At 71.3% G+C, this 216,168-nt stretch carries 190 protein-coding genes, 1 tRNA gene, 1 rRNA gene and 2 pseudogenes (1 of these 194 only partly in view); 110 read left to right on the top strand and 84 right to left on the bottom strand.

Annotated elements, in window-relative coordinates; translation table 11 throughout:
• Positions 1-210: 210 nt before the first annotated feature.
• From rrf to ACIREE_RS10975, 3 genes are all read left to right on the top strand, one after another.
• A 5S ribosomal RNA gene (gene rrf, locus ACIREE_RS10985) occupies positions 211-327 on the top strand.
• Positions 328-575: 248 nt separating this feature from the next.
• Positions 576-1,937 (top strand): hypothetical protein, encoded by a 1,362-nt coding sequence (locus tag ACIREE_RS10980; protein WP_404149432.1) that lies wholly within the window; start codon positions 576-578, stop codon positions 1,935-1,937.
• On the top strand, positions 1,829-2,632 hold the full coding sequence (locus ACIREE_RS10975) for a hypothetical protein (protein ID WP_404149430.1): 804 nt from the start codon (positions 1,829-1,831) through the stop codon (positions 2,630-2,632). Before ACIREE_RS10980 ends, ACIREE_RS10975 begins: the two co-directional genes overlap by 109 nt.
• A gap of 52 nt (positions 2,633-2,684) precedes the next feature.
• Here ACIREE_RS10975 and ACIREE_RS10970 read toward each other — a convergent pair whose 3' ends face one another.
• Positions 2,685-3,959, bottom strand: coding sequence for a DUF1015 family protein (locus ACIREE_RS10970; protein ID WP_404149359.1), 1,275 nt, complete (start codon positions 3,957-3,959; stop codon positions 2,685-2,687).
• Positions 3,960-4,030: 71 nt separating this feature from the next.
• Between ACIREE_RS10970 and ACIREE_RS10965 the strand changes: the two genes are divergently transcribed.
• Positions 4,031-5,083: an HAD hydrolase-like protein gene (locus ACIREE_RS10965; RefSeq protein WP_404149357.1), complete on the top strand. Its 1,053-nt coding sequence runs from the start codon at positions 4,031-4,033 to the stop codon at positions 5,081-5,083.
• Between the two features lie 84 nt (positions 5,084-5,167).
• Here ACIREE_RS10965 and ACIREE_RS10960 read toward each other — a convergent pair whose 3' ends face one another.
• Positions 5,168-6,067 (bottom strand): siderophore-interacting protein, encoded by a 900-nt coding sequence (locus ACIREE_RS10960; RefSeq protein WP_404149354.1) that lies wholly within the window; start codon positions 6,065-6,067, stop codon positions 5,168-5,170.
• Between the two features lie 201 nt (positions 6,068-6,268).
• Here ACIREE_RS10960 and ACIREE_RS10955 point away from each other — a divergent pair, with 201 nt between their 5' ends.
• Genes ACIREE_RS10955 through ACIREE_RS10945 form a run of 3 tightly spaced genes read left to right on the top strand, consistent with a single transcriptional unit; the run spans position 6,269 to position 9,242 of the window.
• Positions 6,269-7,315, top strand: coding sequence for a FecCD family ABC transporter permease (locus ACIREE_RS10955; RefSeq protein ID WP_404149351.1), 1,047 nt, complete (start codon positions 6,269-6,271; stop codon positions 7,313-7,315).
• Positions 7,312-8,340: a FecCD family ABC transporter permease gene (locus tag ACIREE_RS10950; protein WP_404149349.1), complete on the top strand. Its 1,029-nt coding sequence runs from the start codon at positions 7,312-7,314 to the stop codon at positions 8,338-8,340. The genes ACIREE_RS10955 and ACIREE_RS10950 overlap by 4 nt, the downstream gene beginning before the upstream one ends.
• The gene (locus ACIREE_RS10945) at positions 8,337-9,242 is read left to right on the top strand and encodes an ABC transporter ATP-binding protein (RefSeq protein WP_404149347.1); all 906 of its coding nucleotides are present in this window, start codon (positions 8,337-8,339) and stop codon (positions 9,240-9,242) included. Before ACIREE_RS10950 ends, ACIREE_RS10945 begins: the two co-directional genes overlap by 4 nt.
• Here the strand turns inward: ACIREE_RS10945 and ACIREE_RS10940 are convergent.
• The gene (locus ACIREE_RS10940; protein ID WP_404149344.1) at positions 9,226-9,573 is read right to left on the bottom strand and encodes an SCP2 sterol-binding domain-containing protein; all 348 of its coding nucleotides are present in this window, start codon (positions 9,571-9,573) and stop codon (positions 9,226-9,228) included. The genes ACIREE_RS10945 and ACIREE_RS10940 overlap by 17 nt on opposite strands.
• A 42-nt stretch (positions 9,574-9,615) precedes the next feature.
• Here ACIREE_RS10940 and ACIREE_RS10935 point away from each other — a divergent pair, with 42 nt between their 5' ends.
• From ACIREE_RS10935 to ACIREE_RS10910, 6 genes are all read left to right on the top strand, one after another.
• Entirely contained in the window at positions 9,616-9,924 is a 309-nt protein-coding gene (locus ACIREE_RS10935) for a hypothetical protein (RefSeq protein ID WP_404149341.1), read from the top strand.
• 7 nt (positions 9,925-9,931) lie between these two features.
• The gene (locus ACIREE_RS10930; protein WP_404149338.1) at positions 9,932-10,747 is read left to right on the top strand and encodes a TlyA family RNA methyltransferase; all 816 of its coding nucleotides are present in this window, start codon (positions 9,932-9,934) and stop codon (positions 10,745-10,747) included.
• Positions 10,744-11,649: an NAD kinase gene (locus ACIREE_RS10925; RefSeq protein WP_404149335.1), complete on the top strand. Its 906-nt coding sequence runs from the start codon at positions 10,744-10,746 to the stop codon at positions 11,647-11,649. Before ACIREE_RS10930 ends, ACIREE_RS10925 begins: the two co-directional genes overlap by 4 nt.
• 347 nt (positions 11,650-11,996) lie before the next feature.
• The gene (gene recN / locus ACIREE_RS10920) at positions 11,997-13,721 is read left to right on the top strand and encodes a DNA repair protein RecN (RefSeq protein ID WP_404149427.1); all 1,725 of its coding nucleotides are present in this window, start codon (positions 11,997-11,999) and stop codon (positions 13,719-13,721) included.
• A gap of 243 nt (positions 13,722-13,964) precedes the next feature.
• Positions 13,965-14,738: a hypothetical protein gene (locus tag ACIREE_RS10915; RefSeq protein ID WP_404149333.1), complete on the top strand. Its 774-nt coding sequence runs from the start codon at positions 13,965-13,967 to the stop codon at positions 14,736-14,738.
• A 151-nt stretch (positions 14,739-14,889) separates the two neighbouring features.
• A complete protein-coding gene (locus tag ACIREE_RS10910) occupies positions 14,890-16,032 on the top strand; it encodes a glycosyltransferase family 4 protein (protein ID WP_404149330.1) in 1,143 nt (380 codons plus the stop codon).
• 27 nt (positions 16,033-16,059) lie between these two features.
• Here ACIREE_RS10910 and ACIREE_RS10905 read toward each other — a convergent pair whose 3' ends face one another.
• Both ACIREE_RS10905 and ACIREE_RS10900 read right to left on the bottom strand, forming a co-directional pair.
• Positions 16,060-17,730, bottom strand: coding sequence for a PucR family transcriptional regulator (locus ACIREE_RS10905; protein ID WP_404149327.1), 1,671 nt, complete (start codon positions 17,728-17,730; stop codon positions 16,060-16,062).
• Positions 17,731-17,774: 44 nt separating this feature from the next.
• Positions 17,775-19,577 (bottom strand): glycoside hydrolase family 15 protein, encoded by a 1,803-nt coding sequence (locus tag ACIREE_RS10900; protein WP_404149424.1) that lies wholly within the window; start codon positions 19,575-19,577, stop codon positions 17,775-17,777.
• 587 nt (positions 19,578-20,164) lie between these two features.
• Between ACIREE_RS10900 and ACIREE_RS10895 the strand changes: the two genes are divergently transcribed.
• From ACIREE_RS10895 to ACIREE_RS10845, 11 genes and pseudogenes are all read left to right on the top strand, one after another.
• On the top strand, positions 20,165-21,865 hold the full coding sequence (locus ACIREE_RS10895) for a CTP synthase (RefSeq protein WP_404149323.1): 1,701 nt from the start codon (positions 20,165-20,167) through the stop codon (positions 21,863-21,865).
• Positions 21,866-21,959: 94 nt separating this feature from the next.
• Positions 21,960-22,595, top strand: a complete 636-nt coding sequence (locus ACIREE_RS10890; RefSeq protein ID WP_404149321.1) for an NUDIX domain-containing protein — start codon at positions 21,960-21,962, stop codon at positions 22,593-22,595.
• 372 nt (positions 22,596-22,967) lie between these two features.
• Positions 22,968-25,086: pseudogene (locus tag ACIREE_RS10885) on the top strand (tetratricopeptide repeat protein).
• A gap of 145 nt (positions 25,087-25,231) precedes the next feature.
• Entirely contained in the window at positions 25,232-26,347 is a 1,116-nt protein-coding gene (ald, locus tag ACIREE_RS10880) for an alanine dehydrogenase (protein WP_404149319.1), read from the top strand.
• Positions 26,348-26,678: 331 nt separating this feature from the next.
• Positions 26,679-27,860 (top strand): ParA family protein, encoded by a 1,182-nt coding sequence (locus ACIREE_RS10875; RefSeq protein ID WP_404149316.1) that lies wholly within the window; start codon positions 26,679-26,681, stop codon positions 27,858-27,860.
• Positions 27,845-28,435 carry a hypothetical protein gene (locus tag ACIREE_RS10870; RefSeq protein ID WP_404149313.1) on the top strand — a complete coding sequence of 197 codons (591 nt, stop codon included), beginning with the start codon at positions 27,845-27,847 and terminating at the stop codon, positions 28,433-28,435. The genes ACIREE_RS10875 and ACIREE_RS10870 overlap by 16 nt, the downstream gene beginning before the upstream one ends.
• Before the next feature lie 27 nt (positions 28,436-28,462).
• Positions 28,463-29,449, top strand: a complete 987-nt coding sequence (locus ACIREE_RS10865; RefSeq protein WP_404149311.1) for a segregation and condensation protein A — start codon at positions 28,463-28,465, stop codon at positions 29,447-29,449.
• Positions 29,450-29,460: 11 nt separating this feature from the next.
• Positions 29,461-30,096, top strand: a complete 636-nt coding sequence (scpB, locus tag ACIREE_RS10860) for an SMC-Scp complex subunit ScpB (RefSeq protein ID WP_404149308.1) — start codon at positions 29,461-29,463, stop codon at positions 30,094-30,096.
• Positions 30,097-30,107: 11 nt separating this feature from the next.
• Entirely contained in the window at positions 30,108-31,355 is a 1,248-nt protein-coding gene (locus ACIREE_RS10855; protein ID WP_404149305.1) for a pseudouridine synthase, read from the top strand.
• Positions 31,356-31,430: 75 nt separating this feature from the next.
• Entirely contained in the window at positions 31,431-32,180 is a 750-nt protein-coding gene (locus ACIREE_RS10850; RefSeq protein ID WP_404149302.1) for an NUDIX hydrolase, read from the top strand.
• A complete protein-coding gene (locus tag ACIREE_RS10845) occupies positions 32,177-33,193 on the top strand; it encodes an ADP-ribosylglycohydrolase family protein (RefSeq protein ID WP_404149300.1) in 1,017 nt (338 codons plus the stop codon). Before ACIREE_RS10850 ends, ACIREE_RS10845 begins: the two co-directional genes overlap by 4 nt.
• 41 nt (positions 33,194-33,234) lie before the next feature.
• On the opposite strand, the gene ACIREE_RS10840 is transcribed toward ACIREE_RS10845, so the two are convergent.
• The 4 genes from ACIREE_RS10840 to ACIREE_RS10825 all read right to left on the bottom strand — a co-directional run bounded on the left by ACIREE_RS10840 (position 33,235) and on the right by ACIREE_RS10825 (position 35,729).
• Positions 33,235-33,939: a DNA polymerase beta superfamily protein gene (locus ACIREE_RS10840; RefSeq protein WP_404149297.1), complete on the bottom strand. Its 705-nt coding sequence runs from the start codon at positions 33,937-33,939 to the stop codon at positions 33,235-33,237.
• Between the two features lie 22 nt (positions 33,940-33,961).
• Complete coding sequence (locus tag ACIREE_RS10835; RefSeq protein ID WP_404149294.1) at positions 33,962-34,411, bottom strand: Rieske (2Fe-2S) protein; 450 nt, start codon at positions 34,409-34,411, stop codon at positions 33,962-33,964.
• Positions 34,408-34,992, bottom strand: coding sequence for a DUF6529 family protein (locus ACIREE_RS10830; protein WP_404149291.1), 585 nt, complete (start codon positions 34,990-34,992; stop codon positions 34,408-34,410). The genes ACIREE_RS10835 and ACIREE_RS10830 overlap by 4 nt, the downstream gene beginning before the upstream one ends.
• A gap of 83 nt (positions 34,993-35,075) precedes the next feature.
• Complete coding sequence (locus ACIREE_RS10825; RefSeq protein WP_404149288.1) at positions 35,076-35,729, bottom strand: hypothetical protein; 654 nt, start codon at positions 35,727-35,729, stop codon at positions 35,076-35,078.
• A gap of 194 nt (positions 35,730-35,923) precedes the next feature.
• Between ACIREE_RS10825 and aroH the strand changes: the two genes are divergently transcribed.
• The 5 genes from aroH (at position 35,924) to der (ending at position 40,348) form a co-directional block, all read left to right on the top strand.
• Entirely contained in the window at positions 35,924-36,286 is a 363-nt protein-coding gene (aroH, locus tag ACIREE_RS10820) for a chorismate mutase (RefSeq protein WP_404149286.1), read from the top strand.
• Positions 36,283-37,368 carry a prephenate dehydrogenase gene (locus ACIREE_RS10815; RefSeq protein ID WP_404149284.1) on the top strand — a complete coding sequence of 362 codons (1,086 nt, stop codon included), beginning with the start codon at positions 36,283-36,285 and terminating at the stop codon, positions 37,366-37,368. The genes aroH and ACIREE_RS10815 overlap by 4 nt, the downstream gene beginning before the upstream one ends.
• 88 nt (positions 37,369-37,456) lie before the next feature.
• Positions 37,457-38,152: a (d)CMP kinase gene (gene cmk, locus ACIREE_RS10810; protein ID WP_404149283.1), complete on the top strand. Its 696-nt coding sequence runs from the start codon at positions 37,457-37,459 to the stop codon at positions 38,150-38,152.
• Positions 38,110-38,799 (top strand): lysophospholipid acyltransferase family protein, encoded by a 690-nt coding sequence (locus tag ACIREE_RS10805; protein WP_404149280.1) that lies wholly within the window; start codon positions 38,110-38,112, stop codon positions 38,797-38,799. The genes cmk and ACIREE_RS10805 overlap by 43 nt, the downstream gene beginning before the upstream one ends.
• 76 nt (positions 38,800-38,875) lie before the next feature.
• Positions 38,876-40,348: a ribosome biogenesis GTPase Der gene (der, locus tag ACIREE_RS10800; RefSeq protein ID WP_404149279.1), complete on the top strand. Its 1,473-nt coding sequence runs from the start codon at positions 38,876-38,878 to the stop codon at positions 40,346-40,348.
• A gap of 22 nt (positions 40,349-40,370) precedes the next feature.
• Here der and ACIREE_RS10795 read toward each other — a convergent pair whose 3' ends face one another.
• The gene (locus ACIREE_RS10795; protein WP_404149276.1) at positions 40,371-40,652 is read right to left on the bottom strand and encodes a hypothetical protein; all 282 of its coding nucleotides are present in this window, start codon (positions 40,650-40,652) and stop codon (positions 40,371-40,373) included.
• A gap of 301 nt (positions 40,653-40,953) precedes the next feature.
• Positions 40,954-41,751 (bottom strand): hypothetical protein, encoded by a 798-nt coding sequence (locus tag ACIREE_RS10790; RefSeq protein ID WP_404149274.1) that lies wholly within the window; start codon positions 41,749-41,751, stop codon positions 40,954-40,956.
• A 366-nt stretch (positions 41,752-42,117) separates the two neighbouring features.
• Here ACIREE_RS10790 and ACIREE_RS10785 point away from each other — a divergent pair, with 366 nt between their 5' ends.
• The 4 genes from ACIREE_RS10785 (at position 42,118) to ACIREE_RS10770 (ending at position 45,862) form a co-directional block, all read left to right on the top strand.
• Positions 42,118-42,783: a transglycosylase family protein gene (locus ACIREE_RS10785; protein WP_404149272.1), complete on the top strand. Its 666-nt coding sequence runs from the start codon at positions 42,118-42,120 to the stop codon at positions 42,781-42,783.
• A 115-nt stretch (positions 42,784-42,898) separates the two neighbouring features.
• A complete protein-coding gene (locus ACIREE_RS10780) occupies positions 42,899-43,477 on the top strand; it encodes a transglycosylase family protein (RefSeq protein WP_404149269.1) in 579 nt (192 codons plus the stop codon).
• A 304-nt stretch (positions 43,478-43,781) separates the two neighbouring features.
• The gene (locus tag ACIREE_RS10775; protein WP_404149267.1) at positions 43,782-45,029 is read left to right on the top strand and encodes a glycosyltransferase family 4 protein; all 1,248 of its coding nucleotides are present in this window, start codon (positions 43,782-43,784) and stop codon (positions 45,027-45,029) included.
• On the top strand, positions 45,026-45,862 hold the full coding sequence (locus ACIREE_RS10770) for a hypothetical protein (protein WP_404149265.1): 837 nt from the start codon (positions 45,026-45,028) through the stop codon (positions 45,860-45,862). Before ACIREE_RS10775 ends, ACIREE_RS10770 begins: the two co-directional genes overlap by 4 nt.
• A gap of 18 nt (positions 45,863-45,880) precedes the next feature.
• On the opposite strand, the gene ctaD is transcribed toward ACIREE_RS10770, so the two are convergent.
• Positions 45,881-47,587 carry a cytochrome c oxidase subunit I gene (ctaD, locus tag ACIREE_RS10765; RefSeq protein ID WP_404149262.1) on the bottom strand — a complete coding sequence of 569 codons (1,707 nt, stop codon included), beginning with the start codon at positions 47,585-47,587 and terminating at the stop codon, positions 45,881-45,883.
• Positions 47,588-48,013: 426 nt separating this feature from the next.
• On the opposite strand from ctaD, the gene ACIREE_RS10760 reads away from it, so the two are divergent.
• Positions 48,014-48,229 carry an I78 family peptidase inhibitor gene (locus tag ACIREE_RS10760; RefSeq protein WP_404149260.1) on the top strand — a complete coding sequence of 72 codons (216 nt, stop codon included), beginning with the start codon at positions 48,014-48,016 and terminating at the stop codon, positions 48,227-48,229.
• 111 nt (positions 48,230-48,340) lie between these two features.
• On the opposite strand, the gene ACIREE_RS10755 is transcribed toward ACIREE_RS10760, so the two are convergent.
• Complete coding sequence (locus ACIREE_RS10755; protein WP_404149257.1) at positions 48,341-49,366, bottom strand: phosphatase PAP2 family protein; 1,026 nt, start codon at positions 49,364-49,366, stop codon at positions 48,341-48,343.
• 289 nt (positions 49,367-49,655) lie between these two features.
• Positions 49,656-50,861: a hypothetical protein gene (locus ACIREE_RS10750; protein WP_404149254.1), complete on the bottom strand. Its 1,206-nt coding sequence runs from the start codon at positions 50,859-50,861 to the stop codon at positions 49,656-49,658.
• Between the two features lie 175 nt (positions 50,862-51,036).
• Between ACIREE_RS10750 and ACIREE_RS10745 the strand changes: the two genes are divergently transcribed.
• Positions 51,037-52,656 carry an MFS transporter gene (locus ACIREE_RS10745; protein WP_404149252.1) on the top strand — a complete coding sequence of 540 codons (1,620 nt, stop codon included), beginning with the start codon at positions 51,037-51,039 and terminating at the stop codon, positions 52,654-52,656.
• Between the two features lie 113 nt (positions 52,657-52,769).
• Here the strand turns inward: ACIREE_RS10745 and ACIREE_RS10740 are convergent, their stop codons facing one another.
• Positions 52,770-53,216, bottom strand: coding sequence for a cell division protein SepF (locus ACIREE_RS10740; protein ID WP_404149250.1), 447 nt, complete (start codon positions 53,214-53,216; stop codon positions 52,770-52,772).
• Positions 53,217-53,560: 344 nt separating this feature from the next.
• Here ACIREE_RS10740 and ACIREE_RS10735 point away from each other — a divergent pair, with 344 nt between their 5' ends.
• On the top strand, positions 53,561-54,886 hold the full coding sequence (locus tag ACIREE_RS10735; RefSeq protein ID WP_404149247.1) for a DUF5685 family protein: 1,326 nt from the start codon (positions 53,561-53,563) through the stop codon (positions 54,884-54,886).
• Positions 54,887-54,933: 47 nt separating this feature from the next.
• Here the strand turns inward: ACIREE_RS10735 and ACIREE_RS10730 are convergent, their stop codons facing one another.
• Complete coding sequence (locus ACIREE_RS10730) at positions 54,934-55,881, bottom strand: ABC transporter substrate-binding protein (protein WP_404149244.1); 948 nt, start codon at positions 55,879-55,881, stop codon at positions 54,934-54,936.
• A gap of 505 nt (positions 55,882-56,386) precedes the next feature.
• Between ACIREE_RS10730 and ACIREE_RS10725 the strand changes: the two genes are divergently transcribed.
• The 11 genes from ACIREE_RS10725 to ACIREE_RS10675 all read left to right on the top strand — a co-directional run bounded on the left by ACIREE_RS10725 (position 56,387) and on the right by ACIREE_RS10675 (position 68,534).
• The gene (locus ACIREE_RS10725) at positions 56,387-57,235 is read left to right on the top strand and encodes an amino acid ABC transporter permease (protein WP_404149241.1); all 849 of its coding nucleotides are present in this window, start codon (positions 56,387-56,389) and stop codon (positions 57,233-57,235) included.
• Positions 57,232-59,022 carry an FAD/NAD(P)-binding protein gene (locus ACIREE_RS10720; protein WP_404149239.1) on the top strand — a complete coding sequence of 597 codons (1,791 nt, stop codon included), beginning with the start codon at positions 57,232-57,234 and terminating at the stop codon, positions 59,020-59,022. Before ACIREE_RS10725 ends, ACIREE_RS10720 begins: the two co-directional genes overlap by 4 nt.
• Before the next feature lie 51 nt (positions 59,023-59,073).
• Positions 59,074-59,970, top strand: a complete 897-nt coding sequence (locus ACIREE_RS10715) for an amino acid ABC transporter permease (protein WP_404149236.1) — start codon at positions 59,074-59,076, stop codon at positions 59,968-59,970.
• A complete protein-coding gene (locus ACIREE_RS10710; RefSeq protein ID WP_404149234.1) occupies positions 59,967-60,734 on the top strand; it encodes an amino acid ABC transporter ATP-binding protein in 768 nt (255 codons plus the stop codon). The genes ACIREE_RS10715 and ACIREE_RS10710 overlap by 4 nt, the downstream gene beginning before the upstream one ends.
• Positions 60,735-60,812: 78 nt before the next feature.
• On the top strand, positions 60,813-61,784 hold the full coding sequence (locus tag ACIREE_RS10705) for an ABC transporter substrate-binding protein (RefSeq protein ID WP_404149231.1): 972 nt from the start codon (positions 60,813-60,815) through the stop codon (positions 61,782-61,784).
• Positions 61,785-61,844: 60 nt separating this feature from the next.
• Complete coding sequence (locus tag ACIREE_RS10700) at positions 61,845-62,924, top strand: LLM class flavin-dependent oxidoreductase (protein ID WP_404149229.1); 1,080 nt, start codon at positions 61,845-61,847, stop codon at positions 62,922-62,924.
• Complete coding sequence (locus tag ACIREE_RS10695) at positions 62,921-64,234, top strand: LLM class flavin-dependent oxidoreductase (RefSeq protein ID WP_404149227.1); 1,314 nt, start codon at positions 62,921-62,923, stop codon at positions 64,232-64,234. The genes ACIREE_RS10700 and ACIREE_RS10695 overlap by 4 nt, the downstream gene beginning before the upstream one ends.
• Entirely contained in the window at positions 64,231-65,007 is a 777-nt protein-coding gene (locus ACIREE_RS10690) for a DUF1684 domain-containing protein (RefSeq protein ID WP_404149224.1), read from the top strand. The genes ACIREE_RS10695 and ACIREE_RS10690 overlap by 4 nt, the downstream gene beginning before the upstream one ends.
• 255 nt (positions 65,008-65,262) lie before the next feature.
• Positions 65,263-66,168 (top strand): S1 family peptidase, encoded by a 906-nt coding sequence (locus ACIREE_RS10685; protein ID WP_404149221.1) that lies wholly within the window; start codon positions 65,263-65,265, stop codon positions 66,166-66,168.
• Positions 66,169-66,350: 182 nt separating this feature from the next.
• Positions 66,351-67,184: a slipin family protein gene (locus tag ACIREE_RS10680; RefSeq protein ID WP_404149218.1), complete on the top strand. Its 834-nt coding sequence runs from the start codon at positions 66,351-66,353 to the stop codon at positions 67,182-67,184.
• A 267-nt stretch (positions 67,185-67,451) separates the two neighbouring features.
• Positions 67,452-68,534: a S1 family peptidase gene (locus tag ACIREE_RS10675; protein ID WP_404149216.1), complete on the top strand. Its 1,083-nt coding sequence runs from the start codon at positions 67,452-67,454 to the stop codon at positions 68,532-68,534.
• 70 nt (positions 68,535-68,604) lie between these two features.
• Here ACIREE_RS10675 and ACIREE_RS10670 read toward each other — a convergent pair whose 3' ends face one another.
• On the bottom strand, positions 68,605-69,669 hold the full coding sequence (locus tag ACIREE_RS10670) for a DUF3533 domain-containing protein (RefSeq protein ID WP_404149213.1): 1,065 nt from the start codon (positions 69,667-69,669) through the stop codon (positions 68,605-68,607).
• A 152-nt stretch (positions 69,670-69,821) separates the two neighbouring features.
• On the opposite strand from ACIREE_RS10670, the gene ACIREE_RS10665 reads away from it, so the two are divergent.
• Together ACIREE_RS10665 and ACIREE_RS10660 are read left to right on the top strand one after the other, a co-directional pair.
• Positions 69,822-73,253, top strand: coding sequence for a DNA polymerase III subunit alpha (locus ACIREE_RS10665; protein ID WP_404149421.1), 3,432 nt, complete (start codon positions 69,822-69,824; stop codon positions 73,251-73,253).
• A 59-nt stretch (positions 73,254-73,312) separates the two neighbouring features.
• Entirely contained in the window at positions 73,313-74,269 is a 957-nt protein-coding gene (locus tag ACIREE_RS10660; protein ID WP_404149419.1) for a DNA polymerase thumb domain-containing protein, read from the top strand.
• 4 nt (positions 74,270-74,273) lie between these two features.
• Here the strand turns inward: ACIREE_RS10660 and ACIREE_RS10655 are convergent, their stop codons facing one another.
• Positions 74,274-74,651, bottom strand: a complete 378-nt coding sequence (locus ACIREE_RS10655) for a cupin domain-containing protein (protein WP_404149211.1) — start codon at positions 74,649-74,651, stop codon at positions 74,274-74,276.
• Positions 74,652-74,748: 97 nt separating this feature from the next.
• On the opposite strand from ACIREE_RS10655, the gene ACIREE_RS10650 reads away from it, so the two are divergent.
• Positions 74,749-75,195 (top strand): MarR family winged helix-turn-helix transcriptional regulator, encoded by a 447-nt coding sequence (locus ACIREE_RS10650; protein ID WP_404149209.1) that lies wholly within the window; start codon positions 74,749-74,751, stop codon positions 75,193-75,195.
• Positions 75,196-75,334: 139 nt separating this feature from the next.
• Positions 75,335-76,210 carry an esterase/lipase family protein gene (locus tag ACIREE_RS10645; protein WP_404149207.1) on the top strand — a complete coding sequence of 292 codons (876 nt, stop codon included), beginning with the start codon at positions 75,335-75,337 and terminating at the stop codon, positions 76,208-76,210.
• Positions 76,211-76,285: 75 nt separating this feature from the next.
• On the opposite strand, the gene ACIREE_RS10640 is transcribed toward ACIREE_RS10645, so the two are convergent.
• Positions 76,286-77,299 (bottom strand): lytic polysaccharide monooxygenase, encoded by a 1,014-nt coding sequence (locus tag ACIREE_RS10640; protein WP_404149204.1) that lies wholly within the window; start codon positions 77,297-77,299, stop codon positions 76,286-76,288.
• Between the two features lie 201 nt (positions 77,300-77,500).
• On the bottom strand, positions 77,501-78,190 hold the full coding sequence (locus ACIREE_RS10635) for a response regulator (protein ID WP_404149201.1): 690 nt from the start codon (positions 78,188-78,190) through the stop codon (positions 77,501-77,503).
• Positions 78,191-78,335: 145 nt separating this feature from the next.
• On the opposite strand from ACIREE_RS10635, the gene ACIREE_RS10630 reads away from it, so the two are divergent.
• Genes ACIREE_RS10630 through ACIREE_RS10615 form a run of 4 tightly spaced genes read left to right on the top strand, consistent with a single transcriptional unit; the run spans position 78,336 to position 81,883 of the window.
• Positions 78,336-79,319, top strand: a complete 984-nt coding sequence (locus ACIREE_RS10630) for a Bug family tripartite tricarboxylate transporter substrate binding protein (protein ID WP_404149199.1) — start codon at positions 78,336-78,338, stop codon at positions 79,317-79,319.
• Complete coding sequence (locus ACIREE_RS10625; protein ID WP_404149197.1) at positions 79,316-79,846, top strand: tripartite tricarboxylate transporter TctB family protein; 531 nt, start codon at positions 79,316-79,318, stop codon at positions 79,844-79,846. Before ACIREE_RS10630 ends, ACIREE_RS10625 begins: the two co-directional genes overlap by 4 nt.
• A gap of 4 nt (positions 79,847-79,850) precedes the next feature.
• On the top strand, positions 79,851-81,422 hold the full coding sequence (locus ACIREE_RS10620; RefSeq protein WP_404149195.1) for a tripartite tricarboxylate transporter permease: 1,572 nt from the start codon (positions 79,851-79,853) through the stop codon (positions 81,420-81,422).
• Entirely contained in the window at positions 81,419-81,883 is a 465-nt protein-coding gene (locus ACIREE_RS10615; protein WP_404149192.1) for a GNAT family N-acetyltransferase, read from the top strand. Before ACIREE_RS10620 ends, ACIREE_RS10615 begins: the two co-directional genes overlap by 4 nt.
• A gap of 9 nt (positions 81,884-81,892) precedes the next feature.
• Here ACIREE_RS10615 and ACIREE_RS10610 read toward each other — a convergent pair whose 3' ends face one another.
• Positions 81,893-82,030 (bottom strand): hypothetical protein, encoded by a 138-nt coding sequence (locus tag ACIREE_RS10610; RefSeq protein ID WP_404149189.1) that lies wholly within the window; start codon positions 82,028-82,030, stop codon positions 81,893-81,895.
• Positions 82,031-82,138: 108 nt separating this feature from the next.
• Between ACIREE_RS10610 and ACIREE_RS10605 the strand changes: the two genes are divergently transcribed.
• Entirely contained in the window at positions 82,139-82,741 is a 603-nt protein-coding gene (locus ACIREE_RS10605; protein ID WP_404149186.1) for a class I SAM-dependent methyltransferase, read from the top strand.
• Positions 82,742-82,756: 15 nt separating this feature from the next.
• Here ACIREE_RS10605 and ACIREE_RS10600 read toward each other — a convergent pair whose 3' ends face one another.
• On the bottom strand, positions 82,757-83,266 hold the full coding sequence (locus ACIREE_RS10600; RefSeq protein ID WP_404149184.1) for a DUF402 domain-containing protein: 510 nt from the start codon (positions 83,264-83,266) through the stop codon (positions 82,757-82,759).
• 104 nt (positions 83,267-83,370) lie between these two features.
• Here ACIREE_RS10600 and ACIREE_RS10595 point away from each other — a divergent pair, with 104 nt between their 5' ends.
• Positions 83,371-83,736, top strand: coding sequence for a GntR family transcriptional regulator (locus tag ACIREE_RS10595; RefSeq protein ID WP_324768525.1), 366 nt, complete (start codon positions 83,371-83,373; stop codon positions 83,734-83,736).
• 6 nt (positions 83,737-83,742) lie between these two features.
• On the opposite strand, the gene ACIREE_RS10590 is transcribed toward ACIREE_RS10595, so the two are convergent.
• Complete coding sequence (locus tag ACIREE_RS10590) at positions 83,743-84,837, bottom strand: DUF5925 domain-containing protein (protein WP_404149181.1); 1,095 nt, start codon at positions 84,835-84,837, stop codon at positions 83,743-83,745.
• 140 nt (positions 84,838-84,977) lie between these two features.
• On the opposite strand from ACIREE_RS10590, the gene ACIREE_RS10585 reads away from it, so the two are divergent.
• Entirely contained in the window at positions 84,978-86,399 is a 1,422-nt protein-coding gene (locus ACIREE_RS10585) for a xylan 1,4-beta-xylosidase (protein WP_404149179.1), read from the top strand.
• Between the two features lie 67 nt (positions 86,400-86,466).
• Here the strand turns inward: ACIREE_RS10585 and ACIREE_RS10580 are convergent, their stop codons facing one another.
• The 5 genes from ACIREE_RS10580 to ACIREE_RS10560 all read right to left on the bottom strand — a co-directional run bounded on the left by ACIREE_RS10580 (position 86,467) and on the right by ACIREE_RS10560 (position 94,049).
• Positions 86,467-90,492 carry a lipopolysaccharide biosynthesis protein gene (locus ACIREE_RS10580; protein WP_404149176.1) on the bottom strand — a complete coding sequence of 1,342 codons (4,026 nt, stop codon included), beginning with the start codon at positions 90,490-90,492 and terminating at the stop codon, positions 86,467-86,469.
• Positions 90,485-91,309, bottom strand: coding sequence for a polysaccharide deacetylase family protein (locus ACIREE_RS10575; protein WP_404149174.1), 825 nt, complete (start codon positions 91,307-91,309; stop codon positions 90,485-90,487). The genes ACIREE_RS10580 and ACIREE_RS10575 overlap by 8 nt, the downstream gene beginning before the upstream one ends.
• Entirely contained in the window at positions 91,306-92,370 is a 1,065-nt protein-coding gene (locus ACIREE_RS10570; protein WP_404149416.1) for a glycosyltransferase, read from the bottom strand. The genes ACIREE_RS10575 and ACIREE_RS10570 overlap by 4 nt, the downstream gene beginning before the upstream one ends.
• A 20-nt stretch (positions 92,371-92,390) precedes the next feature.
• Positions 92,391-93,218, bottom strand: a complete 828-nt coding sequence (locus ACIREE_RS10565; protein ID WP_404149172.1) for a glycosyltransferase family 2 protein — start codon at positions 93,216-93,218, stop codon at positions 92,391-92,393.
• 411 nt (positions 93,219-93,629) lie between these two features.
• Positions 93,630-94,049, bottom strand: coding sequence for a hypothetical protein (locus tag ACIREE_RS10560; protein WP_404149169.1), 420 nt, complete (start codon positions 94,047-94,049; stop codon positions 93,630-93,632).
• A 425-nt stretch (positions 94,050-94,474) separates the two neighbouring features.
• Between ACIREE_RS10560 and ACIREE_RS10555 the strand changes: the two genes are divergently transcribed.
• A complete protein-coding gene (locus tag ACIREE_RS10555; protein ID WP_404149167.1) occupies positions 94,475-95,284 on the top strand; it encodes an SGNH/GDSL hydrolase family protein in 810 nt (269 codons plus the stop codon).
• A 29-nt stretch (positions 95,285-95,313) separates the two neighbouring features.
• Here the strand turns inward: ACIREE_RS10555 and ACIREE_RS10550 are convergent, their stop codons facing one another.
• On the bottom strand, positions 95,314-96,915 hold the full coding sequence (locus ACIREE_RS10550; protein WP_404149413.1) for a serine/threonine-protein kinase: 1,602 nt from the start codon (positions 96,913-96,915) through the stop codon (positions 95,314-95,316).
• 449 nt (positions 96,916-97,364) lie between these two features.
• Between ACIREE_RS10550 and ACIREE_RS10545 the strand changes: the two are divergent.
• Positions 97,365-97,541: pseudogene (locus tag ACIREE_RS10545) on the top strand (anti-sigma factor); the annotation flags it as partial.
• 126 nt (positions 97,542-97,667) lie between these two features.
• Complete coding sequence (locus ACIREE_RS10540) at positions 97,668-97,937, top strand: hypothetical protein (RefSeq protein WP_404149164.1); 270 nt, start codon at positions 97,668-97,670, stop codon at positions 97,935-97,937.
• Between the two features lie 167 nt (positions 97,938-98,104).
• On the opposite strand, the gene ACIREE_RS10535 is transcribed toward ACIREE_RS10540, so the two are convergent.
• The gene (locus ACIREE_RS10535) at positions 98,105-98,890 is read right to left on the bottom strand and encodes an ABC transporter permease (RefSeq protein ID WP_404149162.1); all 786 of its coding nucleotides are present in this window, start codon (positions 98,888-98,890) and stop codon (positions 98,105-98,107) included.
• A complete protein-coding gene (locus ACIREE_RS10530) occupies positions 98,887-99,864 on the bottom strand; it encodes an ATP-binding cassette domain-containing protein (protein ID WP_404149159.1) in 978 nt (325 codons plus the stop codon). Before ACIREE_RS10530 ends, ACIREE_RS10535 begins: the two co-directional genes overlap by 4 nt.
• A 63-nt stretch (positions 99,865-99,927) precedes the next feature.
• Here ACIREE_RS10530 and ACIREE_RS10525 point away from each other — a divergent pair, with 63 nt between their 5' ends.
• Positions 99,928-100,641 carry a TetR/AcrR family transcriptional regulator gene (locus ACIREE_RS10525; protein ID WP_404149157.1) on the top strand — a complete coding sequence of 238 codons (714 nt, stop codon included), beginning with the start codon at positions 99,928-99,930 and terminating at the stop codon, positions 100,639-100,641.
• A 35-nt stretch (positions 100,642-100,676) separates the two neighbouring features.
• Here the strand turns inward: ACIREE_RS10525 and ACIREE_RS10520 are convergent, their stop codons facing one another.
• From ACIREE_RS10520 to hmgA, 3 genes are all read right to left on the bottom strand, one after another.
• The gene (locus ACIREE_RS10520; protein WP_404149154.1) at positions 100,677-101,891 is read right to left on the bottom strand and encodes a type ISP restriction/modification enzyme; all 1,215 of its coding nucleotides are present in this window, start codon (positions 101,889-101,891) and stop codon (positions 100,677-100,679) included.
• A gap of 22 nt (positions 101,892-101,913) precedes the next feature.
• Positions 101,914-102,663: a GntR family transcriptional regulator gene (locus tag ACIREE_RS10515; protein WP_404149152.1), complete on the bottom strand. Its 750-nt coding sequence runs from the start codon at positions 102,661-102,663 to the stop codon at positions 101,914-101,916.
• Positions 102,664-102,739: 76 nt separating this feature from the next.
• On the bottom strand, positions 102,740-104,071 hold the full coding sequence (hmgA, locus tag ACIREE_RS10510) for a homogentisate 1,2-dioxygenase (RefSeq protein ID WP_404149150.1): 1,332 nt from the start codon (positions 104,069-104,071) through the stop codon (positions 102,740-102,742).
• A 175-nt stretch (positions 104,072-104,246) separates the two neighbouring features.
• Here hmgA and ACIREE_RS10505 point away from each other — a divergent pair, with 175 nt between their 5' ends.
• From ACIREE_RS10505 to ACIREE_RS10475, 7 genes are all read left to right on the top strand, one after another.
• Positions 104,247-104,774 (top strand): hypothetical protein, encoded by a 528-nt coding sequence (locus ACIREE_RS10505; RefSeq protein WP_404149147.1) that lies wholly within the window; start codon positions 104,247-104,249, stop codon positions 104,772-104,774.
• A 51-nt stretch (positions 104,775-104,825) separates the two neighbouring features.
• Positions 104,826-105,434, top strand: a complete 609-nt coding sequence (locus ACIREE_RS10500; protein WP_404149145.1) for a TetR family transcriptional regulator — start codon at positions 104,826-104,828, stop codon at positions 105,432-105,434.
• Between the two features lie 167 nt (positions 105,435-105,601).
• Positions 105,602-107,071: a CitMHS family transporter gene (locus ACIREE_RS10495; RefSeq protein ID WP_404149143.1), complete on the top strand. Its 1,470-nt coding sequence runs from the start codon at positions 105,602-105,604 to the stop codon at positions 107,069-107,071.
• Between the two features lie 13 nt (positions 107,072-107,084).
• Positions 107,085-108,383: an MFS transporter gene (locus ACIREE_RS10490; protein ID WP_404149410.1), complete on the top strand. Its 1,299-nt coding sequence runs from the start codon at positions 107,085-107,087 to the stop codon at positions 108,381-108,383.
• Positions 108,380-109,768, top strand: coding sequence for an aldehyde dehydrogenase family protein (locus ACIREE_RS10485; protein ID WP_404149140.1), 1,389 nt, complete (start codon positions 108,380-108,382; stop codon positions 109,766-109,768). The genes ACIREE_RS10490 and ACIREE_RS10485 overlap by 4 nt, the downstream gene beginning before the upstream one ends.
• 16 nt (positions 109,769-109,784) lie before the next feature.
• A complete protein-coding gene (locus ACIREE_RS10480) occupies positions 109,785-110,867 on the top strand; it encodes a Zn-dependent alcohol dehydrogenase (RefSeq protein WP_404149137.1) in 1,083 nt (360 codons plus the stop codon).
• A 100-nt stretch (positions 110,868-110,967) separates the two neighbouring features.
• Positions 110,968-111,432, top strand: coding sequence for a VOC family protein (locus ACIREE_RS10475; protein ID WP_404149407.1), 465 nt, complete (start codon positions 110,968-110,970; stop codon positions 111,430-111,432).
• A 68-nt stretch (positions 111,433-111,500) separates the two neighbouring features.
• Here ACIREE_RS10475 and ACIREE_RS10470 read toward each other — a convergent pair whose 3' ends face one another.
• The 3 genes from ACIREE_RS10470 to ACIREE_RS10460 all read right to left on the bottom strand — a co-directional run bounded on the left by ACIREE_RS10470 (position 111,501) and on the right by ACIREE_RS10460 (position 114,218).
• A complete protein-coding gene (locus ACIREE_RS10470) occupies positions 111,501-112,418 on the bottom strand; it encodes an urea transporter (RefSeq protein WP_404149135.1) in 918 nt (305 codons plus the stop codon).
• Positions 112,419-112,803: 385 nt separating this feature from the next.
• The gene (locus ACIREE_RS10465) at positions 112,804-113,511 is read right to left on the bottom strand and encodes an ArsR/SmtB family transcription factor (protein ID WP_404149132.1); all 708 of its coding nucleotides are present in this window, start codon (positions 113,509-113,511) and stop codon (positions 112,804-112,806) included.
• Positions 113,512-113,567: 56 nt separating this feature from the next.
• Positions 113,568-114,218, bottom strand: a complete 651-nt coding sequence (locus ACIREE_RS10460; protein WP_404149129.1) for a TetR/AcrR family transcriptional regulator — start codon at positions 114,216-114,218, stop codon at positions 113,568-113,570.
• A 105-nt stretch (positions 114,219-114,323) separates the two neighbouring features.
• On the opposite strand from ACIREE_RS10460, the gene ACIREE_RS10455 reads away from it, so the two are divergent.
• The 3 genes from ACIREE_RS10455 (at position 114,324) to ACIREE_RS10445 (ending at position 116,567) form a co-directional block, all read left to right on the top strand.
• Positions 114,324-115,475, top strand: a complete 1,152-nt coding sequence (locus ACIREE_RS10455; protein WP_404149126.1) for an acyl-CoA dehydrogenase family protein — start codon at positions 114,324-114,326, stop codon at positions 115,473-115,475.
• A 65-nt stretch (positions 115,476-115,540) separates the two neighbouring features.
• Complete coding sequence (locus ACIREE_RS10450) at positions 115,541-115,831, top strand: YiaA/YiaB family inner membrane protein (RefSeq protein ID WP_404149123.1); 291 nt, start codon at positions 115,541-115,543, stop codon at positions 115,829-115,831.
• A gap of 85 nt (positions 115,832-115,916) precedes the next feature.
• Entirely contained in the window at positions 115,917-116,567 is a 651-nt protein-coding gene (locus tag ACIREE_RS10445; RefSeq protein WP_404149121.1) for a TetR/AcrR family transcriptional regulator, read from the top strand.
• Here the strand turns inward: ACIREE_RS10445 and ACIREE_RS10440 are convergent.
• Complete coding sequence (locus tag ACIREE_RS10440) at positions 116,558-117,019, bottom strand: MaoC family dehydratase (protein WP_404149119.1); 462 nt, start codon at positions 117,017-117,019, stop codon at positions 116,558-116,560. The genes ACIREE_RS10445 and ACIREE_RS10440 overlap by 10 nt on opposite strands.
• 93 nt (positions 117,020-117,112) lie before the next feature.
• Between ACIREE_RS10440 and soxR the strand changes: the two genes are divergently transcribed.
• Entirely contained in the window at positions 117,113-117,595 is a 483-nt protein-coding gene (soxR, locus tag ACIREE_RS10435) for a redox-sensitive transcriptional activator SoxR (protein ID WP_404149117.1), read from the top strand.
• Here soxR and ACIREE_RS10430 read toward each other — a convergent pair.
• Together ACIREE_RS10430 and ACIREE_RS10425 are read right to left on the bottom strand one after the other, a co-directional pair.
• Positions 117,537-118,880, bottom strand: a complete 1,344-nt coding sequence (locus ACIREE_RS10430) for a uracil-xanthine permease family protein (protein ID WP_404149114.1) — start codon at positions 118,878-118,880, stop codon at positions 117,537-117,539. The genes soxR and ACIREE_RS10430 overlap by 59 nt on opposite strands.
• Positions 118,877-119,995, bottom strand: a complete 1,119-nt coding sequence (locus tag ACIREE_RS10425) for an aryl-sulfate sulfotransferase (protein ID WP_404149111.1) — start codon at positions 119,993-119,995, stop codon at positions 118,877-118,879. Before ACIREE_RS10425 ends, ACIREE_RS10430 begins: the two co-directional genes overlap by 4 nt.
• 113 nt (positions 119,996-120,108) lie before the next feature.
• On the opposite strand from ACIREE_RS10425, the gene ACIREE_RS10420 reads away from it, so the two are divergent.
• Positions 120,109-120,621, top strand: a complete 513-nt coding sequence (locus tag ACIREE_RS10420) for a helix-turn-helix domain-containing protein (RefSeq protein ID WP_404149108.1) — start codon at positions 120,109-120,111, stop codon at positions 120,619-120,621.
• Positions 120,622-120,759: 138 nt separating this feature from the next.
• Here the strand turns inward: ACIREE_RS10420 and ACIREE_RS10415 are convergent, their stop codons facing one another.
• Positions 120,760-121,470, bottom strand: coding sequence for a 3-keto-5-aminohexanoate cleavage protein (locus ACIREE_RS10415; RefSeq protein WP_404149106.1), 711 nt, complete (start codon positions 121,468-121,470; stop codon positions 120,760-120,762).
• Between the two features lie 46 nt (positions 121,471-121,516).
• On the opposite strand from ACIREE_RS10415, the gene ACIREE_RS10410 reads away from it, so the two are divergent.
• The 3 genes from ACIREE_RS10410 to ACIREE_RS10400 all read left to right on the top strand — a co-directional run bounded on the left by ACIREE_RS10410 (position 121,517) and on the right by ACIREE_RS10400 (position 124,266).
• Entirely contained in the window at positions 121,517-122,029 is a 513-nt protein-coding gene (locus ACIREE_RS10410; protein ID WP_404149103.1) for a hypothetical protein, read from the top strand.
• A gap of 142 nt (positions 122,030-122,171) precedes the next feature.
• Positions 122,172-122,600, top strand: coding sequence for a DUF4180 domain-containing protein (locus ACIREE_RS10405; protein ID WP_404149100.1), 429 nt, complete (start codon positions 122,172-122,174; stop codon positions 122,598-122,600).
• A complete protein-coding gene (locus tag ACIREE_RS10400; RefSeq protein WP_404149098.1) occupies positions 122,578-124,266 on the top strand; it encodes an immunity 49 family protein in 1,689 nt (562 codons plus the stop codon). The genes ACIREE_RS10405 and ACIREE_RS10400 overlap by 23 nt, the downstream gene beginning before the upstream one ends.
• Positions 124,267-124,319: 53 nt before the next feature.
• On the opposite strand, the gene ACIREE_RS10395 is transcribed toward ACIREE_RS10400, so the two are convergent.
• Positions 124,320-124,922: a hypothetical protein gene (locus ACIREE_RS10395; protein ID WP_404149097.1), complete on the bottom strand. Its 603-nt coding sequence runs from the start codon at positions 124,920-124,922 to the stop codon at positions 124,320-124,322.
• Between the two features lie 267 nt (positions 124,923-125,189).
• Here ACIREE_RS10395 and ACIREE_RS10390 point away from each other — a divergent pair, with 267 nt between their 5' ends.
• Entirely contained in the window at positions 125,190-128,054 is a 2,865-nt protein-coding gene (locus tag ACIREE_RS10390; protein ID WP_404149095.1) for a penicillin acylase family protein, read from the top strand.
• Positions 128,055-128,151: 97 nt separating this feature from the next.
• Here ACIREE_RS10390 and ACIREE_RS10385 read toward each other — a convergent pair whose 3' ends face one another.
• From ACIREE_RS10385 to ACIREE_RS10375, 3 genes are all read right to left on the bottom strand, one after another.
• Entirely contained in the window at positions 128,152-129,420 is a 1,269-nt protein-coding gene (locus ACIREE_RS10385) for a serine-threonine protein kinase (RefSeq protein WP_404149092.1), read from the bottom strand.
• A 95-nt stretch (positions 129,421-129,515) separates the two neighbouring features.
• A complete protein-coding gene (locus tag ACIREE_RS10380) occupies positions 129,516-130,769 on the bottom strand; it encodes an MFS transporter (RefSeq protein WP_404149405.1) in 1,254 nt (417 codons plus the stop codon).
• Positions 130,770-130,954: 185 nt separating this feature from the next.
• On the bottom strand, positions 130,955-132,214 hold the full coding sequence (locus ACIREE_RS10375) for an exo-beta-N-acetylmuramidase NamZ domain-containing protein (RefSeq protein ID WP_404149090.1): 1,260 nt from the start codon (positions 132,212-132,214) through the stop codon (positions 130,955-130,957).
• Positions 132,215-132,407: 193 nt separating this feature from the next.
• Between ACIREE_RS10375 and ACIREE_RS10370 the strand changes: the two genes are divergently transcribed.
• From ACIREE_RS10370 to ACIREE_RS10360, 3 genes are all read left to right on the top strand, one after another.
• Entirely contained in the window at positions 132,408-133,172 is a 765-nt protein-coding gene (locus ACIREE_RS10370; protein WP_404149088.1) for an SDR family oxidoreductase, read from the top strand.
• A 71-nt stretch (positions 133,173-133,243) separates the two neighbouring features.
• Positions 133,244-134,893, top strand: a complete 1,650-nt coding sequence (locus ACIREE_RS10365; protein WP_404149403.1) for an AMP-binding protein — start codon at positions 133,244-133,246, stop codon at positions 134,891-134,893.
• 53 nt (positions 134,894-134,946) lie between these two features.
• Positions 134,947-135,543, top strand: coding sequence for a TetR/AcrR family transcriptional regulator (locus tag ACIREE_RS10360; RefSeq protein WP_404149401.1), 597 nt, complete (start codon positions 134,947-134,949; stop codon positions 135,541-135,543).
• Positions 135,544-135,575: 32 nt separating this feature from the next.
• On the opposite strand, the gene ACIREE_RS10355 is transcribed toward ACIREE_RS10360, so the two are convergent.
• The 7 genes from ACIREE_RS10355 to ACIREE_RS10325 all read right to left on the bottom strand — a co-directional run bounded on the left by ACIREE_RS10355 (position 135,576) and on the right by ACIREE_RS10325 (position 140,858).
• Complete coding sequence (locus tag ACIREE_RS10355; RefSeq protein WP_404149085.1) at positions 135,576-136,799, bottom strand: acyl-CoA dehydrogenase family protein; 1,224 nt, start codon at positions 136,797-136,799, stop codon at positions 135,576-135,578.
• Between the two features lie 8 nt (positions 136,800-136,807).
• Positions 136,808-137,845 (bottom strand): phosphotransferase family protein, encoded by a 1,038-nt coding sequence (locus ACIREE_RS10350; RefSeq protein ID WP_404149083.1) that lies wholly within the window; start codon positions 137,843-137,845, stop codon positions 136,808-136,810.
• Positions 137,846-138,087: 242 nt separating this feature from the next.
• Entirely contained in the window at positions 138,088-138,384 is a 297-nt protein-coding gene (locus ACIREE_RS10345) for a hypothetical protein (protein ID WP_404149081.1), read from the bottom strand.
• Between the two features lie 118 nt (positions 138,385-138,502).
• A complete protein-coding gene (locus ACIREE_RS10340; RefSeq protein ID WP_404149078.1) occupies positions 138,503-138,829 on the bottom strand; it encodes a DUF202 domain-containing protein in 327 nt (108 codons plus the stop codon).
• Entirely contained in the window at positions 138,826-139,218 is a 393-nt protein-coding gene (locus ACIREE_RS10335) for a YidH family protein (RefSeq protein WP_404149075.1), read from the bottom strand. Before ACIREE_RS10335 ends, ACIREE_RS10340 begins: the two co-directional genes overlap by 4 nt.
• A 21-nt stretch (positions 139,219-139,239) precedes the next feature.
• On the bottom strand, positions 139,240-139,746 hold the full coding sequence (locus tag ACIREE_RS10330) for an NUDIX hydrolase (protein ID WP_404149073.1): 507 nt from the start codon (positions 139,744-139,746) through the stop codon (positions 139,240-139,242).
• Positions 139,747-139,958: 212 nt separating this feature from the next.
• Positions 139,959-140,858 carry a DMT family transporter gene (locus ACIREE_RS10325; protein WP_404149070.1) on the bottom strand — a complete coding sequence of 300 codons (900 nt, stop codon included), beginning with the start codon at positions 140,856-140,858 and terminating at the stop codon, positions 139,959-139,961.
• Positions 140,859-141,207: 349 nt separating this feature from the next.
• Between ACIREE_RS10325 and ACIREE_RS10320 the strand changes: the two genes are divergently transcribed.
• From ACIREE_RS10320 to ACIREE_RS10305, 4 genes are all read left to right on the top strand, one after another.
• Complete coding sequence (locus ACIREE_RS10320) at positions 141,208-142,176, top strand: hypothetical protein (RefSeq protein WP_404149068.1); 969 nt, start codon at positions 141,208-141,210, stop codon at positions 142,174-142,176.
• 68 nt (positions 142,177-142,244) lie between these two features.
• A complete protein-coding gene (locus ACIREE_RS10315; RefSeq protein ID WP_404149065.1) occupies positions 142,245-143,786 on the top strand; it encodes an APC family permease in 1,542 nt (513 codons plus the stop codon).
• A gap of 192 nt (positions 143,787-143,978) precedes the next feature.
• The gene (locus ACIREE_RS10310; RefSeq protein ID WP_404149398.1) at positions 143,979-144,632 is read left to right on the top strand and encodes a molybdopterin-dependent oxidoreductase; all 654 of its coding nucleotides are present in this window, start codon (positions 143,979-143,981) and stop codon (positions 144,630-144,632) included.
• Positions 144,616-145,221, top strand: coding sequence for a cytochrome b/b6 domain-containing protein (locus ACIREE_RS10305; RefSeq protein WP_404149062.1), 606 nt, complete (start codon positions 144,616-144,618; stop codon positions 145,219-145,221). The genes ACIREE_RS10310 and ACIREE_RS10305 overlap by 17 nt, the downstream gene beginning before the upstream one ends.
• Before the next feature lie 21 nt (positions 145,222-145,242).
• Here the strand turns inward: ACIREE_RS10305 and ACIREE_RS10300 are convergent, their stop codons facing one another.
• From ACIREE_RS10300 to ACIREE_RS10280, 5 genes are all read right to left on the bottom strand, one after another.
• Positions 145,243-146,253: an aldo/keto reductase gene (locus tag ACIREE_RS10300; RefSeq protein WP_404149060.1), complete on the bottom strand. Its 1,011-nt coding sequence runs from the start codon at positions 146,251-146,253 to the stop codon at positions 145,243-145,245.
• 87 nt (positions 146,254-146,340) lie between these two features.
• A complete protein-coding gene (locus ACIREE_RS10295; protein WP_404149058.1) occupies positions 146,341-147,375 on the bottom strand; it encodes an L-idonate 5-dehydrogenase in 1,035 nt (344 codons plus the stop codon).
• 13 nt (positions 147,376-147,388) lie between these two features.
• A complete protein-coding gene (locus tag ACIREE_RS10290; RefSeq protein WP_404149056.1) occupies positions 147,389-148,147 on the bottom strand; it encodes an SDR family oxidoreductase in 759 nt (252 codons plus the stop codon).
• 31 nt (positions 148,148-148,178) lie between these two features.
• Complete coding sequence (locus ACIREE_RS10285) at positions 148,179-149,585, bottom strand: gluconate:H+ symporter (protein ID WP_404149054.1); 1,407 nt, start codon at positions 149,583-149,585, stop codon at positions 148,179-148,181.
• A gap of 57 nt (positions 149,586-149,642) precedes the next feature.
• Positions 149,643-150,155: a gluconokinase gene (locus tag ACIREE_RS10280; RefSeq protein ID WP_404149053.1), complete on the bottom strand. Its 513-nt coding sequence runs from the start codon at positions 150,153-150,155 to the stop codon at positions 149,643-149,645.
• Positions 150,156-150,299: 144 nt separating this feature from the next.
• On the opposite strand from ACIREE_RS10280, the gene ACIREE_RS10275 reads away from it, so the two are divergent.
• Positions 150,300-151,001, top strand: coding sequence for a FadR/GntR family transcriptional regulator (locus tag ACIREE_RS10275; protein ID WP_404149051.1), 702 nt, complete (start codon positions 150,300-150,302; stop codon positions 150,999-151,001).
• A 22-nt stretch (positions 151,002-151,023) separates the two neighbouring features.
• Here ACIREE_RS10275 and ACIREE_RS10270 read toward each other — a convergent pair whose 3' ends face one another.
• The 8 genes from ACIREE_RS10270 to ACIREE_RS10235 form a co-directional block, all read right to left on the bottom strand.
• Positions 151,024-151,416 carry a YchJ family protein gene (locus ACIREE_RS10270; RefSeq protein ID WP_404149049.1) on the bottom strand — a complete coding sequence of 131 codons (393 nt, stop codon included), beginning with the start codon at positions 151,414-151,416 and terminating at the stop codon, positions 151,024-151,026.
• Between the two features lie 24 nt (positions 151,417-151,440).
• Positions 151,441-153,708, bottom strand: a complete 2,268-nt coding sequence (locus ACIREE_RS10265) for a glycoside hydrolase family 3 N-terminal domain-containing protein (protein WP_404149046.1) — start codon at positions 153,706-153,708, stop codon at positions 151,441-151,443.
• The gene (locus tag ACIREE_RS10260) at positions 153,705-155,639 is read right to left on the bottom strand and encodes a cellulase family glycosylhydrolase (RefSeq protein WP_404149044.1); all 1,935 of its coding nucleotides are present in this window, start codon (positions 155,637-155,639) and stop codon (positions 153,705-153,707) included. Before ACIREE_RS10260 ends, ACIREE_RS10265 begins: the two co-directional genes overlap by 4 nt.
• A 42-nt stretch (positions 155,640-155,681) precedes the next feature.
• Complete coding sequence (locus ACIREE_RS10255) at positions 155,682-156,734, bottom strand: LacI family DNA-binding transcriptional regulator (protein ID WP_404149041.1); 1,053 nt, start codon at positions 156,732-156,734, stop codon at positions 155,682-155,684.
• Positions 156,731-157,576 carry a carbohydrate ABC transporter permease gene (locus ACIREE_RS10250; protein ID WP_404149038.1) on the bottom strand — a complete coding sequence of 282 codons (846 nt, stop codon included), beginning with the start codon at positions 157,574-157,576 and terminating at the stop codon, positions 156,731-156,733. The genes ACIREE_RS10255 and ACIREE_RS10250 overlap by 4 nt, the downstream gene beginning before the upstream one ends.
• Before the next feature lie 26 nt (positions 157,577-157,602).
• A complete protein-coding gene (locus ACIREE_RS10245) occupies positions 157,603-158,541 on the bottom strand; it encodes a carbohydrate ABC transporter permease (protein ID WP_404149035.1) in 939 nt (312 codons plus the stop codon).
• A 42-nt stretch (positions 158,542-158,583) separates the two neighbouring features.
• Positions 158,584-159,864 carry an ABC transporter substrate-binding protein gene (locus tag ACIREE_RS10240; RefSeq protein ID WP_404149032.1) on the bottom strand — a complete coding sequence of 427 codons (1,281 nt, stop codon included), beginning with the start codon at positions 159,862-159,864 and terminating at the stop codon, positions 158,584-158,586.
• 225 nt (positions 159,865-160,089) lie between these two features.
• Positions 160,090-161,016, bottom strand: a complete 927-nt coding sequence (locus ACIREE_RS10235; RefSeq protein WP_404149030.1) for an AraC family transcriptional regulator — start codon at positions 161,014-161,016, stop codon at positions 160,090-160,092.
• 184 nt (positions 161,017-161,200) lie between these two features.
• Here ACIREE_RS10235 and tkt point away from each other — a divergent pair, with 184 nt between their 5' ends.
• The 6 genes from tkt to gnd are packed head-to-tail and all read left to right on the top strand — an operon-like array spanning position 161,201 to position 169,601.
• A complete protein-coding gene (gene tkt, locus ACIREE_RS10230; RefSeq protein WP_404149028.1) occupies positions 161,201-163,309 on the top strand; it encodes a transketolase in 2,109 nt (702 codons plus the stop codon).
• 38 nt (positions 163,310-163,347) lie between these two features.
• Entirely contained in the window at positions 163,348-164,502 is a 1,155-nt protein-coding gene (gene tal, locus ACIREE_RS10225; protein WP_404149025.1) for a transaldolase, read from the top strand.
• The gene (gene zwf / locus ACIREE_RS10220) at positions 164,499-166,031 is read left to right on the top strand and encodes a glucose-6-phosphate dehydrogenase (protein WP_404149022.1); all 1,533 of its coding nucleotides are present in this window, start codon (positions 164,499-164,501) and stop codon (positions 166,029-166,031) included. The genes tal and zwf overlap by 4 nt, the downstream gene beginning before the upstream one ends.
• Positions 166,028-167,059, top strand: a complete 1,032-nt coding sequence (opcA, locus tag ACIREE_RS10215) for a glucose-6-phosphate dehydrogenase assembly protein OpcA (RefSeq protein WP_404149019.1) — start codon at positions 166,028-166,030, stop codon at positions 167,057-167,059. Before zwf ends, opcA begins: the two co-directional genes overlap by 4 nt.
• Positions 167,052-168,710 carry a glucose-6-phosphate isomerase gene (gene pgi, locus ACIREE_RS10210; protein WP_404149016.1) on the top strand — a complete coding sequence of 553 codons (1,659 nt, stop codon included), beginning with the start codon at positions 167,052-167,054 and terminating at the stop codon, positions 168,708-168,710. Before opcA ends, pgi begins: the two co-directional genes overlap by 8 nt.
• A 6-nt stretch (positions 168,711-168,716) precedes the next feature.
• Complete coding sequence (gene gnd / locus ACIREE_RS10205) at positions 168,717-169,601, top strand: phosphogluconate dehydrogenase (NAD(+)-dependent, decarboxylating) (protein WP_404149013.1); 885 nt, start codon at positions 168,717-168,719, stop codon at positions 169,599-169,601.
• A gap of 84 nt (positions 169,602-169,685) precedes the next feature.
• Here the strand turns inward: gnd and ACIREE_RS10200 are convergent, their stop codons facing one another.
• From ACIREE_RS10200 to ACIREE_RS10160, 9 genes are all read right to left on the bottom strand, one after another.
• A complete protein-coding gene (locus ACIREE_RS10200) occupies positions 169,686-171,278 on the bottom strand; it encodes an ABC transporter substrate-binding protein (protein WP_404149010.1) in 1,593 nt (530 codons plus the stop codon).
• 121 nt (positions 171,279-171,399) lie between these two features.
• A complete protein-coding gene (locus ACIREE_RS10195; RefSeq protein WP_404149008.1) occupies positions 171,400-173,079 on the bottom strand; it encodes a PucR family transcriptional regulator in 1,680 nt (559 codons plus the stop codon).
• Between the two features lie 118 nt (positions 173,080-173,197).
• Positions 173,198-174,304 carry an o-succinylbenzoate synthase gene (gene menC, locus ACIREE_RS10190; RefSeq protein ID WP_404149005.1) on the bottom strand — a complete coding sequence of 369 codons (1,107 nt, stop codon included), beginning with the start codon at positions 174,302-174,304 and terminating at the stop codon, positions 173,198-173,200.
• Positions 174,301-175,326, bottom strand: coding sequence for a GNAT family N-acetyltransferase (locus ACIREE_RS10185; RefSeq protein WP_404149002.1), 1,026 nt, complete (start codon positions 175,324-175,326; stop codon positions 174,301-174,303). The genes menC and ACIREE_RS10185 overlap by 4 nt, the downstream gene beginning before the upstream one ends.
• Position 175,327: 1 nt before the next feature.
• Entirely contained in the window at positions 175,328-178,690 is a 3,363-nt protein-coding gene (locus ACIREE_RS10180; RefSeq protein WP_404148999.1) for a serine hydrolase, read from the bottom strand.
• A gap of 57 nt (positions 178,691-178,747) precedes the next feature.
• On the bottom strand, positions 178,748-179,746 hold the full coding sequence (locus ACIREE_RS10175) for an ABC transporter ATP-binding protein (protein ID WP_404148996.1): 999 nt from the start codon (positions 179,744-179,746) through the stop codon (positions 178,748-178,750).
• The gene (locus tag ACIREE_RS10170) at positions 179,739-181,673 is read right to left on the bottom strand and encodes a dipeptide/oligopeptide/nickel ABC transporter permease/ATP-binding protein (protein WP_404148993.1); all 1,935 of its coding nucleotides are present in this window, start codon (positions 181,671-181,673) and stop codon (positions 179,739-179,741) included. The genes ACIREE_RS10175 and ACIREE_RS10170 overlap by 8 nt, the downstream gene beginning before the upstream one ends.
• Positions 181,674-181,677: 4 nt before the next feature.
• Positions 181,678-182,682 carry an ABC transporter permease gene (locus ACIREE_RS10165; RefSeq protein ID WP_404148990.1) on the bottom strand — a complete coding sequence of 335 codons (1,005 nt, stop codon included), beginning with the start codon at positions 182,680-182,682 and terminating at the stop codon, positions 181,678-181,680.
• Positions 182,683-182,837: 155 nt separating this feature from the next.
• Positions 182,838-184,727: a serine/threonine-protein kinase gene (locus tag ACIREE_RS10160; RefSeq protein ID WP_404148987.1), complete on the bottom strand. Its 1,890-nt coding sequence runs from the start codon at positions 184,725-184,727 to the stop codon at positions 182,838-182,840.
• Positions 184,728-185,001: 274 nt separating this feature from the next.
• On the opposite strand from ACIREE_RS10160, the gene ACIREE_RS10155 reads away from it, so the two are divergent.
• The 7 genes from ACIREE_RS10155 to ACIREE_RS10125 all read left to right on the top strand — a co-directional run bounded on the left by ACIREE_RS10155 (position 185,002) and on the right by ACIREE_RS10125 (position 192,850).
• Positions 185,002-185,859, top strand: coding sequence for an ROK family protein (locus ACIREE_RS10155; RefSeq protein ID WP_404148985.1), 858 nt, complete (start codon positions 185,002-185,004; stop codon positions 185,857-185,859).
• Between the two features lie 150 nt (positions 185,860-186,009).
• Positions 186,010-187,695 (top strand): ABC transporter substrate-binding protein, encoded by a 1,686-nt coding sequence (locus tag ACIREE_RS10150; RefSeq protein ID WP_404148982.1) that lies wholly within the window; start codon positions 186,010-186,012, stop codon positions 187,693-187,695.
• A gap of 15 nt (positions 187,696-187,710) precedes the next feature.
• Complete coding sequence (locus ACIREE_RS10145) at positions 187,711-188,694, top strand: ABC transporter permease (protein WP_404148980.1); 984 nt, start codon at positions 187,711-187,713, stop codon at positions 188,692-188,694.
• A gap of 143 nt (positions 188,695-188,837) precedes the next feature.
• Positions 188,838-189,671 carry an ABC transporter permease gene (locus ACIREE_RS10140; RefSeq protein ID WP_404148977.1) on the top strand — a complete coding sequence of 278 codons (834 nt, stop codon included), beginning with the start codon at positions 188,838-188,840 and terminating at the stop codon, positions 189,669-189,671.
• Entirely contained in the window at positions 189,664-190,644 is a 981-nt protein-coding gene (locus ACIREE_RS10135; protein ID WP_404148975.1) for an ABC transporter ATP-binding protein, read from the top strand. Before ACIREE_RS10140 ends, ACIREE_RS10135 begins: the two co-directional genes overlap by 8 nt.
• Positions 190,641-191,630, top strand: a complete 990-nt coding sequence (locus ACIREE_RS10130; protein WP_404148973.1) for an ABC transporter ATP-binding protein — start codon at positions 190,641-190,643, stop codon at positions 191,628-191,630. Before ACIREE_RS10135 ends, ACIREE_RS10130 begins: the two co-directional genes overlap by 4 nt.
• Entirely contained in the window at positions 191,627-192,850 is a 1,224-nt protein-coding gene (locus ACIREE_RS10125; protein ID WP_404148971.1) for an ROK family protein, read from the top strand. Before ACIREE_RS10130 ends, ACIREE_RS10125 begins: the two co-directional genes overlap by 4 nt.
• 17 nt (positions 192,851-192,867) lie before the next feature.
• Here the strand turns inward: ACIREE_RS10125 and ACIREE_RS10120 are convergent.
• Positions 192,868-192,952: transfer RNA gene (locus ACIREE_RS10120), tRNA-Leu, on the bottom strand.
• 193 nt (positions 192,953-193,145) lie between these two features.
• On the opposite strand from ACIREE_RS10120, the gene ACIREE_RS10115 reads away from it, so the two are divergent.
• From ACIREE_RS10115 to ACIREE_RS10105, 3 genes are all read left to right on the top strand, one after another.
• Complete coding sequence (locus ACIREE_RS10115) at positions 193,146-194,471, top strand: M20/M25/M40 family metallo-hydrolase (RefSeq protein ID WP_404148969.1); 1,326 nt, start codon at positions 193,146-193,148, stop codon at positions 194,469-194,471.
• Between the two features lie 162 nt (positions 194,472-194,633).
• Entirely contained in the window at positions 194,634-194,867 is a 234-nt protein-coding gene (gene chpH, locus ACIREE_RS10110; protein WP_404148966.1) for a chaplin ChpH, read from the top strand.
• Between the two features lie 150 nt (positions 194,868-195,017).
• Positions 195,018-195,857: a chaplin gene (locus ACIREE_RS10105; protein WP_404148964.1), complete on the top strand. Its 840-nt coding sequence runs from the start codon at positions 195,018-195,020 to the stop codon at positions 195,855-195,857.
• Positions 195,858-195,951: 94 nt separating this feature from the next.
• On the opposite strand, the gene ACIREE_RS10100 is transcribed toward ACIREE_RS10105, so the two are convergent.
• Positions 195,952-196,140: a DUF5703 family protein gene (locus tag ACIREE_RS10100; protein ID WP_111666225.1), complete on the bottom strand. Its 189-nt coding sequence runs from the start codon at positions 196,138-196,140 to the stop codon at positions 195,952-195,954.
• Between the two features lie 47 nt (positions 196,141-196,187).
• Here ACIREE_RS10100 and ACIREE_RS10095 point away from each other — a divergent pair, with 47 nt between their 5' ends.
• A complete protein-coding gene (locus tag ACIREE_RS10095; RefSeq protein WP_404148961.1) occupies positions 196,188-196,946 on the top strand; it encodes a hypothetical protein in 759 nt (252 codons plus the stop codon).
• A 58-nt stretch (positions 196,947-197,004) separates the two neighbouring features.
• Here ACIREE_RS10095 and ACIREE_RS10090 read toward each other — a convergent pair whose 3' ends face one another.
• A complete protein-coding gene (locus ACIREE_RS10090) occupies positions 197,005-199,251 on the bottom strand; it encodes a helix-hairpin-helix domain-containing protein (RefSeq protein ID WP_404148958.1) in 2,247 nt (748 codons plus the stop codon).
• Positions 199,248-200,231, bottom strand: coding sequence for an aldo/keto reductase (locus ACIREE_RS10085; RefSeq protein WP_404148956.1), 984 nt, complete (start codon positions 200,229-200,231; stop codon positions 199,248-199,250). The genes ACIREE_RS10090 and ACIREE_RS10085 overlap by 4 nt, the downstream gene beginning before the upstream one ends.
• Before the next feature lie 143 nt (positions 200,232-200,374).
• On the opposite strand from ACIREE_RS10085, the gene ACIREE_RS10080 reads away from it, so the two are divergent.
• Together ACIREE_RS10080 and ACIREE_RS10075 are read left to right on the top strand one after the other, a co-directional pair.
• Positions 200,375-201,430, top strand: a complete 1,056-nt coding sequence (locus tag ACIREE_RS10080) for an LLM class F420-dependent oxidoreductase (RefSeq protein ID WP_404148953.1) — start codon at positions 200,375-200,377, stop codon at positions 201,428-201,430.
• Positions 201,431-201,666: 236 nt separating this feature from the next.
• Positions 201,667-202,455: a ferritin-like domain-containing protein gene (locus ACIREE_RS10075; RefSeq protein WP_404148951.1), complete on the top strand. Its 789-nt coding sequence runs from the start codon at positions 201,667-201,669 to the stop codon at positions 202,453-202,455.
• A 6-nt stretch (positions 202,456-202,461) separates the two neighbouring features.
• Here the strand turns inward: ACIREE_RS10075 and corA are convergent, their stop codons facing one another.
• A complete protein-coding gene (gene corA / locus ACIREE_RS10070) occupies positions 202,462-203,463 on the bottom strand; it encodes a magnesium/cobalt transporter CorA (protein WP_404148948.1) in 1,002 nt (333 codons plus the stop codon).
• 62 nt (positions 203,464-203,525) lie between these two features.
• Here corA and ACIREE_RS10065 point away from each other — a divergent pair, with 62 nt between their 5' ends.
• The 5 genes from ACIREE_RS10065 (at position 203,526) to ACIREE_RS10045 (ending at position 210,403) form a co-directional block, all read left to right on the top strand.
• Positions 203,526-204,212, top strand: a complete 687-nt coding sequence (locus ACIREE_RS10065) for a histidine phosphatase family protein (protein WP_404148946.1) — start codon at positions 203,526-203,528, stop codon at positions 204,210-204,212.
• Between the two features lie 102 nt (positions 204,213-204,314).
• Positions 204,315-204,905 carry a DUF3090 domain-containing protein gene (locus tag ACIREE_RS10060; RefSeq protein ID WP_404148943.1) on the top strand — a complete coding sequence of 197 codons (591 nt, stop codon included), beginning with the start codon at positions 204,315-204,317 and terminating at the stop codon, positions 204,903-204,905.
• On the top strand, positions 204,869-205,777 hold the full coding sequence (locus ACIREE_RS10055; protein ID WP_404148941.1) for an SCO1664 family protein: 909 nt from the start codon (positions 204,869-204,871) through the stop codon (positions 205,775-205,777). Before ACIREE_RS10060 ends, ACIREE_RS10055 begins: the two co-directional genes overlap by 37 nt.
• A 168-nt stretch (positions 205,778-205,945) precedes the next feature.
• The gene (mshC, locus tag ACIREE_RS10050) at positions 205,946-207,175 is read left to right on the top strand and encodes a cysteine--1-D-myo-inosityl 2-amino-2-deoxy-alpha-D-glucopyranoside ligase (protein WP_404148939.1); all 1,230 of its coding nucleotides are present in this window, start codon (positions 205,946-205,948) and stop codon (positions 207,173-207,175) included.
• A 159-nt stretch (positions 207,176-207,334) separates the two neighbouring features.
• Positions 207,335-210,403, top strand: coding sequence for an NPCBM/NEW2 domain-containing protein (locus ACIREE_RS10045; RefSeq protein ID WP_404148936.1), 3,069 nt, complete (start codon positions 207,335-207,337; stop codon positions 210,401-210,403).
• Between the two features lie 128 nt (positions 210,404-210,531).
• On the opposite strand, the gene ACIREE_RS10040 is transcribed toward ACIREE_RS10045, so the two are convergent.
• The 5 genes from ACIREE_RS10040 to ACIREE_RS10020 all read right to left on the bottom strand — a co-directional run.
• A complete protein-coding gene (locus ACIREE_RS10040) occupies positions 210,532-211,227 on the bottom strand; it encodes a hypothetical protein (RefSeq protein WP_404148934.1) in 696 nt (231 codons plus the stop codon).
• 37 nt (positions 211,228-211,264) lie between these two features.
• Positions 211,265-213,016: a S8 family peptidase gene (locus tag ACIREE_RS10035; protein ID WP_404148932.1), complete on the bottom strand. Its 1,752-nt coding sequence runs from the start codon at positions 213,014-213,016 to the stop codon at positions 211,265-211,267.
• Positions 213,017-213,427: 411 nt separating this feature from the next.
• On the bottom strand, positions 213,428-214,393 hold the full coding sequence (locus ACIREE_RS10030) for a PAC2 family protein (protein ID WP_404148929.1): 966 nt from the start codon (positions 214,391-214,393) through the stop codon (positions 213,428-213,430).
• A 163-nt stretch (positions 214,394-214,556) separates the two neighbouring features.
• Positions 214,557-215,228: a FadR/GntR family transcriptional regulator gene (locus tag ACIREE_RS10025; protein WP_404148926.1), complete on the bottom strand. Its 672-nt coding sequence runs from the start codon at positions 215,226-215,228 to the stop codon at positions 214,557-214,559.
• A 113-nt stretch (positions 215,229-215,341) separates the two neighbouring features.
• Positions 215,342-216,168: the 3' portion of a Rieske 2Fe-2S domain-containing protein gene (locus tag ACIREE_RS10020; RefSeq protein WP_404148923.1), read on the bottom strand. Its footprint extends 175 nt past the window's final position; the window shows 827 of its 1,002 coding nt (coding positions 176-1,002); its start codon lies off the right edge, out of view; its stop codon occupies positions 215,342-215,344.

The following is a 216,168-nucleotide window of genomic DNA, read 5'->3' as shown; positions in this document are numbered from 1 at the left end:
GGTTGATAGGCCAGATCTGGAAGCACCGTAAGGTGTGGAGGTGACTGGTACTAATAGGCCGAGGGCTTGTCCTCAGTTGCTCGCGTCCACTGTGTAGTTCCCAGACAACGAACAGTTTGTGCTGGCTGAACAGTTTCACTTATCAATTGAAAAGTGTGCTAGTTCGCCGCCCTGTTCTTATGTCCCTCGATGGGGGATGTCTGAAAGGGTTTCGGTGGTCATAGCGTGAGGGAAACGCCCGGTTACATTTCGAACCCGGAAGCTAAGCCTCACAGCGCCGATGGTACTGCAGGGGGGACCCTGTGGGAGAGTAGGACGCCGCCGAACTAATTTTGAGAGGACCTTTGGTCCCGGCACACACGCTGGGACCAAGGGTCCTTTTTGTATTTCCAGAACTCTTCTCGAAGCGCGCCGGTACCCCTGCTGCGAGAGAATGACTGCGGTACCAAAGACAGGAGTCACGCCGATGTCCACCAACTCTCCCGACGAGCGACCGGAGCGCGAGCAGCGCCGCCGGGACAGTGGTGACCGGGACGGCTCCCGCGGTGGCGCTCCGCGCCGCGACCGGCCGCAGGGTGACCGTGATCGTGGGCCGCGCCGTGACAGTGGCGACCGACCTCCGTTCCGTCGGGACGACCGGCGTGACGACAACCGTGGTGGCGACAACCGTGGTGGCGGCGGTGGCTTCCGGCGCGATGACAATCGCGGTGGCGACAACCGTGGCGGTGGCGGCGGTGGCTTCCGGCGTGACGACAACCGTGGTGGCGACAACCGCGGTGGTGGTGGGTTCCGGCGCGATGACAATCGCGGTGGTGACAGCCGTGGTGGTGGTGGTGGTTTCCGTGGCCGCGATGACCGTCCCTCCTATGGTGGTGGCGACCGCGACCGCGACCGTGATCGTGGGCCGCGCCGTGACAGTGGCGACCGACCTCCGTTCCGTCGGGACGACCGGCGTGACGACAACCGCGGTGGCGACAACCGTGGTGGTGGCGGTGGGTTCCGGCGTGACGACAATCGCGGTGGCGACAACCGCGGTGGTGGTGGCTTCCGTGGCCGCGACGATCGTCCCTCCTACGGTGGCGGCGACCGCGATCGTGGGCCGCGCCGCGACAGTGACCGTCCCCCCTTCCGCCGCGACGACCGACGTGACGACAACCGTGGTGGCGACAGCCGTGGCGGTGGTGGGTTCCGGCGTGACGACAATCGTGGTGGTGACAGCCGTGGTGGTGGCGGTGGCTTCCGTGGCCGCGATGACCGTCCCTCCTATGGTGGTGGCGACCGTGATCGCGGGCCGCGCCGTGACAGTGGCGACCGACCTCCGTTCCGTCGGGACGACCGGCGTGACGACAACCGCGGTGGCGACAACCGTGGTGGTGGCGGTGGGTTCCGACGTGACGACAATCGCGGTGGCGACAACCGCGGTGGTGGTGGCTTCCGTGGCCGCGACGATCGTCCCTCCTACGGTGGCGGCGACCGTGATCGTGGGCCGCGCCGTGACAGTGGTGACCGTCCCCCCTTCCGCCGCGACGACCGACGCGATGACAACCGCGGTGGCGGCGGTGGCTTCCGTGGCCGCGACGATCGTCCCTCCTACGGTGGCGGCGACCGCGACCGCGATCGTGGGCCGCGCCGCGACAGCGACCGTCCCCCCTTCCGGCGCGACGATGACCGGCGCGACGACAACCGTGGCGGTGGCTTCCGGCGTGACGACAGTCGTGGCGGCGGGTTCCGCGGGCGCGACGACCGGCGTGATGACCGGCGGGACGACCGCCGTGGTGGCGGGCGCTACCGCGACGAGCGGGAGCGGGATCGTGAGCCGATCAAGCGGCTGCCGATCCCCGAGGACGTTTCCGGCTTCGAGCTCGACAAGGACGTACAGCAGGAGCTGCAGTCCCTGCCGAAGGGGCTTGCGGAGGACGTCGCCAAGAACCTGGTGATGGTCGCCCGGCTGATCGATGACGACCCCGAGGGCGCTTACGGGTACGCGAAGGTGGCTCTGCGGCTCGCGTCCCGTGTGGCTGCCGTGCGCGAGGCTGCCGGATTCGCCGCCTACGCGAGTCAGAACTACAGCGAGGCACTCGCCGAGTTCCGGGCCGCGCGCCGCATGACAGGGCACGTAGAACTGTGGCCCGTGATGGCCGACTGTGAGCGTGGGCTCGGGCGGCCCGAGAAGGCGCTCGACATGGCCGGGGCGCCCGAGGTGCAGAAGCTCGACAAGGCCGGGCAGGTCGAGATGCGGCTCGTCGCCGCCGGTGCGCGGCGTGACCTGGACCAGTTGGACGCTGCCATCGTGACGCTGCAGAGTCCCGAGCTGGCCTCGAACTCCGTGCAGCCGTGGACCGCGCGGCTGCGGTACGCGTACGCCGACGCGCTGCTGGCCGCCGGGCGGGAGGACGAGGCGCGCGAGTGGTTCGCCAAGGCCGTGGAGTCCGACAAGGACGGCAGCACGGACGCGTCGGACCGGCTGGCCGAGCTGGACGGTGTCGAGTTCGTCGATGCCTTCGACGGTGACGGCGACGACGCCGATGAGGTCGCGGCGCCGGCCGGCAGCGAAGGCGAGCGCGAAGCCGACGACGACCGTGAGGGTGACGGTGTCGATGAAGGCGACGACGAGGGCGCTGACGAGAAGTAGCCGGCGCGGCCGGTGAGGTGAGATGACGGGCGGGTCCTTCGGGACCCGCCCGTCAGTCGTTCGTGAGCGTGCGAAGGACCAGGCCCGTGGCCGGCTTCGGGCCGAACGACGTCGACTTGCGAGGCATCGTCACCCCCTGGCGGGCCAGCTCGCGGACGACTTCCTCGCGGACCGGGTGCATGAGGACCGCCGTGCCACCGTCGCGCCGGGCCTTCTCCACCGTCGCCTCCGTGTCATGGATGTAGCTGACACAGGCGGGGGAGTCCTCGGGGATACCCCAGACATGGCCGAGGAGCGTGGCGTGCAGGACCGTCGCGTCCAGAGTGCGCCAGGCCTCCGGCCGGCCCGTCGGGATCGTCCGGTCGAGGAGGGCCCGGTCCGGCTGGTCGAGCAGGTGGTACCTGTCGTCGGCGCCGGTGAGGAGAAACGCGTTGCCGTGGTGCGCGGCCTCGGCGAGCGACTCCAGCGCCTGAGCGAGAGGGCCCGCGACTTCCCGTACGCGGAAGAAGGGGGCAGCCGTCGCCAGTGCCTGGTCGATCGGGAGGCGGTTGAGGAGACGGTGGATGGCACGGACGCGCAGGGGGTAGCGCACCGTGTCGACGAGGAGGACCAGACCGTGGTCCCACGGGGTGGGCGACGGATGTTCGGCGCGCAGCCGCAGGTAGGTCGCCCAGCGATGGTGGCCGTCGGCGATCAGGGCCTGGTGGTGGGCCAGATCGTCGCGGACCGCGCGGACGTCCGACGGGTCCGTGAGCGACCACAGGCGGTGGTTGTAGCCGTCCTCGGTGGTCGTGGAGAGGAGCGGCGGATGCTGGACCGTGCGTTCGATGACGGCGGTGGCGCCCGTCCCGTCGCCGTTGCCCCGATAGGTCAGCAGGAGGGGTTCGAAGTTCGCTGCTGTGGTGCGCATCAGGCCCGCGCGGTCCTCGACCACGTGCGGCATGACGTCCTCGTGCGGGAGAACCACGCCTTCGGAGGCTTCCGACAGGCGCAGGGCGCCGATGATGCCGCGCTGTAGTAGATCGCCGCTGCGCTGTTCGTATACGTAGAGGGCCGGTTCGGTGTCGGGGGCGAGGACGCCCTCGGCGAGCCAGCGGTGCAGGGTGGCGGCCGCCTGGTCGTTGCGCGACTGCGGGGACGTGGCCTGCGGGAGGATCAGACGGACGATGTTGTGCGGGTCCGCGCTCTCCAGGTGCAGCAGGCCGTCCGGGCGGACGACGACGTCGTACGGAGGTGAGGTGACGGCCGCCAGGCTGCCGATGCGCGCGGGGACGTAGCGCACCCCTCGGAAGGGGCGCAGATCCAAGCCGTCACCTGCAGTGTTCATCCGTGCATCGTACGAGTGTCAGTGGCTTGAGGGATGATCGGGGGAGAGGGACCGATGAAGGGCGATAGGGAATGAGCCAGAGTGCGAGTGGTACGGGTGACGGTGGGCCGCGGGTGGGGCCGGGGAGCAGTACGCGGGCGTTGAGCGAGGCGTACGACACCGCGCTGCTCGATCTGGACGGGGTCGTGTACGCGGGCGGGCATGCCATCGCGCACGCCGTCGACTCATTGGCCGATGCGCGCGACGGGGGCATGGGGCTCGCGTATGTCACCAACAACGCGCTGCGCACGCCTGACGCCGTCGCGGAGCACCTGACCGAGCTCGGAATTCCGACCGAGGCGGACGACGTCATCACGTCGGCGCAGGCCGTCTCGCGGCTCATCAGTGAGCAAGTTCCCGAGGGCGCGCGGGTGTTGGTGATCGGTGGGGAAGGGCTGCGGGTCGCGTTGCGGGAGCGGGGGCTGGAGCCGGTCGAGTCCGCCGACGACGAGCCCGTCGCGGTCGTACAGGGGTACGGCGGGCCCGACATGGCCTGGAAGCGGTTCTCCGAGGCCTGTTATGCCATTGCGGGGGGCGTTCCCTGGTTCGCCTCCAACACCGATCTGACCATTCCGAGCGCGCGGGGCATCGCTCCGGGGAACGGGGCGGCTGTCGAGGTCGTCCGGATCGCGACAGGGGCGGAGCCGCAGATCGCGGGCAAACCGCTGCCGCCGATGCACCGGGAGACGATTTTGCGGACCGGGGCGAAGACGCCGCTGGTTGTGGGGGACCGCCTCGACACGGATATCGAGGGCGCGTTCAACGGGGAGGTGGATTCGCTCCTCGTGCTGACCGGTGTGACGGACGGGGCGCAACTGCTGGCTGCGCCGCCGCAGCACCGGCCCACCTATGTGGACCGCGACCTGCGCGGAATGCTGACCGGGCAGCCTGAGGTGACCGAGGCGCAGGGCGCGTTCGAGTGCGGCGGGTGGACCGCCACGGCCGGGGACGAGCGCTTGGAGCTGGAGGGGGACGGGGACGCGATCGACGCCCTGCGGGCGCTGTGCGCTGCCGCTTGGACGGCGGCGGGGGACGGGGTGTGCGAGCTGGACTCGGCGAAGGTGTTGGCGCGGCTGGATCTGTAGCGGGGTGGGCAGGGGGGCGGGTGCCCAGCGGCGTCGCGGCGGGGTGCCCGGTAGAGGCAAGCGGTCAGGCGCTGTGCGGGCTGTTCAGGCCGCTTCGCCGGATTGGGCCAGGGCGTCCTCCGAAGTTCCCTGGCGCCAGTAGCCCGAGAACTTGACGCGTTTGCGGTCGAAGCCGCGTTCCGTCACCAGATGGCGGCGGACCGACTTCACCGAGGACGACTCGCCCACCACGAAGGCGTAGGGCGTGCCCTCGGGGAGCGTCGCCGCGCGGATCGCCTCGGGGGTGGTGCCGGAGGCGGTGAGCCAGGTGATGTCCGCGTCCGCATGCGTGGGAAGCGCCTGGCGGTCCTCCGGCGTGGGCACCTCGATCCAGGCGCGGACGGGGACGGAGCGGGGCAGGTGGGCCAGGATGTTGGCGATGGCCGGCAGCGCCGAGGGGTCCGCCGTCAGCAGGATCCAGTCGGTGTCGGCGGGCGGGCGGAACTCGAAGGCCAGGTTCTCCTCGACAACCGGGGCGAAGACGCCCACCCGGTCGCCGGGGCGCGCCCGCAGGGCCCACCGGGAGGCCGGGCCCTCGTCGCCGTGCGCCGCGAAGTCGACGGTCAACTCGCCTGCGGGGGCGTCCAGTTCGCGGATCGTGTACGTGCGCATGATGCCGCGTGTCGCGGGGTCGAGCGCCTGCCATGCGGCGTACCACTCGTCGTCGGCGCTGTCCGGGAGATGCGGGGCCTGCTGTCCCGCCGACGGCAGGAACAGTTTGATGCGCTGGTCGCGGCCGGCCGATGCCATGCGGGGCATGCCGGGGCCGCCGAAGACCACGCGGACCATGGACGGAGTGAGGCGTTCGGCCCGTAGGACGTGGAGGGCGAAGAGGTCGAAGGGAGCCGGAGCCGGAGCGGGAGCCGGGTCCGCGGCGGTGGCTCCGGCAGTCGTTCCGGTGGCGGTCGTGGCGGTGGCCGTGGTCGGGGCAGCTGTTTCTGTCATGTCGCGAGCCTCTTGGGATGGGTAATGCAGTGTGTTTGGAGTGTTTGGTGTGCTTGGGGTGTTTGCCGTTGCGGCATGTGGTGAGCAGAGCCGTGAGCAGCACGCACCGGGGGCGGCCCGTGACAGGGCAGGAGGTATGAGGGATGCTTCTCTCGGCACAGCAGAATGTGGCCAATTTGGAGGGTAGGCTAACCTAACCTCGTGTTGGTCGACAGCCCCCCAGAATCGAGCGCGGACACCGCTCCCGCGCCCCCCGGCCGCCGTGCGGCGATACGCACGGCCGGGCTTCTCGTCTCGGTCGTCGTGCTGGTCGCCGTCCTGGTGGCGAGCATCGCCGTCGGTGCCAAACCGCTTGCTCTGGATCAGGTCTGGCACGGGCTGTTCCACGACACGGGTACGTACGCGGACATCGTCGTCGGCGAGCGCGTCTCGCGGACGCTGCTCGGTCTGCTGGCCGGGCTCGCGCTCGGCCTCGCCGGCGCCGTGCTGCAGGCCCTGACCCGTAACCCGCTGGCCGACCCCGGCATCCTCGGTATCAACATGGGTGCGTCGGCCGCCGTCGTGACCGCCATCACCTTCTTCGGGGTGACCTCGTTCAGCGGCTACGTGTGGTTCGCCTTCTTCGGCTCCGCCGCGGTCGGTGTGCTCGTGTACGTCCTCGGCGGTACGCGCGGCGCGACCCCTGTGCGGCTCGCTCTCGCCGGAACCGCGATCAGCGCGGCGCTGTCCGGCTACCTGTACGCGGTGATGATCACCGACGACGTCGCGCTCAACCGCATGCGGTTCTGGCAGGTCGGCTCGCTGGCCAGCGCCAAGATGGACACGATCCAGCAGGTGCTGCCGTTCATCGTCGTCGGCGCCGTGCTCGCGCTCGGCCTCGCCCGGCCGCTCAACGCGATGGCCATGGGCGACGACACCGCCCGCGCCCTCGGCGCCCACCTCGGCCGCACCCGCGCCCTGAGCATGGCCGCCGCGACCCTGCTGTGCGGCGCCGCCACCGCGGCCTGCGGGCCCATCGTCTTCGTCGGCCTGATGGTGCCGCACATCGTGCGCTCGTTCACCGGACCCGACATGCGCTGGATCCTGCCGTACGCGGCGGTCCTGTCGCCCGTCCTGCTGCTCGGCGCCGACGTCGTGGGACGGCTCGTGGCGCGCCCCGCCGAACTGCAGGTCGGCATCGTCACGGCCGTCATCGGCGCGCCGGTCTTCATCGTTCTCGTACGCCGTCGGAAGTTGGCCCAGCTGTGAAGGCGATACGCACCCCGGGCGGGCTCTCCGTACGGCTCCACGTCCGTTCGGCCGTCGTCGTCGCGGTCCTGCTCGTGGCCGCGCTCGCCGCGAGCGTCGTGCTGATCGGCACCGGAGACTTCCCGATCCCGGCCCTCGACGTCCTGCGCACCCTCGCGGGCCACGGCGACGTCGGGCAGGAGTTCATCATCAACGACCTGCGCCTTCCGCGGGTCCTCGTCGGCCTCCTGGTCGGCGGCGCGCTCGGCCTGTCCGGCGCGCTCTTCCAGTCCATCTCACGCAACCCGCTGGGCAGCCCCGACGTGCTCGGCCTCGGGCAGGGCTCGACGGCGGGCGCGCTCGTGATGATCGTGATCTTCGGCGGCAGCGCCACGCAGGTCGCCCTCGGCGCGCTCGTCGGCGGACTCGTCACCGGTTTCGCGATCTACGTCCTCGCGTGGAAGCGGGGCGTGCACGGCTACCGGCTCGTCCTCGTCGGCATCGGTATCTCCGCGTTCGTCACCGCCATCAACGGCTATCTGCTCACCAAGGCCGACTTCGTGGACGCGGCCCGCGCCACCGTGTGGATGACCGGGTCCCTCAACGGGCGCGGCTGGGAACAGGTGTGGCCGCTGCTGATCCTGTTCGCGATCCTCGTCCCGGTCGTGGCCGCGTTCGGGCGTCCGCTGCGCATGCTGGAGATGGGCGACGACGCGGCCGGCGCCCTCGGCATCCGCGTCGAGCGCACCCGGCTGCTGCTGCTCACCGCCTCCGTCTTCCTCACCGCGGCCGCGACCGCCGCGGCGGGACCCGTGGTCTTCGTGGCGCTGACCGCCCCGCAGATCGCCCGGCGGCTGACCAAGTCGCCCGGACCGAACCTGCTGGCCGCCACCTGGATGGGCGCAACGCTGCTGATCGTCGCCGACCTGGTCTCGCAGCGGATGTTCGGCGCGGACCAGCTGCCCGTCGGCGTGGTGACCGGCGTCGTCGGCGGTGTCTACCTCCTGTGGCTCCTCGTCACGGAGCGCAAGGCAGGACGGATATGAGCGCGCGCCCGCACACCCCCTCCGCGGACGAGGACCAGCCGCACCGGAACCAAAGGAGCACCGCAGTGAACAGGCTGATAGCCGACGACGTGACCCTCGGATACGACCAGCGTGTCATCGCCGAGAAGCTGTCCGTGGAGATCCCCGACAACTCCTTCACGGTGATCGTCGGCCCGAACGCCTGTGGCAAGTCCACGCTGCTGCGCGCCCTGTCGCGGATGCTCAAGCCGAGCGCGGGCCGGGTCCTGCTCGACGGCGCCGCCATCCAGTCGATGCCCGCCAAGAAGGTCGCCAAGACGCTCGGTCTGCTGCCGCAGTCGTCGGTCGCGCCCGACGGCATCACCGTCGGCGACCTCGTCGCCCGCGGCCGCTACCCGCACCAGGGGCTGCTTCGCCAGTGGTCGCCGCAGGACGAGACGGTCGTACGGGAGTCCATGGAGTCCACCGGCGTCGCCGAACTCGCCGACCGTTACGTCGACGAACTCTCCGGCGGCCAGCGCCAGCGCGTGTGGATCGCCATGGCGCTCGCCCAGCAGACGCCGCTGCTGCTGCTCGACGAGCCGACGACCTTCCTGGACATCCAGCACCAGATCGACGTGCTCGACCTCTGCGCGGAGCTGCACGAGGAGCAGGGGTGCACGCTCGTCGCCGTCCTGCACGACCTCAACCACGCCGCCCGGTACGCCACCCACCTCATCGCGCTGCGCGACGGCGAGATCATCGCCGAGGGCGCCCCGAGGGACATCGTCACCGCCGACCTCGTCGAGCGGCTCTTCGGGATGAAGTGCCAGGTCATCGACGATCCGGAGACGGGGACCCCGCTGGTCGTGCCGGCGGCGCGCAAGGCCCGCAGGCCGGCGGCCCACGCGGAGCTCCCGGCCGTGGCTAAAGCAGCGTCCTGAGGCGCAGCAGGTCGCGGAACGAGGCCTCCAGCCTGACCCGTCCCGCCGCCCAGGCCTTCGCGAAGTTCAGCCGGCCGTTCACCATCGCCACCAGGTCGTCGCCCGACATCGAGAGGCGGATCTGCGCCTTCTCGGCGGGCGGCCCCTGGCGGGTGTCGAGCACCACGATCCGGCCGTCCTCCAGACGGCCGGAAAACGTCACGTCCAGATCCGTGATCCGGCAGCTCAGCGAGCGGTCGAGCGCCGCGGCGGCCCGGACGTCGCCACCCGCGCCCGCCATGTTGTCCGAGAGTTTGTCGAGCGCCGCCCGGCACTCCTCCGTAGTGGCCATCGTGATCGACGGTACACCGGGCTTCCGGGGTAGCGTCTGAGCATGAGTGAGACCCCCGCCGAAGCGGAAGCCGAGGCCGATGCCGTGACCGAGGCTCCGGTTCCCGGCGAACCGTCGTACGAGCCCGCGGCCCCCGCTCCCCTCGGCATCGAGCGCACCCCCACGGGCAACGCCGACGTGGACGCGCAGCTCGAGCGGCTCGGCGATGTGGACCACCTCGCGGCGGACGGACACGTCGAGGTGTACGAGGATGTACATCAGGGGCTGCGGACGGCGCTGACCGCGCTGGACGCCGCGCCCCGGCCGTCTTCCCCGGACGAGCCGTCTTCCCCGTATGAGCACAGGAGCTGAACCGACCGTGGCAGGTGTGGCACGTATCCGCCTCGACGCCGAACTCGTCCGCCGTGAGCTGGCCCGCTCGCGCGAGCACGCCAGCCAGCTGATCGCCGCGGGCCGGGTCTCCGTCGGCAAGATCGTCGCGACCAAGCCGGCGACGCAGGTGGAGAAGGCCGCGGCGATCGTCGTCGCGGCGGACGACGGCGACCCCGAGTACGTCTCGCGCGGCGGGCACAAGCTCGCGGGCGCGCTGGCCGCGTTCGCTCCGCAGGGGCTCGTGGTGGCGGGGCGGCGGGCGCTGGACGCCGGCGCGTCGACCGGCGGCTTCACCGACGTCCTGCTGCGGGCCGGTGTCGCGCACGTCGTCGCCGTCGACGTGGGGTACGGGCAGCTCGCCTGGTCCCTGCAGAGCGATGAACGCGTCACCGTCAAGGACCGTACGAACGTACGTGAGTTGACGCTGGAGGCGATCGACGGTGTGCCGGTGGACGTAGTGGTCGGGGATCTGTCCTTCATCCCGCTGAAGCTTGTGCTGCCCGCCCTGGCGCGGTGTGCGGCGCCGGACGCGGACCTCGTGCTGATGGTCAAGCCGCAGTTCGAGGTCGGCAAGGAGCGGCTCGGCAGCGGGGGCGTCGTGCGCAGCCCCGAACTACGGGCCGAGGCCGTGCGGGGCGTGGCCGCGCACGCGTTCAAGCTGGGGCTCGGCGTGCGGGGCGTCACCGCGAGCCCGCTGCCCGGGCCCTCCGGGAACGTCGAGTACTTTCTGTGGCTGCGAGCCGGGGCGCCCGAACTGGACCCGGCCGACGTCGATCGTGCAGTGGCGGAGGGGCCGCGTTGACACAGAGCCGAGCTCGTACTGTTTTCCTGCTCGCGCACACCGGGCGGCCGGCGGCCATCCGCAGCGCCGAGCTCGTGGTGCAGGGGCTGCTGAAGAACGGCCTCGGGGTGCGGGTGCTGGCCTCGGAGGCGGCCGATCTGCCGCTGCCGCCCTCCGTGGACCTGGTGAAGGAGGCCACACCGGCCTGCCTCGACGGATGCGAGCTGCTCATCGTCCTCGGCGGTGACGGGACGCTGCTGCGCGGCGCCGAGTTCTCGCGGGCGTCGGGGGTGCCGATGCTCGGCGTGAACCTGGGGCGCGTCGGATTCCTCGCGGAGGCCGAGCGCGACGACCTGGACCAGGTCGTCGAGCGGGTCGTCAGCAAGGAGTACGAGGTCGAGGAGCGCATGACGATCGACGTCGTCGTGCACCGCAACGGTGATGTCGTGCACCGCGACTGGGCGCTCAACGAGGCCGCCGTGCAGAAGACCGAGCCCGAGCGGATGCTCGAGGTCGTCCTGGAGATCGACGGGCGGCCCGTCACCGGGTTCGGCTGCGACGGGATCGTGTGCGCGACGCCGACCGGGTCGACGGCATACGCGTTCTCGGCGGGCGGGCCCGTGGTGTGGCCCGAGGTCGAGGCGCTGCTGATGGTGCCGATCAGCGCGCACGCCCTGTTCGCCAAGCCGCTGGTGACCTCGCCGAATTCGGTGCTCGCCGTCGAGGTGCAGCCGCACACACCGCACGGGGTGTTGTGGTGCGACGGGCGGCGGACCGTGGAACTGCCTGCGGGGGCGCGGGTGGAGGTGCGGCGGGGTGCTGTTCCGGTGCGGCTCGCCCGGCTGCACCATGCCGTTTTCACTGACCGTCTGGTGGCCAAGTTCGCGCTGCCGGTGGCTGGCTGGCGCGGGGCACCGCACTAGGGCCAGGCTCTCTCAGCCCCGCAGGACCCGTACCGCCTGTCCTCGCCTCGCCCACCGCACCGGTGCGGTGGGCGACGTGCCCGCCACCACCAGCGCCTCCCAGAACGCCCTCACGCGGATGTGACGGCGCTGGGAGCCGACCGGGCCGACGGGCGCCGAGACCACCCGGGCCGCCACCGCCGGCCGGGGCGGGGTCGGCCCCACCCCGACAGCCCGCCCCCGGGGCACTCGCGCGGGTGACAGACCCCGCCGCGGAGCCCGCGCGACCTGCCGATTCGGTCCCGTGGGCCGGGGCCCGTCGCACAGGTGGCCCCCGACCTCGTAAGGTCGTGTCCGTGTTGGAGGAGATGCGGATACGGTCGCTCGGAGTCATCGACGACGCGGTGGTCGAGCTGTCACCCGGATTCACGGCGGTGACCGGCGAGACCGGCGCGGGCAAGACGATGGTCGTCACGAGCCTCGGGCTGCTGCTCGGTGGGCGGGCCGACCCCGCGCTCGTGCGGATCGGTGCGAAGAACGCGGTGGTGGAGGGGCGCATCGCCGTGCCCGCCGGTTCGAACGCGCTGGCGCGCGCCGAGGAGGCCGGCGCCGAACTGGACGACGGGGTGCTGCTCGTCAGCCGTACCGTTTCGGCCGAGGGGCGCTCGCGGGCCCATCTGGGCGGGAGATCCGTGCCGGTGGGAGTCCTCGCCGAACTCGCCGACGAACTCGTCGCCGTGCACGGCCAGACCGACCAGCAGGGACTGTTGAAGCTCGGCAGACAGCGACAGGCGCTCGACCGGTACGCCGGGGACGCCGTCGCGGTGCCGCTCGCCAAGTACGCGACCGTGTACAAGCGCCTGAGAAGCGTCGGCGCCGAGCTGGACGAGATCACCACGCGCGCCCGGGAGCGGGCCCAGGAGGCGGATCTGCTGCGGTTCGGGCTCGACGAGATCGCCGCTGTCGAGCCGCGCGCCGGTGAGGACGTCGAGCTGGCCGATGAGGCCTCGCGGCTCGGGCACGCGGAGGCCCTCGCCTCGGCCGCCGCCACCGCGCACGCCGCGCTCGCCGGGAACCCCGAGGACCCGGAGGGGGTCGACGCCACGACCCTGGTCGGCGGCGCGAACCGGGCCCTCGACGCCGTACGGGCCCACGACCCGGCCCTGGCCACGCTCGCCGAGCGGATCGGCGAAGTGCAGATCCTGCTCACCGATGTCGCCGCCGAACTCGCCGGATACGCCGACGACCTGGACGCCGACCCGCTGCGGCTCTCGGCCGTCGAGGAGCGCCGCGCCGCGCTCACCCAGCTGACGCGCAAGTACGGCGAGGACGTCACGGCGGTGCTCGGCTGGGCCGAGGCGAGCGCCGCGCGGCTGCTCGAACTCGACGGCGACGACGAGCGGATCGACGAGCTGGCCGCCGAACGCGACGCGCTGAGCGCTGAACTCGGCGTGCTGGCGCAGGAGTTGACGAACGCCCGCACCGAGGCCGCCTCGCGGTTCGCGGCCGCGGTCACCGACGAGCTGGCCTCGCTCGCCATGCCGCACGCCCGGGTCTCCTTCGACATCCGGCAGAACGAGACGGACGCGGGCGACGGCGTCGAGATCGACGGCCGGAGCGTGGTCTGCGGGCCCAGCGGTGTCGACGAGGTCGAGCTGCTGCTCGCGCCGCACCCCGGGGCGCCGCCCCGCCCCATCGCCAAGGGCGCGTCCGGCGGTGAGCTGTCCCGGGTGATGCTCGCGGTGGAGGTCGTCTTCGCGGGCACCGACCCCGTGCCCACGTACCTCTTCGACGAGGTCGACGCGGGCGTCGGCGGCAAGGCGGCCGTCGAGATCGGCCGGCGCCTCGCCAAGCTCGCCAAGTCCGCGCAGGTCGTGGTCGTCACGCACCTGCCGCAGGTCGCGGCCTTCGCCGACCGGCAGCTGCTGGTCGAGAAGACGAACGACGGGATCGTGACGCGCTCCGGAGTCACCGTGCTCGAAGGCGAGGACCGCGTACGGGAGTTGTCGCGGATGCTCGCGGGCCAGGAGGACTCGGAGACGGCGCGGGCCCACGCGGAAGAGCTCCTCGAGACGGCCCGGGCCGATGCGTAGGCCTAGGGCCCTTCTGGCGGATTTCCGCGGCGTCCCGACGCCCGGCACGCCCCCTCACCGCACGGCGTGAAGGGACAGGTGGCTCCGCCACATGACCCTTCACGCCGCACTCCCCCAGCCTCCGGCCGGGGGGACCCCCAGGGCACGCTTCCCCAAGCTCTCAACTCCGTTCGAGCAGGGGAGACCCCACTACGCCGCTCCTTCTCCCACGGAGATCCGTCAGAAGGGCCCTAGGGTGACCGCATGATCGACGTCACCCGCATCCTCCGTTCCGCCGTGATCGCTGCGGGCGTCACCCACGCCGCCCGCACGGTCCTGCGCCGTACGAAGCCGGGCGGCGCCGACCTGTGGGACCGGAAGAACCACGCGGGCCGCCCGGTCGATCTGTGCTCCGGGCCCGCCGTCACGGTGGGCGTCGCGGCGGGCGCGCTCGCCGCGGATCCGGGCACGCGGGCCGCCGCCCTCGTCGCCACGTTCGCGGCCGGAGCCTGTGGCGCGTACGACGACGTGGCCGCGGTGGACGACCCGCGGCGCGGCTTCCGGGCGCACCTCGGAGCACTGCGGTCCGGTGAACTCAGCAGCGGCGCGGTGAAGTTGTTCGGCATCTCGGCGGCCGGGCTCGTCGCGGGCGCGCTGCTGAAGGAGCGCCCTGTCGACAAGGTGCTCGCCGGTGTCGTCGTCGCGGGTACCGCGCATGTCATCAACCTCGTGGACGTACGCCCCGGGCGGGCGGCCCAGGCCGCGCTCGCCCTGGGCGCCGCCGGGCTGCTGCGCGGGTCGATCGCGGCCGCGCCGATGGCGGCGGCCGCGGCCGTGCTCCCCGACGACCTGGCCGAGCGCGGCATGCTCGGCGACTCCGGCGCGCATGCCCTGGGCGCGGCGCTCGGCGTGGCGATCGTCGCGGGCAACGGGAGGGCCGGACTCGCCGCGCACGCCGCCGCTCTCGTGGCGGCGGCCGCGTGCGGGGAGCGCGTGAGCGCATGGGCCCGCAAGGATCTGCGGCAGGATTCAAACTGACACGTGCGGAATCATCCCTGTGGGTGGTCCGGTGCGCCGTGTTGCCCATGGTCGCCCGGTGGGGGACCGTGGCCGGTGCCGGAACGTGCGTACGGACTGGCATCCTTGGCCCGGACCACCCGAACCGACAACCCCTCAGGAGCCCCGCCGCGTGAGCCACGTGAGCAGCCACTCAGCGCATGGACAGTCGCCGCTGCGCACCGTGCAGGTGCTGGGTGGCGGCAGTGCGGGCAGCAGCGCCCATGTCCGTTCGCTGGCCGCCGGATTGGTGGCCCGTGGCGTGCGGGTCACCGTGTGCGCGCCGTCCGAGGCCGAGCGTGCGTACGGATTCGGCGACATCGGTGCCCACCATCTCGCGGTGCCCCGCAGCAGCGACCCGGCGTCCGTCGCCGCGCTCCGCGTGGCCTGCGCCGACGCCGACCTGGTGCACGCGCACGGACTGCACGCCGCGCTGCGCGCCTCCCTCGCGCTCAGCGGCCGCAGCGTCCCGCTCGTCGTCACCTGGCACACCCGCGGCTACGCCGAAGGGGCCCGCGTGCACCTGCTGCGGATACTGGAGCGGCGCGTCGCCAGGGCCGCGTCCGTGGTCCTCGGCACCTCCTCCGACCTGGTCGACCGGGCCAGAGCGCGCGGCGCCCGCGACGCCCGGCTCGCCGCGGTCTCCTTCCCGCCGCGCAGCACCGCGCGCATCGACGCCGACGCCGACGCCGACGACGCCGAGCGCACCCGCCTCAAGGTCCGGGCCGAACTCGGCGCTGCGGACCGCCCGTTGCTGATGGCCGTGGGCAGCCTGCGGCGGCACCGGGGCTACGAGGTACTGCTCGACGCCGCCCACGCCTGGCTCGACCTCGACCCCGCGCCGCTGCTCGTCATCGCCGGTGAAGGGCCCGAACGGGCCGCGCTCCAGCGGCGTATCGAGAGCGAGGGGCTGCCCGTGCGGCTCGTGGGCCGACGCGACGACATCACCGAACTGCTGCCCGCCGCCGACCTCGCGCTGCTCCCCAGTAGCTGGGAGTCGCGGTCGCTGCTCGCGCAGGAGGCGCTGCACGCCCGGGTGCCGCTCGTGGCGACCGATGTCGGCGGCATTCCCGAACTCGTCGGGGAAGGCGCCGAGTTGGTGCCGTACGGGGACGCCCCGGCGTTGGCGCGGGCCGTCGAGCGGCTGCTGTCCGACCCCGGCCGCCGCGCGGAGCTCAAGGACCGGGGCAGCGCGCAGGCCGCGTCCTGGCCGACCGAGGACGCCACCATCGCGCAAGTTCTCAGCGTGTACGACGAGTTGACCGGAGCCTTCTGAGCCGAGCCGAGCCGCGCTGAGCTCGGCCTACGGCACGTGGCGGCGGGCCCGCAGCGCCAGGCTCAGCGCGAGCACCGTCTGCGGATCGTCCAGATCGGTGCCGAGCAACTCCCCTATACGGGCCAGGCGGTTGTAGAGGGTCTGCCGGTTCAGATGCAGTTCGCGCGCGGTCTCCGCCTTGCGGCCCGCGTGCGCCAGATAGGTCTGGAGCGTGGGCAGCAGGGGCGGCTTCGAGCGCCTGTCATGGTCCCGCAGCGGCCCGATCGCCCGCTCCACGAACGCCGACAGAGCCCCTTCGTCATGGCAGTGCAGCCGCCACAGCAGCAGATCGATGTCCAGGCGCCGCGCGTCGTACCAGGCCCTGTCGTCGAGGCCCTGCGCCGCCGTGGCCGTCTCCGCCGCGTGCCGCAGACCCGCCGCCGCCGCGGCCCAGCTGCCCGCCCCGCCGACCACCACGACCGGCGGCTGCGTGCCCGCCCGCTGCATCCCGGCCCGCTCCACCCCGGTCCGCAGCGCCGTCGCGACCCGGTCCGCGACCGCCGTGCGCTCCGACTCCGAGCGCAGGCCGAGCAGCAGCGGCACCCGCCCCTCGACGGGCCGTACGCCCAGCAGGACCGGCACGCCGACCGAGGCCAGCTCCTCCGACACGGCCCGCGCGAGCACCGCCCAGCCGCCGCCGGGGGAGAGGCCCACCGACCCGGCCGACGCCTCCGGCAGCCGCATCACCACCGGGAGCAGCGGGCCCTGCCCGATGGGCTTGAAGCCGAGGACCCTGGCCTGCGCCGGGGCGTCCTCCGGGGTGATCCGGCCCTCCGCGAGATCGGTGAGGAAGTCGCCGCGCCCACGCGCCGCCAACTCCTCCTCCTGCCGGGCCTGCATCAGCACCACGGCCAGTGATCCGGCGGCCCGCTCGGCCGCGATCCGGTGCACCGGCGCGAGCGGCGCCGACACCGGCAGCAGCACGAGCCGCGCCCGCACCGAACCGGCCCCGGGACCGCCTCCGGGCACGTCCACGAGCACGGCCCCGCCGGGCGGTTCGTCCTTGTGGGTGGCGCGCATGCCCTCCCACACCTGGAGCGGATCGGCGACATCGGCCGCCACGCCGGCCGCGTACAGGAGCTGCCCGTCGGCGGTCTCCAGGAAGACCGGGTTGCCGCTGAACTCGGCCAGAATGCGCAGCACTTGAGGGACGCCACCGCCGTCGAGGAGGGCGTCGGTGCACCGCCGGTGCACTTCCTCGGCCCGCTGGAGCAGCGCGTAGTGCCCGTTGACGATCTCGGTGTGGATCTCCTCGGTGACCGTCACGAACGGCACCTCGCGGTGCAGCTGCACCAGCGGCAGGCCTGCCGTCCGCGCCGTCTCCACGAGCGCCGCGGGCAGCCGCGCGAACCGCTGCCCCAGCTCGATGACCAGCGCCGCGATGCCCCGGTCGGCCAGCTTGCGTACGAAGACGCGCTGTTCGGCGGGGCGGGTCCCGATGCCGTACCCCGTGGTCAGCAGCAGTTCACCGCCCTTGAGCAGCGACGCGATGTTGGGCACCTCGCCCGCGTGCACCCAGCGCACCGTCCGCCCCAGCCGGTCCGCGCCCGCCACCACCTCCGGCAGCCCGCTGCGCAGCCCCGGCAGCTCCAGGGCGCGCTGCACGGTGATGCCGCCGGGTGCGCTGTGGGGGGCCGAAGGGGGGAGGGAGCTGTCCATGGAGCGGACGGTACCGGCGGGTGGGCCCCGCCGGTATTCCGGGGTCAGCCGCTGTACGCCCCTGAGGAGGTGAGCCGCAGGGCCGTGTCGATCAGCGGCACGTGGCTGAACGCCTGCGGGAAGTTGCCGACCTGACGCTGCAGGTGCGGGTCCCACTCCTCGGCGAGCAGCCCCAGGTCGTTGCGGAGGGCGAGCAGCTTCTCGAAGAGCTTGCGGGCCTCGTCGACCCGGCCGATCATCGCGAGGTCGTCCGCCATCCAGAACGAGCAGGCGAGGAACGCGCCCTCGTCGCCCGGCAGCCCGTCGACGCCCGAGTCCTCGCCGTCCGTCGGGTACCGCAGGATGAACCCGTCGGTCGTCGACAGCTCGCGCTGGATCGCCTCGATGGTTCCGATGACCCGCTTGTCGTCCGGCGGCAGGAAGCCCATCTGCGGGATCAGCAGCAGCGACGCGTCGAGCTCCTTGCTGCCGTAGGACTGCGTGAAGGTGTTGCGCTCCGGGTCGTAGCCCCGCTCGCACACGTCCCGGTGGATGTCGTCGCGCAGCTCGCGCCACTTCTCCAGCGGGCCGTCCGCGTCACCGGACTCGATGAGCTTGATGGTGCGGTCCACCGCCACCCACGCCATGACCTTCGAGTGCACGAAGTGCCGGCGCGGCCCGCGGACCTCCCAGATGCCCTCGTCCGGCTCGTCCCAGTGGTCCTCCAGGTACTGGATGAGCCGCAGTTGCAGCAGCGAGGCGTAGTCGTTGCGCGCGAGCCCCGTCATGTGCGCGAGGTGCAGCGCCTCGGTCACCTCGCCGTACACGTCGAGCTGGAGCTGGTGCGCCGCCCCGTTGCCGACCCGCACCGGCGTCGAGTTCTCGTAGCCGGGCAGCCAGTCGAGCTCCGCCTCGCCCAGCTCCCGCTCGCCCGCGATGCCGTACATGATCTGCAGGTTCTCCGGGTCGCCCGCCACGGCCCGCAGCAGCCACTCGCGCCAGGCGCGGGCCTCCTCGCGGTAGCCGGTGCGCAGCAGCGACGACAGCGTGATCGCCGCGTCCCGCAGCCACGTGTACCGGTAGTCCCAGTTGCGTACGCCGCCGATCTCCTCCGGCAGCGACGTGGTGGGCGCGGCGACGATGCCCCCGGTCGGCGCGTACGTCAGCGCCTTAAGGGTGATCAGCGAGCGCACCACGGCCTCGCGGTAGGGCCCGTGGTACGTACAGTGCTCGACCCACTCGCGCCAGAAGTCCTGCGTCGCCGTGAGGGCGCCCTGCGGGTCCGGCAGCGGCGGCTGGTCCTTGTGCGAGGGCTGCCACTGGATGGTGAACGCGACCTTCTCGCCGGGCGCCACCGTGAAGTCGGAGTACGTCGTCAGGTCCTTGCCGTACGTCTCGGCCTCGGAGTCCAGCCACACGGAGTCGGGACCGGCCACCGCGACCGTGCGCCCGTCCACCTTGTGCACCCACGGGGTGATACGCCCGTACGAGAACCGCATCCGCAGCGCCGAGCGCATCGGGACGCGCCCGCTGACGCCCTCCACGATCCGGGTCAGCTGGGGCGCGCCGTCACGCGGCGGCATGAAGTCGGTGACGCGGACCGTGCCGCGCGGGGTGTCCCACTCGGATTCGAGAATCAGCGAATCGCCGAGATAGGTGCGCCGCGCCGCGGTCGGCGGCTGCGCGTCGGCCGTATGCGCGGGGCCGAGGCGCCAGAAGCCGTGGTCCTCGGTGCCGAGCAGCCCGGCGAAAATGGCGTGCGAGTCGAAGCGGGGCAGGCACAGCCAGTCGACTGTGCCGTCCCGGCAGACCAGGGCAGCGGTCTGCATGTCTCCGATAAGTGCGTAATCCTCGATGCGCCCGGCCACGTGCATCTCCAGTCGAACGGCCACGTCCGCCCCTTGACTGCGACGGAGCGTCCAGGGGCGATCGCAAATGCGGTCTCAGCGGTCAACGGTCTTAGATCGGTCAACGATCAACGGTAAGGCAACGGTAACGAGGGTCGACGGGCGTCTTGCTACGCCGTCGGGATGGGTCGTTGTCAAACGAACTGACGAGCCGGTTGTTCCGGCAGAGACACCGGCGATCGGATTCTGTACTCCGGTGAACGGTCGGGAACGGACAGGGGTGGTGCCGTTGTGGTGCCGTTTTCCTGATGTGACTCGCCAGCCGCATTGTCCGAGCAGGATACGTCGCCCCCAAGTGATCCGCGTGCTGCTCCCGACAAAGCGCCTGCGCCGAACGGGTGAGTGCCGGGTGATGAAGTTGTGTGCTTGTGGCTACGCATGTGCGGAGCGTGGCCGGAAGCACCCTCGCCTCGTCGCTGATACCCTGGTAGCCCGTGAGCCGGTGGTCCCAGAACCCCCGAACCGCAGCGACGGCGCCTCCCCCGAAAGTCCGGAGAGTACGCCGGTACGCACCCCCAGACCGCGACCACGGGAGCCCCCTCTTGGCCATGACGCCCAAATCCACGACGACCAAGCACATCTTCGTCACCGGGGGTGTCGCTTCCTCCCTCGGCAAGGGCCTCACCGCCTCCAGCCTCGGGATGTTGCTCAAGGCACGGGGCCTCCGCGTCGTCATGCAGAAGCTCGACCCGTACCTGAACGTCGACCCCGGCACGATGAACCCCTTCCAGCACGGCGAGGTGTTCGTCACGAACGACGGCGCCGAGACCGACCTGGACATCGGCCACTACGAGCGCTTCCTCGACGTCGACCTCGACGGCTCGGCCAACGTCACCACCGGCCAGGTCTACTCGCAGGTCATCGCGAAGGAGCGGCGCGGTGAGTACCTCGGCGACACCGTCCAGGTCATCCCGCACATCACGAACGAGATCAAGCACCGCATCCGCCGGATGGCGACCGACGAGGTCGACGTCGTGATCACCGAGGTCGGCGGCACGGTCGGCGACATCGAGTCGCTGCCCTTCCTGGAGACCGTCCGCCAGGTCCGCCACGAGGTCGGCCGGGACAACGTGTTCGTGGTCCACATCTCGCTGCTGCCCTACATCGGCCCCTCCGGCGAGCTGAAGACCAAGCCCACCCAGCACTCGGTGGCCGCCCTGCGCAACATCGGTATCCAGCCGGACGCCATCGTGCTGCGCAGCGACCGCGAGGTGCCGACCGCCATCAAGCGCAAGATCAGCCTGATGTGCGACGTCGACGAGGACGCCGTCGTGGCCTGCCCCGACGCCCGCTCGATCTACGACATCCCGAAGGTCGTGCACACCGAGGGCCTGGACGCGTACGTCGTCCGCAAGCTGGACCTGCCGTTCCGCGACGTGGACTGGACGACCTGGGACGACCTGCTGGACCGCGTCCACAACCCCGACCACGAGATCGTCATGGCCCTGGTCGGCAAGTACATCGACCTGCCCGACGCCTATCTGTCGGTGACCGAGGCGCTGCGCGCCGGCGGCTTCGCCAACAAGGCCCGCGTCAAGATCAAGTGGGTCACGTCGGACGACTGCAAGACCCCGGCCGGCGCCGCGAAGCAGCTCGGCGACGTCGACGCGGTCTGCATCCCCGGCGGCTTCGGCGACCGCGGTGTGTCCGGCAAGGTCGGCGCGATCCAGTTCGCCCGCGAGAACAAGATCCCGCTGCTCGGCCTCTGCCTGGGCCTGCAGTGCATCGTGATCGAGGCCGCGCGGAACCTGGCCGACATCCCCGACGCCAACTCCACCGAGTTCGACGCCGCCACCGGCCACCCGGTGATCTCCACCATGGCCGAGCAGCTCGACATCGTCGCCGGTGACGGCGACATGGGCGGCACCATGCGGCTCGGCATGTACCCGGCCAAGCTCGCCGAGGGCTCCATCGCCCGTGAGGTGTACGACGGCAAGGAGTACGTCGAGGAGCGCCACCGTCACCGCTACGAGGTGAACAACGCGTACCGCGCCGAACTGGAGAAGCAGGCCGGTCTGCAGTTCTCCGGTCTCTCCCCGGACGGCAAGCTCGTCGAGTACGTCGAGTACCCGCGCGAGGTCCACCCGTACCTGGTCGCCACGCAGGCGCACCCGGAGCTGCGCTCGCGCCCGACGCGTCCGCACCCGCTCTTCGCCGGTCTCGTGAAGGCCGCCGTCGAGCGCAAGGTGGCGGCTGCCGCGGGCGCTGCGGGTTCCGGGGGGTCCGTGGGAGCGAAGAAGGCCAAGTAAGGCTTGTAACACAAGCGATGTACGGTTACCGGGGTGCGTGCCTTATGCGGCACGTGCCCCGGTTTCTTTTGTGTGCGTGGGAGGACGTGTCGACATGACGACGATCAAGGACACCGCCGAGAAGTGGGAGGTCCGGGCCACCGAGACCCCCTTCGTCGGGAACAAGACCTCCGTGCGCACGGACGACGTCGTCATGCCCGACGGGTCGGTGGCCCGCCGCGACTACCAGGTCCACCCCGGCTCCGTCGCCGTCCTCGCCCTCGACGACCAGGACCGCGTCCTCGTCCTGAAGCAGTACCGCCACCCCGTCTCCATGAAGCTCTGGGAGATCCCGGCCGGCCTCCTCGACATCCCCGGCGAGAACCCGCTGCACGCCGCGCAGCGCGAGCTGTACGAGGAGGCGTACGTCAAGGCCGAGGACTGGCGCGTGCTCACCGATGTCTACACGACGCCGGGCGGCTGCTCCGAGGCCGTCCGCATCTTCCTCGCACGGGACCTCTCCGAGGCGGAGGGCGCCCGCTTCGAGGTGGAGGACGAAGAAGCCGACATGGAGCTGGCGCGGGTGCCGTTGGCGGACCTGGTCCAGGGGGTGCTCGCCGGTGACCTGCACAACAACTGCCTTGTGGTCGGGGCGCTTTCGCTGAGCGCTGTGCTCGGGGGGAGTGGCGGCGGGATCGATGGGCTGCGGCCCGCCGAGGCGCCGTGGCCTGCGCGGCCGTTCGAGGCCTGATCCGCCTGTTCGTCTGCCCCGGTTTCTCGTCGGGCGAGTGCGGCGCCGTCGTGGCTGGTCGCGCAGTTCCCCGCGCCCCTGAGGCATGCGGCTTCGCCGCAGCCCCATGGGGCGCGTGATGCGCGCCCGCTGAAATGGCGCACGCAGTGCGCATTTCAGCGGGCACGGGGAACTGCGCGACCAGCCACGACGCACCTGCAGCCGCCCACGAACCTCACCTCGCCGCCCCCAATTGGCGCTAATGCGACCATCCGCTGATCCGATCAGGGGACTACGGCGCGCCGTCCGCCAAGGGTGCCCCCACCCCCTGAACTAGGCTCGGGACCGCCCCTGCCGACCCCCGGAGGGGATGGGTGAGACGGAGCGTGGCCCGTGACGGATCAGGCGGTCGAGTCGGACGACGAGACGACGGTCGAGACGTCCCGCAAGCGGCGTCGCGCCCGCCGGGGCCAGGACGTGGCGGACGGTCAGTTCCTGGGACGCAGGCGCGAGTTGAAGGAGTTGCGGTCCGACATCGAGCGGGCCGGGCTCGACACGCTGTCCGGCCGCAAGGCGCCCCGCGCCCGCGTCCTGCTGATCGCGGGCCGCCCCGGCACCGGCCGCACCGCTCTCGCCGAGGAGCTGCTCGACCAGGTCGCCGACCGCTACCCCGACGGCGCCCTGCGCACCCGGCTGACCGCCCCCGACGGCACTCCCGTGCCGACCGAGCGCGTCGCCCGTGACCTGCTGAACGCGCTCGAACTGCCCGCGCCCCCCGGCGAGTCGGCCGACGACCTGACCGAGCGCCTGCGCGAGGGCCTGTCCGTGCGCCGGGTCGTGCTGCTGCTCGACGACGCGGGCGACGCCGAGAGTGTCGACCCGCTGCTTCCCGACTCCCCGGACTGCCTGGTCGTGGCCGTCGCCGAGGGACCGCTCACCGGGATCCCGGACGTACGGCCCTGCACGCTCGGCGGACTCGACACCAAGTCCGCTCTCGAACTCCTCACCACGCACACCGGGTCCGTCCGGATCACCTGCGACCCGCGCTCCGCCGAGTCCCTGGTGGAGCTGTGCGGCGCCGAACCCGCCGCACTGGAGATCGCCGGCGGCTGGCTCGCCGAACGCCCCGAGGAGTCCGTGGCCGACCTGGCCAAGCAACTGCACTCCGTCGACGGCGCCGGTGAGGGGGGCGCCCTCGCACGGGTCTTCCGGCACTCCTACGCCTCACTGGCCGGGCCCGCCGCGCGGATACTGCGCTACTTGTCGCTGGCGCCCGAAGGCTACGTCGACCCGCACACCGCGTCGGCGCTCGCGGGCTGCTCCGTCTCCGCCGCCCGCACCACTCTGGACGACTTCGTCGCCCTCGGGCTCGTCCGCGCCGTCGACTCCGGGCTTCCGCAGTACGAGGTGCCCGGCTGTCTGATGCCGTTGCTCCGCGGGCTCACCGAGACGGCGGACCGGCCCGCCGAGGTGCAGCTGGCCCGCGCCCGGATGCTGGAACGGACCGTCCGGCTGCTGACATCCTGCCGCGCGATCACCGAGCCGGACGGGACCCCGGCCCGCAAGAAGCTCGCGGGGCTGCCCAGCGCCCTGCGGTTCGCGGACCCGGCGGCGGCCGCGGAGTGGCTGCGCGTACGGCAGCCCGCGCTGCTCGCCGCGGCCCGCCTCGCCGTGGCGGACGGCGAGCTGGACACGCTGGCCAGGCGGCTGATGGCCGCGCTGGTGCGGGCGATGGTGGCGCACCGGGGCACCGAGGCCGCCGCGCCCGAGCTGTACGGCATCCATCGGCTGGTTCTCGATGTCGCCGAGCGCAGGGACCTGCCGAGGGAGAAGGCCGCCGCGCTGCTGAACCTCGCCGACCTCGACGCCGAGACCGGCCGGACGCGGGAGGCCCTCGCCCGTTACCGGGCCGCGCTGGATGCCGGACGGGCCGCGCAGGACCCCTACGCGACCGGCCGCGCGATGGAATCCGTGGGCGGCGCCCACCAGGAGCTGGGGGACTGGCAGCGGGCCGCCGACTGGTACGGCCGGGCCCTCGCCCAGCGGCTCACCCGGGGCGAGCGGGCCGACGCCGCGCGCCTGCACGGCCGGATGGCCGCCGTCCACACGTACGCGGGGCGCTACGGCGAGGCGCTGCGGGGCTGGCGCTCGGCCGTCGCCGGATACCGCAAGGAAGGCGACGTGCCCGCCCAGGCGAGGGCCTTGAGCGAGCTGGCCCGGGTGCAGGAGTACGCGGGGCGGCCCGAGGAGTCGCTGCGCACCTGCCAGGAGGCGGTCGAATGGGCCCGGCAGGCCCAAGACGTACGGCTGCAGGCGGCGCTCCAGCTGCGGCTCGCGGACACGCTGGAGCGGCTCGGCGACCCCGCCGCGGCCAAGCTGCACCGCGGTGCGGCCGAGCGCATGCTGGGAGAGGAGATGCCTGGTGGCCCCACCCGCGGCGCCCCCACAAGCAAACCCTTCGGAACAAGCCACTAACACCTACGAAATCCGTAGTGCATCCTCAGAAGATTGATGCATCGAAAGGCTAGACAGCGAGAAGACCTTCATTAGACTGGCTCCGCCGCGTACTTCCGTGGCGTCTCCCGGTGTGTCCGTCGATGCACTGGTATGCAGTGCATTTTCCGAGATATCCCCTGAGCCAAGGACCGTGATCGACGATGAAGGTCGGCATCCCCCGCGAGGTCAAGAACAACGAGTTCCGGGTGGCCATCACCCCGGCCGGCGTGCATGAGCTCGCCCGCCACGGCCACCAGGTCTTCGTCGAGCGCAACGCCGGTGCGGGTTCCTCGATCGCGGACGCCGAGTACCTCGCGGCGGGCGCGCGGATCCTCGCCACCGCCGACGAGGTGTGGGCCACCGCCGACCTGCTCCTGAAGGTCAAGGAGCCGATCGCGGAGGAGTACCACCGCATCCGCAAGGACCAGACGCTCTTCACCTACCTGCACCTGGCCGCGTCCAGGGAGTGCACCGACGCGCTCCTGGACTCCGGCACGACCGCCATCGCCTACGAGACGGTCGAGACCGCGAGCCGCCAGCTGCCGCTGCTCGCCCCGATGTCCGAGGTCGCGGGCCGCCTCGCCCCGCAGGTCGGCGCCTACCACCTGATGGCCGCCAACGGCGGCCGTGGCGTGCTGCCCGGCGGGGTCCCCGGCGTCGCCGCCGGCAAGGCCGTCGTCATCGGCGGTGGCGTCTCCGGCTGGAACGCCGCGCAGATCGCCATCGGCATGGGCTTCCACGTGACCCTGCTCGACAAGGACATCAACAAGCTCAGGGAAGCCGACAAAGTCTTCGGCACGAAGATCCAGACCGTCGTCTCCAACGCCTTCGAGCTGGAGAAGGCCTGCCTCGACGCGGACCTCGTCATCGGTGCGGTGCTGATCCCCGGCGCCAAGGCCCCGAAGCTCGTCACCAACGAGCTCGTCTCGCGCATGAAGCCGGGAAGTGTCCTTGTCGACATCGCGATCGACCAGGGCGGCTGCTTCGAGGATTCGCACCCGACGACGCACGCCGAGCCGACCTTCCCGGTCCACAACTCGGTCTTCTACTGTGTCGCCAACATGCCCGGCGCCGTGCCCAATACGTCGACATTCGCGCTGACCAACGCCACGCTTCCGTACATCGTGGAACTGGCCGACCGCGGCTGGGCCGAGGCCCTGCGCCGCGACCCCGCGCTCGCTCTGGGACTCAACACCCATGACGGCAAGGTGGTTTACCGGCAGGTCGCGGAGGCACACGGTCTGGAGCACGTCGACATCGAGGCCCTGCTCGGCTGAGCCCCGCCCGCGACGACGTCAACAGAAGTCGTCAATCTCACGCCTGCGGCCGGACCTTGCGAGGGGTCCGGCCGTAAGCGCATGGGTACGGACTTGGTCAACTCGCCTTGAACGTAACCCTTTAACCGATTCGCACACCCATGAAACGCGCCGAAGAACCGTCGCACGCCCTTGACATGACGGTGTTCCTTTGCCGACACATCGAGCCGGGAACGGCGGATTGTGTTGCTGCGAAGCGGTGACACGCCATAGAGTCGCCAACCGTCGGCAAGGTGCCACGCTGACCTATCGATAAATGTTCCTGGTCACATCCAAGGAGGTAAGACGACTTGTGAATGAGTCGACATTTACTCCCGGAGGTGGCCAGCCAGGCGGACAGGGACCCGCGGGGCTTCAAGCTGTCGGCTCCGTAGCTGTGCGTACCTTCGCGGCCCACCAGAGCGGCTACCAGAGCAGCCCCCAGCAGAAGCCGACGCAGACAGCACACCAGAGCATGGATGGCCATCACGTGAACGCCATGGCCGGCGACCGAAGCGGCGACACACACAGCCACTTCGCCGACTACGACGAACTGTCCCCCGAGGGGCACTTCTACGACCCAGACGCCGAGTACGAGCCCGACCCCGAGTACGCGGCCACGCTTGCCCCGGACGCTGCCCGTCAGCGCCGTGAGCGCGTCGGTCCGACCGGGCGTCCGTTGCCGTACTTCCCGATTCCAGGACCACTGACCGATCACGGCCCCGCGAAGATCATCGCGATGTGCAACCAGAAGGGCGGCGTCGGCAAGACCACGTCGACCATCAACCTGGGTGCCGCGCTCGCCGAGTACGGCCGCAGGGTCCTGCTCGTCGACTTCGACCCGCAGGGCGCACTGTCGGTGGGCCTGGGTGTGAACCCGATGGAGCTCGATCTCACGGTCTACAACCTGCTCATGGAGCGGGGGATGTCCGCGGACGAGGTCCTTCTCAAGACCGCCGTTCCGAACATGGACCTGCTGCCGAGCAACATCGACCTGTCCGCTGCCGAAGTGCAGTTGGTCAGCGAGGTCGCGCGCGAGTCCACGCTGCAGCGGGCGCTGAAGCCGCTGATGGCCGACTACGACTACATCGTGATCGACTGTCAGCCTTCGCTCGGCCTGCTGACGGTGAACGCGCTGACGGCGGCGCACAAGGTGATCGTGCCGCTGGAGTGCGAGTTCTTCGCGCTGCGCGGTGTGGCCCTGCTGACCGAGACCATCGAGAAGGTTCAGGAGCGTCTGAACCCGGAGCTGGAGCTCGACGGCATCCTCGCCACGATGTACGACTCCCGAACGGTGCACAGCCGTGAGGTCCTGGCCCGCGTGGTCGAGGCCTTCGACGATCACGTGTACCACACGGTGATCGGGCGCACGGTCCGCTTCCCGGAGACCACGGTCGCCGGTGAGCCGATCACCACGTACGCCTCGAACTCGGTCGGTGCCGCGGCCTATCGTCAGCTCGCCAGGGAGGTGCTCGCCCGGTGTCCCGCCGAGTGAGTCTGCCGGGGGCCGACGAACTGTTCCGTACGACCGGGGGAATGGCACTGCAGTCGTCGTCGCCACGGCGTCCGGCCAACGGTGAGGCGCGGGTCCCGGGACCGGCAGGCGAGAGCGACGAGGCAGCCGCCTCGTCACCTGCCGCGGACCAGAGCGACTCCGACACGGCGTCCGCGCCCTCCGCGGAGCACACGGCCGCGGAGGCCGAGTCGGAGGCCGGCTCGCGCAGCCGGGCCGCCGCCGCGGAGGCCGGGGAGAAACCGCCCCGGCGTGCTTCCGTCGGCCCGCAGGAAGGTTCTGGCAGCGGGCGCAGCTCCACCGCGGCCGCCCGGCGCCGGTCGCGCGCCGCCAACCGGCGCCCCAGCGGGCGTGAGCGGCACGACGAGAAGATCACCGTGTACGTCTCCGCCGAGGAACTGATGGACCTCGAACACGCACGCCTTGTGCTGCGCGGTGAGCACGGACTCGCTGTCGACCGGGGCCGCATCGTGCGCGAGGCGGTCGCCGTGGTCCTGGCCGATCTGGAGTCCCGCGGGGACGCGAGCATTCTCGTACGCCGGCTGCGTGGCCGTTAGCGTCGTCGGCGGTAGCCTCCGGCAGTGATGCCCGTGAACGATTCCTCTCCTCTGCCCGGCCGGGGCGCCCGACGGCGTGCGCTGGGCCGCGGGCCGGTCGAGGCGGAGGCCGTGGAGCCGAGGCCGGAGCCGGAGATCGTGCCCGAGGCCGAGGTCGAGGAACCCGCGCCCGAGGTCGACGACGGGCGCTTCAAGGTACGGCTCGCCAACTTCGAGGGGCCGTTCGATCTGCTGCTTCAGCTGATCTCGAAGCACAAGCTCGACGTCACCGAGGTCGCGCTGTCGAAGGTCACCGACGAGTTCATGGCCCATATCCGGGCCATGGGGCCGGACTGGGACCTCGATCAGACCACCGAGTTCCTCGTCGTCGCGGCGACCCTGCTCGATCTGAAGGCCGCCCGGCTGCTGCCCACCGCAGAGGTGGAGGACGAGGCCGATCTCGCGCTCCTCGAAGCCCGTGACCTGCTGTTCGCGCGGCTGCTGCAGTATCGCGCGTACAAGCGGATCGCCGACATCTTCAGCGGGCGGCTCGACGACGAGGGGCGCCGGTACCCGCGGACGGTGGGCCTGGAGCCGCACTACGCGGAGCTGCTGCCGGACGTCGTCATCAGGATCGGCCCCGAGGGGTTCGCCGAGCTCGCCGTGAAGGCGATGCAGCCCAGGCCCGAGCCGCAGGTGTACATCGACCACATCCATGCCCCGCTGGTGAGCGTGCAGGAGCAGGCCGGGCTTGTGGTGGCCAGGCTGCGGGAGCTCGGCGAGGCCAGTTTCCGGGAGCTGGTCGCCGACACCGACGACACGTTGACCGTCGTGGCCCGGTTCCTGGCCCTCCTCGAGCTGTACCGCGAGAAAGTGGTCGCCCTGGACCAGGAGACCGCGCTCGGGGAGCTGCTCGTGCGCTGGACCGGCGGCGAGGACGAGGCGGAACCCGTGGTGACCGACGAGTTCGACCGGGCCCCCGATGCGCCCGGTGACCCCGGCGTCAACGACCGGCAGGAGGAGGGCACGGAGTGAACGTGGAGACCGTGAGTACTGACGGCGGTGTGGCCGGGCTCGCCCTCAAGCCCGCTCTCGAAGCCGTCCTGATGGTCGTCGACGAGCCCGCCACCGAGCAGCACCTCGCCAAGATCCTGCAGCGGCCCGAGCGGGTCGTCGCCGACGCGCTCCGTGAGCTGGCCGATGAGTACACCGTGCAGGGGCGCGGCTTCGAGCTGCGGCTCGTCGCCGGGGGCTGGCGGTTCTACACGCGGCCCGAGTACGCCGAGGCCGTCGAGGGGTTCGTGCTCGACGGGCAGGTCGCCCGGCTCACCCAGGCGGCCCTGGAGACCCTGGCGGTCGTCGCGTACCGCCAGCCGGTCAGCCGATCGCGGGTCTCCGCGGTGCGCGGAGTCAACTGTGACGGGGTCATGCGGACCCTGTTGCAGAGGGGTCTGGTGGAGGAGGCGGGCGCGGAACCCGAAACAGGTGCGATCCTGTACAGGACGACGAACTACTTTCTGGAGCGGATGGGCCTGCGAGGCCTGGACGAGCTGCCGGAACTCGCGCCCTTCCTCCCCGAGGCGGACGCGATCGAGGCCGAGACTCTCGAAGGGGTTCCGTCGTTCGACCCGGACGCACCCGATGCGCCGGGTTCCGAGTACACCGAGCACACAGCCGACTAGACGGAATTTTGATGCGAAGCAGCAGCGGCAGGAACAGCAGCGGAAACAACGGCGGGAGCCGTGGTGGCAACAGCGGCGGCCGCGGCGGTAGCGGCGGCCGGAGCGGCGGCGGCCGCCCCGGGGGCAGCGGTGGCGGCCCCCGCGGGAACAGCGGGAGCGGCGGTGGCGGCCCCCGCGGGAACGGCGGCAGCGGCGGTGGCGGGCCGCGTGGCAGCAGCGGCGGCCGCGGGGACTACCGCGGTGCCGGTAACGACCGCGACCGCGACGACAAGCAGCCCAGCCGTCCCAAGAGCCCGCGTCCCGAGGAGCGGCGTTACGACGTAGGCCCCGGCGGCACGCATGAGGGTCCGAAGTCGGGCCGTGGCGCCTCGGCGCGGGGCGGCGCCAAGGGCGGCCCCAAGCGCGGACAGCAGACCGGCGGCCGGACGGCCCCCTCGCGCTCCCGCGAGTACGAGACGCGGACCGAGGAGCGCAACCGCGACCGGTACGCGGGCAAGCCGGAGATCAAGACCCCGAAGACCTTCCCCGGCGCCGAGCAGGAGGGCGAGCGGCTGCAGAAGGTGCTGGCCCGTGCGGGCTACGGCTCGCGCCGTGCCTGTGAGGAGCTGGTCGACCAGTCCCGTGTCGAGGTCAACGGCGAGATCGTCGTCGAGCAGGGCATGCGCGTCGACACGGAGAAGGACGAGATCAAGGTCGACGGCCTGACCGTGGCCACGCAGTCGTACCAGTTCTTCGCCCTGAACAAGCCGGCCGGCGTCGTCTCCACCATGGAGGACAACGAAGGACGGCAGTGCCTCGGCGACTACACGAACAACCGTGAGACGCGGCTGTTCCACGTCGGGCGGCTCGACACCGAGACCGAGGGTGTCATCCTGCTCACCAACCACGGCGAGCTGGCGCACCGGCTGACCCACCCGAAGTACGGCGTGAAGAAGGTCTACCTCGCGCACATCGTCGGTCCGATCCCGCGCGACCTGGGCAAGCAGCTCAAGGACGGCATCCAGCTGGAGGACGGGTACGCGAAGGCGGACCACTTCCGCGTCGTCGAGCAGACCGGCAAGAACTACCTGGTCGAGGTCACCCTGCACGAGGGGCGCAAGCACATCGTGCGGCGGATGCTCGCCGAGGCCGGATTCCCCGTCGACAAGCTGGTCCGGGTCTCCTTCGGCCCGATCGCGCTCGGCGACCAGAAGTCGGGCTGGCTGCGGCGCCTGTCGAACACCGAGGTCGGCATGCTGATGGCGGAAGTCGACCTGTAAGACCCGCAGAACCCTTGTATACGGCAGCCCCCTCCCTTTAAAGTCGCTTAGACCAATAAGGGAGGGGGCTGCTGTATGCATCTACACGGCTACGACAAACACGCCTATGAGCCCTTCGCCGTCACCGTCGACCTCGCCGTCTTCACGCTCCGGGCCGGCCGGCTGCACATCCTGCTCGTCGAGCGCGGCCAGGACCCGTACGCGGGGCGCTGGGCACTTCCCGGCGGATTCCTGGAGCCCGACGAGTCCGCGGAGAGCGCGGCGCGGCGCGAGCTCGCCGAGGAGACCGGGCTCAGCGACGTGGCCGGGCTGCACCTGGAGCAGTTGCGCACCTACAGCGAACCGGACCGCGACCCCCGGATGCGGGTCGTCTCCGTCGCCTTCGCCGCGCTCGTCCCGGACGCCCCGCAGGCCCACGGGGGCGGGGACGCCGCCCGCGCCGCGTGGCTCCCGTACGAGCCCGGCGCCCGTGGCGCGTACGGGCCGCTCGCCTTCGACCACGGCCTGATCCTCGCCGACGCCCACAAGCGGATCGGCGGCAAGCTCGAGTACACCTGCCTGGCCACGGCGTTCTGCCCGCCCGAGTTCACGCTCGGCGAGCTCCGCCAGGTCTACGAGGTGGTGTGGGGCACGGATCTGGACCCCGCGAACTTCCGACGCAAAGTGCTCGCCACCCCCGGCTTCGTCGAGCAGGTGCCCGGCGCCTCCCGGCTGACCGGGGGCCGGGGAAAACCCGCGGCGCTGTACCGGGCCGGGGGCGCCGTGTCCCTGCTGCCGCCGCTGCTGCGACCCGCACCCGAATCGCCGGAAGGACCCCGCTCATGACCAAGAGGCCCGCGACCGGATCGCTGCTCGGGCTCGCGCTCGGAGACGCGCTCGGATTCCCGACCGAGTTCAACGATGTACCGGCGATCCTCGCCAAGTGCGGACCCTGGCGGGAGATGGAGCTGCCAGGACACCCCGTCGCGTACATCACGGACGACACGCAGATGGCGCTGGCCGTGTCGCGCGGGGTCGCCAGGGCCTCCGAGCGGTTGTGCGGGACCGAGCGGTTCGCGCACATCATGCGGCAGGAGTTCATCGCCTGGAACCGCTCGCCCGACAACAACCGCGCCCCCGGCAACACCTGCATCACCGCCTGCCGCCTCCTCGAGGACGAGCGGCGGGACTGGCGCGACGCCAGCCAGATGCAGTCGAAGGGCTGTGGCGCCAACATGCGGGTCACCCCCCTCGGCCTCATGCCCGGCCTGACCGACGAAGGGCGTGCCGCCGGTGCGCAGATCCAGGCGGCGCTCACCCATGGCCACCCGACCGCACTCGCCGCCTCCGACCTGACGGCGCATGCCGTACGGCTCCTCGCCCAGGGGGCCGAACCCACCGGCCTGGTCGGGCGGTTGCGCTCGTACGCCCTCGACAACCGCACCCGGTACTGGGAGAAGTGGCTCGGCGACCTGTGGCGGCGGAGCGGGCAGGACGCGCGTCCCGAGGCGTTCATCGCGCGGGGCTGGGACGACTGCCTCGCCGTGCTCGAACGACTGGAGGCGGCGCTGCGGGACGCCAACCCGGAGACCGACCCGTGCCTGGCCACCGGCGCGGGCTGGATCGCCGAAGAGGCGCTCGCCACCGGCCTGTTGTGCTTCCTGCTCTTCGTGGACGAACCGGTGCTCGCGTTGCGCCGCGCCGCCTGTACGTCCGGCGACTCGGACTCGATCGCGGCCTTGGCCGGCGCCTTCGCGGGCGCGCACCTCGGGGCGGACGCCTGGCCCGAGGAGTGGGTGGAGCGCATCGAGCACCGGGACGAGCTGATCGCGTTCGGGACGGAGTGGGACGAGCGATAGGGCCCTTGGGCGATAGGGGCCCAGGGTCCTTCTGGCGGGCGTCAGGAGGACGCAAGGGCCGAGGCGCGGCGGTTACGGGTCAGGAAGGCCTCGACACGGGCCCGGTCCGGTTCCGCCGGGAGCGCGGTGCGGGTCGCCGCGGCGTCCGCCTCGGCCGTCAGGCGCGCCATCCGGCGGTCGATCTCGGGCCACGACACCTCGCCGCGCTTGACCGCGAGCAGCGGCTCGCGCTGGTCGCCCACGTCGATCGTCAGCTCGCCGGTGCGCAGCAGATCGCGGCAGGACATCAGGAGGCGCAGCAGGTGCATGGCGTGCTTCCAGCGCGGGGCGCCGTGCAGGCGCACGTCGGCCTCCAGCTTCTTGCGCTGGCCGGCCGCGTAGCGCGCGAACGTGTCGTGGGCCCGGCGGGAGAGGAACGCGTCGCGCAGGGAGAGGAGTTCGCGGCCGGTCCCCGAGACGTGCTCGACGAGCGGTGAGTGCAGGCACTCCAGGACGTTCGGGTTGGCGCGCAGGGCCAGTTCGCAGAAGCGCTCCAGCTCCCAGGAGAACTGTTCCTCCGCCGGGCCCTCCACGTGGGCCGGCGGTTTGTCGAACCGCCAGAACAGCGGCGTCGGCGCCAGGTACACACCGCGCCGGTCCGTGTCGCTCGCGTCCGTGGCCAGGCCGAAGGCGCGCGAACCCATGACACAGGCGTAGATCGTGTGGTCGCGCACCAGGTCGGCGGGGAGCGGGTGTTCCGGTTCCATGCGGGGAGCGTAAGGCGTCGCCTCAGCCGAGCGTGATCGAATTTCCGGTGACCGTGATCTTCCGCGGCGGCAGTGGTCGGGGCGCGGGGCCGCCCGCCACCGAGGCGTCCGCGACCCGGTACTTCGAGCCGTGACACGGGCAGTTGATCGTGCCCCCGGACACGGAGCTGACCGTGCAGCCCTGATGCGTACAGATCGCGGAGAACGCCTTGAAGTCGCCCTGGACCGGCTGTGTCACCACGACCTTCTGGTCGGCGAAGATCGTGCCACCGCCCACCGGGATGTCCGAGGTCTTCGCCAACGCGTCCGGTGCGGGCGGCTGTTGAGCCGATTTCCCGGACGCGGGGGGAGTGGGGGAGGCCTCCGGCCGGGTGTCGCCGCCGGCGCCTTCGTCGCCGTACTTGCTGCAGCCGGCCGCGAGCGCCGCCGCACCCGCGACGAGTACGCTCCGCCGGGTCGCGACCGGTTTCATGCCGTCACCCCCACCGTCCGGAAGAACCACAGCGCCGACGTCAGCCAGAGCAGCGTCAGGACCGCGAAGACGAGACCGCCGACCACCGGCAGCAGCCAGCCGGGCAACCGCTCCGCGCGCAGCAGCAGCATCTTGGCGCTGAACGCGCCGAAGAAGAAGCAGCCGAGGAACGAGTGCCACATGACGCGGGTCGAGTACGTCTGGTAGCCGAGCGCGTAGAGACAGTGCACCGCGACCGGCACCGCCACCAGGAACGCGATCCGGCCCGACCAGCGGTGCAGCGCGGGCGCGTAGGACGGGCCGCGCAGCTTCCCGTAGACCATGAACGCCGACACGAGCTGCACAAGCGCGAAGGCGAACGCCACCGTCGCCAGCCAGGACTTCACCGCGCTGGTGCTGGAGAACCCGGCCAGGTTGAAGGCCGTGCCCGCCGGGTCGTGGGCCTTGCCGTACGCGCCGAGCGCCACGGCCACGACGGCCGCGACGACGGCGGGCAGCAGGTAGCGGGCCGGGCCGGGACGCCGGTGGCCGGGGTCGGGGCCCGGGAAGCTCTGGGTCGCGGCGTTCGGATCGACGGTCATGGTTATCCCTCGCGAAGGTCGGGAGGTCGACGGGGATCAGCAGGGGCGTCGGCCGGTCGGGGTGGCCGGGGCGGTCAGGGCGGTCAGGGGACGACGGGGCGAGCGGTCAGCCGCTCGCCGTCGACGCTGACGGCACCCGTCCCCGGGTCGATGCGGGGCGCGGCGGACGGCTGGTCGTCACGGCGGACGATGCCGACCTGGCGGCCACCGGGCAGCACGATCCAGCCGCCGTCGACCTTCGCGCCGCGCACCTCGGTGGTGGCGCGGTACAGGCCGGACGGCTTGACGGCCTTCTTCGCCGTGAAGCCGTACGGGCGGTCCTCGATCCGGACGGTGCCGCGGATCGAGGCGCCGGCCGGCTTTCCCACCAGCTCGGCGCCGTGGCTCCCGCTGAGCTTCATCGAGCCGTCGTCCTCGACGGTCCCCTTCAGCCATGACTCCTTGGTGCGGCCGTCGCAGAAGTAGGCCACGGCCTTGGTACCGCGTACGGAGATGGAGACGGCAGCGGTGTCGTCGTCGGTGCGGCCCGCGTAACCGGTCTTCCGGCCGGCCGTCCTGGACGGGCTCGGGCTCGCCGTCGTGCGGGTCGGTGAGGCCGACGGCGGTGGGCTCGTCGTGGCGGCGGGCGCACCGGCGTACGAGGAGCCGCTCTCGCCCGTCGTCGCGTTGAGCGACAGCATGACCACTGCCAGAGCCAGACCGGCGAACAGTGTGCCGAGAGGTCCTGCGCGCTTCATGACGAACCTCCCCCGAAGCGGGACAGTGCCGCCCTCCATGCAAGCAGTTCCGGATGAATGGCGACAGAGGATGGTTGGGGTGACATTGGGGTGTTCGGCGGCTGTCTCGACAGACGGGCGCCGTGCACCGGCGTGCGGCGCCCCAACTACGCTGGACACCGGCATACGTACGGACGTGATCAAGGAGTGACACCGTGGCGGTACGAGCGGTCCGGGGCGCCGTCCAACTCGAGCAGGACGAGTCCGGGCACATGAACGAGCAGGTCAGCGAGCTGCTCACCGCCGTCCTCGAGCGGAACCGGCTGAGCTGCGACGACCTGATCTCCATCTGGTTCACGGCCACGCCCGACCTGCACTCCGACTTCCCAGCAGCCGCCGCCCGCAAGCTGGGCATCACCGACGTACCGCTGATCTGCGCTCAGGAACTGGACATCGCGGGCGCCATGCCGCGCGTCGTCAGGATCCTCGCGCACGTCGAGACCGAGCTGCCCAGGTCCGAGGTCGCCCACGTCTACCTCGGCGCCGCGGCCACCCTGCGCAAGGACATCGCCCAGTGAGAACCGCACTCGTCATCGGCACCGGCCTCATCGGCACCTCCGCCGCCCTGGCCCTGGCCTCGCGCGGCGTCACCGTGCACCTCGCCGACCACGACACGGCGCAGGCCCGCACCGCGGCCGCGCTGGGCGCCGGGACGGACGAGCCGCCGCAGGCTCCGGTCGACCTGTGCGTCGTCGCCGTGCCGCCGGCCCACGTGGCCGCGACCCTGGCCGACGCGATGCGGCGGGCCACGGCCCGCGCCTACCTGGACGTCGCGAGTGTCAAGGGCGGCCCGCGCCGCGAGCTCGAAGCGCTCGGCCTCGACCTCACGGCGTACATCGGTACGCACCCGATGAGCGGCCGGGAGCGCAGCGGCCCGCTCGCCGCGACCGCCGACCTCTTCGAGGGCCGCCCGTGGGTGCTGACCCCGACCCGGGACACCGACACCGAGGTCCTCAACGTCGCCCTCGAACTCGTCGCCCTGTGCCGCGCGGTGCCCGTCGTGATGGACGCCGACGCCCACGACCGGGCCGTCGCGCTCGTCTCGCACATGCCCCACCTGGTCTCCAGCATGGTCGCGGCCCGCCTGGAGAACGCCGAGGAGAGCGCCGTACGGCTGTGCGGGCAGGGCATCCGGGACGTGACCCGGATCGCGGCCTCGGAGCCGGGCATGTGGATCGACATCCTCTCCGCGAACCCGGGTCCCGTCGCCGACCTCCTCGCCGCCGTCTCCGAGGACCTGGACGAGACGGTCCGTGCCCTGCGGTCGCTGCAGTCGAGCGACGACGCCAAGCGCCGCGAGGGCGCCGGCGGCGTCGAGACGATGCTGCGCAGGGGCAACGCGGGGCAGAGCCGGGTCCCCGGCAAGCACGGTGCGGCCCCGGCGGCGTACGAGATCGTGGCCGTTCTCATCTCCGACCAGCCGGGTGAGCTGGCCCGCATCTTCGCGGACGCGGGCGCCGCCGGCGTCAACGTCGAGGACGTCCGCATCGAGCACGCGACCGGTCAGCAGGCCGGTTTCGTGCAGCTCATGGTGCAGCCCGCCGCGGCAGCGAAGCTGGCGGCGTCGCTGCGCGAGCGCGGCTGGGCCATGCGGCAGTAAGAGGCGCCCGCAGGAGCCAGTAACCTTGTGCGGGGTGCTTTCGCGCCCCGCCCTCCTGCCCCGTGCACTCAGAAAGGTGTCCGTCACCGTGGAAACCGCCGCCCCGGCAGCCGTGATCGTCGCCATCGACGGACCCTCCGGCACGGGCAAGTCGAGCACCTCGAAGGCCGTCGCCGCCCAGCTCGGCCTGAGCTACCTCGACACCGGCGCCCAGTACCGCGCGATCACCTGGTGGATGGTGAACAACGGGATCGACCTGACCGACCCGTCCGCCGTCGCCGCGGTCGCGGGCAAGGCCGAGATCATCTCCGGCACGGACCCGTCCGCGCCCACCATCACCGTCGACGGCACGGACGTCGCGGGCCCGATCCGCACGAGCGAGGTCACGTCCAAGGTCAGCGCCGTCAGCGCGGTCCCCGAGGTGCGGGCCCGCATCACCGAGCTGCAGCGCTCCATCGCGGCCTCGGCAGCGGTGGACGGCGTGGGCATCGTCGTCGAGGGCCGTGACATCGGTACGACCGTGCTGCCCGACGCCGATCTCAAGGTCTTCCTCACCGCGTCGCCCGAGGCCCGCGCCGCCCGCCGCTCCGGCGAGCTGAAGGGCGCCGACGTCAAGGCCACGCAGGAGGCCCTGATCAAGCGGGACGCGGCCGACTCCAGCCGTAAGACGTCGCCGCTGGCCAAGGCCGGCGACGCCGTCGAGGTGGACACCACCGACCTCACGCTGCAGCAGGTCATCGAGTGCGTCGTCACCCTCGTCGAGGAGAAGCGGACGTCCGAGTGAGCCCTGTGAGTGCTTCGGAACGTGGGGCCGAGGTCGGCCGGCGGATCGGCGTCGGTCTGATGTACGGGCTGTGGAAGCCGCGCGTGCTCGGCGCGTGGCGGGTACCGGCGAGCGGCCCGGTCATCCTGGCCGTGAACCACTCGCACAACGTGGACGGCCCCATGGTCATGGGCGTCGCGCCGCGTCCCACGCACTTCCTGATCAAGCAGGAGGCGTTCGCCGGCCCGCTCGGCACCTTCCTCGAAGGCATCGGACAGGTGAAGGTCGACCGGACCGGCGCGGACCGGACGGCCGTCACGCGGGCGCTCGGCGTCCTCACCGACGGGGGAGTGCTCGGCATCTTTCCCGAGGGCACGCGCGGCGACGGCGATTTCGCGTCGCTGCGGGCCGGGCTCGCCTACTTCGCGGTGCGCAGTGGTGCGCCGATCGTCCCGGTCGCCGTACTGGGAAGCACGGAGAAGCGTGGACGGTTGATAAAGGGGCTGCCTCCACTGCGCAGCCGGGTCGACGTCGTCTTCGGGGACCCCTTCGAGGCGGGCGACGGCAGCGGGCGGCGTACGCGCACGGCGCTCGACGCGGCGACCGTGCGCATCCAGGGGCGGCTCACCGCGCACCTGCAGAATGCCAGGCGCCTGACCGGGCGCTGAGCGAGACTTTCAGTAGTGGACCGCGGTCCGCCGCGGAACACCGATCACCACGAATGAACGACGAGGTACGGACTTCATGAACGACCAGATCCAGCCCGAGGGCTCCCCGGAACACGAGCATGGGGCGCTCGGCGATGCCGAGTACGCGGAGTTCATGGAGCTCGCCGCCGAGGAGGGCTTCGACGTCGAGGACGTCGAAGGCGCGCTCGAGGAGGCGGGCCACGGCCCGCTGCCCGTGCTCGCCGTCGTCGGCCGTCCGAACGTCGGCAAGTCGACGCTGGTGAACCGCATCATCGGCCGCCGCGAGGCCGTCGTCGAGGACAAGCCGGGCGTCACCCGCGACCGTGTCACCTATGAGGCCGAGTGGGCGGGCCGCCGCTTCAAGCTCGTCGACACCGGTGGCTGGGAGCAGGACGTGCTCGGCATCGACGCGTCGGTCGCCGCACAGGCCGAGTACGCGATCGAGACCGCCGACGCGGTGGTCTTCGTGGTGGACTCCACGGTCGGCGTCACCGACACCGACGAGGCCGTCGTCCGGCTGCTCCGCAAGGCCAACAAGCCCGTGGTGCTCTGCGCCAACAAGGTCGACGGTCTGAGCGGCGAGGCCGACGCCACCGCCCTGTGGTCCCTCGGCATCGGCGAGCCGCACCCCGTGTCCTCGCTGCACGGCCGCGGCACGGGCGACATGCTGGACGCGGTCATCGAGGCGCTGCCCGACGCGCCCGCGCAGACCTTCGGGGTCGCGGTCGGCGGGCCGCGCCGGGTCGCCCTGATCGGCCGTCCGAACGTCGGCAAGTCCTCCCTCCTGAACCAGGTGGCCAACGAGGACCGCGTCGTCGTCAACGAGCTGGCGGGCACCACCCGTGACCCGGTCGACGAGCTCATCGAGCTCGGCGGCGTCACCTGGAAGTTCGTCGACACGGCGGGCATCCGCAAGCGCGTCCACCTCCAGCAGGGCGCCGACTACTACGCCTCGCTGCGCACGGCCGCCGCCGTCGAGAAGGCGGAGGTCGCGGTCATCCTGATCGACTCCTCCGAGTCGATCTCCGTGCAGGACCAGCGGATCGTGACGAGCGCGGTCGAGGCGGGCCGCGCGATCGTCGTCGCGTACAACAAGTGGGACACCCTCGACGAGGAGCGCCGCTACTACCTGGAGCGCGAGATCGAGACCGAGCTCGCGCAGATCGCCTGGGCGCCGCGGGTGAACGTGTCGGCGCGTACCGGCCGCCACATGGAGAAGCTGGTCCCGGCGATCGAGACCGCCCTGGCCGGCTGGGAGACCCGCGTCCCGACGGGCCGCCTGAACGCGTTCCTCGGTGAGATCGTCGCCTCCCACCCGCACCCGGTCCGCGGCGGCAAGCAGCCCCGCATCCTCTTCGGTACGCAGGCCGGCACCAAGCCGCCGCGGTTCGTGCTCTTCTCCTCCGGCTTCATCGAGCACGGGTACCGGCGCTTCGTGGAGCGGCGTCTGCGCGAGGAGTTCGGGTTCGAGGGGACGCCGATCCACATCTCGGTGCGGGTCCGGGAGAAGCGCGGCAAGAAGAAGTAGTCGTACGTACGTCTACGGGCGCTCAGCGCTCGCGGCGCGGACCGGGCGGCAGCGCGGCGGGGAGGAGACCTCCCTGTCCGTGCTGCCGCCCGTTCGGCTGCCAGGAGTGCTGTGGGGCAGCCGGATAGTGCGGGGTGTGGATCCGTGTCCCGTAGGGCGCCGTCCCGAAGGCCGTGAACCCCAGATCCTCCTCGCCGCTGCGGTCGCCGGGCAGGGTCCTGAAGGACCGCCGGTACTCCGCGAACAGGGCGTCGTAGATCGGCGTGGCCGAACGGCCGACCGAGTAGTCCTCCGCGGGACGCATGGACGGGATGTAGTTCTGGTACGGCTGGCGCCGTCCGGCGGAGGCGGATGAGGTGGGGTCGTATGGGTGCACGTATGTGCCAACGACCCGGGCCCCCGACGGATGCGCCCTTGGCCTCGGCTTTCGCGGGGCGTCAGCAGGGTGACCGGCGCATTCGTCGGGGGCCCGGGTACGGATCGGGCGTCGGCCAGGGCCTGTCTTCAAATTCCCTCCCAGCGGTAGCTGGGGGAGCGTGCCAGGCGTCGCGGGGCTGGCGGCACCTCCCGGCCGAAGGCTGGGGGAGGGAGTTTGAAGACAGGTTCTAGGTGCCCGCGAGCGGCATGGCGGCGGCGACCAGCCTCCCGTTCGCCGCGGCCTTGTCGAGGGCGTCGCGCAGCAGATCCTCGCGCGGCTGGCGGCCGATCGAGCCGACGGGGGCGGCGCAGACGAGCACCGTGTGCGTCTTGTTGGCAGCGGCCCGCCAGCCGTCGGTGACCTGGAGCGGCTGGTGCGCCTGCCACCAGGCGACCTGGGAGGGGGTGCCGCCGGTGCCGGGCTGCAGTACGGCGTGCAGCCGGCCCATGGCGAGCAGCACCGACCAGCCGGGCAGCACCCGCGGTGCCTCGGTCAGCTCGGTGACCGGCATGAAGCCCTGCTCGATCAGGAGCGGCAGGAAGTCGTCGCCCCCGTCGGGCTGGGTGCCGGGGCGGGCGATGGGTCCGGTCGGTTCGATGACGAGCGTGGGGTGCAGTTCGCCCGCGATCAGCAGCAGGCCGCTGGTCACGCCGAGCACGGCCTGCGCGGTGCCACCCTCCGGCGGGGCGGCGCCGCCGGCCGGCTCGGGGGAGCCGGAGACGGACCGGACGGCGCCCTGGAGCTGGTCCTCGGCGACCTGCACCACCTGCGACGGCAGGCAGCCCGCATGGGCGAAGGCGAGAACGGCGGTCTCGTCACCGACGAACAGGACGGTGCTGGTGCGTTCCTGCGCCGAGTCGCCGGGGGTACGGCAGGACGTGCAGTCGTAGCTGCCGGGGGTGTGGTCGCCGGTGAGCAGCCGGTCGGCTTCGTCGTCGCCGATCTCGGCGCGTACGTCGTTACTCACGTCGAGCAAGCGCGGCACGGGGGCTCCTCTGGTCGGATGCGTGCTTATGAAGGAACAACGGGCGATCTGTGGCAGGGGTCACGCCCGGAAGCGAACGGAATCCACCCATCCGAAGCACGCCGTGAAGAGACGCCCGGAATCTGTCACTCCATGTCAACTTCTAGGTAATCCAAGGAAGTTGAGAGAGTGAGCTGAGTCACAGATCGCCGGGTCGGCTGGTCGACAAATCCTGATATCAGCCAATGAAGTGGGTGGCCTGAACTCGTCGCTACTCCGAGTAACGGTGAACTGGCCTGGAGCGACGAGGCCGTGGTTGATGCGGGTCCCGTGCGCTGCCTAGATTCCAGCGCCGTCTGCACCTCGCAGTCCACGAGAGGGAATCTCATGTCCGTGCCGATACGTACGGCTCGAACGACAGCGGTGATCGCCGGGGCAGTTCTGCTCGCCCCCCTCGGCCTCCTCGCGACCGGTGGCTCCGCCCACGCGGCCGACTCCGGAGTCTGGGACCGCATCGCCCGTTGCGAGAGCGGCGGTAACTGGCACATCAATACCGGCAACGGTTACTACGGCGGGCTCCAGTTCTCCGCCGGGACGTGGCGCGCGTACGGCGGAGGGTCCTACGCGTCGACGGCCGACCGGGCCTCGAAGGGCCAGCAGATCGCCGTGGCCGCGAAGGTGCTGCGCGCGCAGGGCTGGGGCGCCTGGCCCGTCTGCTCGGGGCGGGCCGGCGCATACGGTGACGCCCCGTCGGCAGCGGCCGCGAAGCCCAAGGCCGCGAAGCCCAAGGCCGCGAAGCCCAAGCCCGCTGAGCCGAAGTCGGTGCGGCCCGAGTCGGTGGAGCTCAAGTCCGCCCCGGCGGAGCGCGCTTCGGCGACCGCCGACCGCGGCTCGGTCCGGCGCGGCGGCTACGTCGTCCAGGGCGGCGACACGCTGGGCGGCATCGCGGCGGCCTACGGCACCACCTGGGAGCGCCTGTACGCCGCCAACAAGGCGGCCATCGGCGCCGACCCGCACCTGATCGTGCCGGGCCAGCGGTTGCTGGTCGGGTAGCCCGGGTGGTGCCCCGCGGTTCCGGCCGGTGCGCCGACCGGGTGCGGCCGCGGCCATCGCGGCGCGGCAGCGGTGGTGCCCCCGCCCCCGCTGCTTAGCGTGCCGCATGCACCTGATGCCTACGAGGCCGACGCCGCCGAGGACGCACGGCTGGACGGCGGTCCTCCTGGGCGGACTGCTCGCTCTGGCCCCCGCGCCGGGCGCCGCGTCCGCCGCCCCGCCACTCGCGAGCAGCGGCGGGCCCGCCGTCTCCGCCGTATTCAGGCCTGACGACTGCGCGCGCGACCAGTGGCCGTGGTCCTGCCTCGCCGAGTGCGAGAGCGGCGGGCGCTGGAACGCCAACACCGGGAACTCCTTCTACGGTGGGCTCCAGTTCCGGCAGTCCACCTGGGAGGCGTACGGCGGCCTGAAGTACGCGCCGCGTGCCGACCTCGCGACCCGCGCCGAGCAGATCAAGGTCGCCGAGGAAGTGCTGCGGGGCCAGGGCTGGCGGGCCTGGCCCGTGTGCTCGAAGAAGTACCGGCTCGCCGGCCGCGTCCATGTGGTGCGGCGGGGTGAGACGCTGGCGTCGATCGCCCGCCGCTTCAAGGTCAAGGGCGGCTGGCAGGCGCTCTACAAGGCCGACCGGCAGATGATCGGGCCGAACCCGGACCGGCTCAACGCGGGCACGATGCTGCTCATCCCGACGCCGTAGCCTCCGCCGCCGTGCGAGGGCCCGCTCTACCGGATCCTGTCACTCTGGACGATGACATGGGCGGACGAGCGTTGACCTCCCGCACTGCTCCCACCAGCTGTTATGTGCCCCTGATGGACGAAACGGCCAAATGGTTCCGGAAAATGTCTACCAATTAGGCAACTGTTCTGGAACAACATGATGATGAAGAACAACCCTCCCCAGGGCATCCCTGTCTAACCATCCGGTAGGCGGAGCACCCGGGCTGTTCAGACTGATCAGACCGTCCGGACCGGCCGCGAGGAATGGTGGGATACGGGGACGCATGCAGATTTCTTTCTTGATTCACAATGCGTATGGGATCGGAGGGACGATCCGTACGACGTACAACCTCGCCAACACCCTGGCCGAGCAGCACGACGTGGAAGTCGTCTCCGTGTTCCGGCACCGTGACGAACCCGTCTTCGCGCCCGACCCCCGCGTACGGCTCCGTCACCTTGTCGACATTCGCAAAGACTCCGCCGGGTACGAGGGCGAGGACCCCGAGTTCAAGAAGGCCGCCTCGGTCTTCCCCCGGTCCGAGGGGCGCTACGAGCAGTACAGTGCGCTCACCGACCGGCGCATCGCCGAGCACCTGACCGCCGTCGAGGCGGACGTCGTCGTGGGCACCCGGCCCGGCCTCAACGTGCACCTCGCCCGGCAGACCAGGCGCGGCCCGCTGCGCGTCGGCCAGGAGCACCTCACGCTCGACACGCACCCCCTCGGCCTCCGCCGGGAGCTGCGCAGCGTCTATCCGCGGCTCGACGCGCTCACCACGACCACGGAGGCCGACGCCCGCGCCTACCGTGACCGGATGCGGCTGCCCGGCGTGCGCATAGAGGCCATGCCCAACCCGGTGCCCGCCCCCGGTGTCGCGCCGGCCGACGGCGATGGCAAGTGGGTCGTGGCCGCGGGCCGGCTCGCGCCCGTCAAGCGGTACGACCTGCTGATCAGGGCCTTCGACAAGGTGCGCGCCGAGCGCCCCGACTGGCGGCTGCGGATCTACGGCGGCGGCAAGCAGAAGGACAAGCTGCGCCACCTCATCGACGAGCTCGGCCTGTACAACCACGTCTTCCTCATGGGTACCGCCAACCCCATCGAACCGGAGTGGGCGAAGGGTTCCGTCGCCGCGGTGACGTCGACCTTCGAATCGTTCGGCATGACGATCGTCGAGGCGATGCGGTGCGGTCTGCCCGTTGTCGCCACCGACTGCCCGCACGGCCCCGGCGAGATCATCGACAACGGGGTCGACGGACGCCTCGTCGAGGTCGGCAACGTCGACGCGATCTCCGCCGGCCTGCTCGAACTCATCAACGACGACGCACTGCGCCGCCGGATGGCGGAGAAGGCGCTCGCCAACTCCGCCCGCTTCGACCCCGCGCGGATCGCCGAACGCTACGAGGACCTCTTCGGCTCGCTCACCGCCCGCGGCGGCTCCACCGGGATGCTGCACCGCGCGCGCGGATCCCTGATGGGCGGCGCCTACGCCGTACGGGACGCCCTCAAGTCGCAAGGAAAGGGACGCACCGTATGACGACGCCACTGGCCACGCCCAGACCCCTTCCTTCGTCCGACGACAGGACCGCCACCATGGCACCCCGCGCCGACTGCATCGCCGATTCCGCCGGCGGGCTCACCTTCGACGTCTCCGACCACGGGTCGCTCGTCCCGGCCCACCTCGTGCTGGTCGACCGGGCCGGCGGCGAGGAGGTACGGCTGCCGCTCACCCCGGTGGGCGACGGCCGCCTGCGCGCCTCGCTGCCGATCAGCGTCGGCCTCGCGGAGGGGCGCTGGGACACGTACGCGCAGGTCGCCGGGGAAGAGCCGGTGCGCCTTGTGCCGGGCCTGAACGATCTGCGCTCGCTGGTCGACCGCGCGCCCGGCGGATCGCGCGGCTACGTGGCCGTGCGCATCCCCTACGCGACCAAGCACGGCAACCTCACCGTGCGCAGCTGGCTGCGGACCCCGCACGCCGAAGCCGGTGAACTGCGCATCGAGGGCGGCGAGTTGACCGTCCGCGGGCGGGTCTACGGGGCGCAGTTCACGGCCAAGGCGCATGCCGAGATACGCTCCCGCGCGGCCGCAGGGCCGGTGCTGCGGGGCGAACTGACCGTGGACGGCGCCGAGTTCGCGTTGCGGATCGGGTACGACGAGCTCTCGGTAGGACGTTGGGACCTGTGGCTGCGGCCCGGCGGCGAGGACGGACCCGAGGTGCGGGTGGCCCGCCTCCTCGACGACATCGCCGACAAGAAGCCGATCTTCGCCTATCCCGCGACGCAGGTGACGGTCGCCGGGCGGGAGTTGTCCGCCGAGCCGTACTACACCGCCGACAACGACCTCGCGGTCGTGGTGAGCGCTGTGGCGTAGCTGTGGAGTAGCGGACCGTCATTCGCCGACGTGCGCCTCGGTGTCCGGGTTGTGTGCGCCCGGGGCGGCGTCCTCGTACGCCGCGAACTCCGGGTGGTGCAGGTCGAACGCCGGGGATTCCGAGCGGATCCTCGGCAGCGTCGTGAAGTTGTGCCGGGGCGGCGGGCATGAGGTGGCCCACTCCAGGGAGCGGCCGAAGCCCCAGGGGTCGTCGACCTCGACCTTTGTGCCGTACTTGGCCGTCCGCCAGATGTTGTAGAGGAACGGCAGGGTCGACAGGCCGAGCAGGAACGCGCCGATGGACGACAGGGCGTTGAGGGCCGTGAAGCCGTCCGCCGCGAGGTAGTCCGCGTACCGGCGCGGCATGCCCTCCGCGCCCAGCCAGTGCTGGACCAGGAACGTCGTGTGGAAGCCGACGAACAGGGTCCAGAAGTGAATCTTGCCGAGCCGTTCGTCGAGCATCTTCCCGGTCAGCTTCGGCCACCAGAAGTAGAACCCGGCGAACGTGGCGAAGACGACCGTGCCGAACACCACGTAGTGGAAGTGCGCCACGACGAAGTACGTGTCCGAGACGTGGAAGTCCATCGGCGGTGAGGCCAGGATGACGCCGGTCAGGCCGCCGAACAGGAACGTGACCAGGAAGCCGACCGACCACAGCATGGGCGTCTCGAAGGACAGGGAGCCCTTCAGCATCGTGCCGGTCCAGTTGAAGAACTTCACGCCGGTCGGCACCGCGATGAGGAAGGACATGAAGGAGAAGAACGGGAGCAGCACGCCGCCCGTCACGAACATGTGGTGCGCCCACACGACCACCGACAGGCCGGTGATCGCCATCGTCGCGCCGACCAGCATCGTGTAGCCCCAGATCGGCTTGCGGCTGAAGACCGGCAGGATCTCGCTGATGATGCCGAAGAACGGCAACGCGATGATGTAGACCTCGGGATGGCCGAAGAACCAGAAGAGGTGCTGCCACAGCAGCGCGCCTCCGTACTGGGCCTCGAAGACCACCGAGCCGAAGCGGCGGTCCGCCTCCAGGCAGAGCAGCGCGGCCGCCAGGACCGGGAACGCGAGCAGCACGAGGATCGACGTGAACAGCGTGTTCCACGTGAAGATCGGCATCCGGAACATCGTCATGCCGGGCGCCCGCATCCCGATGATCGTGGTCAGGAAGTTGACCGAGCCGAGGATCGTGCCGAACCCGGCAAGGGCGAGCCCCATGATCCACATGTCGGCGCCGATGCCGGGAGAGCGTTCCAGACTGTTCAGCGGCGCATACGCGAACCAGCCGAAGTCAGCGGCGCCGCCCGGCACCACGAGCGAGCCGAGCACGATCAGGCCGCCGAAGAGGAACAGCCAGTACGAGAGCATGTTCAGGCGCGGGAACGCGACGTCGGGCGAGCCGATCTGCAGCGGCATGATCTCGTTGGCGAAGCCGGCGAACGTCGGGGTCGCGAAGAGCAGCAGCATGATCGTGCCGTGCATCGTGAAGAGCTGGTTGTACTCCTCGTTGCTGATGATCTGCAGCCCGGGGCGGGCGAGTTCGGCCCGCATCACCAGGGCCATGAGCCCGCCGACCAGGAAGAAGGCGAACGCGGTGATCAGGTAGAGGTGCCCGATCTTCTTGTGGTCGGTGGTGGTCAGCCAGTCCACGATCAAGCGGCCCGGCTGCCGCTGCCTCGGCGGTCCCACCGCCGCAGGCCCGGCCTGTACACCGGTCGTTCCCATCGCTTGCCCCCTCGCTGCGCGCGCGCCTCGGGCCTGCTTCCGAACTCCCGCCATGATGCTCGCGTCGCTCCCGCCGCGACAGGGGGCGGGCTCCTCTTTCTGGCATGAACAGTCAATTCCCGGACGATCTCAACTTGCTTGCCACGCCGCCGGATTCGGAATACAGGGAGAATTGGCCAGGGTGGTTCTGGTAATGGACCGGGCCCCGTGCCACGGGATTCGTGCGGGCCTCAAGAATTCCGGAGGCCGGGGCCAGGGAAGCGTACGTAAGAAGTGCATGAGAAGTAAGGAACCGCCCGATCGTGTGAGGAAGTTCGACGGAAACAACCGTCGTGATCTTGTGACGAAAGCGTGACCGTACATAGTCACGGTGAGCCCGCGCGGGCGAGCCTGGCGCCGTCCCGTCGCACGGCCTACGGTGGCTGTATGGCACCCATTCCGACCCCGCCCACAGAGCCCCAGGACACCCCCGACGCCTACGTCGGACTCGCCGCCGAGCCGGCCGAGCGGCAGGCCCGCGGCCGTGGCTGGTCGACCGTGCGGCAGTTGCCGCCGGGGGCGATCATCACGATGGAGTACCGCGCGGGCCGGCTGAACTTCGAGGTCGACGACGGCACGGTGACGCGCTGCTGGAAGGGCTGACGTACGCGAAGGGCCCCGGAACCTCTGGGAGGTTCCGGGGCCCTTCGCCGTGCGGGCTGGTTGTGCGTACCGGGCCCGCTGTCCTGGGGGACGCGCAGTGGAGGCGGTGTCCTACGCCCTCTGCGGGTCCGTCGTGGCGGTCCGTGCGGTTCCCCGCGCCACCGCGGGACGTCTGCTGCCCGCAGGGCTGACCGGTGTGCGCTCGCCGCGCGGCGTGTGCGGCCCCGGCGCGAGCAGCGCCGAGGGGCGGGCGGGGGAGCGGCCGGCGCCGACCGGCTCGCGGGTCCGGATCCCGTCCTCGGCGGGCGCCGCGGTGCGCGGCGGGACCGTCGCCGGGGCCGGAGCCGGGGCGGGGGTCGGCGCGGTGACACCGGCGCGGCGCTCGCGCAGGCGGGCGCGGACCGAGAAGACCAGGGCCTCGGCCCGCGCGGTCAGCGGCTCGCACCAGGGCAGCGCCAGCAGGACCAGCAGACCGGCGGCCCAGCCGAGAAGGACGTCGCTCAGCCAGTGCGTACCGAGGTAGACGGTGGTCAGGCCGACGCTCAGGGAGATCACCGCGGAGACCGCGGAGAGCCAGCGGCGGGCGCGCGGGGTCGAAGCCAGGTAGGCGAGGATGCCCCAGGTCACCACCGCGTTCGCCGTGTGGCCGGAAGGGAATATATCGCCGTTCTTCCACATCTCGTTCGAGCCGATGAGGGTGGCGTAGTGCGGACCGGCGCGGCCCATGCCGTACTTGGCGGCGCCCACCGTGGCGTTGAGCAGGAGCAGCGCGGCACCGAACATCAGCAGCGGGCGCAGCGTGTGCTGCCGCCACGAGCGCCAGCCCAGCCATGCCATCACCATGACGGCGGTCGGGCCGCGCTGGCCCAGGACCACCCAGTAGTCGAGGAAGGCGTGGATCTCGGGCCACTGCTGGTAGGGCCGGAAGAACATGACCTGCCAGTCGAAGGCGACCAGCCACGTGGTGGCCAGCACCGCCACCACGATGGCGAGGTAGAAGGACAGGGTCAGCCCGAGGAGCACGACCCGGTGCCGGCTCATCCTGGGCATGTCCAGGTTGGCCGGCCGTTCGGGCTCGCGGTCGAGCCGCGCGAAGACCCGCTCCAGGCGGCGGGTCAGGTTTCGTTCGGTACGCACCCAATCGACGCTACAGCGGGCGCACGGTGGACCAGGACGGAACAGTGGCTTTGTGATGACGATGTGATGTGGGATTGATCTCAGGGCGCCATCTATTCCGGGTAATCCGGTAACCGGGAAGGTAAGTCGGTGCGAATTCAATGATCGTTTCCGGGGGCCCGTTATAGCGCGCTTATATATGCGTTCACCAGGTGCTGGTGCGCAATTCTCCGTCCGCTCATCAGGCCCGTCCGAGCCGATCAAGGTCGCTCAGGTTCGATCAAGGTCGATCAGGGGCGGTCGGGGCCGGTCACGGCGGACCCGAGCCGTTGAGCCAGAACGCCCCGTAGACCGCCGAGGCCGACGCCAGCACGCCGAGCAACCACGCCGACCTGCTGAAACGCCACCGGGCCAGCGCCACCGCGATCGGCAGCAGCAGCGGGAAGGCGGGCAGCAGCAACCGCGGCTTGGACCCGAAGTACCCCGCAGCACAGAGGGCGAGCACGACGACGATGCCGGTGTAGACGAGCAGCGGCACCGGCTGCCGCTGCCGCACCCCGGCCACGTACAGCCAGATCACCAGAGCCACCCCGACGATCAGCCCGATCCCGGCGAGCGCGCCCAGCGGCGAGGTGAACTTGTCGGCGACGAAGCGGGCGAAGGCGGCGCCCCCGTCGAACCCGTTGCCCCACTGCCCCTGCACGTCGAGATAGCCGAAGAGCCCGCCGCCGGTCCGGTGCCCGACCCACAGCACGTACGCCGCCGCGCCCACCGGGGCGAGCAGCACGCCGAGCACCAGCCGCCAGGGGGCCCGGTGCTCGCGCACGATCCACAGCGCGGCCGCCACCCACACCGCCGCCACGACGGCCGCGCCGATCGGCCGGGTCAGCCCCGCGAGCGAGGCCAGCAGGCCCGCCACCACCCAGTGCCGCCGTACGACCGCGTACAGACCCCACGCCGCGAGGGCGGTGAACAGGGCTTCGCTGTACGCCATCGACGCCACGATCCCGACGGGCAGCGCGCCCCAGAGGACGGCCAGACAGATCCCCGCCCGGCGCCCGTACAGATGATCTCCGACGGCGAAGATCCCCCAGGCCGCCGCGAGCGAGGCGAGCCAGCTCACCACCAGGCCCGCATCGGCGTACGAGAGCGGACCGATCGCGGCCCCGAGACGCTCCAGCCACGGCAGCAGCGGGAAGAACGCGAGGTTCGAATGGACGCTGCCGTCCGGCAGCGTCACCGACCAGCCGTACCCCTGCCCGGCCACCCGGGTGTACCAGAGGGAGTCCCAGCGCGCGGTCAGCAGCGTGTGCGGGCTCTTGCCCGCGGCCGCGCTCCACAGGGCCAGCGCGAGCAGACCGAGCGCGCGCACCCCCGCGTAACCGAGCAGAGCGGGCAGGGCCCGCCGCGGGGAGGGCCGCTCTTGAAGATCGACGTCGTTCACGGCCCCGATTATCGGCGCAGGCCCTGGTGGATCCGTACGCCGCCCCCACCGCGCGAGTGGCGCACACCACATGGGTGTGAGGGCATCATGAGAGGTCCGCCACGTGTCACTGGCCTGAACTCGCGTACTCTGACGGCTTACTCGCCTTTCGTAGCGGGGCCGGGAGAACCGCTCCTCCCGAGCCGAGACCATGGGCATCCCCAGCCCTCGGATCCGCCGGACGCGAGGACCACTGGGAGGTACGCACATGTCGCGGACGAGCACGGCCGCCGGGCGGCTGCGTCATCGGCTGGCCGCCACGGGAGTCCGTACGAACCGCTGGGTCGTCCTGGTGGTCCTGTGCACAAGCCTGCTTCTGGTCGCTCTCGACTCGACCATCCTGTACGTCGCTCTGCCCTCGGTCACCGAGGAGCTGCGGCCCACCTCGGTCGAGCTTCTCTGGATCGGCGACGCCTACCCCCTGATCTGCGCCTCGCTCCTGATCCTCTTCGGCACCCTCGGCGACCGCGTCGGCCGCAGACGGATCCTGCTGCTCGGCTACGCCCTGTTCGGCGCGGCCTCCGCGCTCGCCGTGTTCGCCGACTCCGCCCAGGTGCTGATCCTGGCCCGCGCGCTGCTCGGCATCGGCGGCGCGATGATCATGCCCGCGACCCTGTCGATCCTGCGCGACGTCTTCCCCGACCGGAACGAGCGGGCCGTCGCCATCGGCGTATGGACCGCCGTCGCCGCGATCGGCGCCGCCACCGGACCCGTCCTCGGCGGCTTCCTCGTCGAGCACTTCTGGTGGGGCTCCGTCTTCCTCATCAACATCCCGCTGATGGCGGTCATGCTGCCGCTGTGCCGGATCCTCGTGCGCGAGTCCAAGGGGCGCGCGGACGGCCCCTGGGACCTGTTCGGCGCGCTGCTCGCCGCGCTCGGCGTACTCGGCGTCGTCTACGGCATCAAGGAACTGGGCATCGACCGCGATCTGCTCGACGCGGGCGCCGTGCTGCCGTTCGTCGCGGGCCTGGCGCTCCTCGTGCTGTTCGTCCGCCGCCAGCGCCGCCGCGAGCACCCGCTGATCGACATGCGGCTCTTCTCCCGCGCCGCGTTCTCCACGTCCGTCGGCTGCATCGTCATCGCGATGCTGGCCCTGGTCGGCCTCGAACTGATCGCTGTGCAGTACCTGCAGCTGGTGCTTGAGATGAGCCCGCTGGAGACCGGTCTGCGGATGCTGCCGCTGACCTTCGCGGCGATGGTCGCGGGCGTCATCGGCTCCGCGATGCTGCGGCGGTTCGGGCCGCGCGCCATGGTCAGCTGCGGCTTCGCGCTCACCGCCTGCGCCGTCCTGCTGCTCTGCCTGATGGGCGAGCAGGACCGGCCGATGCTGCTCGGCGCCGGATTCATACTGCTCGGCTTCGGCTTCCAGAGCACGCTGTTCGGGGCCTACGAATCGATGCTGACCGAGGCGCCGGCCGATGACTCCGGCGGCGCGGCCGCGATCGGCGAGACCTCGTACCAGCTCGGCGCGGGCATGGGCATCGCGCTGCTCGGCTCCGTGATGAACGCGGCCTACGCGCCCGGGCTCACCCACGTGAGCGGGGTCTCCGGCACGGCGAGCGGCGCGGCCGGGCACTCGCTGGGGGAGGCGTACCAGATCGCCGCGCGGCTCGGCGGCGGAGCGGGGGACGCGCTGCGGGATGCCGCGCGGGCCGCCTTCGTGCACGGGCTGCACGTGACGCTGATCGTCAGCGCCGTGCTGCTGCTGCTCGGCGCGGTGGCCGCGCTGCGGTTGCCGCGGCGGATGGAGTGCGACGCGCCTCCGGCGGACGACCCGGAAGAGGCCGCGCCCCGGCGGTCCTCCCGCACGGAGTCGTCGGTCGCCTGATCGCCGGTGGGGTGTGCCCCGGTCGGCGGCCGGCGTGTTCACCCTCCCACCCACGGGCAGGGGCGCCGGCCGAGCGCACCACCCGGAACGGGTCCCGTTCCGAGCGGAGCGCTTCAGCTCTGGTTGAAGAAACCATCCGGCTGGTTCCTCGCCTCGCGGCCCGAGACGATCTGGGTGTCCGCGGGGGTCAGCAGGAACACCCGGTTGGCGACCCGGTCGATCGAGCCGCGCAGACCGAAGATGAGCCCTGCCGCGAAGTCGACGACGCGCTTGGCGTCGGACGGCTCCATCGCCGTGAGGTTCATGATGACCGGGACACCGTCCCGGAACATCTCGCCGATCCGCCGCGCGTCCCGGAAGCTGTCCGGGGTCACGGTGCCGATGCGGCGGTCCTGCTCCTCGGCCTCCTCCGCGGCGACCTTCACGCGCGGGTCCGTCACCCAGGCGGCTGCGCCTGCGGCGGGCTCGGGCCCCTCGTCGTAGTCGTCGTCGTAGTAACGCTCGTCATCGTTGTCGTCGACGAGGCCAAGCCAGGCACTCGCCTTGCGTACCGATCCCATGGACGCCTCCTCTCACACCGGTTCCTCTGCGTTCCGTATCCCTATCGTCGTCCATCATGCTGATGCGGCGCCAAGTGGATAGTCGCCGCGCGGGGTTTTCGTGACGGTACTGGTGCACAGTCAACACGGTGTTGTCCCCGTGTTCCCAAGGGCTGTACGGGGTACGGCTGCTGACAGTGAGTGAAATATGATTCTTCACGGCGTTTGGGTGATCTACGGTCCGTACGGGTGAACGAAGGGCGTCGCGGCGGCTCGGTACCATGCCGGGGTTCCTGGTCCATGCGGTATTGACGCGGCGTGTCGCCTTGTTGACGGACCGTCATCCGGCGTACGGGGGAGTCGCCTTGTTCGGAATAGTCCGGCCCTGCAGTCATCGGCTCGGTGAGGGCCTGAAGGCCCAGTGGATGGCCCATCTCTGCGGCCTCTGCCTGGCCCTGCGCGGCGATCACGGGCAGTTCGCCCGGGTCGTCACGAACTACGACGGTCTGCTGGTCTCGGTCCTGACGGAGGCTCAGTCCGAGCGCTCCGACAGTCGGCGCAGACAGGCCGGGCCCTGCCCGCTGCGCGGGATGCGCACCGCGTCCGTCGCGCGGGGCGAGGGCGCCCGGCTCGCCGCCGCCGTCTCCCTGGTCCTCGCGTCGGCGAAGGTGCGCGACCATGTCGACGACCGGGACGGCCTGTTCGCCCGCAGGCCGGTGGCGCTCGCCGCGCGGAAGGTTGCCGCGAGCTGGGACCTGGCCGGGGCGCGTACCGGATCCGACATCGGATTCGACACGGCGGTGCTCGTCGACGCCGTGGAACGGCAGGCCGGGATCGAGTCGCTGGCCGGTCCCGGCACCTCCGTGCTGACCATTACCGAGCCGACCGGGACGGCGACCGCGGCCGCGTTCGCGCACACCGCCCATCTCGCGGGGCGACCGCACAACGCCGAACCGCTCGCCGAGGCGGGGCGTCTTTTCGGGCGGCTCGCGCACCTCCTGGACGCCGTGGAGGACCGCGACATCGATGCCGCCGCCGGCGCCTGGAACCCGCTGACCGCCACCGGAACCGGCCTCGTCGAGGCGCGACGGCTCGCCGACGACGCCGTGCACGGCATCCGGCTCGCGCTGCGCGAGGTCGACTTCGTGGACGGGAAGCTGGCGCATCTGCTGCTCGCGCACGAGGTGGGGCGCTCGGTGGACCGGGCGTTCGGGACGGATCGCTGCGCCACCGGCCATGCCTCGCACGACGGTGACGCCCCGCACTCCGGCCCGGCCGCGCACTCCAGTTCCGCGTCCACGCCTCAGCAGGGTGGCGGGCAGGGCGGCTGGCTGCCGACCGGAGCGCCCGGCAGTCCGTACGGGCCGACCGGCTCGGGCGCGTACGCCTCCAACAATCCCTACGGGGGCGGCAACCCGGGCGGCCCCGGCGGTCCCGGCGGGCCCGGTGGCTTCGGGGGCGGGCCGTCCTTCCAGCCGCCCAAGCCCGGCAAGCGGGGGCTGCTCGCGGGGTGTGCCGTCGCGCTCGGGCTGTGCTGCACCTGCAAGGTGTGCTGCGCCGACGAGTTCGAGGGCCCCTGGTCACGGAAGAAGCGCGAAGGTGCCTGCCGCAACTGGGACTGTGGCGACTGCTCGTGCTGCGAGGCGTGCGAGTGCTGTGAATGCTGCTCGTGCTGCGACTGCGGACTGTGAAGCACTCCGTACGGGGGCGGGCGTAGGCGCCCGCCCCCGGTGGCGTGTCAGTCCTTGATCTCGGGCGGTGAGATCCGGGACGTGTCCACCGCCGACGGGGTCGTGCCCCACTTCTTCAGGATCTTCGCGTACGTGCCGTTCGCGATCAGCTTGTTCACCGCGGCCTGGAACGCGGGGGCCAAGGGCGTGCCCTTCTTGAAGGCGAAGCCGACGTCGAGGCGGTGGAACTCGTTGAGGAACCTCAGCCCCTCCTGCTGTGACACCGCGTAGCGCAGGCCGTTGATCGTGCTCATCACCACGTCGGAGCGGCCCTGCTGGAGGGAGGACCAGACGGCGCTCGACTCGGAGTACGTCTTGACGTCGTACGCCTTCTTGCCGGCCTCTTTGCAGATCCCCTTGTTCTCCTCCAGCGTCGCCTCGAAGGTCGTGCCCGCGCCCGTCGCCACGTTCAGCCCGCACAGCTGCTTGAGGTCGGTGACCTTCTTCAGGTCGCTGTCCCCCCGGACGGCGAAGCCCTGGCCGTCGTTGATGTAGGTGACGAAGTCGATCGTCTTGCGGCGCTCGTCCGTGACACCGAAGTTGCCCGTGCCCAGGTCGTACTTGCCGCTGTCCAGGGCCGGCAGGATCGCCTCGAAACCGGCGACCTCCTGGTTCAGCTTGATCCCGAGCACCTTGCCGACCGCGTTCGCGAAGTCGATGTCCTGGCCGACGACGGTCTTTCCGTCGGGTAGATACGTCGAGTTGGGCGGGGAGCCGCCGACACTCACCGCGATCTTGAGACTGCCGTTCTTGCGGACCTCCGCGGGCAGCAGCTTCGCCGCCGCGGGGTCTTTCGTGACGGCCGACACCACGTCCTTCGTCGGGATCGTGGCGTTCTTCGCGGCGGCGGGTGCCGCGTCGTCGGCGTCGGAGCCGCCGCCGGATCCGCAGGCGGTCAGGCCCAGCGCGGCGACGGTGATCAATGCGAACGTCGAGGTCAGGGATGTGGTGCGCATGGGGTGGGGTTCTGCCCTTCGGGGTGGCCGGCATGCAGGGTGGAGCGGGGCGGGGCGAGGGGAGGGCGCAGCAGGGTGAAGGCGCGGGCGGATACGCGGAACTGCGCGTACCAGGACGCGTGGAAAAGAGATGAGGAAGCGACAGGAAGTCGCGAGAAGAGAGAAGAGTGACGCGCGCAGAAGGCGTCAGAAGGGCATCAACAGGACGCGGACCACACTCGACCGAAGTCGATGTGGGAGCGCGTGACCAGCCACTGCTGCGGATGCATGGGCACAAGTGGAACAGGCATCCGTTTCGGCGTCAACTCATCTGAGACGTACGGCTCACACTCTGGACACCCTTGACAACGCACGCGAACCGCCCCGTAATCTCAAGGGCGGTACCGCTGCTGAGGGGCTCCGGTGCCGAGTGCGTCCGTATGCCGGACGTACGGACAACAGGCGTACGAGCACGCAGGTGTGAAGGCAAGACCGGGCTGGACGTCCAGCCCCACGGAGCCTTCTCATGTCCTCAGACACCCTCGCCAAAATCCCGCCCGCGGCCCCGCCCGCCGAGAACGCCGTGCCGCGCATCGTCCCGCAGCGCCGCACCGGTCAATGGGTCGCCGCGGCCGTCGTCCTCGTCCTGCTCGGCCTCGCCGTGAACTCCGTCGTGCGCAACGAGGCGTTCCAGTGGGACGTCGTCGCGGAGTACTTCACGACGACGTCCGTGCTGCGCGGGCTCGGACTCACCCTGTGGCTGACCGCGCTCGTCATGGCGCTCGGCTTCGCCATCGGCACCCTGCTCGCCGTCATGCGGCTCTCCGCCAACCCCGTTCTACGGGCCGCGAGTTGGGGGTACGTATGGCTGTTCCGGTCGATGCCGATCCTGGTGCAGCTGCTGTTCTGGTTCAACATCGGCGCCCTGTACCCGACGGTCCTCGGCGTGAAGACGGTGGACCTGTTCGGGCCCGTCACCGTCGCCATCATCGGGCTGACCCTGCACGAGGCCGCGTACGCCGCCGAGGTCGTGCGCGGCGGCATCCTCTCCGTCGAGCGCGGCCAGATCGAGGCCGCCCAGGCGCTCGGGCTCAGCCGCCTCAGGCGCTGGCGCCGCATCGTGCTCCCGCAGGCCATGCGCTCCATCGTGCCGCCGGCCGGGAACATGCTGATCGGCACGCTCAAGGGCACCTCCATCGTGAGCGTCATCGCCGTGCAGGACCTGCTGTACTCGGTGCAGCTCGTCTACCACCGGACGTACCAGGTCATTCCGCTGCTCCTCGTCGCGACCATCTGGTACATCGTCGTCACCTCGCTGCTCGGCGTCGGCCAGTACTACATCGAGCGGCACTACGCACGCGGGACGACGCGATGAGTGCGGCACGGTCCGTGCGCCAGTCGCTGGTGATCGTGGGCGCCGGACCGCGGGGGACCGGTGTCCTGGAACGCATCGCCGCCAACACCCGTGACAATGCGGGGCGGTTGGATCTCGACGTGCACCTCGTCGACCCGTACCCGGCGGGACCCGGACGCATCTGGCGGCGCGAGCAGTCGCCGCTGCTGTGGATGAACTCGCAGGCCCAGGACGTCACCATGTTCACCGACGACACCGTGCAGCTCGACGGGCCCGTCCTGGAAGGTCCCGCGCTGCACGAGTGGGCCGGGATCGACGGGCGGGTCTTCGCCGACCGGCGCAGCCAGGGCGGCTATCTGCGGTGGGTGTACGAGAAGGCCGTCGCGGGCCTGCCCGACGGGGTCGTCGTCCACCATCACGCACGCAAGGCGCTCCGGCTCTGCGGGCCGCGCCACGGCCGCCAGCAGGTATGGCTCGAAGACCGCCCGAGGCCGCTGCTCGCCGATGTCGTCATTCTCGCCCAAGGGCACCTCGACGCCGAACTCGACGACGAACAAAGGGCGTTGAGCGCGTACGCCGAGCGGCACGGCCTGCTGCACCTGCCGCCGGACTTCACCGCCGACTCCGACCTGAGCGCGCTCGCGCCGGGCCAGGACGTCCTCGTCCGCGGCTTCGGACTCGCCTTCGTCGACCTGATGGTGCTCCTCACGGAGGGGCGCGGCGGACGCTACGAGGGGGACCGCTACGTCCCCTCAGGTCGCGAGCCCGTGCTGCACGTCGGGTCACGGCGCGGCGTGCCGTACCGCTCGAAGATCGGTTACGACTGGGACGCGGCGGCGGGCGGGCGGCCACCGCTGCCGCGCTTCCTCGGCCCCGCGCAGATCGACGAACTCCTCGCCCGGCAGCACGGGTTCGACTTCCGTGCCGACGTGTGGCCGCTCATCGACAAGGAGCTCGGCTTCGCGCACTACCACCGCCTCTTCACCGCCCGCCCCGAGCGCACCACCATGGCCTGGACCGACTTCGAGGAGAAGTACGCCGCCGCCACCCCGCTCGGCGCCGAGCTCCGGGCCCTCGTCGCGTCCGCCGTGCCCGACCCCGCCGACCGGCTCGACCTCGCCGCCCTCGACCGTCCCCTGGACGGCGTCCGGCACACCTCGTACGAGGAGCTCCAGGAAGCGCTGCGCGGTCACATCACCGCCGACCTGGAGCGCCGGCACAACCCCGCGCACAGCCCCGACCTCGCCGTCTTCCTCGGGCTGCTCTCCGTGTACGGGCAGGTCGTGCGGCTCGGCGACATCGGCAACTGGTGGCACGGCTTCTTCAGCTACCTGGCGTCCGGGCCGCCCGGACCGCGGCTGCGCCGGCTGCTCGCGCTCTCCCGCGCGGGCGTCGTGAAGTTCCTCGGCGCCGACCTGAGGATCAGCGCCGAGGACGGGGTCTTCCGGGCCACCGGCGCCACCGTGGTGGGCCATGTCGTCGAGGCCCGCGCCCTGGTCGAGGCCCGCCTGCCGGAGCCCACCCTCGCCCGCACCCGCGACCGGCTGCTGCGCGAGCTGTACGAGGAGGGAGCCCTGTCGACTCCCGCGGGGCTGCTGGCCGTCGACCCGGACGACGGGCGCGTCCTGTACCGCGACGGCAGCGCCCACCCGCGCCGCTTCGCCCTCGGCCCGCACACCAACGCGCGCGGTGCCGGAGCCTTCACCCGGCCGCGCACCAACAGCCCCACGTTCCGGCAGAACGACGCCACCGCGCGAGCCGTCCTCGCGTTCCTGCGCGACCTCTCCTGTCGCGCCACCGCCGCCTGACGCGCCCGTCCCCGCATCCCTCGTGAACTTTTCACCTCTTGAGGTACCCCCATGCCACTGACCAGTGATCCACCCGTCGAGAAGAGCGACGAAGCCGTCGCGGCGCCGCCCGCCACCGACTACGCCCAACTCAAGGTCGTCCCCGTACGCCATCCCTGGCGCTGGATCGCCATCGCCGCGACGGCCGTGCTGCTCGCCCAGTTCGTCCACGGCCTGGTCACCAACTCCGGCTGGGAATGGGAGGTGTTCGGGGAGTTCTTCACCGCGGACGTCATCCTCAAGGCCGTCTGGACCACCCTTCAACTCACCTTCTACGGCACGGCGCTCGGCTTCGCGCTCGGTATCGTCCTGGCCTTCATGCGGCTGTCGCAGAGCCGGTTCCTGAGGACGGTCGCCTTCGGCTACATCTGGGCGTTCCGCTCGATTCCGCTGATCGTGCAGCTGCTCTTCTGGTTCAACCTGGCCTATCTGTACAAGGAGTTGCAGTTCGGCATCCCCTTCGGGCCCGGCTTCCTCTCCTTCGACACGATGGGCCTGGTCGGCGCGATGAGCGCGGCCGTCCTCGGGCTCGCCCTGCACCAGGCCGCGTACGCCGCCGAGATCGTGCGCGGTGGCGTACTCGCCGTCGACAGCGGCCAGTTGGAGGCCGCGGCCGCGCTCGGCATCCCGCGCCTTCGGCAGATCCGCCGGATCGTGCTCCCGCAGGCGATGCGCTCGATCCTGCCGAACGCGGCCAACGAGGTCATCTCCCTCTTCAAAGGCACCTCGATCGTCTCCGTCATGGCGATCGGCGAACTCTTCTACCAGGTGCAGGTCATCTACGGCCGCAACGGCCGCGTGGTCCCCCTCCTCATGGTCGCCACCGCCTGGTACATCCTCCTGACCAGCGCGCTCTCCGTACTCCAGTACTACGTGGAGCGCCACTTCGCGAAAGGCACGACCCGATGAGCGCCCCCGCCATGGTGGAAGTGAAGTCCGTCCGCAAGAGCTTCGGAACCCTGGAGGTGCTGCGCGGCATCGACCTCGACGTGCGGGCGGGCGAGGTGACCGTCGTGCTCGGCCCGTCCGGCTCCGGCAAGTCGACGCTGCTGCGCACCATCAACCACCTGGAGAAGGTCGACACCGGCTGGATCAGCGTCGACGGAGCCCTCGTCGGCTACCGCCGCTCCGGGGACAAGCTGTACGAGCTGCGCGAACGCGAGGTCCTCAAGCAGCGCACCCACATCGGCTTCGTCTTCCAGAACTTCAACCTCTTTCCGCACCTCACGGTCCTGGAGAACGTCGTCGAGGCGCCTGTCGCCGCGCTCAAGCGGCCCCGCGCCGAGGCGACCGAGAGCGCCCGCAAACTCCTCGGCCGGGTCGGGCTCGCCGACAAGGCCGACTCCTACCCCCGCCAGCTCTCCGGCGGCCAGCAGCAGCGCGTCGCCATCGCCCGGGCCCTCGCCCTGGAGCCGAAGCTGCTGCTCTTCGACGAGCCGACGTCCGCGCTCGACCCGGAGCTGGTCGGCGAGGTCCTCGACGTCATCAAGGGCCTGGCGCACCAGGGCACCACGATGATCGTCGTCACGCACGAGATCGGCTTCGCGCGCGAGGTCGCCGACACCGTCGTCTTCATGGACGAGGGCCGCATCGTCGAGCGGGGCGCCCCGCGTGACGTACTGGACGCCCCGCGCGAGGAGCGCACCAAGGCGTTCCTGTCGAAAGTCCTCTGAGCCGGATCCTCCGAGCCGGATCCTCTGAGCTTCACCCCGTCCACTCGCCTGTGCAGCAACCTCTTGAGGAGTACGCCCATGCTGTCCCGCCGCGCTCTCACCGCCTCCGTCGCCGCTCTCGCCGTCGCCCCGCTGCTCGCCGCCTGCGGAGGTGACAGTGACGCCTCCACGAGCGCCGGCAGCGGCGGCACCAAGAAGGTCGGCAACATCAACATCGGCCCCGACCAGAACCGCATCCGAGGCAAGAAGGTCGACAAGATCGCGGCCCTGGTGCCCGCGGCGGTCCGCGAGCGCGGCACGCTGCGGCTCGGCGGCAGCGCCGACGCCTCACCACCGCTCGGTTTCTTCGCCACCGACGACAGGACACGGATCGGCTCCGAACTCGACATCGCCACGCTCGTCGCCGACACGCTCGGGCTCAAGCCCCAGCAGGAGCAGGTGAGTTGGGAGAACCTCTTCGTCGGGCTCGACAGCGGAAAGTTCGACGCGGTGTTCTCCAACGTGACGGTCACCGAGGAGCGCAAGGAGAAGTACGACTTCGCGACGTACCGGCTCGACAACATCGCCTTCGAGGCGAAGAAGGGCACGAGCTGGCGGGTGAAGGGGCCGAAGGACGTCGCCGGCAAGACCATCGCCGTCTCCTCCGGCACCAACCAGGAGAAGATCCTCGTCGACTGGAGCAAGCAGGACGAGAAGGCCGGTCTGAAGCCCGTCACCATCAAGTACTTCCAGAAGGACACGGACTACTACCTGGCGCTCCAGTCCGGCCGCATCGACGGCTACCTGGGCCCGAGCCCGGCCTCCGCCTACCACGTGGCGTCCGCAGGTCAGTCGCAGATCATCGGCACCGTCTCGGGCGGCGGCGACCTGGTGCAGGGCAAGATCGCGGCGACCACGAAGAAGGGCAGCGGGCTCGTCGACGCCTACGCCGCCGCACTGAATCACGTGATCGAGGACGGGTCGTACGGGCGCGTGCTGAAGCGCTGGGGCCTGTCGAGCGAGGCCGTGCCGAAGTCCGAGATCAACCCCAAGGGCCTGCCCAAGCCGTAACGGGCCGCCGGGCTCCCGCGCCCGCCGACTCCCCTGTCCTGCCGAAAGGTTCACCTACTCATGACCAGTAAACCCGGCCGGGGCCTGCTGCACCTCGCCGCGGCCGTCGATCTGCCCGGCACGTACGACGCCGAGCCCTACCTCCAACTCGCCCGGTTCGCCGAACACGGCGCTCTCGACTTCGTCACGCTCCACGACAGCTTCGGTGCGGCGGGCCTCGACAGCCTCTCGGTGCTGTCCAGGGTCGTCCCGCGGACCTCCCGCATCGGACTCGTGCCGACCGTCACCACCACCCACACCGAGCCCTTCCACGTGCAGGCCGCCGTCGCCACGCTCGACTGGGTGAGCCGCGGCCGGGCCGGCTGGCGCCCCGATGTCTCGCTCGGCGACGACGAGGCACGGCTCTTCGGGCGCAAGCACGCCGCCGCGCCCGCCGACCTGTGGCAGGAAGCCGGTGAAGTCGTCGACGCCGCACGGCACCTGTGGGACAGCTGGGAGGACGACGCCGAGATCAGGGACGCCGCCACCGGACGGTTCGTCGACCGCGACAAGCTGCACCACGTCGATTTCGAAGGGCGCACGTTCTCCGTGCGAGGCCCGTCCATCGTGCCGCGCCCGCCGCAGGGCAACCCCGTCGTCGTGGTCGACGCCACCCGGCCGTACGCGTACGACGTCGCGGCCCGGCACGCCGACGTCGCCCTCGTCGGCGTCGCCGACCCCGCCCAACTGGCCGATGTGCGCGCCGGGTTGCGGCGCCGGGCCGTCGAGCACGGCCGCGACCCCGACACCCTGCGCGTCCTCGCCGCGCTGCGGATCGACCTCGGCGGCGGTGAGCACGCCGCCCAGCCGGGGCACGGCGGCGGCCCGCTGCCCACCGAGGACGGTCCGCTGTACCGCGGCGGCCCTGTGGACCTCGCCGAACTCATCACCGACTGGCACCGCTCCGGCACCGCCGACGGCTTCCACCTGACGCCGCTCGACCCGCGCCGCGACCTGGAGCGCCTGGTCAACGGGACGGTGCCGCTGCTCCAGCACCGCGCCCTGTTCCGCACGTTCTACCCGGGCAGCACGCTCAGGGAGCACCTGGGCCTGGCCCGGCCCACCAACCGGTTCGCAGCCCTCGCGGGGGAGTCGACATGACCTCAACTTCATTGCCACGCAAGCAGATTCATCTCGCCGCGCATTTCCCCGGCGTCAACAACACGACCGTCTGGGCCGATCCCGCGTCGAAGTCCCAGATCGACTTCGCCTCCTTCGAACACCTCGCCCGCACCGCCGAACGCGGTCTCTTCGACTTCTTCTTCCTCGCGGAGGGGCTGCGGCTGCGCGAGCACAAGGGGCGCATCCACGACCTGGACGTGGTCGGCCGGCCCGAGTCGCTCACCCTCCTCGACGCGCTCGCCGCCGTCACCGACCGGCTCGGGCTCGCCGCCACCGTCAACGCGACCTTCAACGAGCCGTACGAGGTCGCCCGCCGCTTCGCCTCCCTCGACCACCTCAGCGGCGGCCGCGCGGCCTGGAACGTGGTGACCTCCTCCGACGCCTTCACCGGCGAGAACTTCCGCCGCGGCGGCTACCTCGACCGCGCGGACCGGTATACCCGAGCCGCCGAATTCGTCGACGTGGCACGGGAGTTGTGGGACGCGGGCACCGAGCGTCCGTTCCGGCACGACGGGCAGCACTTCACCGTCGAAGGGGAGTTCACCGTCCCGCGCCCGCCACAGGGGCACCCCGTCGTCATCCAGGCGGGGGACTCCGACGAGGGCCGGGAGTTCGCCGCGTCCGCCGCCGACGTCATCTTCACCCGGCACGGCACCTTGGAGGCCGGACAGGCCTTCTACGCCGATGTGAAGGCGCGGCTCGCGAAGTACGGGCGCGAGGCCGACGACCTCAAGATCATGCCGGGCGTGACGGTCGTGCTCGGAGACACCGCCGCCGAAGCACAGGAGAAGGCGTCGGAGATCCGCCGCCAACAGGTCTCGCCGCAGAACGCGATCCTCGCCCTGGAACAGATCTGGGGCGTCGACCTGTCCTCGTACGACCCGGACGGACCGCTGCCCGACGTCGACCCGGTCGTCGACTCCGGCCTGACCCAGGGGCGTACGCACCGCGGCGACGTGCTCGCCCTCGCCGGGAAGTGGCGCGCCCTGTCCCGCGCCAAGGGTCTTTCCATCCGGCAGACCGTGATCGAGACGAGCAGCCGGCAGTCGTTCGTCGGGACACCGGGAACGGTCGCCGCCGAGCTCGACGCCTTCGTGCGGGGGGACGCCGCCGACGGGTTCATCCTCGTACCGCATCTGACACCTGGCGGCCTCGACGAGTTCGTCGACGACGTCGTGCCGCTGCTCCAGGAGCGCGGCGCGTTCCGCACGGAATACGAGGGCGTCACGCTGCGCTCGCACCTGGGACTGCGCACGCCCGCACCGCATCACGAAAGGACCCCGGCATGAGTGACGCCGCCGACCTCTGGAAGAAGTGGCACGAGGAGCGGACCGCCGCCGTCTCCGCGCCTTACGGGCCCCTCTCCCTCGCGGGCACGCACTGGCTCGACGACCATCCGGAGGGCCGACTTCCGGCCATCCCCGGACAGTGGCGCGCGGACGGCGACGCGCTCGTCCTCACCGCGAGCGCGGCAGAGGGGCTCGCGGTGGAAGGACAGCAGGTCGACGGGGTGGTACGGGTCGCCGCCGACGCCACCGTGACGCTCGGCGCGCGGCATCTCGTCGTCATCGCGCGCGAAGGCCTGTGGGCTGTACGGGATTTCGACCCGGTCGCCCCCACCCGCACGGCCTTCCGGGGCATCGACGTCACTCCCCATGACCCGCGCTGGTCGGTCGAGGGCCACTTCACTCCGTACGAGAGCGCGCGGGAGGTCCGTGTCGAGAACGCCGACGGCAAGGAGCGTGGACTCGGGCTCGCCGGAGAGCTGTCGTTCGAGCTCGCCGGGCGGCGGCAGACGCTGCGGGTGGCGCGGCAGGGGGACGGCCGGCTGTGGGCCGTGTTCGCCGACGCCACCAGCGGGACCAGCACCTTCCGGTTCCGCTTCCTGTATCCGCAGGCGCCCGACGCACAGGGCAGGACCACCGTCGACCTCAACCGCGCGGTGCTCCCCAACTGTGCCTTCGCCGACCACTTCATCTGCCCCTTCCCGCCCCCCGGCAACACCCTTGCCGTCGGTGTCGAGGCGGGCGAACGGAACCTGACGGCCCCGGTTTCCGTCTGACCGGAGGAGCCGAGCCCCGACGGCGTACGGACCGTACGAGAGAAGCCGTCGGGGCATGCCGTCGTGTACGCGCAGATGTGGCCGAAGTCTGAAAGGCGCCCTTGCGTCGATCAGTTGACTCGCCGAATACTCCCGAACAGCGCTTGTCAGGGGCACGGCGTGTCCGGAATCCGGGCTCCCGCCGTTCCGCCTGGCTGCGCCTCACGGGCCCCGACCCCACGCGGGCCCCCGACTTCCCCTCGGGAGGAACGAGCAGTGAGGATCAAGCGCACCACCCCTCGCAGTGGCATAGCAAGACGGACCCGGCTGATCGCCGCGGGTACCGGCTTCCTTGCCGCGGCCGCCTTCGCCGCACCCACGGCGCACGCCGCCGAAGCTCCCCAGGCCTTCAGCGCCGCCGAACTCACCCAGACCAGTGACGCGGTGCGTGGCGCCGACATCGCCGGTACGGCGTGGACCGTCGACGCGAAGACCAAGCAGGTCGTCGTGACCGTGGACAGCACGGTCTCGCAGGCCGAGATCAACAAGATCGAGAAGGAGGCCGGAGCCACCGCGGGAGCGCTCAAGATCGAGCACACGGCCGGCACCTTCAAGAAGCTGATCTCCGGCGGCGACGCCATCTATGCGAGTAGCTGGCGCTGCTCGCTCGGCTTCAACGTCCAGGACAGCAGCGGGGCTTACTACTTCCTGACCGCCGGTCACTGCACCGACGGCGCGGGCACCTGGTGGTCCAACTCGGGCCACACGACGACCCTGGGCACCACCTCGGGGTCCAGCTTCCCGGGCAACGACTACGGTCTTGTGAAGTACACCAACAGCTCCGTCGCCAAGTCCGGCGCGGTCGGCAGCCAGGACATCACCAGCGCGGCCACGCCGTCCGTGGGCACGACCGTCACCCGGCGCGGTTCCACCACCGGCATCCACAGCGGTAAGGTCACCGCGCTGAACGCCACCGTCAACTACGGCGGCGGCGATGTCGTGTCCGGCCTCATCCAGACCACCGTGTGTGCCGAGCCCGGCGACTCCGGCGGTCCGCTGTACGGCGGGACGAAGGCGTACGGCCTGACCTCCGGCGGCAGTGGCGACTGCACGTCCGGCGGGACGACCTTCTTCCAGCCGGTCACCGAGGCGCTCAGCGCGTACGGGGTGCACGTCTTCTGACCCCGTCGTCCGTGATCCCTCACGTACGATCCTGAACCGCAGCCAGCAGCACGGGCCCCCGCCGGTCGATCCGACCGGCGGGGGCTTCTGCTCGTCACCGGAGTCTCCCGCCCTGCCCCTGGCGGGGCTACCGTCGAAGCAGAGGCCTGTTGCGCCCACTTCGGACCCTGGGGGGCCGTGCGATGGTCGAGGAACTGGTGGCGGCGGGAGTGGCCGTCGTCTGCGCCACAGCGGTGTACGGAATGGCGGCGGCGCGGGTCGTCAGGCAGTACGAGCGGGGGGTGGTGTTCCGTCTCGGCCGGCTCAAACCGGCGGTGCGGGGGCCCGGATTCACGATGATCGTGCCGTTCGTGGACAAGATCCGCAAGGTCAACATGCAGATCGTGACGATGCCCGTGCCCGCGCAGGACGGCATCACGCGGGACAACGTCACGGTGCGGGTCGACGCGGTCATCTACTTCAAGGTCGTCGACGCCTCCGAGGCCGTGGTGCAGGTGGAGGACTACCGGTTCGCCGTCTCGCAGATGGCGCAGACCTCGCTGCGTTCGATCATCGGCAAGAGCGACCTCGACGATCTGCTGTCGAACCGCGAAAAGCTCAACCAGGGCCTCGAGTTGATGATCGACAGCCCGGCCATCGGGTGGGGCGTGCAGATCGACCGGGTCGAGATCAAGGACGTGTCGCTGCCGGAGACCATGAAGCGGTCGATGGCCCGGCAGGCCGAGGCGGACCGGGAGCGGCGGGCCCGCGTCATCAACGCCGACGCCGAACTGCAGGCGTCGAAGAAGCTCGCCGAGGCCGCCGGGGTGATGTCCGACCAGCCTGCCGCGCTCCAACTCCGCCTGCTGCAGACAGTGGTGGCGGTCGCCGCCGAGAAGAACTCGACGCTGGTCCTGCCGTTCCCCGTGGAGCTGCTGCGGTTCCTGGAGCGGGCCACTCCCGGCGACTCGGGGCGCGCCGCGCAGGCGGCGGTTGAGCAACCGGCCGAGCCGGCCGGGGGCGGGGACGCGCCGTAGGCACCCTTTCACACCGTCGATTTTCGGACAGGACTAGGCCTTACCCTCCGACAGGCGCTCTGTGCACAGGGTGTTTGCATTGGGGACCGACGTGGGCGGGGCAGGGGCGCTCAAGTGGTGAGGGGCGCACAGGAGTTCCCGCATGCGCGTCCTGAAGTCGACCTTGTGTGCTCCCTGTGACGCTCGGGATAGTGGGCGCGTCAGCCTCACGGAACCGGTCCACCCCCACATCGGGCCTGTTCCCAACCCCCCACAGGAGGCAGTGAGTTGAAGCACCGACGCATACCCAAGCGGCGCGTAGCCGTGGCCGGAGCGGGCATCGCCGCCCTGGCCGCCGCGGGCATCACCTTCCAGACTGCGAACGCGAGCACCGAAACGCCGAACATGGCGCCCCGGACGCTCTCCGTCGCGAAGGCCGGAAATCTCGCCTCGACCCTGACGAAGGACCTCGGCGCGGACTCGGCGGGCAGCTACTACGACGCCAAGGCCAAGCACCTCGTCGTCAACGTGCTGAACCAGGACGCCGCGCAGGCCGTCCAAGCGGCCGGCGCCCGGGCGAGAGTCGTGGAGAACTCCCTCTCCGCGCTCAAGAGCGCCCACGCGACCCTCAAGAGCGACGCCACCATCCCGGGCACCTCCTGGGCCACCGACCCCGCCACCAACAAGGTCGTCGTCACCGCCGACCGCACGGTCAAGGGCGCGGCCCTCGACAAGCTGAGCAAGGTCGTCGACGACCTCGGCGGCAAGGCCGAACTCCAGCGCACCCAGGGCGAGTTCAAGCCCTTCGTGTCGGGTGGCGACGCCATCAGCGGTGGGGGCGGTCGCTGCTCCCTCGGCTTCAACGTGGTCAAGGGCGGCCAGCCGTACTTCATCACGGCGGGCCACTGCACCGAGGCCATCTCCACCTGGTCCGACTCCAGCGGCCAGGAGATCGGCACGAACGAGCAGTCCAGCTTCCCGGACAACGACTTCGGCCTCGTGAAGTACACGGCCGACGTTCCGCACCCCAGCGAGGTGAACCTCTACAACGGCTCCGCGCAGCAGATCACCAAGGCCGGTGACGCGACCGTCGGTCAGAAGGTGACCCGCTCCGGGTCCACCACCCAGGTCCACGACGGCACGGTGACCGGCCTGGACGCCACCGTGAACTACGGCAACGGCGACATCGTCAACGGCCTCATCCAGACCGACGTCTGCGCCGAACCCGGTGACAGCGGCGGTTCCCTCTTCGCCGGCGACACGGCGCTCGGTCTCACCTCGGGCGGCAGCGGCGACTGCACGTCGGGCGGTGAGACGTTCTTCCAGCCGGTACCGGAGGCGCTCTCCACGTTCGGTGCGGAAATCGGCTGATCCCCGGCTGAGCTTCGGCTTCGGCTGAACCGCGTCAAAGGGCACCCCGTATGCACGGGGTGCCCTTTGTTCACGAGGCGACGCCGACGTGCGTCGACCCGCCCTCCGCCCTTCCGCTGCGCCCGGCGCCGCTCCGCCGCTTCTCGCGCAGGCCCGGCAGCAGCAGCGTCACCACGACGCCGACCACCGCCCACGCCGAGAGGACCAGCAGGGACTTCGTGACGGCATTGCCGTCGAAGTACGCGATCGAACGCGCCGCCCAGGTGCCCGCGCCCGGCGGCAGCCAGGGACCGATCGCCTGCCAGAACGGCGGCAGCATCGGCAGCGGGAACGCGCCGCCCGCGCTCGGGTTGCCCGCGACGACGATCAGCAGCACGGCCAGGCCGATGCCGACGATGCCGGTCAGCTCCTCAAGGGCGAGCGTGATCGCGCCGACCGCGAAGGTGACGAGTGCGCCGAGCCCGGCCAGCGCCCAGAAGGAGCCGGGCAGCGCGCCGAGGATCGAGTCGCCGATGATGAGCGAGCCGCCGATGCCGCCGACGATCGAGACGAGCGCCATGGTGCCGAGCCGGATCGCCGCGCGCTGCGGGTTCGCGGCCTTCGATCCGGCGCTGATCGACATGATCGAGGCGCACAGATAGCCGCCGACGCACCAGCCGACGACGAGATAGAAGGACGAGAGTCCGTCGAAGTCCTGGGTGGAGGCCGGTGCCACGTCGACCGTGCGCACGGTCCGCCGCTCCGCGCCGTCGACCTTGGTGGCGAGCGTCTCCAGGGCGTTCGCCAGGACGGTGCCGCCGCCGGACGCGACGAGCAGGGTGTCCTTGCTGCCCCGCGGGTCGAGGACCAGGGCGCCGTCGATCTTCCTGTCCATGATCTGCTGCCGCGCCGTCTTCTCGTCGGCGACCACCCGCGGGTCCAGCGGGGAGCCCGGCAGTTTCGCCAGCCGCTGCTCGGTCTGTTGCGCGGCCGCCTTCGCCGGAGCGGCGACGCCGAACGGCACGTCCTTCGGCTTCGGATTGTGCAGCGCCCCCACGTACGAGGCGATGAACAGCAGCTGCAGGGCGAGTACGCCGATGACGAGCAGCGCGGCGCGGGGAGTGACGGCGTTCCTGAACTCATCGGCGAACTTCATGCCCCCACGCTCCGGTGGGGGGCCGCGTCGTGCAGGCGGGGTGGGCCGAACGGGTGCCGCCCGCCCGCTGTCGTACAAACGTTCGATAGTTGGTCTATGGTGGAGGTGGGGAAGGTGAGATCCGATCGGCTCGAGGTGTGCTGGAGGTGCGTGTGCCGGGCTTCACGCATCTGCACACCGTGTCCGGGTTCTCCGTGCGCTACGGCGCCACGCACCCGGAGCGGTTGGCCGAGCGCGCCGCCGAGCGGGGCATGGACGCCGTCGCCCTCACCGACCGAGACACTGTCGCAGGCGCCGTCCGGTTCGCCAAGGCGTGCGCGCGGCACGGGGTGCGGCCGCTGTTCGGTACGGAACTCGCGGTGGGAGCCCCTGAGCGCGGCGACCGGCGCAGGCCGCCCGTGCGCGGCGGCGCCTTCATCGACGAGTCGACACCCCGGGTCACCTTTCTCGCCCGGGACGGGGCGCACGGCTGGGCAGGGCTCTGCCGCCTGATCACCGCCGCGCACGCCGGGGGCGCTCGGGACGCCCGGCTGCCGTGGGAGGAGAACCACGGGACGGGCCTCACCGTGCTGCTCGGGCCCGACTCCGACGTGGGCCGCGCGCTCGCCGCGGGCCGCCCCGACAAGGCGGCCGGGCTGCTCGCCGCCTGGCGCGACATCTACGGCGACGACCTGCGCCTCGAAGCCGTCCACCACGGGCGGCAGGGGACAGGACCCGGCTCGCTGCGCCTCGCCGCCCGCACCGTCGGTTTCGCCGCCGAGCAGGGGGTGCGCCCCGTCCTCAGCAACGACGTCCGCTACGCCGACCCGGGCGCGGGACCCGTCGCCGACGTGCTGGACGCCGCGCGCCGCCTCGTCCCCGTCGACCCGACCAAGGAACTCGACAGTGGCGAACGGTGGCTGAAAGGTGCCGACGCCATGCTGCGTGAGGCCGAGCGGGTCGTGGAAGCGGCCGGCTTCCGTCGCGACACCGCGCACCGGCTGCTCGAACAGACCCAGGACACGGCCGCCGCCTGCCTCGTCGACCCCGAGGGCGACCTCGGTATCGGCTCCGTGCGCTTCCCCGAACCGCACCTCGTGGGCGCCGGACGGCGCACCGCGCACCGCGTCCTCACCTCGCGCGCCACCGCCGGCCTGGTCCGCCTCGGCCACGCGGAGAGCCGCGCCTACTGGGAACGGCTCCACCGCGAGCTGGACATCATCGCGCACCACGACTTCGCCACCTACTTCCTGACGGTCGCTCAAGTCGTGGACGACGTACGGGACATGGGGATCCGGGTCGCGGCGCGCGGGTCGGGCGCCGGGTCGCTGGTCACCTACTCGCTCGGCATCGCGAACGCCGACCCCGTCGAGCACGGGCTGCTGATGGAGCGCTTCCTGTCCGAGCGGCGCTACGTGCTGCCCGACATCGACATCGACGTCGAGTCCGCGCGCCGCCTGGAGGTCTACCGCGCGATCCTCGACCGGTTCGGCGCCGAGCGCGTCGCCACCGTCGCGATGCCGGAGACCTACCGGGTGCGGCATGCGATACGCGATGTCGGCGCGGCCCTGTCCATGGACCCCGCCGACATCGACCGCATCGCCAAGGCGTTCCCGCACGTCCGGGCGCGCGATGCCCGCTCGGCGATGGCGGAACTGCCCGAACTCAAGGAAATCGCCGGGGAGTTCGGGGGCAGGGCCCGGCTGTGGGAGCTGGTCGAGGCGCTCGACGCGCTGCCCCGCGGGGTCGCCATGCATCCGTGCGGGGTGCTGCTCTCCGACGCCTCCCTGCTCGCCCGCACGCCCGTTGTACCGACCAGCGGCGAGGGCCTGCCCATGGCGCAGTTCGACAAGGAGGACGTGGAGGACCTGGGGCTGCTCAAGCTGGATGTGCTCGGGGTGCGGATGCAGTCGGCGCTCGCGCATGCCACGGGGGAGATCGAGCGGGCGACCGGCGCCCCCGTGGACATCGACTCGATACCGCAGGGGGACCCTGCGACGTATCGACTCATCAAGTCCACCGAGACGTTGGGCTGCTTCCAGATCGAGTCGCCGGGGCAGCGGGATCTGGTGGGGCGGTTGCAGCCCGCCACCTTCCACGACCTGGTCGTGGACATCTCCCTGTTCCGCCCCGGGCCCGTCGCCGCCGACATGGTGCGGCCGTTCATCGAGGCGCGACACGGTCGGGCGCCGGTCCGCTACCCGCACCCGGACCTGGCGGAGGCGCTGGAGGAGACGTACGGCGTCGTCGTCTTCCACGAGCAGATCATCAAAATCGTCGACATCATGACGGGGTGCGGGCGCGGCGAGGCCGACCGGGTGCGACGCGGTCTGTCCGACCCCGCGTCGCAGGAGCGGATCCGGTGGTGGTTCGCGCAGCACGCGGCGGTGCGCGGCTATGACGCCGAGACCATCGCGCGGACCTGGGAGATCGTGGAGGCGTTCGGTTCGTACGGGTTCTGCAAGGCGCACGCCGTGGCCTTCGCCGTCCCCACGTATCAGTCGGCGTGGCTGAAAACCCACCACCCGGCCGCGTTCTACGCGGGGCTGCTCACGCACGACCCGGGGATGTACCCGAAGCGCCTGCTGCTCGCCGACGCGCGACGGCGGGGAGTCCCGGTGCTCCCGCTGGACGTGAACCGGTCCGCGGTCGCTCACCGTATCGAACTGGTGTCCGGTTCCCAGGGTGATCCCGGCAGCGTGTGGGGCGTGCGACTCGCGCTGTCCGACGTGTACGGGATCAGCGCCGCGGAGGCCGCCCGGATCGAGGAGGGGCAGCCGTACGCCTCGCTGCTCGACTTCTGGGAGCGGGCCCGCCCGAGCCGCCCGCTCGCCACCCGGCTCGCCCAGGTCGGTGCGCTCGACGCGTTCGGCGCCAACCGCCGTGATCTGCAACTGCATCTGACGGAGCTTCAGCGATCGGGGCAGGGTGCGCGCGGCGAACAGCTGCCCCTGACCGGCGGCCGCCGCACCGCATCGGCCGGGCTGCCCGACCTCGGCGACACGGAACGGATCAGCGCCGAGCTCGGCGTGCTCGGCATGGACGCGTCGCGGCACCTCATGGGCGACTACGAGCAGTTCCTGCGGGAGCTGGGTGTCGTGTCGGCACGGCGGCTGCGGGAGGCCGAGCACGGCCGGACCGTGCTCGTGGCCGGTGCCAAGGCGGCCACCCAGACCCCGCCGATCCGCTCCGGGAAGCGAGTCGTCTTCACGACCCTCGACGACGGCACGGGCCTGGTCGACCTCGCGTTCTTCGACGACGCGCACGCCGCGTGCGCGCATACCGTCTTCCATTCCTGGCTGCTGCTGGTGCGCGGCACGGTGCAGCGGCGCGGGCCGCGCAGTCTCAGCGTCGTGGGCGAAGCGGCATGGAATCTCGCGGAGTTGACAGAGGTGTACCGGGAGAGGGGGCTCGACGAGGTGGCGCGGTGGATGGCCGCGCCGGGTCCCGAGGAGGAGGCGGCCGCCCCGGACGGGTCCGGGCGCCGGATCCGGCTGTCCAACGGGTACGAGATGCATCCGTGGGCCGACCTCAAGCCGGCCGGTGACGGAGTACAGGGAAGCCGGCGCAAGTTGTGGCACCAGAGCTCAGGAAGCGCGGGGTGAGTGCGGTGGAAGGTGAACGCGAAGGGCTGGGCGGCGAGTTGAGGGGTGAGCGGGGCGGTGTGCTGTGCGTGCGGTTCCTGCTGCCGCCCGCGGACGAGGCGACCCTGCCCCGACTCCTCGCGCTGCTTGCCGAGTTCAGCCCGGCCGTCGAGGCGCTGCCGCCCGACTCGGCCCTGGTCGACCTGCGCGGCGCCGTACGGTACTTCGGGCGGGACGCGCGGCAGATCGCGTCCGTGATCCGGGTGCGGGCCGTCGCCCTGCACGGCGTGGAGTGCGTGATCGGGGCCGGGCCCGGGCCGATGCTCGCGCGGATGGCCGCGCGCGGGGCCGCGACCGGGGTGACCGAAGTGGTGGGGGACGTGCGGGAGTTCCTCTCGGGGCGGCCCGTCGGCGCACTGCCCGGGGTCGGCTCCGCCACCGCGCGGACGCTCTGCGAATACGGGCTCGACACGGTCGGCCGGCTCGCCGCCGCACCGCTGTCCACCCTGCAGCGCCTCACCACGGCACGCGCCGGACGCGAGCTGTACGACAAGGCGCGCGGCATCGACCGCACCCGGGTCGTCCCGAACGCCACCGCACGCTCGATCGCCGCCGAACGCTCCTTTGCGCGCGACGAGTTGGACCCCTACCGGCACCGGCGCGCCCTGCTGGCCGCCGCCGACGAGCTGGGCGCCCGGATGCGGGACGAGAAGCAGGTGTGCCGCTCGCTGACCCTGACGGTGCGCTACGCCGACCGGTCCTCGACCGTGCGCAGCAGGGTGCTCGCCGAGCCGACCGCCCACTCCGTCGCGCTGGCCGGGGCCGCGTACCGGATGTACGAGGCCCTGGGGCTGCAGCGGGCGCGGGTGCGCGGTGTCTCCTTGCGGGCGGAGGGGCTCGGGCCCGTCGAAGGGGCCTCGCGGCAGCTGACCTTCGATCCGGTGGACGAGCGGGCCCGGGTCCTGGAGGCGGTGGCCGACCGGGCCAGGGCGCGCTTCGGACCCGGCGCGATCGTCCCGGCCTCGCTGGCCGCGTGAGACTTCAGACGTTCGCCCAGGGCGGCGTGATGCGCGTACCGTCCGCCAGCTCAGCCGTGAGGCCCACCGACGTGGTCACCCACATGGTCGCCACGGTGTCCGTCGGGTTCTCGACTCCGAGAGTCGTACCCGCGTTCACGATCGCCGTGTCGCCCGGAACGAGGGTGTGGACGGCGCCGTCGAGCGTGAGGCGCAGGGAACCGGTCAGCAGGTGGAGGATCTCCTCGCGCGAGACCCCGTGCGCGGGCGCTTTCGTGCCCGCCGGGATCTCGGCCCGCCAGGCCGCCAGCTCCTCGCTGCCGGTGCCGGGGGTGGCGTACGAGACGAACCGGGCTCCGTGCAGTTCATGGACGACGGCCTCGGCGGCGCGGATCACGGGCATGGGTACTCCTCGAAAAGATCATGCGGATTATGGTCAACCAGCTTGACCATATAGTCAGGTGGCTTGACCATCTCGTCAAGGGTGTTTCAATGCATCCGTGCAGAACTCCGAAGCCATGGCCCTGTCCGCCGCGCTGCTCGCCGCGGCGGGCGAACTGACGCAACGCATCCATGAAGGCGTTCTGGCCAGGGGTTTCGAGGGGATTCGGCCCGCGCACGGCTTCGCGTTCGCGCGGCTGGCTGCCGGTGACGCCACCGCCACCGACCTCGCCGGGCATCTCGGCGTGACCAAGCAGGCCGCCAGCCAGCTCGTCGACGAGCTGGTGCGCAAGGGGTATGCCGAGCGGCGGCCGCACCCGGTGGACGCGCGGGCCCGGCTCGTCGTGCTGACCGAGCGCGGATGGGCCTGCACCCGGGCGGCGGAGGAGGCCGCGGCCGACGCGGTGCGGCCCTGGGTGGAGCACCTGGGAGAGGGTGAGGCCCGCGCACTGCGCGCGTGGCTGACGGCCATAGCGCCCAACGGGCCTATACGTCCGACCTGGTGACACCCCGTCAGGCCGTGTGTCCGCAACCGTGTCGAGAATGTTTTACCGACGCGTAACTTCACGCCTCTACTACTCGCGCGTAACTTGACGTGAGCACGGCATGCGTTCGCAACTCCTCTGAGCCGCAAGGAGATTCACGATGCTGCCCACATACCTGCTGCCCAAGAACAGATGGAGGCGGGCGCTGCGCGCCGTGACCGTCGCCGCCGCACTGTTCGCCGCCACCGCCACGCCCCTCACCGCCGCGCACGCGGCCGCCGCGCCCAGCAGCGGCTGGAACAACTACTCCTGCAAGCCGTCGGCCGCACATCCGCGGCCCGTCGTCCTCGTCCACGGCACGTTCGGCAACTCCGTCGACAACTGGCTCGTCCTCGCGCCCTACCTGGTCAAGCGCGGCTACTGCGTCTTCTCGCTCGACTACGGGCAACTGCCCGGGGTGCCCCTCTTCAACGGGCTCGGGCCGATCGCGAAATCCGCCGAGCAGCTGAACACCTTCGTCGACAAGGTGCGCGGGGCCACCGGCGTCGCCAAGGTCGACCTCGTCGGGCACTCGCAGGGCGGCATGATGCCGCGGTACTACCTGAAATTCCTGGGTGGCGCCGCCGAGGTGAACGCGCTCGTCGGGATCGCGCCCGACAACCACGGCACCACCCTGAGCGGCCTGACCAAGCTGCTCCCCTACTTCCCGGGCGTGGAGCCGCTGTTGACCCTCGCCACGCCCGGCCTCGCCGACCAGATCGCCGGATCGGACTTCATCAAGAAGCTCAACGCGGGCGGCGACACCGTGCCCGGAGTCCGCTACACCGTCATCGCCACCAAGTACGACGAGGTTGTCACCCCCTACCGGACCCAGTTCCTCGACGGGCCCGACGTGCGCAACGTCGTGGTCCAGGACCTCTGTGCCGTCGACCTCTCCGAGCACGTGACGATCGGCACCGTCGACCTCGTCGCCTACCACGAGGTCGCGAACGCCCTCGACCCCGCGCACGCCACCAGGACCGACTGCATCAACTGACTTTTTCGCAGCCACAGTTGAGGGCCGCCGCCTCCCGCAGGTCAGGGAGACGGCGGCCCCGTATTGGAGGGCGGGTCAGCGGGTGTGCCGGCCGCCCGTCACCGCGCGGCGGCGCACCGAGGCGAACAGGCCCGCGGCGCCGACCGCAAGGGCCGCCGCGCCGCCCATCGCGATGTACGGAGTGGTGGAGTCGCCGCCGGTCTCGGCGAGGTTCTCCGTGGTGCCCTGCGCGGCGAGCTGCTCGCCCGAACCGCCGCCCGTACCGGCGTCGTCACCGGCCGCGGCACCCGCCGCCGGGGACGCCGAGTCGTGGGCCTCGTGCGTCGCGGTGTCGTCGCCGCTCATGTCCATGCCGCTGTGGTCGACCGTCGACTTGTCGGCGTCCTGCGCGATCTGGTCGTCGGACGGCGCGGACGCCGCCGGAGCCGAGCCCGAGGTGGTCGAGCCACTGCCGTCGTACGCCACGTCCGAGCAGGAGTAGAACGCCTCCGGGCTGTCCGACCGCTGCCAGATGCCGTAGATCAGCTGGCGGCCCGTGCGCTCGGGCAGCTTGCCGGAGAACGTGTAGAAGCCGCCGTCGGCCGTCGGGTCCGTGCTCGTCGCGACCGGGTTCTGCAGATCCAGGTCGGACCAGGCCAGCGGCTTGGAGGCGTCGTAGCTCTGCTTCGTCATGTAGAGGTTGAAGGTGCCCTTGTGCTGGGCGGTCACCTTGTACTTGAAGGTGTACGAACCCGCCGAGACCTTCGTCGCGGGCCAGTCGGCGCGGGCCAGGTCCAGGCCCTTGAACTCGTCGGAGTTCGCCGAGCACAGCTTGCCGTCCGGGATGCGCTCCTGGGACTTGCCGCCGGCCTCGCCGTCCCGGATGCCGTTCCAGTCGTACAGGGCCTGCGAACCGCCCGCGGCGACCGCCGCCTTGCACGCCGCCGACGTGGGGTTCTCGGCCCCCTCGGCGTAGCAGGCCGCGACCCGGCTGGCCGGGTCGCCGAGCGTGCCGTGCGCGGCCGCCGGCGTGGCGGACAGGGCGGTCAGAGCGAGCGGGACGACGCCGGTGGCGGCGAGGGCGGCGACCTTGCGGCGGCGTGCGGACATGGGGGAACTCCTTGATCGGCGGCACAGGGGTGGGGGGAGGCGCCGTTCGCTGCTGCGCCGAACGGACCCCGCTGACAACGAAGTTAGCCCCGGAAATCGCGCGGATCAGCCCTTCAGGCGCCCCTGAGTGGATCTTTATGGCGCACTTAAGGCCGGGCTCAGACAGGGCTCAGACTGGGCCAGGTCCGGGCCCGGACCGGCTCAGGCAGTCCACCGGTACCGGCGCTCGGGCCGCCCCGTGCCCCCGTAGCGCAGCGACACCCGCGCCCGGCCCGTGACGGCGAAGAACTCCAGATACCGGCGGGCGCTCACCCGGGACAAGGAGCCCGCCTCCACAGCGCATTCCGTGGCCGACAAGCCCTCCGGGTGGGCGCGCAGGGTGCGCTCCACCAGGTCCGCGGTGTGCGCGGCAAGCCCCTTCGGGAGCTCCCGTGAGCCCGGCGGACGCGTCCCGAAGATCTGGTCGACATCCTCCTGACGCGCCTCGTCGAGGCCGTCGAGCCGCGCCCGCACCGCCGCCACGTGCCGCAACTGCTCCTGCAGAGCGGCCCGGTCGAACGGCTTGATGAGGTAATGCAGCGCCCCGGCGCGCAACGCCGCCCGCACGATCCGCGCGTCCCGCGCCGCCGTGATGAAGAGCGCGTCCACCGGCGCACGCGAAGGGTCCCGCTCCTCCGCCGCCCGCAGCTCCCGCAGCACGTCGATGCCGTCCATGTCCGGCAGATACACGTCGAGGAGCACCAGATCGGGACGTACCGCCTCGGCGGCGCGCAACGCCTCCGCGCCGCTGTGCGCCACCCCGGCCACCACGAATCCGTCCAGCGCGGACACGTACCGGCTGTGCAGCTTGGCGACCATGAAGTCGTCGTCCACGACCAGCACCTTTGTCACTGGCGCAGGGTAGGTGCGCGACCACAAGGACCACAACGTTCCTTAGCTGCGGAAGGCAGACAGCCCGGCAGCGCATGGGCAACATGTGGGCCACCTCACAACGTCCCGTCCCGCGCAACTCGTCTCTCGACAGGTGGTGGCACCCGTGCGCCTGCGCACACCCCTCGCCCTGCTCGGGGCCGCGGTCCTCGTCCTGGTGGGGCCGCCGCTGCTCACCACGGGCAGCGGCGCCGACACCGGCACGCAGATCCCCGGCCTGCGCCTCATGGTCCCCAACACACCCGGCGGCGGCTACGACATCACCGCGCGCACCGCCGCCAAGAACGCCGAGGACGCCGGCCTCACCCACAACATCGAGGTGTTCAACCTGCCGGGCGCCGGCGGCACCGTCGGCCTGACCCGGCTCGTCGGCGAACACGGCAACGGCAAGCTCGCGATGTCCATGGGCCTCGGCGTCGTCGGCGCTGCCCGCTCCAACCACGCGCCGAAGACGCTCGCCGACACCACACCCATCGCCCGCCTCACCGAAGAGGCGGACGTCGTCGTGGTCGCCAAGAACTCCCCGTACAAGGACATCGGGCAACTCGTCGACGCCTGGAAGAAGGACCCGGGCAAACTGCCCGTCGGCGGCGGCTCGTCACCCGGCGGCCCCGACCACCTCGCCCCGATGCTGATGGCACGGGCCGCAGGCATCGCCCCCAAGAAGGTCAACTACATCCCCTTCGACGGCGGCGGCGAACTCCTCGCCTCCATCCTCGGCAACAAGGTCGCCTTCGGCGTCTCCGGCGTCGGCGAATACCTCGACCAGATCAAGAGCGGCGAACTGCGCCTCCTCGCCGTCACGGGACCCGAGCGCGTCCCCGGCCTCGACGGGCCCACGCTCAAGGAATCCGGCTACGACGTCGACTTCACCAACTGGCGCGGCATCGTCGCCCCGCCCGGCCTCTCCGACACCCAACGATCCAAACTCACGTCCCTGGTACGGAAGTTGCACGCGTCGCAGGAATGGAAGCAGTCCCTGAAGAAGAACGGCTGGGACGACGCGTTCCTCGTCGGCGACGACTTCGGGACCTTCCTCGCCGCCCAGGACAAGAACGTGGTGTCCGTACTGAAGGAGCTGGGGCTGTGACCCTCACCGAACCCCGCGAGACGCGCGGGTCACGGCGCGCCTGGCTGCGCGACCACTCCGAACTCGGCGTCTGCGTCCTCCTGTCGGCGCTCGGCGCGCTCGTCCTCACCGACGCGCTCACCATGGACGCCGACCTCACCCAGCGCGGACCCGTCGGCCCCAGGACGGTGCCGGTCGTCGTCGGCATCGGCCTGCTCGTCGTCGCCGTCCTGCTCGCCGTCGACGTACTGCGCGGCGGCCGCGGCGAGGCCGAGGGCGGCGAGGACATCGACCTGTCCGAACCCGCCGACTGGCGCACGGTCCTGCTCCTCGCCGGGGTCTTCCTCGCCACCGCCGTGCTCATCGAGCCGCTGGGCTTCCCGATCGCGGGCGCGCTGCTCTTCTGGGGCGCCGCGTACGCACTCGGCAGCCGGCACCTCCAGCGCGACCCGCTGATCGCCGCCGGTCTCTCCCTGCTCACCTACGCCGTCTTCAACAACCTGCTCGGCGTCCCCCTGCCGGGCGGCCCCCTGATGGGAGCGCTGTGACGCGATGAACGCCCTCAACTCCCTCATGGACGGCTTCGGTACCGCCCTCACCCCCATCAACCTCCTCTGGGCCGCGATCGGCGTCCTGCTCGGCACGGCCATCGGCGTGCTGCCCGGCATCGGCCCCGCCATGGCGGTCGCGCTGCTGCTCCCGGTGACGTACGGACTCGAACCCACCGGCGCGTTCATCATGTTCGCCGGCATCTACTACGGCGCCATGTTCGGCGGCTCGACGACCTCCATCCTGCTCAACACCCCGGGGGAGAGCGCCGCCGTCGTCGCCGCCATGGAGGGCAACCCCATGGCGAAGGCCGGACGCGGGGCACAAGCCCTCGCGGCCGCCGCCATCGGGCACTTCGCCGGCGGCATGATCGGCACCATCCTGCTCGTCGCGCTCGCGCCCAAGGTCGCCGCGCTCGCCGTCGACATCGGCGCACCCGACTACTTCGCCATCATGGTCCTCGCGTTCATCGCCGTGACGTCCGTGCTCGGCTCCTCGCGCGTACGCGGCCTCGCCTCGCTGCTCATCGGGCTCACCATCGGCCTGGTCGGCCTTGACCAGATGACCGGCCAACAGCGGCTCACCTTCGGCTCGTTGCAGCTCGCCGACGGCGTCGACGTCGTCATCGTCGCGGTCGGTCTCTTCGCCATCGGCGAAGCCCTGTGGGTCGCCGCGCACCTGCGCCGCACGAGCAATGAGAGGGGCGGCGCGAAGCGCCTCGTTGCAGGGGCGGCGGCGGGAGACGGGCGGGTCATCCCCGTCGGCCGCCCCTGGCTCGGCAAGGCGGATCTGCGGCGCACCTGGAAGTCCTGGCTGCGCGGCCCGCTCATCGGCTTCCCGTTCGGCGCGATCCCCGCGGGCGGCGCCGAAATCCCCACGTTCCTCTCCTACGTCACCGAAAAGCGCCTCTCCAAGCACAAGGACGAATGGGGCAAGGGCGCCATCGAAGGCGTCGCGGGCCCCGAGTCCGCGTCCTCGGCGTCGGCGGCCGGCACCCTGGTCTCCATGCTCACGCTCGGCCTGCCGACGACAGCCGTCGCCGCCGTCATGCTGGCCGCGTTCCAGCAGTACGGCATCCAGCCGGGACCGCTCCTCTTCGAACGCGAACCGGACCTGGTCTGGGGCCTGATCGCATCCCTCTTCGTGGGAATGGTGCTGCTCCTGGCCCTCAACCTGCCCCTCGCCCCCGTCTGGGCGAAGCTGCTGCGCATCCCGCGCCCCTACCTCTACGCCGGGATCCTCTTCTTCGCGGCGGTCGGCGCGTACGCGGTCGGCGGCGAGTCCCTCGACCTCGTCATCCTCCTCGTCATCGGTCTCATCGGCTTCGGCATGCGCCGCTACGGACTGCCCGTCCTGCCCGCCGTCATCGGCGTCATCCTCGGCCCGAACGCGGAACAACAACTGCGCCGCGCCCTGCAGATCAGCGACGGGAGCGTCAGCGGCCTCGTGGACACGCCGTTCTCCGTGACGGTGTACGCGCTCGTCCTGCTCATCGTGGCCTGGCCACTGGCGAAGACGCTGGTGAAGAAGCTGGTGGTGCGGGGGAGGGGAAGTGACGTAGACAAGGCGGCATGAGCAGCGAACCCCATGCGATCCGCCGCGCCACCGCCGCCGACGTGCCGGCCGTCAAAGCCGTCACCGACGCGGCGTACCACCCCTACATCGCCCGCATCGGCGTCGTCCCCCAGCCCATGGAGGCCGACCACGCGGCGAACGTGGCCGCCGGCCTGGTGCACGTCACAGGGAACCCGCAGGTGATCGGCCTGGTCGTCGTCGAGGCGCGCAGGGACCACCTCTTCCTCGACAGCATCGCGGTCCACCCCGACGCCCACGGGCAGGGGGTGGGCCGCGTCCTGCTCACCTTCGTCGACGAGCACGCACGCGCCCTCGGGCTGCCCGAAGTGCGGCTCTACACCAACGCGTTGATGGTGGAGAACCAGAAGCTCTATCCGCGGTACGGATACGACGTCGTGGAGCGCCGGGCCGACGGCCCCTACGACCGCATCCACTACCGCAAACGTCTAGCTCGCATGTGACCGTCCCGCCTACTCGTCGGGCCACCACGTCTTGCGTACATCCTTACGGACCTCCGGGCGCTCGCGCGCCGTTTCGGTCGCCTCTTCCCGCAGCCGGCGCGTGATGGTGCTCGCTCCGGTGGGCTTGTGCATGGTCACTCGGCGCATGGTGCCTCCTGTACCTACACGCGTTCCAACGTGCTGCCGTTGTAGACCTGTTCCCGGCCCGTTGCTCATCGAAGCGCAATTGTCAGTGGCGGTTGTCACGATGTGGGGATGACGCACTCACCGAGAAGCACCGAATGGGACGCGGCGGCGGCCGATTTCGACGAGGAACCCGACCACGGCATGCGGGACCCCGAGGTCCGCGCCGCCTGGGCGGAGCGCTGCGCGGACTGGCTTCCCGAGATCCCCGGCGACGTGCTGGACCTCGGCTGCGGCACGGGTTCCGTGTCGCTCCTCGCGGCCGAGCGGGGACACCGTGTGACCGGTGTGGACTTCGCGCCGAACATGGTGGAGCGGGCCCGCCGGAAGCTGGCCGGTCATGACGCGGAGTTCCTGGTAGGGGACGCGGCGTCGCCACCGGTACCCGCAGCCTCGTACGACGTGGTTCTCGTCCGGCATGTGCTGTGGGCACTGCCCGCCCCGGCGGCCGCCCTGCGGCACTGGGTGACGCTGCTGCGGCCCGGTGGGCGGCTCGTGCTGATCGAGGGGGTGTGGGGAGAGGTGAGTCCCGCCGGCATACCGGCGACCCGGCTGATCGGCCTGCTGCGGGAGCTCGCCGACGACGTGCGGCACGAGGAACTGTCGGCCGACTCACGCCTGTGGGGCAAGGAGGTGCGCGACGAGCGGTACGCGGTGATCGCGACGGGACGCTGACCGGCGGGCGGCAGCTCAGCGCAGCAGCGCGGTGAACTTCCCGCTACGGGCGAGGAGTTCGAGCTCGTCCAGGGCCCGTGTCGCCGCCTCGGCGGCGGCCGGGTCCTGCCCGGCCAGGCCGCTCTGCGCGAACTCGTCCTCGTCCAGGCGGATCACCTGTGTGCCGTCGGCGGACACCCACAGGTCGAGGTCCAGGTCCACGGAGACGATATCGCCGCCGACGTCGCGGACCGCGGGGCGTGTGATGTCGCAGTACCACCCCTTGAGCGTGCCGTCGCCCGACCTGACCTCCTTGATCGCGTACCAGCGGTCGCGCCAGTAGTGCTCCGTGAACACGTCGCCGGGCTCGAAGCGCACGAAGCCGAAGTCGCGCACGCCCTCGCCCGCCCAGTCGGCGCGCACGGTGACGTGCGTGCCGTCGTCGGAGAGCAACCGTGCCGGGTAACCGATCTTCGTGCGGCCCGCCTTGACGAGCCGTACCTGCACCAGCTCGGTCGTGGGTGCGGACATGGTGGGCCTGGTCATGAGCCGTACGCTACGTGCCGCCCACGGCTGGGCGCCTCTCCTTTACCGGTGCCGAGAGCCGACCGGCGCTGCGGAACAAAGGGTGCTGCGGGACAATCGGGCGCGTGACCCTGAAGATCCGCATTGACGACAGCGCCGCCCCCTACGAGCAGGTGCGGGCCCAGATCTCCGAGCAGGCCAGGGCCGGGGCGCTGCCCGTCGGCTACCGGCTCCCGACCGTGCGCGGCCTCGCCGAGGAGCTCGGGCTCGCCGCGAACACCGTGGCCAAGGCGTACCGGGCCCTGGAGGCGGACGGGGTGATCGAGACGCGCGGGCGCAACGGCACGCTGATCGCCGCCGCCGGGGACGCCGCGGACCGGGAGGCGTCCCTCGCGGCGCAGGCCTTCGCCGAGCGGGTCCGGCGGCTCGGGCTCTCCGAGGAGGCGGCGCTGGCCGCGGCGCGGGATGCCGTGCGCGCCGCGTACTCATAGCACCCGCTACAGATACATCCCCGCGTCGGTGCCGCCCCGCTGGTCCGGCACCGAGGTCGGGGAGATGCCCCGGCGCAGCGCGTACAGCTCGGCCAGCGTCGCGCCCTCGCGGCCGATGCCCTCTTCCGTGCCGAGCCACTCCGTCGCCTCGCGGCGGGTCAGCGGGCCCACCTCGATCCTGGCCATGCAGCGGCCGGGGCGGACCACGGCGGGGTGCAGGCGCTCCAGGTCCTCGTTGGTGGTCACCCCCACCAGGACGTTGCGGCCCTGGCCGAGCAGGCCGTCCGTCAGGTTCAGCAGACGGGAGAGCGCCTGGCCCGCCGTGTGCTTGGCCTCGCCGCGGATCAGCTCGTCGCAGTCCTCCAGGAGCAGCAGCCGCCAGCGACCGTTGGCCGTCCCGTCGTCCTCGCCGATCGCGATGTCCATCAGGTAGCCGACGTCGGAGAAGAGCCGCTCGGGGTCGAGCACACAGTCGACCTGGCACCAGTCCCGCCAGGAGCGGGCCAGCGTGCGCAGCGCCGATGTCTTGCCGGTGCCCGGCGGGCCGTGCAGCAACAGCAGCCGGCCCGCGATGTCCTCGGGCCGCGTCTTCATCAGCTGGTCCATCGCCTCGGCGACGGGCTCCGTGTAGTTGGCCCTGACCTCGCCCCAGGTGCCGGCCGAGATCTGTCGCGTCGTACGGTGCGGGCCGCGCCGCGGCGACACGTACCAGAACCCCATCGTCACGTTCTCCGGCTGTGGTTCCGGCTCATCGGCCGCGCCGTCCGTCGCCTGACCGAGCACCTTCTCCGCGAGCTCGGGCGTCGTCGCCGTCACCGTGACGTCCGCACCCCGGTTCCACCGGGAGACGAGCAGCGTCCACCCCTCGCCGTCGGCGAGCGTCGCGCTGCGGTCGTCGTCCTGTGCGGAGCGCAGCACGCGGGCGTCCGGCGGCAGCAGCGTGGCACCGGAGCGGACCCGGTCGATGTTCACCGCCCGTGAGTGCGGCTGCTCGCCCGTGGCGAAGCGGCCCAGGAACAACGCGTCGACGACATCGGCGGGCGAGTCGCTGTCGTCGACGCCCAGGCGGACCGGAAGTGCGTCGAACGGGTTCGCAGACATGCCGCCATGATCCGGCACGAACGTGTCGCCCGCACGGGATTTCCGCAGTACGCCTCATGCGTCCCGTGGGGAACCCTGTGACGATCCTGTGGCAACGGAAGCCGTGCCACGGTCAACGGGGCTCGATAAACTTGCCCTTGATGGGATGTCATGGGTGGAATTCGGGGGCACGGCGGTGGCGGATCACCGCTCTGTTCGGCGTGGGAGTGGCCACTTTGGCTCTGGTGCTGACGGTGATCGGCACCCTTCATGACAACAAGGTCGACATTGCGGGGACTACGCCCGACGGCGACAAGGTGTACGGCACGCCGGTGATTCCGTCGAAGGCGCCGGGGCCGGAGGTCGGCTGGGGTTTCACGCACACCGAGCACTCCGCGGACGAGGGTTCCGACGTGGCGGCCGAGCGCGCCGAGAAGCTGCTCGGCGCGCGCCCGATGCCGCAGACCGAGGCGCTCATGGGCTGGGGGGCGGACAACCCCGAGCCGCTGAAGGGGCGTTACGCCTTCGCCGACATGGACCGCCGGATCGAGTTCATCCGTAAGTCGAGCGGCACTCCCGTGGTGACCTTGTGCTGTGCCCCCGACTGGATGAAGGGCGGCAAGGCAGGTGCCAAGAACACGAACTGGAGCCAGGCGAACCTGGAGAAGGCGCCCGACCCCGAGCATTACCAGGACTTCGCGAACCTCGCCGCCACGACCGCCAAGCGCTACCCCGACGTACGCCACTTCATCGTGTGGAACGAGCTGAAGGGCTTCTGGAACGACGGGCAGGCCCGCTGGGACTACGAGGGCTACACGAAGCTCTACAACCTCGTCTACAAGGCGCTGAAAAAGGTCGACAAGAACATCATGGTCGGCGGGCCCTACCTCGTCATGGACAGCCTCGACCCGAAGCAGACCGAGGGCACGTCCGATGCCGTCAAGGGTCCCTGGGGGCGCCTTGACCAGCGGATCGTCGACGCCTTCGACTACTGGAACAAGAACAAGGCGGGCGCCGACTTCGTCGTCGTCGACGGCTCCAGTTACACGAACGACGACGAGCTGCTGCCCGACGAGTTCACGGCCACCGACAAGTTCACCGACGTCAGCAGCTGGGTCGAGAAACAGACCGGGGACCTGCCCCTGTGGTGGGCCGAGTACTACGTGGAGCCCGCGGACCGCAACGACAACCGCAAGGGCTGGAGCGAACCGCACCGCGTCGCCGTCCAGGCGGCCGGCATGATGGCCATGGCGAAGGGTGGCACCACGTCCGGGTTCTACTGGAACCCCGAGACGCAGAAGGGCAGTTCGTGCGCCGGGTGCCTGTGGCGCCCCACGGACCGGGACTCCGGGGGCAGCGCGCTTCCGATGTACGGCCTGGTGGCCCGGTTCAACGAGGAGTTCGGCCCCGGGACGGCGTTCCGGCGCGTGGACATCGCCGCGGACGACAAGCCCAATGTGCGGGTCCTCGCCGACGACAAGACGGTCCTGGTGGTGAACACCCTGAACCGGGCCATCAGCGCCAAGATCGACGGCAAGCGGTTCCAGATGCAGGGGTACGAGGTGAAGTGGCTGCGGCGGTAGAGCGCCCCCGCCGCGCACGGACGGGACGCTCTCCACTCGGACTCGGACTCGGCCGTCGTCTCTGTCTCTAGTGCAGACCCATCGTGATGAACCGCTGGATCAGCGAGGCCACGACCACCGCGAGCAGGGGCAGCGAGAACCAGAACGTGGACTGCAGCCAGCGCAGCTGCCGCATGCTCGGACGCACCGCCACCCGCACCACTTCGCGCGTGGTCAGCAGCACGATCAGGGCGATCGCCGCGAGGGCGCCCACCACCGACCACGGCGTCCAGGTGATCTGCGGGCCGACCGGGCCCGGCGCCGCCTTCTCGACCGCACCGGCCGGCTCCTTGCGCAGCCGGTACATGGTCACGTCCTCGTTGACGTAGACCTTCTTCAACTCCTGCCGGTTGTCCAGATTCCGGACGAGCCGGGTCGGCCAGGTCTTCGCGTAGCCGACGTCCAGCTGGAGGTAGACGACCTGACTCTTGTTGATCATCAGATACGAGTTCGGTCCCGCGTCCTTGAGCGCCTTCACCAGGCCACCGACCAGGACCGGGTCGACGGGCGCGAGCGTCGGCACGTACTGGACCTTCTCCATGTCACGGGCGCCCCACGGCAGCGACGGTGTCACATTGTCGACGACGTCGTCGCTCATCCACAGCAGCCGGACCGTCGGATCGTCGTGCGCGTAGACGTAGTCCATTGCCGCGACCTCGCCGGGCAGGGTCCGCTCGAACGGTTCGTTACCCCAACGGGCCACCAGGAAGCCGCCCATGAGCAGCAGACCCGCGATCAGCGCGGCCAGCGGGGCGAGACTGACCCGGTCCCGGTCCCGCTCCTTCGTGGTCGCACCCGTGCGCGGGAACAGCGCGAGGCCGGCCAGGAGCGCGGCGCCCGGGAGGGCGAACATGAAGACCCGCAGCGCCATTTCACCCCCGTACGACTGCATGCCGAAGCCCAGGAACGGCACGAAGGTCAGCACGACGAGCGAGCGTTCGCGGTACTTCCACTCGCGCCGCCGCCACCAGCCGTAGCAGGCGAACGCCAGCACGCCGCCCGCGAGCAGCACCCGCGCGTACAGCACGAGCTTGTGGGTCGAACTGCCGCCCTGGATACGGCCGGAGACCGAGGAGGTGACGTTGCCGCCGACGCCGCCGACGCCGCCGAACAGTTCGTTGAAGTGCCCCGACCAGTACGGCTCCGCGAGGAAGCCGAGCCAGACGACGACGATGACGCCGAACAGCAGGGGCAGGCCGCGCAGTTCGGAGCGGCCCACCAGGACCAGCACCGCGAGGACGCCCAGCATCACGAACGGGGTGAGCTGGTGCGCCGGGACCGTCGCCGCGAACAGGGCGATGAGGACGCCGAGGAGCACCGCGCGCTGGCGGCGGTCCGTCGGCTCGACCTCCAGCTCGCCCGGCCGCCGCTTGGTCCACAGCGCGCGCGGCGCCCGGAACCAGACCAGCAGGATCGCCACGAACACCAGGTAGAGGAGGTACGTGAAGCCCTGCGGCGAGAAGTAGTCCTGGCCCACCCAGCCGCTCAGGACGAAGATCCACAGGCCGGTCCACTTGGCCCGCCAGCTCGCCCGCACCGAGCGCAGCAGCAGGAACATCGGGGCCAGATAGAGGAGTTGGATGGTCATCGGCCACCAGCGGATGACCTCGGTGAGATCGCTGACGCCGCAGGCCTTCGCCAGGAACGCGGCCGCCGCGAAGAAGCCCGGCCAGCTCCAGCGGGCGTCCAGATCGGGGACCGCGGAGCCCGTGCGGTCGATGTACTCCATGAAGCCCAGGTGCTGCCAGGCCGTCGCGAACCGCGGCTCCGTCTCGAGGACGGCGGGCAGCGCGTGCAGGGACACGACCGTGGCGAGCAGCGTGAGCAACAGGAGCCACTTGTTGGGGCGTTCGAGCCAGAGCAGGGACGCGAAGACGCCGACGAGCAACGCGGCGCCGAGCAGCGTCACGGGGGGCAGGACCGAGATCAGGCCGAGCCCGCCCATCCCGTCCAGGTCCGCGTCGCTCATGCCGAGGACCGGGCCCCAGTACAGGCCGAGCGCCGCGACGAGCAGCAGCGTCAGGACGACGACGGCCGGGGTCAGCCGGCCGGCGCGCCGGCCCGGCCCGGCCGGGCCGGAGGGTACCGAGGGTGCGGATGACTCGACTGGTCGGGCCGGCTCAGCGGGGAGGCCGGGCGCGGGCGCCGTCGGTTCCTCCGTCGTGACGGGCCCGTCGACGCCACCGTCCGCGGTCTCGTTTCCGGTCTCGTTCAAGCTCTCGTTCGCACCGAGGCCCCGGGTGCTCCGCCCCCTCGGCAGATCGACCGTCTCGCGGGCGCCGGGCGCTCCGGAACCGCTCTCCGTGTGCCCGCCGCTCGATGCCTGCGAGGCCGAGGGTGTTTCCCTTACCGGCTCTACGGGATCTACGGGCTCTACGCGCTCTGCGGGCTCCGCGTCTTCCGCGGGGGTCGAACGACGGCCTGCGCGCGGGGACTTGACCGCCCAAGTCGGCTCGTGGTGCGTGCCGCGCGTCGGGGTGACCGGGCCGGGCCTGACGTCCGGGCGCCACTCCTGATGGTCCAGATTGAGCTGCACCGCGAGATGCAGCGTGTCGGAGTCCATCGCGTCGCGCAGCGCCCACTTGGGGCCCTTCTCCTGCGCGGCCGCCGTCACCTTCGGCGTGCCCAGGTCGGCGAGGTCGCCGTCGGGCGCCGCGTCCTCGACGAACTCCGTCCGCTGGGCGACGCGCACGACGCGCCACAGCTTCGGCGCGGCGATCGACACGATCACGGTGAGCGCGGAGACCTCGGCGACGCCCGCCCCCGTCAGCCCCATCCGGGGCAGGAGCAGCAGCGTCAGACCGAGGACCAGGACGCAGAGCAGGCCCTGCAGCCAGGCGAGACCCGACGTGCGGCTCTGCGCCCGCAGCACCGCGAAGTACGTCTCCATGATCACGCGCAGGGCCGCGCCGACCGCGAACCAGCGCAGCAGCGGCGTGGCCGCGTCCGCGTAGTCCTGCCCGAACACGCGCAGCACGTACGGCGCGAGAAGGAAGAGCAGTCCGCAGACCGGGATCATGATGCGGGCCATCCGGCGCAGCGCGGCCCGGGTGTTCGCGGCGAGCTGCGAGGGATCGTGCGAGCTCTCCACGGTCAGGGAGGCGCCCATGTTGATGGCCAGCAGATTGACCGTGCCGCCGATCGTGGTGGTGATGTAGAAGTACGCGTTGTCGGCGGAGCTGACCTGCGAGGCGATGAGCACCGGCACGAGATAGACGACGGCGAGCGAGAACAGCGAACCCGTGTAGTCGCCCGCCAGGAAGCGGCCCATCTCGCGCATCGTCGGCGGGTTCGTCCTGTCGTCGGTGGCCGCGACGGCCCGTGGCACGAGCCGTCGGAAGACGAGCAGGCCGAGCGGCACCACGGAGAACGCGATCGCCGCGACCCACGACACGAAGACACCGGCCGTCGGTACGGCCGCGGCGAACGCGACGAGCAGCCCCAGCTTCACCGTGGAGAAGACGGTGTTGCCGACCGGCACCCACAGTGCGTTGCGCAACCCGGTGAGCACGCCGTCCTGGAGCGTGAGCAGCGACCAGGCGATGACGGCCAGGATGAAGCCGATTCCGGGCAGCGGTCCGTGCAGGAAGCGGTACGAGGGCCCCCACACGTCGAGCGTCAGCAGGAAGACGCCCGCCGCCAGCGCGACGGCGACCGAACTTCCCGCGTACGTACGGAAGATGAAGCGCCCGGTGGCGCGCCCCGCGATCGGGATGTATCGGGCCAGGGCGCCGGTCAGCGTCACCGCGGTGATGCCCGCGAGGAACTTCATCGCCGCGATGGCCGCGGAGCCCTGGCCGACCGAGTCCGCCGAGTAGTAATGCGCGGCGGCCAGCCAGTAGCCGACACCCAGGACGCCGGAGATGCCCGTGTTCAGCATCAGCGCATAGGCGTTGCGGAAGAGCTGGTTGTCACCGCCCGACCCCATGCCGTCCTCGCTGCCCTTCTTGGCGCGGCCCATGCCGGGCAGCCTCAGTCTGCGGCCGGGCGGCGCCTGCGGCTCGGTCGCCTGCGTAGGTGGTGCGGCCTGGGCCGCCGTCGTCGTGTCAGACACGGGTACGGATCGCCTTCCGGCGGGCCTGTCGGGCTCTGCGCACCAGGGCGTACCCCTTGGTGAGGGCGCGGTCCCCGGCGAAATTGCGGCCGATCGCGCGGCCCTCGATCAGCTGCTCGAACTCGGCGGTTCCTGTGGACCGGCGCACGGTGACGCGCCGCAGGGCGTAGGGGCCCTGGCCGCGTCGTGCGAGACCGTTCCCGACGGCGAGCGCCTGGGCGAAACCGGCCGCGCGCACCGCCTGCCGCACCCTGCGGTCGGAGTGACCGTAGGGGTAGGCGAAGGAGACGGGCGTCGCACCCAGCTCCCCGTCGACGATCTCCTTGCAGTGCCGCAGCTCGAACTCCAGGTACTCATCGGCCAGTTGGTCGAGCTGCGGATGCGTATGACTGTGTCCGCCGATCTCCACGCCCTGTGCGGCCAGCGCCCGCACCTGCTCCCAGTCGAGCATCGTGTCGAGGCCGCCCCCGGTGTCGTACGCGCCCCGCAGCCACCCCGTCGAGACGAACAGGGTCGAGGCGAAGCCGTACTTGGCGAGGACGGGCAGGGCGTGCCGGTGCACGCCCTCGTACCCGTCGTCGAAGGTGATCAGGACGGGCCGGTCGGGGAGTGCCCGGCCGCCGCCCCGCCAGATCGCGGCGAGTCCCGCGGTGGTCAGCGGGGTGCACCGGTGATCGGCGAGGAGCTCCATCTGCTCCGCGAACTGGCCGGGCGATACGGACAGTCCGCGGGTGGCGAGGTTCGGCTCGTGGGCGACGGCGTGGTACATGAGGATCGGGACGGCCGCGCCGTCCGGCATCCGCGCCTGCACACTCATGCCGCCGCCTCCGCTTCCGTCGTCCCCGTTTCCGTGGGCCCCGCAGCCCCCGCAGCCCCCGCAGCCCCCGCCGTCCCCGCCGCCCCCTCTGGGTCCGGGCCGATCGGCACCACGGAGAACGTCGCACCTGCCCTGCGGGCCCGGAGACTTCCGAGGACGTACCCACCGGCCGCCGTGGCCACTCCGGCCACGATGGCCCCGGCCCGGCCCGCGCCGCCCGGCCGGGCGAGCGCGAAGTCCCGGACCCCGCGCGCCACCCCGGCCGGCAGCACCCGGGTGGTGTACGCGCGCTCGGACTCCAGCCCCTTGCCCGCACCGACACTGCGGGCCACCAGAGCCTTCGACAGGCCTTCCGCATAGGTGCGCGTGCGGAAATAGGCGAACCGCTCCCGGCCGGCCGGGACCCGGTGATGGATCACGGCCCGGTCGTCGATCAGCAACACCGCGTCCGGTCTTGCGCGACCGAGGCGGATGCACAGCTCCGTCTCCTCGCAGCCCAGCGGGCGCTTGTCGCCGTCCCGTCCGATGCCCGTGGCGAAGCCGCCCGCCGCGTCGAAGGCGGTACGCCGGAACGAGGCGTTGCCGCCCAGCACGTTGCGCACCCGGACCTTGCCGGCCGGCAGCCCCTTGTAGGTGCAGCCCACGACCCAGTCGAACTCCGCGGGGAACCAGACGGGCCGGCGCCCCGACGCCCAGATCGGCTCGGTGCGCCCGCCGACCGCCATCACCCGCGGGTCGGTGTACCCGTCGGCGAAGTGCCGCAGCCAGTCCCGCTCCGCGACCGCGTCGTCGTCGAGGAACGCGATGATCTCGCCGGCCGAGGCGGCGATGCCCGTGTTGCGTCCGGCGGACAGGCCGCGCGGCCCCGCGTTCGCCAGCACCCGGACACCGGCCGTCTCCTTGTACTCCTTGCCGAGACGGTCGAGCAGCGCGGCGTTGTGGTCGACGACGAGCAGCGTCTCCAGGGCCGGGTACGACTGCGCCCGTACCGAGTCGACGGCGGCGATGATGTCGGCCCAGCGGTCCTCGGTGTACGCACAGATGACGACCGAGGCCGTCATCCGCATGGCATGACGCCCCGTCAAGACCCGTCTCCTCGCAGTGCGTTGAGCCGGGCCGTCGCCGTCCTGGTGCGAAGGGCCCGCCGGTTGGAGCGCTCCTTCAGGATGACCTTGAGGACGCGCAGCCCGTCCCGCACCGCGCGCAGGTTGCTCGCGCCGTGGATCCGCAGGTACTCGTGGCTCGGGATCTCCTGGACCCGCAGGCCCGCCTTGACGACCCGGATGTTCATCAGGGTCTCCACCTCGAAGCCCGTGCAGTCGAGGTCGATCTGGTCGAGGCAGTGCCGCCAGAACGCGTTGTACCCGTAGCAGAGGTCGGTGTAGCGGGCGCCGAACTTGGCGTTGACGACCGAGCACAGTGCCCAGTTGCCGAGCTTGCGGATCGGCGTCATGTCGTCCGTGCCGCCGCCGTTGGCGAAGCGCGAGCCCTTGGCGAAGTCGGCGCCGGAGACCAGGGCGGAGACGTAGGAGACGATCTCCTCGCCGTCGGCCGAGCCGTCCGCGTCGACCATCACGATGATGTCGCCCGAGCACGCCTCGAAGCCGGTGATCAGGGCGTCCCCCTTGCCCTTTCCGCTCTGCGGCACGACGACGACCTCGGGCCACAGGTCGCGGGCGACCTCGACGGTGTTGTCGGTGGAATTCCCGTCCACGAGAACGACTTCGTGGATCCATTCCGGCAATGTCTTGAATACATACGGAAGGTTTTCCGCCTCATTCATGGCGGGAATGACCACGCTGACCCGTGGCGCGATGGCCAGGTGCGTGGAGATCGCCCGGTACTGGGCGGGTATTCGCGCCGGCGTGGCCCCATCGGGAATCACCGGTCGCACAACGGAACTGCTCATGGGTCTGGTCCCTCTCGTCCGGTGGACCGCCCGCCCCCGGGTGGTCCGGCTGGATATCCGGTTCGAAAGGGGGGTTCTCACTTACGGACATGACGGAATGGATCTCCGTACAGGCCGGGTGAGTTGGCAGAACACACCGGTTGGTTGGACCGGTCGCGCGGCACGCGACTCGGCGACCCACACAGCTGAAATGAGCGGTTCACCGAGCACGGTACCCCCCTACCGCGCCCCGCCCCGGTCCGTCGCGATCTTGAGCCCTCCCCTAGATCGCATTGCGTGATGGACCGATGCGGGTGGATGTATGACGGTATTGATGATTGAGACTGTATGGCAAGACCTGGAACGTGGCCTCACGTTTTTGTTGTTTTGACCCTTGCATGAACTGCTGTCCCTCTAGCGGGTTTTGCCCATTCATTTACGGAAACGGGCACTCCACTGGAGCAGAAAGGCCACGGCGCTCAACGCCCCCACGGCGATCACCCCGCCGTCGATCGACCAGTGATGGGTGGCGAGCATGCCCTGGGCCACCAGCATCACCACGGCGATCGCGCCGGCGGCGGAGACGAGGCATCGCGCCCACGGGTCGAAGCCGCGCAGCGCCGCGGCGAACGCGGCGCTGGGCGCGGCGAGCAGGAAGAAGAGCGCGAGCGGCCCGCGCAGTGGCGAATCGGCGCCCGAGAGGACGAGAACAAGGCCCGCGCCCCCCGCGACGACGCCCGCTCCCGACAGCAGGTACAGTGCGTCTCTGCCCGGTGGTGAGTCGACCGCGCCGCCCCCTGGTCCGTCCCCCGAGCCGTCCGATGACGGTTGCTTGATACCGATGGTCTGCATTGGCGACTTTGCCCCCCGACGCGCCGGATGCCGGGCTTCAATGTCGCGCAGCGGCGGGGGCCGCGTCAAGATGCGGATGTATGTGCGGAGTTCCCCGGAGGCGTCGGATGCCTCCGGGGAACTCCCTTACGTCTGACTTCAATTGACGAACGTTCAGTTGATCACTGGACCGTCTCGAGCGGCCCGATCGGCGACGGTCGCGCCCCCGACGTGCGGCGTGGCCACCGGCGTTCCGCTCCCGGTCCGGTCGGCGGACTCCGGCATCTACGGGCGTAGCTCACGCGAGTTGCGGGTATGTCACCACCATGACGGTCGTGACATGTACCTGCAATTGAACGACAAACGAATCTCCGTCAAAGGTACTTCCCGGTAACTGTGTGGCGTGGTACCACAGTTGTGGCAGAAATCCTGCTAAGGGAGGTTCCATGAGACGTTTCCGACTTACGGCATACGTGACCTCGTTCCTCTTCGCAGCCGCGGCCGCCCTACTCGGGGCGAGCGCGGCCCAGGCGGCCGACAGCGCCGCGGCCACCGGCTATGTGGCACTCGGTGACTCGTACTCCTCGGGGGTCGGGTCCGGCAGCTACGACAGTGGCAGCGGCGACTGCAAGCGCTCCACCAAGGCGTATCCCGCTCTGTGGGCGGCCGCCCACGCACCCTCCAGCTTCAACTTCACCGCGTGTTCGGGCGCCAAGACAGGTGATGTCCTCTCCGGTCAGCTCGGCCCGCTCGGCTCGGGCACCGGCCTCGTCTCGATCAGCATCGGAGGCAACGACGCCGGGTTCTCCGACGTCATGACGACCTGCGTGCTGAACTCCGAGTCCACGTGCCTCAACCGCATCAACACGGCGCGCGCGTACGTCACATCGACTCTGCCCGGCAACCTCGACAAGGTGTACTCGGCGATCACCGCGAAGGCACCCGCCGCCCACGTGGTGGTGGTCGGCTACCCCCGCTTCTACAAACTCGGCGGCTCCTGCCTCGCGGGCCTGTCCGAGAACGAGCGGTCGGCCATCAACTCGGCCGCCGACCTGCTCAACTCCACCACCGCCAAGCGCGCCGCCGACCACGGCTTCACCTTCGGTGACGTGACCACCAGATTCAGCGGACACGAGATCTGCTCCGGCTCCGCCTGGCTGCACAGCGTGAACTGGACGAACATCGGCGAGTCGTACCACCCGACCGCCGCCGGACAGTCGGGCGGCTACCTGCCCGTGTTCACGTCCGCGGCCTGACAGTCCCGCCCGATTCCCGGGCCTGTTTCCTAATAGGAGGGCGAACCGGTGGTGGCTCCGGTCGACGGGGTCACCACCTCGCACGTGACCGAATAGGACACGTAGTCGGAGGTGACGGCGACCGGTGCGCGCACCTCGACGCCGATCCGGTTGTGCAGGGTCCCGCCCTCCTCGTACGCCGTCTGGGTGGTGTCGACCGAACGGCTGCGCGCGCCGCCCGAGCCGAAGCTCAGGGTCTTCCAGCCCGGGTCGGACGCCTCCCCGCTCTCCGTGACCCAGCGGTACTCGACCTCGGCCGGGACGCGCCCCACGGTGATCGTCGCCCTGAACGCGGGGGCCTGGGCCGCGGGCGCCGGGCACGCCCCGGAGTAACTGCCGCGCACGGCGCTCACGCCGACCCGCACGGACTGGGCCGGTGAGGTGGTGTGCCCGCCGCTGTTCGAACCGCCCCCGTTCGAACCGCCCCCGCTCGAACCATCGGCGCTGCTCGAACTGCTGCCGCCGGAAACGCCGTTGGCCTTCCCTCCGCCCGAGCCCTTGCCTCCCGCGGAGCCGCCACCCGCGCTGCCGCCATTCGAACCGCCGTCGGATCCGGAACCACCGTCGCCGCCGCTGTCGTTCTGGTTGATCAGCGCGTACGTCAGGCCACCGATGGCGAGCAGCAGGACGACGATGCCGGCGAGGAGGGCGAGCGAGGCACGGCGTGCGGCGCGCTGGCTGGCGTCGTCGGCGACGACCGTGGTCAGGTCGACCGCAGGACCGGCGCCGGCCGGGAGCGCGACCGGAACGGGCGGGGTGGGCACGGCCGGCTGCCGCCGTGACGTCACGATCGGCGGGGCGGCGGCCGGCGACCCCTGCGCGGGGTGTCCGTGCAAGCTCCCGCCCGCGGCCACGATCCGCAGATCGCGCTCGGTGTCCTCCGCACTCGTCCGCTCGACCGGATCCTTGCGCAGCAGTCCCTCGATGACCGGCGCGAGCGCGCCCGCCCGGCGCGGCGGCGGCAGCTCCTCGTCGACGACCGCCCGGAGCGTGCTCAGCGGGGTGTCCTGCCGGAACGGCGAATGCCCCTCCACGGTCGCGTACAGCAGCACCCCGAGGGACCACAGGTCGGACTCCGGGCCCGGGGTACGCCCCAACGCCCGCTCGGGGGCGAGGTATTCGGGCGAGCCGATGATCTCGCCCGTCATGGTCAGGGCCTGGGTGCCCTCGACCCTGGCGATGCCGAAGTCGGTGAGTACGACCCGGCCCTGGTTCGACAGCAGGACGTTCCCGGGCTTCACGTCACGGTGCAGCACCCCCTCTTCGTGCGCGGCGCGCAGCGCGGCCAGCACCTCGGCGCCGATGTGCGCGGCGCTCTGCGGGGGCAGGGGGCCCTCGGCGTCCAGTTGGTCGGCGAGGGAGACCCCGCGCACCAGCTCCATGACGATCCACGGCCGATGGTCCTCGGTGGCGACGTCGTACAGCGTCACCACATTGCGGTGCGAGACGCGGGCGGCGGCCCACGCCTCGCGCTCGAGGCGCGCGTACATCCGCTCGACCTCGGCCGTCGGCAACCCGGCCGGGGCCCGCACCTCCTTGACGGCCACCTCACGGCCGAGCACCTCGTCGCGCGCCCGCCACACGGTGCCCATGCCGCCCTCGCCGAGCGGCTCGAAGAGGCGGTACCGCCCCGCGATCACACGCTCACTCACGGCGCCCCCATTCGCGGCAAGACAAGTCTGAACAAAAGTAGCTCAACCGAGCGCTGTTGCAGCCCCCTTGAAGACCTACTTGAAGACCTGTCCGCAGCCGAACGCGAGGACGACACAGGCCGAACCGAGCGCGAAGTTCCCGGTGCCGCCCGGCAGTTGCTGTCATCGCGTCCGCACCCCTGTCTCTGATGTGCCCTCGGCGCCCGCCCCGCGCGAGCCTCTCGACGCCCATTCGGGGCCGGGGGCGCGACGGATTGGTGCGGAATTCCGCCAGGGCGGGCGATTCCGCCAGGGCGGCGCGGGATACGTGAGATCGCCCACGTTCTCGCCACCCCTGCGCCCGGCTCGGCGCGGACCGCCCCAGCACGGTGCTGCTCGCCTCCCGGCCGCCGCGTTCCCCCGGCGTACTGCCCGATCAGGGCCCCGACACGCCGTTACTGGCCACCGGCTTGACGTCGAGCGCATCTTCACTCGCTGTTACGGCCGGGCCGGACGGCGGCTCTGAAGCGCCGAAAATTGCCCAGCTTGTCCAACTCGCCCTGGAATCAGTCGGATTCGGAGAGTAGTCGGTAAGGGGTCGTCAACCTCCCTATGGGGTAGGTGAATCCCGTGACCGGGATACACGAGTGTCCCGCGGGGGCGATAGGGTTAACCTGCCCGGGCCGGGTGCCCTCGTATGGGTGGGGAGTGACATGGAACAGATAACAGTGCGCAGCAGGCCTCGTGTGCCTGCGATCACGTGTGGGAGCAGCGCGACCAGTTCGCGTCTTGACCGTCATCTTTCGGTGCTGGGCGGCCCTGCCGTCCCGCAGCGCGAGGTGGCGGAGGCGACGACGCTGATGCGTGAGCTCACCGCGCGTGACACCGCGCACAACCGCGGCGACCTTGCCGCGCGGGTGCGGCGGGTCTCGCTCTTCGCACCACTGCGGCGACTGCGCCGCACGTTGTTCGGCGGCCGCTGACAGGCCGCCCTCCAGCCGGGTCCAGACCCGTATCCGACCTCCGCGCCGACCGGCGTACCGCTGCGCTTTTTCGCGACCGTCATCCCCACGGCATGCGGCGGGCGCCCCGGCGGGGGACTCGGATGCGGGTCTTTTCCGTCCTTGTACTCAACTGGGCCGGGCGCCGCTCACTTCTCGCCGCGCGTGTAGCGGCGGACGGCGAGCGGCACGCACAGCAGGAGCAGGGCCGCGCACCAGGCGAGCGAACCGGCGACCGGGTGCGCCACCGGCCAGGAGGCGCCGTGCGGCACCGGTGCGTTGCCGAACAGGTCGCGTACCGCCGTGCACACGGCGCTGATCGGGTTCCACTCGGCGAGGGTGCGCACCCAGCCGGGCATGCCGTCGGTCGGGATGTACGCGTTCGACAGCAGCGGCAGCATGAAGGTCGCGCCGCCCAACTGGCCGGCTGCCTCCTCGCTCTGTGAGACCAGGCCGAGCAGGATGCCCACCCATGTCGTCGCGAACCGGAAGAGCAGCAGCAGTCCGAACGCGGCCAGGGCGCCCGGCACCCCGCCCTCGATCCGCCACCCCATCGCGAGCCCCACGAGGATCAGCGGGACGAGGCCGACCGCGGTCGTCACCAGATCGGCGACGGCCTGCCCGAGCGGGACGGCGGCCCGGCTCATCGGCAGCGTACGGAAGCGGTCCATGACGCCGCGGTGCGTGTCCTGCGCCGACGTGAACATCCCGGTCATGATCCCGTTGGCCGCCGTCGCCACCAGCATGCCGGGCACGAGGTAGGCCCGGTAGTCGCTGCCCGGCATGGCCAGGGCGCTGCCGAAGACGTACCCGAAGAAGAGCAGGAACACGATCGGCATCGTCTGCGTCATGATCGGGATCGCCGGGGCGTGCCTGATGCGCTGGAAGTGGCGGCCCAGCATCGCCGTGCCGTCGTACAGGATCGCGGTGCTCATGCGGCGACCTCCTCGGTCTCCTGGTGGGTGCGGGTGCGGGTGAGGCGCAGGAACACCTCGTCCAGCGTCGGCGGGCGCAGGGTGGCGTCCATCAACGGGACGCCGGACGCGTCGAGTTCGCGTACGACACGGGGGAGCGTGACGGCCGGGTCGAGGACGACCGCGCCGACCGTGCGCCGCTCCGGATCCAATCGGGGCCGTGCGCCCGTGAGTTGGTCGAGGACCACGGCGGCCGCGTGCAGTGCCTGCTCACCCGCGTCGTCCGGGACGACGATCTCCGCGTAGTGACCGATCCGCGCCTTGAGCTCGGCGGGTGTTCCCGAGTGCGCGGCGCGGCCCTCGTCGATCAGCACGATCTCGTCGGCGAGCTGATCGGCCTCCTCCAGGTACTGGGTGGTCAGCACCACGGTCGTGCCCGCGCGGGCCAGCTCGCGGACCGCCTCCCAGATGGCGTTCCTGCTGTGCGGGTCGAGGCCTGTCGTCGGTTCGTCGAGGAAGAGGACGGCGGGCCGGGTGATCAGGCTCGACGCGAGATCGAGGCGGCGGCGCATCCCGCCGGAGTACGTGCGCGCCGGCCGGTCGGCGGCGTCGGCGAGCGCGAACCGCTCGATCAGTTCGTCGGCCCGGGACCGCGGCGCGCGCAGCAGCCGGGCGAACAGTCGCAGGTTCTCCCGGCCGGTGAGCTCCCCGTCGACCGACGCGTACTGCCCGGTGACGCCGATGCTCCGGCGGACGGCGTCCGGGGCGCTCCTGATGTCGTGCCCCGCGACACGCGCGGTGCCGGCGTCGGGCCGCAGCAGTGTGGTGAGCAGCCGGACCGCGGTCGTCTTGCCCGCCCCGTTCGGCCCGAGCAGACCGCACACGGTGCCTTCGCGTACGGCCAGATCGAGACCGCGCACCGCGTGCACGGCCTTGGCGCCCGAGCCGAATCGCTTCTCCAGACCTTCACTAAGTACAGCGTACGTAGAAGTCATGGCGTCACCATAGCGCACTACGTACGCCGTACGTAACTACGATGGTTCGCGAGGTGATGATCAATGGCGGTCCGACCGGCCGTACCCGAAGTGATCTGGGCGCGCCCCGAGCGCGCGGGACGCGGGCCCAGGCCCGCGCACAGCAGGGCCGACATCGCGGCCGCGGCCGTGCGGGTGGCCGACGCGGAGGGCATCGACGCGGTCTCCATGCGGAAGATCGCCACCGAGCTCGACATGGGCACGATGTCGCTCTACAACTACGTGCCGCGCAAGGAGGACCTGTACGAGCTGATGGTCGACGCCGTCAGCGCCGAGTACACGTACTCCGAGCCCACCGGCGACTGGCGCGAGGACGTCCTCTCCCTCGCCCGGCAGGCCCGCGCGCTGATGCACCGGCACCCATGGATGCCGCGGCTGATGTCCCCGGTGTACGGGTTCAGCCCGAACGCGCTCACATACCTGGAGTACTGCCTGAGCTGCCTGGACCCGCTGGACCGCCCCTACGGCGCGAAGCTGGAGCTGATCGCCGCCGTGACCAGCGTGGTGACGACGTACGTGGCCAACGAGATCGCCACCGGAGAGCGGACGCGGTCGCTGCCGTGGAGCGCCGAGCAGGAACAGGCGGTGCGCATCGCCTACCTGGGCGGGCAGGTGGCCTCGGGCCGCTACCCACGGCTCGCCGCGGCGTTCACCGAGGACTCCGGGCCGATCGATCTGGAGGCGGTCTTCGAGCGGGCGCTGCGCAGGGCGTTGGAGGGGTGGTTCGCGGAGGGATAGGGCTCAGGCTCAGCCCGTAGGGCTCGCTGTCGCCGTCAGAGGATGGCGAACTGGCCGCCCGGCCCCTCCTCGTGGTGGTCGAGGACGGACGCCGGGCGGCGGGCGCCCTCCGGCACCGGCAGCACCCGCGCCCGCCGTAGCTCGGCCGGGCCGATCAGCTCGCCGAGGCCGCCCCGCAACTCCTCTTGCAGCGGCCGCAGTTCGGCCAGCAGGGCGAGTACGGTGACGAGTTCGAGCAGCTCCGACGTCCACGGCTGCGGCCACGTCGCCGGGCGCACGGCGGCCAGGGTGCCCGGCTCGGCCGGCGCGGTGCGGCGCGCGAACCACTGCTCCAGGACCCGGACCCCGCTGACATGGAAGTCCCAGGATGCGGCCGGTACCGGCGAGATACGGCCGTCGCCGACCAGGAGGGCCTCCTCCTCGCGGTCGTAGAGCAGCTCGGCGGGGCGGGCCGGCAGCGGAGCACGCACGTAGGGGCGGCGCCCGCCGGGCAGTTTGGGGCGGCCGGCGCCCGCGCCGCGCCGGTGCAGCCACAGGACGCGGCGGCCGAGTTCGACACCGCGGGCCCAGACGCCCGGGTCCTCCGGCAGCGGCACCCGGCACTCCTTGGCGTCCCGGGCGGCCACCGCCAGCACCCAGGCCAACAGGTCCTCGGGGCTGACCTCTTCGTCGTACATGCCCGACAGGTGCTTGAGCAGGCCGGGCGCGACATTGGGTTCGGCGCCGCCCGGGCGGCGGTACAGCGGGCGGATCCGGCCAGGCCGCCCGGCGGGGGAGCGGCCCTCCGGCAGGACGGCGCAGGCCAGCACCGCGGGGCCGCCCGCGTCCGGCACGTACCCCTGCTCCACGAGGAACAGCTGCTCCTCGTCCGCCACCCGCCACAGTTCGGGTCTGGCCGCGTCGATCAGCCGCTGATCCGGGATGAGCCACTGCTCGTCGAACGGGCCGTGCAGCAGCCGCACCGGCTCCGGGCACGGGCCCTCGGCCCGCGCCAGCGGCTCGGTGCCCGCGTGCCGACCGGGCAGTTGGGCGGCGGCGGTGTGCAGGGTCCGGGACCGCGACGGCTCCAGCAGGGTTTCGCGCCCCGCCGGAGGCGAGCGTACGAACGCGTCCCAACGGGCCTTGAGGGACGCGGCGTCCGGCGCGACGGGCCAGCCGCGGCCCAGGCGCAGGGGCGCCACGGACCAGGGCATGAGGTCCGCGAGCGGCATGGCGTCGGTGAGCGGCCCGTCGTTCGTCACGCCCGGCATGGTACGTCGCCTCCGCGGCAGGTCAGTCGGCGTCCAGCGTCACCGTGAACGAGAAGCGGTCCCCGCGATAATGGATGACCGCCACGTCGAGTACCTGCCCCTCCTCGTCGTACGTGATGCCGGTGTAGTGCAGGATCGGGCTGAGCAGCGGGACCTGGAGCAGACGGGCCGTCTCCGGGTCCGCGAGGCGCGCCTCCACCGAGTCCGTGATCCGGCTGATCCGCACGCCGACCACGTCCCGCAGCACCTTCGTCATCGGCCAGCGCGCCAGATCCGCCACGTCGACCCGCTCGCCCAGTTCGGGCCGCAGGTAGTTGCGGGCGTGGTTCGTCGGCTCGCCGGTCTTCTCGTCGCTGCGCAGCCGGTGGTACGTCGCCACGGACCCGGTCCCCGGGAACAGCTCGGCGTACGCCACCGGAACCGGTGCGGTGCCGTGCCCGAGCAGCTCGGTCGTCATGCCGGACTGCTGGGCCACGATGGCGTCGACCGAGCCCAACAGGCGTACCGGCGCGCCCAGTCGGGCCTTCGGCTCGATGAACGTGCCACGGCGCCGGTGCCGGGTGATCAGCCCCTCGTCCTCCAGCTCCTTCAGGGCCTGGCGCATGGTGAGGACGGACACCCCGTAGTGCCCCGCGAGCTGTTCCTCGGTGGGCAGGCGCAGCGGGTCCTGCGGTGACCGGCCGAGTATGGAGGCGCGCAAGGACTGCGACACCTGATACCAGAGCGGCAACTTACGGTTCAGGACGATCGAGTCCGGGGCGAATGACGTCACGGGGCTATCCGTACCGGTCATGGGGCCACGACGCAATGCGGTGTCAGGACGAGCGGCACCGGCTCTCGCCGCCTCCTCACGGCCTGAAGTGGCGTTCGAGGCCGCGCCAGACGTCGTCGTAGGAACGCTGCAGGTGATCGGCGTGCGCGGCCTGAGTCGTCGCGGTCACGGGCCACCGCGTCTCGAACATGAACGCCAGCCCGTCGTCCACCTTCTGGGGCTTCAGCTCGGCGGCGCTCGCCCGGTCGAACGTCTCCCGGTCGGGGCCGTGCGCCGACATCATGTTGTGCAGCGAGCCCCCGCCGGGGACGAAGCCGTCGGCCTTGGCGTCGTACGCGCCCTCGATGAGCCCCATGTACTCGCTCATCACGTTCCGGTGGAAGTACGGCGGACGGAACGTGTTCTCGCCGACCAGCCAGCGCGGCGCGAAGACCACGAAATCCACACCGGCGAGGCCGGGGGTGTCCGACGGCGAGGTGAGCACCGTGAAGATCGACGGGTCCGGGTGGTCGTAGGAGATCGAGCCGATGACGTTGAAGCGGCGCAGGTCGTACACGTACGGGACGTGGTTGCCGTGCCAGGCGACGACGTCGAGCGGGGAGTGGTCGTACGTGGCCATCCAGAGGTTGCCGCAGAACTTGTTGACGACCTCCACCGGTGCCGTCGCGTTCCCGTCGGCCCCGTCGTCCTCGTACGCGGCGACGGGTGCCCTGAAGTCCCGCGGGTTCGCGAGGCCGTTGGCGCCGATCGGGCCGAGCTCGGGGAGGTGGAACGGAGCCCCGTAGTTCTCGCACACGTACCCGCGGGCCGTCTCGTCGAGGAGCTCGACGCGAAAGCGCACCCCGCGCGGGATCAGCGCGACCTCGCCCGGTGCCACGGCGAGCAGGCCGAACTCGGTGCGCAGCAGCAGCCCGCCCCGCTCCGGCACGATCAGCAGTTCACCGTCGGCGTCGCTGAACACCCGTGCTTCCATGGGGGAGTTGGCGTGGTACAGGTGCACGGCCATGCCGGTGCGCTGCGTCGCGTCGCCGTTGCCCCCGAGCGTCCACAGACCGGCCAGCCAGTCCGTGCCGGGCGCGGGTGCGGGCAGCGGGTTCCAGCGGCGTCGGTTGGGGTCGGGTGCCTCCTCCGTGAAGGGGGCGGTGCGCAGTGCGCCGTTCTCCGCGCGGGTGTACTCCGGGTGCGCCGCCGACGGGCGGATCCGGTACAGCCACGAGCGGCGGTTGTGCGCGCGGGGCTCGGTGAAGGCGGAGCCGCTGAGCTGCTCCGCGTAGAGGCCGAGGGGGGCGCGCTGCGGAGAGTTGCGCCCCTCGGGCAGGGCGCCCGGCACCGCTTCCGAGCTGTGCTCGTTCCCGAAGCCTGACAGATAGGTCAGGTTTTCGGCCGTCTTGCGTGCGTCCCCGCTCATCTTGGCTCCCTAGCTCCTGATTCCTATGCTCAACCGTAGGATTCGGTGCCACCCCGCGCAAGAGGCATCCACGCCACGGCATACGCGCCAGCGCCTCCGTCCCCGGCACCTCCCTCCCAAGGCCTCCTCCCCGAGGGGGATCCGAGAACGTGAGCGTTCCTCTACTGTCCTGAACATGTCCAGGACACCGCGGGCCCGCGCAGCCGCAGCCGCAACCCTCCTGGCGTGCGCTCTGCTGACGGGCCTCGCCGGGTGCGGGAGCGAAGACGGTGGCCCGCGCCAGGTCGGCACCGTCCTCGACCACGCCGACGACGAGGGCAGCCGGTACCGGCAGATCCCGAAGAAGGACGCCCCGGAGGTCGGCATCGTCGTCCAGCCGTACGCGGACAAGGACGACCCGCCGGGCGGCTGGGACATCCGCATCAGGGTCCGCCACTTCCGCCTCACTCCCCAAGGCACCCCGACCGACGCCGTGCACGGCCGCGGCTACGTCCAGCTCTACCTGGACGGCCACCGCCTCGCCCGGCTCCGCGGCACCGACTACCGGCTGCCCGGCACCCGCGTCACCCGCGGCACGCACCACGTCACCGCCCGCCTCTACGCCGACGACCACACCGTCTGGGCGGTCGAGGGCGAACCGGTCGAGGCCACCGCCGACCTCACCGCATCCGGCGCCGAGACGACCTCTCCCGCCGGGGCCTAGGGTCCTTCTGACGGCGCGGAGATCCGTCCGAAGGGCCCTAAGCTGACCGGCATGGCCCATCCCACGTCCCTGCGCCGCGAGCCCGTGCAGCGGCGCAGTGCCGAGCGGCTGACCCGGATTCTCGACGCCTGCGCCGAACTCCTCGACGAGGGCGGTTACGACGAGGTGAGCACCCGGGCCGTCGCGACCCGCGCCGACGTGCCCATCGGCTCCGTGTACCGCTTCTTCAGCAACAAGCGCGCGATGGTCGACGCCCTGGCCCAGCGCAACCTGGAGCGCTACGCCGAGCGGGTCGCCGAGCGGCTCGGCGCCATCCCGGCGGCCGACTGGCGCGGCGCCATGGACGCCGTACTCGACGAGTACCTCGCCATGAAGCGCACCGCGCCCGGCTTCTCCCTCGTCGACTTCGGCACGCAGATCCCCGTCGGCGACCCCGACGCCGACCCCAACCACCGCGTCGCCGACACCCTCACCGACCTCCTCGCCCCGCACCTGGGCCGTACTCCCGACGCCGCCCTGCGCCGCACCTTCCTCGTCGCCGTCGAATCCGCCGACGCCCTGGTCCGGCTGGCGTTCCGGCTCGACCCGGCGGGGGACGAGCGGATCATCGAGGAGACCAGGGAACTGCTGCGGGCCTATCTGGCGCGGGCCCTCGACTGATCGGGACCGCCCACAGGTAAGACCGCCCGCAATTAAGGCTGCGACCAGGAGTTTTGCGCTTATTGCTCGCGTGTCAACGTCTTGTTAACGCAATCGGGCGCCCCCTAACGTCGCGCTGACCGCCACCCCCGGGCGGCAGTTCAACGGCGAACGTAGGGACCCACTCCATGCTGACAATCCTCGGATTCGTCATGATCGCCACCTTCCTGGTGCTGATCATGATGAAGAAGGTGTCGCCCATCGCGGCGCTCGTGCTCATCCCCGCGCTCTTCTGCGTGCTGGTGGGCAAGGGAGCGCACCTCGGCGACTACGTCATCGCCGGCATCGGCGATCTGGCGCCCACCGCCGCGATGCTGATGTTCGCGATCGTCTACTTCGGCGTGATGATCGACGTCGGTCTCTTCGACCCGGTCGTGCGGGCCATCCTGCGTTTCGCCAAGGCCGACCCCGTCCGCATCGTCGTCGGCACCGCAGTGCTCGCCGCGATCGTCTCCCTGGACGGCGACGGCTCCACCACCTTCATGATCACCGTCTCGGCGATGTACCCGCTGTACAAGCGCCTGAAAATGAGTCTCGTGGTGATGACCGGGGTCGCCGCGACCGCCAACGGCGTCATGAACACCCTGCCCTGGGGCGGCCCGACGGCCCGCGCCGCCACGGCCCTCAAGGTCGACGCCAGTGACATCTTCGTGCCGATGATCCCCGCGCTCGCCGTCGGACTCGTCCTCGTCCTCGTCCTCGCCTACGTCCTCGGGCGCCGCGAGCGCAAACGGCTCGGCTATCTGTCCCTGGACTCGGTGGTCGACGACGCCGGGACCATGACGGTGACCGAGACCGAGACCGAGACCGTGACCACCGACGAGAAGGTCCTGGTCGGCGCGGGCAACGGCACCAACAGCAGTGGCAGCAACAGCAGTGGCGGCGGCAGCGGTACGGCGGCCGTCGGCGGGGGCGAGCACGCCGCGTCCTCGTTCGAGAACGAGGACGGCGAGACCTTCGCCGGCCTCGACCCGCACCGCGCCACCCTGCGGCCCAGGCTGTACTGGTTCAACGCGCTCCTCACCGTGGCCCTGCTCACCTCGATGATCATGGAGGTGCTGCCGATCCCGGTCCTGTTCATGCTCGGCGCCGCGCTCGCCCTCTCCGTCAACTACCCGCACATGCAGGACCAGAAGGCCCGCATCGGCGCGCACGCCGAGAACGTCCTCAACGTCTCCGGCATGGTCTTCGCCGCCGCCGTCTTCACCGGCGTCCTCCAAGGCACCGGCATGGTCGACCACATGGCCGAGTGGGTCGTGAACGGCATCCCCGACTGGATGGGCCCGCACATGGCCCTGGTCACGGGCGTGCTCTCCATCCCCTTCACGTACTTCATGTCCAACGACGGCTTCTACTTCGGCATCGTGCCGGTCCTCGCCGAGGCCGGGAACGCGCACGGTGTCTCCACCCTGGAGATCGCGCGGGCCTCGCTCGTCGGCCAGCCGCTGCACATGTCGAGCCCGCTGGTGCCCGCCGTGTACGTGCTCGTGGGCATGGCCAAGGTCGAGTTCGGCGACCACACCAAGTTCACGGTGAAATGGGCCGCGCTGACCGCGCTGGCGGTCCTCGGCGCCGGCCTGCTGTTCGGAATCGTGTGACCGCGTGAACCGTATGTGGCTGCTCCGCCTCGTCATCGCCTTCAGCTTCGCGCAGGCGGCGGTGTCGATGGCGCGGCCCGCCGTCTCCTACCGGGCCCTCGCGCTCGGCGCCGACGAACGGGCGGTGGGTGTCATCGCCGGCGTCTACGCGCTCCTGCCGCTGTTCGCCGCGGTCCCGCTGGGCCGGCGCACGGACCACGGCCGCTGCGCTCCGCTGCTGCCGGTCGGCGTCGTGCTGATCTCCGGTGGCTGCGCGCTCAGTGGCCTCGCCGACTCCCTTGTCGCGATGGCCGCCTGGAGCGGTGTGATGGGCCTCGGCCACCTCTGCTTCGTCATCGGCGCCCAGTCGATCGTGGCCCGCCAGTCCGCCCCGGACGAACAGGACCGCAACTTCGGCCACTTCACCATCGGCGCCTCCCTCGGTCAGCTCGTCGGACCCGTCGCGGCGGGCGCCCTGATCGGCGGCCCGGACATGGCGGGCACCAGCGCCCTCGCGCTGCTCGTCGCGGCGGGCGGCTGCGCGGTCGCGTTCACGTCGTTGTGGCGCATCGAGTTCCGTCGTACGCCGATGAGTTCGCGGCCGGCGAAGGGTGCGGGCTCCTCCTCCCGTGTGCCCGTCCACCGCATCCTGCGCACACGCGGCGTCCCCGGCGGCATCTTCATCAGCCTCGCCGTGCTCTCCGCGACCGACATCCTCACCGCGTACCTTCCGGTGGTCGGCGAGCACCGGGGCATCGCCCCGTCCGTCATCGGCGTACTGCTGAGCTTGCGCGCGGGCGCGACGATCGCGTGCCGGCTCGTCATGACGCCGCTCATCGACTGGCTCGGCCGGGCCGTCCTGATCGCGGTGACCTGTCTGCTGGCCGCGCTGCTGTGCGCCGGTATCGCCCTGCCCGTCCCGGTCTGGGCGCTCGGCGTGATGCTGGTGCTGCTCGGTTTCTGCCTCGGTGTCGGTCAGCCGCTGTCCATGACCACCGTGGTGCAGGCGGCTCCTCCTGACGCCCGCTCCACCGCGCTGGCCCTGCGCCTGACGGGGAACCGCCTCGGCCAGGTCGCGGCCCCCGCCTCCGCAGGCCTTGTGGCGGGAGTGGTGGGCACGGCCGCGCCGTTCGTGATGCTGGGCGGGCTGTTGCTGGTCGCGGCGGCCCTAGGGATGCGCGGCGCCAGGGAACCGGATGCGGCGGGAGGTGACGGGCGTCTCTGGCGTCGGAAAACTATCAGCGCTAGTTTGGGTCCGGCGGCGAGCCCGCACCCGAACACGGCGAGCCCGCACGCGAAGACGACGCGCCCGCACGAGAAGGAGAGCCCATGAAGGCCCACGACGGGATGTACATCGACGGTGCCTGGCGCCCGGCCGCGGGCGGCGACACCATCACCGTCGTCAACCCGGCCGACGAGCAGGTGATCGGCCACGTCCCCGCGGGCACCGCCGAGGACGTCGACACCGCCGTGCGCGCCGCCCGTGCCGCCTTCCCCGGCTGGGCCGCGACCCCGCCCGCCGAGCGCGCCGCGAGGATCGCCGCGCTCCGTGACGTGCTGGTGGCCCGCAAGGACGAGATCGCCGAGACGGTCACCGCCGAACTGGGTGCCCCGCTGCAGTTCTCGCAGGCCGTGCACGCGAGCGTGCCGGTGATGGTCGCGGGCTCGTACGCCGAACTGGCCGCCACCCACCCCTTCGAGGAGAAGGTCGGCAACTCGACCGTCTACTCCGAGCCGGTCGGCGTCGTCGGCGCCATCACGCCCTGGAACTACCCGCTCCACCAGATCGTCGCGAAGGTCGCCCCGGCGCTCGCCGCGGGCTGCACCGTCGTCCTCAAGCCCGCCGAGGACACCCCGCTCACCGCTCAGCTCTTCGCCGAGGCGGTCGACGAGGCCGGTCTCCCCGCGGGCGTCTTCAACCTGGTCACCGGCATCGGCGCGGTCGCGGGCCAGGCCCTCGCCGAGCACGCGGACGTCGACCTGGTCTCCTTCACCGGCTCCACCGCGGTCGGCCGGCAGATCGGCGCCACGGCGGGCGCGGCCGTCAAGCGCGTCGCCCTCGAACTCGGCGGCAAGTCGGCCAACGTCATCCTGCCCTCCGCCGACCTCGGCAAGGCGGTCAACGTCGGCGTCGCCAACGTGATGGGCAACTCCGGCCAGACGTGCAGCGCCTGGACCCGCATGCTCGTCCACACCTCGCAGTACGACGAGGCGGTCGAGCTCGCGGCGGCGGCCGCCGCCAAGTACGGCGCCCGCATCGGCCCCCTCGTCAACGCCAAGCAGCAGGCGCGCGTGCGCGGTTATATCGAAGCGGGCGTCGCCGAGGGTGCGCGCATCGTGGCGGGCGGGCCCGAATCCCCGCGCGAGCGGGGCTACTTCGTGCAGCCCACCGTCTTCGCCGACGTCACGCCGGAGATGGCCATCGCCCAGGAGGAGATCTTCGGCCCGGTCGTCTCGCTCATCCGCTACGAGGACGAGGACGACGCCGTGCGGATCGCCAACGGCACCGTCTACGGGCTCGCCGGCGCGGTCTGGGCGGGTGAGGAGGCGGAGGCCGTCGCCTTCGCGCGCCGCATGGACACCGGGCAGGTCGACATCAATGGCGGCCGCTTCAACCCCCTTGCCCCGTTCGGCGGTTACAAGCAGTCGGGCGTCGGCCGCGAGCTGGGCTCGCACGGCCTCTCCGAGTACCTCCAGACCAAGTCCCTCCAGTTCTGAGGAAGTTGATTCCCTCATGGTCCGCGCCGCTGTACTGCCCGCCGTCGGCTCCCCGCTGGAGATCGCCGACATCGACCTGCCCGAGCCGGGGCCCGGCCAGGTCCGTATCAAGCTCGCCGCCGCCGGGGTCTGCCACTCCGACCTCTCCCTGACCAACGGCACCATGCGCGTGCCGGTCCCCGCCGTCCTCGGGCACGAAGGGGCGGGCACCGTCGTCTCCGTCGGTGAGGGCGTCACGCACGTCGCGCCCGGCGCCGAGGTCGTCCTCAACTGGGCTCCCTCGTGCGGCAGTTGCCACGCGTGCACGCTCGGCGAGGTCTGGCTCTGCGCGAACGCCCTGGCCGGTGCCGCCGACGTCTACGCGCACCGCTCCTCCGACGGCTCCGACCTGCACCCCGGGCTCAACGTCGCCGCGTTCGCCGAGGAGACCGTCGTCGCCGCGAACTGTGTCCTGCCCGCCCCGGCCGGCGTCCCGCTCACCGACGCCGCGCTCCTCGGCTGCGCCGTCCTCACCGGCTACGGCGCGGTCCACCACTCCGCACAGGTCCGTGCGGGCGAGACCGTCGCGGTGTACGGCGTCGGCGGCGTCGGCCTCGCCACGCTCCAGGCGGCGCGCATCGCGGGCGCATCGAAGATCATCGCGGTCGATGTCTCCCCGGAGAAGGAGGAGTTGGCCCGCCGGGCAGGAGCCACCGACTACGTGATCGCCTCCGAGAACACCGCCCGCGAGATCCGTGCCCTCACCGGCAAGCAGGGCGTCGACGTGGCCGTCGAGTGCGTCGGCCGCGCGGTGACGATCCGTACGGCGTGGGAGTCCACCCGGCGCGGCGGCCGCACCACGGTCGTCGGCATCGGCGGCAAGGACCAACAGGTCACGTTCAACGCCCTGGAGATCTTCCACTTCGGCCGCACCCTCGCAGGCTGCGTCTACGGCAACTCCGACCCGGCCAGGGACCTCCCGGTCCTGGCCGACCACATCCGCGCGGGCCGCCTGGACCTGAGCGCGCTGGTGACGGAGCACATCTCCCTGGACGACATCCCGACGGCGTTCGACAACATGCTGGCCGGCAAGGGCGGCCGGGCGCTGGTGGTCTTCTAGCCGGTTCGGGCCGGGTGTGCCGATGAGTTCCCGTGTCGCAGGCGGTCTGCATCAGGAGAAGCCTGATACGGGAACGAGGAGGCACACCATGACCAGCACCGTGCAGAAGATCCGGCCCTGCCTGTGGTTCAACGGCCAGGCCGAGGAGGCCGTCGACTTCTACCTGTCGCTCTTCACGGACTCCGAGGTGCTGGAGGTGCAGCGCTGGGGCAAGGAGGGGCCCGGCGAGCCCGGCTCGGTCCTCACCATCGAGTTCCGGCTCGCCGGCACCGAGTACCTGGCGCTGAACGGCGGCCCCGAGTTCACGTTCAACGAGGCGGTCTCGTTCACCGTCGACTGCGTGGACCAGGCCGAGGTCGACCGGCTGTGGGACCGGCTGACGGCGGACGGCGGCGAGCCAGGACCGTGCGGCTGGCTCAAGGACAAGTACGGCCTGTCCTGGCAGATCGTCCCCAAGCGCCTGACCGAGCTGCTCGCCGATCCCGACGCCGAGCGGGCCGGGCGGGTCATGGCGGCCATGATGAAGATGGGGAAGATCGACGTGGCGGCGCTGGAGTCGGCCTGACCGTCGGCCGTGTTCTCCGCTGGACGCCGCCCGGGGCGAGGTCACGGGGCTCTGCCCCGGGCCCCGCCTCAATCGCCCGCGGGGCTCGAAGGTCGCGCCGCCGTCAGCCGGGGGAACGACCGGGCCGCCACCAGGAACACCAGCGTCGTCACGACGAACGGCCAGGTGAACGTGTGCCCGCCGACCGGCGCCGCCAGCGCCCCGATCGCGCCGGCGGACACGGTGGCGACCACCGCCCCGGTCAGCGCGTACGGCACCGTACGCGACGTCGCCTCCAGGAACACCCCGCACAGCGCGAGCGCGACCAGCACCGCGTTGTACCCGGACGTGCCGTCGGTGAGGTGCGCGCCGGGCACCCCGAACGCCCACGCGGCCGCCATCCCGGCGGCGTTCCCGAGACACGCCACACCCGCCACGCGCGGCCCCGCCACCAGCAGTCCCGCCAGCACCAGCGCACCCACGTACCACTGCGGCATCAGAAAAATCTGGCCGAATCCCGCGAGGAACCCCTGTGCGAGGTCCGCGAGGCGGAGCCCGCCGTCACCGGGGCCCGCCACCGGCTCCGGCAGCGCGGCGAGCCCGGCGCCGCCGCCCCACACGCGGCCGAGTCCGGGCGCGGCCAGCGTGATCGCGGTCGCCACGGCGCAGAACGGCAGGGTCAGCGCGGGCAGTCCCCACGAGCCGAGCGCCCGTCCGGCCGCGGCGGTGGCGACGGTCGCCACGGCGCACCCGAGCAACGCGACGAGCACGGTGGACGGACGCCCGGCCCCGAGGAACACCGCGCAGCCCACACCCACCAGGCAGGAGTTGAAGCCCTCCATGCCCTGGGCGAGTCGCTCCCGGTCCACCCCCAGCAGCCATGCGGCGCCCGTCCCGACGGCGGCGCCGCCGATCCCGTAGAGCCCGTACTCCCATCCGGCGGCGAACAAGGCGGCGGTGAAGAGCGCCCCGGTGAGCGCACGCGGCAGGAACACCACCTGACCCATCCCGCGCAGCACGCGCAGCCCGAACTGTCTGCAATCCGACGCCCAGCTACGTACCACTTCGGGCTGAATTGCCGCCCCGGCCACCTGTACCATCCGCCGCTCCCGCGTTACGACGATGTTTCCCCACCCGGCGGACGGACCTTACCGCTCCTTCCCGGACAGGGCCGGGCGAGGTGCCGATCCCACTGCGTATCGGCGACGGGGGGCCGGGTGGGAGGGCGCGGCTTCCACCGAGGCCGGCCGCGCAGTTCCCCGCGCCTCCAGAGGAACCCCTGAGGTAGCGCACGCAGTGCGCACCTGAGGGGCGCGGGGAACTGCGCGACCAGCCCCCACCGGCCCGCAGCCGCCCCACAGGACCAGCCGGGCGGACGAAAAGGCGGACCGGTCAAAAAGCGCCCCGCACCCCCAACTCCGCCCAGAAGAACTCCGCCCCACCCCGGGTGACCCGAACCGCCCGCTCGGACCCGATCCGCCCGACCCAGCCGGAGGCAAAGGCGTGGCGGCACAACGCCGCCCCCGCCACCCCGGCCAGATGAACCCGCCGCTCCGTCCAGTCCAGGCACCCGCGCGCGAGCGGCCGCCGCCCGCCCGGATCGAGCGTGATCCCGAGCCCCCGGAACCAGCCGAGACCCGCGTCCGTCAGCGCGAACCCCGCGTCGACCCGCAACAGATCCCGCTCCACCATCCCGTCGGCCACGGCGACCCCGAGCCGCCCCGCGAGGTGGTCGTAACAGGTGCGCCCGCGCGCCATCGCGTCCCGCGCCGACGACGCCCGCAGGGTCGGGGGCCGCTCACCTCCGCCGGGCACGGCATACGCGGCGAGCCCTTCCACGAGTTGCGCGGCCCCTACGTCGGCGAGGCGTACGTACCGGTGCCTGCCCTGCCGTTCCTCCGCGAGGAGCCCGCCCGCGACGAGTTTTCCGAGGTGTTCGCTGGCCGTGGAGGCGGCGACGCCTGCGTGCCGCGCGAGCTCGCCCGCGGTCCAGGCCCGGCCGTCGAGCAGCGCGAGCAGACACGCGGCCCGGGTCTCGTCGGCGATCAGCGAGGCGAGCGCGGCGAGCTTCGGGGCGCCCGGTTCCTTGGATGCGGCCATGGTTCAAGGATGCGCCGGGCACGCTTCGGCGGGGGCCGAAGTGTCCACGGCACGGTTCAGTGCGCGGTCGTCACGACCTGCTCGTACTGGACGGAGAGACCGTCGAGCAGTGCCGCGAGCCCTGTCTCGAACGCCCGGTCGTCCACGACGTCCTGGTGCTCCGCGAGCAGGTGCGCCTGGCCGAGGTGCGGATAGTCGGCCGGGTCGTACGCCGTCTCGTCGTCGACGAACCCGCCGGCGAACGAGCCGAGCGCGGAGCCCATCACGAAGTACCGCATGAGCGCGCCGATGGACGTGGCCTGCGCGGGCGGCCACCCGGCATCGGTCATCGAGCCGAACACGGCGTCCGCGAGCCGCAGCCCGGCGGGCCGCCGCCCCGGCCCCTGCGCCAGCACGGGCACGATGTTCGGGTGCTCGCGCAGAGCGGCCCGGTAGGAGACGGCCCAGTCGTGCAGCGCGGTCCGCCAGCCGCGGGTGTCGCCGGCGTCGAACATCGACAGATCGACCTGCGCGCTCACCGAGTCGGCGACCGCTTCCAGGATCTGGTCCTTCGTCCCGAAGTGGTTGTACAGGGACGGCCCGCTCACGCCGAGTTCGGCCGCGAGCCGCCGCGTCGAGACGGCCGCGAGCCCCTCGGCGTCGACGAGGGCGCGGGCCGTGTCGACGATGCGGTCGGTGCTCAGGAGGGGCTTGCGCGGTCGGGCCATGCGGCACATAGTAGGGCTGTCAGCCAAAAACTAGCAGTGCTAATTAAAGCCCGGCTCCACGCCCGGCTCTGAAGAGCAGCTGCCGCACGTGCCTGGGAGTCGTCCGTGAATCTGGAGTTGAGCGAGGAGCAGACGGCCGTCCGTCGGCTGGCCAAGGACTTCGTGGACCGCGAGATCGCGCCGAACGTGGTGGCGTGGGACCGCGCCGAGGACGTCGACCGCGCCGTCGTCAAGAAGCTCGGCGACGTCGGTTTCCTCGGGCTGACCATCGACGAGGAGTACGGCGGCTCGGGCGGCGACCACCTCGCGTACTGCCTGGTCACCGAGGAGCTCGGCCGCGGCGACTCCTCCGTGCGCGGCATCGTCTCGGTCTCCCTCGGCCTCGTCACCAAGACGATCCAGTCGTACGGCACCGAGGAGCAGAAGCGCGCCTGGCTGCCGAGGCTCACGGCGGGCGAGGCCCTCGGCTGCTTCGGCCTCACCGAGCCGGGCACCGGTTCCGACGCGGGCAATCTGACGACGCGGGCCGTACGCGACGGCGACGATTACGTCATCAACGGCTCGAAGATGTTCATCACGAACGGCACCTGGGCCGATGTCGTCCTCCTCTTCGCCCGCTCCACCGACGCGCCCGGCCACAAGGGCGTCTCGGCCTTCCTGGTCCCCACCGACACCCCCGGCCTGACCCGCCGCACCATCCACGGCAAGCTCGGCCTGCGCGGTCAGGCCACGGCCGAACTGTCCCTGGAGGACGTCCGCGTCCCCGCCACCGCGCTGCTCGGCCCCGAAGGCAAGGGCTTCTCCATCGCGATGTCCGCCCTGGCCAAGGGGCGGATGTCGGTGGCCGCCGGCTGCGTCGGCATCGCCCAGGCCGCGCTCGACGCCGCGGTCGGCTACGCCGGTGAGCGCGAGCAGTTCGGCAAGTCGATCGCCTCGTACCAGCTGGTCCAGGAGCTGATCAGCGACATCGCCGTCGACGTGGACGCGGCCCGCCTGCTGACCTGGCGCGTCGCCGACCTCATCGACCGCGGCGAGGACTTCGCGACACCCGCATCGAAGGCGAAGCTCTTCGCGTCCGAGGCCGCGGTCCGCGCCGCCAACAACGCCCTCCAGGTCTTCGGCGGCTACGGCTACATAGACGAGTACCCGGTCGGCAAGCTGCTGCGCGACGCGCGCGTCATGACCCTGTACGAGGGCACGAGCCAGATCCAGAAGCTGATCATCGGCCGCGCCCTGACGGGGGTCTCGGCGTTCTGACTGAGTACGTACATGAGTAGGGGAGCGGATGTGACTGCGGCCACGTCCGCCCCATGCTGTGCCGTATGAGTGAGACATCGGTCAAGCAGCAGAACACCACGGCCTTCTACGGACAGGCCCTCGCCTCCTTCGCGGTGGCGCTCGCGGCGGTGGCCATCGGCATCTACAGCCTCGATGTGAGCGGCTGGATCCGCGCGTTCCTCGCCATCTCGGTCCTCTACCTCACGACCTCGGCCTTCACCCTGGCCAAGGTGATCAGGGACCGCCAGGAGGCGGACCAGATCGTGAGCCGGGTCGACCAGGCCCGCCTGGAGAAGATCCTCGCGGAGCACGACCCCTTCAAGCCGGTCGTCTGACCCGCGCGATCAGCTGACCTAAGCGAGCGCTCACCCCGGAGGGTATGGTGTGGGCGCACGTACCCGGGAGGATGTGAGCGGACCGATGACGCAGGACGAGCGGGTCGAGGACCACGTCGAGGATCAGGCGATCGACGAGATGCCGTGGGCCGAGGTCACCCCCGACGCGGCCCGGCGACTGCTCGTCGCCGCGGTCGAGGCGTTCGCCGAGCGCGGCTACCACGCCACCACGACCCGCGACATCGCGGGCCGCGCCGGCATGAGCCCGGCCGCGCTCTACATCCACTACAAGACCAAGGAGGAGCTCCTCCTGCGGATCAGCCGCATCGGCCACGAGAAAGCGCTGGCGATCCTGCGCCGCGCGGCCGACGGCGAGGGGAGCGCCACCGACCGGCTGACCGAGGCGGTGCGCTCCTTCGTGCGCTGGCACGCCGGGCACCACACGACCGCCCGCGTCGTCCAGTACGAACTGGACTCGCTCGGCGAGGAGCACCGCCCCGCCATCGTGGAGCTGCGCCGCCGCAGCGACAACGCCGTCCGCGAGATCATCAACGACGGCGTCAAGGCGGGCGAGTTCGACGTCCCCGACGTCCCCGGCACCACCCTCGCGGTGCTCTCCCTCTGCATCGACGTGGCCCGCTGGTTCAACACGCAGGGCCGCAGGAGCCCCGACGAGGTCGGCGCGCTCTACGCCGACCTCGTACTCAAAATGGTGGGAGCGCGGGCTCAGAAGTAGTAGCGGGACACCGACTCGGCGACGCAGACCGGCTTCTCGCCGCCCTCGCGCTCCACGGTGAACGCCACCGACACCTGCACCCCGCCCGGCACGTCGTCCACGGACGTGATCTTCGCCGTCGCCCGCAGCCGTGAGCCGACCGGCACCGGGGCGGGGAAGCGCACCTTGTTCGTCCCGTAGTTGACGCCCATCTTCACGCCCTCGACGGCGATCAGCTGCGGCCCGAACAGCGGCAGCAGCGACAGCGTCAGGTAGCCGTGCGCGATGGTCGTGCCGAACGGTCCGGCCTTGGCGCGCTCCGGGTCGACGTGGATCCACTGGTGGTCACCCGTCGCCTCGGCGAACCGGTCGATCCGCTCCTGCTCGATCGCGACCCAGTCCGTGTGACCGAGCTGCTCGCCGACAGCGGCCTTCAGCTCGTCTGCGTCCTTGAAAACCCGCGGCTCCGCCATGTCCAGTGACCTCCCAGGTCCGTTGTCTAAGCGCTTGCTCAGCACTCTGGGCATGCTAACAACGCCACCGGCCCGGCGACTAGGCTCGGCCGGGTGCCACAGATTCCGGAGAAGGTTCACGAGCTCACCGTCGGCCAGTTGTCGGCGCGCAGCGGCGCCGCCGTCTCCGCCCTGCACTTCTACGAGTCCAAGGGTCTGATCGACAGCCGCCGCACCTCCGGCAACCAGCGCCGCTACACCCGCGACACCCTGCGCCGCGTCGCCTTCATCCGCGCCGCGCAGCGCGTCGGCATCCCTCTCGCGACGATCCGCGACGCCCTCGCCGAGCTTCCCGAGGAGCGCACCCCGAACCGCGAGGACTGGGCGCACCTCTCGGAGGTCTGGCGGACCGAACTGGACGAGCGCATCAAGCAGTTGGGCCGCCTGCGCGACCACCTCACCGACTGCATCGGCTGCGGCTGCCTCTCCCTGGAGACCTGTGTGCTGTCCAACCCCGACGACGTCTTCGGCGAACGGCTCACCGGCTCGCGTCTGATGGCGGAGCGCCGGGATCGTCGGGAGCGCCCGGCGCCGTGACGGCGGGTCCCAGCGCCCGGAACACCGCCGTGAGGGCCACCGCCGCGATCGCCCCGGCCGCGACGCCGCTGCCGAACAGGGTGCGGGCCCAGGACGGCAGGTCCGCGTACATCTCCGGTGCCACGATGGGCAGCATGCCGATCACCAGGGCGAGGGCGATGACGACGCTGTCCGTGCCGTGGCTCAGATCGGTACGGGAGAGCATGCCGAAGCCCATCACCGCGATCACCGCGTAGATGACGAGCCCCGCGGCGCCCACCACCGGTTCGGGGATCGCCGCGAGCAGCCGGGTCAGCGGCGTCAGGAGCCCGCACACGATCAGCAGCACCCCGGCCGCGGCCGTCACGAAGCGGCTGCGGACGCGGGTGAGCTGGACGATGCCGATGTTCTCGGCGCTGGTCACCATCAGCGACGTACCGAAGATCCCGGAGCCGAGCGAGACGAGCGCGTCGGCGCGGGCGATGCGCGGCACGTCACGGCCCGGGTCCGGGGCGCGGCCGACGGCCTCGCTGTTGAGCACCGTCTGCCCGGTGGCCTCGGCCAGCGAGGCGAGCGCGAAGACCAGCAGCGGGATCGCGGCGAGCAGATCGAAGTGCGGGGCGCCGTACGGGAAGAGGTCCGGCAGGGCGAACGTGCCGCCGTGCGCGACCTGCAGCTCGGTGCCGGTGAGGACGGCGATCAGCGTGCCGCAGGCCAGGCCGAGCAGCACCGCCATCTGCCGCCACACGCCCCGCAGGACGAGGAAGAAGAAGGCGATGACACCGAGCGTCGCGAAGCCGAGCCCCGGGCCCGAGGCGACCATCGGCGCGGTCACCTTGATCATGTTGATGCCGATGAGGACGACCGTCGTCCCCATCACGAGGGGCGGGAAGAGCCGGACGAGCCGCCCGTAGAACGGCAGCACGCAGAGCAGGAAGGCGGCCGAGACGAGGACCGAGCCGGACGCCGTCGCCGGACCGTACTCCCGCGCGATCTGCAGGAAGATCGCCACGGCGGCGCCGCCCGGCAGCATCAGGAACGGCAGCCGCGCCCCCACCCGCAGCACGCGCACGCCCAGCGACTGCAGCAGCGCGCCGATCCCGCACAGCACCAGCGTCGCGCTGAGCAGCGACGCGGTCTGCCCGGTCGACAGCTTCAGAGTCGTCCCGATGAGGATGACGGACGAGACGGGAGCGGCCACGCCCGCCAGCAGGTGCTGGCAGGCGAGGGGGACGAGACGCTGGAGCGGCAGGCGCTCGTCGACGGGTGCCACGGTCGCTCCGGACGGGGCCGCGGTGGAGGTCACCGGTTCAGCCAGGGCAGCTCGGCGGCGGAGTAACGGTAGGAGCGGAAGGTGGCGTTGGGCTCGGAGGGGAACAGCTTGCGCACCTCTTCCTCCTGGTAGCCGCCGAAGTACGGGACCACGTACTCCCAGCAGAGATAGCCGTCCCCGGTCACCTCGAAGAGGCGGCCCGCGGGGGAGTCGGTGACCAGGGTGTTCCCGTTCGGCAGGCGCTGGGCGCTGCCCATGAACGGTGCGAAGAACGACTCGCGCGCCGGGTCGTGGTACTCCCAGACGACCTTGCCGCTGCTGCGTTCGATCTCGATGACGCGGCTGAACGGGACGTCCCAGCCGGGCCGGAAGACGCCGTTGTCGAAGACGAGGAAGTTGCCGTTCTCCAGCTCGGTCGGGCAGTGCTGCTGCGAGACGACGCCCGGCTCGGAGCGCCAGACGATGTCACCGGTGGCCCGGTCGATGACGACGACGGCCGACACCGAGCGGAAGCTGGCGAGGATGTTCCCGTCGGCGAGCGGCAGCACGCTGTTGATCAGCGGGTAGTGCTCGCGGGCGTAGTCGGGGTGGAGGGGGAAGTCGGCGCGGTCCAGCCGCTCGGAGACCTTCCACTCCCAGGTCCTGTTCCCGTCGGCGTCGACCTCGACGATCGTGTCGGCCCACACCGTCCCGCCACCGGCCTCCGAACCGGGGACCCCACCGCGCACGGCCGCGGCCGCGTCACCGGTGAGCGGTTCGAGGGCGGTGTACAGGATCCGGCCGTCGCCGTAGTGGTGGGCGTCGTGGTGCTGGAGCGGGTCCCGGTGCTCGCGCACGACCGTGCCGTCCGGGGTGATCTCCTGCATCAGGCCGCCACGGTACTTGTGCCACATCGGGAACAGGGCGGGCTCGTCGGGCAGGACGCCGCTGTAGGCGAGGTTGCCGTTGGGGAGGATGCGGGCGTGCCGGCCGGGTCGGTGCGGCAGGTTCCACTGGTGCACGACCTCGCCGCGCAGGTCGATCAGGTACACCTCGCCGGCGCCGGTCAGCGGCGCGAACAGCGTGTAGCCGCCGTACGCGGCGTCCTCGTCCAGCGCGATCAGGCCGGTGCCGCGGCGACGCCGCTGGTTCTGGTCCACCCGAGCCATGGGCTCCTCCGTCGTTCGTCCGTGGTTAACTTTTTTAAGTGACAGTGAAGGAGTTAAGCACGGCGGTAGGGTGCTCAGGAACAGGGGACGCAGGGGAAAGGCGTTACAAGTACATGAACGTGGGACCGGGTATCCGGCGCAGGCGGCGCGCCCTGGAGCTGACGCTCGCCGATGTGGCGCGCCGGGCCGGGGTCTCCGTCCCGTTCCTGAGCCAGGTCGAGAACGGCCGCTCGCGCCCCAGCATGAACTCGCTGCAGCGCATCGCCGACGCGCTCGACACCACCGCCGTCGAACTCCTCGCCGCCGCCGAGACGCCCCGCCCGGTCGACGTGGTCCGAGCCGCGACCCCGCCGACGACCGAGGGCGGGGTGCGCCCTCTCGTACGCGGTCAACAGCGGTTGCACGCCCTGGAGTTCACCGGCGATCACGACTGGGACCGCGCGTACCGGCACGCGGGCGACGAGATCCTCTACGTGGCCGACGGCTCGGCGGAGGTGGAGGCGGACGGCACGCGCTACATCCTGGAACGCGGCGACACCCTCTACTGCGCAGCCGAACTCCCGCACCGCTGGCGCCCCTTGGAACCAGGAACGAGGGTCCTACTGGTGGGGGTGGCGGCCCCGTAGGGGCCGCGGGGAACTGCGCGATCAGCGACGGACAACCCGCGGTGGCGCCCCGTAAGGGGCGCGGGGAACTGCGCGACCGGCCACACACGACCCGAGGCCGCCCACCAGCCGCACCCAGGCAGACGCGCAGGCGTCCTCCTACAGCCCGAGCGCAACCTCGACCAACTCGGCGTTACTACGAGCCCGCCCCCCGTCCGGCAGGACCAACGTGTCCTCCAGGCCGATCCGCATATCAAGCCCCAGCCGAGCGGCAAGCCTCAGCACAGGCCACGCCCCGCCCTCCTCCCCGTGCAGCAACACGGGCCGCCCGTGCCCGGAGCCGATGGCGGTCAGCAACGCGCGGGCCGCGCCCTCGGCCGGCCCGGGTCCGGGCTCGGTCACCTCGGCGAGCACCCGCAGCACCCGCGGCGCGAGCGGCGACGCCGCGAACCGCTCCGCCCCGTCCGTGCCCGACCAGATCCCCGCCTCCACCCCGACGCCCCGGTCGAGGAGCGCCGCGGCCACCGCCTCCGCGCCCTCCTCGTGCCAGTTCACCGACGCGTGGTCCGGCAGGGTCGTCCACGAGCGGATCCGCGCCACGCGCGCCGCGGGGTCCGGCTCGGCCCACGCGCCTGTCGTCACGCCGACCGGCACCGCCACCCGCGCGCGGATCGCCTCGAGCGCCGCCGCAACCGAACGCGGCGACAACGTGTCTTCTCCACAAGGGGACTTGGGGTGAACATGGACATCCGACGCACCCGCCGCGACTGCCGCCTCGGCGGCCTCGGCCAGCGCGCCGGGCGACAACGGCACCACCGCTCCGTCATCAGCACCACGAGCACCGTTCAGGCACACCTGTACGAACACCATGAATGTGATGGTGCCAGCAGCCACTGACAACGGGGGCAGAAACGACATGCCAGTAGCGATCAGCTCACTCAAGTACGAGTCCGCGCACTCGGGCGCGCAGAAGATCACCTACGACAGCGACGGCTACCACCTCGTGCGCTTCCCGTATCAGGCGGCCGAGGAGTCGTACGACCCGTGGAAGATGCACGACCCGGCCGCGGGCGGCGGCACCTCCAAGTACCCGGACGCGCGCTCCGGGCTGATCTGGCCGAGCCACGACGGCTGGGGCACGCTGTCGGCGCTCGTCTTCTGGGCGGCGGACAGCCGGGCCACCGAATACCGCGCCCGCTTCGTGCGCGACCCGCTGAACCTCTCCACCAAGTACGACTCGACCGCGACCACGGACATCTCGGCCACCGGCGGCGGCCAGTACCGCTCCTACACCTGGCAGATGTTCGTGCACCCGGGCACCCCGGTCGGCCTGAAGATCTCGGCGCGGAGGGGGGACTCCGGGATCGCCGTGCCGATCGTGCTGGCCGAGTTCAAGCTCGCGATCCAGACGGACGTGATCCGGCCATGATCAGTCCGTGATCCGGCGCCCGGCTGCGCGGGGAGAGCGTCTACGACGAAGGGCGCGCCGTGCTTAAGATCGTCGTGCTGGGCACACCGGCCGAGGCGGCCGGGTTGTTGAGAACCGTCGACGTTCTGGTGGAGGACCCGCGATGACCGAACCGACCGAGGGCACGGATGGCGCCGCCGGCACCGATGGCTTGCGGGAGATGGCGGGCGAGTCCGTGTTCGTGTGTTCCCCGGACGGACCGCCGCTCGACGGCGAGCGAGCCGCGCTCGACCTGATCGGCGAGGCCGGATACCTCGGCGCCGCCTGGGTCGCCGTCCCGGCCGAGCGGTGCGGTCCGGACTTCTTCCAGCTGCGGACGCGTGTCGCGGGCGACGTCGTCCAGAAGTTCGTCAACTACCGGATGAAGCTCGCGATCCTCGGCGACATCGAGGCAAGAGCCGCCGCCAGTACGGCACTTCGCGACTTCGTCCGGGAGAGCAACCGGGGCCGCCAGCTGTGGTTCCTGCCCGACGCCGACGCGCTGCACGCGCGCCTCGTAGAGTCGAGCCGTGACACCACACGACGCGCCTGACCCTCATCTGCCCCTGCTCACCCCCGCGCAGGCCGACCGGCTGCGCGGCCTCGTCGCCGACCATCTGCACGCCCGCACCGGCGTGCGCCCCGCGGTGGCCGGCGACACGGCCGAGGCCGACGGCCACCGTCACCCGCTGACGAACCTGGCGCAGCACTGCCACGCCGCGCCCGAGGACACCTGGCCCGCGCTGGTCGACGCGTTCTTCGCGAGCCTCGCTGCCGCGTCCCAAGGCGGCGAGAGCGCCGAGGAGTTGCTGGAGCGGGTCTGTCTGCGCCTGGTGCCGCCCGGCGCCGTCCCCGCCGAGACGGCCGCCGAGTTCACCTACCTGCGCGACGTCGCCGAAGGACTGCGCCTCGCACTCGCCCTCGACGGGGCCGCCTCCGTGCGTCTGCTCACCGACCAGGACGTGGCCCGCGCGGGCGCCGACGCGCTGTGGGCCGCGGGACAGCGCAATCTGGTGCGGGAGCCGCTGCGTTACGAAGAGGTGCGGCTCGACGGACACGCCGTGCTGTACTCCGTGTACGGCGACTCGCCGTTCGTCGCGACCAAGGCGCTCGTCCTTCAGGAGCTGGTCGCCGAGGTCACCGGGCGGCGCATGCCCGACGCGGGCGCGCTCGTCGTCGTACCGACCCGGCACCTCCTCGCGTTCCATCCGATCGTCGACGGCGGCGTCGTCGACGCGATCAACGACCTTGCCACGTACGCCTTCAAGGCCCACGAGGACGGCCCGGGTTCGCTCTCGCCGCGCGTGTACTGGTGGCACGAGGGGCGGCTGACCTCGCTCACCGTCATCGACGAGGAGACCCGCACCTTCTCGCTGCGGCCCCCGGCCGAACTCCTCGACGTGATGAAGGCGCTGCGCGGACTCGACCTGGCCGGGCGCCTCGCCTCGGCCTCCACCGCGGTGCCCGGCAGCGACGAACTCACGGCGAAGACAGCCGAGTTGACCACTGGGTCCGACGCCGATCCGCGTGACCTCGGCGCCGCCTTCACCGCCGCGGTCGCCCTGGCCCACGCGCACGCCGCGACCGACCCGGACGCCGACCGGGTGGAGACCTGGGACGCCTGGGTCGGCGCCCTGCAACTCGGCACGGCCCTGTTCGCCCCCACCACGGGGGACCGTCAGGTGCCCGCGGATGCCCGCGCCTGGCTCGACGCCTTCTACCTCACCCTGGTGACCCGTGAGCGTGAGCGCACGACGCGGCTGTGCCAGGTGCCGCTCGACGCTCTGCGCGGCGGCGACATCCCGGTCGACGAGTACGTCCTGCACTGGATCGACACCCTGCAGAGCCACTGGCTCGACCGTCCCGTGGACGACGTGGTCCACAAGCTCGTCACCACCCTGGAGACCTCGCACCCGGAGGCCGCCACACTCGCTCCGAAGGACTTCCTGAACGCTGTCGAGTACCAGCCGGTCGCGCTGTTCCATCGGTTGCTCACCCAGGACCACGACGCGTTCGGCGAGGCGCTCGCGAAGTCCCTTGCGCAGCACGGAAGTTACTGGGGGGACTCGGCGGCGCCGCGCGCCCGGGTGGCGCTCGGTCCGCTGGCCCTGGCCTGTCTCGCGTACGACATGGAGTTCCCGGTCGGCGTCGATGCGCCGTATCTGCCGAAGTACCTGCTCAACCGGGAACGCCTCGAAGTGATCCCAGGCCAGGGGTGAATCCGGGGGTGCGCCCGTGTCGGGCCGGCACCCCCGTCGCGCTGTTCGTCGCTCTACGCCGTGACCAGCAGCCGCGCCCGCCTGGCTTCCGCCAGGGCCGCGGGGGTGAGAACGGGACGCGGCACCACGATGCCGCAGTGGGAACAGACGGGGCCCGACGACGGTTCGTGCGCCAGGTCGTGCTTCCAGACGAGCGCCGTGCCCGTGCACGCGGGGCAGCTGCCGCCCGGCTCGCGCTCCAGTGCCCCGATCAGCCGGCGGAGGACCTCGGCCATCGGCTCGGCGGGGTGTACCGACGGGTTGTCGCACCAGGCGACCCCGAAGCCGCCCCAGGTCAGCCGGTGCCAGTCGTCCACGCTGCCCGGGCGGCGGCGCCCGTCGTGCTTCTCCTTGCGCCGACGCTGTGCGAAGGCGACTTCGTACGCGAGCCAGACGGCCCGCGCCTCCTCCAGCTCCTCCAGCGCCGCCACCAGGCGGGCCGGGTCGGGGGAGCGGTCCTCGGGGCCGAACCCGGCCCGGGAACACAGGTGGTCCCAGGTGGCCCGGTGGCCGTAAGGAGCGAATCTCTCCAGGCACTTGCGCAGTGAATAGCGCCGCAGTGCCAGGTCGCTCAACGGGTCGCGCACCTGTCTTGCCAGACTCCGGAATCCAGCCATCGCCCTGCACCTCCGTCACACGTACGTCGGCATCGCCGCAGCCAAGAAGCGACGTCGCCGAGTAGACGTATCGACACGCGATTCGGATCCCTCTTCCGGGCGGTCGGCTCCATCCGATTTCTGATGGGGCCCATCACCGGCACCTTCTGAGGCCGGGGAGTCTTCGAGTGATCCCTGTGGTGATTCCGAAAACGTGACGCATGTTCATCTTCTGTCGTGGGCTAACCGCCGGTAACCTCCGGCTCACCATCGTCGGGAGGACCAGGCATGCGACGACGCATCCCACGAACCACCCAGCACAGAAAGTCCAGTAGCCCTCTGCGGAGACTTACGGCCACCGCGGCCCTTGTACTCACCGCGGGACTGCTCTCCCCTCTCTCGACGGCCACGGCCGCCGACGAACCCGCGCCCGTCAGCGACTACTGCAAGGGGCAGTGCGCGGACATTCTCCCGCCCGGAGCGAACGGCAGCGCCACGCTTGCCGAGATCCTCGGCAACAAACTGTTCGGCACCCAGCCCGCACACGCCGACGATCAGCTCGGCCCGTACGACGCCCTGTCGTCCGGCTACCCCTCACTCACGGACGACACGCTCACGAACTTTTTCAACGACTCCTCCTTCGGTGTCCCGAGCGATCAGGTGAGCTCGGTCACTCGCCCCCGCGACGACGTGACCATCACCCGTGACAAGAAGAACGGCGTACCCCACATCAAAGGTTCCACGCGGTACGGAACCGAGTTCGGCGCCGGCTTCGCCGCAGGTCAGGACCGCCTCTGGCTGATCGACCTGTTCCGCCACATCGGCCGCGGCGAGCTGACGTCGTTCGCCGGCGGCGCCCTCGCGAACCAGGGCCTGGAGCAGGAGTTCTGGCCGCAGGCCCCGTACACCGAGGACGACCTGCAGAAACAGGTCGACTTCATCAAGAACTCCGGCGGCGAGCGCGGCAAGCAGGCCATGGACGACGCGCAGGCCTATATCGACGGCCTCAACTCCTACCGCGAGAAGTCCAAGAACGGCCGCTACTTCCCGGGCGAGTACGTCCTCACCGGCAAGATCGACGCGATTACGAACATCGGCGAGATCCAGCCGTTCAAGGTCACCGACATGATCGCGCTCGCCTCGGTGGTCGGCGGACTCTTCGGCAACGGCGGCGGGGGAGAGGTCGACGCGGCCCTCTCGCTCATGAAGTCGCAGGAGAAGTACGGCATGGAGAAGGGCACCCAGGTCTGGGAGTCCTTCCGCGGCCGCAACGACCCCGAGGCCGTCACCACCATCCACGACGGCACGAGCTTCCCCTACGGCGGAAAACCGGCGAACCCGCGCGGCCAGGCCCTCCCCGACAAGGGATCGGTCGACAAGGAGCCGCTCGTCTACGACCGCACGGGCTCGGCGGCGACCGCGGCGAAATCCGGCTCCGTGGCCAAGGACCCGGTGAAGGCGCCGACGAAGCTCAAGCCGCTCCAGGGCATGTACGACGACGGGGTGCTCCCCGCCGACATGTTCAAGGACTCGGCGTCCAAGAAGGGCATGTCGAACGCTCTCGTCGTCTCCGGCAAACACACCGCGTCCGGGCATCCGGTCGCCGTGTTCGGCCCGCAGACCGGCTATTTCGCGCCACAGCTGCTGATGATGCAGGAGCTCCAGGGCCCCGGGATCAGCGCGCGCGGCGTCTCCTTCGCGGGCGTCGGCATGTACATCCAGCTGGGCCGCGGCCAGGACTACGCCTGGTCGGCGACGTCCGCGGGACAGGACATCACCGACACGTACGCGGTACCGCTGTGCGAGCCGGGCGGCGGCACGCCCACCAAGCAGTCGACCTCCTACCTCTACCGGGGTACCTGCACCCCGATGGAGAAGCTGGAGAAGAAGAACGCCTGGAAGCCGACGGTCGCCGACTCGACGGCCGCGGGCTCGTACCGCATGCAGGTCTTCAGAACGAAGTACGGCATCGTCTCGGACCGCGCCACGGTCGACGGCAAACCCGTCGCGTACACGGCGCTGCGCTCGACCTACCGTCACGAGGCCGACTCGATCATCGGCTTCCAGATGCTCAACGACCCGTCGTACGTCACGGACGCCGCGTCCTTCGCGAAGGCGGCGCAGCACATCAGCTACGCCTTCAACTGGTTCTACGCCGACTCGCGCGACACCGCGTACTACAACAGCGGCGCCAACCCGGTGCGGGCCAAGGACATCGACATGTCGCTGCCCGTGAAGGCCGAACAGGCCTATGAATGGCAGGACTTCGACCCGACGGACAACACCGAGGCCCAGACACCCCCGGCTCAGCACCCGCAGTCGGTCAACCAGGACTACTACATCTCCTGGAACAACAAACAGGCCAAGGACTTCACCGCGGCCAACTTCAGCCTGGGCGCCGTCCAGCGCGCCAACCTCCTCGACGACCGCGTGAAGAAGCTGACCGCCCAGGGCGGCGTCACACGTGCCTCGCTCACGCAGGCCATGGAGGAGGCCGCGGTGACCGATCTGCGCGGCGAACAGGTACTGCCGGAGATCCTCAAGGTGATCCGCAGCAAACCCGTCGACGACCTGCAACTCAGCAAGGCCGTGCAGCAGTTGGAGGCCTGGGGCAAGGCGGGCGCGCAGCGCAACCAGACGTCGGCGGGCTCGAAGACGTACGCGCATCCGGACGCGGTGCGGATCATGGACGCGTGGTGGCCGCTGCTGGTCAAGGCCGAGTTCCAGCCAGGTCTCGGCGACGACCTCTATCAGGCGCTGACGGGTCAGCTCACCGTCGACGAGGCACCCTCGGCCGGGCACGGCCCGACCGGATCGCACGCCGGGTCCGCCTTCCAGTACGGCTGGTGGGGCTACGTCGACAAGGATCTGCGGACGGTGCTCGGGCAGCCGGTGCAGGGCAAGCTGGGGGACACGTACTGCGGCTCGGGATCCCTCTCGGCCTGCCGGGACGCGCTCCTGACGACGCTGGCCACCGCCGCGGCGAAGCCGGCCACCGAGGTCTACCCCGGGGACGACAGCTGCAAGGCCGGTGACCAGTGGTGTGCGGACACCATCGTCCACCGGGCGCTCGGCGGCATCACGCACCGCGGGATCCAGTGGCAGAACCGGCCCACGTATCAGCAGGTGGTGGAGTTCCCGGCCCACCGATAGGGATCAACCCGATACGGATCAAACCGATAGGGATCAAGGGGAACGAGAAGGGCGCGGCGGGTGGCGCGAGCCGCCCGCAGCGTTCGTTCCCTGCGGTTCAGGCGCGCACCCGCCCGGCCCCGAGGATCAGCCGGGCCAGCTCCTCGTGGCAGATGTCGCTGTGGGCCCCCGACGGAGGCGATCCGCGGCGCACGACCTGGGCCACGTCCACGCTCACGCACCCCGTGCCGGGGACGCCCGTCCGCAGCGCGTCCGCGAGCGTGAGGCGGACCGCGCCGGGAAGGTCCTGGATCCCGTCGCACCCCAGCGCGCCCCAGCGGGCGGCGAGGTCGAGAAGCCCCCGGTCGTCCCCCGCGAGCCGGGACGCCAGCGGGTAGATCGTGCTCAGCGCCGTGTCGAAGTGTGAGTAGCACGCCACCAACGGGCCGTCGATCCGGTCCTGTTGGCCGTTCAGAGCGCCGCGGCTCGCGAACGCGTAGTGCGAGAAGGCGCCCTGGAGCAGCGTCACCGACTTCACGGTGCGGTCCGCGGCCGGCAGTCCGGCCAGCGCGAACGACACGAGGCGCGCCCCGAAACTGTGCCCCACCAGATGGACCCGCACGCCCGGGGCGGCGCCCGCCAGACGGCCGAGCAGCGGGCCGAGCCCGTTCTTCCCGACCGCTCCCGCGCGCTTCTTCATCGCGAAGTACGTTGCCTGGCGCAGCAGTTCGTGCGCGCCCTGCCACGCCCTGGCGAGGCCGCCGGGCATCGCGAAAGCCGCGCCCGTCGTCGCGTCCACGGCGTCGGCGAACTGGAGACACACGACCCGGCTGTTCTCCTGGAGCATCGCGGGAACGGCGCGCGGGGAGTCCTCTTCCTCGGTGTCCGCTCCACAGGCGGCAGATTCGGTACCGGTCAACTGCCGTACCAGAGCGCCGAACCGGTCGAACGCCTCGTCCCCGTCGGGTTGCCGGTCGAGGAGCCCGGCCAGCTCATCGACGACCGGCCCGCTGCCCGGGAAGGTCTCGACGAGCGCGCGCCGGGTGCTCTCGTCGAGCGTGGCGGGGGGCGCCGGCACGGCGGCCGTGAAGGTCGGGCCGACGTCGGGGATCAGTTCGTCGGCGAACCGCATGGAGGGCCACAGCACGCCCACGTACCCGAGCCCGGCCCCCGGCGCGAGCGTCGGGAACGGCGCGAAGAAACGGTCGTAGAGGCGGGTCGCCATGGTCCGGTCGTTGTTCCAGCCGTGCGCGAGGACGACGAGATCCCGCACCCCGCGCTCGCGCGCCTCGCGCAGCAGCCGGTCGCGCCGCCCGGGCTCCGGGTCGCCGTCGGCGTCGAACATCAGCTCCCAGTAGGGACGTACATGTACTTCCGGTACGGTCATGGCCAACCCCCGTGGCAGTCGTCCGTGCGGTGTGCCGCATCGTCCTGCCGCAGGCGGGGGTTGGCCAGCCGTGCCGTCATCAACCGCCCGATAAATCAGGCGAGTTCACGCTCACGGGTCTCCGGCAGTGCCAGCACGCACAGCAGCGATACGACCGCCATTGCGCTCACGTACCAGCCCACCGACGACGAACCGAACGCGCCCTGCAGGCGCGTCGCCACCAGCGGGGCCACGGCGCCGCCGAGTACACCGCCCAGGTTGTACGCGAAGGAGGCGCCCGAGTAGCGCACCCGCACTCCGAACAGCTCCGGCAGGTACGCGCCCATCGGGCCGTACACCACACCCATGCAGAACAGGGCGCCGCCGAGCGCGAGCGCGATGAGCGCGGGCTGCTCGGTGTCCATCAGCGGGAAGAGCAGGAGGCCCCAGACGATTGCGAGGCCGGAGCCCACGAGCACCATTTTCCGGCGGCCGCCCGCGTCGGAGCGTGTCGCGGCGAGCCAGGTGCCGGCCGCCAGGAACAGGCATGCCACCAGCGACACCGCGAGCATGGTGCTGCGCGGCACGCCGAGTGTCTTCGTACCGTAGGCGAGGCAGTAGGTGGTGGCCGTGTAGAAGAGGCCGTACGCGACGACCATGCCGCCCGCGCCGAGCAGGATCTCCTTCGGGTGGCGCTTGAAGACCTCCAACGCCGGTGCCTTGCTGGCCTCCTGATCCCGCATCACCTTCGCGAAGACAGGCGTCTCGCTGATCTTCAGGCGGACGAAGAGGCCCACGGCGACCAGGAGGAAGGAGAGCAGGAACGGGATGCGCCAGCCCCACGACTTGAACGCGTCGTCGGAGAGCGTCTCCGAGAGCAGCCAGAAGATGCCGGTCGCCGCGAAGAAGCCGACGGACGGGCCGAGTTGGGGGAACGCCGCGAACATGCCGCGTTTGCCGCGCGGCGCGTGCTCCACGGCGAGCAGCGCCGCCCCGCCCCACTCGCCGCCGAGGCCGACGCCTTGCAGGAACCGGAGCAGGACGAGGAGGACGGGCGCCCACACGCCCAGCGTGCCGTAGCCGGGCAGCAGCCCGACGCACGCCGTGGACAGGCCCATCAGGAGCAGCGAGGCGACCAGCACCGACTTGCGGCCGATCCGGTCGCCGAAGTGCCCGAAGATCAGCGAGCCGATCGGGCGGGCCGCGAACGCGACGGCGTACGTCGAGAAGGAGGCGAGGGTGGCGTTGAGGGAGGAGAGGTTCGGGAAGAACGCGTCGTTGAGGACGAGCGCGGCGGCGGTTCCGTAGACGTAGAAGTCGTAGAACTCGATGGCCGTACCGATGAAACTGGCCACCGCCACGCGGCGCAGGCTCTCCGGTTCGGGGCCGGCCTGCGCCGCGTCCGCGAGCGCGTTCTCCCTGGTTGAGTCGTCTTTGAGCACGTCGAGCACTGTCTCGGTAGCTGCATAGGGCAGTCAATGCCTGGGACGCGCCGTCTCGGTTGTTGAGACCTGCGCGCCCCGGCCTGCCGGTACGGCCCTCCGTACGCCCGTGCCTACCTGTACGTCAGGTAGTGGCGGCGGACGTTCCGGAACGTCGCCAGCTCCGCCTGCCATGCCCCGACGATCTCGTCCGTCGACGCTCCCGCGTCGACCATCGTGCGGACCTGGGTGGAACCGCTGAGCCGGTCGATCGCGTTGTCCGCGCGCCAGGCGAAGTCCCTCCACACCGCCTTGGCGGTGACGAGCAGGGCGATGCCCGTGCGGACCGGGTCGTACGCCTCCCGGTCGTCGACGTGGAGCTGCACGCCGCCGATCGTCTTCCCCTGGAACTTGGAGAAGGTGGGAGCGAAGTAGGCCTCCCTGAAGTGCACGCCGGGCAGGGCGAGTTCATTGGCCTTCGCCGCCCACCGGCCGTCGATGCCGTCCGCGCCGAGCAGTTCGAAGGGGCGCGTGGTGCCGCGTCCCTCGGACAGGTTCGTGCCCTCGAAGAGACACGTCCCCGAGTACACCAGCGCGGTGTCCGCCGTCGGCATGTTGGGGCTCGGCGGCACCCACGGCAGGCCCGAGGCGTCGTAGAAGTCACGGCGCTTCCAGCCCGACATCGGGACCGTCGTCAGCTCGACGGGGTGCGCCAGGTACTCGCCGTTGAACAGGCGGGCCAGCTCCGTGACCGTCATGCCGTGCGCCTGCGAGATCTCCCGGCGCCCGACGAAACTCGCGAACTCCTTGTGCAGGACCGGGCCGTAGGCGCCCCGGCCCGTCACCGGGTTCGGGCGGTCGAGGACCACGAACCTCTTGCCCGCGAGCTGGGCCGCCTCCATGCAGTCGTACAGCGTCCAGATGTACGTGTAGAAGCGGGCGCCCGCGTCCTGGATGTCGAAGACGATCGTGTCGACGCCGGACGCCGTGAAGATGTCGGCGAGTGCCTTGCCGCTCTTCAAGTACGTGTCGTAGACGGGGAGTCCGGTCGCCGGATCGTCGTAGCGCCCCTCCGAGCCGCCCGCCTGCGCCGTGCCCCGGAATCCGTGCTCGGGCCCGAACACCGCGACCAGGTCGACGCGTTCGTCGGGGTGCATCACGTCGACGATGTGCCGCACGTCGCGCGTGACCCCGGTCGGGTTGGTGACGATGCCGACCTTCTCGCCGGCGAGCAGCGCGTAGCCGTCGGCGGCCAGCCGCTCGAAGCCCGTGCGCACGCCGTGCCCGCCGCCCCGGGGCGCCGCACTCGCCGCTCCGGCGCCGGCGGCGAGCCCGCCGACCGCACCCACCGCCCCCGCGCTCGCCGCGAACAGGACTCGCCTCGACATGGTCATGCGGGAACCTCCGTGATCATCGGAACTGGCATGGTCATGCACGCTAGTGCCCGGACGAGCGGTACGGAACGACCTGGCGGGGAACCGCCGCGCTGACCGGACGGAACCCCTTCCCCCACTCCATACCGACTGGTTAGTCTGCTGAGGCAACCGAGCCGGGTCGCATCGTGTCGCGTCGTGTCGAAGGAGACCGATGGTGGAGAGTCTGCAAGGCCAGGGAGTCGTCGTCACCGGCGCGGGCGGCGGCATCGGCGCCGCGCTCGCCCGCCGGTTCGCGGCCGCCGGAGCCCGCGTCGTCGTCAACGACCTGGACGCCGCCAAGGCCGAGGCCGTAGCCGCCGAGATCGGCGCGACGGCCGTCCCCGGCGACGCCTCCGCGATCGTCGACGACGCCCGCGCCGCCCTCGACGGCACCGTCGACGTCTACTGCGCCAACGCCGGACTCGCCTCGGGCGGCACCGAGGCCGCCCCCGAGCAGGTCTGGGCGGCGGCCTGGGACGTGAACGTCATGGCGCACGTCCGCGCCGCGCACGCGCTGCTCCCCGACTGGCTGGAGCGCGGCAGCGGCCGCTTCGTCTCCACCGTCTCCGCCGCCGGGCTGCTCACCATGGTGGGCGCGGCCCCGTACAGCGTCACCAAACACGGCGCGTACGCCTTCGCCGAGTGGCTCTCCCTCACGTACCGGCACCGCGGCGTCAAAGTCCACGCGATCTGCCCGCAGGGCGTACGCACCGACATGCTCACGGCGGCGGGCTCGGCGGGCGACCTGGTCCTCGCGCCGACCGCCATCGAGCCGGAGGACGTCGCCGAGGCACTGTTCGCGGGCATGGCCGAGGACCGCTTCCTGATCCTGCCGCACCCGGAGGTCGCCGAGTACTACGCGGCCCGCGCCACCGTCCCCGACCGCTGGCTGACGAACATGAACCACATCCAGCAGAAGTGGGAGACCTCCCTGTGACCGACACGGCGGACACGACGGACACGGCGGACGCAACGGACACGGCGGACGCAACGGACGCGAACGGCTCGATCTACGCGGCTCGCCCCTGGCTCGGCGTGCTCAGCGACGCGCAGAAAGCCCCGGTCACCCCGGCCGCCACCGTCGCCCACGTCTTCGCCGACGCCGTGCGCCGCGCCTCCGACCGCACCGCCCTCGCCTACTTCGACGGCCGCCTCACCTACGCCGAGGTGGACGCCCTGTCGGACTCGGTGGCCGGTCACCTCGCCGCCAGGGGCCTGGAGCGCGGCGACCGGGTCGCCGTCATGCTGCAGAACACCCCCCACTTCGTGCTCGCGCTGCTCGGCGCGTTCAAGGCGGGCGCGGTCGTCGTCCCCGTCAACCCCATGTACAAATCGGGCGAGGTCGGGCACGTCCTGCACGACGCCGAGGTGACAGGACTGGTCTGCACGGACCGCGCCTGGGACACGTACCTGCGCGAGACGGCCGCCGACTCTCCCGTCCGCATCGTGCTCACCGCCTGTGAACTCGACCTCCAGACCAGGGGCGACGAGCGGGTCCTGACGTTCGACCGGGTGACGCCCGCCGCCGAGGACGCCGACGACCTGGTGACCGTGGCACAGGCCGGACACCCGGCCCCCGAGGGCCGCGAACTCGCCGCCGACGACACCGCGTTGATCAGCTACACGTCCGGCACGAGTGGCACCCCCAAGGGCGCCACGAACCTGCACCGCAACATCATGTACAACGCCGAGCGGCAGCGCACCGGGCTCGGACTCCCCGAGGGCGCCACCTACTTCGCGCTGGCGCCGCTGTTCCACATCACCGGCATGGTCTGCGAACTCGTCGCGAGCTTCGCCAACACCGGCACCCTCGCGCTCGCCTACCGCTTCGAGCCGGGAGTCGTCCTCGACGCGTTCATCGAGCACCAGCCCGCGTACACGGTCGGCCCGTCCACCGCCTTCATGGCGCTCGGCGCCCAGCCGCAGGCGACCCGCGAGCACTTCGCCTCGTTCGCCTCCATCTCGTCGGGCGGGGCGCCGGTGCCGCCCGCCCTGGTGGAGAAGTTCCGCGCCGCCTTCGGCCCCTACATCCACAACGGCTACGGCCTGACCGAGTGCACCGCGCCCTGCGCCTCCGTGCCGCCGGGCGTCGAGGCGCCCGTCGACCCGGTCTCCGGCACCCTCGCGGTCGGCGTACCCGGGCCCGACTCGGTCGTCCGCATCCTCGACGACCTCGGCAACGAGGTCCCCTTCGGCGAGCAGGGCGAGATCGCGGTGCGCGGCCCGCAGGTCGTGCCCGGCTACTGGCGCCGCCCGGACGCCACCGCCGAGGCCTTCCCCGACGGCGAACTGCGCACCGGTGACATCGGCTTCATGGACACCAAGGGCTGGCTGTACGTCGTCGACCGCAAGAAGGACATGATCAACGCGTCCGGCTTCAAGGTCTGGCCCCGCGAGGTCGAGGACGTCCTCTACACCCACCCCGCCGTGCGCGAGGCGGCCGTCGTCGGCATCCCGGACGCCTACCGCGGCGAGAGCGTCAAGGCGTACGTGAGCCTGCGCCCCGGCGCGGACGCCACCTCCGAGGAGCTGTCCGCGTACTGCAAGGAGCGGCTCGCCGCGTACAAGTACCCGCGCGACGTGGAGGTCCTGCGCGAGCTCCCGAAGACCGCAAGTGGGAAGATCCTCCGACGGGAACTGCGTTCCCCCACTGCATGACCGGTGTATGACGGTGTACGACCGGCAGAGAACAGGAAAGGCGGGTGGCGGCAGTGCCCAGGACGACGACGGACGGCGACGGTACGCCCGTTCCGCAACGACTCCTCGCGGCCGCCACCCGGCTGTTCGCCGAGCGCGGCTACGACCGCACCTCGGTGCAGGAGATCGTGGAGACGGCGGGCGTCACCAAGGGCGCCCTCTATCACTACTTCGGCTCCAAGGACGATCTGCTGCACGAGGTGTACGCGCGCGTGCTGCGCCTCCAGCAGGAGCGGCTCGACGCGCTCGCCGGCGGGGACGAGCCCGTCGAGCGGCGGCTGCGCGCGGCGGCGGCGGACGTCGTCGTCACCACGATCGACAACCTCGACGACGCGTCGATCTTCTTCCGCTCCATGCACCACCTCAGCCCCGAGAAGAACAAGCAGGTACGGGCCGAGCGGCGCCGTTACCACGAGCGGTTCCGGGCGCTGATCGAAGAAGGCCAGAAGACCGGCGTCTTCTCCTCCGAGACCCCGGCGGACCTCGTCGTCGACTACCACTTCGGCTCGATCCACCACCTGTCCACGTGGTACCGCCCCGACGGCCCGCTCACCCCGCAGCAGCTCGCCGACCAACTGGCGGATCTACTGCTGCGGGCGCTGCGCCCGTAACCGGTGCAGCGCCTCGGCCTCGATCCGGAGGCCTACAGGTACTGCTTCAGCTCACGCCGCGCCAGCGAACGCTGGTGCACCTCATCAGGACCGTCCGCCAAGCGGAGCGTCCGCGCTCCGGCCCAGAGTTCCGCCAGCGGGTAGTCCTGCGAGACGCCGCCCGCTCCGTGCAGCTGCACCGCCTTGTCGATGATGTCGACGACCGTCCGGGGCGTCGCGATCTTGATGGACTGGATCTCGGTGTGGGCCCCGCGGTTGCCGACCGTGTCCATCAGCCAGGCCGTCTTCAGGACGAGGAGGCGCAGCTGCTCCACGGAGACCCGCGCGTCCGCGATCCACTCCTGCACCACACCCTGCTGGGCGAGCGGCTTGCCGAAGGCGGTGCGGGCCACGGCCCGCTTGCACATCAGCTCGATCGCCCGCTCCGCCATGCCGATCAGCCGCATGCAGTGGTGGATCCGGCCGGGGCCGAGCCGCGCCTGCGCGATGCCGAAGCCGCCGCCCTCCTCACCGATCAGGTTGGCGGCCGGCACGCGCGCGTGGTCGAAGACGACCTCGGCGTGACCGCCGTGCCAGTGGTCCTCGAAGCCGTACACCTGCATGGCCCGGCGCACCTCGACGCCCGGGGTGTCGCGCGGTACGAGGACCATCGACTGCTGGCGGCGGATGTCCGGCCCGTCCGGGTCCGTCTTGCCCATCACGATGAAGACCTTGCAATCCGGGTTCATGGCACCGGAGATGTAGAACTTCTTGCCCGTGATGACGTAGTCGCCCGTGCCGTCGGGGTCCCGCTCGATGAGCGTCGTGATGTTCGTGGCGTCCGACGAGGCGACCTCGGGCTCCGTCATCGCGAACGCCGAGCGGATCTCCCCGGCGAGCAGCGGCTCCAGCCACTGCTTCCGCTGCGCCTCGCTGCCGAACTGCGCGAGCACCTCCATGTTCCCGGTGTCGGGCGCGGCACAGTTCAGCGCGGTGGGCGCCAACTGCGGGGAACGGCCGGTGATCTCGGCCAGCGGCGCGTACTGCAGATTGGTCAGCCCGGCGCCGTGCTCGGCATCCGGCAGGAAGAGGTTCCACAGGCCCTGCCGACGAGCCTCGGCCTTCAGCTCCCCGACCACGGCCGGGGTGTCCCACGGCGAGTCGAGCGCGGCGCGCTGCTCGGCGGCGACGGCCTCGGCCGGGTACACGTGCGCGTCCATGAAGGCGAGGAGCCGCTCCCGCAGTTCCTCGGTACGGGCGTCGAATGCGAAGTCCATGGGTGGGATCAGCCTTCCTGAAGGTCGGTGAGGGTGGTGCGGCCGTGCTCGATGAAGACCGGGACCAGTTCGCCGATCCGGTCGAAGCCGGCGCCGACCGTCTGGCCGAGCGTGTAGCGGTAGTGGATGCCTTCGAGGATCACGGCGAGCTTGAACCAGGCGAACGCCGTGTACCAGGAGATCGCGGACACGTCGCGCCCCGAGCGCGCGGCGTACCGCTCGACCAGCTCGGCCGGGGCCGGGTGACCGGCGGCCGTGGCGGTCGTGGAGATGGGGGAGTCCGGCAGTTCGAGCCGGGCGCTGTACATCACGAGCAGGCCGACGTCCGTCAGCGGATCGCCGAGCGTGGACATCTCCCAGTCGAGGATCGCCTTGATGCGGTCGACGCCGTCCGGGTCCTGGCGTACGAGGACGTTGTCGAGCCGGTAGTCGCCGTGCACGATCGTGGGCGCGGGCGAGTCGGGCAGCGAGCGGCCGAGCGCCGCGTGCAGCTCGTCGATGCCGGCCAGCTCCCGGTTGCGGGACGCGTCCAGTTGCTTGCCCCAGCGGCGCAACTGCCGGTCGAGAAAGCCCTCCGGGCGCCCGAAGTCACCGAGACCCACCTCGGCCGGGTCCACCGCGTGCAGATCGACGAGCGTGTCCACGAGCCCGAACACGGTGGCCCGGGTCCGCTCGGCGCCGAGCGGGGCGAGTTCCGCGGCGGTCCGGTACGGCGTCCCCTCCACGAACTCCATGACGTAGAACGGCGCCCCGAGCACCTCCTCGTCCTCGCACAGCAGCAGCGCCTCGGGGACCGGCACGGCCGTCGGGTGCAGCCCGGCGATCACCCGGTGCTCGCGCTTCATGTCGTGTGCGGTGGCCAGCACATGGCCCAGCGGCGGCCGCCTTACCACCCACTTCGCGGTCCCGTCACTGACCTCGTACGTCAGATTGGAGCGTCCGCCCTCGATGAGCCGCCCGGACAGCGGACCGCTGACGAGGCCGGGCCGCTCACGGTCGAGGTGGGCGCGCAGCCGGTCGAGGTCGAGGCCAGGGGGGTGACTCATCGCGGTCCTCCGGGAGTCCGGGTGGGTGAAGTGAGCGAGGGGCAGAAGAAGCAGAGCAAGCAGAAGCGAAACAAGCAGAAGCAGCAGTGGGCATCATCATGCCGACCAGTCGGTATGTCGTCCAGTGGCGCACGGAAATGTGATCGTTCCAACGCTGCCTACGGTGCCCTGCCGCACCGGCATGCGAAAGGGCCCGGCACCAGGTGCCGGGCCCTTCATGTACCGAATGTGCCGATGCGGGATCAGTGGTCGTCCCAGTGCCCCTCGTGCTCCGCGTGCCGGTGGCCGTCGTGCACGTAGTCGACATGGTCGCCGTGGGGGACCGCCTGGTGCCCGCAGTCCGCCCCGTGCCGGTGTTCGTGGCCCTGGTGCGGGACGTGGGAGCCGGGTTCGCACTCGTCCCAGTGGCCGTCGTGCGCGGCGTGCAGATGCCCGTCGTGCGCGTAGTCGACGTGGTCGCCGTGCGGCACCGCCTGGTGGCCGCAGGCCGGGCCGTGCGCGTGCTCGTGGACGGGGTGCTCCTGATGGGGGGTGGTCATGCTGCTCACCTTCGGTGACGTCCGTGGGGCGGGTACGCGTCGAAGGCTAGCCCTGGATGTCCCCATACATCCGGATCTGCGCTATGGAGATGTCGCGCCAGGGTGTCGCGCGGGAACGTCACACCACGAGCGCCGCCGCGAACACGGCCAGCGCCACCGTGCACAGCGCCGCCGTCGCCGCGCTCCGCCGGGACATCAGCGGGGGAGCCGCCTCGTTCAGCGCGAGCCCGGTGATCCTGCGGTGCGCGACCCCGAGGAAGCCCAGCCACACGGCCAGGCAGAGCGCCGCAGCCACTATGCCGAGCGGCCCGGCTCCGCCGTGCAACACGGTCTTCACGCCGAGGACGGCCGCGACCGTGCACGACAGCGTCGTACGCCGCCACGCCAGCCGGGTCCTGGCCGGTTGCAGACCCGGATCGCGAGCGGGGCCGCCGGTCTCGGTCACCCCTCCCACCCCACGATCACCACGAAGACCATCGCCACGGCGACCAGCGCGACGACCAGACTCAGCACGGCCGGGAACCTCGACACCGGCAGATCCGCGCCGCGTCGCATCGCCCGCTCGCAGCGCACCCAGTGGCTCACCGCCCGCAGCGAGCAGAGCACCCCGGCGGCGAGCAGCGCGAGCGCGAGACCGACCCGCCAGGCCCAGCGCAGATCCGGCAGGAACTGGTCCACGGCGAAGCCGCCGCCGATGAGCGCAAGCGCCGTGCGCACCCAGGCCAGGAAGGTGCGCTCGTTGGCCAGCGAGAACCGGTAGTCAGGCGTATCGCCCTCGTCCCTGATCCGTTCAGGAGCGAACCAGAGCCGGACGTTGCGCACGAATTCGATCACTCGCAGGACCCTACCTGTGCGTCACCGATGAGCCTTCAGGCGCTCGTACGCCTCGAGGCTGTCCGGCGTCCACGGCCACTCCCCGAGCCGCCGCTCCAGCTCTTCCGGGCTCAGGAACCCGTACCAGTCGATCTCCTCGACCTGCGGCTTCACCGGCAGATCGCAGGTGACCTCATAGACGTACGACCACCAGGAGCGTCCGGCGTCGTCGTCGTACAGGAACCTGAACAGCGGGGTGGGCGCCGGCAGCCCGCTCACCCCGAGTTCCTCCTCGGCCTCCCGCAGAGCGGCCGCGTCATAGCTTTCCCCGGCACCGACGACTCCGCCGACGAACATGTCGTACAGCCCCGGGAAGGCGAGCTTGGTGAGGGTGCGCCGGTGCACGAAGACGTTGCTCTGCGGGTCGCGGACCAGGATGAACGCGCACCGGTGCCGAAGTTTTCCGGCGTACGCCTCGCCGCGTGGGGCCTGCCCGATGACACGGTCCTGCGCGTCGACGATGTCCAGTATTTCCTCAGCCGGATTCATAGCCTGAGGCTATGCGAGGGCCTCGTCGCTGTGTGCGGGTGCGTCGTGGCCGGTCGCGCAGTTCCCCGCTCCTCTGACGGGGCTGCCGAGCGCCCCGCCAGGGGCGCGGGGCTGTGGCGTTCAGCGGCTCCGCCGCGGAGCGCGAGCAACCACGACGCTCCCGCACCCGGCAATGCCGCTCGGCCCCGGGGCTCCGCCCCGGACCCCGCTCCTCAATCGCCGGAGGGGTTTGAGGTCGCATGATCCCGCTCCCGCGCGGCAGCGCCCGGCATGGCCGGGTGCAGCCCCAGCAGCACGACCCCCGTCACGATCCCGGCAAGGCCCGCCGCCTCCCACGCGAGCGCGCCGGTGTCCATCCGCAACTGGTCGCCGAGAAACCCCACCCCGCACACGATCCCCGCCAGCGGCTGCGCGGCGGTGAGCGCGGGCAGCGACATCCGCAGCGGCGCCGTCTCGAACGCGCTCTGCACCAGCACCAGGCCCGTCACCCCCAGGGCGAACACCGCGTACGGCTGCCATCCGGTGAGCAGGGCCTCCCAGCCGCCGGCGGCGAGCCGCTGACCGCTCACCCGGGTCAGCGCGTCCTGCACCCCGTACAGCAGGCCCGCCGCGACCGCGAGCAGCACGGGTGCCGCGCTGAGCCGGGACCGTTTCGCGAGCGCCGCGAGCGACAGGGCGCCGCCGACCATCACGCCGATGATCAGCCAGTGCCGCAGCGGGTCGGTGACCGCGGTGCCGCCGTGCGGCTGCCCGGCCACGATGAACGCCGTCACGCCGCCCGCGAGGAGCAGCAGCCCGGCCCAGCCCTGCCGGCCGAGCGGCTGTCTCGTCTGCCGGCGCGACAGGACCAGCGCGAACAGCAGGTTCGTGGCCAGCAGCGGCTCGACCAGGGTGACCTCGCCCCGGCTGAGCGCGACGGCGCCGAGCGCCATGCCGCACACCATCAGCCCGATCCCGGCGAGCCAGCGTGGCACCCGGATCAGGTCGATCAGCAGCCGGGGGGAGAGGAAGTCGCCGAGCGGGGCGTGCCGTGCCGCGTTCTGCTGGAGGACGAATCCGATGCCCAGGCAGCAGGCCGCGCTCACGGAGAGGACGAGTACGAGAACCGACACGCTGCGCACCTCGGACAGCTGCGATACGGGCAGGAGTGGGTATCTGCCGACGATAGCGCCCCGCGGCGCGGTCCGCTCCACGAGTGCCCCGGGGGAGTACCCCGACACCTGACCGTGACGTACACGTGTCATATGTTCAATGCCGCAGCTCACAGCCGTGCTTGCGAGATTCGAGCGGTGAACTGCTCGGGCCGCGGGCCGAGTTGGTGAAGTCCGTCACCTGGCCACCCTTGACGCGGAGGGTCGCCTACCGGTTTGCTGTGCGTGATCATTCGTTTCAGGCCACGCAGCGTCGCGTCGCCCACGTTCGTTGCTTCGTATCTGAAAAGTCGTGAAGGAAACCGCCGCGGTGTCCCCTCCCCCGCCTCCGCTCGGGCGCCCCCGCAAGAAGGCCGCGCACTCCTTCGACCCCGCGCTCGACGACACCGAGCTCGTCGCCGCCCGCACCGCCCTCGCGCAGGGCCGGTGGACCGAGGTGCGGACGCTGCTCGCCGCCACCGGTGAGGACTGGGACCGTCGCGGCCACCGCGTCATGGGCCTCGCGCAGGAACCCACCGCGGCCGCCTGGGTCGGCGACTGGCGCCTCGCCGAACCCGAGTCGACGGACGCCGCCGTCCTCCTCGCCTGCGCCGCCGTGTACCGCGCCGTGGCCGGCAAGGCGCGTCCCGAAAAGGCCCGCGGCGCCTGCGTGGACGCGGCGGCCCTGGTGCCACGGGATCCGACACCCTGGCTCGGACTGCTGCTCCTGGAACGTGAGTTGGGCCGCGAGGAAGATGTCGTCCGGCTCTTCGACGAGGTACGCCTGCGCCACCCGGCCCACCACCACGCGCACCACCTGATGGTGGCCCGGCTCGCCGAGCGGCGCGCCGACGCGGGGCAGGACCCGCTGCACGAGGTCTACGACTTCGCGGCCTGGGCGGCCGAACAGGCGCCGCCCGCCTCGCCGTTGGCGGTGCTCCCGGTCGTCGCGCACGCCGAACGCTACCGCGTCCTCGCCAGGGCGGGCGTCGAACCCCCCGACCCGAAGGCGTCCGGCCACTGGACCGGGCGGCGGGCCCGCCTCGTCATGAAGGCCGCGTTCGACTGGTGGCTGGAGTGGGGCGACCCGCACGACCGGGCCGGCGTCGCCCACCCGCGCGGCCGCATCGACCTCAACTTCCTGGCCCACGCCAAGTACTGCGAGGGCCGTCCGGCCGAGGCGGCCGCCCTGTTCCACCGCATCGGCCAGCACGTCACCCCGGCCCCCTGGTCGTACCCCGACCGGGAACCGTACGAAGCGTTCCGTGCCGCGCGCAGCGCCGCGCTCGGCACGGCGTGAGCGAGAAGACAGCAACCAGCGAGAACACACGCGACACACGAGAACCCATCGGAAGGGACAACCCCGCGATGACGACGGGCAGTTCGAGCACGAGCGACAGAGCAGTGGCGGCCGAGCCGGGCATCAGCACGTATCGGGGCGAGGAGAGCGCGCTGCGTGCAGGGCGGCTCGGCACGGCCGGGCTGCTGCTCTCCGTGCTCGCCGCGACCGGACCGCTGATGGTGGTGGCCGGCGTCATGCCGACCACGTTCGCGGTCATGGGCGTGGTCGGCCAGCCGCTGCTCTTCCTCATCCTCGGCGTCGTCCTGACCCTCTTCAGCGTCGGCTACGCGGAGATGAGCCGGCACGTGCACAACGCGGGCGCCTTCTACGCGTACATATCGCGCGGGCTCGGCCCGACCACCGGTGCCGCCGCGGCCCTCGTCGCGCTCGTCGCCTACAGCGTGCTGCAGGTCGGCATCTTCGGCATCTTCGGCTTCGAGGTCGCGGGCCTCTTCCAGAAGTACCTCGAGGTCGACCTCGCCTGGTGGATCCCGGCCCTCGTGGCCGTCGTCGCGGTCGGCGTGCTCGCCCTCCTCAAGATCGACGTCAACGCGAAGGTGCTCGGCGTCCTGCTGCTCATCGAGGTCGCCGTCGTGGTCGTCTTCGACATCGCGGCGATCGGCGACCCGGGCGGCCAGGGCTTGTCCCTGCACGCCTTCAACCCGTCCACGCTCTCCGGGGTCGGTCTCGGCACCGCCCTGTGCTTCTGCATCGCCGGCTTCACCGGCTTCGAGCAGGCGCCCGTGTACGCGGAGGAGACGAGCCGCCCGCACATCCTGGTGCCCCGCGTGATGTTCCTCGCCGTCGGCGGCGTCGCCGTCTTCTTCGCGTTCAGCTCGTGGGCGCTGACCGTGGCGACCGGCCCGTCGGGCATCGTGGGCGCGGCCCAGAAGCAGTCGACCAACCTCCTCTTCGGCCTGACCGAGGACCGGCTCGGCGGTACCTTCACCGACATCGTCCACGTCTTCTTCGTCACCGGCATGTTCGCGGCGGTGCTCAGCTTCCACAACGTGGTGGCCCGGTACGCGTTCGCGATGGGCCGCGAGGGGCTGCTCCCGGCCCGGTTCGGCCGCACCAACAGCGGCACCGGCGCGCCCGGCACGGGCTCGGTCCTGCAGTCGGTGATCTCGCTGATCGTCGTCATCTGCTTCGCGATCGCCGACGACGGCAAGGCCGGCGACCCGACGGCGCCCGTCCTGCACCTGTTCACATGGGGCGGCAACGTGGGCGCGCTCGGTGTCATCCTGCTCATGGCCACCGCGTCCCTCGCGGTCATCGTCTTCTTCGTCAAGCGCGGCGCGGCGGGCGCGCAGGCCTGGCGCCTGGTGGCCTCCGGCATCGCGGGCCTCGCCCTCCTGGTGATCGCCGGCTACACGGTCAAGGACTTCGACGTCCTGGTCGGCTCGGGCCCCGACTCCGTTCTGAACTGGGTGCTGCCCGGCATCATCGTGCTGGCCGCGCTCATCGGCGTCGCCTACAGCCTCGTCCTGCGCTCCCGCAACCCCGAGGCGCACGCCCGGATCGGACTGGGCAACGAGGCGTTCCAGCTGGAGAAGAAGGCGGGCTAGCCTCCGGCGAACGGGATGCGGGGGCGCGGGGTGCCACGGTGTACCCGTGAGACCTGACGGAACGATGACGGACGTCGGTCAGGGCTGGTCTTCCGACCGGTCCGGTGCTCGAATCGGAGCGTGAACGCACAACCCGGCCGTCCGGCCGACGAAGAAGGCGGCGCCCCCGTCGGGCGCCGCCTGATCCTGGGCATGCTGGGCGCGGGCGCGCTCTCCGTGGCGGCCGCCCCCGCCCTCCAGCACGTCCTGGAGGGCGTCGCCCAGAAAGATCCCACCGGCCTCAGCGGTCTGCTCCCCAACGGCGGCGGCTTCCGCTACTACTCCGTCGCCGCTTCCGTCCCCCACAAGTCCGCCGAGAACTACCGCCTCACCGTCGACGGCCTCGTCGACCGGCCCGGCGCCCACACGCTCCCCGAACTGCGCGCGCTGCCCCAGACCCGCATGGTCCGGGACGTCCAGTGCGTCACCGGCTGGCGGGTCCCGGACACCTCCTTCGAGGGCGTCCGCCTCTCGACGATCCTGGACGCCGCCGGAGTGCGGCCGAGCGCCAGGGCCGTACGTCTGACCTGTTTCGACGGGACGTACAGCGAGAGCCTCACCCTCCAACAGGCGCGCCGCGCCGATGTGTTGGTGGCCCTGAAGATGCGGGACAAGGACCTGAGCCACGCCCACGGCGGGCCGGTGCGCCTCTACGTAGCGCCCATGTACTTCTACAAGTCGGCCAAGTGGCTCTCCGGCATCACCGTCACCGATGAAGTGCGGCCCGGCTACTGGGAAGAGCGCGGCTACGACGTCGACGCCTGGGTCGGCCGGTCGAACGGACGCGGCGATGACCCCACAGCCTGAACTCTCCACCTGGGTCCGGCGGTTCACGCCCGCCGAACGCTGGGTGCACCGTGTCACCGCCGCACTCATGGGCGTCTGCGTCGCCACCGCGGCCTGTCTCTACCTGCCCCAGCTCGCCGAACTCGTCGGCCGCCGCGCCCTCGTCGTCACCCTCCACGAATGGTCGGGGCTGCTGCTGCCCGCCCCCTTCCTGCTCGGGCTCGCCTCCCGCCCCTTCCGCGCGGACCTGGGCCGCCTGAACCGGTTCGGCCCGCACGACAGAGCCTGGCTGCGCGCCGCCGTACGGCGGCGGCCGGGCCGCAGGGCGGGCAAGTTCAACGCCGGGCAGAAGCTGTGGGCGGCCTGGCTGGCCGGTGCCGTCCTGGTGATGCTCGGCACCGGCCTGCTCATGTGGTTCACGCACCTCGCGCCACTGGCCTGGCGCACCGGCAGCACCTTCGTGCACGACTGGCTGGCGCTCGCCCTCGGCATCGTGCTCGCCGGGCACATCGGCATGGCGGCCGGCGACCCCGAGGCGCGCAGAGGTCTGCGCACCGGGTTCGTCGGCCGGGACTGGGCCGCGCGGGAACACGGCGAGTGGCTCGACTGAGCCGTGCGGGCGCGAGCCCGGTCACCAGGCGAAGGCCTCCGGGGACGGGCCCGGGCCCGGGAAGATCTCGTCGAGCGACGTCAACAGGGCCTCGGGAAGGTCGAGTTCGACCGCTCGCAGCGCCGAGTCCAGCTGCTCCGCGGTGCGCGGGCCCACGATCGGGCCCGTCACCCCGGGCCGGCCGAGCAGCCACGCGAGTGCCACCTCGCCGGGTTCGAGACCGTGCTCGGCGACGACCTTCTCGTACGCCTCGACCTGCCCCCGTACCACCGGGTCCGCGAGCCCGCTGCCCGAGCGGCCGACGTGGGTGCGTGAGCCGGTGCCCTCGCGCTGCTTGCGCAGGGCGCCGCCGAGCAGGCCCTGGTGCAGCGGTGACCAGGGGATGACGCCGAGGCCGTACTCCTGCGCGGCCGGGATCACGTCCATCTCCGCGCGCCGCTCGAACAGGTTGTAGAGGCACTGCTCGCTGACCAGGCCGACCAGGCCGCGCGTCCGTGCCGCCTCGTTGGCCTGGGCGATCTTGTAGCCGGGGAAGTTCGACGAAGCCGCGTAGAGGATCTTGCCCTGCTGGATCAGGACGTCGATCGCCTGCCAGATCTCCTCGAACGGGGTGGCCCGGTCGATGTGGTGGAACTGGTAGACGTCGATGTGGTCCGTCCCCAGGCGCGTGAGCGAGGCGTCCACGGCGCGGCGGATGTTGAGCGCGCTGAGCCGGTCGTGGTTGGGCCACGACTGCCGGTTCCACGGCGTGCCGTCGTTCGTCATGTTGCCGTAGACCTTGGTCGCGAGGACGACCTTGTCGCGGCGGCCGCCGCCCTGCGCGAACCAGGAGCCGAGGATGCGCTCGGTGGCGCCCTTCTCGCCGTCCGTGCCGTAGATGTCCGCCGTGTCGAAGAAGTTGACGCCCGCGTCGAGCGCGGCGTCCATGAGCGAGTGGCTGGTCTTCTCGTCGGCCTCGCCACCGAAGTTCATCGTGCCGAGCACGAGTCGGCTGACCTTGAGTCCGGTGCGTCCGAGCTGGGTGTACCTCATGGCGGGCCAGTAAATGTGCTGGAGCGCGCTCGAAGTCAAGCATGCGTGCCGGGGCCACAGAGTTCGGGGCCGCTCGGTTCGGGCCGTTCAGCTCGCGGGAACCCCGAAGTCGAGCAGTACCTTGCAGGACGCGGCCCGGTCCACGGCCAGTTCGAACGCCCGGCCCGCCTCGGCCACCGGGACCACGGCGCTGACGAGCCCGGCGAGCGAGGGCTCGCGCGCCAGGAGTTCCAGGGCGGCATCGAACTCGGTGTCGAAACGGAACGCGCCGCGCAGCTCGATCTCCCGGCTCACCACCAGGTTCCCGGCGAACGGACTCCGTCCCGGCGGCAGCATGCCCAGCTGCACCACCACGCCACCCCGCCGCACCCGGTGCAGACAGGAGTCGAGCCCGGCCGCGACACCGGACGCCTCGATCGCCGTGTCGGCCTCGTCCGGCCACCCGGGATCGGCCGGATCATCGGCCCGTACGAGGATGTCGGCGCCCGCGACGGAGGCGTACTCCAGCGCCTTGGGGAGCAGGTCCGTCGCCGTCACCCGGGCCGCGCCCGCCGCCTTCGCCGCCGCGACGACGAGGCAGCCGATCGGGCCCGCGCCGGTCACCAGGACGTGCCGCCCGGCGACGTCCCCGGCCCGGCGCACGGCGTGCAGCGCCACCGAGAGCGGCTCGGCGAGCGCGGCCCGCTCCAGCGGCAGGCCCTGCGGAAGAGGCCTCAACTGGTCGGCGGGTACGGCCAGTTCGGCCGCGAAGCCGCCCTGGACGTGCGGGGTGCGGGCCGCGCTGCCCAGATACCGGGTGTCGCGGCAGACATTGCGCCGCCCGTCCCGGCACTCCGGGCAGACGCCGCAGGGAGTCGCCGGGTGCACGGCCACCGGGGTCCCGGGCACGGGCCCCGAGGCGCCGGACCCGTACGCCAGAACCGTGCCGACCACTTCGTGCCCGAGCACCATCGGCTCGCGCAGCCGGAAGTCGCCGACGCCGCCGTGGAGCCAGTAGTGCAGATCGGAGCCGCACACCCCGCCGTACCGGACGGCGACCAGCGCCTGGCCGGGCCCCGGCTCGGGGGTGGGGAGTTCGTCGACGCGCAGATCACCGGCGCCGTGGATCACGCAGCCCAACATGGCAACTCCCGTATCAGAGAACGCTGGTCATGCCGCCGTCGACGTACAGGATCTGCCCGCCGACGAAGTCCGCCGCGGGCGAGGCGAGGAAGAGCACGCCGCCCACGAGGTCCTCGGTGCGGCCCCAGCGTCCGGCCGGGGTCCTGCGGCGCACCCAGGCGCTGAACTCCTCGTCCCGGACGAGGGGTTCGGTCAGCTCGGTCTCGATGTAGCCGGGGCCGAGCCCGTTGACCTGGACGCCCGACGGGCCCCAGTCGGCGCACATGCCCTTGGTGAGCATTTTCAGGGCGCCCTTCGTGGCCGCGTACGGGGCGATGCCCGGGCGGACCACCTCGCTCTGCAGCGAGCAGATGTTCACGATCTTGCCGTGGCCGCGCTCGACCATGCCGCGCGCGGCCTCCCGGGCCACCAGGAACGCGCTCGTCAGATTCGTGTCCAGGATCCGGTGCCAGTCGGCGTCGGCGAACTCCAGGAGCGGGGCGCGCAGTTGCATGCCCGCGTTGTTGACGAGGATGTCGAGCGGCCCGACCCGCTGTTCGACATCGGCGATCCCGGCGGCCACGGCGGCGCTGTCGGTGACATCGAACGCCGCCGTGTGGACCGTGCCGCCGAGCTCTCGGGCCGCCTTCTCCAGCTGCTCCGGATCACGGCCGTTGAGCACGACCGTGCAACCGGCCTCCAGGAGGCCGCGGGCCAGGGCGAACCCGATCCCGCGACTGGACCCGGTGACGAGGGCGATGCGGCCGCTGATGTCGAACAGGGGGTGACTCATCGACGTACGACTCCTCAAGAGGTCCAGCGGTCTAGATGACCAGCGACAGCAGCAGGACCAGGGCTCCCGCGACCACGGAGATGATCGTCTCCATGACCGACCAGGTCTTGATCGTCTGCCCGACGCTGAGCCCGAAGTACTCCTTGACCAGCCAGAACCCGGCGTCGTTGACATGGCTGAAGAACAGCGAGCCAGCGCCGATCGCGAGGACCAGGAGCGCCGTGTGGCTGTCCGACATGTTCGCCGCGAGGGGCGCGACGAGGCCGGCGGCCGAGACCGTCGCGACGGTCGCCGAGCCGGTGGCGAGGCGGATCACGACGGCGATCAGCCAGGCGAGCAGCAGCGCGGGGATGGACCAGTCCTTGGAGATCTCCAGGACCATCTGGCCGACGCCGGAGTCGATGAGGGTCTGCTTGAAGCCGCCGCCCGCGCCGACGATGAGGAGCACGCCCGCGATGGGGGCGAGAGACTTCTCGGTGGTGGCCTGCAGCTTGCCCTTGGTGAACCCGGCCGGGCGGCCGAGCGTGAACATGGCCACGATGACGGCCACGAGCAGGGCGGTCAGCGGGTTGCCGATGACGTCGAAGACGCGCTGGACGGTGTGGTCGGGGTTGTCCACGATGATGTCGACCAGGGCCTTGGCCAGCATCATGACGACCGGCAGCAGAATGGTGACGACGGCGGCGCCGAAGCTGGGCCGCTTCTCCAGGTCGTCGGAGGCCCGCCCGGGGACCATCTTGTCGGGGACGGGGACGTCCACCCAGCGGGCGGCGTACTTGGAGAAGACGGGACCGGCGATGATCACCGTCGGGATGGCGACGACGATGCCGAGCGCGAGCGTGATGCCCAGGTTGGCGTGGACCGCGTCGATCGCGACGAGCGGGCCCGGGTGCGGCGGGATCAGGCCGTGCATGACCGACAGGCCGGCGAGCGCCGGGATGCCGATCCGCATCAGCGAGTAGTTGCCGCGCTTGGCGACCATCAGGACGACCGGGATCAGCAGCACGATGCCGACCTCGAAGAAGAGCGGAAGCCCGATCACGGCGGCGATCAGGACCATCGCCCAGGGCATCGCCTTTCCGCCGGACTTCCCCGCCCTGGCGAGGATCGTGTCGACGATCTGGTCCGCGCCGCCGGAGTCGGCGAGCAGCTTGCCGAGGATCGCGCCGAGCGCGATCAGCACACCCACACCGGCCACCGTGGAGCCGAGCCCCGCGGAGAAGCTGGTGATCGCCTTGTCCAGCGGTGCCCCGGCGAACGCGCCGAGCGCGAGCGAGCCGATGGTCAGGGCCAGGAAGGCGTGGAGCTTGAACTTCGTGATGAGCAGGACGATGACGGCGATGCCCGCGAGGACGGCGATCCCGAGCTGGGCGTGGCCCGCGGAGGTGATCGGCTCGACGGCGTCCGCTGCCAGCATCTCGACGCTGAGACTGGTCACGGTCTTTTCCCTTGGTACGTGGGGAGGGGACTGGGAAGGGGGGAGAAGGGGGAGGGGTTACTCGGAGTCGAGCGCGGCGAGGGCCTGGACGGCCCGGTCCGCGATCTCGTCCGGGGAGCCCGACACATCGACGTCGACGCCCGTCTCGTCCGCCGCGAGCGGCTGGAGCGTGGCGAACTGCGAGTCGAGGAGCGCGGTCGGCATGAAGTGACCCTGCCGGTGCGACATCCGGTCCTCGATGAGCTCGCGGCTACCGGTGAGGTGGACGAAGACGGCACCGGGTGCCTCGGCCCGGAGCCGGTCGCGGTAGCTGCGCTTCAGCGCGGAGCTGCTGACCACCCCGCCGAGCCCGGCCCGGCCGTGGGCCCACTCGCCGATGGCGTCCAGCCACGGCCAGCGGTCCTCGTCCGTGAGGGGCGTGCCGGCCGACATCTTGGCGATGTTGGCCGGGGGGTGGAAGTCGTCGCCCTCGGCGTACGGAACGCCGAGCCGCTCGGCGAGCAGGGGACCGATCGTTGTCTTGCCGGTGCCTGCCACGCCCATGACCACGACGACGTGGGGGGTACTCATCGCTGCCTCGCTGTCTTCATCGACATGCTGTGTATCGACATGCTGTGTCACGCCACTGAAACCTAATAGGTCTGATTAATTCAAGAGCCTGTGACTTAAAAGTCAGACTTTTTGTTGCTCGTGCCGGAACCGTACGCTGACCCCATGACCACCAAGGACCGGGGGCTGCACGCCCGCGTACTCGACAGCCTCGGTCCCGCCATCACCGCGGGCGAGTATCCCGAAGGCAGCGTGTTGCGCACGGACGAGCTCGCCCAGCGCTATGAGGTGTCGCGCTCGGTGATGCGCGAAGCGGTGCGGGTCCTGGAATCCATGCACCTCGTGGCGTCGCGGCGCCGGGTCGGCGTCACCGTGCGTCCCGCGGGGGAGTGGAACGTCTACGACCCGCAGGTCATCCGCTGGCGCCTCGCCGGGGCCGACCGGCCGCGCCAGCTGCGCTCGCTCACGATGCTGCGCTCGGCGGTCGAGCCGGTCGCCGCGGGGCTCGCCGCCCGGTACGCGACGGCGGAGCAGTGCGCGGAGCTCACCGAGTGCGCCCTCGGCATGGTCTCCACATCGCGCGGCCAGCAGCTGGAGGCGTACCTCGTCCACGACATCGAGTTCCACCGGGTCGTCCTGAACGCGTCGGGCAACGAGATGTTCGCCCACCTCGGCGACCTGGTGGCGGAGGTCCTGGCGGGCCGCACCCACCACCAGGTCATGTTCGAGGACCCGGACCCCGCGGCGGTCACCCTGCACGTGCGGGTCGCCGACGCCGTGCGCGAAGGAGACGCGGAGCGCGCGGAGGCGCTCACGCGCGAGATCGCGGTCGGGGCGCTGCAGGAGCTGGACATCCTCGCGCCCTGAACCGCCGTCCGGAACAGGCGGGTTACTCGATGAAGTCCCCGTCCACGTACACCCACGCCCCGGCCACCCGCAGGAACTGGCTGCGCTCGTGCAGCGCGCCCGCGCGGCCGCCGTCCTTGAACCGGGCGCGGAACGTGACAGTGCCGCCCTGGTGGAACGCGGAGCCCTCGGTGGTCTCCAGGATCTCCAGGCCGGCCCAGGTCAGCGCGGGATCGAAGTCGATGCCCGGCGGCCGGGTGTCCGGGTGCCAGGTGCGCAGCAGGTACGCGGCGTCCTCGCGGGCGAACGCCGTGTACCGGGAGCGCATGAGGGCTTCCGGTGTGGGGGCGGCGGCGCCACCGGAGTGGTAGCGACCGCAGCAGCTCTCGTACGGCTCGGGCAGTCCGCAGGGGCAGGTGGGGGTGGGGCGTGCCATGGGCACATTGTCCCCCACATCCGCTCAGCTCGGAGTGACGGTGAGCGGCGCCCCCTGGGTGCGGTCCGACGCCGGTCCGGTCTCCAGCGAGAACGCGCCCGGTTCCACGGCGAGTTCGAGGTCGCGGCCGACGGAGGCGAGCGTTTCGGCGGTCACCTCGAAGGTCACGTCCCGGCGCTCGCCCGGCGCCAGGTCCAGGCCGGTGAATCCGCGCAGCTCCCGCACCCGGGGCCACGACGAGCCGCCCGAGACGCGCCGCACATACAGCTGCACCGTCTCGCGAACGGCTGTCCGGCCCGTGTTCTCGACGGTGACCGTGCAGGTCAGGCGCGGATCGTCGGCGGGCACCGAGGTGCGGCTCAGGGCGGGCGGGCCATAGGCGACCATGCCGTACGATAGCCCGTGCCCGAAGGCGTACCGCGCGGCCGCCGGCTGGTCGACGTAGCCGCGGTAGCCGTGGTCCTTGCCGTTGTAGAACACGGGAAGCTGGGCCGCCGAGCGCGGCACCGACACGGGCAGCCGCCCCGCGGGCCCCGCGGCGCCGAAGAGTACGTCCGCGACGGCCCTGCCGCCCCACGGCCCCGGGTACCACGCGCTCAGCAGCGCACCCACCCGCCCGGAGAGGTCGGGCAGCGCGTGCGGCCGGCCCTGCACCAGGACCACCACGACCGGCGTCCCGGTCGCGGCGACCGCGTCGAGCAGCGCCGACTGCCCCTCGACTAGGGCGAGTTCGGCCAGGTCCACGCCCTCGCCGCACGTCATGCCGGCCGGGTTGCCGGACGACACGACCGCCGCGCCGTTCGCCTCGAACCGGGTGCCGTCCTCGCGGGCGCTCGACCCGCCGAGCACGAGCACCGCCACATCCGCGGCGGCGGCCAGGGCGACCGCCTCGCCGAGCCCGGCCCTGTCGCCGCCGACCAGTTCGCAGCCGCGCGCGTACGTCACCTCGCGGTCGGCCCCGGCCGCGGCGCGGATCCCGGCGAGCACGGTGACGCCGGTACCGGGCCGCTGCGGCGCCGTGTAGTCGCCGATCTGCTGCGGCACGGAGTCGGCGTTCGGGCCGAGGACGGCGATCCGGCGGGCGCCGGTCGGCAGGGGCAGGGTTGTCCCGTCGTGCTCAAGAAGGGTGACCGACGCGCGCGCCAATCGCTCGCTCAACTCCTGTGCCGCGACCGGGCTTTCACTGCTCCGCGCGTACGGCTGCTCGAACAGGCCGAGCCGGAACTTCAGGGTCAGGACCCGCCCGACCGCCGTGTTCAGGGCCTCCTCGGAGACGAGACCGCGCTCGACGGCCTCGCCGAGCCGGGGGAAGGCCCCGTCCCACAGGCTCAGGTCCGTACCCGCCGCGAGCGCCATCGCGCCCGCCGCCGCCGGATCGCCCGCGAGCCGGACAAGGCGGTCGAGCGCGCATCCGTCCGCCATCACGATGCCGTCGAACCCCCAGTGCTCCCGCAGGAGTTCGGTCAGCAGATACGGGTTCGCCGCGCACGGCAGACCGTCGAACTCGTTGTACGCGGCCATCACCCCGGCGGCCCCGGCCCGCACCCCGGCGCGGGCGGCCGCCAGATGGATCTCGTGCAGCTCGCGGGCGCCCAGCTCGGTCGCCGCGCTGTTGCGGCCGCCGACCGTGGCACCCTGCCCGGCGAAGTGCTTGAGTACCACGCCGATCCCTTGCGCGCGCATGCCGCGCACCAGCGCCTCGGTGAACCGGGAGGCCAGGTAGGGGTCCTCGCCGAAACACTCCTCGGCGCGGCCCCAGCGCGGGTCGCGCACCAGGTCGAGCGCGGAGACCAGCGCCAGGTGGCCGCCCCGGGCCCGGAGCTCCCGCGCGGCAGCGGCGGCCGCCGCCTCGTAGAGGTCGGGGTCCCAGCTCGCGCCCACCGCCAGGTTCGCGGGCAGCACCGTGCCGTCGAGGGCCTGATGCCCGTGCGGCACCTCCTCGACCAGCAGCACCGGGATGCCGAGCCGGGTCTCCTCCACGACGTGCCGCTGCACCGCGTCGGCGACCCCGGCCGCGTCCGCCGCCGTGATCCCGTCGGCGAAGGTCACGCCCGACCAGGGATCGGCGCGCTGCAACCCGTACAGGGCGCCCATCCCGTCGTACGCGGTGACCTCGGCGCGGAACGCGTCGGTGAGCCGGTGCTCCCCGTCGGCGCCGCGCTCGTAGGCGTGCCAGCCGTACAGGCGCTGGTTGACCTGACCGACCTTCTCCGTGAGCGTCATCCGGCCCAGCAGGTCCCGCACCCGGTCGGGCACGGGCGCCGACGCGTCGCGGTACAGCGGCTCGCTCACCGCAGTTCCAGGACGCGGACGCCGAAGGCGGGCAGGGTGACGTCGTCGACCGGCTCGCCGGAGTCCAGCGCGTGGAACGTCCCGTCCGCCGACGGACACACCGTGACCTCGTCCTCGGACTGGCTGACCAGCCACACGAACCGCCGCCCGTCCTCGTGGACCAGCACATCGGCCCCGACGAACGGCTCGTCGACGGTCACTTCCCCTGCCACTCCGGCCAGTTGGGCCAGGGCCGCGTACAGCCGATGCGTCTGCTCGGGATTGACGCGGGCCGTGCGGGCGGCCATGTGCTCCAGCGGGTACGTGGCGAGGACGGTACGCCCGCGGCCGGTGTCGCGGCACAGCAGTGCGGGGCGGCCGTGCCCGTCCACCGCCACGACCCGGGCATCGCGCGGCACCACGGGCAGGTAGGCGCGGCTGTCCTCGTTGCCCGCGACCGGGAAGCGCAGCACCTCGCCCGCGCGGATGGAGCCGAAGTCCTCCCGGAACGTCATCTCCAGGGTGTCGTCCTCGATCGGCTCCGCGACCCCGTACGAGAGCTGCTGCTCGACGCCGAACAGGCCGTCCAGGTCGTCGAACCAGGGGCCGCGCGTGCCCGGGTGCTCGCCCGAGCAGAACGACAGATAGACCGTGGCGCCCTCGTCCGCCCTGCGCTGCAGCGTCCGCCGGGTCCGCGTCGTCAACTGTCGTGTCGCGGGCAGGAGATACAGGTCCACGTCCTCGGCGATGCCGTCCGCCTCCCGGGTGAGGCCCACCGGCAGATCCGCGGCGCGCGCGGCGACGTACCCCTGATGCAGCGACGTGAAGATCAGCGGGCGGTCGGCGGGTCGGCTGTAGGGGTAGCCGCGCTCCAGGAACGCGGGCACGACCAGCGCCGCGCCCGCGTCCGCGCGACGGCAGCGTGCGAAGTCGACATCCTTCAACACCTCGGCGAACGCGGCGAGTTCGAGCAGCGGCTCCTTCGGCGCGCCCGTGCTGTCCGTGATGCCGAAGTGCATCTCGAAGGGGTGGTGGTCATAGGGGGACTGGTCCCACAGGTCGTCGTAGTCGGTGTTGTTCCAGGCCATCCAGCCCGTCGCGCCGCCGAGCAGCGAATTGTGCAGGGTCTGGCGGTAGTACACGCCCGCGTTCTTGGCGGACACCGTGTCCGTCGACAGACCGAACTCCTCCAGGATCACCGGCTGTCCGGTGACCCCGGCCAGCTCGCACTCGAACGCGGCGCGGTAGTGCTGGCGCGGCTTGTCCGTGTCCGAGCGGTACACGTGCGGGCCGACGAAATCGACGTACTCGGCGGTGTCGCGCAGCGAGAAACCATTGTCGCGGCCCGTCACCTCGATGCCCCACGCGCCGTCGCCGAGCGAGACCGGCTGCGTCGCGCCCGCCGCCCGCACCGCGTTGCACATCGACTGCGCCCACGCCGTCACGACATCACTGGACGGCGGATCGACCTGGTAGATACGGCCGTAACCCGGCATCTCGTTCGTGATCAGCCAGCCGGTGACCGCCGGGTGGTCCTTGAAACGGCGGGTCATCTGCGCGGCGAACCAGGCCTGGCGGCCCACCATCCACACGTCCTCGTACAGATCGCGGTTGCCCCGCCACGCCGGGTCCCAGTTCTCGCCGGACATGTGCCCCACGATGAACGTCGGCACCGTCCCCATACCGAGCTCCCGGTGCGCGTCCAGGAAGTCACGGAACCGCTCGCACAGCTCCTCGTCGATCCGGTGCGGCTCGGGGTGGAAGTCCGGCCAGTAGAAGAATGACCGCGTCATGTTCAGGCCGTGCTCGCGCAAGCCCTGAAGCTCCTCGCGCACCACCTTCGGGTCGTAGTCGCGCCACATCAGGGGCCCGCCCGTGCGGGACCAGAAGTTGGCGCCGAGCCAGGGCAGGACGGCGGCGTCGTGGGTGAGGTGGGCGCTGTGGCGTCGCATGGTGGTACGGGTCTCCGATACTGAAGTGCGTGCTGCTGTACGTCAGTTGAGTGGGGCGGGGCCGGTCGACTCGCGGACCACGAGGCGCGGCCGGTCGTCGAGACGCGCCGCGGGCAGGTCCTCGCCGCACCGGGCGAGCAGGGTCCGGGCGGCGGCCGCGCCGACCCGCTGCACCTGCTGATCGACGGTGGTCAGGCGCGGGTGCAGCCAGCGGCCGAGCGGCAGATTGTCGTAGCCGACGACCGACAGGTCGTCCGGTACGCGCAGGCCCGCCCGCTGGGCGGTGCCGATGCCGCACACGGCCATCGAGTCGTTGGCGTAGACGAGGGCGGTGGGCCGCTCGTCGGCGGCGAGCAGCTCGCGGGTCGCGGCGACGGCCGCCGCCTCCGAGAAGTCGGTGTGCCGCACGGCGGCGGGCGCGAGCCCGGCCGCCGCGAGGGTCTCCTCGAAGACGGCGAGGCGAAGGCGGGTGTGCTGCAGCTCGGCGGGACCGGCCACGTACGCGATCCGCGTGTGACCCAACTCCCGCAGGTGTCCTACGACTTCCTGCACGCCCGCGCCCTGGTTGCCGAGTCCGACGACCGGCACGTCCGCATGCGGGGTCGGCGCGCCGAGCAGCACGGCGGGCAGCCCGAGGCGGGTCAGCAGCGCCGGGCGCGGGTCGTCGGCGCGGGCGTCCGTGAGCACGGCCCCGTCCACCCGCTTCTCGGCGGCGAGCCGCTCGTACAGCGCGCCCTCCTCCTCGACATCGGCGACCAGGTGCAGCAGCAGACCGTAGCCGCGCGGCGCCAACTCGCCCTCTATGCCGGTGATCAGCTCGCTGAAGTGCGGGTCCGCGCCCAGCACGTCGGTGGGCCTGCGCACGACAAGGGCGAGCGTGCGGGTCCGGGCGCTGCGCAGCGCCGTCGCCGACGCGCTCGGCGACCAGCCGAGGTCAAGGGCCGCCTCCAGGATCCGCTGCCGCGTCGCCTCGGCGAGCCGCCCCTTGTCGTTGAACGCCTGTGACACCGCCGCCGTCGACACCCCCGCCGCGGCCGCCACCGCTTTGATGGTGGGCCTGACTCCGGTCTTCCTGCCGCTGACATCGCCGCTCACATCTTCACCGCCCCACTCACCAGTGCCTGCTGCATCCGCTTCTGCAGCACCGTATAGACCACCCAGACAGGGACGAGCGTGAGGACGGTGCCTGCGGTCAGCACGCCGTAGTCCGTGCCGGTGATGGACTTCAGGGTGGGCAGCGCCACTTGGACCGTGCGCTGCGCGGGGTCGGGCCCGATGATGACGAGGGAGTACAGGTACTCGTTCCAGAAGGTCAGAAAGTTGAGCAGCAGCACCGTGGCGATGCCGGGCAGACACATCGGTGTGTAGATGTGCCGCAGGACCGCGAAGGTGGACGCGCCGTCCAGGCGGGCCGCCTCCTCCATCTCCTTGGGGATCGTCCGCATGAACTGCACCAGGATCACCACCGACAGCGGCATCGCCGTCGCCGGCAGGAACAGCACCATGAACGTCCGCGTGTGGAACAGGCCGGTGGCGGCCGCCAGCAGGAACGTCGGGAACAGTGCCGCGAACGTCGGGATCAGGAAGCCGAGGGAGAACACCTTCTCCACTGCCGAGGCGAGCCGCCCCGTCGAGCGGGCGAGCGCGAACGCCGCCGGGATCGCGAGGGCCAGCGTCAGGACGAGCGAGAAGACCGTCACCAGCGCCGAGTTGACGATCGCGAGCCCCAGATCGGCGCTTTCGAAGGCCGTGCTCAGATTCCCGAAACCGTACGAGGAAGGCAGCGCGAAGGGGTGCGCGAAGATCTCGTCGTTCGTCTTGAACGCCGAGGCGACGAAGTAGTACAGCGGGATGACGAGCAGCACCGCGTACAGCCAGACCAGGATGTGCGCGGGCAGCCAGGACCGGCCGAAGCGAGAACGTGCCGAGGACTTCAAGGCGTACTCCGATCAGGAACTGGCGGTCAGTAGCTCTGGCGGAAAGCGCGCCGGATGGCGAGCAGTCCGACGAGGCCGACGAGGAAGAGGATGACGCCCACGGTCTGGCTGTAGCCGAGGTCCGCCGCGATGAACGCCTTCTGGTAGACGAGGAACGACAGCGTCGTCGACGAGCTGCCGGGCCCGCCCTGCGTGAGCAGCAGCACGTGCTGCGCCGAGCCGAACAGCGTCCACAGGAACTGCAGCATCGTCACCACGCCCACGTAGTCGCGGATCACCGGGAAGTGCACGCGCCACATGGTCCGCCAGTGCCCGGCCCCGTCCAGCTGCGCCGCCTCGCCCAGCTCGTCCGGCACACTGCCGAGCCGCGCCGCGAACAGCACGGCGGTGAAGCCGATCCCGGCCCAGATGTCGAGCGCGATCAGACACGCGAGGGCCGTCGACGGCGAGGCCAGCCACGCGTCCGCGAGCGAGCCGAGACCGACCGCCTCCAGGCCGCCGTTGACCAGCCCGTCGGGGGAGAGGGCGGCGTAGAAGACCATGGCCTTCGCGGGCGTCGAGATCAGCCCGGGTATGAACAGCAGATACCGGATGACCCGGTGGCCCGGCGGCTTCTGCGCCACGTAGTAGCCCAGCATGTACGCGCACACGACCATCACCGGGATGGCGACGACGAGCTGGATCGCGGTGTTGCTCACCGCGTCCCAGAACACCGGGTCGTCGAAGACCGTCCGCACGTTGTCGAACCCGGCGAACGACACCGGCTGCAGCATGCCCGGCCAGTGCAGCGCCGCCACCACGAAGATGGCGACCAGCGGGCCGACCATGAAGACCAGGTACCAGATGAGCGCGGGCAGCGCGAGGATCGTGCCGCCCTGCTTGCGCGGACGGCCGCCGGGGCCGGGGGAAGAAGGGGTGGGGCGGCTGACCGCTGCCTCGCCCGCTGTCGACGTCATCGTCGTCATGGAGCAACTCCCTTACGGGGAAGGTGAGATGGGGGCGGGCGGTCAGACGCCGCGGTAGGCGGCTTCGAGGACCGAGCGGACCTTGGCGGCGCTCGTGCCGCGCGTGAACGACGTACTCGTGGCGGTGACCAGCGGCTGCGTCGCGGCCGGCGGTACGAACAGGTCGGGCAGCAGCACCTGGCCCACATCGGAGCCGAGCCGCTGCGCCGCCGCGACCAGCGGGAAGTCCGTACTCACCGCATCCGAGTGCAGGGCCATGTCGCGCCCGGACTCCTTGATGAACCGGGCGACCGTGTCCTCGCGGTAGAAGAACTTCAGGAACTTCTCGACGGTGTCGATCTTCTTCGTGCCGTTCGGGCTGATCCAGAAGCCGATCAGGGTGTACGTGCGCAGGATCGTCGGTTTGTCGTGCGCGGCGCCCGGCGCCAGCGGCCAGCCGCCCACGTCCGTGTGGCGGGCCACGTTCTCCGGCACCTTGGCGAGCGCCGACGACATCGCCGACTGCATCGCCGCGGCCTGCGTGTTGAACTGCGTGGTCATCGTGTCGGACGTCAGCCCCTGCGCCTTGTCGGCGAAGACTCCGGCGTCGCGCAGCTCGACGAAGTAGTCGATGCCCCGGCGTGCGCCGCGGCTGCCGCTGAAGTCGCCGGTCGTGTAGACGTGCCGGGCCTCGTCCTCGCTGAGGAACGTCTGGATGATCTGCGCGAGCAGCTTCTGCCCGGTCCAGTCGTTGCCGCCGGTGGTGACGGGCGCGATGTTCTTCTTGCGCAACTTGCCCGCGGCGCTGATGAGTTCATCGCCGGTGACGGGGATGCGGTCGACGCCCGCGCGGTCGAGCAGTGCCCGGTTGAAGGCGATCGGCCAGTTGGTGGCGAAGTAGGGGAAGGCGCGTAGCCGGCTCTTGCTGTCCGTCCAGGCGTCGAGCGCGACGGGCAGCACGCGCTCCCGCAGGCCCCAGTCGTCCAGATAGCCCTTGACGTCGACGGTGGCGCCGACGTCGGTCCAGGCCAGCGTCTTGTCGTACAGGTTGACCATGACGACGTCCGGCTCCTTGCGGGCCAGCCGTGAGGTCTCGTAGACCTGCGCGAGGTCGTCACCGTTGACGAGGTTCCTGACCTTGAGCCCTGGATTCTCCTTGCGGAACCGGTCCAGGGCCGAGAGGTAGGTCGGGGAGCCCGGCGCGGTGGTGCCGAGCTGGCTGTGCACCACGAGCGTGTCGGGATCGTCGTCGGCCGCGGCGAGGGAGGAGCAGCCGGACAGGGCGGGCAGGGCGGTGGCGGTGGCGAGGGCGCCACCGGCGGCGAGGAAACCGCGCCGACTCATCCTTGAGGACAGCACAGGGGGCACAGCGGTATGTCTCCAACCGGGAGTGGTTAATCGATATACCTACGGGGGTGCGAGCACCGTATGAGGCCCTTGGGGAACGGTCAACCCCCCGTTGCGCATGGTGAAACGGGGGATTGAATCAAGCCCTCCGGCGATTGGGGAGCGGGGTCCGGGGCGGAGCCCCGCGGCCTCGGCTCCGGCGCCGGGTTCAAAGACGGGCGCTCAGACCTGCTCGGCCCGGAACGCCGCCGGCGTGGCCCCCGTGTGCTGCTGGAAGAACTTCGAGAAGTTCGCCGAGTCGCCGAACCCGACGGCGACCCCAATGCGCCCCACGGGCAGCTCGGTGTGGGCGAGCAGCCGCTTCGCCTCCAGGATCACGCGCCGGTCGATGAAGGCCTTGGGGGTCTGGCCGGTCGCGGCGCGTACCGCGCGGACCAGCGTGCGGCGCGAGTAGCCGAGCTCGTCGGCGTACGCGCTGACGCTGTGGTTCGTGGTGTAGCCCTGCTCGACGGCGGCGCGGAACCGGGTGAACGTCGTGTCCGCCTGCGGCTCGCACGCGTCGGCCGCCGCCTGTGCGGAGACGTGCGCCACGCGCAGCATGAACGCCGTGAGCGAGTGCCGCAGCACCGAGGTGTGCAGGCTCAGCGGTAGCGTCGCCGTGTCCAGGTACTCGCGCTGCAGCTGCTCCAAAGAGGCCTCGATGGCGGCGAGTTGGGCCGCGTCGGGGTGGAGCAGCGGCGTCCGGTCGTAGCGGTAGAGGCCGGTCGCCTCGACGATCGCGCGCGGCAGGAAGCCGGGCTGCATCGTGAGGGCCGTGCCGACGTACCGGTCGGCGTCGGAGAAGCCGTGCACCTGGCCGGGCCTGATCCACAGCACGTCCCCGGCACCGACCTCGTACTCCGTGAAGTCGATCATGTGGTGGACGGGGCCCTCGCGGAAGAAGAGGAGGACGTGGAAGTCGATGCGGTGCACTCGCCGGGACAGCCCCACGCCGCCCGCCCAGGGGCCCTCGGTGCCCATCGGTCCGACCTGCATCCCGACGCCGGAGACGCTCGCGCTCGGGTCGAAGGGGTAGGTGCGGATGTGCGCTCGTTCCGCGGGGCGTGCTCCCAGATGTGCGCTCGTCTGCGCGGCGCTCTGCTCCGTCATTCACATTCCTTGGCTTCGACCGGTGTGCGTGTCCCATTTTCACCGAACGCTGGCACGGGGGCACCTACACAGCAAAAAGTATGACCTTTAACGTCGTAGGTGGTTCGACCAGGGGCTTTGGTCCCAAAGAGCCAGTGCCCAGTGGCACGTGACGAGCACCACGGATGCGAAGGAAGCAATACAGATGAGCACGCGGACACCGGACGGCTTCGACCCCACCCTCGACCCCTTCGAGGGCCCCTTCGAGTGGACCGAACTCGACCAGCGTGCCGTCGACACCGCCCGCCTCCTCGCGGCCGACGCCGTGCAGAAGGTCGGCAACGGGCACCCCGGGACGGCGATGAGCCTCGCCCCCGCCGCGTACACGATCTTCCAGAAGGCCATGCGCCACGACCCGGCCGACCCGGAGTGGACCGGCCGCGACCGCTTCGTCCTCTCGCCCGGCCACACCAGCCTCACCCTCTACACCCAGCTCTTCCTCTCCGGCTACGAGCTGGAGCTCGACGACCTGAAGGCGTTCCGCACGCAGGGCTCGAAGACGCCCGGCCACCCCGAGTACGGCCACACCGCCGGTGTCGAGACGACGACGGGCCCGCTGGGCCAGGGCCTCGCCAACGCCGTGGGCATGGCGATGGCCGCCCGCTACGAGCGCGGCCTCTTCGACCCGGAGGCCGCCGAGGGCACCAGCCCCTTCGACCACACCATCTGGGCCATCGTCTCCGACGGCGACCTGGAGGAGGGCGTCTCCGCCGAGGCCTCCTCGCTCGCCGGGCACCAGAAGCTGGGCAACCTCGTCTTCCTCTACGACGACAACCACATCTCCATCGAGGGTGACACCGCGACCGCGTTCTCCGAGGACGTCCTCGGTCGCTACGAGGCCTACGGCTGGCACGTGCAGCGGATCACGCCGCGCGGCGACGGTGACGTCGACGTCGAGGCCCTGCACGCGGCGCTCGCCGCCGCCAAGGCCGAGACCGCCCGCCCCTCGATCATCGCCATGCGGACGATCATCGCCTGGCCCGCCCCGAGCGCGCAGAACACCGAGGCCTCCCACGGCTCCGCGCTCGGCGCCGACGAGATCGCCGCGACCAAGCGCGCCCTCGGCTTCGACCCCGAGCAGTCCTTCGCCGTCGAGGACGAGGTGATCGCCCACACGCGCGCCGCCCTCGACCGCGGCGCCGACGCGCACGCCGCCTGGGACAAGCAGCTCGCCGAGTGGCGTGCCGACAACCCGGAGCGCGCGAAGCTGCTCGACCGCGTCGTCGCGGGCCGCCTTCCCGAGGGCTGGGAGCAGGCACTGCCCACCTTCGAGACCGGCACGGGCGTCGCCACGCGCGCCGCGTCCGGCAAGGTCCTCCAGGCGCTCGGCCCGGTCATCCCCGAGCTGTGGGGTGGCTCCGCCGACCTCGCGGGCTCGAACAACACCACCATCGACAAGACGTCGTCCTTCCTCCCCGCGGGCAACCCGCTGCCCGAGGCGGACCCGTACGGCCGCACCGTCCACTTCGGCATCCGCGAGTTCTCCATGGCCGCGGAGATGAACGGCATCGCGCTGCACGGCAACACCCGCGTCTACGGCGGCACGTTCCTCGTGTTCTCCGACTACATGCGCAACGCCGTCCGTATGTCGGCCCTTATGCAGCTGCCCGTTACCTACGTGTGGACGCACGACTCCATCGGACTCGGCGAGGACGGCCCGACCCACCAGCCCGTCGAGCACCTCGCGTCGCTGCGCGCCATCCCGGGCCTCAACCTGGTCCGCCCGGCCGACGCCAACGAGACCGTCATCGCCTGGCGCGAGATCCTGCGCCGCGGTTCCGTCAAGCCTGCCCCGCACGGCCTGGCGCTGACCCGGCAGGGCGTGCCGACGTACGAGGCCAACGAGCTTGCCGCCAAGGGCGGTTACGTCCTGGCCGAGGCCTCGAAGGAGACCCCGGACGTCATCCTGATCGCGACCGGTTCCGAGGTGCACGTGGCCGTCGGTGCCCGGGAGCAGCTGGAGGCGGAGGGCGTCGCCACCCGCGTCGTGTCAATGCCGTCCGTCGAGTGGTTCGAGGAGCAGGACCAGAGCTACAAGGACAGCGTCCTGCCGCCGTCGGTGAAGGCCCGCGTCGCCGTCGAGGCCGGCATCGGCCTGACCTGGTACCGCTACGTCGGCGACGCCGGACGCATCGTCTCCCTCGAGCACTTCGGCGCCTCCGCGGACGCGAAGATCCTCTTCCGCGAGTTCGGCTTCACCGCCGAGAACGTCGCGGCCCAGGCGCGCGAGTCGCTCGCCGCCGCCCGCGCCTGAGCACCCCACCGCTGTAAAGAACGCTGTACCGAAAGAAGATGAAGCAGAACATGAGCAACGCCACCGGCACCCCCTCGACGGCGCCCCTCGCCGCCCTCTCCGACGAAGGCGTTTCCATCTGGCTGGACGACCTGTCCCGCAAGCGCATCGAGTCCGGCAACCTCGCCGAGCTCATCGAGAAGAGCCACGTCGTGGGCGTCACCACGAACCCGTCGATCTTCCAGGCCGCCATCGGCTCCGGCGAGGGCTACGAGGACCAGCTCGCCGACCTGGCCGTCCGCAAGGTCACCGTCGAGGAGGCCGTGCGCATGATGACCACGGCCGACGTCCGCGCCGCCGCCGACATCCTGCGTCCCGTGTACGACGCGACGCAGGGCCGTGACGGCCGCGTCTCGATCGAGGTCGACCCGCGCCTGGCCCACGAGACCGACGCCACCATCGCCGAGGCCAAGCAGCTGGCCTGGCTCGTCGACCGCCCCAACGTCATGATCAAGATCCCGGCGACGCAGGCGGGCCTGCCGGCCATCACCGAGGTCATCGGCCTCGGTATCTCCGTCAACGTCACGCTGATCTTCTCCCTCGACCGCTACAAGGCCGTCATGGACGCCTACCTCGCGGGCCTGGAGAAGGCGCACGAGCGGGGCATCGACCTCGCCGGCATCCACTCGGTCGCCTCCTTCTTCGTCTCGCGCGTCGACGCCGAGATCGACAAGCGCCTCGACAAGGTCGGCACGGACGAGGCCCTCTCGGTGAAGGGCAAGGCCGCGCTCGCCAACGCCCGGCTCGCCTACGAGGCCTTCGAGCAGGTCTTCGCCGGTGAGCGCGCCGCCAAGCTGGCGGCCGCCGGCGCCAACAAGCAGCGCCCCCTGTGGGCCTCGACCGGCGTCAAGGACCCGGCGTACAAGGACACCCTGTACGTCGACGAGCTGGCCGCCCCGGGCACCGTCAACACCATGCCGGAGGCCACCCTGAAGGCCACCGCCGACCACGGCGACATCCACGGCGACGCCGTCACCGGCACCTACGACGCCTCGCGCGCCGAGATCGCCGCCGTCGAGAAGCTCGGCATCTCCTACGACGAGGTCGTCCAGCAGCTCGAGGACGAGGCCGTCGCCAAGTTCGAGGCCGCCTGGAACGACCTGCTCGGCACGGTGGCCGGCCGCCTCGCCGGCAAGGACGGTGCCGCCAAGTGAGCGTCACCGCTTGGCAGAACCCGCTGAGGGACCCGCGCGACCGGCGTCTGCCGCGCGTCGCGGGCCCCTCCGGGCTCGTCATCTTCGGCGTCACCGGCGACCTGTCCCGCAAGAAGCTGATGCCGGCCGTCTACGACCTGGCCAACCGCGGGCTGCTCCCGCCGGGCTTCTCGCTCCTCGGGTTCGCCCGCCGCGAGTGGGAGGACCAGGACTTCGCCCAGGTCGTCCACGACTCGGTGCGCGAGCACGCCCGTACCCCCTTCCGTGAAGAGGTCTGGGCCCAGCTCGCCGAGGGCATGCGCTTCATCCCGGGCGACTTCGACGACGACACCGCGTTCAAGCAGCTGCGGGACGCCGTCGACGAGCTGGACGAGAAGCGCGGCACGAGCGGCAACTACGCCTTCTACCTCTCGGTGCCGCCGAAGTTCTTCCCCAAGGTCGTCCAGCAGCTCAAGAAGCACGGCCTCGCCGACGCCCCCGAGGGCTCCTGGCGGCGCGCCGTCATCGAGAAGCCCTTCGGCCGCGACACGGAGTCGGCCAAGGACCTGAACGCGATCGTGCACGAGGTGTTCGCCCCGGACCAGGTGTTCCGGATCGACCACTACCTCGGCAAGGAGACCGTCCAGAACATCCTGGCCCTGCGCTTCGCCAACCAGATGTACGAGCCCATCTGGAACCGGTCGTACGTCGACCACATCCAGATCACGATGGCCGAGGACATCGGCATCGGCGGCCGCGCCGGTTACTACGACGGCATCGGCGCAGCCCGCGACGTCATCCAGAACCACCTGCTCCAGCTGCTCGCCCTCACCGCGATGGAGGAGCCGGCCGCGTTCGACGCCGAGGCGCTCGTCACGGAGAAGCTCAAGGTCCTGAAGTCCGTACGGCTCCCCGCCGACCCGGCGGAGTCCACCGTGCGGGCCCAGTACGCCGCGGGCTGGCAGGGCGGCGAGCGGGTGAAGGGCTACCTCCAGGAAGACGGCATCGACCCCGCGTCGAAGACCGACACCTACGCCGCCGTGAAGCTGGAGATCGACAACCGGCGCTGGGCCGGTGTCCCGTTCTACCTGCGCACGGGCAAGCGCCTGGGCCGCCGCGTCACCGAGATCGCCGTCGTCTTCCAGCGCGCCCCGCACTCCCCGTTCGATTCCACGGCCACCGAAGAACTCGGCCAGAACGCGATCGTCATCCGCGTTCAGCCCGATGAGGGCATGACCGTACGCTTCGGATCGAAGGTCCCGGGTACCTCGATGGAGATCAGGGACGTGTCCATGGACTTCGCGTACGGCGAGTCGTTCACGGAGTCCAGCCCGGAAGCGTACGAACGGCTCATCCTGGACGTCCTGCTGGGTGACGCCAACCTCTTCCCGCGCACGGAGGAGGTCGAGGAGTCCTGGCGCATCCTCGACCCCATCGAGGAGCACTGGGACGAGCACGGCAAGCCCGCCCGGTACGCCTCGGGAAGCTGGGGCCCGAAGGAAGCGGACGAGATGCTCGCACGAGACGGACGGAGCTGGCGCAGGCCATGAAGATCGATCTGACCGACACCACGGCAAGCAAGGTCAACAAGGCGCTCGTCGAAGGGCGCCGCGCCATCGGCACGCCGGCCGTGGGCATGGTCCTCACGATGGTGATCGTCACCGACGAGGAGAACGCGTACGACTCGATCAAGGCCGCAGAGGAGGCGTCCCGCGAGCACCCCTCGCGCACCCTCGTCGTCATCCGGCGCACCGCCCGCACCCCGCGCGACCGGCAGGGCAACCGCCTCGACGCGGAGGTCAGGGTCGGCTCCGACGCGGGCACCGGCGAGACCGTGATCCTGCGCATGTACGGCGAGGTCAGCAAGCACGCCGACTCGGTCGTCCTGCCGCTGCTGCTGCCCGACGCCCCGGTGGTCGTGTGGTGGCCGGTGGACGCGCCGGACGAGCCGGCCAAGGACCCGCTGGGCGCGCTCGCCGCCCGCCGGATCACCGACCTGTACGCCGACGAGGACCCGCTGGACGCCCTCGACCGGCGTGCCGCTTCCTACGCGCCGGGCGACACCGACCTGGCCTGGACCCGGCTCACGCCGTGGCGCTCCATGCTGGCCGCCGCCCTCGACCAGGCCCGCGCCGACATCGTCTCCGCGGCCGTCGAGGCCGAGGCCGAGAACCCCAGCGCCGAACTGCTCGCCCGCTGGCTCGGCACCCGCCTCGGGGTCCCGGTCGAGCGCGTCACCACGGACGGCCCCGTCGTCACCGCGGTGCGCCTCGGCACGGCGAACGGCGAGATCCGGATCGACCGCCCCGACGGCCCGCTCGCCACCCTGTCCCTGCCCGGCCAGCCCCAGCGCACCCTCGCCCTGAAGGTCCGCTCGACCGCCGAGCTGATCGCCGAGGAGCTCCGCCGCCTCGACGCCGACGAGATGTACGCCGTCGCCCTGCACGGGGACGTCGCGAGCCCTTCCGGCAAGCAGGCCGCGCAGCCCACCAAGGCAGCGCAGCCCGCGAAGGCCGGTAAGACCGCGCAGCCCACGAAGACCGCGAAGGCTTCCAAGGAGTCCGCTGAAGATGCCTGACACCACCCCCCTGTTGACGCGCCGCCCGCAGTGGACCGCCCTGGAGGACCACCGCGCGAAGTTCAACGGCACGCACCTGCGTGAGCTGTTCGCCACCGACCCGGGCCGCGCCGGGCGGTACACCGTCCAGGTCGGCGACCTGCACATCGACTACTCCAAGCACCTGGTCACGGACGAGACGCTCGCCCTGCTCCAGGAACTGGCCACCGCCACCGACGTGTTCGGGCAGCGCGACGCCATGTTCCGCGGCGAGAAGATCAACACGACCGAGGACCGCGCCGTGCTGCACACCGCGCTGCGCGCCCCGGCCGGCGCCGTCATCGAGGTGGACGGCGAGAACGTCGTACCGAAGGTGCACGCCGTCCTCGACAAGATGGCCGCCTTCGCCGACAAGGTCCGCTCCGGCGCGTGGACCGGCCACACCGGCAAGCGCATCAAGAACGTCGTCAACATCGGCATCGGCGGCTCCGACCTCGGCCCCGCGATGGCCTACGAGGCGCTGCGCCCGTACACCGCACGGGAGTTGACGTTCCGCTTCGTGTCGAACGTCGACGGCGCCGACCTGCACGAGGCCGTCCGCGACCTCGACCCGGCCGAGACGCTGTTCATCGTCGCCTCGAAGACGTTCACCACGATCGAGACGATCACCAACGCCACGGCGGCCCGCAGCTGGCTGCTGGCGACACTCGGTGACGACGCCGCCGTCGCGAAGCACTTCGTGGCGCTGTCCACGAACGCCGAGAAGGTCTCCGACTTCGGCATCGACACGGCCAACATGTTCGAGTTCTGGGACTGGGTCGGCGGCCGCTACTCCTTCGACTCGGCCATCGGCCTGTCCCTGATGATCGCCGTAGGACCGGCCGCGTTCCGTGACCTCCTCGACGGCTTCCACCTCGTCGACGAGCACTTCCGCACGGCCCCCGCCGAGGCCAACGCGCCGCTGCTGCTCAGCCTGTTGGGCGTCTGGTACGGCAACTTCCACGGCGCCCAGTCGCACGCGGTGCTGCCGTACTCGCACTACCTCTCCAAGTTCACCGCGTACCTCCAGCAGCTCGACATGGAGTCCAACGGCAAGTCCGTGGACCGCCAGGGCCGCCCGGTGGAGTGGCAGACGGGCCCGGTCGTCTGGGGCACGCCCGGCACCAACGGCCAGCACGCCTACTACCAACTCATCCACCAGGGCACGAAGTTGATCCCGGCGGACCTGATCGGCTTCGCCAAGCCGGTCGAGGAGCTCGGTGAACTGGCGGGCCAGCACGACCTGTTGATGGCCAACCTGTTCGCGCAAGGCCAGGCTCTCGCCTTCGGCAAGACCGCCGACGAGGTGCGCGCCGAGGGCACCGCCGACGAGCAGGTCGCCCACCGCACGTTCAAGGGCAACCACCCCACGACGACCATCCTCGCCACCGAGCTGACCCCGTCGGTCCTCGGCCAGCTCATCGCCCTCTACGAGCAGAAGGTCTTCGTCCAGGGCGCGATCTGGAACATCGACTCGTTCGACCAGTGGGGCGTCGAGCTCGGCAAGGTCCTTGCCAAGCGCGTCGAACCCGCCCTCACCGAAGGCGCGGAGGTCCCCGGCCTCGACGCCTCCACCCAGTCCCTGGTCACCACCTACCGCGCCCTGCGCGGCCGCACCACCGAAGGTAAGTGAACTGATATGCAGCTCGGTCTTATTGGTCTCGGCAAAATGGGCGGCAACATGCGCGAGCGCATCCGCCGCGCCGGCCACACCGTCATCGGCTACGACCGCAACCCCGAGGTCTCCGACGTCGCCTCGCTCGCCGAGCTCGTCGAGAAGCTCGAAGGCCCGCGCGTGGTCTGGGTGATGGTCCCCGCGGGCGCCGCCACCCAGTCGACCGTCGACGAGCTCAAGGAGCTGCTCTCCGAGGGCGACATCGTCGTCGACGGCGGCAACTCCCGCTGGACCGACGACGAGAAGCACGCCACGGAGCTGGGCATCAAGGGCATCGGCTTCGTCGACGCCGGTGTCTCCGGCGGCGTCTGGGGCCTGGAGAACGGTTACGCCCTGATGGTCGGCGGCACCGACGAGAACGTCGCCAAGGTCAAGCCGGTCTTCGACGCCCTCAAGCCCGAAGGCGACTTCGGCTACGTCCACGCGGGCAAGGTCGGCGCGGGCCACTTCTCCAAGATGGTCCACAACGGCATCGAGTACGCCATGATGCAGGCCTACGCCGAGGGCTGGGAGCTGCTGGAGGCCGCCGACTCGGTGACCGACGTGCGCGAGGTCTTCCGCTCGTGGCAGGAGGGCACGGTCATCCGTTCCTGGCTGCTCGACCTGGCCGTCAACGCCCTGGACGACGACGAGCACCTCGGCAAGCTGCGCGGCTTCGCCGCCGACTCCGGCGAGGGCCGCTGGACCGTCGAGGCGGCCATCGACCACTCCGTGCCGCTGCCCGCGATCACGGCCTCCCTCTTCGCGCGCTTCGCGTCCCGCCAGGACGACTCGCCGCAGATGAAGATGATCGCCGCGCTGCGCAACCAGTTCGGCGGCCACGCGGTCGAGTCCGTCAAGGAGCACTGAGAAACGACTGAAGCGGCCCCGGCTCCGGCCGGGGCCGCTTCGGCGTTCAGCCGTACCTCCGTATCTCAGCCGTACCTCCGTATCTCAGCCGTACATCCGGATCGTCGACGGTGTGATGCTCGCCAGGCTCAGCTGGAAGCGGGCCGCGGACCCGAACACCGGGATCACCGCGTCGACGAACGGCACGACGTCCACGTTCCCGACGAGCGCGGCCTCGGCGTCGCGCCACGCCGCGCAGCCCGCGGAGCCGGTCAGCCGCCCGGCCTTGTCGGCCAGGGACTCGTACTTCTTGTTGGCGATGCCCGAGAAGTTCGTACCGTCGGGCGGCGTGGGACCCGAGACGAACGGCCTGATCTGCGACGGCAGCCCCACGGCCACCGGGAGCAGCAGCGCGTCCCAGGAGCCCGCGCCGGACAGGATCTGGCTGATGCCCGCGTTGTCGACGCCCTTCAGCGTCACCTTCGCCCCGACGCTCTGCCACGCCTTCTGGACGAGCTCGGCGCCCGCGGCCGCCGTCGTCCCGATGGACGTGGCGTAGCCGAAGGTGAGGGTGAGGCGCTTGCCGTTCCTGGCCCGGACGCCGTCCGCTCCCACCCGCCAACCCGCCTTGTCCAGTGCCGACTTGGCCGCCGCCAGATCGTGCTCGGGCAGGGCCCCGGACGCGGAGTCGCCCGGACAGGCCTTCGGCGCGAGGGCCGCCATGCCGCGCGACGGCTTGCCGGTGCCGCTCGTGAGGACCGTGCCGAGCTCGCTCAGATTCAGCGCCTGGGCCAGTGCGCGGCGCACCGGGGCGTCGGCACCCGAGCGGCCCGGCTCCTGGTTGAACCACATTTCGCCGAGCGGCGTCTCGGACGTGGCGGCGAACTGCTTCCTGGCGGTGAGGCGTTGCCGGTCGGGGCCGACCACTTGCGCCGCGTTGAGCTCGCCGGACAGCAGCAGGTTCGCCGAGGTCGTCTCGTTCGCGATGATCCGCACCCGGACCTTGTCGGGCAGCCCCTGCACCTCCTTCTTCCACGCGCCGGGGCCCCATGCGTAGTCCTTGCGCCGGGTCAGCGTGTAGTGGTCGTTCCGCACGGACTCGGTGAGGGTGAACATGCCGGTGCCGTGCCGCCCCTTGGCCAGCGAGGCGCGGTCGGCGAGCCCTTTGCCGCAGGCGATCGGCAGCCCGCCCACGTTGCGCAGCAGGAAGGCGTCCGGCGTCTTCGACGTCACCCGGATCTCTCGCGTGCTCTCGTCGGCCCGCGCCGTGGTCCCCGGGCTGACGTACAGCCCGGCGAGCGGTGACTTGTTCTTCACGTTCCCTACGAAGTCGATGTTCGCGGCGACGTCCTTCGCGGTCAGCGGTGAGCCGTCCGCGCAGGTGATGCCCCGACGCAGCGTGAAGCGGGCGGTCGTGGTGTCGGCCTGCCACTTCTCGGCGAGCCCCGCCGTGGCGCCGCCGCTCCTGTCGAGGTTGATCAGCGGGTCGTAGAGGAACCGGTCGAGCTGGGTGGCGCTCGACAGGACGGTCATGGCCGGGTCCAGGGTGCCCGGGTCGGAGGGGAGTGCCATGGTGAACGTCTTGCCGTCGACCGGGGCCCCCGCGGTCGACGTGCCGCCGCCCTGCGCCCCGCCGCACCCGGCGAGCCCCAGGACGGCGACGCCGACGGCCGCTGTCGCTCTGCGCGCTGAACTCATCCGTGTCTCCCGCGGGTTCGTGTGGTCGATGGCCACAGAGGCTAGGAGGAGTACGGTCACCAGGCTTCGTCCGCGCGCACGAGCCGGGCATCCACGATCCATCGGCCGCGACGAAAAGCGGTCAGAGCCGCGGCCACAACCGGAGTTGGAGCATCGCCGCGAACCGGGCGTCGGCATCGGTGAGGTCGAGGCCGCCGACCTCCGCGAGGCGCCGCAGCCGGTAGCGGAAGGTGTTGGGGTGGACGTGCACGGCTGCGGAGGCGGTCACGACGTCGCCGAACGCGTCGAGCCACGCGCCGAGCGTCTCCACCAGACGGGTGTGGTGCGCCGCGTCGTAGGCGACGATCCTGGCCACCGGGCCCGACGGCGGATCGCCGCGTTCCGCGATCAGGTCGGAGAGTTCGAGCAGCAGCGAGTCGACCAGTACGTCGGAGAGGCGCGCGACAGGGCCGGCGCCCGGCCCGGCCCGCAGGACCCGTAGCGCCCGGTCGGCGCAGGCGCGGGAGAGCGGGAGCGCGGCGACGTCCCGCGCGACGGGCCCCACGCCGGCGAGGAGCAGGTGCCGGTCGCCGACGCGGGCCAGGAACTCGGCCGCCACCCTGGCCGCGCGTTCCTCGGCGTCCGCCTGGTCCGCGGGCACCGGCACGACGCCGTAGACGACGTCCCCGACCAGCGCGGCCGCCGAACGGGGATGCACGGCGCTGAGATGCATCGCGAACGCGTCCGCGATGCGCTGCCGCTCCCCGACGTACCGGGCGTGCCACGCCGCGGAGTCGTCCTCGCCGGGGCGCTCGGCCAGGGCGAGGGCGAGCACCACGCCCGGCTGTTCGGCGAGGCCGAGCCTGGCCACCGCCTCGGCGACTCCGGGGCCCCCTTCGAGCGCGGTGCCGACGAGATCCGCGCGCAGCCGCCGTTCCACGTCGGCGCCGGCCCGCTGCCGCAGCAGATGCAGCGCCACCAGCTTGGCCGCGTCGCCGAGGGCGCGGTCGCGCTCCGCGCTGAGCGGGCCCCGCACCGCAGCCCAGATCGAGCCGAGGATCTCGTCGCCCGCGCGCACCGCGAGCGCCACCCGGGGCAGGCTCACCACAGCGTCGGTGGCGGCGGCACCGGCATCGGCCGCGGCATCGACCAGAGGGTCCACGTACACCGCACGGTCGTTGCGGTACAGGTCCTGGAAGACGCCGCGCTCCTCCATGCTCCGGGTGAACCGCTCCGGTACCTGGCGGCCGAGGATCGTCTCCACCCGGAACGGGTCGGCCTCGTCCTGGCGCCCGGAGAAGGCGAGCACCCGCCAGCTGCGGTCCTCGATGGTGACCGGCGCGTCGAGGAGCGCCGCGATCGCGTTGGCCAGCGCGAACAGATCGCCGGACGGCACCCCGCCCAGCGTCTCCTGGCCCGGCTCGCCGATGTCGCCCTCGGCGATGAGCGAGCGCACCATGGCCGCCAGTTGTGCCCAGGTCGCGCCCCGGGTCAGCCCGAGCAGCGCCACGCCGGACCGGGCGACCGCCTCGGTGACGCCCGCGTCGACGGCCACGGGGGAGCGCACCACGAGGCCCGCCGCACCGTGCTTGCCCAGTGCGTCGAGCAGCTCGGCGATCTGCGCGGGGGTGTGCACGGCGACGCCGAGGACGAGGGCCTGGCGCGGCGGCACCGGTTCGTCCAGGGGGTCGTGGATGACGACCCCGCCGATGTCGTCCGCGCGGTCGGGGTCACCGAGGACGAGGTCGAGGAGGGTGGAGCCGAGATCGTCCAGGACGCGCCGGAGACTGGCTCGAGGATGGGCGTTCACCGGGATGAGCACGCTTCCTACCGTATGGACGCGAACCGGGCCCGAGTTCGTCGTATGCGCCGAGATCCTAAGCGCCGTTCGTCGCGTACGACAGGGCGCTGGCGCATGCTCCTCGGCCCTGCCTCGTGTCCTACGCCGCGACCCACTCCGTGTCCACGGTCACCTCGGCGAGCGCGTCGGGCAGCGGCTCGACGCCGAGCCCTGGCCCGGTCGGCACCGTCAGATGGCCGTCCGCCAGTGTGAACGGCGCCGTGATGTCGGTGCGGTAGTAGCGGTCGGACGCCGAGGTGTCGCCGGGCAGCGTGAACCCGGGGAGCGCCGCGAGGGCCACGTTCGCGGCCCGGCCGAGGCCGGTCTCCAGCATGCCGCCGCACCACACGGGCACTCCGTGCGCCACGCACACGTCGTGGATGCGGCGGGCCTCCAGGTAGCCGCCGACCCGGCCGGGCTTCACATTGACGACGCTGGTGGCCCCGAGCGCGATCGCGTCGGCGGCCGAGCGGGCCGAGGTGATCGACTCGTCGAGGCAGATCGGCGTACGAATCTGCCGGGCCAGCTCCGCATGGCCGCGGATGTCGTCCTCGGGCAGCGGCTGTTCGACGAGGAGCAGATCGAACGGGTCGAGCCGGGCGAGGTGGCGGGCATCGGCGAGCGTGTACGCGGTGTTGGCGTCGACCTGGAGCAGCACGTCGTCACCGAACCGCTCCCGCACGGCCCGCACCGGGGCCACGTCCCAGCCCGGCTCGATCTTCAGCTTGATCCGCGCGTACCCCGCGTCCAGGTATCCGGCGACCGCGTCGAGGAGTTCCGGCACCGAGTCCATGATCCCGACGGAGACCCCGCACGGGACGCGCTCGTGGACGGCGCCCAGCTCGCGGGCGAGCGGGACGCCCCGCTCGCGCAACTCCGCGTCCAGGAACGCCATTTCGAGGGCGGCCTTGGCCATCAGGTGCCCCTTGAACGGGGCGAGGGCGGGGGCGACGAGGGTCGCGTCGAGCCGGTCGCGGCGGGTCAGCGCGGGGACGAGGAAGCGGCGCAGCACGTCCGCGCAGCCGTCGACGTACTCCGGCGAGTACAGCGGATCGCTCATCGCGACGCACTCGCCCCAGCCCTCGCCGTCGGCGCTCTCGACGCGCAGCAGCAGCGTCTCGCGCACGGTCTGGGTGCCGAACGACGTGCGGAAAGGCGCCACCAGCGGCATCCGGATCCGGCGCAACTCCACTCCGCTGAGCTTCACTTGGCGGCCTTCCTCTCGTGAGCCCCGGAGCCCGGGGAGGTGTCGACGACGTACCAGCCCGACCGGTCGAACCCGGCGATGCGGGCGCCATCGGCGAGCAGCCCGACGAGCGTCTCGCGCAGCGCGCGCCGCCACTCGGCGGCGCACCCCGGGTCCTGGGCGCGCAGGGCCTCGATGTCCTCGGGCACCGCGACCAGGACGATGGGCCCGTCGGTGGAGCCGCGCACCGGACGGCCCTGCGGCGAGACACCGAGGCCGACGACGGCGCCGGGCAGGTCCGCGGCCCGCAGGGCAGGCGTGGGCCCGCCGGAGCACGCCGCCGTGACCTCGGGTGCGTCGAGCAGCCAGCCGACCAGCAGCCGGTCGGTGTCGTCCGAGCCGTTGATCCCGTCGTTCATCGGGCCGTAGAAGTTCGCCAGGTACTCAAGGGGTGCGGCGGCGAGTTTGCCCAGGTTGAAGTAGGCGTTGCGGCGTACCAGCGGATCGAACGTCCAGGAGATCGACGCCACTCCGCGCTGCAACGACCAGGCCCGCTGGTGCACTTTGAGGGCGTAGCCGACGCTGCGTCCCCGCATCCGGGCCGCCACCCCCGCGATGTGGCTGTGCAGCGCCTCGTGCGCGGGCGGCGAGAAGAACCCGACGCAGGCGCCGACGAGTTCGTCACCGTCGAAGGCGCCGCCGACGTAACTGCCCGCCTTGGACAGGGCCCGCAGCAGTTCTGTCGTCACCGGTGGCGTCTTGCCGTCGGGCTGCCAGATCGACTCGTACAGCCGCTGCACCGCCACGAGGTCGGGCAGTGCCTCCAGTTGGCGCACGCTCACCTCTGCGGTGCGGGCGGCGGCGGCCGCCGCGGCCACGGCGCCGTCGACCAGGCCGGCGGGCGGATGGGAAGGACTGGAAAGATCAATCACAGGTGTCATCTTCTTCGCCGTGGGTGCGCAGGTCGTGGTGTGCGCGGACGAGAAGGAGCGCTCCGGCTCGTCCGCGCCGACTGCTCCACCCTCGAAGGTCCGCACGTCCACGTCAGCCGACCTTGGGGTTGGCCCGGCCGCCGAAGTGGACGTACGGCTCACCGGTGGACAGGGTGTAGAACGTCACCGGCGTCCAGGTCCGTGTGCCCGCCTCCCGGCAGACGTACAGATCGTCCTCGATCGGTACGAGGTCGAACTCCTGGGTCGGGGTCGGGGTGAGGCTGGCCAGCGGACCGGTGACGGTGTGCGTCAGCTTCAACCCGCCCTCGGTGTCGGCGATCTCGATGTGCGCGCCGGACCGCTCGTAGACGCCCAGGTGCCGTGCCGCGTCGACGGCCGGCGGCTCGGCGGCCGGGGCGAGGCGCGGCGGCACGGCGACCCCGGCGACCTCCGCGAAGATCTCCGCGAAAAGGTCCTCGTACAGGTCGCCCGCCTTCCCCCCGTTCGTGAGCAGGGTGACCGCGATCCCCTGCTCGGGCAGCAGCCGCAGGAACGCCGACTGGCCGATCGTGTTGCCGTCGTGGCCGATCAGCCGATGCCCGTCCCAGTCGAACCGCATCCAGCCGAGCCCCCACGAGTCGCCCAGCGTGTGCCGGTCGGGCAGGTCCGCCTGGTGTGCGGCCATCGCGGCGGCGGATGCCTCGCTCAGTACGCGGGTGCCGTCGGGCGCGAGGCCGCCGGTCAGGTGCAGCCGGGCGAAACCGAGCACGTCGGCGGCGGCCGCGGTGACCAGACCGGCGGGCCCGGCGGAGCGGGGCAGCCCCCACACCGGCGCCGGAGCGGGCTCGGCGTCGCCCTCGGCGACATGCCCCACGGCGGCCCGGTGCAGCAACGCCTCCTCCGGCAGCGTCACCGCGCGGGACAGGCCGAGCGGGGTGATCAGCCGTTCGCGCAGCGCCTGGTCCCACGTCTTCCCCGTGACCTTCTCGATGATCCGGCCGAGGAGGCTGAACCCCGAGTTGCAGTACGAGAACGTGGCGCCCGGCGGATGGTTCTGCCCGGCCTCTTCGAGCCGGGCGACGTACCGCTCCAGGCAGTCGTCGCCGCGCCCGGTGTCCGTGAAGACGTCCCCGTCGATACCGCTCGTGTGCGTCAGCAGCTGCCGCAGGGTGACCTGCTTCGTCACATCCGGGTCCGAGAGGCGCAGGTCGGGCAGGACGTCGACGACCGGTGCGGCCAGGTCGATGACGCCCTCGTCGACGAGTTGCAGGACCACGGTCGCCGTCCACACCTTCGTGATCGACCCGATCTGGAACAGGGAGTCGTCGGTGGTGGCCACGCCGGTCGCCGCGTTCAGCACCCCGTGCCCCGCGAGGAGCGTGTCGTCGCCCGCGCCGTCGGTGCCGAGCCGCAGGACGCCGAGCGTCGCGCCCGGCACCCGGTGCCGGGCGGCGAGCTGTGCCAGGCGCCGCTGCCAGTGCGCCGTGTCCAGGGCCACCTTGCGCGGGCGCCCCGGCGCACCGGCGTACTCCTCGACCCAGTCCACGACGCGCCGCCCGTAGTCGACGCGGTGCGAGGGCCGCCCCTGAAGCTGGAGCAGGTGCGTACCGCCCGGGTACAGCACGAGCCGGGCCGGGACGCCGCGCGAGCGCAGCGCCTGGAACCACTGCTCGGCCTGACCGACCGGGCAGCGTTCGTCGCTGTCGCCCTGCGCGATCAGGGTCGGTGTGCGCACCTGGCCGACGCGGCTCAGCGGCGACCACTCGGCGTAGCGCCCGGGGATCTCCCAGGGCATGCCGCCGAGTTCGGCGACGGCGAGTTCCCGTCCGGCGTCCGACGTGCCCGCCATGCTGGTCAGGTCGCTGACCACACCGCCCGCGACGGCCGCCGCGAACCGGTCGTCGCGGCCGGTCAGACAGCAGGTCATGAACCCGCCGTAGCTGTAGCCGGTGACCGCGAGGCGGCGCGGGTCGGCGACGCCCTCCGCGACCAGCTGGTCGAGCGGCTCGGTGAAGTCGGCCGCGTCCGCCGTCCCCCAGCCACCGACGACGGCGGTGAGGAACTCCTCGCCGTACCCGTCGCTGCCGCGCGGATTGAGGAGCAGCACGCTCCAGCCGCGCGCCACGAGCTCCTGCTGGTACAGGCGCACGGGGTCGAGCGCCCCGTGCCACGCGTTGTGCGGGCCGCCGTGGATGTCGAGGAGCAGCGGCCCCGCGCCCTGCCGTGCCGGGTCGCGCATCAGCCAGCCGTGCACGACGGTCCCGTCGGAGACGGTGAACTCCCGCTCCTCGCGCACGAACGGCACGGCCTCGCCGGCGCCGTGCGCGGTGCGGACCGTCACCTCGCCCGACGCCGGGTCGACGACGGCTATCTCCCCGTACGAGGTGGCGGTGGCGAGGACGATCGCCGCGCGCCCGCCGCCCGCCGACAGACCCGATATCTGCTGCGATCCGCCCCCGACGAGCAGGCGCGGCGCGCCGCCCGTCAGGTCGACGGCGTACAGGTGCGTGTGCCCGCGGTCGCGCAGGCAGCAGAGCACCCCGCGCCCGTCGTCGGTGAGCTGCGGCAGCCCGCCCGGGTAGCCGGGGCCGCCGGGCATCAGGCTGCGGTCGAGGACGCCTGTGAGGTCGGTGCTCGCGCCGCCGTCCAGCGGGACCCGCACGAGCCGGGTGAGACCCGCGTCGAACCGCGCGGAGCGGGCGACGAGCAGCGCCTGCCCGTCAGCGGTCCACCTCGCCGCCGATACGAGGCCGTCGGCCGCGCCGACGAGGACCGGCTCGGCGTGGCGCGGCGCGACCTCGACGACGTACGCCGCGCTGCACAGCGTCAGGTCCGCGTCGGCGTCGCGCGCCGCGCAGAACGCGAGGCGGGCGCCGTCCGGCGACCAGCTGGGTCCGCCCGCGTGCCAGTCGCCGTGGGTGAGCTGCCGCACGCGCCGGCCGGCGAGGTCCAGCACATGGACGTGGTTGCGCAGGGTGCGCAGCAGGCCCGAGCCGTCCCTCTTGTAGTCGAGCCGGTCCGTGACGACCGGCGCTTCGGCCCGCAGCGCAGGGGCGGCCCGGTCCTCGCCGTCCGTCGCTTCGAGGTCGACAGCGGCGGTGAACGCGAGCGCGCTCCCGTCCGGGCTCCACACGGGGGCGCCCGCGCCGTGCGGCACCGCCGTCAGCCGCTCGGCCTCGCCGCCGTCCGCGGGCAGCAGCCATATCTGAGCGGGACCGCCGTCCTTGGCGCGTAGGAACGCGAGGGAGGTGCCGTCCGGAGACCAGGCGGGCGCGAAGTCGGCGTCACCACGCGTGAGTTGGCGGGCCGGCCGGTCGCCCGCGCTGGCGACGCGCCACAGTGAGCGGACCTCACGGTCGGCGGCCCGGTCGCTGCCGCGCAGCACGTACACGATCTCGGTGCCGTCCGGCGAGATCGCGGGCTGCTCGGGCAGCGCGATGTCGTACAGGTCGTCGATCCGCGGGCGTCGGGTCACGGTGCGGTACCTCTTTCTCGAATGTCCCGGAGGGGGCCGGTCAGGTGAGTGTGGTGCTCATGCGTCAACTCCGTTCGGCTCCAGGGAACCTGGTGGCCCGTCTGCGGGAGCTGAGGGCCCGGCGAAATGGCAGGCGGCCCGGTGCGGGCGCGCCGCCGCGCCGTCCGCCGGGTCCGTCGTGACGCACAGCGTCCGCCCGGCGTGCACCAGGGGCCCCTTCGGGCAGCGCGGATGGTAGCGGCAGCCGCTCGGCGGGTGGTGCGGGTCGCTCGGTTCGGCGTCGGCCACCTCGCGGTCCGCGTCCCCCAGCAGCGAAGTGTGCCAGGACGGGGCAGCGGCCAACAGGTCGCGGGTGTACGGGTGTTGCGGGTCCGCGAGGACCTGCTCGGTGGGGCCCGCCTCCACGACGCGGCCGAGATACATGACGGCGACGAGATCACTGACGTAGCGGACGACGGCGAGGTTGTGCGAGATGAAGAGCATGGACAGGTTCAGCCGGCGCTGCACGTCCCGCAGCAGGTTGAGTACCGCGCCCTGCACGGACACGTCGAGGGCCGAGGTGACCTCGTCGGCGATCACCACCTCGGGCTGCCCCGCCAACGCCCGTGCGAGCGCCACCCGTTGACGCTGCCCACCGGAGAGCAGGGCGGGCCGCAGCGCCGCCCGGTCCGGGTCGAGACCGACCAGTTCGAGCAGCCGGCCCACCTCGGCGCGCCGGTCGCGGCTGCCGCGCGGCACGGCCTCGGCGATCGACGCGCCGATGCTCATCCGCGGGTCGAGCGAGGAGTACGGGTCCTGGAACACCATCTGCAGCGGGCGGCGTCCACGGCGGGTACGCCGGTTCACGTCCTCCCCGTCGAGCAGCACCCGGCCCCCGCTGAGCGGCGCGAGGCCAACTGCCGCGCGGGCCAGCGTCGACTTGCCCGAGCCCGACTCGCCCACCAGGCCCACCACGTGGCCGGACGGCACTGTCAGGCTGACGCCGTCCACGGCGGTCAGGGCCGAGCGCCCGGTGCCGTAGCGCACGCGCACCTCGTCGAAGACCAGCTCACTCATGTGCCACCTCCGGCAGCTCCACCACGGGCAGATCGTCGTCGACGGCGGCCACGGCTCCGTCCCGCGGATGCCAGCAGGCGACCCGGTGCGCGTCGCCGACGCCGACGTTCGCGAGAACCGGGTCCGCGCCGGCGCACCGCTCGTCCGCGAACGGGCAGCGCGGCGCGAACGCACAGCCGGACAGCACCTCGGCGGGCTCCGGCGGCCGGCCGGGGATCACCGCGAGCGGCGCGTCCCGGTCGGTGTCGAGGGCGGGCACGGCGGCGAGCAGCGCCCGCGTGTACGGGTGGCGGGGCGCGGAACGCAGGTCGGACGTGGGCAGGTCCTCCACCACCCGGCCCGCGTACATGACGAGGACGCGTTGGCAGGCCCCCGCCACCACGGTGATGTCGTGGCTGATCAGGAGGAGCGCCGACCCGTCGCTCTCGCGCACCCGGGTGAGGAGCCGCAGCACCTGCCGCTGCACGGTCACGTCGAGGGCGGTGGTCGGCTCGTCGGCGACGACGAGCCGAGGGTCGCCCATCAACCCCATCCCGATCATGGCCCGTTGCCGCATGCCGCCGGAGAACTCGTGCGGGTACTGCCGGGCCCGCCGCGCCGCCGCCGGCACCCGCACCGCGCGCAGCCGGTCCACGGCCCGCGCGTGCGCCGCGCCGCGCGAGAGGCCCTGGTGCTCCTCGGCGACCTCGGCGAGCTGGCGGCCGATCCGCCGGGTCGGATTGAACGAGGTCATCGGGTCCTGGAACACCATCGCGAGAGACGTACCCAGCAGCCTCCGCGCCTGCCGTTCAGGGGTGTCGAGCAGCGGCGTACCGAGGAACTCGAGACGGTCCGCCGTGACCACGCCGGGCCGCTCGATCAGCTGCGAGACGGCAAGGGCGGTGAGGCTCTTGCCCGATCCCGACTCACCGACCACACCCACCGATTCGCCCGCGCCCACGGTGAAGCTCACGCCGCGCACCGGCGTCGTCCAGCCGCCGGTGCCGGGGAAGGCGACGCGCAGGTTCTCCACGACGAGTACCGGGTCACCCGTGACGTCCATCGGCGGCGCCTGCGCGTGCCCCGGGTACGGCGCCCCGGTCGACCGCGGCCGGCCGCGCGCCCCCACCGCCGCCGCCATGGTCTCCCCGAACAGATTGAAGGCGAGGCCCACGATCACGACGGCGGCGCCCGGCGCGAGCGCCGCCGTCGGGTTGACGTAGATCTGGTTGAGGCCCTCGCCGAGCAGCCGCCCCCAGTCGTAGTCGGGTGCCTGGACGCCGAGCCCGAGGAAGGAGAGCCCGGAGAAGGCGAGCAGCGCCATGCCCGCGCCGACCGTGGCGTTCACGATCAGCGGCTCGGCGATGTTGGGCAGGACGTGCCGCACGAGCAGCCGCGCCCGCCCCGCCCCGGCCACCCGCGCCGCCGCCACGAAGTCGCGGCCCGACACCGACGCGGCCAGGGTCTGCGCGAGCCGCGCGAAACCCGGCGCCATCGCGAGCCCGATCGCCAGGACCGCGCCCTTCGCACCGACCCCGAGGATGACCGCGAAGAACAGGGCGAGCAACAGCCCGGGGAAGGCCACCGCGATCCCCACCGTGGACGTCACCAGGCGCCCCGCCCATCGGGGCAGCACGGTGGGCGCGGTGCCCAGGACCGTGCCGATCGCGACCCCGATCAGCGTGGCGAGCACGGCCAGTTCGACCGAGAGCCTGCTCGCCACGAGCACCCGGTAGAGGATGTCGCGGCCCAGGTTGTCGGTGCCCAGCGGATGCGCACCCGACGGCCCCTGCTGGAGGGCGCCGGTGTCCACGACCGACGCCCGGTCGCCCCAGACCAGCGGCGCGAGGACCGCCAGCGCGAGCACGAGGACCAGCAGCGCCGTCGCGCAGCCGCCCACCGGGGTGTGCAGGACGGACAGCCGCCCTCTCGCCTTGCGTACGGGCATCGGTTCAGGCCTCCCGGATCGCGGAACGGGGGTCGAGCAGGGCGAGCGCCACGTCGACCAGGAGATTCACGGACAGCACCCCGATGCCGTAGACGAGGACGACGCCCTGCACCGCGGGATAGTCCTTCTGCTGGATCGACTGGACGATCGTCGAGCCGAGCCCCGGCCAGGCGAAGACGTTCTCGACGAGGACCGTGCCCGCCACAAGGCCGGTGAGGACGAGCCCGCCGAGCGTCAGCGTCGCGGTCAGCGCGTTGGGCAGCGCGTGCCCCGCGTACACCCGGCGGGCGGGGAGCCGCTTGGCCCGCGCCGTGCGCACGAACTCGGCGCCGAGCACCGACAGCATCTCCACGCGCACCATCCGCGCGAGCACCGCCGCGGGCCCGACCGCGAGGGACAGCACCGGCAGGACGTAACTGCCCGCGCCGCTCCGGCCGGCCACCGGGAACCAGCCGAGCCGCACCGCGAACACGGACACCAGGCCCACCGCGAGCAGGAACTCGGGGATCGCCGCCAGGAACACGCTCGTCGACGTGAACGCCAGCTCCCCGCCGCGTCGCCGTCCGCCGCGCGTGAGCACCGCCATCAGCGCGCCCAGCGGCACCGCGATCAGGACGGCGACCACGAACGCGGGCACCGCCAACTGCACCGTCGCGGGCAGCCGGTCACCGATCAGCTCCGACACCGGGGTGCCGCTCGTCATGGAGGTGCCGAAGTCACCGGTGAACAGCGACCCCAAGTAGTGCATGTACTGCACCGGCAGCGGATCGTCGAGCCCGAGCGCCGCCCGCCGGGCCCGCACCAGGTCGGCGGGGGCCGTCGTACCGAGCGCCGCCCGCACCGGATCGCCCGGCACCAGGTGGATCATCAGGAACGCGGCCGTGAGCAGCGCCCACAGCGACAGTGCGAACCGCCCGGCGCGGCGCCGCGCGAACGACACCCACGGGCTCGCGAGTACGTCCGTCAGCGCGCTCGGCGCCGTGGGCCTGACAGCAGCCGGCTCGGTCACGGGCAACGACCTCCGTAGGGCTCCGCGTGGGGACCCGCCGAGTGTCGCGCCGCGTGGGCGGCCGCGTGTTCGTCGCCGTCGACAAGAAGTCGCGCCTCACTGGTGCCCGGCGACGAACGGGCGCGTCATCGGTCCGCCGGTTCGCCGGGCGGCTCCTACGCGGCGTTCCGCCAGACCTTCACGTCGAGCGTCGCGGACGGCGCGGAGCCCGTGCTGCCGCCCCGGTACGTCACGAGCCCCACGTGCCCGGTGCCGCTGGTCACGCACATCTGCTGACCGACCGACAGGTCCTTGACCCAGAGATAGCTCTTGTAGCCCGTCGCGGCCCGGCACGCGTCGAGGCCGCCCTGACGTCCGGCGGGCAGCAGCGCGAGCGAACTACCGGACGTCGTACCCGGGGCGAGGACCGCGCCGGAGCTGTACACGGCGTAGGTGAGGTCCTCGTTCGACCGTCCGTCGTCGGCCTTCGCCCGCACCGGGGCGTCCGCCAGGTACAGGTCGTGGCTCTTGGTCATCACGATGCCGCCGTAGACCGACGCGGCGGGGGCGCGGGACGGCGCGGGCGCGCTCGTGGTGGCCTTCGCGGGAGCGGAGGTAACGGGCACCGGCGGACCCGAAGGGCCGGGCGCGGCAGCCGACTTGGTGGCCTCCTTCTTCTTGGAGACGCTGGGGGAGGGCGACTTCGAGGCCGACGCGGAGGCACTGGCATGGGGCGCCGCCGACCGGCTGTGCGCGGGCGCCTTCGCCGCCTCGTCCGTCTTCTCGTCACCCGGTACGAGCATCAGCGCGACGCCCGCCCCGCAGGCGACCAGCGCGACCGCCGCGGCGGCGAGCAGCCAGACCCGCGAGCGGCCGCCCTTGCCCGTGCGCACGGCGGACGTGCCGGTCTCGGGGCCCGGCCGCGGGCCGCCGTACGCCTGCTGGCCCATCACGAACGGCCCCGGCAGGGAAGCGTGCGAGGCGTGCGAGGCGTGCGAGGGCGCGGCCGGGGGAGGGCCCTGCGCCGCGGGCGGGCCGTACGCGGGGTGGTTCGGCACCGCGCCGGGCTGCTCCTGCGAGAACGCGGCCGGCGGCCCGAACCCGGCTGCCGGAGCCGCGCGGCCGACGTCCGTCGGGGCCGCGCCCACCACCCGGGCGCCCTCCACCCGCGCCGCGATCCCCGCCGCAAGTTCGCCCGGGAGCCACGTTCCCGAGTCGAACCCACGGGTCTCCCGGGCCACTTGGACGGCGCGGAGCACGTCGGCCACGGACGGCCGCTCGGCGGCCGGCTTGCGCAGGCACCGGGCGACCAGGTCCTTGAGTTCGTCGGGGACACGGCCGAGGTCCGGCTCCTCGTGCACGACCCGGTAGAGCACCGCGTGCGGGTCGCCCTCACCGAACGCAGCCCGCCCGGTCGCCGCGAACACAGCGGTCTGGCCCAGCGCGAAGACGTCCGCCGAACCGCTCGCCTCGCCGCCGAGAACCTGCTCGGGCGCCATGTACGCCACGGTGCCGACGGCTGTCCCGCTCTGCGTTATGGAGGTGGTGTCAGCGGCGCGGGCCACCCCGAAGTCGATGACGCGCGGCCCGTCGTCGGCGAGCAGCACGTTCGACGGCTTCAGATCGCGGTGCACGATGCCCGCCGCGTGCACCGCCTGCAGCGCCTCCGCCACTCCGGCGACCAGCCGCAGCACTGTGTCGACGGGCAGCGGGCCGTGCTCGCGCACCGCCTCGGCCAGCGAAGGGCCGGGTACGTAGGCGGTCGCGCACCAGGGCATCGATCCCTCGGTGTCGCTGTCCACGACCGGGGCTGTGTACAACCCGTGCACCCGGCTCGCGGCCGCGACCTCGGCGCGGAACCGGCGCCGGAACTCGGGGTCCTCCGCGAGCTCGGGGCGGATCACCTTCACGGCGACGGCCCGGCCGCCGGGTGTGTACGACAGGTAGACGCGGCCCATGCCGCCGGACCCGATCCGCGCCACCAGGCGGTAGCCGCCCGCTGTCCGCGGGTCGCCGCCCTCCAGCGGCTGGAACCCCGCCGTGCCGGATCCACCGTTCGTCACCACGCCGCACTCCACCCCGTATCCGCTCTGTGGCCCCCATTGCACCACGCGACACCTTGACAGCGGCATTTCGAGAACTGCACCGGCATCAGCCAGGACGACTGGCAGTTCACGAAGATCGCGGCCGGCTTCACCGGCTGACCGGCTCCAACTTCCATATGGATACGGGGACTTACGCGCGGCTTCGGCCGCGCGTACAGTCTCGTGGAACCTCGTTAAGTTACCTAACTTTACCGACGGATCCACTGGCGCTCGCCTCCGACGCGAGGAGCTCCACGTGCCCCCTGCACCCGACCCGGTCCTCCTGGCTCTCGACTTCGGCGGCACCAAGACAGCCCTGACCGTCGCCGACCCGCACGGCAGACGGCTGCGCGACCTCACGGTCGAGACCGCCGCCGAACAAGGCGCCCACGCCGCCCTCAAGCGGGCCGTGGACGCCGCCCGCACCCTCCTCGACGGCCGTGAACCGCAGGCGGTCGGCGTCGCCACGATCGGCATCCCCGGCGCCGAAGGTGTCGCCCTCGCCCCGAACATCTCCGGCTGGGCGGAGCTCGCCCTCGGCCGTGAACTCGCCCTGGCCTTCCCCGAGTCGGAGCTGTGCCTGGCCACCGACGTCAAGGCCGCCGCCCGCTTCGAGCACGCCCACGGTGCCCTCGCCGGCTGCGACCCCGGCCTCTACGTCAACCTCGGCACCGGGCTCGCCGTCGCCCTCGTCACCGGCGGCACGGTCGTCGCCGGGCGGCACGGCGCGTCCGGCGAGATCGGCTACAACCTGCGCTCGGTCCGCGACGTCGGCCGTCCGTCCGCCGACCGGACGCTCCTGGAGGAGGCCGTCAGCGGCAAGGCGCTCGCCCGCGCCGCGGGCGAGGCGCCCCAACTCGGCCCACACAGCGCCGAGTTCATCGACGAGCTGGCCTTCCATCTCGTCAATCTCACCATCGCCGTCGACCCCGAGCGGATCGTCGTCGGCGGCGGCATGGTCCGCTCCTGGGACGCGCTGCACGACAGACTGCGCGCCGCCCTCGACGCGGCGGTCCCGTATCCGCCCTCGCTCGTGCCCGCCGCCCATCCCTACGACGCGCCGCTCCTCGGGGCACTCGCGCTGGCCGTCGAGGCGGCACGCACCAGCACCTGACCCACCAGCACTTGACCCACCAGCACTTGACCCACCAGCACTTGACCCACCAGCACTTGACCCACCAGCACTTGACACACCAGTACCTGACGCAACAAGTACCTGACGCACCAGCACCTGACGCACTCGGCCCACGAAGGGACTGCAGGAATGAGGCCCACGCGCATCCTCGCAACCGCACTCGTTCTCGGGCTCGCCGCGACGGCCTGCTCCGAGACCAAACACGCGGGATCCGACGGCAGCAACGCCTCGGAGAGCAGCGGCCCGAAGAAGAAGGGCGGCACGGTCACCGTCGCCAACACGGCGGGGCAGACCTGGACGTGCAACTTCAACCCGTTCAACCCGGCCGTCTACAACACGTCCATCGGCTTCGTCTACGAGCCCCTGATCTACGTCAACGCGCTCAAGGACCAGGCGGAGACACCGATGCTCGCCAAGAGCTACAAGTGGAACGCCGACAAGACGCGCATCGACTTCAGGATCCGCTCCGGGACGAAGTGGAACGACGGCAAGCCGCTCACCGCCAAGGACGTCGCCTTCACCTTCAACCTGATGAAGCGCGTCCCCTCGACCGACCTCTACGCCCTGTGGACCACCGCCGGGCTGACCTCGGCGACCGCCTCCGGCGACCAGGTCACCCTGAAGTTCAAGCAGGCCGCGCAGCCGTACTTCTACGCCTTCGCCCACCAGGTCGCCATCGTGCCCGAGCACGTCTTCGGCACCGGCGAGGCCGCGAAGCACCCCGACACCTGGGTGGACAAGAAACCCGTCGGCACCGGCCCGTTCGAGGTCGACCCGTGCTCGCCCAACAACATCCAGTACAAGGCCAACCCGGAGTACTGGCAGCAGGGCAAGCCGTACATCCAGAAGGTCGAGTACCCGGCCTACCTCGACAATGGCCCCGCCAACCTCGACCTGGCCAACGGCAAGGCGCAGTGGGGCAGCCAGTTCATCCCCGGCATCAAGCAGTTCTACCTGGACAAGTCGGCCGAGAACCACACCTGGTCGCCGCCCGTCCTGAACGTCGGCATCTACCCGAACCTCGACCCCACCCACAAGATCACCAGCAACCTCAAGGTCCGGCAGGCGATCTCGTACGCCATCGACCGCGACAAGGTGTCGAAGATCGGTGTGGGCGGCCAGGAACCGGTCGCCAACCAGTCGGGCATCGTCACGCCGACCTTCGACAAGTACTACGACAAGGCGGCCGTGGCGAAGGCCGGCTACGACAAGCCGGACCCGGCCCGCGCTAAACAGCTCCTCGCCGACCTCGGTCACTCCCCGTCCAAGCCGCTCAAGCTCAACATCATCACGATCACCGGCTACACCGACTGGGACGCCTCGCTCAACGTCATCAAGCAGAACCTGAAGGCCGTCGGCATCGACCTCACCGTCCAGGACCTCGCGCAGCAGACCATGGTCGGCCGCCTCTACACCGGCGACTACGACCTGGCGTACTACAACCAGCAGACCAGCGGCCCGACCCCGTACTACGAGCTGCGCCAGATGCTGCACTCCGCGAACACCGCGCCGCTCGGCAAGAGCGCCCCCAGCAACTTCGAGCGCTACAAGAACCCCAAGGTCGACCAGCTCCTGAACGACTACGCGTCGGCGAGCGAGACCCAGCAGGTCGACCTCGTCAAGAAGGTCGCCCAGTACATGATCGACGACGTCCCGGTGATCCCCGTGGTGGAGGCGGTGGACTGGTTCCAGTACAACACCAAGGACATCGGCGGCTGGCCCACCGAGGACAACCCGTACGCCCAGCCCGCCGCCTACAACTTCCCCGACACGGGTCAGGTGCTCAGCCGCCTGTACTCCAAGTCGGCCCAGTAGGGCGGTGGATGCGTCGTGCGCTTCATCCTGCGCCGCCTCGGCTTCTTCCTCCTCACGCTCTGGGCGGCCCTCACCCTGAACTTCTTCATCCCGCGCTTCATGCCGGGCGACCCGGTCGACGCCCTCACGGTGCGCACCCGCGGCAGGGTCTCCCGCGACGCCCTCGAACAGATGCTGACGTCGTTCGGCTTCAAACCGGACCAGAACGTCGCGGTCCAGTACGTCGACTATCTCGGCCACATGTTCACCGGGAACTGGGGCCGCTCCATCGGCCAGACCCTCGGCGAGCCGGTCACGAAACTGATCGGCGGCGCACTGCCCTGGACCCTCGGCCTGGTCGGCGTCACCACCGTCCTCGCCTTCGTGCTCGGCACGCTCATCGGCACGGTCTCGGGCTGGCGCCGCGGCGGCACCCTGGACGCGATCCTCCCGCCGATCTTCGTCGTCACCTCCGCGCTGCCGTACTTCTGGGTGGGCCTGCTGCTGATCCTGGTCTTCTCGCAGGGCACCGGAGGCTTCCTCCCGGCCAACTTCAACTACGACACATCGATCGTGCCGGGCTTCTCACCGGGCTTCGTCGGCAGCGTCCTGTCCCACGCGGTCCTCCCGGCGGCCACGCTGCTCATCACCACGATCGGCGGCTGGATCCTGACCATGCGCAACAACATGATCACCACGCTGGCCGAGGACTACGTCCGCATGGCCCGCGCCAAAGGCCTCGGCAACCGCCGCATCATGTACGCCTACGCCGCCCGCAACGCGGTCCTGCCCAACCTCGCCGGCTTCGCCATGTCCCTCGGCTTCGTCATCTCGGGCGCGATCCTCATCGAGTACGTCTTCAACTACCCCGGAGTCGGCTACCTCCTCTACAACGCGGTCCAGAACGTCGACTACCCGCTGATGCAGGCCCTGTTCATGCTGTTCACGGTGGCGGTCCTCCTGGCGCTCCTCGCGGTGGACATAGCAACGGTCTGGCTGGACCCAAGGGCGCGCTCATGACAAATCCACCCCACCAGCCAACCATTCAAGCCCCTCCGGCGATTGAGGAGCGGGGTCCGGGGCAGAGCCCCGGGGCTCAGCCAATTCGCCGACCCCCCTCTCAAGCGGCCCTCTGGCGAGCAATCCGAGGCAACCGCAAAGCAATGACAGGCACGGCGATCCTCCTCCTGTTCACCCTGATCGCCGCGTTCCCAGGCCTCTTCACCTCCGTACACCACCCCGAAGAGGCAACCTTCCCCCCACGCCTCAGCCCCTCCACCGCCCACCTCCTGGGCACCACAGCCCTGGGCCAGGACATCTACTCCCAGCTCATCTACGGCACCCGCGAATCACTGGTCATCGCCATCGTCGCGGGAGCGCTGGCCACCGTCCTGTCAGTGATCATCGGCGTCTCCGCCGCCTACCTCGGCGGCATCACCGACGACCTGCTCTCCCTGCTGACGAACGTCGTCCTCGTCATCCCGGCGTTCCCGCTCGTCATCATCCTCGCCAAGTACGCCGGCAAGGGCTCCCTCACCGTGATCCTCGCCGTCCTCGTCCTCACCGGCTGGTCCTACGGCGCCAACCAGATGCGCGTCCAGGCGCTGTCCCTGCGCAACCGGGACTTCCTCGCCTCGGCGCGGGTGCGCGGTGAGCGGCGCTCGTACATCATCGTCCGCGAGCTCCTGCCGACGATGACCTCCCTGATCGTCGCCAACTTCCTTGGCGCGGCCCTCTATTCGGTGCTGAGCGCCGCCGGACTCCAGTTCCTCGGTCTGGGCGACCCGAGCTCGCAGAGCTGGGGCACGATGCTCTACTGGGCCCAGAACCAGCAGGCCCTGCAGACGGGCACCCCGCTGTGGTCGATCGCCCCCGGCCTCTGTGTCGCCCTGCTCGGCGTCTCGTTCGCCCTCGTCAACTACGCCTTCGACGAGATCGGCAACCCCGCCCTGCGTCCCGTACGCCGTCGCGAGCGAAGGAGGCGCGGACGTGCCTGACCCGCTGCTCACCGTCACCGACCTCACGGTCGTGTACGACACCGCTCGCGGTCCGGTGACCGCCGTCGACCATGCCGAATTCACTGTGCGGCAAGGAGAGTTCACCGCGGTCGTCGGTGAGTCCGGCTGCGGCAAGTCGACCCTCATGTTCGCCGTCACGGGTCTGCTCAACGCACCCGCCCGGATCGCCGGCGGCGCCGTCCGCTTCCGCGGCGAGAACCTCGTCACCCTCAGCGAACGCGAACTCAACGCCCTGCGCTGGCGTGACTTCTCCGTCGTCCTGCAGAGCGCCATGAACGCCCTCAACCCGGTGGCCACTCTCGCCGCCCAGTACAAGGACGCCATGGCCGCACACGGCACGTACACGAAAGAGGAGATCCGCGCCCGCTCGGCCGAAGTCCTCGACCTCGTCGGTATCGACCCGGTTCATCTGCGCAGCTACCCGCACCAGTTGTCCGGCGGTATGCGCCAACGCGCCATGATCGCGATGGCGTTGCTGCTCACCCCCGACCTCGTCGTCATGGACGAACCGACCTCCGCGCTCGACGTCGTCGCCCAGCGCTCGCTCATGGTCCAGATCAAGGAACTGCAGCAACTCCTCGGCTTCGCCGTCGTGTTCGTCACCCACGACATGTCCCTCGTGAGCCACTTCTCCGACCAGCTCCTCGTCATGTACGCGGGCCAGGTCGTCGAAGCGGGCCCCACCCGCACCGTCTTCGACCACCCCTCCCACCCCTACAGCCGCGGCCTGCTCGAAGCGTTCCCCTCGATCCGCGGCCCCCGCGTGCCCCTCAAGGGCATCCCCGGCAGCCCGCCCGACCTCGCCGCACCCCCCGCCGGCTGCCGCTTCCACCCGCGCTGTCCCCTCGTCCACGATCCCTGCCGCGACACCGAACCGGCCCTGTACGACATCGGCACGGCCCGCGCCCGCTGCCTGCTGCACGCCCCGGCCGCCGAGGAGGTCACCTCATGAACGGCCCGCTCCTCGAAACCTCCGGCCTCACCCGTCACTTCAAGATCGGCACCGGACTGACCCGCCGCGTCCTGCACGCCGTCGACGACGTCGACCTCACCATCGGCGAACGCGAGATCGTCGCCCTCGTCGGTGAGAGCGGCAGCGGCAAGTCGACGCTCGCCCGCCTCGTCGCCCAGGTCCACCGCCCGACCCGCGGCGAAATCCGGTACCAGGGACAGCCGTTGACCGCGCAGCGCGGCCGCAGGGCCAAGCTCGCGTACCGGGGCGACGTACCGATGGTCTTCCAGGACCCGTTCGCCTCCCTCAACCCCGCCTACCGCGTCGCGCACGGCATCCTGCGCGGCCTGAAACTCCACCGCCCCGACCTCACCTCCGCGCAGCGGCGGACGGAGGCCGAGCGGGTCGTCGACGCCGTCGGGCTGACCCCCGCCACCGACGTCCTGTCCCGCTTCCCCCACGAACTCTCCGGCGGCCAGCGCCAGCGCATCGGCTTCGCCCAGGCCCTCGCCCACCGCCCGAAACTGATCCTCGCCGACGAGCCCGTCTCCATGCTCGATGTCTCCATCCGCATCGGCCTCCTCAACGTCATGGCCGACCTGCGCGCCACCGAGGGCGTCTCGATCCTCTACATCACCCACGACATCGCGAGCGCCCGCTACCTCTCCGACCGCATCGCCGTCATGTACGGCGGCCATGTCGTCGAGACCGGCCCCACCGAGGACGTGCTCGCCGCGCCCCGCCACCCCTACACCGACCTGCTCCTGTCCGCCGTCCCCGACCCGCGCGCCCCCCTCGACGTCGACGCGGCCGCCGCGAAGACCGACCCCCCGGTCGTCATCGACCCCACCCCCAGCTGCCGCTTCCGCAACCGCTGCCCCCTCGCCGTCGACCTCTGCCACCACCGCACGCCGACCCTTCAACCGGTCGGCCCGGACCACACGGCCGCCTGCCACGTCACCGCACCCGCCGAGGGCGCCCGGTGACCACACCGCCGTGGAACCGCCGGCTCCTGCGCAGCAACAACGAATGGCTGCTCCTGGAACGATTACGGCTCGAAGGCCCCGCATCCCGGGCCCAACTCGCCCGCGACAGCGGCCTGTCCAAGCCCACCGTCTCCTCCGCCCTCGCCGCCCTGGAACGGGCAGGCCTGGTCCGCGAGGCCGGCACCCACACCACGGGCCGCGGCCGCGTCGCCGTCCTGTACGAGCCCGACCCGCACGCGGGCCACGTCCTCGGCATCGACATCGGCCGCGGCCGCCTGCGCACCGCCCTCGCCGACCTCTCCGGCAGGATCGTCTCCCGCACCGAGGTACGCAACCGCGGCCGCGGCGCCACCTCGGTCGCCGACGCCGCCGTGGCCTGCGCCGAACAGACCCTCGCCGAAGCCGAGTTGACACCCGCAGACATCGTGCACGCCGCCGTCGGCACCCCCGGCGTCCTCGACCGTCACACCGGCCGCGTCCGCTACGCCGTCAACCTGCCCGGCTGGGGCCGCCCCGGCCTCGTCGAGCGGATGCGCGCCCGCCTCGGCACCCCGCTCTCCGTCCACAACGACGCCAACCTCGCGGCCCTCGGCGAGTACACCGCGGGCGCGGGCGTGGACAGCCGCCTCTTTGTCTACGTCCTGATCGGCACCGGTCTCGGCATGGGCGTCGTCGCCGACGGCGAACTCTTCCTGGGCGCGCACGGCGCCGCCGGCGAGATCGGCTTCCTGCCCCTGGACGGCGTACCGGAATCGGGCAGCGCGCCCCGCCGCGGGATGCTGGAGGACGCGGTCTCCGCCGACGCCGTGGTGCGCGCCGCCCGCACCCTCGGCATGACCGGGCCGCTCACCGCCAAGCGCGTCTTCGACGCCGCCCGCGCCGGCGACCGGGCCGCCCTCGCGGCCGTCCGCCAGGAAGGCGAACGCCTCGCCCTCGCCGTCGCCTCCGTCACCGCCGTGCTCGACCCCGACCTGGTGGTACTCGGCGGGGGAGTGGGCCGCGGCGCCGACCTCCTGCTGACCACCGTGTCCGAGACCCTGCACCGCCTCACCCCGCTGCGCCCCCGCGTCGAGGCCAGCACGACGGGTGACGACGCGGTCCTCCTCGGCGCCCTCGCCACGGCCCTGCGGGTGGCCCGACCGCTGGTTTTCGACCGGCGCACCGCGGTGGCGCAAGGCGGGGGCACAAGGCAGGGGCACAAACAAAAAGACCCCAGATGAACTGGGGTCTTTCGCTGTGTCCGAGGGGGGACTTGAACCCCCACGCCCGATAAAGGGCACTAGCACCTCAAGCTAGCGCGTCTGCCATTCCGCCACCCGGACAAGGTGTCTGCCGCTTGTGCGGGGCGTTCCCCGCGGCGACACGGAGAACATTACCAGGGATTACGAGTGCTTCGATCACGCCGCCGGACCGGCCGCCGGGCCTGTGAACGGCACGTGACGAGGGTGGCCCGGCCTTGGGTGGAGGCCGCACAAGAGAGAGGATGAGGGGGATCCACAGGGAGAGAGGAACAACGTGAGCGAGTCGAGCACGGGCAGGGCCGTCTCCGGACAGGACGAGGTCGTCGACCTCTGCCGTGAACTGATCCAGATCGACACCAGCAACTACGGCGACCACTCGGGCCCGGGCGAACGCAAGGCCGCCGAGTACGTCGCGGAGAAGCTCGCCGAGGTCGGCCTCGAGCCGAAGATCTTCGAGTCCCACCCGGGCCGTGCCTCCACGGTCGCCCGCATCGAGGGCGAGGACCGCTCGCGGCCCGCGCTGCTCATTCACGGGCACACCGACGTCGTCCCGGCCAACGCGGCGGACTGGACCCACCACCCCTTCTCCGGTGAGGTCGCCGACGGGTGCGTATGGGGCCGCGGCGCCGTCGACATGAAGGACATGGACGCGATGACCCTCGCGGTCGTCCGCGACCGGCTGCGCACCGGCCGCAAGCCTCCGCGCGACATCGTCCTGGCCTTCCTCGCCGACGAGGAGGCCGGCGGCACGTACGGCGCCCGGCACCTCGTCGACCACCACCCCGATCTGTTCGACGGGGTCACCGAGGCGATCAGCGAGGTCGGCGGCTTCTCGTTCACGGTGAGCGAGCAGCGCCGGCTGTACCTGGTGCAGACCGCCGAGAAGGGCATGCACTGGATGAAGCTCTCCGTGGCCGGCACCGCCGGTCACGGTTCGATGATCCACCGGGACAACGCGATCACCGAACTCTCCGAGGCGGTCGCCCGGCTCGGCCGCCACAAGTTCCCCGTACGCGTCACGAAGACCACCCGCGCCTTCCTCGACGAGCTCGGCGACGCACTGGGCACCGAGCTCGACCCCGAGGACATGGAGTCGACGCTGGCCCGGCTCGGCGGCATCGCCAAGCTCATCGGCGCCACGCTGAGCAACACCGCCAACCCCACGCAGCTGGGCGCCGGTTACAAGGTGAACGTCATCCCCGGCGAGGCCACCGCTCACGTGGACGGGCGGTTCCTGCCCGGCCACGAGGAGGAGTTCCTCACCGACCTCGACCGCATTCTCGGCCCCAAGGTCAAGCGCACGGACGTGCACGGTGACAAGGCCGTCGAGACCACCTTCGACGGGGCGCTCGTCGAGGCCATGAAGTCCTCCATCGTCGCCGAGGACCCGATCGGCAAGGCCATCCCGTACATGCTCTCCGGTGGCACCGACGCCAAGTCCTTCGACGACCTCGGTATCCGCGGCTTCGGCTTCGCGCCGCTGCAGCTGCCGCCCGAACTGGACTTCGCCGGCATGTTCCACGGTGTCGACGAGCGCGTCCCGGTCGACGGACTCAAGTTCGGCGTCCGGGTGCTCGACCGGTTCATCGACGCGTCCTGAGGAACGGCTCGCGTCAACACCATGTGATAGCAACAATCGTCCGTACGTGCGTACTTGCCTGAAAAGAGTGAAAGGAACCATAGGCTCGTAGCCTCATAACTTTCTCCTCGTTACAGGGAGTGCAGTCCGCGGCTGGGACTGCATTGCCAACTAGGAGGAATAATGATCAAGAAGATCGTCGCCGCTGCGGTTGCCACCGGTGGTCTCGTACTCGCGGGTGCGGGCATGGCTGCTGCCGACGCCGGTGCCCAGGGCGCCGCTGTGGGCTCCCCGGGCGTGCTGTCGGGCAACGTTATCCAGGCGCCCATCCACGTCCCGGTGAACGTCTGCGGCAACACGGTCTCCGTGATCGGGCTGCTGAACCCCGCCTTCGGCAACACCTGCATCAACAAGTGACGTTGTTGTGCCTCACCCCTTGAGGGTCTGAGTCCGTCGGCCCCGGAGCGCGCGCCATGCGTTCCGGGGCCGATTGGGCATTCGGTGCGGGCGCGTTCCGGCCTGTGCCATTCGGTAGTGCTTGGGCAATGTTCTAAGGCAGGAAAAGCTATGCGACAGGTCACCCGCAAAGGCCTGATCACCGTGGCGGCGGCGAGCGGTGTGCTCGCGGTCACAGGCGGCTACGCGCACGCCGACTCCGGCGCGCACGGAAGCGCGTCGAACTCGCCGGGCGTCGTGTCCGGCAACTCGGTCCAGGCCCCCGTGCACGTGCCGCTCAACTTGTGCGGCAACACGGTCAACGTCATCGGGCTGCTCAATCCGGCGGCGGGCAACAGCTGCGCCAACACCTCGCACGGCGGCAGCGGCTCGCACAAGCCGTCCGGCGGTGGGTCGAAGGCCGGCGGGCACACGAGCGGCTCGCCGGGCGTCGGCTCGGGCAACCACGTGCAGGCGCCGGTCGACGTGCCGGTCAACGCGTGCGGCAACACGGTCTCCGTGATCGGTCTCGGCAACGCGGCCACCGGCGACGACTGCGCGAACCCCGGCGGCGGGCACCACACCACGCCGCCCGGCAAGCCGCACCAGCCGCCGTCGAAGCCGCACCACCCGGGCCACCCCGGCCATCCCGGTCACCCGGGCCACCCCGGAAACCCGGGACACCCCGGAAACCCGGGACACCCCGGAACTCCGGGACACCCCGGAACTCCGGGACACCCCGGCACTCCGGACGAGCCGGGCACTCCGTCGACCCGGGGCGGGCACTTCGTCGGCCAGCTGGGCACGAGCACCCCCAACAAGCCGGACACGCAGAGCGTCAGCCGGCCCACGGGTGAGTCCCAGCTCGCGATGACCGGCAGCTCGCTGCCGCTCGGCGTGACCATCCCGCTCGGCGCGGGTGCGCTGCTCGCGGGCGCGGTGCTCTACCGCCGCGCGAAGGCGACCGCGTAACGGGCTCGACGGACAGGGTGGACACCACGAACGGAGCGGGCCCCGCGCTGGCGGGGCCCGCTCCGTTTCCGTCGGCCCGTCCGTCGGGTTCAGGTCACCATGTGGCCCGTACCTGACGGATGATCCGCCGGCGCAGCCGCACGCGGCGACTGCCGTCGCGGCGCAGACTCAGTCGGTCCAACTCCCAGTGTCCGTACTCGGCATGGTCCGTCAGCAGACGCGTCGCATCCTTGCGGGAGACCCCGCGCGGTACGTACACGTCGACAAATTCGTATTCCGGCATCGCATCTATTGTGCGGGCAGTGGCCCGGTACGGATAGCGTCTGCACTATGTCTGATGCTGCGCAGCCCACAGCTGCCGAGGTACGCGCCGCCGCCGAGGCGGTCAAGGCTGCGCTCGACCGCCACCTGGCGGCTGTCGAGCGCAGGTCGGGAGAGGACGACCCGGCCGTCTATGAAGCGTTCAACGAGCTCGCCGCCGCGGCCGAGGAGTACGACGAGCTCCTCTACGACCGCTACGACGAGGTCACCCCCTTCGAGATCCCCGGCGGCGAGGACTCACTGCCGCCGTACACCGGTCCCGAGGAGCCGAACGCGCTGAGCGTGCTGATCCGGCGCGACTACGCCGTGGTGGAGCCGCAGCGTCTTCTCGCCCAGGCAGGACGTGTCGCCGACCTCGATGGCGACCCGGACATCGACACCGAGTCCGCCACCGGAGCGGGCAGCAGCGTCCATGCCGCGCTCGGCGTCCTCTTCGGCGAGTTCGAACCCGACGAAATCGCCTCACGGCACAAGGAGTTCGGCCTGGAGGAGGGCGACTCCACGCTCTGGGTCATGGCCGCGGACGAACCGGCGGAGCCGGGCGAATGGCTGGAGACCCCGTTCGACCAGGCCGATCCCCAGCGGGTGGTGTGCCGCTTCGACGTGAGCGCGGTCTTCGACGACGACGACGTGGACCCGGACGATGTCGATCCCGACTACGTGGATCCCGATGACGTGGACCCGGACGACGTGGACGTGGTCGACGGCGTGGGGGACGTGGAGGGCGTAGAGATCGACGAGGCACTGGAGGACGCCGACCGCCGGTGACCGTCCCGGCGTGACCGCCCCCCTCCCGGCGCAGGCCGGCCGGGGGCGGTCACCTCGATCAGGCGCCGGGCACCTGCGCCCGGACCAGACTCTGCAACCGGGTGGTCCGCGGCTTCGCCGGCACCTCCGCGACAGCCCGCGGCAGCGCCGCGTCGGCCCCGTGCACGATCGACAGATGCCGCTCCCCGCGCCCGAACGCGGAGTACACCCAGGGCCGGCTCAACGCCTGCGTCGCATCGCCGGGCAGTACCACCACGGCCGCCGGCCAGCGCAGGCCCACGGCCTGGTGCCCGGTGACCGCCCAGCCGTGCCGCACGGCCCGCTCCACCTGATCCTTCGGTACGAGGACGGGCTCGCCGTCGCACTCCAGGCGCAGCCCCTCCGCGTCGGCGCCGAGCACCCGGCCGGGCCTGACCCGCCCGGGCGTCGGCACGTACACCACACGGTCGCCGGCGTCGAAGCCCCCGAACCGCCCGGGGCCGGGGTTGAGCCGCTCCTTCAGCGCCGCGTTCAACGCCCGCGTACCGGCCGCACCGCCGTGCCCGGGGGTGATCACCTGGGTCTCCTCGGCCGGAACACCGATCGCCCGCGGCACCGAGTCGGCGACGAGCTGCACGGTGCGGTGGATCGCCTCGGCCGCGTCCCGCACCGGCACGATCACGACCTCCTTGCCGGGCGCCTCCACCTGGTTCAGCTCACCGATGCCGATCCCGGAGACCAGCTCACCGATCGGCCCGAAGTCCGGGACACGGGAAGAGACGCGGGGGCAGATCCCCGCCGCCAGGAGATCCGCGAACACCCGCCCGGGGCCCGCCGACCACAAGGTCCCGGGGTCCCCGCTGAGCAGGAGGCCGGACCCGTCGGCGAGCAGCTCGACGAGCATCGCGGCGTCGTCCACGTCCAGCTGGGGGGCGTCCAGGACGACGAGCAGGTCGACGGCGATCGCCCCGTCGGCGTCCCGGCCGGGCCCCTCCGTCTGCGTGAGCAGTCCCGCGACCGTCGCGGTGGCGGTCTCCGGGGCGGGCTCGGGGCTCTCGGCACCGAGCTGCTGCGCGGCCCGGCGCCGCCCGTCCGCACTGTGCGCGACGACGCACACCCGAAGGCCGAGCCGGACGGCGGCAGACGCCGCGGCGACCGGCTCCGCGCGGGCGGCCTCGCCACCGGTGTGCAGGACGAGCCGGCGCGCGCCGACGGCGCGGATCAGCTCGGCCGCCGTGCCCTTCACGGCTGCGGCCGCGTCCTTCCAGCCCCCGCCGAGCGACTCGCCGCCGAGCGGTCCGCCCTCCTTGGGCCCGGAGTTGATCAACCGGGCGATGCCGTCGGCCAGGCTCTCCTCGGCGAGCGAGGTCCGCTCGAGTCCGACCAGGACGCGGACCGGGCGCTCGACCTCCGCATCCTCCTCGCCCTCGGCGGGCTCGGGCTCCGGCGCGGGCGCGTCGTCGAGGGCGTCCTGGAAGAGCAGCGCGTCCCCCTCCGTGACGGAGCTCTGCACGGCGGCGTCCGGGTCCGGCACGCCGCGCTTGCCGAGCGCCTCGACGAGTACGGGCAGGTCGAGAGCGGTGTGCCCGGCCACAGCCGCCTGTTCGAGCAGCCAGAGGGTGACGGCACGGCCGCGCCGCTCGTCGTCCGGCGCGCACTCCGCGCCGAGCAGCGCCCGCGCGAACCCGTCGGCCTGCTCCGGCCGGACACCTGGCAGGCGCAGCAACTGCCAGGGGTCCTCCCGGAGTTGATCGTCGGCGCCCTCGCCCAGGGTCCGGGCGGCCGCCGCGGCGAGGGTGTCGGGTGCCCCGCCCTCGACGAGCACGGCCCGCACCGCGCCCACGGTCTCGGCGTCGGGTCCCGCGTCCTGGGCGGGCACGACGGGCTCCGGCCTGCGCGCCGGCTCGGGCACGACGACCCGGCGCGGCCCGCGCTCCGGCTCGGCGAACACGGTGGTGGCGGGCTTCTCCCCGCTCTCCACGGCACGTACGGCGGCCAGGAGATCGGCGGCCTTCCCGCTCAGCTTCGTCCCGGCGACGACCGGGCCGTCCTTGGCGGCCTTCCGCTCCGCGATCCGCTCGCGAAGAGCCCGCTGAGCGGCGATCTCCGCCTCGGCCTCGGACGGTTGCGCGGCCTCTTTCTGCTCGGTCCCGGCGGCCTCCGCACCCTCCGCGGTCGCCGCCCCCTCTGCACCCTCCGCGACCTCTTCGCCGTCCGCGACAGCGACCTCGGTCGCCGGGCCTCGGTCCTCGGCGAGCGGCTCGTCCGGCCCGGCGTCGGGGCGCACCCCGGACTCGTCCTCCGCGGCAGCGGACTCCGTACTCACAACGTGCTCCAGTCCTGATCGGGATAGCGGTGCACGGGCGCCGACACGTCGTCGAGCGCCTGGCAGATCTCGTCAGGAAGACTAAGCGCCTCCACTGACAATGCGGCCGTGAGCTGCCGCGCGTTGCGCGCGCCGACGATCGGCGCGGCCACCCCCGGCCGGTCCCGCACCCAGGCGAGAGCGACCTGCAGCGGCGTCACCGAGAGTCCGTCCGCCGCTATGGAGACCGCCTCCACGATGTGCCCGGCCGCCTCGTCGAGATACGGAGCGACGAACGGCGCCATGTGGTCGGAGCCGCCGCGCGAGTCCGCGGGCGTGCCGGAGCGGTACTTCCCCGTGAGGACGCCCCGGCCCAGCGGCGAGGACGGCAACAGGCCGATGCCCAGGTCGAGCGCGGCCGGCAGTACCTCTCGCTCGATACCGCGCTGCAGCAGCGAGTACTCCATCTGCGTACTGGCCAGACGCGTGCGCACGCCAGGCGCCGCGAGCTGCCAGGTGCCCGCCTTGGCCAGCTGCCACCCGCAGAAGTTCGAGACGCCCGCATACCGTGCGCGGCCGCTGCTGACCGCGATGTCGAGCGCCTGGAGCGTCTCCTCCAGCGGGGTCCCGGCGTCGTACGCGTGGATCTGCCACAGGTCGACGTAGTCCGTGCCGAGCCGGGCCAGCGAGGCGTCGAGGGCGGAGAGCAGATGGCCGCGCGAGCCGTCGAAGCGCCGGTCCGGGTCGGGCACGCTGCCCGCCTTGGTGGAGATGACCAGGTCTCGCCGTGGCACGAGGCCCTCGACGAGCCGCCCCAACAGGTACTCGGACTCCCCGTCCCCGTACACATCGGCCGTGTCGACGAGGGTGCCGCCCGCTTCCCAGAAGGATTTCAACAGGTCGGCGGCGTCGTGCTCGTCGGTGTCCCGACCCCACGTGAGAGTGCCGAGTCCGATCCGGGACACGCGCAGGCCGGTGCGGCCGAGATGCCTCTGCTCCATGGGCGCTGAGATTACTGGCCGAAGGTCATGATGGGGGCCCCTGTGGATAACTACGGTCCTGCCCATCGCGCTAGGGTGCCCGGCAAGAGACGTTACCGATGGGTAAGCCAGCGGATCCGCACGGCGTTAAGGGGATGTGGTCAATGAAGCTCGGCATCAATCTCGGGTACTGGGGCGCGGGCATGGACGCGGACAACCTGGCCGTCGCGAAGGAGGCCGACCGGCTCGGCTACGCGGTGTGCTGGGCCGCCGAGGCGTACGGCTCCGACGCCGCCACCGTCCTCGCGTTCGTCGCCGCGCAGACCGAGCGCATCGACGTCGGCTCGGCCATCTTCCAGATTCCCGCCCGCCAGCCCACGATGACGGCGATGACGGCATCGACCCTCGACTCGCTCTCCGGCGGCCGCTTCCGCCTCGGCCTCGGCGTCTCCGGACCGCAGGTCTCCGAGGGCTGGTACGGCGTCAAGTTCGACAAGCCGCTGGCGCGCACGCGCGAGTACGTCGAGATCGTCCGCAAGGCGATGAGCCGCGAGCGGGTCTCCTACGACGGCGCGCACTGGACGCTCCCGCTGCCGGACGGGCCGGGCAAGCCGCTCAAGCTGACCCTGCACCCGCAGCGCGAGCACATCCCGCTCTACATCGCGGCGATCGGGCCGAAGAACCTGGAGCAGACCGGCGAGATCGCCGACGGCGCCCTGCTGATCTTCCCGGCGGCCGAGCACCTGGAGGAGACCGCTATCGCGCCGCTGCGCGCGGGCCGCGAGAAGGCCGGCAAGACGATGGAGGGCTTCGACGTCTGCCCGACGCTGCCGCTCGCCGTGGGCGCCGACAAGGACGTGGCCGCCCTCGCGGACTTCTTCCGCCCCTACACCGCCCTCTACGTGGGCGGCATGGGCAGCCCCAAGCAGAACTTCTACAACCGGCTCGCGCGGAGCATGGGATACGAGAAGGAAGCCGCCGAGATCCAGGAGAAGTACCTGGGCGGCGACAAGGAGGGCGCGGCCGCGGCCGTCCCGCACCAGCTCATCGACTCCACGACGCTGCTCGGTTCCGTGGACCGGATCGCCGACCGGATGCAGGCTTACGCCGCCGCAGGTGTCACCACGCTGACGATCAATCCGGCCGGCTTCACGCTCGACGAGCGGGTGGCCGCGCTCCGGGCGGGCACAGAGGCGCTGGAGCGGGCCGGGCTGGCGTAACACGAGACGCGGGACGCACGATTCTGCGGCCGTGGTGGGGGCTCGGGGGGTCTTCCCCGCCACGGCCGTCACGGAGAACAACGCGTCATCGTGCGCACGGTTACGCCTTCGTCCGACACTCCGTCTCCTCCGTTCGGCCGAGTTGTACAGCACAGCTGTTGCCCCTCTTCGCGCACCGCATTTGACTCGTCTTTTGCGGAACACCGGATGCGGTGCGCAGGCATGGAGGTACCACGATGCTGTCGGCCAGGAGCCTGTTCCAGGAGATCATCGACAACGACGAGTCGTTCCGGCTGTTCTGCTCGATCGCCGCAGGCGGTGAGTCCCAGGGCGGCTGGGAGAACGGGCGGATCGCCGCGCTCGTCCCCGAGAGCGAGCGAGCGCTCGCGCCCAAGGTGGCGCGGCACGGCGCCGACGAGGACAAGCACGGCCGCATTTTCAACGCCCTGATGAAGAAGCGCGGCCTGCGACCGGTGCCCGTCCCGCACGAGACCGACTACACGATGCTGCTGGAGAAGCACGGCATCGGCCTCGCGCACGAGCAACTCGAGCGGGACGAGCCGCTCTCCGTGCAGGACATGGTCACCTACCTCGCGCACAGCCGTGTCACCGAACAGCGGGCCTCCGAGCAGATGGACCTGCTGCGCAAACACTTCGCCGATCACCCGGATCTCGGCCGCGCGGTGAAGATGATCTCCCACGACGAGGACAACCACCTCGCCTACTGCCACGAGGAACTGCTCCGCTTCGCGTACGCGGGCCACGGCCGCACCATTCAGCGGATCCTGCGCGAGTGCGCCCTGGCGGAGATCGCCGTCTACAGGGACGTCAGTCTGGCCGTCATGGGCCACATGGGCCGCATCCTGGGGTGGCCGAAGACGAAATCGGCCGTGCTCGCCGCCGGGATCCACACCGTGTACGCCTACGAACGGGCCGGCGGCTGGCGGCGCATGGTGTCCCTGACGATGCCGCGGCGGCGGAACGCCCTCGGCGGCCGGGTGACCACCTCGGTGGAGTTCGTCTGACCCGCGCTACAGCCAGCCGCGCCTCTTGAACAGCCGGTACAGGCCCAGCTCCAGGACGGCCATCAGCACGATCACCGCGGGGTACGACCACACCCAGTGCAACTCGGGCATGTGGTCGAAGTTCATGCCGTAGATGCCCGCGATCATCGTGGGCACCGCGGCCATCGCCGCCCACGCCGAGATCTTGCGCATGTCGTCGTTCTGCCGCACGCTCATCTGCGCCAGGTGCGCGGACAGGATGTCCGACACCAGCCGGTCCAGACTGTCCACGGACTCGTTGACCCGCGTCAGGTGGTCGTTCACGTCGCGGAAGAACGGCTTCGCGCCCTCGTTCACGAACGCCACCCGCGCCAGGCCCCAGGGGCCCGCGCCGGAGAGCCGGTCGAGCGGCAGGGCCAGCGGGCCGGTGGCGCGGCGGAATTCGAGGACCTGCCGTTTGAAGGTGTAGATCCGGGACGCGGTGTCCCGCGAGCCCCCGCGATCGGGGGAGAAGACCTCCGCCTCCAGCTCCTCCAGGTCGATCTGCAGCTCGTTCGCGACCTCCAGGTAGTGGTCGACGGTGGCATCCGCGATCGAGTAGAGGACCGCCGTCGGCCCCTGCTTCAGTAACTCCTGATCGGCCTCCAGGCGCTGCCGTACCGCCTTCAGGGGCGCACCTTCGCCGTGCCGCACCGTCACCACGAACGAGTCGCCCAGGAACAGCATCAGCTCTCCCGTGGACACCTTGTCGCTCCGCGGCTCGTACACGACCGGTTTGAGGACCACGAAGAGCGAGTCGTCGTAGACCTCCAGCTTGGGCCGCTGATGCGCCTTCAAGGCGTCCTCGACGGCCAGCGGATGCAGCCCGAACTCGTGGCTGACCAGGTCGAACTCGTCCTGGCTCGCCTCGTGCAGGCCGATCCACACGAACGCGTCACCCGTCGACCGCGCGGTATCGAGGGCGTCGGAGAAGTCGGAAGGGCCCTCGGTACGGCGCCCGTCCCGGTAGATGGCACAGTCGACGATCATGAGACGCATTCTCCCCAGGGGGCGACAGGGGTGCACTCCCGCGTGCGCTTAGGCTGGCCCGCATGCCCACGCTGATCCTCGTCCGGCACGGACGCTCCACCGCCAACACCGCGGGTCTGCTCGCCGGGTGGACCCCCGGTGTGGCCCTCGACGAGCGCGGCGCCGCGCAGGCCGCCGCCCTGCCCGCTCGCCTCGCGGACCTGCCCCTCGCGCAGATCGTCGTCAGTCCGCTGCAGCGCTGCCAGGAGACCCTCGCGCCGCTCATCGCCGCGCGGCCCGACGTGCCGGTGAGCGCCGAGGAGCGCATCGGCGAGTGCGACTACGGCGACTGGTCGGGCCGCAAGCTGGCCGAGCTGACCGACGAACCGCTCATGCAGGTCGTGCAGCAGCACCCGACCGCCGCCGCGTTCCCCGGCGGGGAATCGATGCGGCAGATGCAGCACCGGGCCGCCGAAGCGGTGCGGGAGTGGAACGCGCGCGTGGAGCGCGAGTACGGCACGGATGCCGTCTATCTGATGTGCTCGCACGGCGACATCATCAAGTCCCTGGTGGCGGACGCTCTCGGACTGCATCTTGACCTCTTTCAGCGCATCTCCGTAGAGCCTTGTTCCATCACAGCGATCCGTTACACACGGCTGCGCCCTTTTCTCGTACGTCTCGGAGACACGGGCGACTTCGCGTCCCTGGCGCCGCGCGAGGAGCCCGGGGAGGCGGACGCACCTGTCGGAGGCGGTGCGGGCGCACCGTGATCGTCGGCCGCAGTAGGGTGAGGCAGCCGTAAGTACGGTCGGGTCCGGTCGTTCCACGGCCGAACCCTGCCAGTCGAAACTCAGATCCCATGGAGACAGGACGTGTCCCGTCAGGTGTACCTCTACGACCCTCCGGAGCGGTTCGTGGCCGGTACGGTCGGGCTCCCCGGGCGCCGCACCTTCTTCCTGCAGGCCTCGGCAGGAACCCGGGTCACCAGTGTGGCGCTGGAGAAGACGCAGGTGGCCGCGCTCGCCGAGCGCATGGACGAACTCCTTGACGAGGTCGTCCGGCGCAGCGGAGGCAACGCGCCGGTGCCCGCCGTGATGCCGGGCGAGACTTCCGACAACGCGCCTTTGAACGCGCCCGTCGACGAGGAGTTCCGCGTCGGCACCATGGCGCTCGCCTGGGACGGCGACGAAGAGCGCATGATCGTCGAGGCGCAGGCCCTGGTCGAGCTGGATGCCGAATCCGACGAAGACCTGGCCGACGCAGAGGAAAGGCTTCTCCAGGACGAGGAGAACGGTCCGCCGATGCTCCGGGTGCGCCTCACCGGGGTGCAGGCCCGCGCCTTCGCCAAGCGGGCCCTCGACGTGGTGAACGCGGGCCGCCCGCCGTGCCCGCTGTGCAGTCTGCCGCTCGACCCGGAGGGACACGTATGCCCGCGCCAGAACGGATACCGGCGCGACGCGTGAGCGACCGGGACCTCGCGCTCCTCGCCCGGGGAGAGCTGCGCGTACAGGGACAGATCCGCGACGCCTCGAACGCCGTCCTGCTGTGCACGGTCACGTACGAGGGCCGTGAGGCCCGCTGCGTCTACAAACCGGTGCGCGGCGAGCGGCCCCTGTGGGACTTCCCCGACGGGACGCTCGCGCAGCGCGAGGTCGCCGCGTACGAGGTCTGCGAGGCGCTCGGCTGGGGCCTGGTGCCGCCGACCGTGCTGCGCGACGGCCCGTACGGCGAGGGCATGTGCCAGCTGTGGATCGACGGCCCCGCCGAGGCCGCCGTGTCTTCCGAGGCCGCAGAGGCCGCAGAGGACGCAGAGGACATGGAGACCGCAGAGGACGCAGAGGACCCGGTGACCGGCCGGCTGTTGGCTCTCGTCGACGCCGAGGAGCCTGCGGAGGGCTGGAAGGCCATCGGCTTCGCCGAGGTCGAGGAGGGGCGCACGGCGCTGCTCGTGCACGCCGACGACCCTCGGTTGCGCCGGCTCGCCGTGCTCGACGCGGTGATCAACAACGGCGATCGCAAGGGCGGGCATCTCCTCGTCGACCCCGAGGGCCGGCTGTACGGCATCGACCACGGGGTGACCTTCAACGTCGAGGACAAGCTGCGCACGCTGCTGTGGGGCTGGGCCGGTGAGCCGCTGACCGACGAGGCCGCCGACGCGCTGGAGGGGCTGCGGGAGCGGCTGCGGGACGGCGAGCCGCTGGCCGTCCGGCTCGGCGAGCTGATCACCGGGGCCGAGCTCGAAGCCGTACGGGAACGGGTGGCGGCCCTGCTGAAGACCGGCCGGCACCGGGAGCCGAGCGGCGAGTGGCCCGCGATTCCGTGGCCGCCCATCTGACCTGCGGCTCGGTCGTGGTCGATGGCGGCTGTGACGCGATCCGGCCAGGGGCGTCGTACAGCGGGGTCCTCGCCTAGCGGGTGTGCCGCGGGTGCGCAAGAGGGCCTCGTCGGCCAGTTGCGCCGGTCCGGTTCGTATCCGGAAGCGCCGTCCGGTTACGCTCAAGGCATGCATGCCTGGCCCGCTTCTGATGTCCCCGCCCTGCCTGGCAAGGGCCGCGACCTTCGGATCCACGACACCGCGACCGATGGGCTCGTCACACTCGACCCCGGTCCCGTCGCCCGTATCTACGTCTGCGGCATCACGCCGTACGACGCCACCCACATGGGTCACGCGGCGACCTACAACGCGTTCGACCTCGTGCAGCGCGTGTGGCTCGACACCAAGCGGCAGGTTCACTATGTCCAGAACGTGACGGACGTCGACGACCCGCTGCTCGAGCGGGCCGTGCGCGACGGCATCGACTGGTCCGGCCTCGCCGAGCGCGAGACCGCCCTGTTCCGCGAGGACATGACCGCCCTGCGGATGCTGCCGCCGCAGCACTACATAGGCGCCGTCGAGGCCATACCCGGCATCGTGCCGCTCGTCGAGCGGCTCCGTGATTCCGGTGCCGCCTATGAGCTCGACGGCGACGTCTACTTCTCCGTCGAGGCCGACCCGCACTTCGGTTCCGTCTCGAACCTCGACGCCGAGGCGATGCGGCTGCTCTCCGCCGAGCGCGGCGGCGACCCGGACCGCGCGGGCAAGAAGAACCCGCTCGACCCGATGCTGTGGATGGCCGCGCGCGACGGCGAGCCCAGCTGGGACGGCGGCTCACTGGGCCAGGGCCGTCCCGGTTGGCACATCGAATGTGTCGCCATCGCCCTCGACCACCTCGGCATGGGCTTCGACGTCCAGGGCGGGGGATCCGATCTGGCCTTTCCGCACCACGAGATGGGCGCCTCGCACGCCCAGGCGCTGACCGGCGAGTTCCCGATGGCCAAGGCGTACGTACACGCCGGGATGGTCGGGCTCGACGGCGAGAAGATGTCCAAGTCCAAGGGCAATCTGGTCTTCGTCTCGACGCTGCGGCGCGACGGCGTCGACCCGGCCGCGATCCGCCTCGCGCTCCTCTCGCACCACTACCGGGCCGACTGGCAGTGGACGGACCAGGTCCTCTCGGACGCGGTCGCCCGTCTCGGACGGTGGCGGGCAGCGGTGTCGCGGCCCGACGGGCCGTCGGCGCAGGCACTCGTCGAGGAGATCCGGGAGGCGTTGTCGAACGACCTCGACGCTCCCGCTGCGCTGGCTGCCGTTGATCGTTGGGCCGAGGCACAGTCCGAAAGCGGCGGTACGGATGACGGCGCACCGGGCGTCGTTTCCCGGGCCGTCGACGCGCTGCTCGGGGTCGCTCTCTAGGCCCCATATCACCCGTCTGTGAACAGCCCTTCCGGGGCGAGAAGTCGAGGTCACGGGGCTCCGCCCCGGGCCCCGCTCCCCTCGAACGCCGGAGGGGCTGTTTCATGTGGCTGGCGCCGCCCTCTAGGCGCGTGCTCGTTTCTGCGCTAAACACTGCTCATGCAATCAGCATCGAGCACGTCCAGACGTCTCAGATCGTTGATCACCGTCGCCCTGCTCGGCCTCGCGGCCGCTTTCGCCGGGCCCGGACTCGCGCAGGCGGATCCGTCCGGCACGGTCGGCGAGGTCACCGGGTTCCACCCCGACGGGTCCCGCTACACGTTCGACGCGGGGAACGCCGAGGCGCGCGTCAGTTTCGTCTCGAGCGAGAGCTTCCGCATCGAGCTGGCCCCGGACGGCACGTTCACCGACCCGGCCGGTGACGACATCGTCCTGCCCCAGGGCCGCCCGCCCGCGACCCGCTGGAAGGACAAGGGCGACCGCTACGAGCTGAGCAGCAGCAAGGTCACCCTGCGCGCCTACAAGTCCCCGCTGCGCTTCGCCCTGTTCCGGCACGACGGCACCCAGGTCTGGGCCGAGAGCGCGCCGATCAGCTGGACCGCCGACAGCACGACGCAGACCCTCGGCCGCGGCAGCGAAGAGCAGTTCTACGGCGCCGGCATGCAGAACGGGCGCGGCAACACCTCGCTGCGCGGCCGGACCGTCGAGGCCGAGGTCGACTACAACTGGGACGACGGGGGCCACCCCAACTCCGTCCCGTTCTACCTCCCCTCGGCCGGATACGGCGTCTTCCGGAACACCTATGCCCCCAACACGTACACCTTCGGCGAACCCGTCACGGCAGCCGCCAAGGAACGCCGCTTCGACGCGTACTACTTCGCGGGCAGCGGCTCCGACAGCGCCAAGGACGTCATCGGGCAGTACACGAAGCTGACCGGCAAGCCCTTCCTGCCGCCGGTCTACGGCCTCGAAGTCGGCGACGCCGACTGCTACTTGCACAACGCCAACCGCGGTGAGCGGCACACCCTCGACGCCCTGAAGATCTCCGACCAGTACGTCGAGAACGACATGCCCCTGGGCTGGATGCTCGTCAACGACGGATACGGCTGCGGGCACGAGAACCTTGCCGAGACGGCCAAGGGCCTGCAGGCCGACAAGACGCAGCTAGGACTATGGACCGAGGACGGCATCGACAAGATCGCCGACCAGGTCAAGGCCGGACAGCGCGTCGCCAAGCTCGACGTCGCCTGGGTCGGCGCGGGATACAAGTTCGCGCTCGACGGCTGCAAGGCCGCCTACCAGGGCATCGAGGACAACTCCGACGCACGCGGCTTCACCTGGGCCCCCGAGAGCTGGGCGGGCGCGCAGCGCTGCGGTGTCCAGTGGTCGGGCGACCAGTCCGGATCCTGGGACTACATCCGCTGGCAGATTCCGACCTACGCGGGCGCCACGATGTCCGGGCTCGCCTACACGACGGGCGACGTGGACGGCATCTTCGGGGGCAGCCCCAAGACGTACGTACGCGATCTGCAGTGGAAGTCGCTGCTGCCCGTGACCATGACGATGGACGGCTGGGCGGCCAGTGACAAGCAGCCGTTCCGGCAGGGCGAGCCGTACACGACCATCAACCGGAAGTACCTCAAGCTGCACGAGTCGCTGCTGCCCTACCTGTACGCGTACGCGCATGAGGCGACGGACACGGGTGTGGGAGCCGTGCGGCCGCTCGCGCTCGAGTACCCGGACGACCCGAAGGCCGCGACCGACGCGGCCAAGTACGAGTTCCTGACCGGCGAGGACTTCCTCGTCGCACCGGTCTACAAGGACAGCGCCGTACGGGACGGGATCTATCTGCCGAAAGGCACCTGGACCGACTACTGGACCGGCCGCGTCTACCAGGGACCGACCACGATCGACGGGTACAGCGCCCCGCTCGACACCCTCCCGCTGTTCGTGAAGGGCGGGGCCGCCGTGCCGATGTGGCCCGGCATCCGCTCGTACGCCGACCGCACCGCCGGCTCCCCGCTCGCCTGGGACATCTACCCGCAGGGCAGGTCCTCCTTCCAGCTGTACGAGGACGACGGCGTGACGCGCGCGCACCGCGACGGCGCCTTCGCGACCCAGCAGGCCGAGGTCGACGCGCCGAAGGCCGGCGCCGGAGACGTGCGGGTACGGATCGGGGCCGGTCGGGGGGAGTTCAAGGGGAAGCAGGGCGCGCGGCCCTACTCCTTCACCGTGCACACCGCCGACGCGCCGAGCCACGTCCGGCTCGATGGCCGGAAGATGACCCGGGCCGCGTCCAGGAGCGCGTACGAGAAGGCCACGAGCGGCTGGTTCTACGACCGCGACGACCGCGGCGGCGTCGTACTCGTGAAGACCGGAAAGCTGTCGACCCGGCACGCCTTCACGCTCGACCTGCGTGACACGGCCGCGGTGGGCGGTGCCGTGCCGGGCGCCGCCGCCGCGGTGAGCGCACCGGTGGAGCAGGAGGTGGGCGCGGGCGTCGGCGGGAAGGTCGCCGTCGATGTCACCGCGGGCACCAAGGACGCCACGGACGTCTCCGTGGCCCTGGGCGTGCCCGACGGGTGGCGGGCCGATGACGCCGTGACCGTCGGCCGCGTCCCGGCCGGCACCACTCGGCGCGTGGAGCTCGCCGTCACTCCCGCCAAGGACGCGGCCCCGGGGGAGCAGGCGCTGACCGCGACGACCCGATACCGCGCGGCCGGTCAACAGCGCGTCGCACAGGGGCACTTCGGGGTGAGCGTGATGCCGGAGCCGCCCACGGGGAACGCCTGGGCGAGTGATCTGGCATGGCTGACGTCGGCCAACGGATACGGGCCCGCCGAACGCGACCGCAGCAACGGCGAGTCCGGCGCCACCGACGGCCACCCCCTGACCCTCGCCGGGAAGACGTACGACAAGGGCATCGGCGTGCACGCCGACTCCGACATCGAGGTCTATCTCGGGGGCCGGTGCAGTCGGCTGACCGCCGACGTCGGGATCGACGACGAGATCAACGGATATGGGGAGGTCGCCTTCTCCGTCGAGGCCGATGGCGCGGTGCTGTGGACGTCGCCGAAGGTGACGGGCGCCTCGGCGGCCGTGCCGGTGGACGTGGACGTGTCCGGCGCGCGGCACGTCCGGCTCAAGGTGACCGACACGAACGGGTCGAAGACCGGGGATCACGGGGACTGGGCCGCCGCCGCGTTCACGTGTGCGGGCGAGGGCTGACACAGGAGAGGGGCGCCTCCTCCCTGCGGAGGAAGCGCCCCTCGGTTTACCTGTTCTGATCGGATCCTGCGATCAGCTGGTGCCGATCGAATGGTGCCGGTCGGATTGCGCTGGTCGGATTGCGCTGGTCAGATCTTGCGCACGTGGATGCTGCGCAGGATCTGCTGTGAGTTGGAGTCCCAGATGCCGACGACCTGGTGGCCGAACGCGAAGGCTTCCTGGACCTGGTCGTGGGTCTGCGGGTTGGGGTTGGCGAAGATCCTGAACTGACCCTGGATGCGCAGCGCGATGAGGCTGGGCTGGCCGGGCAGCGGCTGCACCACGTCGATGTACGCGTCCGCGACGCCGGCCTGCAGCACCTGCTGCTGGACTTGCTGCTGAGCGTGCTGCACCGCGATCTGGGCGATCTGGTGGAGATGCTGCTGCACCTGCTGCTCGACCTGCTGCTGCTGGCCCTGGCCCTGCTGCTGACCCTGCTGCTGGCCCATCTGCTGCTGCTGGCCGAGCTGCTGGATCAGGCCCTGGAAGGGCTGCTGCTGGGCGAGCTGCTGCAACTGCTCGAGCGAGCCGCCCATCCCCATCGGCTGCTGCTGGCCGAAGCCCTGCTGGCCGAACGGGGACTGCTGCTGCTGGCCGTAGCCCTGCTGGCCGAACGGCGACTGCTGCTGCTGGCCCTGCTGACCGAAGGGCGACTGCTGACCGAACGGCGACTGCTGGCCGTAGCCCTGCTGGCCGAACGGGGACTGCTGCTGCTGGTGCTGCTGGTAGGGCGAGGTGCTCGGGAACTGCTGCCCCTGCTGGCTCATTTGGGGGGTGATGCTCATGCGGGTGCCACCTTCCATCAATGGTTGGCTGCGTTCGTCAGCCCGTGATGACCAGGCCGACGATCTCGTCGTCCGAGAACCAGACACGTACATCGGGCCGTCCCCCCGCGAAGGCGGAGTGCACCGCCTGGCGGATTTCGGGGGACGGGTGGGTCAGATTGCGCCAGGCGCCCGCCACGAACAGCCTCATCCGGGGCGGGAGTTCGGGCGGATACGGGATCAGTTCGTCCCAGTACCGATCCGCCTGGCCCGAGCCGACCGTGGACGGCAGCACGTTGGTGACCGCCGCCTTCAGGTCGGGCCGGTTGCCGATCCGCTGCGACGCGGGCCGGCCGGGGGCGTCCTGCTGCGGTGAGCCGGTCGCCCGGAGCATCTCGCGCGCCCGCTGCGAGGTCATCGGGCGCTGGCCTCCTGCCTTGAGCATGCCTTGCAGGCAGGCCAGCGCGCCGACGACCACCGGGGAGGCGGACGAGGTGCCGGAGAAAGTGTCGGTGTACCAGGCGATCTCTTCGCTGCCGCCCTGCAGATCGCCGGGCCGGTCCCAGGAGCCGCCGGTGGTCGTGACCTCGCGGCCCCACCCCTGGGCGTCCACGCGGGCGCCGTAGTTGGAGAAGGAGAGGCGCGAGCGGTCCGGGCCGTGGTCGCGGCCGTGCGTGCCAGGAGGCGGCGCGCCGGCGCCCACGAGGACCGCGTCGGTCGATTTGTTCGACGGGTTGAACGGGTTGTGCCACCACGCCGGGAACTCGTCCGGGCGCCGCTCGTACACCGCGTCGTCGAGCGACTCGGCGCCGTTGCCCGCGGCGCCGACGACCACGATCCCCTTCGACGTCGCGTACTTGATCGCGGCGTAGTCGTCGGGCCACCATTCCAGGGGGATGTAGCCGCGCTGGTCGTCGCGCTGCGCGAAGTCGAACCGCGGCCCCGGGCGGTGCAGTTCGATCAGGACGATGTCACCGGGGGAGAGGCGCTCCGCGGCCGCGTGGATCGCCGCCGCCGTACCGACACCCTGGAACGACGCCGCCGCCGTCACCGCCTCCGGTGCGATTCCGGTGACTCCGTGCTCGCCGCGATCGCCGCCGATCACGCCGAGCACCGCCGTGCCGTGGTTGCGCCAGGCCACGTCCGCGACCGGCGTGCCGATCACGATGCCGGCCAGCTTCGAAGACAGGTCCTCGTGCCCGAGCTGCCAGGCGCCCTCGACGTCGATGACGGTGACGCCCTCGCCGCTGCCACCGAGCCGCTGCCACGCCCACTGCGCGTCCACGCCCTCGGGCGCGGGGCCCAAGTAGCGCTGGCGGGCGGTGAAATCAGGGGTCGCGGCGGTCTTCTCCTTCATGCGCCGCGCCTCGTCGAACTCCTCCGGCATGGCGGCGGGCACCGCGCCCGGCTTCACGTATGCCGTCACGATCCCGGGCAGCGCCGCGATCCGGGCGCGCAGTTCCTGGGTGCGGTCCGCGCCGCCGCTGACCCGGTAGAACAGCGCCAGGTCGGGGAAGTCCGCCCCGGCCGCCGCCGCCTCGGACACCCCCCGCAGCCGCTCCTCGCTGCCGAACAGCGGTTCCAGGGCGAGCTGTTCGTCACCCAGGAACATGTTCAGGGCCGAGACGTCGGTGCCCGCCGCCGAGCGCACTCCGTCGGCCTGGACACGCAACTGGGCCTCGGGGCGCGCCAGGACGATCAGTTCCTCTTCCGCCCCGCGATAGCTGAAACCGGAACCTTCAGGCCCCGGGCCGGCCGCCCCCGGCCCCGCCCCCGGGCCTCGCGCCGATTCCGCGTGCTGATCGGTCATCGCTCCACAGCTCCCTCGCCATGTCCGGTCGTTCCGGTGTGCCTGTGCCGCGCTCGTCCGGGGCACACCTTGCTACGGCCACGCCCGCCCGTCCACCCCTTGTTGGCCAAAGTGCGTTTGAAAACAAGTTGAATGGGGAACCCCCACCAATCCGCAAGGAATCCGGTGTCACGTCACAAACCGGCCAAACGGAAAGTGGCACATGCCGCCGGGTCCGGCCCGCGGCGGGTTCCGGGCTCATGGGACCGTGACAAATCCGGTCCCATAGGACCCCGTGCGCCCCACGAGTGCAGGGCAGCGCCTCATGAGCGCCTGACAAAAGCGGACGCCCGCGGTACCGGTTTCCCGGTACCGCGGGCGTCCGCCCGCCGCGTGTCCTGCGGCCTATTTGTCTTGATCTTGCCCTACGGGCTATTCGTCGCCCTCGTCGCTCTCCGGACGCGGTGGCTTGGGCGGACGGGGCCGGCCGCTCGGGTTGTCCCTCAGGTACGGCGAACCGTCCCCGCCGTCCGTCGCGTGCCCGCTCGGCGGGGCGCCCGGATCGCGACGCCGCAGGTAGCGCTCGAATTCGCGGGCGATGGCCTCGCCGGACGCCTCGGGCAGCTCCGCGGTGTCCCGCGCCTCTTCGAGACTCTGGACGTACTCGGCGACCTCGCTGTCCTCGGCCGCCAGCTGATCCACGCCCAGCTGCCAGGCGCGCGCGTCCTCGGGCAGCTCGCCCAGCGGGATGCGCAGGTCGATCAGGTCCTCGAGGCGGTTGAGGAGCGCCAGGGTCGCCTTCGGGTTCGGCGGCTGCGAAACGTAGTGCGGGACCGCCGCCCACAGGGAGACCGCCGGGACGCCCGCATGCGTGCACGCCTCCTGGAGGATGCCGACGATGCCCGTCGGGCCCTCGTACTTGGTCTCCTCCAGATCCATGCGCGTAGCGAGATCCGCGTCGGACGTGACGCCGGACACCGGCACCGGGCGCGTGTGCGGGGTGTCACCGAGCAGCGCGCCCAGGATGACGACCAGCTCGACGCCCAGCTCGTGCGCGAAGCCGAGGATCTCGTTGCAGAACGAGCGCCAGCGCATCGACGGCTCGATACCCCGGACCAGGACCAGGTCACGCGGCTTGTCGCCGCCGATGCGGACCACCGAGAGACGGGTCGTCGGCCACGTGACCTTGCGCACACCGTCCTCCAGCCACACCGTGGGCCGGTTGACCTGGAAGTCGTAGTAGTCCTCGGCGTCCAGCGCCGCGAACACCTGGCCCTTCCACTCCTTGTCGAGATGCGCGACCGCGGTGGAGGCGGCGTCGCCGGCATCGTTCCAGCCCTCGAACGCGGCCACCATGACCGGGTCGACCAGCTCGGGAACCCCCTCGAGCTCGATCACCCAGCGCCTCCTTCCGACGTGCCCTCGCGTACCTGCCCACCTTACGGCGTCCGCGCGGACCCTCCGCAGCCCCCCGGAACCCGGCGGCTGCCGGAAACACTGCCCCGAGTCGGAGTGCCCCACTCCACCCGTGCGGCCCCTTTGCCCCAGTGCCGGGGCTCCGTCACAGGGTCGAGCGCAGCCACTGCTCCACGCTCGCGATGTGCACCGTCGCCCAGGACCGCGCCGCCTCCGCGTCGCCGTCGCGCAGTGCGGCCAGAATCGCGCGGTGTTCGTGCAGGGTGCGGCTGACCGCGTCCTCCTGCGTCAGGCCGCGCCAGATGCGGGCCCGGGTGGTCGGTCCGGAGAGACCGTCGAGCAGGGAGCACAGGACCGAGTTGCCGGACGCCTTGACGATGCCGCGGTGGAAGTCGAGGTCGGCGGCGACCAGCTCCTCCACCGAAGGACCGGCGCCCAGGGCGTCCAGCTGCGCCGAGAGCTTGTCGAGCTGCTCCTCGTCGATCAGGGTCGCGGCCATCGCCGTCGCGGCGGGCTCCAGGATGCGGCGCACGGCGAGGAACTCCAGGACCGTGTCGTCGCGGTGGAAGTCGACCACGAAACTCAGCGCCTCGAGCAGCAGTTGAGGGTCGAGGCTGGTGACGTACGTGCCGTCGCCCTGGCGCACGTCGAGAATGCGGATCAGCGACAGGGCGCGGACCGCCTCCCGCAGCGAGTTGCGTGACAGGCCCAGGTCCGCGGCGAGTTCGCTCTCCTTGGGGAGCCGGTCGCCGGGGCGCAGCGCGCCGGAGACGATCATGCCCTTGATCTTCTCGATGGCCTCGTCGGTGACGGCCATGGCAGCCCCCTCTGCTCGTCCGGAGGGCAGATACCTCCGATGTCTCGGACCATTATGTGGCCACGAGCGGCGGGGGCGAGCCGGGCGGGAGACCGGACCCATTGCTCAGGGCCTCATGCGCTCGCCTGTTCCTCGGCGCCCGCGCGGTAGAGCCGGCGCAGCCGGACCACGCCCAGGTCGTGCTGGTAGAGGTTCTCGCGCTGGTCGGCGTCGGTCGGCATGGCCTCCAGCATCACCCGGTCCTGCTCCAGGACCGCCCAGTGGCGCTCCTCGATCAGCGTCTTGTAGAGGAACCGCCAGCTGTCGCGCTGCCAGCCCTGGACCGTGCGGTAGCGCCAGAAGAAGACGGCGCAGCGCTCCGCGTCGACCGGCCGCACCATGCCGACGATGCCGAACGGTCCGCCGGGGCCCGCCGACGGCGGGTACGGGATCGACAGGTCGACCCAGTCCACGCCGGTCCGGCACAGTTCGACCCAGTCGAAGTTGACGCCCCGCTGGTCGGTCTTCTCGAAGAAGTAGCCGCGGTCGGTCTCCCGGATGCGGAACTTGGCGGTGGTGTCGCCGTCGAACATCGTGTGCGAGTCGTGGTGCAGGAAAGCGCCGTGCATCGGGTCGAGCAGATTCTCGACGGCGTAGCGCCACGGCACGTTCCACTCGGCGTAGCACAGGATCGCGTCGGTGTCCGGGTCGGTCAGCGGCTCCGGGAGCGTCAACTCGACCGGCCCCGGCTGCTGTTCGGTGCCGAAGTAGGCGAGGACGGCGCCCGAGACCTCCCGCACCGGGAGTGAGGTGACGAGCTGCTTGCCCTCCAGGTTGCAGCCGGGCAGGCCGGGCACGGCCGAGACGGTGCCGTCCGTCTCGATCTCCACGCCGTGGTACCAGCAGGCCACCCGGTCGCCCAGGTGTTTGCCGAGCGAGAGCGGGGCGCCGCGGTGCGGAC

It is taken from the genome of Streptomyces sp. NPDC102467, from assembly GCF_044765445.1.
Taxonomy (GTDB): domain Bacteria; phylum Actinomycetota; class Actinomycetes; order Streptomycetales; family Streptomycetaceae; genus Streptomyces.
Note: the sequence above shows the minus strand (reverse complement) of the source record. Positions and strands in the feature narration are given on the sequence as shown.

What these genes read in the sequence shown, in the direction of transcription:
- ACIREE_RS10780 (WP_404149269.1), top strand. Translation starts at nt 42,899, where the DNA reads ATGCCTACGAGGCCGACGCCGCCGAGGACGCACGGCTGGACGGCGGTC.
- ACIREE_RS10745 (WP_404149252.1), top strand. Translation starts at nt 51,037, where the DNA reads ATGTCGCGGACGAGCACGGCCGCCGGGCGGCTGCGTCATCGGCTGGCC.
- ACIREE_RS10915 (WP_404149333.1), top strand. Translation starts at nt 13,965, where the DNA reads ATGATCGACGTCACCCGCATCCTCCGTTCCGCCGTGATCGCTGCGGGC.
- ACIREE_RS10700 (WP_404149229.1), top strand. Translation starts at nt 61,845, where the DNA reads ATGACCAGTAAACCCGGCCGGGGCCTGCTGCACCTCGCCGCGGCCGTC.
- ACIREE_RS10280 (WP_404149053.1), bottom strand. Translation starts at nt 150,155, where the DNA reads ATGAGTACCCCCCACGTCGTCGTGGTCATGGGCGTGGCAGGCACCGGC.
- ACIREE_RS10505 (WP_404149147.1), top strand. Translation starts at nt 104,247, where the DNA reads ATGTCCAGGACACCGCGGGCCCGCGCAGCCGCAGCCGCAACCCTCCTG.
- ACIREE_RS10315 (WP_404149065.1), top strand. Translation starts at nt 142,245, where the DNA reads ATGACGACGGGCAGTTCGAGCACGAGCGACAGAGCAGTGGCGGCCGAG.
- ald (WP_404149319.1), top strand. Translation starts at nt 25,232, where the DNA reads ATGAAGGTCGGCATCCCCCGCGAGGTCAAGAACAACGAGTTCCGGGTG.
- ACIREE_RS10895 (WP_404149323.1), top strand. Translation starts at nt 20,165, where the DNA reads ATGACGCCCAAATCCACGACGACCAAGCACATCTTCGTCACCGGGGGT.
- ACIREE_RS10460 (WP_404149129.1), bottom strand. Translation starts at nt 114,218, where the DNA reads ATGGCCCGACCGCGCAAGCCCCTCCTGAGCACCGACCGCATCGTCGAC.
- ACIREE_RS10095 (WP_404148961.1), top strand. Translation starts at nt 196,188, where the DNA reads ATGTCTGATGCTGCGCAGCCCACAGCTGCCGAGGTACGCGCCGCCGCC.
- ACIREE_RS10890 (WP_404149321.1), top strand. Translation starts at nt 21,960, where the DNA reads ATGACGACGATCAAGGACACCGCCGAGAAGTGGGAGGTCCGGGCCACC.
- ACIREE_RS10530 (WP_404149159.1), bottom strand. Translation starts at nt 99,864, where the DNA reads ATGACTTCTACGTACGCTGTACTTAGTGAAGGTCTGGAGAAGCGATTC.
- ACIREE_RS10260 (WP_404149044.1), bottom strand. Translation starts at nt 155,639, where the DNA reads ATGCGACGCCACAGCGCCCACCTCACCCACGACGCCGCCGTCCTGCCC.
- ctaD (WP_404149262.1), bottom strand. Translation starts at nt 47,587, where the DNA reads ATGGGAACGACCGGTGTACAGGCCGGGCCTGCGGCGGTGGGACCGCCG.
- der (WP_404149279.1), top strand. Translation starts at nt 38,876, where the DNA reads ATGAACGACCAGATCCAGCCCGAGGGCTCCCCGGAACACGAGCATGGG.
- ACIREE_RS10520 (WP_404149154.1), bottom strand. Translation starts at nt 101,891, where the DNA reads ATGCCGGGCGTGACGAACGACGGGCCGCTCACCGACGCCATGCCGCTC.
- ACIREE_RS10045 (WP_404148936.1), top strand. Translation starts at nt 207,335, where the DNA reads ATGCAATCAGCATCGAGCACGTCCAGACGTCTCAGATCGTTGATCACC.
- ACIREE_RS10275 (WP_404149051.1), top strand. Translation starts at nt 150,300, where the DNA reads ATGACCACCAAGGACCGGGGGCTGCACGCCCGCGTACTCGACAGCCTC.
- ACIREE_RS10560 (WP_404149169.1), bottom strand. Translation starts at nt 94,049, where the DNA reads ATGCAGACCATCGGTATCAAGCAACCGTCATCGGACGGCTCGGGGGAC.
- ACIREE_RS10690 (WP_404149224.1), top strand. Translation starts at nt 64,231, where the DNA reads ATGAGTGACGCCGCCGACCTCTGGAAGAAGTGGCACGAGGAGCGGACC.
- ACIREE_RS10605 (WP_404149186.1), top strand. Translation starts at nt 82,139, where the DNA reads ATGACGCACTCACCGAGAAGCACCGAATGGGACGCGGCGGCGGCCGAT.
- ACIREE_RS10645 (WP_404149207.1), top strand. Translation starts at nt 75,335, where the DNA reads ATGCTGCCCACATACCTGCTGCCCAAGAACAGATGGAGGCGGGCGCTG.
- pgi (WP_404149016.1), top strand. Translation starts at nt 167,052, where the DNA reads ATGCCTGACACCACCCCCCTGTTGACGCGCCGCCCGCAGTGGACCGCC.
- ACIREE_RS10750 (WP_404149254.1), bottom strand. Translation starts at nt 50,861, where the DNA reads ATGTGGTGTGCGCCACTCGCGCGGTGGGGGCGGCGTACGGATCCACCA.
- ACIREE_RS10840 (WP_404149297.1), bottom strand. Translation starts at nt 33,939, where the DNA reads ATGGAACCGGAACACCCGCTCCCCGCCGACCTGGTGCGCGACCACACG.
- ACIREE_RS10295 (WP_404149058.1), bottom strand. Translation starts at nt 147,375, where the DNA reads ATGTTGGGCTGCGTGATCCACGGCGCCGGTGATCTGCGCGTCGACGAA.
- ACIREE_RS10300 (WP_404149060.1), bottom strand. Translation starts at nt 146,253, where the DNA reads ATGAGGTACACCCAGCTCGGACGCACCGGACTCAAGGTCAGCCGACTC.
- ACIREE_RS10825 (WP_404149288.1), bottom strand. Translation starts at nt 35,729, where the DNA reads ATGAAGCGCGCAGGACCTCTCGGCACACTGTTCGCCGGTCTGGCTCTG.
- ACIREE_RS10960 (WP_404149354.1), bottom strand. Translation starts at nt 6,067, where the DNA reads ATGACAGAAACAGCTGCCCCGACCACGGCCACCGCCACGACCGCCACC.
- ACIREE_RS10420 (WP_404149108.1), top strand. Translation starts at nt 120,109, where the DNA reads ATGAACGTGGGACCGGGTATCCGGCGCAGGCGGCGCGCCCTGGAGCTG.
- ACIREE_RS10865 (WP_404149311.1), top strand. Translation starts at nt 28,463, where the DNA reads ATGCCCGTGAACGATTCCTCTCCTCTGCCCGGCCGGGGCGCCCGACGG.
- ACIREE_RS10640 (WP_404149204.1), bottom strand. Translation starts at nt 77,299, where the DNA reads ATGTCCGCACGCCGCCGCAAGGTCGCCGCCCTCGCCGCCACCGGCGTC.
- ACIREE_RS10590 (WP_404149181.1), bottom strand. Translation starts at nt 84,837, where the DNA reads ATGTCTGCGAACCCGTTCGACGCACTTCCGGTCCGCCTGGGCGTCGAC.
- ACIREE_RS10270 (WP_404149049.1), bottom strand. Translation starts at nt 151,416, where the DNA reads ATGGCACGCCCCACCCCCACCTGCCCCTGCGGACTGCCCGAGCCGTAC.
- ACIREE_RS10305 (WP_404149062.1), top strand. Translation starts at nt 144,616, where the DNA reads ATGACCCCACAGCCTGAACTCTCCACCTGGGTCCGGCGGTTCACGCCC.
- ACIREE_RS10450 (WP_404149123.1), top strand. Translation starts at nt 115,541, where the DNA reads ATGAGTGAGACATCGGTCAAGCAGCAGAACACCACGGCCTTCTACGGA.
- ACIREE_RS10795 (WP_404149276.1), bottom strand. Translation starts at nt 40,652, where the DNA reads ATGCGTCCCGCGGAGGACTACTCGGTCGGCCGTTCGGCCACGCCGATC.
- ACIREE_RS10395 (WP_404149097.1), bottom strand. Translation starts at nt 124,922, where the DNA reads ATGGCTGGATTCCGGAGTCTGGCAAGACAGGTGCGCGACCCGTTGAGC.
- ACIREE_RS10540 (WP_404149164.1), top strand. Translation starts at nt 97,668, where the DNA reads ATGGAACAGATAACAGTGCGCAGCAGGCCTCGTGTGCCTGCGATCACG.
- ACIREE_RS10535 (WP_404149162.1), bottom strand. Translation starts at nt 98,890, where the DNA reads ATGAGCACCGCGATCCTGTACGACGGCACGGCGATGCTGGGCCGCCAC.
- ACIREE_RS10200 (WP_404149010.1), bottom strand. Translation starts at nt 171,278, where the DNA reads ATGAGTTCAGCGCGCAGAGCGACAGCGGCCGTCGGCGTCGCCGTCCTG.
- ACIREE_RS10035 (WP_404148932.1), bottom strand. Translation starts at nt 213,016, where the DNA reads ATGACCGATCAGCACGCGGAATCGGCGCGAGGCCCGGGGGCGGGGCCG.
- ACIREE_RS10170 (WP_404148993.1), bottom strand. Translation starts at nt 181,673, where the DNA reads ATGCCCGTACGCAAGGCGAGAGGGCGGCTGTCCGTCCTGCACACCCCG.
- ACIREE_RS10835 (WP_404149294.1), bottom strand. Translation starts at nt 34,411, where the DNA reads ATGAAACCGGTCGCGACCCGGCGGAGCGTACTCGTCGCGGGTGCGGCG.
- ACIREE_RS10500 (WP_404149145.1), top strand. Translation starts at nt 104,826, where the DNA reads ATGGCCCATCCCACGTCCCTGCGCCGCGAGCCCGTGCAGCGGCGCAGT.
- ACIREE_RS10105 (WP_404148964.1), top strand. Translation starts at nt 195,018, where the DNA reads ATGCGACAGGTCACCCGCAAAGGCCTGATCACCGTGGCGGCGGCGAGC.
- ACIREE_RS10585 (WP_404149179.1), top strand. Translation starts at nt 84,978, where the DNA reads ATGGGATGTCATGGGTGGAATTCGGGGGCACGGCGGTGGCGGATCACC.
- ACIREE_RS10695 (WP_404149227.1), top strand. Translation starts at nt 62,921, where the DNA reads ATGACCTCAACTTCATTGCCACGCAAGCAGATTCATCTCGCCGCGCAT.
- ACIREE_RS10240 (WP_404149032.1), bottom strand. Translation starts at nt 159,864, where the DNA reads ATGAGTCGGCGCGGTTTCCTCGCCGCCGGTGGCGCCCTCGCCACCGCC.
- ACIREE_RS10940 (WP_404149344.1), bottom strand. Translation starts at nt 9,573, where the DNA reads ATGGCCACTACGGAGGAGTGCCGGGCGGCGCTCGACAAACTCTCGGAC.
- ACIREE_RS10130 (WP_404148973.1), top strand. Translation starts at nt 190,641, where the DNA reads ATGAACGGCCCGCTCCTCGAAACCTCCGGCCTCACCCGTCACTTCAAG.
- ACIREE_RS10655 (WP_404149211.1), bottom strand. Translation starts at nt 74,651, where the DNA reads ATGCCCGTGATCCGCGCCGCCGAGGCCGTCGTCCATGAACTGCACGGA.
- tal (WP_404149025.1), top strand. Translation starts at nt 163,348, where the DNA reads ATGAAGCAGAACATGAGCAACGCCACCGGCACCCCCTCGACGGCGCCC.
- ACIREE_RS10425 (WP_404149111.1), bottom strand. Translation starts at nt 119,995, where the DNA reads ATGGCTCGGGTGGACCAGAACCAGCGGCGTCGCCGCGGCACCGGCCTG.
- ACIREE_RS10465 (WP_404149132.1), bottom strand. Translation starts at nt 113,511, where the DNA reads ATGGCCGCATCCAAGGAACCGGGCGCCCCGAAGCTCGCCGCGCTCGCC.
- ACIREE_RS10850 (WP_404149302.1), top strand. Translation starts at nt 31,431, where the DNA reads ATGCATCTACACGGCTACGACAAACACGCCTATGAGCCCTTCGCCGTC.
- recN (WP_404149427.1), top strand. Translation starts at nt 11,997, where the DNA reads ATGCGGATACGGTCGCTCGGAGTCATCGACGACGCGGTGGTCGAGCTG.
- ACIREE_RS10065 (WP_404148946.1), top strand. Translation starts at nt 203,526, where the DNA reads ATGCCCACGCTGATCCTCGTCCGGCACGGACGCTCCACCGCCAACACC.
- ACIREE_RS10445 (WP_404149121.1), top strand. Translation starts at nt 115,917, where the DNA reads ATGACGCAGGACGAGCGGGTCGAGGACCACGTCGAGGATCAGGCGATC.
- ACIREE_RS10620 (WP_404149195.1), top strand. Translation starts at nt 79,851, where the DNA reads ATGAACGCCCTCAACTCCCTCATGGACGGCTTCGGTACCGCCCTCACC.
- ACIREE_RS10965 (WP_404149357.1), top strand. Translation starts at nt 4,031, where the DNA reads ATGAGCCAGAGTGCGAGTGGTACGGGTGACGGTGGGCCGCGGGTGGGG.
- ACIREE_RS10615 (WP_404149192.1), top strand. Translation starts at nt 81,419, where the DNA reads ATGAGCAGCGAACCCCATGCGATCCGCCGCGCCACCGCCGCCGACGTG.
- ACIREE_RS10415 (WP_404149106.1), bottom strand. Translation starts at nt 121,470, where the DNA reads ATGGTGTTCGTACAGGTGTGCCTGAACGGTGCTCGTGGTGCTGATGAC.
- ACIREE_RS10760 (WP_404149260.1), top strand. Translation starts at nt 48,014, where the DNA reads ATGGCACCCATTCCGACCCCGCCCACAGAGCCCCAGGACACCCCCGAC.
- ACIREE_RS10565 (WP_404149172.1), bottom strand. Translation starts at nt 93,218, where the DNA reads ATGAGCAGTTCCGTTGTGCGACCGGTGATTCCCGATGGGGCCACGCCG.
- ACIREE_RS10175 (WP_404148996.1), bottom strand. Translation starts at nt 179,746, where the DNA reads ATGAGTGAGCTGGTCTTCGACGAGGTGCGCGTGCGCTACGGCACCGGG.
- ACIREE_RS10245 (WP_404149035.1), bottom strand. Translation starts at nt 158,541, where the DNA reads ATGACGACGATGACGTCGACAGCGGGCGAGGCAGCGGTCAGCCGCCCC.
- ACIREE_RS10040 (WP_404148934.1), bottom strand. Translation starts at nt 211,227, where the DNA reads ATGAGCATCACCCCCCAAATGAGCCAGCAGGGGCAGCAGTTCCCGAGC.
- ACIREE_RS10080 (WP_404148953.1), top strand. Translation starts at nt 200,375, where the DNA reads ATGAAGCTCGGCATCAATCTCGGGTACTGGGGCGCGGGCATGGACGCG.
- ACIREE_RS10490 (WP_404149410.1), top strand. Translation starts at nt 107,085, where the DNA reads ATGTGGCTGCTCCGCCTCGTCATCGCCTTCAGCTTCGCGCAGGCGGCG.
- ACIREE_RS10375 (WP_404149090.1), bottom strand. Translation starts at nt 132,214, where the DNA reads ATGACCATGTCGAGGCGAGTCCTGTTCGCGGCGAGCGCGGGGGCGGTG.
- ACIREE_RS10570 (WP_404149416.1), bottom strand. Translation starts at nt 92,370, where the DNA reads ATGACGGCCTCGGTCGTCATCTGTGCGTACACCGAGGACCGCTGGGCC.
- ACIREE_RS10525 (WP_404149157.1), top strand. Translation starts at nt 99,928, where the DNA reads ATGGCGGTCCGACCGGCCGTACCCGAAGTGATCTGGGCGCGCCCCGAG.
- ACIREE_RS10235 (WP_404149030.1), bottom strand. Translation starts at nt 161,016, where the DNA reads ATGACGGAGCAGAGCGCCGCGCAGACGAGCGCACATCTGGGAGCACGC.
- ACIREE_RS10905 (WP_404149327.1), bottom strand. Translation starts at nt 17,730, where the DNA reads ATGGACAGCTCCCTCCCCCCTTCGGCCCCCCACAGCGCACCCGGCGGC.
- ACIREE_RS10290 (WP_404149056.1), bottom strand. Translation starts at nt 148,147, where the DNA reads ATGAGTCACCCCCTGTTCGACATCAGCGGCCGCATCGCCCTCGTCACC.
- ACIREE_RS10495 (WP_404149143.1), top strand. Translation starts at nt 105,602, where the DNA reads ATGCTGACAATCCTCGGATTCGTCATGATCGCCACCTTCCTGGTGCTG.
- ACIREE_RS10440 (WP_404149119.1), bottom strand. Translation starts at nt 117,019, where the DNA reads ATGGCGGAGCCGCGGGTTTTCAAGGACGCAGACGAGCTGAAGGCCGCT.
- ACIREE_RS10575 (WP_404149174.1), bottom strand. Translation starts at nt 91,309, where the DNA reads ATGAGTGTGCAGGCGCGGATGCCGGACGGCGCGGCCGTCCCGATCCTC.
- ACIREE_RS10855 (WP_404149305.1), top strand. Translation starts at nt 30,108, where the DNA reads ATGCGAAGCAGCAGCGGCAGGAACAGCAGCGGAAACAACGGCGGGAGC.
- tkt (WP_404149028.1), top strand. Translation starts at nt 161,201, where the DNA reads ATGAGCACGCGGACACCGGACGGCTTCGACCCCACCCTCGACCCCTTC.
- ACIREE_RS10775 (WP_404149267.1), top strand. Translation starts at nt 43,782, where the DNA reads ATGCAGATTTCTTTCTTGATTCACAATGCGTATGGGATCGGAGGGACG.
- ACIREE_RS10680 (WP_404149218.1), top strand. Translation starts at nt 66,351, where the DNA reads ATGGTCGAGGAACTGGTGGCGGCGGGAGTGGCCGTCGTCTGCGCCACA.
- hmgA (WP_404149150.1), bottom strand. Translation starts at nt 104,071, where the DNA reads ATGAGCGGGGACGCACGCAAGACGGCCGAAAACCTGACCTATCTGTCA.
- ACIREE_RS10970 (WP_404149359.1), bottom strand. Translation starts at nt 3,959, where the DNA reads ATGAACACTGCAGGTGACGGCTTGGATCTGCGCCCCTTCCGAGGGGTG.
- ACIREE_RS10025 (WP_404148926.1), bottom strand. Translation starts at nt 215,228, where the DNA reads ATGGCCGTCACCGACGAGGCCATCGAGAAGATCAAGGGCATGATCGTC.
- ACIREE_RS10310 (WP_404149398.1), top strand. Translation starts at nt 143,979, where the DNA reads ATGCTGGGCGCGGGCGCGCTCTCCGTGGCGGCCGCCCCCGCCCTCCAG.
- ACIREE_RS10345 (WP_404149081.1), bottom strand. Translation starts at nt 138,384, where the DNA reads ATGACCACCCCCCATCAGGAGCACCCCGTCCACGAGCACGCGCACGGC.
- ACIREE_RS10085 (WP_404148956.1), bottom strand. Translation starts at nt 200,231, where the DNA reads ATGGAGCAGAGGCATCTCGGCCGCACCGGCCTGCGCGTGTCCCGGATC.
- ACIREE_RS10330 (WP_404149073.1), bottom strand. Translation starts at nt 139,746, where the DNA reads ATGAATCCGGCTGAGGAAATACTGGACATCGTCGACGCGCAGGACCGT.
- ACIREE_RS10100 (WP_111666225.1), bottom strand. Translation starts at nt 196,140, where the DNA reads ATGCCGGAATACGAATTTGTCGACGTGTACGTACCGCGCGGGGTCTCC.
- gnd (WP_404149013.1), top strand. Translation starts at nt 168,717, where the DNA reads ATGCAGCTCGGTCTTATTGGTCTCGGCAAAATGGGCGGCAACATGCGC.
- ACIREE_RS10670 (WP_404149213.1), bottom strand. Translation starts at nt 69,669, where the DNA reads ATGAAGTTCGCCGATGAGTTCAGGAACGCCGTCACTCCCCGCGCCGCG.
- ACIREE_RS10405 (WP_404149100.1), top strand. Translation starts at nt 122,172, where the DNA reads ATGACCGAACCGACCGAGGGCACGGATGGCGCCGCCGGCACCGATGGC.
- ACIREE_RS10785 (WP_404149272.1), top strand. Translation starts at nt 42,118, where the DNA reads ATGTCCGTGCCGATACGTACGGCTCGAACGACAGCGGTGATCGCCGGG.
- ACIREE_RS10555 (WP_404149167.1), top strand. Translation starts at nt 94,475, where the DNA reads ATGAGACGTTTCCGACTTACGGCATACGTGACCTCGTTCCTCTTCGCA.
- ACIREE_RS10150 (WP_404148982.1), top strand. Translation starts at nt 186,010, where the DNA reads ATGAGGCCCACGCGCATCCTCGCAACCGCACTCGTTCTCGGGCTCGCC.
- corA (WP_404148948.1), bottom strand. Translation starts at nt 203,463, where the DNA reads ATGATCGTCGACTGTGCCATCTACCGGGACGGGCGCCGTACCGAGGGC.
- ACIREE_RS10720 (WP_404149239.1), top strand. Translation starts at nt 57,232, where the DNA reads ATGAGTGCGGCACGGTCCGTGCGCCAGTCGCTGGTGATCGTGGGCGCC.
- ACIREE_RS10410 (WP_404149103.1), top strand. Translation starts at nt 121,517, where the DNA reads ATGCCAGTAGCGATCAGCTCACTCAAGTACGAGTCCGCGCACTCGGGC.
- ACIREE_RS10600 (WP_404149184.1), bottom strand. Translation starts at nt 83,266, where the DNA reads ATGACCAGGCCCACCATGTCCGCACCCACGACCGAGCTGGTGCAGGTA.
- ACIREE_RS10935 (WP_404149341.1), top strand. Translation starts at nt 9,616, where the DNA reads ATGAGTGAGACCCCCGCCGAAGCGGAAGCCGAGGCCGATGCCGTGACC.
- ACIREE_RS10725 (WP_404149241.1), top strand. Translation starts at nt 56,387, where the DNA reads ATGTCCTCAGACACCCTCGCCAAAATCCCGCCCGCGGCCCCGCCCGCC.
- mshC (WP_404148939.1), top strand. Translation starts at nt 205,946, where the DNA reads ATGCATGCCTGGCCCGCTTCTGATGTCCCCGCCCTGCCTGGCAAGGGC.
- ACIREE_RS10705 (WP_404149231.1), top strand. Translation starts at nt 60,813, where the DNA reads ATGCTGTCCCGCCGCGCTCTCACCGCCTCCGTCGCCGCTCTCGCCGTC.
- ACIREE_RS10730 (WP_404149244.1), bottom strand. Translation starts at nt 55,881, where the DNA reads ATGCGCACCACATCCCTGACCTCGACGTTCGCATTGATCACCGTCGCC.
- ACIREE_RS10485 (WP_404149140.1), top strand. Translation starts at nt 108,380, where the DNA reads ATGAAGGCCCACGACGGGATGTACATCGACGGTGCCTGGCGCCCGGCC.
- ACIREE_RS10370 (WP_404149088.1), top strand. Translation starts at nt 132,408, where the DNA reads ATGGTGGAGAGTCTGCAAGGCCAGGGAGTCGTCGTCACCGGCGCGGGC.
- ACIREE_RS10770 (WP_404149265.1), top strand. Translation starts at nt 45,026, where the DNA reads ATGACGACGCCACTGGCCACGCCCAGACCCCTTCCTTCGTCCGACGAC.
- ACIREE_RS10550 (WP_404149413.1), bottom strand. Translation starts at nt 96,915, where the DNA reads ATGGGCACCGTGTGGCGGGCGCGCGACGAGGTGCTCGGCCGTGAGGTG.
- chpH (WP_404148966.1), top strand. Translation starts at nt 194,634, where the DNA reads ATGATCAAGAAGATCGTCGCCGCTGCGGTTGCCACCGGTGGTCTCGTA.
- ACIREE_RS10830 (WP_404149291.1), bottom strand. Translation starts at nt 34,992, where the DNA reads ATGACCGTCGATCCGAACGCCGCGACCCAGAGCTTCCCGGGCCCCGAC.
- ACIREE_RS10740 (WP_404149250.1), bottom strand. Translation starts at nt 53,216, where the DNA reads ATGGGATCGGTACGCAAGGCGAGTGCCTGGCTTGGCCTCGTCGACGAC.
- ACIREE_RS10385 (WP_404149092.1), bottom strand. Translation starts at nt 129,420, where the DNA reads ATGACCGTACCGGAAGTACATGTACGTCCCTACTGGGAGCTGATGTTC.
- opcA (WP_404149019.1), top strand. Translation starts at nt 166,028, where the DNA reads ATGAAGATCGATCTGACCGACACCACGGCAAGCAAGGTCAACAAGGCG.
- ACIREE_RS10845 (WP_404149300.1), top strand. Translation starts at nt 32,177, where the DNA reads ATGACCAAGAGGCCCGCGACCGGATCGCTGCTCGGGCTCGCGCTCGGA.
- ACIREE_RS10610 (WP_404149189.1), bottom strand. Translation starts at nt 82,030, where the DNA reads ATGCGCCGAGTGACCATGCACAAGCCCACCGGAGCGAGCACCATCACG.
- ACIREE_RS10470 (WP_404149135.1), bottom strand. Translation starts at nt 112,418, where the DNA reads ATGGGTCAGGTGGTGTTCCTGCCGCGTGCGCTCACCGGGGCGCTCTTC.
- ACIREE_RS10715 (WP_404149236.1), top strand. Translation starts at nt 59,074, where the DNA reads ATGCCACTGACCAGTGATCCACCCGTCGAGAAGAGCGACGAAGCCGTC.
- ACIREE_RS10945 (WP_404149347.1), top strand. Translation starts at nt 8,337, where the DNA reads ATGAGCGCGCGCCCGCACACCCCCTCCGCGGACGAGGACCAGCCGCAC.
- ACIREE_RS10140 (WP_404148977.1), top strand. Translation starts at nt 188,838, where the DNA reads ATGACAGGCACGGCGATCCTCCTCCTGTTCACCCTGATCGCCGCGTTC.
- ACIREE_RS10480 (WP_404149137.1), top strand. Translation starts at nt 109,785, where the DNA reads ATGGTCCGCGCCGCTGTACTGCCCGCCGTCGGCTCCCCGCTGGAGATC.
- ACIREE_RS10055 (WP_404148941.1), top strand. Translation starts at nt 204,869, where the DNA reads ATGCCCGCGCCAGAACGGATACCGGCGCGACGCGTGAGCGACCGGGAC.
- ACIREE_RS10710 (WP_404149234.1), top strand. Translation starts at nt 59,967, where the DNA reads ATGAGCGCCCCCGCCATGGTGGAAGTGAAGTCCGTCCGCAAGAGCTTC.
- ACIREE_RS10355 (WP_404149085.1), bottom strand. Translation starts at nt 136,799, where the DNA reads ATGGACTTCGCATTCGACGCCCGTACCGAGGAACTGCGGGAGCGGCTC.
- ACIREE_RS10350 (WP_404149083.1), bottom strand. Translation starts at nt 137,845, where the DNA reads ATGAGTCACCCCCCTGGCCTCGACCTCGACCGGCTGCGCGCCCACCTC.
- ACIREE_RS10075 (WP_404148951.1), top strand. Translation starts at nt 201,667, where the DNA reads ATGCTGTCGGCCAGGAGCCTGTTCCAGGAGATCATCGACAACGACGAG.
- ACIREE_RS10390 (WP_404149095.1), top strand. Translation starts at nt 125,190, where the DNA reads ATGCGACGACGCATCCCACGAACCACCCAGCACAGAAAGTCCAGTAGC.